Annotated in this window: 214 protein-coding genes, 3 tRNA genes and 1 pseudogene (1 of these 218 running past the window's edge); 115 read left to right on the forward strand and 103 right to left on the reverse strand. The window is 70.6% G+C overall.

Features of this window, described 5'->3' with window-relative positions; genetic code table 11:
• A protein-coding gene (locus ACWEN0_RS08725; protein WP_086670992.1) for a TetR/AcrR family transcriptional regulator crosses the window boundary here: on the forward strand, positions 1 to 493 show its 3' portion. It extends 164 nt beyond the left edge of the window; 493 of the gene's 657 nt are visible here — the last part of the coding sequence; the start codon falls outside the window, past its left edge; the stop codon is at positions 491 to 493.
• Here ACWEN0_RS08725 and ACWEN0_RS08730 read toward each other — a convergent pair.
• Positions 485 to 1,315, reverse strand: coding sequence for a MaoC family dehydratase (locus tag ACWEN0_RS08730; protein ID WP_451970482.1), 831 nt, complete (start codon positions 1,313 to 1,315; stop codon positions 485 to 487). The two genes, ACWEN0_RS08725 and ACWEN0_RS08730, sit on opposite strands and share 9 nt — an antisense overlap.
• A 1-nt stretch (position 1,316) precedes the next feature.
• On the reverse strand, positions 1,317 to 2,651 hold the full coding sequence (locus tag ACWEN0_RS08735; RefSeq protein ID WP_451970485.1) for a 3-oxoacyl-ACP reductase: 1,335 nt from the start codon (positions 2,649 to 2,651) through the stop codon (positions 1,317 to 1,319).
• A 92-nt stretch (positions 2,652 to 2,743) separates the two neighbouring features.
• Here ACWEN0_RS08735 and ACWEN0_RS08740 point away from each other — a divergent pair, with 92 nt between their 5' ends.
• Complete coding sequence (locus ACWEN0_RS08740; RefSeq protein WP_451970487.1) at positions 2,744 to 4,033, forward strand: acetyl-CoA C-acetyltransferase; 1,290 nt, start codon at positions 2,744 to 2,746, stop codon at positions 4,031 to 4,033.
• A gap of 43 nt (positions 4,034 to 4,076) precedes the next feature.
• Here the strand turns inward: ACWEN0_RS08740 and ACWEN0_RS08745 are convergent, their stop codons facing one another.
• Entirely contained in the window at positions 4,077 to 4,616 is a 540-nt protein-coding gene (locus tag ACWEN0_RS08745) for a DoxX family protein (RefSeq protein WP_451970490.1), read from the reverse strand.
• 175 nt (positions 4,617 to 4,791) lie between these two features.
• On the opposite strand from ACWEN0_RS08745, the gene ACWEN0_RS08750 reads away from it, so the two are divergent.
• Positions 4,792 to 5,523, forward strand: coding sequence for a MerR family transcriptional regulator (locus tag ACWEN0_RS08750; RefSeq protein WP_451970493.1), 732 nt, complete (start codon positions 4,792 to 4,794; stop codon positions 5,521 to 5,523).
• 59 nt (positions 5,524 to 5,582) lie between these two features.
• Here the strand turns inward: ACWEN0_RS08750 and ACWEN0_RS08755 are convergent, their stop codons facing one another.
• Positions 5,583 to 6,059, reverse strand: coding sequence for a hypothetical protein (locus tag ACWEN0_RS08755; RefSeq protein ID WP_451970496.1), 477 nt, complete (start codon positions 6,057 to 6,059; stop codon positions 5,583 to 5,585).
• A gap of 120 nt (positions 6,060 to 6,179) precedes the next feature.
• On the opposite strand from ACWEN0_RS08755, the gene ACWEN0_RS08760 reads away from it, so the two are divergent.
• The 3 genes from ACWEN0_RS08760 (at position 6,180) to ACWEN0_RS08770 (ending at position 8,917) form a co-directional block, all read left to right on the forward strand.
• Positions 6,180 to 7,370: an AAA family ATPase gene (locus ACWEN0_RS08760; RefSeq protein WP_451970499.1), complete on the forward strand. Its 1,191-nt coding sequence runs from the start codon at positions 6,180 to 6,182 to the stop codon at positions 7,368 to 7,370.
• 234 nt (positions 7,371 to 7,604) lie between these two features.
• Positions 7,605 to 7,754, forward strand: a complete 150-nt coding sequence (locus ACWEN0_RS08765) for a hypothetical protein (protein ID WP_451970502.1) — start codon at positions 7,605 to 7,607, stop codon at positions 7,752 to 7,754.
• A gap of 233 nt (positions 7,755 to 7,987) precedes the next feature.
• A complete protein-coding gene (locus ACWEN0_RS08770; RefSeq protein ID WP_451970505.1) occupies positions 7,988 to 8,917 on the forward strand; it encodes a bifunctional helix-turn-helix transcriptional regulator/GNAT family N-acetyltransferase in 930 nt (309 codons plus the stop codon).
• Here ACWEN0_RS08770 and ACWEN0_RS08775 read toward each other — a convergent pair.
• Positions 8,914 to 9,489, reverse strand: a complete 576-nt coding sequence (locus ACWEN0_RS08775) for a peroxidase-related enzyme (RefSeq protein ID WP_451970507.1) — start codon at positions 9,487 to 9,489, stop codon at positions 8,914 to 8,916. The two genes, ACWEN0_RS08770 and ACWEN0_RS08775, sit on opposite strands and share 4 nt — an antisense overlap.
• Before the next feature lie 32 nt (positions 9,490 to 9,521).
• Here ACWEN0_RS08775 and ACWEN0_RS08780 point away from each other — a divergent pair, with 32 nt between their 5' ends.
• The gene (locus ACWEN0_RS08780) at positions 9,522 to 10,124 is read left to right on the forward strand and encodes a hypothetical protein (protein WP_451971955.1); all 603 of its coding nucleotides are present in this window, start codon (positions 9,522 to 9,524) and stop codon (positions 10,122 to 10,124) included.
• Here the strand turns inward: ACWEN0_RS08780 and mctP are convergent.
• Together mctP and ACWEN0_RS08790 are read right to left on the reverse strand one after the other, a co-directional pair.
• Positions 10,121 to 11,776, reverse strand: coding sequence for a monocarboxylate uptake permease MctP (gene mctP, locus ACWEN0_RS08785; protein ID WP_451970509.1), 1,656 nt, complete (start codon positions 11,774 to 11,776; stop codon positions 10,121 to 10,123). The genes ACWEN0_RS08780 and mctP overlap by 4 nt on opposite strands.
• Positions 11,773 to 12,051 (reverse strand): DUF3311 domain-containing protein, encoded by a 279-nt coding sequence (locus ACWEN0_RS08790; RefSeq protein ID WP_451970512.1) that lies wholly within the window; start codon positions 12,049 to 12,051, stop codon positions 11,773 to 11,775. The genes mctP and ACWEN0_RS08790 overlap by 4 nt, the downstream gene beginning before the upstream one ends.
• A 189-nt stretch (positions 12,052 to 12,240) precedes the next feature.
• On the opposite strand from ACWEN0_RS08790, the gene ACWEN0_RS08795 reads away from it, so the two are divergent.
• From ACWEN0_RS08795 to ACWEN0_RS08805, 3 genes are all read left to right on the forward strand, one after another.
• Complete coding sequence (locus tag ACWEN0_RS08795) at positions 12,241 to 13,860, forward strand: alpha/beta hydrolase (RefSeq protein ID WP_451970515.1); 1,620 nt, start codon at positions 12,241 to 12,243, stop codon at positions 13,858 to 13,860.
• A gap of 112 nt (positions 13,861 to 13,972) precedes the next feature.
• Positions 13,973 to 14,245: a helix-turn-helix domain-containing protein gene (locus ACWEN0_RS08800; RefSeq protein WP_451970518.1), complete on the forward strand. Its 273-nt coding sequence runs from the start codon at positions 13,973 to 13,975 to the stop codon at positions 14,243 to 14,245.
• A 5-nt stretch (positions 14,246 to 14,250) separates the two neighbouring features.
• Complete coding sequence (locus tag ACWEN0_RS08805) at positions 14,251 to 15,078, forward strand: GNAT family N-acetyltransferase (RefSeq protein ID WP_451970521.1); 828 nt, start codon at positions 14,251 to 14,253, stop codon at positions 15,076 to 15,078.
• Here ACWEN0_RS08805 and ACWEN0_RS08810 read toward each other — a convergent pair.
• The 11 genes from ACWEN0_RS08810 to ACWEN0_RS08860 all read right to left on the reverse strand — a co-directional run bounded on the left by ACWEN0_RS08810 (position 15,075) and on the right by ACWEN0_RS08860 (position 26,964).
• Entirely contained in the window at positions 15,075 to 15,653 is a 579-nt protein-coding gene (locus ACWEN0_RS08810) for an EndoU domain-containing protein (protein ID WP_451970525.1), read from the reverse strand. The genes ACWEN0_RS08805 and ACWEN0_RS08810 overlap by 4 nt on opposite strands.
• A 30-nt stretch (positions 15,654 to 15,683) precedes the next feature.
• Entirely contained in the window at positions 15,684 to 16,964 is a 1,281-nt protein-coding gene (locus ACWEN0_RS08815; protein ID WP_451970528.1) for a hypothetical protein, read from the reverse strand.
• Positions 16,958 to 17,563: an ABC transporter ATP-binding protein gene (locus tag ACWEN0_RS08820; protein ID WP_451970531.1), complete on the reverse strand. Its 606-nt coding sequence runs from the start codon at positions 17,561 to 17,563 to the stop codon at positions 16,958 to 16,960. The genes ACWEN0_RS08815 and ACWEN0_RS08820 overlap by 7 nt, the downstream gene beginning before the upstream one ends.
• A complete protein-coding gene (locus ACWEN0_RS08825) occupies positions 17,560 to 18,441 on the reverse strand; it encodes an LLM class F420-dependent oxidoreductase (protein ID WP_451970533.1) in 882 nt (293 codons plus the stop codon). The genes ACWEN0_RS08820 and ACWEN0_RS08825 overlap by 4 nt, the downstream gene beginning before the upstream one ends.
• 13 nt (positions 18,442 to 18,454) lie before the next feature.
• Entirely contained in the window at positions 18,455 to 19,297 is an 843-nt protein-coding gene (locus ACWEN0_RS08830) for a TIGR03621 family F420-dependent LLM class oxidoreductase (protein WP_451970536.1), read from the reverse strand.
• A gap of 79 nt (positions 19,298 to 19,376) precedes the next feature.
• Entirely contained in the window at positions 19,377 to 21,197 is a 1,821-nt protein-coding gene (locus ACWEN0_RS08835) for a phosphoenolpyruvate carboxykinase (GTP) (RefSeq protein ID WP_451970539.1), read from the reverse strand.
• A 350-nt stretch (positions 21,198 to 21,547) separates the two neighbouring features.
• Entirely contained in the window at positions 21,548 to 22,255 is a 708-nt protein-coding gene (locus tag ACWEN0_RS08840) for a hypothetical protein (protein WP_451970542.1), read from the reverse strand.
• A 104-nt stretch (positions 22,256 to 22,359) separates the two neighbouring features.
• Positions 22,360 to 24,198, reverse strand: coding sequence for a dynamin family protein (locus ACWEN0_RS08845; protein WP_451970545.1), 1,839 nt, complete (start codon positions 24,196 to 24,198; stop codon positions 22,360 to 22,362).
• On the reverse strand, positions 24,195 to 24,674 hold the full coding sequence (locus ACWEN0_RS08850) for a nucleotide exchange factor GrpE (RefSeq protein WP_451970548.1): 480 nt from the start codon (positions 24,672 to 24,674) through the stop codon (positions 24,195 to 24,197). Before ACWEN0_RS08850 ends, ACWEN0_RS08845 begins: the two co-directional genes overlap by 4 nt.
• Positions 24,675 to 24,740: 66 nt before the next feature.
• Positions 24,741 to 25,388, reverse strand: a complete 648-nt coding sequence (locus tag ACWEN0_RS08855; RefSeq protein WP_451970550.1) for a hypothetical protein — start codon at positions 25,386 to 25,388, stop codon at positions 24,741 to 24,743.
• Between the two features lie 58 nt (positions 25,389 to 25,446).
• The gene (locus ACWEN0_RS08860) at positions 25,447 to 26,964 is read right to left on the reverse strand and encodes a dynamin family protein (RefSeq protein ID WP_451971958.1); all 1,518 of its coding nucleotides are present in this window, start codon (positions 26,962 to 26,964) and stop codon (positions 25,447 to 25,449) included.
• 191 nt (positions 26,965 to 27,155) lie between these two features.
• Between ACWEN0_RS08860 and ACWEN0_RS08865 the strand changes: the two genes are divergently transcribed.
• A complete protein-coding gene (locus ACWEN0_RS08865; RefSeq protein WP_451971961.1) occupies positions 27,156 to 28,322 on the forward strand; it encodes a sensor histidine kinase in 1,167 nt (388 codons plus the stop codon).
• The gene (locus ACWEN0_RS08870) at positions 28,319 to 28,975 is read left to right on the forward strand and encodes a response regulator (RefSeq protein ID WP_451970552.1); all 657 of its coding nucleotides are present in this window, start codon (positions 28,319 to 28,321) and stop codon (positions 28,973 to 28,975) included. Before ACWEN0_RS08865 ends, ACWEN0_RS08870 begins: the two co-directional genes overlap by 4 nt.
• On the opposite strand, the gene ACWEN0_RS08875 is transcribed toward ACWEN0_RS08870, so the two are convergent.
• A complete protein-coding gene (locus ACWEN0_RS08875) occupies positions 28,972 to 29,883 on the reverse strand; it encodes an SDR family NAD(P)-dependent oxidoreductase (protein WP_451970554.1) in 912 nt (303 codons plus the stop codon). The genes ACWEN0_RS08870 and ACWEN0_RS08875 overlap by 4 nt on opposite strands.
• Positions 29,880 to 30,467: a TetR/AcrR family transcriptional regulator gene (locus ACWEN0_RS08880; protein ID WP_451970557.1), complete on the reverse strand. Its 588-nt coding sequence runs from the start codon at positions 30,465 to 30,467 to the stop codon at positions 29,880 to 29,882. The genes ACWEN0_RS08875 and ACWEN0_RS08880 overlap by 4 nt, the downstream gene beginning before the upstream one ends.
• 197 nt (positions 30,468 to 30,664) lie before the next feature.
• On the opposite strand from ACWEN0_RS08880, the gene ACWEN0_RS08885 reads away from it, so the two are divergent.
• The 6 genes from ACWEN0_RS08885 to trmB all read left to right on the forward strand — a co-directional run bounded on the left by ACWEN0_RS08885 (position 30,665) and on the right by trmB (position 35,552).
• Positions 30,665 to 31,603 carry an ABC transporter ATP-binding protein gene (locus ACWEN0_RS08885; RefSeq protein ID WP_451970560.1) on the forward strand — a complete coding sequence of 313 codons (939 nt, stop codon included), beginning with the start codon at positions 30,665 to 30,667 and terminating at the stop codon, positions 31,601 to 31,603.
• 18 nt (positions 31,604 to 31,621) lie between these two features.
• The gene (locus tag ACWEN0_RS08890) at positions 31,622 to 32,371 is read left to right on the forward strand and encodes an ABC transporter permease (RefSeq protein WP_451970563.1); all 750 of its coding nucleotides are present in this window, start codon (positions 31,622 to 31,624) and stop codon (positions 32,369 to 32,371) included.
• 80 nt (positions 32,372 to 32,451) lie between these two features.
• The gene (locus tag ACWEN0_RS08895; protein WP_451970566.1) at positions 32,452 to 33,360 is read left to right on the forward strand and encodes an ATP-binding cassette domain-containing protein; all 909 of its coding nucleotides are present in this window, start codon (positions 32,452 to 32,454) and stop codon (positions 33,358 to 33,360) included.
• Between the two features lie 2 nt (positions 33,361 to 33,362).
• The gene (locus ACWEN0_RS08900; protein ID WP_451971964.1) at positions 33,363 to 34,118 is read left to right on the forward strand and encodes a hypothetical protein; all 756 of its coding nucleotides are present in this window, start codon (positions 33,363 to 33,365) and stop codon (positions 34,116 to 34,118) included.
• Between the two features lie 174 nt (positions 34,119 to 34,292).
• Positions 34,293 to 34,844 carry a hypothetical protein gene (locus ACWEN0_RS08905; protein ID WP_451971967.1) on the forward strand — a complete coding sequence of 184 codons (552 nt, stop codon included), beginning with the start codon at positions 34,293 to 34,295 and terminating at the stop codon, positions 34,842 to 34,844.
• Positions 34,845 to 34,853: 9 nt separating this feature from the next.
• Positions 34,854 to 35,552 (forward strand): tRNA (guanosine(46)-N7)-methyltransferase TrmB, encoded by a 699-nt coding sequence (gene trmB, locus ACWEN0_RS08910; RefSeq protein ID WP_451970569.1) that lies wholly within the window; start codon positions 34,854 to 34,856, stop codon positions 35,550 to 35,552.
• A 91-nt stretch (positions 35,553 to 35,643) separates the two neighbouring features.
• On the opposite strand, the gene ACWEN0_RS08915 is transcribed toward trmB, so the two are convergent.
• Together ACWEN0_RS08915 and ACWEN0_RS08920 are read right to left on the reverse strand one after the other, a co-directional pair.
• Positions 35,644 to 37,896, reverse strand: a complete 2,253-nt coding sequence (locus tag ACWEN0_RS08915; protein WP_451970572.1) for an FtsX-like permease family protein — start codon at positions 37,894 to 37,896, stop codon at positions 35,644 to 35,646.
• Complete coding sequence (locus ACWEN0_RS08920) at positions 37,893 to 38,594, reverse strand: ABC transporter ATP-binding protein (RefSeq protein ID WP_451970575.1); 702 nt, start codon at positions 38,592 to 38,594, stop codon at positions 37,893 to 37,895. The genes ACWEN0_RS08915 and ACWEN0_RS08920 overlap by 4 nt, the downstream gene beginning before the upstream one ends.
• A 173-nt stretch (positions 38,595 to 38,767) precedes the next feature.
• Between ACWEN0_RS08920 and ACWEN0_RS08925 the strand changes: the two genes are divergently transcribed.
• From ACWEN0_RS08925 to ACWEN0_RS08935, 3 genes are read left to right on the forward strand one after another with little or no spacing between them, the layout of a single operon-like run.
• Positions 38,768 to 40,552 (forward strand): sensor histidine kinase, encoded by a 1,785-nt coding sequence (locus tag ACWEN0_RS08925; RefSeq protein ID WP_451970578.1) that lies wholly within the window; start codon positions 38,768 to 38,770, stop codon positions 40,550 to 40,552.
• The gene (locus ACWEN0_RS08930) at positions 40,549 to 41,199 is read left to right on the forward strand and encodes a response regulator (RefSeq protein WP_451970581.1); all 651 of its coding nucleotides are present in this window, start codon (positions 40,549 to 40,551) and stop codon (positions 41,197 to 41,199) included. The genes ACWEN0_RS08925 and ACWEN0_RS08930 overlap by 4 nt, the downstream gene beginning before the upstream one ends.
• A 23-nt stretch (positions 41,200 to 41,222) precedes the next feature.
• Positions 41,223 to 42,527, forward strand: a complete 1,305-nt coding sequence (locus tag ACWEN0_RS08935; protein ID WP_451970584.1) for an amidohydrolase family protein — start codon at positions 41,223 to 41,225, stop codon at positions 42,525 to 42,527.
• Here the strand turns inward: ACWEN0_RS08935 and ACWEN0_RS08940 are convergent.
• From ACWEN0_RS08940 to ACWEN0_RS08960, 5 genes are all read right to left on the reverse strand, one after another.
• Positions 42,524 to 43,201 carry an SDR family oxidoreductase gene (locus ACWEN0_RS08940; protein ID WP_451970586.1) on the reverse strand — a complete coding sequence of 226 codons (678 nt, stop codon included), beginning with the start codon at positions 43,199 to 43,201 and terminating at the stop codon, positions 42,524 to 42,526. The two genes, ACWEN0_RS08935 and ACWEN0_RS08940, sit on opposite strands and share 4 nt — an antisense overlap.
• A 13-nt stretch (positions 43,202 to 43,214) precedes the next feature.
• A complete protein-coding gene (locus ACWEN0_RS08945) occupies positions 43,215 to 44,807 on the reverse strand; it encodes a DUF7850 domain-containing protein (protein WP_451970589.1) in 1,593 nt (530 codons plus the stop codon).
• A gap of 86 nt (positions 44,808 to 44,893) precedes the next feature.
• On the reverse strand, positions 44,894 to 46,939 hold the full coding sequence (locus tag ACWEN0_RS08950; RefSeq protein ID WP_451970592.1) for a PhoX family protein: 2,046 nt from the start codon (positions 46,937 to 46,939) through the stop codon (positions 44,894 to 44,896).
• 99 nt (positions 46,940 to 47,038) lie between these two features.
• Positions 47,039 to 48,256: an MFS transporter gene (locus ACWEN0_RS08955; protein WP_451970594.1), complete on the reverse strand. Its 1,218-nt coding sequence runs from the start codon at positions 48,254 to 48,256 to the stop codon at positions 47,039 to 47,041.
• Positions 48,246 to 48,704, reverse strand: a complete 459-nt coding sequence (locus ACWEN0_RS08960) for a MarR family winged helix-turn-helix transcriptional regulator (protein ID WP_451970596.1) — start codon at positions 48,702 to 48,704, stop codon at positions 48,246 to 48,248. Before ACWEN0_RS08960 ends, ACWEN0_RS08955 begins: the two co-directional genes overlap by 11 nt.
• 66 nt (positions 48,705 to 48,770) lie before the next feature.
• On the opposite strand from ACWEN0_RS08960, the gene ACWEN0_RS08965 reads away from it, so the two are divergent.
• Positions 48,771 to 49,409, forward strand: coding sequence for an HAD family hydrolase (locus ACWEN0_RS08965; protein WP_451970599.1), 639 nt, complete (start codon positions 48,771 to 48,773; stop codon positions 49,407 to 49,409).
• Here ACWEN0_RS08965 and ACWEN0_RS08970 read toward each other — a convergent pair.
• From ACWEN0_RS08970 to ACWEN0_RS08985, 4 genes are all read right to left on the reverse strand, one after another.
• Positions 49,402 to 50,100, reverse strand: a complete 699-nt coding sequence (locus ACWEN0_RS08970) for a hypothetical protein (RefSeq protein WP_451970601.1) — start codon at positions 50,098 to 50,100, stop codon at positions 49,402 to 49,404. The two genes, ACWEN0_RS08965 and ACWEN0_RS08970, sit on opposite strands and share 8 nt — an antisense overlap.
• Positions 50,097 to 50,627, reverse strand: coding sequence for an RNA polymerase sigma factor (locus ACWEN0_RS08975; RefSeq protein WP_451970604.1), 531 nt, complete (start codon positions 50,625 to 50,627; stop codon positions 50,097 to 50,099). The genes ACWEN0_RS08970 and ACWEN0_RS08975 overlap by 4 nt, the downstream gene beginning before the upstream one ends.
• A gap of 91 nt (positions 50,628 to 50,718) precedes the next feature.
• Positions 50,719 to 51,807: an inositol-3-phosphate synthase gene (locus tag ACWEN0_RS08980; RefSeq protein WP_451970606.1), complete on the reverse strand. Its 1,089-nt coding sequence runs from the start codon at positions 51,805 to 51,807 to the stop codon at positions 50,719 to 50,721.
• Positions 51,808 to 51,875: 68 nt separating this feature from the next.
• Positions 51,876 to 52,421, reverse strand: coding sequence for a PadR family transcriptional regulator (locus tag ACWEN0_RS08985; protein WP_451970608.1), 546 nt, complete (start codon positions 52,419 to 52,421; stop codon positions 51,876 to 51,878).
• Positions 52,422 to 52,667: 246 nt separating this feature from the next.
• Between ACWEN0_RS08985 and ACWEN0_RS08990 the strand changes: the two genes are divergently transcribed.
• From ACWEN0_RS08990 to ACWEN0_RS09000, 3 genes are all read left to right on the forward strand, one after another.
• Positions 52,668 to 53,066, forward strand: a complete 399-nt coding sequence (locus ACWEN0_RS08990) for a DUF5318 domain-containing protein (protein ID WP_451970611.1) — start codon at positions 52,668 to 52,670, stop codon at positions 53,064 to 53,066.
• Positions 53,067 to 53,379: 313 nt separating this feature from the next.
• On the forward strand, positions 53,380 to 55,860 hold the full coding sequence (locus ACWEN0_RS08995) for a transglycosylase domain-containing protein (RefSeq protein ID WP_451970613.1): 2,481 nt from the start codon (positions 53,380 to 53,382) through the stop codon (positions 55,858 to 55,860).
• A 154-nt stretch (positions 55,861 to 56,014) separates the two neighbouring features.
• A complete protein-coding gene (locus tag ACWEN0_RS09000) occupies positions 56,015 to 58,414 on the forward strand; it encodes a transglycosylase domain-containing protein (RefSeq protein ID WP_451970616.1) in 2,400 nt (799 codons plus the stop codon).
• A 103-nt stretch (positions 58,415 to 58,517) separates the two neighbouring features.
• Here ACWEN0_RS09000 and ACWEN0_RS09005 read toward each other — a convergent pair whose 3' ends face one another.
• Positions 58,518 to 59,561: a Gfo/Idh/MocA family oxidoreductase gene (locus ACWEN0_RS09005; RefSeq protein ID WP_451970618.1), complete on the reverse strand. Its 1,044-nt coding sequence runs from the start codon at positions 59,559 to 59,561 to the stop codon at positions 58,518 to 58,520.
• A gap of 55 nt (positions 59,562 to 59,616) precedes the next feature.
• On the opposite strand from ACWEN0_RS09005, the gene ACWEN0_RS09010 reads away from it, so the two are divergent.
• Together ACWEN0_RS09010 and ACWEN0_RS09015 are read left to right on the forward strand one after the other, a co-directional pair.
• Complete coding sequence (locus tag ACWEN0_RS09010; protein ID WP_451970621.1) at positions 59,617 to 60,675, forward strand: ROK family protein; 1,059 nt, start codon at positions 59,617 to 59,619, stop codon at positions 60,673 to 60,675.
• A gap of 49 nt (positions 60,676 to 60,724) precedes the next feature.
• Positions 60,725 to 62,275, forward strand: coding sequence for a glycosyltransferase family 87 protein (locus ACWEN0_RS09015; protein WP_451970624.1), 1,551 nt, complete (start codon positions 60,725 to 60,727; stop codon positions 62,273 to 62,275).
• On the opposite strand, the gene ACWEN0_RS09020 is transcribed toward ACWEN0_RS09015, so the two are convergent.
• Positions 62,272 to 63,045, reverse strand: coding sequence for a deoxyribonuclease IV (locus ACWEN0_RS09020; RefSeq protein WP_451970627.1), 774 nt, complete (start codon positions 63,043 to 63,045; stop codon positions 62,272 to 62,274). The genes ACWEN0_RS09015 and ACWEN0_RS09020 overlap by 4 nt on opposite strands.
• Before the next feature lie 127 nt (positions 63,046 to 63,172).
• Here ACWEN0_RS09020 and ACWEN0_RS09025 point away from each other — a divergent pair, with 127 nt between their 5' ends.
• From ACWEN0_RS09025 to dnaB, 12 genes are all read left to right on the forward strand, one after another.
• A complete protein-coding gene (locus ACWEN0_RS09025) occupies positions 63,173 to 63,964 on the forward strand; it encodes a hypothetical protein (RefSeq protein ID WP_451970630.1) in 792 nt (263 codons plus the stop codon).
• Positions 63,965 to 64,086: 122 nt separating this feature from the next.
• Positions 64,087 to 64,986: a hypothetical protein gene (locus ACWEN0_RS09030; protein WP_451970632.1), complete on the forward strand. Its 900-nt coding sequence runs from the start codon at positions 64,087 to 64,089 to the stop codon at positions 64,984 to 64,986.
• An 82-nt stretch (positions 64,987 to 65,068) separates the two neighbouring features.
• On the forward strand, positions 65,069 to 65,959 hold the full coding sequence (locus tag ACWEN0_RS09035) for a hypothetical protein (protein WP_451970635.1): 891 nt from the start codon (positions 65,069 to 65,071) through the stop codon (positions 65,957 to 65,959).
• Between the two features lie 102 nt (positions 65,960 to 66,061).
• Positions 66,062 to 66,385, forward strand: a complete 324-nt coding sequence (rpsF, locus tag ACWEN0_RS09040; protein WP_191313494.1) for a 30S ribosomal protein S6 — start codon at positions 66,062 to 66,064, stop codon at positions 66,383 to 66,385.
• 17 nt (positions 66,386 to 66,402) lie between these two features.
• Positions 66,403 to 66,912, forward strand: coding sequence for a single-stranded DNA-binding protein (locus ACWEN0_RS09045; protein ID WP_364448411.1), 510 nt, complete (start codon positions 66,403 to 66,405; stop codon positions 66,910 to 66,912).
• Positions 66,913 to 66,955: 43 nt separating this feature from the next.
• Positions 66,956 to 67,204, forward strand: coding sequence for a 30S ribosomal protein S18 (rpsR, locus tag ACWEN0_RS09050; protein ID WP_003098744.1), 249 nt, complete (start codon positions 66,956 to 66,958; stop codon positions 67,202 to 67,204).
• A 14-nt stretch (positions 67,205 to 67,218) separates the two neighbouring features.
• The gene (gene rplI / locus ACWEN0_RS09055; protein ID WP_451970638.1) at positions 67,219 to 67,677 is read left to right on the forward strand and encodes a 50S ribosomal protein L9; all 459 of its coding nucleotides are present in this window, start codon (positions 67,219 to 67,221) and stop codon (positions 67,675 to 67,677) included.
• A gap of 125 nt (positions 67,678 to 67,802) precedes the next feature.
• Positions 67,803 to 68,153, forward strand: coding sequence for a hypothetical protein (locus ACWEN0_RS09060; RefSeq protein WP_451970640.1), 351 nt, complete (start codon positions 67,803 to 67,805; stop codon positions 68,151 to 68,153).
• Positions 68,150 to 68,767, forward strand: a complete 618-nt coding sequence (locus ACWEN0_RS09065; protein WP_451970643.1) for a DUF3558 domain-containing protein — start codon at positions 68,150 to 68,152, stop codon at positions 68,765 to 68,767. Before ACWEN0_RS09060 ends, ACWEN0_RS09065 begins: the two co-directional genes overlap by 4 nt.
• Before the next feature lies 1 nt (position 68,768).
• Complete coding sequence (locus tag ACWEN0_RS09070; RefSeq protein WP_451970645.1) at positions 68,769 to 70,103, forward strand: hypothetical protein; 1,335 nt, start codon at positions 68,769 to 68,771, stop codon at positions 70,101 to 70,103.
• Positions 70,104 to 70,189: 86 nt separating this feature from the next.
• The gene (locus tag ACWEN0_RS09075; protein WP_451970648.1) at positions 70,190 to 70,981 is read left to right on the forward strand and encodes an ESX secretion-associated protein EspG; all 792 of its coding nucleotides are present in this window, start codon (positions 70,190 to 70,192) and stop codon (positions 70,979 to 70,981) included.
• A 504-nt stretch (positions 70,982 to 71,485) separates the two neighbouring features.
• The gene (dnaB, locus tag ACWEN0_RS09080; RefSeq protein WP_451971970.1) at positions 71,486 to 72,895 is read left to right on the forward strand and encodes a replicative DNA helicase; all 1,410 of its coding nucleotides are present in this window, start codon (positions 71,486 to 71,488) and stop codon (positions 72,893 to 72,895) included.
• On the opposite strand, the gene ACWEN0_RS09085 is transcribed toward dnaB, so the two are convergent.
• Positions 72,862 to 73,344 (reverse strand): MarR family winged helix-turn-helix transcriptional regulator, encoded by a 483-nt coding sequence (locus ACWEN0_RS09085; protein WP_451970651.1) that lies wholly within the window; start codon positions 73,342 to 73,344, stop codon positions 72,862 to 72,864. The genes dnaB and ACWEN0_RS09085 overlap by 34 nt on opposite strands.
• A 189-nt stretch (positions 73,345 to 73,533) precedes the next feature.
• Here ACWEN0_RS09085 and ACWEN0_RS09090 point away from each other — a divergent pair, with 189 nt between their 5' ends.
• Positions 73,534 to 74,298: a dioxygenase family protein gene (locus ACWEN0_RS09090; RefSeq protein WP_451970654.1), complete on the forward strand. Its 765-nt coding sequence runs from the start codon at positions 73,534 to 73,536 to the stop codon at positions 74,296 to 74,298.
• Between the two features lie 165 nt (positions 74,299 to 74,463).
• Here the strand turns inward: ACWEN0_RS09090 and ACWEN0_RS09095 are convergent, their stop codons facing one another.
• Entirely contained in the window at positions 74,464 to 77,682 is a 3,219-nt protein-coding gene (locus tag ACWEN0_RS09095; protein ID WP_451970657.1) for a PE-PGRS family protein, read from the reverse strand.
• 185 nt (positions 77,683 to 77,867) lie between these two features.
• Entirely contained in the window at positions 77,868 to 78,776 is a 909-nt protein-coding gene (locus ACWEN0_RS09100; protein ID WP_451970660.1) for a hypothetical protein, read from the reverse strand.
• A gap of 238 nt (positions 78,777 to 79,014) precedes the next feature.
• Here ACWEN0_RS09100 and ACWEN0_RS09105 point away from each other — a divergent pair, with 238 nt between their 5' ends.
• From ACWEN0_RS09105 to ACWEN0_RS09115, 3 genes are read left to right on the forward strand one after another with little or no spacing between them, the layout of a single operon-like run.
• Positions 79,015 to 80,214, forward strand: coding sequence for an AI-2E family transporter (locus ACWEN0_RS09105; protein WP_451970663.1), 1,200 nt, complete (start codon positions 79,015 to 79,017; stop codon positions 80,212 to 80,214).
• Entirely contained in the window at positions 80,211 to 81,347 is a 1,137-nt protein-coding gene (gene macS, locus ACWEN0_RS09110) for a MacS family sensor histidine kinase (protein WP_451970665.1), read from the forward strand. The genes ACWEN0_RS09105 and macS overlap by 4 nt, the downstream gene beginning before the upstream one ends.
• Positions 81,344 to 81,988, forward strand: coding sequence for a response regulator (locus ACWEN0_RS09115; RefSeq protein WP_451970667.1), 645 nt, complete (start codon positions 81,344 to 81,346; stop codon positions 81,986 to 81,988). The genes macS and ACWEN0_RS09115 overlap by 4 nt, the downstream gene beginning before the upstream one ends.
• A 1-nt stretch (position 81,989) precedes the next feature.
• Here ACWEN0_RS09115 and ACWEN0_RS09120 read toward each other — a convergent pair whose 3' ends face one another.
• Positions 81,990 to 83,033, reverse strand: a complete 1,044-nt coding sequence (locus ACWEN0_RS09120; protein ID WP_451970670.1) for a hypothetical protein — start codon at positions 83,031 to 83,033, stop codon at positions 81,990 to 81,992.
• Between the two features lie 84 nt (positions 83,034 to 83,117).
• Here ACWEN0_RS09120 and ACWEN0_RS09125 point away from each other — a divergent pair, with 84 nt between their 5' ends.
• Complete coding sequence (locus ACWEN0_RS09125) at positions 83,118 to 83,780, forward strand: DUF1707 SHOCT-like domain-containing protein (RefSeq protein ID WP_451970671.1); 663 nt, start codon at positions 83,118 to 83,120, stop codon at positions 83,778 to 83,780.
• Between the two features lie 76 nt (positions 83,781 to 83,856).
• On the opposite strand, the gene ACWEN0_RS09130 is transcribed toward ACWEN0_RS09125, so the two are convergent.
• The 4 genes from ACWEN0_RS09130 to ACWEN0_RS09145 form a co-directional block, all read right to left on the reverse strand.
• Complete coding sequence (locus ACWEN0_RS09130; protein WP_451970674.1) at positions 83,857 to 85,251, reverse strand: MFS transporter; 1,395 nt, start codon at positions 85,249 to 85,251, stop codon at positions 83,857 to 83,859.
• A 435-nt stretch (positions 85,252 to 85,686) separates the two neighbouring features.
• Entirely contained in the window at positions 85,687 to 87,318 is a 1,632-nt protein-coding gene (gene ptsP / locus ACWEN0_RS09135; protein ID WP_451970675.1) for a phosphoenolpyruvate--protein phosphotransferase, read from the reverse strand.
• Positions 87,308 to 88,048: a hypothetical protein gene (locus ACWEN0_RS09140; RefSeq protein ID WP_451970677.1), complete on the reverse strand. Its 741-nt coding sequence runs from the start codon at positions 88,046 to 88,048 to the stop codon at positions 87,308 to 87,310. The genes ptsP and ACWEN0_RS09140 overlap by 11 nt, the downstream gene beginning before the upstream one ends.
• A 28-nt stretch (positions 88,049 to 88,076) precedes the next feature.
• Positions 88,077 to 88,946, reverse strand: a complete 870-nt coding sequence (locus ACWEN0_RS09145; protein WP_451970680.1) for a ribokinase — start codon at positions 88,944 to 88,946, stop codon at positions 88,077 to 88,079.
• Positions 88,947 to 89,370: 424 nt separating this feature from the next.
• Here ACWEN0_RS09145 and ACWEN0_RS09150 point away from each other — a divergent pair, with 424 nt between their 5' ends.
• The 5 genes from ACWEN0_RS09150 (at position 89,371) to ACWEN0_RS09170 (ending at position 93,324) form a co-directional block, all read left to right on the forward strand.
• A complete protein-coding gene (locus tag ACWEN0_RS09150; protein ID WP_451970682.1) occupies positions 89,371 to 90,741 on the forward strand; it encodes a hypothetical protein in 1,371 nt (456 codons plus the stop codon).
• On the forward strand, positions 90,738 to 91,484 hold the full coding sequence (locus ACWEN0_RS09155) for an ESX secretion-associated protein EspG (protein ID WP_451970684.1): 747 nt from the start codon (positions 90,738 to 90,740) through the stop codon (positions 91,482 to 91,484). Before ACWEN0_RS09150 ends, ACWEN0_RS09155 begins: the two co-directional genes overlap by 4 nt.
• On the forward strand, positions 91,481 to 91,891 hold the full coding sequence (locus tag ACWEN0_RS09160; protein ID WP_451970687.1) for a hypothetical protein: 411 nt from the start codon (positions 91,481 to 91,483) through the stop codon (positions 91,889 to 91,891). Before ACWEN0_RS09155 ends, ACWEN0_RS09160 begins: the two co-directional genes overlap by 4 nt.
• A complete protein-coding gene (locus ACWEN0_RS09165; RefSeq protein WP_451970690.1) occupies positions 91,888 to 92,514 on the forward strand; it encodes a DUF3558 domain-containing protein in 627 nt (208 codons plus the stop codon). Before ACWEN0_RS09160 ends, ACWEN0_RS09165 begins: the two co-directional genes overlap by 4 nt.
• 72 nt (positions 92,515 to 92,586) lie before the next feature.
• Complete coding sequence (locus ACWEN0_RS09170) at positions 92,587 to 93,324, forward strand: TetR/AcrR family transcriptional regulator (RefSeq protein ID WP_451970693.1); 738 nt, start codon at positions 92,587 to 92,589, stop codon at positions 93,322 to 93,324.
• Here ACWEN0_RS09170 and ACWEN0_RS09175 read toward each other — a convergent pair.
• From ACWEN0_RS09175 to ACWEN0_RS09185, 3 genes are all read right to left on the reverse strand, one after another.
• On the reverse strand, positions 93,321 to 94,058 hold the full coding sequence (locus ACWEN0_RS09175) for an SDR family oxidoreductase (protein ID WP_451970696.1): 738 nt from the start codon (positions 94,056 to 94,058) through the stop codon (positions 93,321 to 93,323). The genes ACWEN0_RS09170 and ACWEN0_RS09175 overlap by 4 nt on opposite strands.
• Before the next feature lie 90 nt (positions 94,059 to 94,148).
• Positions 94,149 to 96,989 (reverse strand): leucine--tRNA ligase, encoded by a 2,841-nt coding sequence (gene leuS / locus ACWEN0_RS09180; protein ID WP_451970699.1) that lies wholly within the window; start codon positions 96,987 to 96,989, stop codon positions 94,149 to 94,151.
• Between the two features lie 154 nt (positions 96,990 to 97,143).
• Complete coding sequence (locus ACWEN0_RS09185; RefSeq protein ID WP_451970702.1) at positions 97,144 to 98,304, reverse strand: esterase-like activity of phytase family protein; 1,161 nt, start codon at positions 98,302 to 98,304, stop codon at positions 97,144 to 97,146.
• A 65-nt stretch (positions 98,305 to 98,369) separates the two neighbouring features.
• On the opposite strand from ACWEN0_RS09185, the gene ACWEN0_RS09190 reads away from it, so the two are divergent.
• Entirely contained in the window at positions 98,370 to 98,786 is a 417-nt protein-coding gene (locus ACWEN0_RS09190) for an SdpI family protein (RefSeq protein ID WP_451970704.1), read from the forward strand.
• On the opposite strand, the gene ACWEN0_RS09195 is transcribed toward ACWEN0_RS09190, so the two are convergent.
• The gene (locus tag ACWEN0_RS09195) at positions 98,783 to 99,364 is read right to left on the reverse strand and encodes a YqgE/AlgH family protein (protein ID WP_451970707.1); all 582 of its coding nucleotides are present in this window, start codon (positions 99,362 to 99,364) and stop codon (positions 98,783 to 98,785) included. The two genes, ACWEN0_RS09190 and ACWEN0_RS09195, sit on opposite strands and share 4 nt — an antisense overlap.
• 202 nt (positions 99,365 to 99,566) lie before the next feature.
• Here ACWEN0_RS09195 and ACWEN0_RS09200 point away from each other — a divergent pair, with 202 nt between their 5' ends.
• The 4 genes and pseudogenes from ACWEN0_RS09200 to ACWEN0_RS09215 form a co-directional block, all read left to right on the forward strand.
• Complete coding sequence (locus ACWEN0_RS09200; RefSeq protein WP_451970710.1) at positions 99,567 to 100,856, forward strand: MFS transporter; 1,290 nt, start codon at positions 99,567 to 99,569, stop codon at positions 100,854 to 100,856.
• 142 nt (positions 100,857 to 100,998) lie between these two features.
• Complete coding sequence (locus ACWEN0_RS09205) at positions 100,999 to 101,538, forward strand: YbaB/EbfC family nucleoid-associated protein (protein WP_451970713.1); 540 nt, start codon at positions 100,999 to 101,001, stop codon at positions 101,536 to 101,538.
• Entirely contained in the window at positions 101,538 to 101,861 is a 324-nt protein-coding gene (locus ACWEN0_RS09210) for a WXG100 family type VII secretion target (protein ID WP_451970716.1), read from the forward strand. Before ACWEN0_RS09205 ends, ACWEN0_RS09210 begins: the two co-directional genes overlap by 1 nt.
• 15 nt (positions 101,862 to 101,876) lie before the next feature.
• Positions 101,877 to 102,302, forward strand: a pseudogene (locus ACWEN0_RS09215) (WXG100 family type VII secretion target); the annotation flags it as partial.
• A 1,464-nt stretch (positions 102,303 to 103,766) separates the two neighbouring features.
• Here the strand turns inward: ACWEN0_RS09215 and ACWEN0_RS09220 are convergent.
• Positions 103,767 to 104,672 carry a hypothetical protein gene (locus ACWEN0_RS09220; RefSeq protein ID WP_451972031.1) on the reverse strand — a complete coding sequence of 302 codons (906 nt, stop codon included), beginning with the start codon at positions 104,670 to 104,672 and terminating at the stop codon, positions 103,767 to 103,769.
• Positions 104,673 to 105,188: 516 nt separating this feature from the next.
• On the opposite strand from ACWEN0_RS09220, the gene ACWEN0_RS09225 reads away from it, so the two are divergent.
• The 6 genes from ACWEN0_RS09225 to ACWEN0_RS09250 are packed head-to-tail and all read left to right on the forward strand — an operon-like array spanning position 105,189 to position 118,330.
• On the forward strand, positions 105,189 to 109,427 hold the full coding sequence (locus ACWEN0_RS09225; protein WP_451971973.1) for a toxin glutamine deamidase domain-containing protein: 4,239 nt from the start codon (positions 105,189 to 105,191) through the stop codon (positions 109,425 to 109,427).
• Complete coding sequence (locus ACWEN0_RS09230) at positions 109,428 to 109,862, forward strand: hypothetical protein (protein ID WP_451970719.1); 435 nt, start codon at positions 109,428 to 109,430, stop codon at positions 109,860 to 109,862. It abuts the gene before it with no gap.
• Positions 109,859 to 111,274, forward strand: a complete 1,416-nt coding sequence (locus ACWEN0_RS09235; RefSeq protein WP_451970722.1) for a TNT domain-containing protein — start codon at positions 109,859 to 109,861, stop codon at positions 111,272 to 111,274. The genes ACWEN0_RS09230 and ACWEN0_RS09235 overlap by 4 nt, the downstream gene beginning before the upstream one ends.
• Positions 111,275 to 113,518, forward strand: a complete 2,244-nt coding sequence (locus ACWEN0_RS09240) for an ADP-ribosylglycohydrolase family protein (protein WP_451970725.1) — start codon at positions 111,275 to 111,277, stop codon at positions 113,516 to 113,518.
• Between the two features lie 16 nt (positions 113,519 to 113,534).
• Positions 113,535 to 116,387, forward strand: a complete 2,853-nt coding sequence (locus ACWEN0_RS09245) for an ADP-ribosylglycohydrolase family protein (protein WP_451970727.1) — start codon at positions 113,535 to 113,537, stop codon at positions 116,385 to 116,387.
• 35 nt (positions 116,388 to 116,422) lie between these two features.
• Entirely contained in the window at positions 116,423 to 118,330 is a 1,908-nt protein-coding gene (locus tag ACWEN0_RS09250) for a TNT domain-containing protein (protein WP_451970730.1), read from the forward strand.
• On the opposite strand, the gene ACWEN0_RS09255 is transcribed toward ACWEN0_RS09250, so the two are convergent.
• The 3 genes from ACWEN0_RS09255 to ACWEN0_RS09265 form a co-directional block, all read right to left on the reverse strand.
• The gene (locus tag ACWEN0_RS09255; protein ID WP_451970733.1) at positions 118,317 to 118,649 is read right to left on the reverse strand and encodes a hypothetical protein; all 333 of its coding nucleotides are present in this window, start codon (positions 118,647 to 118,649) and stop codon (positions 118,317 to 118,319) included. The two genes, ACWEN0_RS09250 and ACWEN0_RS09255, sit on opposite strands and share 14 nt — an antisense overlap.
• Positions 118,650 to 119,167: 518 nt before the next feature.
• Complete coding sequence (locus ACWEN0_RS09260) at positions 119,168 to 120,496, reverse strand: sensor histidine kinase (protein ID WP_451970736.1); 1,329 nt, start codon at positions 120,494 to 120,496, stop codon at positions 119,168 to 119,170.
• A 102-nt stretch (positions 120,497 to 120,598) separates the two neighbouring features.
• Positions 120,599 to 122,041: a CCA tRNA nucleotidyltransferase gene (locus ACWEN0_RS09265; RefSeq protein WP_451970739.1), complete on the reverse strand. Its 1,443-nt coding sequence runs from the start codon at positions 122,039 to 122,041 to the stop codon at positions 120,599 to 120,601.
• A 101-nt stretch (positions 122,042 to 122,142) separates the two neighbouring features.
• On the opposite strand from ACWEN0_RS09265, the gene ACWEN0_RS09270 reads away from it, so the two are divergent.
• Both ACWEN0_RS09270 and ACWEN0_RS09275 read left to right on the forward strand, forming a co-directional pair.
• Positions 122,143 to 122,697: an NUDIX hydrolase gene (locus ACWEN0_RS09270; protein ID WP_451970742.1), complete on the forward strand. Its 555-nt coding sequence runs from the start codon at positions 122,143 to 122,145 to the stop codon at positions 122,695 to 122,697.
• Positions 122,694 to 124,850, forward strand: coding sequence for a DUF6049 family protein (locus tag ACWEN0_RS09275; protein ID WP_451970745.1), 2,157 nt, complete (start codon positions 122,694 to 122,696; stop codon positions 124,848 to 124,850). The genes ACWEN0_RS09270 and ACWEN0_RS09275 overlap by 4 nt, the downstream gene beginning before the upstream one ends.
• Positions 124,851 to 124,974: 124 nt before the next feature.
• Here the strand turns inward: ACWEN0_RS09275 and ACWEN0_RS09280 are convergent, their stop codons facing one another.
• On the reverse strand, positions 124,975 to 125,568 hold the full coding sequence (locus ACWEN0_RS09280; protein ID WP_451970748.1) for a hypothetical protein: 594 nt from the start codon (positions 125,566 to 125,568) through the stop codon (positions 124,975 to 124,977).
• A gap of 399 nt (positions 125,569 to 125,967) precedes the next feature.
• On the opposite strand from ACWEN0_RS09280, the gene murJ reads away from it, so the two are divergent.
• From murJ to ACWEN0_RS09315, 7 genes are all read left to right on the forward strand, one after another.
• On the forward strand, positions 125,968 to 127,836 hold the full coding sequence (gene murJ, locus ACWEN0_RS09285) for a murein biosynthesis integral membrane protein MurJ (protein ID WP_451971979.1): 1,869 nt from the start codon (positions 125,968 to 125,970) through the stop codon (positions 127,834 to 127,836).
• A gap of 82 nt (positions 127,837 to 127,918) precedes the next feature.
• Positions 127,919 to 129,511 (forward strand): protein kinase family protein, encoded by a 1,593-nt coding sequence (locus tag ACWEN0_RS09290; protein ID WP_451970751.1) that lies wholly within the window; start codon positions 127,919 to 127,921, stop codon positions 129,509 to 129,511.
• 31 nt (positions 129,512 to 129,542) lie between these two features.
• Positions 129,543 to 130,166, forward strand: coding sequence for an RNA polymerase sigma factor SigM (sigM, locus tag ACWEN0_RS09295; RefSeq protein WP_451970754.1), 624 nt, complete (start codon positions 129,543 to 129,545; stop codon positions 130,164 to 130,166).
• Positions 130,163 to 130,936: a hypothetical protein gene (locus tag ACWEN0_RS09300; RefSeq protein WP_451970758.1), complete on the forward strand. Its 774-nt coding sequence runs from the start codon at positions 130,163 to 130,165 to the stop codon at positions 130,934 to 130,936. The genes sigM and ACWEN0_RS09300 overlap by 4 nt, the downstream gene beginning before the upstream one ends.
• 138 nt (positions 130,937 to 131,074) lie before the next feature.
• Positions 131,075 to 132,067 (forward strand): thioredoxin-disulfide reductase, encoded by a 993-nt coding sequence (trxB, locus tag ACWEN0_RS09305; RefSeq protein WP_451970761.1) that lies wholly within the window; start codon positions 131,075 to 131,077, stop codon positions 132,065 to 132,067.
• Between the two features lie 36 nt (positions 132,068 to 132,103).
• Positions 132,104 to 132,427: a thioredoxin gene (gene trxA / locus ACWEN0_RS09310; protein WP_072475336.1), complete on the forward strand. Its 324-nt coding sequence runs from the start codon at positions 132,104 to 132,106 to the stop codon at positions 132,425 to 132,427.
• A 273-nt stretch (positions 132,428 to 132,700) separates the two neighbouring features.
• On the forward strand, positions 132,701 to 133,849 hold the full coding sequence (locus tag ACWEN0_RS09315; RefSeq protein WP_451970764.1) for an N-acetylmuramoyl-L-alanine amidase: 1,149 nt from the start codon (positions 132,701 to 132,703) through the stop codon (positions 133,847 to 133,849).
• A 199-nt stretch (positions 133,850 to 134,048) separates the two neighbouring features.
• Here the strand turns inward: ACWEN0_RS09315 and ACWEN0_RS09320 are convergent, their stop codons facing one another.
• Positions 134,049 to 134,693 (reverse strand): GNAT family N-acetyltransferase, encoded by a 645-nt coding sequence (locus tag ACWEN0_RS09320; protein WP_451970767.1) that lies wholly within the window; start codon positions 134,691 to 134,693, stop codon positions 134,049 to 134,051.
• A 212-nt stretch (positions 134,694 to 134,905) separates the two neighbouring features.
• Between ACWEN0_RS09320 and ACWEN0_RS09325 the strand changes: the two genes are divergently transcribed.
• The gene (locus ACWEN0_RS09325; RefSeq protein ID WP_451970770.1) at positions 134,906 to 136,225 is read left to right on the forward strand and encodes an aminotransferase-like domain-containing protein; all 1,320 of its coding nucleotides are present in this window, start codon (positions 134,906 to 134,908) and stop codon (positions 136,223 to 136,225) included.
• Between the two features lie 24 nt (positions 136,226 to 136,249).
• Positions 136,250 to 137,194, forward strand: a complete 945-nt coding sequence (locus ACWEN0_RS09330) for a D-alanine--D-alanine ligase family protein (protein WP_451970773.1) — start codon at positions 136,250 to 136,252, stop codon at positions 137,192 to 137,194.
• Positions 137,195 to 137,314: 120 nt separating this feature from the next.
• Here ACWEN0_RS09330 and ACWEN0_RS09335 read toward each other — a convergent pair whose 3' ends face one another.
• From ACWEN0_RS09335 to rpmH, 8 genes are all read right to left on the reverse strand, one after another.
• On the reverse strand, positions 137,315 to 138,325 hold the full coding sequence (locus ACWEN0_RS09335) for a ParB/RepB/Spo0J family partition protein (RefSeq protein ID WP_451970776.1): 1,011 nt from the start codon (positions 138,323 to 138,325) through the stop codon (positions 137,315 to 137,317).
• Positions 138,322 to 139,248, reverse strand: coding sequence for a ParA family protein (locus ACWEN0_RS09340; RefSeq protein WP_451970779.1), 927 nt, complete (start codon positions 139,246 to 139,248; stop codon positions 138,322 to 138,324). Before ACWEN0_RS09340 ends, ACWEN0_RS09335 begins: the two co-directional genes overlap by 4 nt.
• 77 nt (positions 139,249 to 139,325) lie before the next feature.
• Positions 139,326 to 140,009, reverse strand: coding sequence for a 16S rRNA (guanine(527)-N(7))-methyltransferase RsmG (gene rsmG, locus ACWEN0_RS09345; protein ID WP_451970781.1), 684 nt, complete (start codon positions 140,007 to 140,009; stop codon positions 139,326 to 139,328).
• A 518-nt stretch (positions 140,010 to 140,527) separates the two neighbouring features.
• Positions 140,528 to 141,097, reverse strand: a complete 570-nt coding sequence (locus ACWEN0_RS09350) for a Jag family protein (protein WP_451970784.1) — start codon at positions 141,095 to 141,097, stop codon at positions 140,528 to 140,530.
• Positions 141,098 to 141,127: 30 nt separating this feature from the next.
• Complete coding sequence (yidC, locus tag ACWEN0_RS09355) at positions 141,128 to 142,243, reverse strand: membrane protein insertase YidC (RefSeq protein WP_451970787.1); 1,116 nt, start codon at positions 142,241 to 142,243, stop codon at positions 141,128 to 141,130.
• Between the two features lie 5 nt (positions 142,244 to 142,248).
• A complete protein-coding gene (gene yidD, locus ACWEN0_RS09360; protein WP_451970789.1) occupies positions 142,249 to 142,575 on the reverse strand; it encodes a membrane protein insertion efficiency factor YidD in 327 nt (108 codons plus the stop codon).
• A gap of 5 nt (positions 142,576 to 142,580) precedes the next feature.
• Positions 142,581 to 143,015: a ribonuclease P protein component gene (gene rnpA, locus ACWEN0_RS09365; protein WP_451970791.1), complete on the reverse strand. Its 435-nt coding sequence runs from the start codon at positions 143,013 to 143,015 to the stop codon at positions 142,581 to 142,583.
• Between the two features lie 21 nt (positions 143,016 to 143,036).
• On the reverse strand, positions 143,037 to 143,180 hold the full coding sequence (gene rpmH, locus ACWEN0_RS09370; protein ID WP_003082934.1) for a 50S ribosomal protein L34: 144 nt from the start codon (positions 143,178 to 143,180) through the stop codon (positions 143,037 to 143,039).
• 575 nt (positions 143,181 to 143,755) lie between these two features.
• On the opposite strand from rpmH, the gene dnaA reads away from it, so the two are divergent.
• The 9 genes from dnaA (at position 143,756) to ACWEN0_RS09415 (ending at position 155,757) form a co-directional block, all read left to right on the forward strand.
• Positions 143,756 to 145,366, forward strand: coding sequence for a chromosomal replication initiator protein DnaA (gene dnaA / locus ACWEN0_RS09375; protein ID WP_451970794.1), 1,611 nt, complete (start codon positions 143,756 to 143,758; stop codon positions 145,364 to 145,366).
• An 801-nt stretch (positions 145,367 to 146,167) separates the two neighbouring features.
• The gene (dnaN, locus tag ACWEN0_RS09380) at positions 146,168 to 147,301 is read left to right on the forward strand and encodes a DNA polymerase III subunit beta (protein WP_451970796.1); all 1,134 of its coding nucleotides are present in this window, start codon (positions 146,168 to 146,170) and stop codon (positions 147,299 to 147,301) included.
• Between the two features lie 31 nt (positions 147,302 to 147,332).
• Complete coding sequence (gene gnd / locus ACWEN0_RS09385) at positions 147,333 to 148,223, forward strand: phosphogluconate dehydrogenase (NAD(+)-dependent, decarboxylating) (RefSeq protein ID WP_451970799.1); 891 nt, start codon at positions 147,333 to 147,335, stop codon at positions 148,221 to 148,223.
• A 10-nt stretch (positions 148,224 to 148,233) separates the two neighbouring features.
• Positions 148,234 to 149,388, forward strand: coding sequence for a DNA replication/repair protein RecF (recF, locus tag ACWEN0_RS09390; protein ID WP_451970802.1), 1,155 nt, complete (start codon positions 148,234 to 148,236; stop codon positions 149,386 to 149,388).
• Between the two features lie 130 nt (positions 149,389 to 149,518).
• Complete coding sequence (locus tag ACWEN0_RS09395) at positions 149,519 to 150,133, forward strand: DciA family protein (protein WP_451970805.1); 615 nt, start codon at positions 149,519 to 149,521, stop codon at positions 150,131 to 150,133.
• Between the two features lie 197 nt (positions 150,134 to 150,330).
• On the forward strand, positions 150,331 to 152,298 hold the full coding sequence (gene gyrB / locus ACWEN0_RS09400; RefSeq protein ID WP_451970807.1) for a DNA topoisomerase (ATP-hydrolyzing) subunit B: 1,968 nt from the start codon (positions 150,331 to 150,333) through the stop codon (positions 152,296 to 152,298).
• Positions 152,299 to 152,347: 49 nt separating this feature from the next.
• Complete coding sequence (gyrA, locus tag ACWEN0_RS09405; protein WP_451970808.1) at positions 152,348 to 154,897, forward strand: DNA gyrase subunit A; 2,550 nt, start codon at positions 152,348 to 152,350, stop codon at positions 154,895 to 154,897.
• Between the two features lie 47 nt (positions 154,898 to 154,944).
• Positions 154,945 to 155,634, forward strand: a complete 690-nt coding sequence (locus ACWEN0_RS09410) for a DUF3566 domain-containing protein (protein WP_451970810.1) — start codon at positions 154,945 to 154,947, stop codon at positions 155,632 to 155,634.
• 49 nt (positions 155,635 to 155,683) lie between these two features.
• A tRNA-Ile gene (locus tag ACWEN0_RS09415) sits at positions 155,684 to 155,757 on the forward strand.
• 442 nt (positions 155,758 to 156,199) lie between these two features.
• Here the strand turns inward: ACWEN0_RS09415 and ACWEN0_RS09420 are convergent.
• The 11 genes from ACWEN0_RS09420 to ACWEN0_RS09470 all read right to left on the reverse strand — a co-directional run bounded on the left by ACWEN0_RS09420 (position 156,200) and on the right by ACWEN0_RS09470 (position 167,519).
• Positions 156,200 to 159,187, reverse strand: coding sequence for an AfsR/SARP family transcriptional regulator (locus tag ACWEN0_RS09420; RefSeq protein WP_451970813.1), 2,988 nt, complete (start codon positions 159,185 to 159,187; stop codon positions 156,200 to 156,202).
• Positions 159,148 to 159,468 carry a helix-turn-helix domain-containing protein gene (locus tag ACWEN0_RS09425; RefSeq protein WP_451970816.1) on the reverse strand — a complete coding sequence of 107 codons (321 nt, stop codon included), beginning with the start codon at positions 159,466 to 159,468 and terminating at the stop codon, positions 159,148 to 159,150. The genes ACWEN0_RS09420 and ACWEN0_RS09425 overlap by 40 nt, the downstream gene beginning before the upstream one ends.
• Positions 159,452 to 159,733: a hypothetical protein gene (locus tag ACWEN0_RS09430; RefSeq protein WP_451972034.1), complete on the reverse strand. Its 282-nt coding sequence runs from the start codon at positions 159,731 to 159,733 to the stop codon at positions 159,452 to 159,454. Before ACWEN0_RS09430 ends, ACWEN0_RS09425 begins: the two co-directional genes overlap by 17 nt.
• Positions 159,734 to 160,334: 601 nt before the next feature.
• Positions 160,335 to 161,408, reverse strand: a complete 1,074-nt coding sequence (locus ACWEN0_RS09435; RefSeq protein ID WP_451970818.1) for a site-specific integrase — start codon at positions 161,406 to 161,408, stop codon at positions 160,335 to 160,337.
• Positions 161,409 to 161,469: 61 nt separating this feature from the next.
• The gene (locus ACWEN0_RS09440) at positions 161,470 to 161,700 is read right to left on the reverse strand and encodes a helix-turn-helix domain-containing protein (RefSeq protein WP_451970821.1); all 231 of its coding nucleotides are present in this window, start codon (positions 161,698 to 161,700) and stop codon (positions 161,470 to 161,472) included.
• Positions 161,697 to 163,253: a DUF3631 domain-containing protein gene (locus ACWEN0_RS09445; RefSeq protein WP_451970823.1), complete on the reverse strand. Its 1,557-nt coding sequence runs from the start codon at positions 163,251 to 163,253 to the stop codon at positions 161,697 to 161,699. The genes ACWEN0_RS09440 and ACWEN0_RS09445 overlap by 4 nt, the downstream gene beginning before the upstream one ends.
• Positions 163,253 to 163,783 carry a hypothetical protein gene (locus ACWEN0_RS09450; RefSeq protein ID WP_451970826.1) on the reverse strand — a complete coding sequence of 177 codons (531 nt, stop codon included), beginning with the start codon at positions 163,781 to 163,783 and terminating at the stop codon, positions 163,253 to 163,255. The genes ACWEN0_RS09445 and ACWEN0_RS09450 overlap by 1 nt, the downstream gene beginning before the upstream one ends.
• 27 nt (positions 163,784 to 163,810) lie before the next feature.
• Positions 163,811 to 164,095 (reverse strand): hypothetical protein, encoded by a 285-nt coding sequence (locus ACWEN0_RS09455; RefSeq protein ID WP_451970829.1) that lies wholly within the window; start codon positions 164,093 to 164,095, stop codon positions 163,811 to 163,813.
• A gap of 139 nt (positions 164,096 to 164,234) precedes the next feature.
• Positions 164,235 to 166,406: a cell division protein FtsK gene (locus ACWEN0_RS09460; protein ID WP_451970832.1), complete on the reverse strand. Its 2,172-nt coding sequence runs from the start codon at positions 166,404 to 166,406 to the stop codon at positions 164,235 to 164,237.
• Positions 166,406 to 167,194 (reverse strand): ABC transporter permease, encoded by a 789-nt coding sequence (locus ACWEN0_RS09465; protein WP_451970835.1) that lies wholly within the window; start codon positions 167,192 to 167,194, stop codon positions 166,406 to 166,408. The genes ACWEN0_RS09460 and ACWEN0_RS09465 overlap by 1 nt, the downstream gene beginning before the upstream one ends.
• 91 nt (positions 167,195 to 167,285) lie before the next feature.
• The gene (locus tag ACWEN0_RS09470; protein WP_451970837.1) at positions 167,286 to 167,519 is read right to left on the reverse strand and encodes a hypothetical protein; all 234 of its coding nucleotides are present in this window, start codon (positions 167,517 to 167,519) and stop codon (positions 167,286 to 167,288) included.
• Positions 167,520 to 167,662: 143 nt separating this feature from the next.
• Here ACWEN0_RS09470 and ACWEN0_RS09475 point away from each other — a divergent pair, with 143 nt between their 5' ends.
• Positions 167,663 to 168,016 (forward strand): GntR family transcriptional regulator, encoded by a 354-nt coding sequence (locus ACWEN0_RS09475; protein WP_451970840.1) that lies wholly within the window; start codon positions 167,663 to 167,665, stop codon positions 168,014 to 168,016.
• Here the strand turns inward: ACWEN0_RS09475 and ACWEN0_RS09480 are convergent.
• Positions 168,013 to 168,213 carry a hypothetical protein gene (locus tag ACWEN0_RS09480; RefSeq protein ID WP_451970843.1) on the reverse strand — a complete coding sequence of 67 codons (201 nt, stop codon included), beginning with the start codon at positions 168,211 to 168,213 and terminating at the stop codon, positions 168,013 to 168,015. The two genes, ACWEN0_RS09475 and ACWEN0_RS09480, sit on opposite strands and share 4 nt — an antisense overlap.
• 185 nt (positions 168,214 to 168,398) lie before the next feature.
• Between ACWEN0_RS09480 and ACWEN0_RS09485 the strand changes: the two genes are divergently transcribed.
• Positions 168,399 to 169,814, forward strand: coding sequence for a hypothetical protein (locus tag ACWEN0_RS09485; protein ID WP_451970845.1), 1,416 nt, complete (start codon positions 168,399 to 168,401; stop codon positions 169,812 to 169,814).
• On the opposite strand, the gene ACWEN0_RS09490 is transcribed toward ACWEN0_RS09485, so the two are convergent.
• The 4 genes from ACWEN0_RS09490 to ACWEN0_RS09505 all read right to left on the reverse strand — a co-directional run bounded on the left by ACWEN0_RS09490 (position 169,773) and on the right by ACWEN0_RS09505 (position 172,359).
• Positions 169,773 to 170,669 (reverse strand): phosphotransferase family protein, encoded by an 897-nt coding sequence (locus tag ACWEN0_RS09490; RefSeq protein ID WP_451970847.1) that lies wholly within the window; start codon positions 170,667 to 170,669, stop codon positions 169,773 to 169,775. The genes ACWEN0_RS09485 and ACWEN0_RS09490 overlap by 42 nt on opposite strands.
• 133 nt (positions 170,670 to 170,802) lie before the next feature.
• Positions 170,803 to 171,600, reverse strand: coding sequence for a Scr1 family TA system antitoxin-like transcriptional regulator (locus ACWEN0_RS09495; protein WP_451970849.1), 798 nt, complete (start codon positions 171,598 to 171,600; stop codon positions 170,803 to 170,805).
• A 3-nt stretch (positions 171,601 to 171,603) separates the two neighbouring features.
• Positions 171,604 to 171,864, reverse strand: coding sequence for a hypothetical protein (locus tag ACWEN0_RS09500; protein ID WP_451970851.1), 261 nt, complete (start codon positions 171,862 to 171,864; stop codon positions 171,604 to 171,606).
• Between the two features lie 282 nt (positions 171,865 to 172,146).
• Positions 172,147 to 172,359: a hypothetical protein gene (locus ACWEN0_RS09505; protein WP_451970854.1), complete on the reverse strand. Its 213-nt coding sequence runs from the start codon at positions 172,357 to 172,359 to the stop codon at positions 172,147 to 172,149.
• Positions 172,360 to 172,492: 133 nt separating this feature from the next.
• Here ACWEN0_RS09505 and ACWEN0_RS09510 point away from each other — a divergent pair, with 133 nt between their 5' ends.
• Positions 172,493 to 172,981 (forward strand): NUDIX domain-containing protein, encoded by a 489-nt coding sequence (locus tag ACWEN0_RS09510; protein WP_451970857.1) that lies wholly within the window; start codon positions 172,493 to 172,495, stop codon positions 172,979 to 172,981.
• A gap of 33 nt (positions 172,982 to 173,014) precedes the next feature.
• Entirely contained in the window at positions 173,015 to 174,229 is a 1,215-nt protein-coding gene (locus ACWEN0_RS09515) for a helix-turn-helix domain-containing protein (RefSeq protein ID WP_451970860.1), read from the forward strand.
• Between the two features lie 115 nt (positions 174,230 to 174,344).
• Here the strand turns inward: ACWEN0_RS09515 and ACWEN0_RS09520 are convergent, their stop codons facing one another.
• The gene (locus ACWEN0_RS09520; RefSeq protein WP_451970863.1) at positions 174,345 to 174,566 is read right to left on the reverse strand and encodes a DUF2188 domain-containing protein; all 222 of its coding nucleotides are present in this window, start codon (positions 174,564 to 174,566) and stop codon (positions 174,345 to 174,347) included.
• Positions 174,567 to 174,601: 35 nt separating this feature from the next.
• Positions 174,602 to 174,874 carry a DUF2188 domain-containing protein gene (locus ACWEN0_RS09525; protein ID WP_451970866.1) on the reverse strand — a complete coding sequence of 91 codons (273 nt, stop codon included), beginning with the start codon at positions 174,872 to 174,874 and terminating at the stop codon, positions 174,602 to 174,604.
• A 165-nt stretch (positions 174,875 to 175,039) separates the two neighbouring features.
• On the opposite strand from ACWEN0_RS09525, the gene ACWEN0_RS09530 reads away from it, so the two are divergent.
• Both ACWEN0_RS09530 and ACWEN0_RS09535 read left to right on the forward strand, forming a co-directional pair.
• Entirely contained in the window at positions 175,040 to 175,375 is a 336-nt protein-coding gene (locus ACWEN0_RS09530; protein WP_451970869.1) for a helix-turn-helix domain-containing protein, read from the forward strand.
• 83 nt (positions 175,376 to 175,458) lie between these two features.
• Positions 175,459 to 175,908 (forward strand): ImmA/IrrE family metallo-endopeptidase, encoded by a 450-nt coding sequence (locus ACWEN0_RS09535; RefSeq protein ID WP_451970872.1) that lies wholly within the window; start codon positions 175,459 to 175,461, stop codon positions 175,906 to 175,908.
• A gap of 260 nt (positions 175,909 to 176,168) precedes the next feature.
• Here the strand turns inward: ACWEN0_RS09535 and ACWEN0_RS09540 are convergent, their stop codons facing one another.
• The gene (locus tag ACWEN0_RS09540) at positions 176,169 to 177,467 is read right to left on the reverse strand and encodes a pentapeptide repeat-containing protein (protein ID WP_451970875.1); all 1,299 of its coding nucleotides are present in this window, start codon (positions 177,465 to 177,467) and stop codon (positions 176,169 to 176,171) included.
• Between the two features lie 569 nt (positions 177,468 to 178,036).
• On the opposite strand from ACWEN0_RS09540, the gene ACWEN0_RS09545 reads away from it, so the two are divergent.
• From ACWEN0_RS09545 to ACWEN0_RS09555, 3 genes are all read left to right on the forward strand, one after another.
• Entirely contained in the window at positions 178,037 to 178,216 is a 180-nt protein-coding gene (locus ACWEN0_RS09545; RefSeq protein ID WP_451970878.1) for a hypothetical protein, read from the forward strand.
• A gap of 336 nt (positions 178,217 to 178,552) precedes the next feature.
• Complete coding sequence (locus tag ACWEN0_RS09550; protein WP_086679331.1) at positions 178,553 to 178,720, forward strand: DLW-39 family protein; 168 nt, start codon at positions 178,553 to 178,555, stop codon at positions 178,718 to 178,720.
• A gap of 26 nt (positions 178,721 to 178,746) precedes the next feature.
• A tRNA-Ala gene (locus ACWEN0_RS09555) sits at positions 178,747 to 178,819 on the forward strand.
• 12 nt (positions 178,820 to 178,831) lie between these two features.
• Here the strand turns inward: ACWEN0_RS09555 and ACWEN0_RS09560 are convergent.
• The 3 genes from ACWEN0_RS09560 to ACWEN0_RS09570 form a co-directional block, all read right to left on the reverse strand.
• Positions 178,832 to 180,220, reverse strand: a complete 1,389-nt coding sequence (locus tag ACWEN0_RS09560; protein WP_451970881.1) for an alpha/beta fold hydrolase — start codon at positions 180,218 to 180,220, stop codon at positions 178,832 to 178,834.
• A gap of 93 nt (positions 180,221 to 180,313) precedes the next feature.
• Positions 180,314 to 180,952 (reverse strand): pyridoxine/pyridoxamine 5'-phosphate oxidase, encoded by a 639-nt coding sequence (locus tag ACWEN0_RS09565; RefSeq protein ID WP_451970884.1) that lies wholly within the window; start codon positions 180,950 to 180,952, stop codon positions 180,314 to 180,316.
• Between the two features lies 1 nt (position 180,953).
• Positions 180,954 to 181,634: a hypothetical protein gene (locus tag ACWEN0_RS09570; RefSeq protein WP_451970887.1), complete on the reverse strand. Its 681-nt coding sequence runs from the start codon at positions 181,632 to 181,634 to the stop codon at positions 180,954 to 180,956.
• Positions 181,635 to 181,739: 105 nt separating this feature from the next.
• Here ACWEN0_RS09570 and ACWEN0_RS09575 point away from each other — a divergent pair, with 105 nt between their 5' ends.
• Together ACWEN0_RS09575 and ACWEN0_RS09580 are read left to right on the forward strand one after the other, a co-directional pair.
• Positions 181,740 to 182,273, forward strand: a complete 534-nt coding sequence (locus tag ACWEN0_RS09575) for a DUF2020 domain-containing protein (protein ID WP_451970890.1) — start codon at positions 181,740 to 181,742, stop codon at positions 182,271 to 182,273.
• Between the two features lie 148 nt (positions 182,274 to 182,421).
• Positions 182,422 to 182,874 (forward strand): DUF6918 family protein, encoded by a 453-nt coding sequence (locus tag ACWEN0_RS09580; RefSeq protein ID WP_451970892.1) that lies wholly within the window; start codon positions 182,422 to 182,424, stop codon positions 182,872 to 182,874.
• Positions 182,875 to 182,937: 63 nt separating this feature from the next.
• On the opposite strand, the gene ACWEN0_RS09585 is transcribed toward ACWEN0_RS09580, so the two are convergent.
• On the reverse strand, positions 182,938 to 183,474 hold the full coding sequence (locus tag ACWEN0_RS09585) for a hypothetical protein (protein ID WP_451970895.1): 537 nt from the start codon (positions 183,472 to 183,474) through the stop codon (positions 182,938 to 182,940).
• An 89-nt stretch (positions 183,475 to 183,563) separates the two neighbouring features.
• Here ACWEN0_RS09585 and ACWEN0_RS09590 point away from each other — a divergent pair, with 89 nt between their 5' ends.
• Positions 183,564 to 184,082, forward strand: coding sequence for a peptidylprolyl isomerase (locus ACWEN0_RS09590; protein ID WP_451970897.1), 519 nt, complete (start codon positions 183,564 to 183,566; stop codon positions 184,080 to 184,082).
• 38 nt (positions 184,083 to 184,120) lie between these two features.
• Complete coding sequence (locus ACWEN0_RS09595; protein ID WP_451970900.1) at positions 184,121 to 185,077, forward strand: rhomboid family intramembrane serine protease; 957 nt, start codon at positions 184,121 to 184,123, stop codon at positions 185,075 to 185,077.
• On the opposite strand, the gene ACWEN0_RS09600 is transcribed toward ACWEN0_RS09595, so the two are convergent.
• Together ACWEN0_RS09600 and crgA are read right to left on the reverse strand one after the other, a co-directional pair.
• The gene (locus tag ACWEN0_RS09600) at positions 185,074 to 185,427 is read right to left on the reverse strand and encodes a PH domain-containing protein (RefSeq protein ID WP_451970903.1); all 354 of its coding nucleotides are present in this window, start codon (positions 185,425 to 185,427) and stop codon (positions 185,074 to 185,076) included. The genes ACWEN0_RS09595 and ACWEN0_RS09600 overlap by 4 nt on opposite strands.
• A 130-nt stretch (positions 185,428 to 185,557) precedes the next feature.
• A complete protein-coding gene (gene crgA / locus ACWEN0_RS09605; protein ID WP_257922762.1) occupies positions 185,558 to 185,824 on the reverse strand; it encodes a cell division protein CrgA in 267 nt (88 codons plus the stop codon).
• A gap of 242 nt (positions 185,825 to 186,066) precedes the next feature.
• Between crgA and ACWEN0_RS09610 the strand changes: the two genes are divergently transcribed.
• The gene (locus tag ACWEN0_RS09610) at positions 186,067 to 187,101 is read left to right on the forward strand and encodes a class E sortase (RefSeq protein WP_451970906.1); all 1,035 of its coding nucleotides are present in this window, start codon (positions 186,067 to 186,069) and stop codon (positions 187,099 to 187,101) included.
• Positions 187,101 to 187,256, forward strand: coding sequence for a hypothetical protein (locus tag ACWEN0_RS09615; protein WP_003079060.1), 156 nt, complete (start codon positions 187,101 to 187,103; stop codon positions 187,254 to 187,256). The genes ACWEN0_RS09610 and ACWEN0_RS09615 overlap by 1 nt, the downstream gene beginning before the upstream one ends.
• Positions 187,257 to 187,299: 43 nt before the next feature.
• Here the strand turns inward: ACWEN0_RS09615 and ACWEN0_RS09620 are convergent, their stop codons facing one another.
• The 3 genes from ACWEN0_RS09620 to ACWEN0_RS09630 form a co-directional block, all read right to left on the reverse strand.
• On the reverse strand, positions 187,300 to 187,692 hold the full coding sequence (locus tag ACWEN0_RS09620) for an SCO5389 family protein (protein ID WP_086856199.1): 393 nt from the start codon (positions 187,690 to 187,692) through the stop codon (positions 187,300 to 187,302).
• Positions 187,693 to 187,784: 92 nt separating this feature from the next.
• A complete protein-coding gene (locus tag ACWEN0_RS09625; RefSeq protein WP_451970909.1) occupies positions 187,785 to 188,519 on the reverse strand; it encodes an ABC transporter permease in 735 nt (244 codons plus the stop codon).
• Positions 188,516 to 189,229 carry an ABC transporter ATP-binding protein gene (locus ACWEN0_RS09630; RefSeq protein ID WP_451970912.1) on the reverse strand — a complete coding sequence of 238 codons (714 nt, stop codon included), beginning with the start codon at positions 189,227 to 189,229 and terminating at the stop codon, positions 188,516 to 188,518. The genes ACWEN0_RS09625 and ACWEN0_RS09630 overlap by 4 nt, the downstream gene beginning before the upstream one ends.
• A 167-nt stretch (positions 189,230 to 189,396) precedes the next feature.
• Here ACWEN0_RS09630 and ACWEN0_RS09635 point away from each other — a divergent pair, with 167 nt between their 5' ends.
• Together ACWEN0_RS09635 and ACWEN0_RS09640 are read left to right on the forward strand one after the other, a co-directional pair.
• Positions 189,397 to 191,217 carry a histidine kinase gene (locus ACWEN0_RS09635; RefSeq protein ID WP_451970914.1) on the forward strand — a complete coding sequence of 607 codons (1,821 nt, stop codon included), beginning with the start codon at positions 189,397 to 189,399 and terminating at the stop codon, positions 191,215 to 191,217.
• Positions 191,157 to 191,810, forward strand: a complete 654-nt coding sequence (locus ACWEN0_RS09640) for a response regulator (RefSeq protein ID WP_451970917.1) — start codon at positions 191,157 to 191,159, stop codon at positions 191,808 to 191,810. Before ACWEN0_RS09635 ends, ACWEN0_RS09640 begins: the two co-directional genes overlap by 61 nt.
• Here the strand turns inward: ACWEN0_RS09640 and ACWEN0_RS09645 are convergent.
• Positions 191,807 to 193,126, reverse strand: coding sequence for an FAD-dependent oxidoreductase (locus ACWEN0_RS09645; protein ID WP_451971982.1), 1,320 nt, complete (start codon positions 193,124 to 193,126; stop codon positions 191,807 to 191,809). The genes ACWEN0_RS09640 and ACWEN0_RS09645 overlap by 4 nt on opposite strands.
• A 112-nt stretch (positions 193,127 to 193,238) precedes the next feature.
• Here ACWEN0_RS09645 and ACWEN0_RS09650 point away from each other — a divergent pair, with 112 nt between their 5' ends.
• The 4 genes from ACWEN0_RS09650 to ACWEN0_RS09665 all read left to right on the forward strand — a co-directional run bounded on the left by ACWEN0_RS09650 (position 193,239) and on the right by ACWEN0_RS09665 (position 195,718).
• Entirely contained in the window at positions 193,239 to 193,883 is a 645-nt protein-coding gene (locus tag ACWEN0_RS09650; protein WP_451970919.1) for an aminodeoxychorismate/anthranilate synthase component II, read from the forward strand.
• Complete coding sequence (locus tag ACWEN0_RS09655) at positions 193,880 to 194,671, forward strand: ABC transporter ATP-binding protein (protein ID WP_451970922.1); 792 nt, start codon at positions 193,880 to 193,882, stop codon at positions 194,669 to 194,671. Before ACWEN0_RS09650 ends, ACWEN0_RS09655 begins: the two co-directional genes overlap by 4 nt.
• On the forward strand, positions 194,659 to 195,300 hold the full coding sequence (locus tag ACWEN0_RS09660) for a hypothetical protein (protein ID WP_451970925.1): 642 nt from the start codon (positions 194,659 to 194,661) through the stop codon (positions 195,298 to 195,300). Before ACWEN0_RS09655 ends, ACWEN0_RS09660 begins: the two co-directional genes overlap by 13 nt.
• A 100-nt stretch (positions 195,301 to 195,400) precedes the next feature.
• Positions 195,401 to 195,718: an effector-associated constant component EACC1 gene (locus ACWEN0_RS09665; protein WP_451970928.1), complete on the forward strand. Its 318-nt coding sequence runs from the start codon at positions 195,401 to 195,403 to the stop codon at positions 195,716 to 195,718.
• A gap of 54 nt (positions 195,719 to 195,772) precedes the next feature.
• Here the strand turns inward: ACWEN0_RS09665 and pknB are convergent, their stop codons facing one another.
• The 7 genes from pknB to ACWEN0_RS09700 all read right to left on the reverse strand — a co-directional run bounded on the left by pknB (position 195,773) and on the right by ACWEN0_RS09700 (position 205,204).
• Positions 195,773 to 197,740, reverse strand: coding sequence for a Stk1 family PASTA domain-containing Ser/Thr kinase (gene pknB / locus ACWEN0_RS09670; RefSeq protein ID WP_451970930.1), 1,968 nt, complete (start codon positions 197,738 to 197,740; stop codon positions 195,773 to 195,775).
• Complete coding sequence (locus ACWEN0_RS09675) at positions 197,737 to 199,047, reverse strand: serine/threonine-protein kinase (protein WP_451970933.1); 1,311 nt, start codon at positions 199,045 to 199,047, stop codon at positions 197,737 to 197,739. The genes pknB and ACWEN0_RS09675 overlap by 4 nt, the downstream gene beginning before the upstream one ends.
• Before the next feature lie 3 nt (positions 199,048 to 199,050).
• A complete protein-coding gene (locus ACWEN0_RS09680; RefSeq protein WP_451970936.1) occupies positions 199,051 to 200,520 on the reverse strand; it encodes a peptidoglycan D,D-transpeptidase FtsI family protein in 1,470 nt (489 codons plus the stop codon).
• On the reverse strand, positions 200,517 to 202,004 hold the full coding sequence (locus ACWEN0_RS09685) for an FtsW/RodA/SpoVE family cell cycle protein (RefSeq protein WP_451970939.1): 1,488 nt from the start codon (positions 202,002 to 202,004) through the stop codon (positions 200,517 to 200,519). The genes ACWEN0_RS09680 and ACWEN0_RS09685 overlap by 4 nt, the downstream gene beginning before the upstream one ends.
• Positions 202,004 to 203,401, reverse strand: coding sequence for a PP2C family protein-serine/threonine phosphatase (locus ACWEN0_RS09690; protein ID WP_451970941.1), 1,398 nt, complete (start codon positions 203,399 to 203,401; stop codon positions 202,004 to 202,006). Before ACWEN0_RS09690 ends, ACWEN0_RS09685 begins: the two co-directional genes overlap by 1 nt.
• Entirely contained in the window at positions 203,398 to 203,859 is a 462-nt protein-coding gene (locus ACWEN0_RS09695; protein WP_003079002.1) for an FHA domain-containing protein FhaB/FipA, read from the reverse strand. Before ACWEN0_RS09695 ends, ACWEN0_RS09690 begins: the two co-directional genes overlap by 4 nt.
• 100 nt (positions 203,860 to 203,959) lie before the next feature.
• Positions 203,960 to 205,204 (reverse strand): DUF3662 and FHA domain-containing protein, encoded by a 1,245-nt coding sequence (locus tag ACWEN0_RS09700; RefSeq protein ID WP_451970944.1) that lies wholly within the window; start codon positions 205,202 to 205,204, stop codon positions 203,960 to 203,962.
• A gap of 131 nt (positions 205,205 to 205,335) precedes the next feature.
• On the opposite strand from ACWEN0_RS09700, the gene ACWEN0_RS09705 reads away from it, so the two are divergent.
• Positions 205,336 to 205,418, forward strand: a tRNA-Leu gene (locus tag ACWEN0_RS09705).
• Positions 205,419 to 205,624: 206 nt separating this feature from the next.
• On the opposite strand, the gene ACWEN0_RS09710 is transcribed toward ACWEN0_RS09705, so the two are convergent.
• From ACWEN0_RS09710 to ACWEN0_RS09725, 4 genes are all read right to left on the reverse strand, one after another.
• Complete coding sequence (locus tag ACWEN0_RS09710; RefSeq protein ID WP_451970946.1) at positions 205,625 to 206,365, reverse strand: S1 family peptidase; 741 nt, start codon at positions 206,363 to 206,365, stop codon at positions 205,625 to 205,627.
• 115 nt (positions 206,366 to 206,480) lie between these two features.
• On the reverse strand, positions 206,481 to 207,233 hold the full coding sequence (locus ACWEN0_RS09715) for a S1 family peptidase (protein WP_451970948.1): 753 nt from the start codon (positions 207,231 to 207,233) through the stop codon (positions 206,481 to 206,483).
• An 89-nt stretch (positions 207,234 to 207,322) separates the two neighbouring features.
• The gene (locus ACWEN0_RS09720; protein ID WP_451970951.1) at positions 207,323 to 207,907 is read right to left on the reverse strand and encodes a trypsin-like serine protease; all 585 of its coding nucleotides are present in this window, start codon (positions 207,905 to 207,907) and stop codon (positions 207,323 to 207,325) included.
• 1 nt (position 207,908) lies between these two features.
• Positions 207,909 to 208,283 (reverse strand): FKBP-type peptidyl-prolyl cis-trans isomerase, encoded by a 375-nt coding sequence (locus ACWEN0_RS09725; RefSeq protein WP_451970954.1) that lies wholly within the window; start codon positions 208,281 to 208,283, stop codon positions 207,909 to 207,911.
• Positions 208,284 to 208,423: 140 nt separating this feature from the next.
• Between ACWEN0_RS09725 and ACWEN0_RS09730 the strand changes: the two genes are divergently transcribed.
• From ACWEN0_RS09730 to ACWEN0_RS09745, 4 genes are all read left to right on the forward strand, one after another.
• Entirely contained in the window at positions 208,424 to 211,642 is a 3,219-nt protein-coding gene (locus ACWEN0_RS09730; RefSeq protein ID WP_451970957.1) for a penicillin acylase family protein, read from the forward strand.
• Between the two features lie 70 nt (positions 211,643 to 211,712).
• On the forward strand, positions 211,713 to 212,753 hold the full coding sequence (locus ACWEN0_RS09735; RefSeq protein ID WP_451970960.1) for a trans-sulfuration enzyme family protein: 1,041 nt from the start codon (positions 211,713 to 211,715) through the stop codon (positions 212,751 to 212,753).
• Positions 212,754 to 212,814: 61 nt separating this feature from the next.
• Positions 212,815 to 213,561 carry a hypothetical protein gene (locus ACWEN0_RS09740; protein WP_451970963.1) on the forward strand — a complete coding sequence of 249 codons (747 nt, stop codon included), beginning with the start codon at positions 212,815 to 212,817 and terminating at the stop codon, positions 213,559 to 213,561.
• Positions 213,561 to 214,148, forward strand: a complete 588-nt coding sequence (locus ACWEN0_RS09745) for a class F sortase (protein WP_451970966.1) — start codon at positions 213,561 to 213,563, stop codon at positions 214,146 to 214,148. The genes ACWEN0_RS09740 and ACWEN0_RS09745 overlap by 1 nt, the downstream gene beginning before the upstream one ends.
• Here ACWEN0_RS09745 and ACWEN0_RS09750 read toward each other — a convergent pair.
• Together ACWEN0_RS09750 and ACWEN0_RS09755 are read right to left on the reverse strand one after the other, a co-directional pair.
• Positions 214,134 to 215,174, reverse strand: coding sequence for a patatin-like phospholipase family protein (locus ACWEN0_RS09750; RefSeq protein ID WP_451970969.1), 1,041 nt, complete (start codon positions 215,172 to 215,174; stop codon positions 214,134 to 214,136). The two genes, ACWEN0_RS09745 and ACWEN0_RS09750, sit on opposite strands and share 15 nt — an antisense overlap.
• A 10-nt stretch (positions 215,175 to 215,184) precedes the next feature.
• Positions 215,185 to 215,931 (reverse strand): FadR/GntR family transcriptional regulator, encoded by a 747-nt coding sequence (locus ACWEN0_RS09755; protein ID WP_451970972.1) that lies wholly within the window; start codon positions 215,929 to 215,931, stop codon positions 215,185 to 215,187.
• Between the two features lie 66 nt (positions 215,932 to 215,997).
• Between ACWEN0_RS09755 and ACWEN0_RS09760 the strand changes: the two genes are divergently transcribed.
• The 9 genes from ACWEN0_RS09760 (at position 215,998) to ACWEN0_RS09800 (ending at position 224,292) form a co-directional block, all read left to right on the forward strand.
• The gene (locus ACWEN0_RS09760) at positions 215,998 to 217,488 is read left to right on the forward strand and encodes an ABC transporter substrate-binding protein (RefSeq protein ID WP_451970975.1); all 1,491 of its coding nucleotides are present in this window, start codon (positions 215,998 to 216,000) and stop codon (positions 217,486 to 217,488) included.
• A complete protein-coding gene (locus ACWEN0_RS09765) occupies positions 217,485 to 218,429 on the forward strand; it encodes an ABC transporter permease (RefSeq protein WP_451970978.1) in 945 nt (314 codons plus the stop codon). The genes ACWEN0_RS09760 and ACWEN0_RS09765 overlap by 4 nt, the downstream gene beginning before the upstream one ends.
• A complete protein-coding gene (locus ACWEN0_RS09770; protein ID WP_451970981.1) occupies positions 218,429 to 219,235 on the forward strand; it encodes an ABC transporter permease in 807 nt (268 codons plus the stop codon). Before ACWEN0_RS09765 ends, ACWEN0_RS09770 begins: the two co-directional genes overlap by 1 nt.
• Entirely contained in the window at positions 219,232 to 219,963 is a 732-nt protein-coding gene (locus ACWEN0_RS09775) for an ABC transporter ATP-binding protein (protein ID WP_451970984.1), read from the forward strand. The genes ACWEN0_RS09770 and ACWEN0_RS09775 overlap by 4 nt, the downstream gene beginning before the upstream one ends.
• Entirely contained in the window at positions 219,960 to 220,730 is a 771-nt protein-coding gene (locus ACWEN0_RS09780; RefSeq protein ID WP_451970986.1) for an ABC transporter ATP-binding protein, read from the forward strand. The genes ACWEN0_RS09775 and ACWEN0_RS09780 overlap by 4 nt, the downstream gene beginning before the upstream one ends.
• 4 nt (positions 220,731 to 220,734) lie before the next feature.
• Positions 220,735 to 221,490 carry an SDR family NAD(P)-dependent oxidoreductase gene (locus ACWEN0_RS09785; protein ID WP_451970989.1) on the forward strand — a complete coding sequence of 252 codons (756 nt, stop codon included), beginning with the start codon at positions 220,735 to 220,737 and terminating at the stop codon, positions 221,488 to 221,490.
• 9 nt (positions 221,491 to 221,499) lie between these two features.
• A complete protein-coding gene (locus ACWEN0_RS09790) occupies positions 221,500 to 222,885 on the forward strand; it encodes an amidase (RefSeq protein ID WP_451970992.1) in 1,386 nt (461 codons plus the stop codon).
• Between the two features lie 62 nt (positions 222,886 to 222,947).
• Positions 222,948 to 223,463 carry an RNA polymerase sigma factor gene (locus ACWEN0_RS09795; protein WP_451970995.1) on the forward strand — a complete coding sequence of 172 codons (516 nt, stop codon included), beginning with the start codon at positions 222,948 to 222,950 and terminating at the stop codon, positions 223,461 to 223,463.
• Positions 223,456 to 224,292, forward strand: a complete 837-nt coding sequence (locus ACWEN0_RS09800; RefSeq protein WP_451970998.1) for a CU044_5270 family protein — start codon at positions 223,456 to 223,458, stop codon at positions 224,290 to 224,292. Before ACWEN0_RS09795 ends, ACWEN0_RS09800 begins: the two co-directional genes overlap by 8 nt.
• A gap of 15 nt (positions 224,293 to 224,307) precedes the next feature.
• Here the strand turns inward: ACWEN0_RS09800 and ACWEN0_RS09805 are convergent, their stop codons facing one another.
• Both ACWEN0_RS09805 and ACWEN0_RS09810 read right to left on the reverse strand, forming a co-directional pair.
• On the reverse strand, positions 224,308 to 225,165 hold the full coding sequence (locus ACWEN0_RS09805) for an HpcH/HpaI aldolase/citrate lyase family protein (RefSeq protein WP_451971001.1): 858 nt from the start codon (positions 225,163 to 225,165) through the stop codon (positions 224,308 to 224,310).
• Complete coding sequence (locus ACWEN0_RS09810) at positions 225,162 to 226,232, reverse strand: HpcH/HpaI aldolase/citrate lyase family protein (protein ID WP_451971004.1); 1,071 nt, start codon at positions 226,230 to 226,232, stop codon at positions 225,162 to 225,164. The genes ACWEN0_RS09805 and ACWEN0_RS09810 overlap by 4 nt, the downstream gene beginning before the upstream one ends.
• Positions 226,233 to 226,568 lie beyond the last annotated feature (336 nt).

Here is a 226,568-nt window from a genome sequence, read left to right on the forward strand (position 1 = left end):
GATCTACACCTACCTCGGCTCGAAGGAAGACCTCTTCGGCGCGTGCATCCGGCGCGAGGCGACGCGGCTGCTCGAGGCCATCCAGGCCGGCGTGCAGCCCGACCTGCCGCCGGACATGCAGCTCTGGCACGGCCTGCGGTCGTTCTACCGCTTCGTCGCGGAGTACCGGGAGTCGTGGACGGTGCTGCACCGCCAAGCGCTCACCGTCGGCGGGGCGTTCGCCGCGGAGATCACCGACATGCGGGCCCGCGCGATCCAGCTGGTCGCCGCGCTCGTCGTGTCCGCCGGCACCCGCAAGGGCGTCGGCGAGCAGGCCGAGTTCTCCGGCGAGGGCCTGTCCGCGGCCTTGGTCGGGGCGGCCGAGTCGCTGGCCGACTGGGCCCTCGACCACCCCGACATCTCCGACGGCGTGCTCGCCTCGTGGCTGATGAACCTCGTCTGGCTGGGCTTCAACGACCTCATCGAGGGCGAGGTCTGGAAGCCGTCAGAGTGAGCTGATCGTGCCCTCGAGGTGCGGCTTCGCCTTGCTCCACAGCTCGAACGCCCACCCCTCCGGGGTAGACCACGACGTGAAGCCCGCTTTCGCCGGGAGCAGCACCGGCTGCTTGAACTTGACGTCGATCGTGAACGCCGACGGCAGCCGGCCTTCGAACGCCGCCAGGGCGTGGGCCTTCGTCCACATGCCGTGGGCGATCGCGCGGGGGAAGCCGAACAGCTTGGCCGTCAGCGGGTGCAGGTGGATCGGGTTGCGGTCGCCCGAGACCTCCGCGTAGCGGCGGCCGATGTCGCCCGGGATGCGCCAGATCGCGTCCGGCGTCGGCGGGGCGAGCTGCTCACGGCGAGCGGAGGAGCCCGAAGAGCCGCGGCGCAGGTACGTGCTCACGTCGGCCCACACCAGGTCGTCCCCGGACCACGCTTCGCTGACGACGTCGAACTGACGGCCCTTCTCGTGCGCGCGCAGGTTCTCCGCGCGCACCCGCATCGTCAGCGGCTCGCCCAGGCGCAACGGCCGGTGCTGGGTGATCCGGTTCGCCACGTGCACCATGCCGAGCAGCGGGAACGGGAACGCCGGCTCAGTCATCAGCGCCATCTGCAGCGGGAACGCCAGCATGTGCGGGTACGTCGCCGGCAGCTCGTCGCTCAGCCGGAAGCCGCAGACCGTGTTGTACGCGGCCAGGTGCGCCGGGTCGACCACGACGCCCGTGCGGACCAGCTCCGTGTCCGGCAGCGAAGAGCCGGTTTTGCGCAGGCCGAGCAGCGCCTTCGGGTACAGCGTGGCCAGGCTCGGCGTGCTGTCGAGTTCGCGGATCACCACGTCACGCCCCCAGCAGGGCCTGGCCGCAGACGCGGACCACGTTCCCGTTCACCGCCGCGGACGCCGGGTTCGCGTACCAGGCGATCGTCTCGGCGACGTCGACCGGCAGGCCGCCCTGGCCGAGGCTCGACAGGCGCCGGCCGGCCTCGCGGATGAACAGCGGGACCGCCGCGGTCATCTTGGTCTCGATGAACCCGGGCGCGACGGCGTTGATCGTGCCGCCGTACGCCGCGAGCTGCGGCGCGCCGACGTTCACCATGCCGATGACGCCCGCCTTCGACGTCGCGTAGTTCGTCTGGCCGACGTTGCCGGCGATGCCCGCGATCGACGAGACGCCGATGATGCGGCTGTTCTCGTTCAGCACCTTGTCGGCGAGCAGCTTGTCGTTCACCGCGAGCTGCGACGCGAGGTTCACGGCGATCACCGAGTCCCACGCGCTCTCGCTCATGTTGCCCAGCGTCTTGTCGCGCGTGATACCCGCGTTGTGCACGACGATGTCGACGCCGCCGTGACGCTCCTTCAGGTACTCCGCGAGCTTCGCGGGCGCGCTCGGCGAAGTGATGTCGAGCTGCAGCGACGAGCCGCCGATCTTGTTCGCCACCTTGGACAGGTCGCCGCCCTGCGCCGGGATGTCGAGCGCGACGACGTGCGCACCGTCGCGGGCCAGCACCTCGGCGATCGCCGCGCCGATGCCGCGGGACGCGCCGGTGACCAGCGCGACCTTGCCGTCGAGGGGCTTCTCCCAGTTCGCGGGCGCGGAGGCCGTCTTGCCTTCGGCGCCGATCCGGATGACCTGCGCGTCGACGAAGGCGGACTTCGCCGAGAGCAGAAAGCGCACTGTCGACTCTGTCGCCTCTTCGGCGCCTTCGGCGACGTACACGAGCTGGGCGGTCGCGCCGCGCTTCAGCTCCTTCCCCACCGATCGGATGAACCCTTCGAGCGCGCGCTGGGCGATCCGCTCTCGGCCTTCGACCTGCTCCGGCGGCGTGCCCAGGACGACGACGCGACCGGACGGCCCGACGCTGCGGATCACCGGGTGGAAGAAGTCGTAGACCTCGCGCAGCCGCGAAGGGTCGGTGACGCCGGTGGCGTCGAACACGAGCGCCGCGTGCCTCTCGGCGGCCGCCGTGACGACCTCGATGCCCGCGTCGGCGAGCTGGTCGCGAAGGGTCTTCTCGAGGCGTCCACCAGGCGCGGCGCCGAGAAGTGCGGGACCCTCGAGGGCGGGTTGCCCGGGCTTGTAGCGGCGCAGCGTGGCGGGGTTGGGCAGGCCGAGCTTCGGCACCACGAACTTCCCCACCGGGGTTTTCGTGAACTGCTGGTACCTGTCAGCCATCGGTTGCCTCCCGTGCAGTCTGCGTCACGTCGCAGTCTAACCTACTCGCTAGTAGGTTACAGTGTGAGGGACACGACCAGAGAGGTGAAGTCATGCCACCGAAGAAGACGCCCGCCGTGCGCAAGGTCGCGATCATCGGGGGCAACCGGATCCCCTTCGCGCGGTCCAACGGCCCGTACGCGAAGGCGTCGAACCAGGACATGTTCACCGCCGCACTCGACGGCCTGGTCAGCCGTTTCTCGCTGCAGGGCGAGGTGATCGGCGAGGTCGCCGCCGGCGCCGTGCTCAAGCACTCGAAGGACTTCAACCTGGCCCGCGAGAGCGTGCTGGGCAGCAAGCTCTCGCCCGCGACGCCCGCGTCCGACGTCCAGATGGCGTGCGGCACCGGCCTGCAGGCGATCGTGAACGTCGCCAACAAGATCGCCCTCGGCCAGATCGACTCGGCCATCGCGGGCGGCGTCGACACCACGTCCGACGCGCCGCTGGCCGTCAACGAAGACCTGCGCCAGATCCTCATCCAGCTCAACGCCGCGAAGTCGCTCGGCGACCGGCTCAAGCTCGTCGCGAAGATCCGGCCGGGGCACATCGTCCCGGCGATCCCGCGCAACGAGGAGCCGCGCACCGGCCTCTCGATGGGCGAGCACGCGGCCCTGACCGCGAAGATCTGGGAGATCACGCGCGAGGCGCAGGACGAGCTCGCCGCGGCCAGCCACCAGCACCTCGCCGCCGCCTACGACCGCGGGTTCTTCGACGACCTCGTGACGCCGTTCCTCAAGCTCGCGCGCGACCAGAACCTGCGCGCCGACTCGACGGCCGAGAAGCTCGCCAAGCTCAAGCCCGCCTTCGGAGGCCCGGACGGCACGATGACGGCGGGCAACTCGACCCCGCTGACCGACGGCGCGTCGACGGTCCTGCTCGCCACCGACGAGTGGGCGAAGGCGCACAACCTGCCGGTGCAGGCGTACCTGACGTTCTCGCAGACCGCGGCCGTCGACTACGTCCACGGCGAAGAGGGCTTGCTGATGGCGCCCGCCTACGCCGTGCCGCGGATGCTCGCGCGCGCCGGGCTTTCGCTGCAGGACTTCGACTTCTACGAGATCCACGAGGCGTTCGCGTCGCAGGTGCTGGCCACGCTCAAGGCGTGGGAGGACCCGGCGTTCGCCAAGGAGAAGCTGGACCTGGACGAGCCGCTCGGCGCGATCGACCGGGCGAAGCTAAACGTGAACGGCTCGTCGCTGGCGGCCGGGCACCCGTTCGCCGCGACCGGCGGCCGGATCGTCGCGACGCTCGCGAAGCTGCTGCACGAGAAGGGGTCCGGCCGCGGCCTGATCTCGATCTGCGCGGCCGGCGGCCAGGGCGTCACCGCGATCCTGGAGAAGTAGCGCGCACGAAAAGGGCCGCCCCTCGCGAGGGGCGGCCCTTTTCCTAGCTGGGCAGCTTCTTCTGCGCCCGCTTCGCGAGCTTGTTCGCCCGCTTCTCGGCCTTGCGGCTCAGCTTTCCGGCGGCGATCCCGACGTCCTTCGCGGCGTGCTTCGCGCGCCAAGCCGCCGACGGCTTGCCGTGCGTGTCCGCGACCGCGAGCAGCAGGCCACCGGCCAGACCCACGTTCTTGAAGAACTGGATCTGGTGCTGCTGCCGCTCTTCCGGCTCCTTGATGGCCCAGAAGCTGTGCGCCGCCAGCGTCGTCGGCACCAGGCTGCCGAGCAGCAGCCCGGCCGCGAGCCGCGGCGCCTTGCCGGACGCGAGCGCGAGGCCGGCCCCGATCTTCACGGCGGCGTCGATGCGGACGAGCGTCACCGGGTCGCGGGGGACCTGCTGCGGGACGACGTCGCCGACCTTCTCGAACGCGCTGTTCAGGAAGGGCTCCGCGGCTTTCGCGTGCCCCTCGGCCTGCCTCAGCGCATTGATTCCGCCCGTCACGAAGATCGTGGCGAGCAGGGGACGTGCCACTCGACGGAGTATCACGGTCGTTGCCTTCCTCGTACGGGCCGCTGCCTGGTCGAACCTATCGCTTGGGTGCCCGCTCCGCCCGCACTCGAATCCTCGGCGTTTCTGCGTGAATATCGTATTTTCGCTAGAAAGCCGTAGAGAGTGTTAGCGGCTTGACCTTGACGTTGCGTCAACTTCTATCGTCGACGCCATGGAGTGGTCCATCCAGGACATCGCCCGCGCGGCGGGGACGACGAGCCGGACGCTGCGCCACTACGGCGCGGTCGGCCTGCTCGAACCCAGCCGCGTCGGCGGCAACGGCTACCGCTACTACGACGAGCAGGCGCTCGTCCGGCTGCAGCGGATCCTGTTGCTGCGCGAGCTCGGCCTCGGGCTTCCGGCGATCGCCGAGGTGCTCGACGGGCAACGCGACCGCGTCGCCGCGCTCGAAACCCACCTGGAGCTGCTCGAACAGGAGCAGCGGCGGATCGGGCGGCAGATCGACTCGGTCCGGACCACGCTGCGGAAGCTGAGAGGAGGTGAACGACTGATGGCAGAAGAAGTGTTCGACGGCTTCGACCACACGCAGTACGAGGCGGAGGTCACGCGCCGCTGGGGCGCCTCGGCGTACGCGTCGGGGGACCAGTGGTGGCGCTCGCTCTCGGCCGAGGAGAAGAAGGCGCACCAGCAGGAACAGCGGGACATCTGGGCCGCGTTCGGCGCGGTGCCCGCCGGATCGGCGCCGGGCTCCGACGAGGTCCAGGCGATCACGCGACGGCTGCACGCCTGGCTGCGGCCGGCGGTTTCGTCCGTGTCGGCGGGGTACTTCGCGGGTCTCGGGCAGTTGTACGTCGACGACCCGCGCTACGGGCTCGAGGGTGAGACGGCCGAGCTGGTCCGCGACGCGATGAAGATCTACGCGGAACGGAACCTCGGCGAGTGAACCGACGTCGTAGTCGGCGCTGGGGGTAGGGACGAGCAGGGCTGCAGACCTGTTCGTCTCTATGGACGCGCCGGTCGCAGCAGGGTGCGCCGGGTCGTGTCGAGGTGGCGGACGACCTCGTAGCGGTCGGCCTCGGGTGGTTCGCCCTCGAGCAGCGACCAGCCGCCTTCGTAGGTGACCAGGTACGAGCCGGCGTGGACGTCGGTCACCTCCGCCGTGAGGACCGCGCCGACCGGGTGCCGGGCCTTGCGTGCCCGCCACTCGTCTTCGGTCACGCCGTTGTCGAACGGGCCCGACCGCAGCCGCGGGTCGAGCGGCCAGAGGCGGATCTGCGCCGGACCGCGGGTGAGCACTTCGAACGTGCTCGTCGTGCCGGCCGCCGGCCACGCGGCGGCGTCCCGGGGCAGGCTCAGGACGTCGACGAAGCCTCGCGGCTCTCCGCCGAGGTCCACGAACAGCCCGATCGCGCCGGGGCGCGGGACCAGGCACACCGTGCCGGTCACCACCGAACCCACCTCGAACCGCCGCCCGTCCACCGCGCCACCTTGCCACGGCGCCCGTGATCGTTCGGCCAACCGGTCGAACCTCCGCGACACGCGCTAGCCGTCTATGGCGGAATATCGGGCTCGCGCTAGATACGTCGATAGCTTGGCAGAGTGGACCCCATCCGCAACCCCTTCGCGCCGGGCGCCGGGCAACGGCCGCCCGAGCTGGCTGGGCGCGAGCGCGAGCTCAAGGCCTTCGAGGTCGTGCTCGAGCGGGTCGCGCGGGGGAGACCCGAACGCAGTCTCGTCCTCACCGGGCTGCGCGGGGTCGGCAAGACCGTGCTGCTCGGGGAGCTGCGGGCGATGGCCGTCCGGCACAAGTGGGGGGCCGGCAAGATCGAGGCGCGGCCGGACGCCGAGCTGCGGCGGCCGCTGTCCGCCGCGCTGCACCGGGCCATCCGGGACCTGGCCGTGCGGCACCGGGCGCCCGACCGCGTCGAAGAGGTGCTCGGCGTGCTCAAGGCGTTCGCGTTGCGGGCCAACAAGGCCGACGCGAAGCTGCGCGACCGGTGGCAGCCGGGCATCGACGTGCCCGCCGCGCAGGGGCGCGCCGACTCCGGGGACATCGAAATCGACCTCGTCGAGCTGTTCACCGACGTCGCCGAGCTGGCCGCGGACGTCGGGACCGGCGTCGCGCTGCTCATCGACGAAATCCAGGACCTGCAGCCCGACGACGTCTCCGCGCTGTGCGCCGCCTGCCACGAGCTCTCGCAGTCCGGCGCGCCGCTCGTCGTCGTCGGCGCGGGGCTGCCGCACGTGCCCGCGGTGCTCTCGGCGTCCAAGTCCTACTCGGAGCGGCTCTTCCGGTACGCGCGGATCGACCGGCTCGACCGCGAGGACGCCGACTACGCCGTGATGGCGCCGATCGAACGCGAGGACGCCGGCATCGAGCCGGAAGCCCTCGACGCGCTCTTCGACGCGTCCGGCGGCTACCCGTACTTCATCCAGGCCTACGGCAAGGCGGCCTGGGACGCGGCGCCGTCCGACCCGATCACGGTCAAGGACGTCCAGGTGGCCGCGCCCGAAGCGGAGTCGGAGCTGGCGGTCGGGTTCTTCGGCTCGCGCTACGACCGCGCGACGCCGGCCGAGCGGGAGTACCTGCAGGCGATGGCCGAGCTGACCCAGGGGCGCGACGAGCCCGCCGGGACCGCCGACGTCGCGGTCTTCCTCGGGCGGAAGCCGTCTTCGCTGTCGCCCGCCCGCGACAGCCTGATGAAGAAGGGCCTCGTCTACTCCGCCGAGCGGGGCCAGATCGCCTTCACCGTGCCGCACTTCGGGCACTACCTGCTCGGCCGCGACTGACTCTCGGCGTCCCTACCCGAGTATCGGAAAATCGCTAGACGTTCCTAGAGACCCTTAGCCGGGTTGCTTCGTCGTGACCGCCGACACCATGATTCATCCGGTTGTATGCCTCTGTTTCCGATGATTCATCGGCTAGTGCTGCACATCACCGGACATTCGTTGGATTCCTTGTGAAAAAAAGCGCATACTTGAGGCACAAGCCACCGAGACCCTCCGAAGGGGATGCAGAAACCGATGAACAACATGGCCGCCAAGCTCCGTGCCCGTCGCGCCGAGGTTCGCACTCGCCGGGCGCTGAACCGGGCGATCGACACCGCCGCCACCGCGACGGTCCGTCAGGAACTCATCGCGATCGCGCAGGCTCGCACGAACTACATGCGCTGAGCCCGTCCTCAGCCCAGTGGCGGTCGCCCATTCGAGTGACCTACGCCACAAAGAGCTGAGGGTGTAACGCCACGCAAAGTGGCGTCGATACCCCCTACGACCCCGTGATGCTGGCGGACCCCCGACCTGGCAGCATCGCGGGGTTTCCCATGTCCGGACCCCGGTAATCGACTTGCCGGCGTGGCCGTCCGCAGTATTCTTTGACTTCGTCAACGAGTTTGTTGAGGTGGTCAATGAACGACGCTCAGCTGGCCGACCGGGTGGCCGCGGTCCGCGCCTTCAACCGGCTCTACACCGGGGTCATCGGCGTGCTCGACGAGGGCCCGGCGGACGCCGAGTACTCGCTGCCGGAAGCACGCGTGCTCTTCGAGCTGGCCCACCAGGACCCGCTGCCGGTCACCGACCTGCGCAAACGGCTCGACCTCGACGCCGGCTACGCCAGCAGGCTGCTCGGCCGCCTCGAAGCGCGCGGGCTGGTCGAGCGCGAACGGTCCGGCGAGGACGCCCGCCGCCAGCTCGTCCGCCCGACCGCGGCGGGCCGGGACGCGTTCGCCGTCCTGAACGCCCGGTCCACCGAGCAGATCGGCGGGCTGCTCCGCCGCTTCCCCGACGAAGACCAGCGGCGGCTGCTGACCGCCATGCGCACGATCGGCGACCTCGTCGGCGACGGCCGGCGCGACCCCGTACTCGTCCTCCGGCCGCCACGACCGGGCGACCTCGGATGGGTGGTCGAACGCCACGGCGCGCTCTACGGCCGCGAGTACGGCTTCGACGACCGGTTCGAGGGACTGGTCGCCCGGATCGTCGCGGACTTCGTCGAAACCCGCGCCGACCCGCGGCAGGCGTTCTGGATCGCCGAGCTCGACGGCGAGCGCGTCGGCAGCATCGCGTGCACCGGTGGGCCGGACGCGGACACCGCGAAGCTGCGGCTGCTGCTGCTCGAGCCGTCGGCCCGCGGGCACGGCGTGGGCAAGCGGCTGGTCACCGAGTGCGTCGAGTTCGCCAGGGCGCACGGCTACCGGGGGATGGAGCTATCGACGGTCTCGATCCTGACGGCCGCGCGCTCGATCTACCGCGCGGCCGGCTTCGAGCTCGTCGGCGAAGCGGACTTCGACACCTGGGGCCCGAAGCTGACCGACGAGACCTGGCGCCTGACCTTCTAGCGCGGTACGCGGCCGAGCAGGTAGAACTCCGGGTTCGGCCGCAGGGCCGTGAGGTGGGCGAGCCGGTTCGACATCGCGAACAACGCCGTGATCGCGCCGACGTCCCAGATCTCGTCGTCGGTGAGGCCGGCGTCCCGCGCCGCTTCGATGTCGGCGTCGCCGAACAACGCCGAGTCCTGGGCCAGGGCGAGCGCGAGGTCGACGATCGCGCGGCCGCGCTCGTCCAGCTCCACCTGCCACGGGTTGCTCGACACCCGGTCGGCCAGCTCGGGGTCCTTGGCGCGGATGCGCAGGATGGCGCCGTGCGCGACGACGCAGTAGGTGCAGTGGTTGGCCCCGGACGTCGCGACGACGACCAGTTCGCGCTCGGCCTTGCTCAGTCCGCCGGAGCGCTCCATGAGGGCGTCGTGGTAGTCGAGGAAGGCCCGCAATTCGGCCGGGCGGTGGCCGAGGGCGCGGAAGATGTTCGGCGTGAACCCGGACTTCTCCGCGATCACGCCGACCCGCTCGCGCAGGTCTTCGGGCAGGTCTTCGCGGTCCGTGACGGGGAACCGGCTCACCGAGTCGCTCATACCCCGCACGCTAGTCGTGGTTGGCTGTGCTCGTGACGGACTACGTCGACGGGTACTGCGAACGCGTCGGGCCCGGGCTCTGGGGTGAGCCGCTCAACAGTCTCAGCAACCTCGCCTTCCTCGTCGCCGCGCTGCTCGTCTGGCGGCTGGCCGCGGGGAACCGGACCGGGCGGCTGCTGGCCGTGCTGATCGGGCTGGTTTTCCTCGCCAGCACGGTCTTCCACCTGGTCGCGACGCGGTGGGCCGGGGCCGCGGATTCGGGGAGCATCCTCGTTTTCGTGCTGGTCTACGTCGTGGTGTTCGCGCGCGGGTACCTCGCCTGGCGATGGGCGTGGCTCGCCGCGCCCGCGTTCCTCGCGCTGACCGTCGTCACGGCCTTGCTGGGCGGCGGGCTCTACCTGTCCGCGTTGGTCGGGCTGTTCGCCATCGCCGCACTACTCGCCTTTTCGCGCGACGCCTATTGGACGCACTTCGCCGTCGCGGGCGCGATTTTCGCGCTCTCCCTGAGCCTGCGCACGCTCGACCGGGACGTGTGCGACTACGTCCCGGTCGGCACGCACTTCCTCTGGCACCTGCTCAACGGCGTGGTGCTCTACCTCGTCTCGCGGACGGTGCTGCTCCGAAACCGTCCTTAGTGGACACCGATGGGGCGCAAGTCCTTGTCGTGCTCGTCGGCCTGGTAGTCCTCGGGGTTCGTGTCGTCGGTGCCGTTGAACACCTTCAGCTGACGCGCGATGACCGTGAAGACCACCGCGACCACCAGGTTCGCGACCAGGGCCACGAAGCCCACGTAGATCTGGACCTGGGAGCCCGAGAACGGGTGCCAGCCGAAGATCGACATGTTGCCCAGCGCCAGCGCCGAACCGCCGAAGTGCTGCTTGCCGTTGGCCGGGTTGGGGATGCCGTACAGCATGATCAGGCCCCAGCCGATGCCGACGACCCAGCCCGCGATCAGGCCCCAGCGGTGGAACCAGCGCGTGTACAGCGCCAAAGCCACGGCCGGCAGCGTCTGCAGGATCAGCACGCCGCCGATGAGCTGGAGGTCGATCGAGAACTGCGGGTCGATCAGGATGATCACGGCCACCGCGCCCAGCTTCACGACCAGCGAAGCCAGCTTCGCCTGCTTCGCTTCTTCCTGCGGTGTCGCGTTCTTGCGGATGTACTCCTTGTAGATGTTGCGGGTCCACAGGTTGGCCGCGGCGATCGACATGATCGCGGCCGGCACCAGGGCGCCGATGCCGATCGCGGCGAACGCGATGCCGGCGAACCACGACGAGAACTGGTTGTCGAACAGCACCGGGACGATCGTGTTGCCGTCCGCCTTGCCGGTGGCCGCGTTCGTCAGCGGCTTGACGCCCGCCGTGATCGCGACGTACCCGAGCAGCGCCAGCAGGCCCAGCACCAGGGAGTACGCCGGCAGCGCGACCATGTTGCGCTTGATGACGTTGCGCCCGCGCGAGGCCAGCACGCTGGTCAGCGAGTGCGGGTAGAGGAACAGCGCGAGCGCCGAACCCAGCGCCAGCGTCGCGTACTGCAGCTGGTTGTTGGCCGTGAGCAGGATCGACCCGGCCGGCTTGCCGGTGGCCGGGCTCGGGGTGCCGAGCTTCTTCGCCGCCGTGTCGAAGATGTGCGACCAGCCGCCCAGCTTCGAGGGCAGGTAGATGATCGCCACGATGATGACGATGTAGATCAGGATGTCCTTGACGAACGCGATCAGCGCGGGCGCCCGCAGGCCGGACTGGTAGGTGTAGAACGCCAGGATCACGAACGCGACCAGCAGCGGCAGGTGCCCGACGATGCCCGAGCCGTTGATGCCCATCGTCCGCAGCACGGCCTCGAGGCCCACCAGCTGCAGCGCGATGTAGGGCATGGTCGCGACGATGCCGGTGATCGCGACGAGCAGCGCCAGCGTCGGCGAACCGAAGCGCCCGCGCACGAAGTCGGCCGGGGTGACGTAGCCGCGTGCGCGCGAGACCGACCACATCCGCAGCGCCGGGAGCAGCACGATCGGGTAGACGACGATCGTGTACGGCAGCGCGTACAGGCCGAGCGCGCCGGCGCTGAACACCAGCGCGGGCACCGCGACGAACGTGTAGGCGGTGTAGAGGTCGCCGCCGAGCAGGAACCACGTGATCCACGAGCCGAACCTGCGACCGCCGAGGCCCCACTCGTCCAGGTGGTCCAGCGTGCCCCCGGCCTTCCAGCGCGACGCCATGAAACCGAGCACCGTCACCAGCGCGAACAGCACGGTGAAGATGATCAGCTCGGGCCACTGCAGGTTGCTCATCGAGCGTCCCCCTCGTCCAGGTCGTCGACGCTCAGGTTGTCCGGGCCCTCAGCGGCGGGCTTGTCCCGCGTCATCAGGTACACGACCCAGGTGCTGAGCACCCCGACCGCGACCATCAGGAACTGGAACCAGTAGAAGAACGGCATCCCGAACAGCCGGGGACCGTCCATGTTGAACAGTGGCGTGACCAGGACCAGCAGCGGAACGATCAGGAGCAGGTGCCACGGGTTGAACCGCGACCCGCTCGCCTTCCCGTCGTGCTTCGCAGTCGACATCGGACCTCACCTAACACTCCCGTAACCGACCGCCTGACCTTAGAACCTGGGTGACAGGGAGTCACGTCTGTCCGGTATCGATTTGATCGCCACGGTCCGCGTTGCCGACCAACGTCGGTTGCCGTGCTCTGAGCGGCCCTATAGGAATAGCCCGACTCCACTGGCGAAAGACCCAAAAGGGGCAACCGAATGACACGACTCCGCTACGCGGTGGTGATCCCGGCGATCGCCGGCACCCTGCTGGCCGGGTTCACCCCCGCGTTCGCGGGCCAGGATTCAGCGGCCGGCAAGCAGCCGCTGAACTCCACGAACATCCCGGCCCAGTACGCGAACCAGAAGCTGGACTGGCACAAGTGCGCCGTCCCCTCCGAGCTGCCGACCGCCCCGCCCGCGGGTGCCGAGGACATGGAGTGCGCGACCTACAAGACGCCGCGCAACTGGTACCAGGCGAACGCGCAGATCGACCTGACCATCGCGGTCAGCCGGCTGAAGGCGACCAAGGACGCGACGGCCAGCGTCGTCACCAACCCGGGCGGCCCGGGGGCGCCCGGGCGCAACTTCCCGGCCCGCCTGCGCAACCAGCCGAAGCTGCGCGAGCACCAGGAGATCGTCGGGTTCGACCCGCGCGGCACCGGCAAGAGCACGAACATCACGTGCGGTGGCGCCATCGGCACCGGCTCGGACCTGGACCCGCGTGACCGCAGCAAGCAGAACCTGAACCTGATCCTCCAGGCGACGAAGTACGCGGCGCTGTCCTGCCAGCAGAAGTCCGGCGAGCTGGGCCCGCTGATCAACACCGACCAGACGGTCAAGGACATCGACCTGCTGCGCGTGCTGCTCGGCCGCGACAAGATCAACTGGGTCGGCTACTCGGCGGGCACCTGGATGGGCGCGCACTACGCGCAGGCCTACCCGACGCGCACCGGCCGGTTCGTGCTCGACTCCTCGACGGAGTTCACGACGACCTGGCAGAAGTCCTTCGACTGGCAGCCGCTCGGCTTCGAGCGCCGCTTCCGCCAGGACTTCCTCCCGTGGGTGGCGAAGTACGACAAGCTCTACCACTTCGGCACCACCGGCGAGGCGGCCCGCCAGACCTACGAGCAGGTCCGCTACGCCCTGACCCAGGGCGCGGTCACCCTGCCCGACGGCTCGAGCGTGTCGGCCAACGGCCTGGACTCCTTCATCGCGTCGCAGATCTACTCGAAGCGCGCCTTCCCGGGGCTGGCCGACTACCTGGTCAGCGTCCGCACCCTGACCCAGGGTGGCGCGTCGGCCCAGGCCAAGACGTCGGCCGCGCAGAAGGTCAAGGTCGCCGACAAGAGCACCGTGACGCCCGGCGCGCAGCCGCTGATGGTGCCGACCGACGGTGACTCCTACGACGCGTCGTTCTGGACCATCCCGTGCAACGAGGGTCCGTGGACCGGCTCGACCCAGAGCGCCATCAAGCAGTCGCAGAAGCTGATCGACCAGCAGCTGCCCCTGCTCGGCGCGGGCTGGTTCATCCAGCCGTGCCTGTTCTGGAAGAACACCCCGGCCCCGCTGCCCGTGCTGAACGGCAAGGGTGTCCCGCCGGTGCTGATCGTCGAGTCGGAGCACGACCCGGCGACGCCGATCGAGGGCGCGCGCCGCGCGCACAAGGCGTTCGACAACTCGCGGATGCTGACGATCACCGGCGAGGGTGACCACGGCATCTACGCGGGCGGCAACGCGGGTGTGGACAAGGTCGTGGAGGCCTACCTGGTCGACGGCGTCGTGCCGAACGACCAGAGCCTGCCCGGCATGCCACTGCCGGTGCCTCCGGGCGCCTGAGGGCACTAGATGTGGTGGGGCCCCGCCGAACTCCGGTTCGGCGGGGCCTTTTCCACACCTGTGCACAGAGTTGTCCACAGGCGGTGGACAACTCTGGTATTAGTATTGGCCCATGGTGCGGGTACCGCTGACGGACGAAGAGCGCGAACGGGGCGAACGCCTCGGCCAGGCGCTGCGGACGGCGCGCGCCGGCCGGAGCATGGTCGACGTCGCCGTCGAGGCCGGGATCTCGGTGGAGACGCTCCGGAAGATCGAGACCGGCCGCATCCCGACCCCGGCGTTCTTCACGGTCACGGCCATCGCGGACGCGGTGGGCCTGCCGCTCGACGAGCTGCGCGCGGCCGTCGCACCTGCTGCGTCACCACCGCTTTCCCAGGCGAGCTAGGTCTCTTGGACGCGCGCTGGCACCTCACCGAGGACATCGACGGCTTCCTCGCCCGGACTGGGGAGTTCCTGCGCTCCCGCCCCGCGCTGCACACTTCGCAGCTGACCCGGCTCGAGAAGCTGCGGACGCAGGAGGAGAAGGGCACCCTCTTCGGCCACCTTGAGCAGGAGGGTGAGGTCAGGGCCGTCTTCTACCGCCGCCCGTCGCAACGCCTGCTCCTCACCGCGGTCTCGCCCGAGCAGGCCGGTGCCCTGGCCTCGCAGCTGGCCGACCTCGGCGTTTCCCTGAGCGGCGTGACCGCCGAAGACGAGTCCGCGGCCGCGTTCGCCGAGGCGTGGCAACAGCGCAGCGCCGCGGTGCCGGTGGCCGGCGTGCGAGTCCGGCTCCACCGGCTCGGCTCGCTCACCCCGCCGGAGCCGGAACCCGAAGGCCACCCCCGGGAAGCGCCCGACCGGGCGGAGTTGATCCGCTGGTGCAGCGAGTTCGCCATCGCGGTCGGCCAGGCACCGCTCGCGGACGAACGCGCGTGGGCCGCCTCGAACTTCGCCGGCAAGCACTTCACGTTCTGGGACGCCGGAACGCCCGTCGCCATGGCGGGCTCGACCCCGATGCTGGCGGGCATGGTCCGGATCGATCCCGTCTACACCCCTGCCCGCTTCCGCGGACGTGGTTATGCGGGCGCCGTGACGGTCGCGGTGAGCCGGGCCGCGCTGGCCGCGGGCGCGACGGACGTGGTGCTCTACACCGACCCCGCCAACGTCACCAGCAACGCGCTGTACCGGCGCATCGGCTACCTCCCGATCGCCGGTTTCACCGGGTACGACTTCCGCTAGAGCCCGCGCAGCTGCCGCAGGATGTGGTCGCGGTCGTTGAGGAACGCGCAGCCCGCCACCGGCAGGTCGTAGCTGTTCAGCAGCTTCTCGAAGTCGGAGAGCTCGTCGGCCGAGAGCGCGAGGTCCACCTTCACCGCGTGCGCGGCCAGGACGTCGGCCAGCTCCTCCCACTCGCCCGACCACAGCAGCGTGCGGTAGTGCGTGTAGTCCTCCGGGGAGAGGCGGTCGCCGAGCATCGTCAGGACGTTGTCGGCGAAGAAGCTGATCCGGTTCTCCTTGAGGTCGGCGACCGTCGGGTTCGCCGGGTCGCGCGCCGCGTCGGGGTTGCGGATGACGCCCGGGCCCGCCACCGGGTACGCCGTGTGCACGTGGCCGTTGTCCTCGACAAGCACGATCAGGTGCACGTTGAACCGCTCGCCGGCGCACCGCCAGCGGCCGTTCAGCTGCTGCCGCCGCGCTTCGCTCGGGTCGTTGGCGACGTCCTTGACCACGGAGATGATGTGCTCGTCGGTCCAGCCGCGCGGGAACTCGCTGGTCGCCCTCCGCCCGACACCCGGTGCGTGTCCGCCGCCCACGGCTGCTCCCTTCGTCGTACCGAGCGTAGGTCAAACGGCGGCCGAGAGCACCACGATCCCGATGACCAAGAGGTCGAGACCCCGGAAGAGCTGCCGGGTGAGGTTGGCGGGCATCGGCCCGACCGGGGTGTCGACGAAGCCCGGGTTCGCGTAGTCGACGGCGGTGCGCGTGACCGTGCGCAGGATCGAAAGCACCGCGAGCGGCACGGCGAGCCAGGCGCCCGCGGTGAACGCCGTCCCGGCCGCCAGGGTGACGACGGCGAGCAGCGCCGCCCACGCGAGACCGGCCGCGGCGAGGACCACGCCGTGCGCCAGCACCAGTTCGCGGTTCGACGACCCCAGCCAGCGGCGACGGCCCGGGTTGCGCCACAGCTCGCCGAGCCCGGCGCCGTACGGCGTCAGCGCGACGTACCCGCCGAGGCCGGCCAGGACCGCGCCCGGCATCGTCGGCAACGCTATGTGCGCGACGACGACCGCGAAGGCGACCAACGCCGCCGCGCCCGCGTACCGCGAGCGGCCGAGCGTGCCCGCCCAGGCCAGCCGCAACGGTGCCGGGCGCGTCAGGGAAATCCGGCCGATCGGCGCGGACGGCGGCAGCAGCATCATCGGGTCGAGGAACGTGACGGCGACCGAGCGCAGCACCCGGCCGTCCCAGCCGGCGAGCAGCGCGGACCGGCCCGCGCGCGCCACCGGCTCACCGCCGAACGCCAGCGGCAGCGCCGCGACCAGCACCCCCGCCGCGACGCACTGCACGGTCAGCGGGCCGAGGCCGAACGCGGCGACCGCCAGCCCGAAGACCGCCAGCGCCAGCGGGCCGAGCGCGTCGAACCACAACGACGTCCGGCGCGCCGAGGTGAACGCGACCACGCCGGTCGCGACGACGACCGCGATGCCCGCCCGCCACAGGTCGAGCCCGGCCCCGCCGACGGCGAGCATCAGCGCGGCCAGGTAGCCGGTCACCGCCACGACGCCGGTCCAGGCGCCGAGCAGCCGCAGCGTGACGACGCGGCCGCGGTCGACCGGCGCGAAGTCGAGCCAGGTCAGCTCCGCCGGCTCGACCCAGGCGAACCCGCGGCGCAGCAGACCGCGCCAGGCCACCGCGCAGCAGAGCGTCAGCAGCCCGAGCACGGCCGGGAAGTCCACGACCGCCGAGCCGTAGACCGCCTTGCGCCAGGCGTCGACGTGGAAGAACGCGGTGAACAGGAACCCGAAACCGAACAGGAAGACGAACGTCGCGGTGTCGCCGCTGAAGATCCCGCCGAACCGCTTGCGGCCCGGGATCCGCATCCGGCGCGGCGCGAGCGTCACCACAGTTCGAGCACGCTGTCCGCCGCTTCGAGCAGCGGCGGGTGGTGCGTGGCCACCACGACCGCCGCGCCGGCCGCCGTCGACCGGGCGATCACCTCGACCAGCCAGTCCTTGCCCGCGACGTCGAGGGCGCGCTCCGGCTCGTCGAGCAGCAGCACGCGGTGCGGGCGCGCGGTGACGCCGAGCAGGAGCAGCCGGCGGCGCTGGCCCGCCGAGAAGTGCCCGGCCGTGACGCGCATGCGTTCGCCGAGGCCGGCGTCGCGCAGCAGCTCCTCGTGGTCGCCGAGGTCGGCGCCGAACGAGCCGGACAGCAGTTCCAGGTGCTGCAGCGGGGTCAGCTCGGCGAAGAAGTCGGAGTCGTCGAACAGCACGGACACCTTGCGGCGGAACTCGACGTCCCGCTCGTCCGGCACGTCGCCGTCCACGAGCACGCGGCCGTGCTGGGGCTTCTGCATGCCGTAGAAGCAGCGCATCAAAGTCGACTTGCCGACGCCGTTCGGCCCGACGATCGCGGCGCACTCGCCGGGGTCGACCGAGAAGTCCAGGTCGTCGAACAGCCACAGTTCGCCGGCCCGGACCCCGATGCCCCGCGCGTCGATCATCGGAGGTGCTCGAGGACCGGCGCGAACTCGTCGAGGAACATCTCGAGGATGGTGAAGTAGGTGAAGCCGAACCGCTCTTGGTGGCCGCGCAGCTGGTCCGCGATCTGCGCCGGTGTGCCGACGAGGGCGATCGGCAGCTCGCCGATCTGTTCGGGGCTCAGGCCGCCGCCTACGAGCTGCGAAAGCTCGGCCAAGCCGGCCGCGCGGTTGTTCGTGACCTTCACGAACTGGCAGAGCAGGTTGAACTCCACTTCGGACTCGCGCTCGCCGAGCTTCGCCCGGACGAACGCCACGCGCTCGTCGACGTCCTCGGGCGGGGCCGCGGCGATGGGCGCGCCGTCGGGGGTCTTCGCGGTGCCGGTGAAACCGATGATGTCGGCGTGCTCGACGGCCAGCCCCAGCACGCGGTCACCGCGCCCGCCGAGCAGCAGCGGCGGGCCTTCGGGGCGGACCGGCGCGGGCTTGTGCTCCGGGTCGGCGTAGAGGCGCTTCAGTTCGAGGATCGTCTTTTCGAGGTGGTCGACGCGCTCGCGGGCGGACGGGAACGGCATCCCGGCCGCCTCGAACTCCGCCTTGACGTACCCGGCGCCGAGCCCGAGCTCCAGGCGTCCGTCGGTGAACTGGTCCGTGCCCGTGACGTCGCGGGCCAGCAGCACGGGGTTGTAGAAGGGCGCGTTGAGCACGAAGGTGTTCAGCTTGACGCGCGAGGTGACTTCGCCCGCGAGCACCAGCGCGGGGAACGGCGTGGCCATGCCGAGGTGGTCGGCGACCGACAGCACGTCGTAGCCGAGGTCCTCGACCTTGCGGCACTTCTCCGCCCACGCGGCGCGGCTGTCCGGCACGACCATGTTGACGCCGAAGCGGAAATCCCCAGTCATACCGACAACATACTCAGCGGAGCTTTTCGATCACCGGCGCGAGCCTGGTCAGGTCCTCTTCGACCACGGTGAAGTAGCTGACCCCCAGGGTTTCCCGCGTGCGCAGCAGCTGCTCGGCCGCGGCTTCCGCCGAGCCGACGACGACGGTGGGCAGCTCGCCGAGCTCGTCGACGCCGAGGTGCGGGACCAGCCGGTGCGCGGCTTCGAGCGCCACGCGCCGGCCGTCGGTGATCCGGACGAAGTGGATCAGCAGGTTGAGCTCGGCGTCGCGCTCGCCGAGCGCTCGTTTCACGAAGCCGACGCGCTCGGCGATCGCGTCCGGGCCGGCCAGGGCCAGCCGGCCCTCGGCCGCGCCGGGCGCGGTGCCGGTGAACGCGATGGTGTCGGCGTGCTCGGCGGCGAAGGCCAGCATGCGGTCGCCGCGCCCGCCGAGCAGCAGCGGCGGCCGGGGCCGGCCTTCGTAGGCGCGCTCGATCTCGGTGACCGCGCGGACGAGCCGGTCGAACCGCTGCCCCGGCGTGCCCCACTCGATCCCGGCCGCCTCGAACTCCGCGCGGACGTACCCCGCGCCGATGCCGACCTCGATGCGGCCGCCCGTGAACTCGTCGAGCCCGGTGACGTCGCGGGCCAGCAGCACCGGGTTGTGGAAGCTCGCGTTGAGCACGTAGGTGTTCAGCCGGACCCGCTCGGTGGCCTCGGCGGCGAGCAGCAGGGCCGGCACCGGCGCGACCCGCCCGAGGTGGTCGACCACCCCGACGACGTCGTAGCCGAGGTCCTCGGCCTGCCGGCACTTGGCCACCCACTCGGCCCGGGAGCCGGGCACCACCAACGCCACGCCGAACCGGAACGGTCTCATGTCGCGAAGGTACCCCGGCAAGGGAGAAGGGGACGGCTCCCGGATGCGGCCGGGAGCCGTCCCCCTCTGCTCAGGGTGTTCAGCCGAGGCGCTGGGCCAGCGCGTCGAGCTCGTCACGCAGCGAGGTGGGGACCTCGCCGATCTTCTCGAACCACTCCTGGATCAGCGGCAGCTCCTCGCGCCACTCCTCCGGCTTGACGTCGAGGGCGGCCTGGATGTCCTCGATCGGCTCGGTGAGGCCCTCGGTGTCCATGTCCTCGGCGCGCGGCACGTAGCCGATCGGCGTCTCGACGGCGTTGCCGCGGCCCTCGACCCGCTCGATGACCCACTTGAGCACGCGCGAGTTCTCGCCGAAGCCCGGCCACAGGAACCGGCCGTCGTCGCCGCGGCGGAACCAGTTGACGTAGAAGATCTTCGGGAGCTTGTTCGCGTCGGCGTTCTTGCCCAGGTTCAGCCAGTGCTTGAAGTAGTCACCGGCGTGGTAGCCGAGGAACGGCAGCATCGCCATCGGGTCGCGGCGCACGTTGCCGACCGCGCCGGCCGCCGCCGCCGTGGTCTCCGACGACATGGTGGCGCCCATGAACACGCCGTGCTGCCAGTCGCGGGCCTCGTTCACCAGCGGCACCGTGGTCTTGCGGCGGCCGCCGAACAGGATCGCCGAGATCGGGACGCCCTTCGGGTCGTCCCACTCGTCGGCGAGGATCGGGCACTGCGACATCGGCGTGCAGTAGCGCGAGTTCGGGTGCGCGGCCTTCTCGCCCGACTCCGGCGTCCAGTCCTCGCCCTTCCACGACGTCGCGTGGGCGGGCTTGTTCTCCATGCCCTCCCACCAGATGTCGCCGTCGTCGGTCAGGGCGACGTTCGTGAAGACCGTGTTGCCCTTCTCGATCGTGCGCATGGCGTTCGGGTTGGTGTGCCAGTCGGTGCCCGGCGCGACGCCGAAGAAGCCGAACTCGGGGTTGACCGCGTACAGGCGGCCGTCCTCGCCGAAGCGCATCCACGCGATGTCGTCGCCGAGGGTCTCGGCGCGCCAGCCCGGGATGGTCGGCTGCAGCATCGCGAGGTTGGTCTTGCCGCAGGCGCTCGGGAACGCGGCCGCGACGTAGTGGACCTTGTCCTCGGGCGAGATCAGCTTGAGGATCAGCATGTGCTCGGCCAGCCAGCCCTCGTCGCGGGCCATCACCGAGGCGATGCGCAGCGAGTAGCACTTCTTGCCCAGCAAGGAGTTTCCGCCGTAACCCGAGCCGTAGCTCCAGATCGCGCGCTCCTCGGGGAAGTGCGAAATGTACTTCGTCGTGTTGCAGGGCCAGGAAACGTCCTTCTCGCCCGGTTCGAGCGGCGCGCCCACGGAGTGCAGCGCGGGCACGAATTCACGCTCGGTGCCGTCCGGCGCGACGAACTTGTCGAGCGCGGCCTGGCCGGCGCGGGTCATCACGCGCATCGACGCGACGACGTACGCGAAATCGGTGATTTCGATACCCAGCTTGGGGTTCTCGTCGCCGAGCGGGCCCATGCAGAACGGGATGACGTACATCGTGCGGCCACGCATCGAGCCCCGGTAGAGCTCGGTCATGGTGGCCTTCATCTCGGCCGGGTCCATCCAGTTGTTGGTCGGGCCGGCGTCCTCGGGACGCTCCGAACAGATGAAGGTGCGGTCCTCGACGCGGGCGACGTCGTTGGGGTCGGAAGTGGCCCAGAAGGAGTTGGGCTTGGACTTGAGCTGCACGAACGTCCCGGCCTCGACCAGTTCCTGGTTGATCCGGGCGGCCTCTTCGTCTGACCCGTCGACCCACACCACACGGTCCGGGGTGGTCAGCTCGGCGACCTCCCGGACGAAGGACAGCACGCCAGTGTGCGTCGTCGGCGCGGTGTCCAGTCCGGGGATGGCGACTGCGGTCATCTCTACTCCTGACTTCCGACGACAAAAGAGCCCACACCGGGAACGACGCTGTTCCGGCGCGGGCCTCATTGCCGACGACGAATGGCTTCGCACACCGGCTGGCGAACCGGTGTGCGTGTTTTGGGATTCCCCGAGAGTAGCCGCATGACCGGCAAGTAACCGAGAGCTGACGTGTAGGTTCTCTCACAAGAACGATAAGGGAATCGATTCAGACGTCACCGGATCGGTGTATTCGCTGAAAATCTTCCGGTGACCGCTGTCACGCCTGTGACCTGGTCGTTTTCATTTTCGACATGAAGAAAGCCCGGCTCTCGCGCACCGGGCTTTCAAACTGTGACCTGGGTTACGTTTCAGTTGGGCGAGATCCACTGCCCGGTGCCGGAATCGATGCGCGCGACGCCCTCGAGGGTCTGCGTGCCGGCCGCGCCCCACGCGGCGTCGTCGGCCGGGTCGCCGAGCTGCTGCTCGCCACCCGGGTCCACCAGTCCACTGGAGACCTCGGTCCACTGGCCGGGTCCGGTGTGCTCGAACGTGGTGGTCGTACCGTCCGATTCGGTCTGCACCGCGATGTCGGCCTCGCCGTCGCCGTCCTTGTCGGTGAAGGCGATGGTGCCGCCGCTCTTCGTCTCGACGATGGCGGTGTCGTTGTGGCCGTCGTGGTCGGTGTCGATCGTCGCGACGCCCGCGTCGACCTCGCCGTCGGGCATGTCCGCGTGGATGTGGCCGCCGGAGCTGTCGTCGTGGCCGGTGCCGGAGTCGTCGTGGCCGCCGCCCGAGGACTGGATCCACTCACCGCTGGCCTCGTCGTAGACGGCCTGCTCGACGACGTGCCCGCTCGAGTCCAGCACGGCGTACTGGTCGGCCTCGCCGTCGTGGTTCGTGTCGATGAAGGCCTGGGACGTGCCGTCGTCGTGCTCGACGATCGCGGTGTCGTTGACGCCGTCGTGGTTCAGGTCGTAGTTGACCTCGGCCTGGTACTCCTGACCGTCGACGTGGACGGTCATCGCGTCCGGGCTGGAGGCGTCGGTGTCGCTGCCGCCACTCTCGTCGACCCACATGGGACTTCCCCCTTTTGTACCGGGTAACGCCGTCTCTGACCTGCTGTCCGAGGGTATGACTCACCGTATGCCGGTTCGGTTCCGCTCCACAACCGGACGGGCGGTCAGGCCGTCTTGTCCCGCAGTGCCCGGATCCGCGTCAGGAAGGCTTCCGCCCGGTCACGGCCCTCGGAAACCTCTTTGAGCCGCTTCGAGGCGATCGCGATCTTCTTGGCGCGTTCCTGGGCACCCATCTTGATCGTCTTGTCGACTTCCTTCAGCTCGGCCTCGATCGCGTCGATGCGCCGGCCCAGCGCCTCGTCGAGCGCCATCGACAGCTGCTGCTCGGCTTCGATGAGCTGCTCGGCGACGAGCTGGTCGAGCGTCGCACGGGCGTCCGCGATGGCTTCGACCAGCCACTGCTTCATGTGCTGCTTGTCGGCCGCGTGCTTGCGCGTGCGGGCCATCCACCAGCCGGCGCCGAGGCCGATGATGATCGTCGCGGGCAGCACGACCGGGTTGAGGATCGCGACGCCGGCCAGCGGCAGCGCGGCGACCTTGCCGGCGCCGACGCCGCCCGAGATGCCCATGAAGACGAGCAGCTTGTCCTCGGCCGTCGGCGGCTTCTTGTCCGGCGGGCGCAGCACCACCGGCGGGCCGCCGGCCCGGGCGAACTGCGCGCGGATGACGTCCAGCTCTTCGGGCGAGAACAGCTCCGCCAGCGAGACGTTGGTGACCTGGTTGAGGCGTTGCGAGAGCAGCATCGAGATCCGCTGCGACGTCGTCTGCAACGCGATGTCGACCTGCTGGGGGAGCGCGGCCAGCTCGTCGCGCTTGGCTGCGTCGATCAGCTGGCGGAAGTGGGTCTGCGCGTCCCGCATCTGCCGCGCGCTCTCGTGCCCGACCTCGACGCGCGTGCGCTGCACCTCGCCGCGCAGCTTGAGCTGCCAGCCGCGGGTCGACGTCCGGCGCTCGGCCTGCAGCTGGTCACGGCGTTCACGCAGCTGCTCGGCCTCGGCCTCACCCGCGGACAACGCCCGGCTCTCGGCCTGCAGCTTCGCCCTGATTTCCCCCAGCGCGCTCGACAGCGCACGCAGGGTGTTCGCCTCGCCGAGCATCGCCGAACGGCCGACGAGCAGCTCCTGCAACGCCGTCTGCACCGCGGCGACGCCGGACTTCTCCCGCAGCATCGCCGCCATCTGCTCGTTGGGCGCCTTGGCCGCAGTCTCGAACAGCCGCGCCGACACCGGGTGGAAGACCGCGTCGGCGAAGCGGGGCGCGTGGTCGCGCAGCAGCTGCCGGTCGGCTTCCATCACCTCCCGCCAGCCGCGGAACATGTCGACCTTGGTCAGGGCGAACACCACGGTCTCGACGCGCTCGCCGACGTCGCGCAGGAACTGCAGCTCGGTCGAGGTGAACGGCGCCGAGGCGTCGACGACGAACAGCAGCGCGGTCGCGCCCGCGGCGGCTTCCTTGGCCAGCTCGCCGTGCAGCGAGTCGAGCCCGCCGACCCCCGGGGTGTCGACCAGGGAAAGCCGTTCGAGCAGCGGCACCGGCCCGGTGACTTCGACGTACCGCGGCGGGAGCTGGCCCGGCGGCAGCTCGTGCGCGGCGGACACCCAGTTGATCAGCTGGCCGAGGTCGATCGGCACCGGCGCGAGCTGGCCGGGGTAGCAGGCCTGCGCGCCCCACGCGCCGGCGTGGTCGAACACCAGGTAGGTCGCGGTGGCGACGTCGGCGTCCACCGGGGACAGTCCCGGCGCCGCGAGCAGGGCGTTGACCAGCGAGCTCTTGCCGCGGTTCGTCTCGCCGACGACCACGACCGACGGCTTCTTCGGCCGGGCCCTGCGGACCTCGTCGACCCACTTCGCGGCGTCCGGGTCGGCGTCCCGGACGACGGTCAGCAGCTGGTCTCGCGCCGTCTGGACCTGCGCGGGCAGGCTCGGCGCCGTCGGAGCGCTCACGAGCTCTTCTTCGCGTAGACGGTGACGACCGGGGCGCGCAGCAGGCGGTCGTGGTCGGCGAACCCGGTGACCTCGGTTTCGGCCACGATCCCGTCGAGCGCCGGGTCGTCGGTGGGGACGGCGCCGCCCGCCTCGTGGCGGGCCGGGTCGAACCGCTCGCCGTCGGGCCGCAGGGCCTGGACGCCGACCGCGGCGAGCCCTTCCTCCAGGCGCTCGACGACGCCGCCGCTGCGGGCGCGGTCCAGCGCGTACAAGCACATCTGGATCAGCGCCTGGCGGTCGGCCAGCGCACGATCCAGCTCCGACGTGGCTACCTGCTGCAGGGGGTGCACATCCGTGTCCGACGCGGGGGTTCCGGCTTCGGTTCCCTTTTCGGCGTCGGCCTCTTCGATGATCGCGGCGATGCTCACGGCCGCGATCTGGCCGGTCGGGGCGTCGTCGGGCTCGACCGATCCGTCCCTGCGAAACCACGCCATGCGCACCACCCCGTCCGGTTCCGCCAGATTCCACCAGTCTGGCCGGCCCGGCCGCCATCCGGGGGCTCAGACGAGCTGGTCGATCACCTCGCGGAGCACGGCTTCGAGGCCGGGGCCGTCCTCGGCCAGCCGGGACGAGACGAGCAGCTGGTCCTCGGCCGTGCGCAGCCAGATCGGCCCGGCGACGGAGATCTCGATGACGTTCAGGCGGAACGGGTACGCCCGCCGGCCCAGCCGCACCTCGGCCTCCCGGACGAGCTGGCCGAGCCGCTCGCCGGCCACGATCTGACGCCGGTAGAAGCCGGGCGCCCACGGCGTGCCGTTCGCCGGCTCGCCCGCGCCGCGCAGGGCGGGCCCGCGCGCGTTGGCGAAGTGGCGGGCCGCGGCCGGGCCGAAGAAGTCGACCGCCTGCCGCATCGCCGACCCCTGCGCGAGCGCGGGCCGGCCGAAGCGGGCGCGCGGGCTGCGGGGGTCCGGGTCTTCCCGGTTGCGGAGGAACGCGAGCAGGTCGACCCACCAGTCGGCCCACTGCGCCTGGACGGCCACGCGGTCGATCTCCGGCGGGACGTGCACCGGGACCTGCGGCTCCACCGGCGGCAGCACCTGTCCTTCGGAAACGGACAGGGCCAGGGCGTCACGGATGTACAGCGCGACGTCGATCTCGTTCTCGCTGCTCCAGCCCGCTCGCCAGGATGTCGTGTGTTCTAGGCGCACATTCCCACAGTACGCGGGAAACGGCCCCGACCAGGCAAAGTCGGCAAGCAGAAACAACTCAGGCTTCGCGAACCTGTTGCCAGATCAAGAAGTACGCGCGGTGCACGACGTGTGCGACGCGGCTCTGCGCCGGCGTCGCGCCGAAGGACGCGAAGGACCGCCACCAGCCCGCGCGTTCGAGCGCGTGCGCCGCCAGCTCCGGCCGGGCGGCGCCGGGCTTGCCGAGCTGGGCGCCGATGTCGGCGTTGCTGCCGACCCGCAGCACCTCCTCCGACAGGTCCTCCGGCATGTCGACCGCACCGGAGGCGACCAGGGTCAGTGCCTCGAGCAGCCGCAGCTGGTGGGCCTCGGGCTTGGCGAGCAGCACCTCGATGGCGTCGTGCACGCGCTGGCGTTCGGCCGGATCGCCCGAGGCGTGCGCGAGCGCGGTGACCGAGGCGAGCGCGGCCGCCGCCTTGATGCCGTCGGCGCGGGCGGCGAAGACGATCGACAGCCGCTGCCGCACCGCTTCCAGCCCGGACGCGTCGAGCAGCGAGCGCCGCAGGGCGCCCGCCGTGATCTCCGGTTCCTTGCGGATGGCCTCGACGGCGTGCGAGATGCCGAAGAGGTCCAGCTTCTCCAGCAGCCGCAGCCGGGTGCCCGCCGGGACGTCGCACTCCCAGCTGGTGAAGATGTCGGCCGACATCAGCATGGTCTGCAGGACGTCGTCGTCGAGCTCGGCGAGCTGCCGCAGCGCCTCGGCGTCGGCGGAGGTGAACCCGCCGGACTCGGCGGACTCGGCGATCAGCCCGATCACCGGCAGCACGTCGGCCACGCGCGGCTTCAGCGTGCTCGCCTGCTTCTCCGACAGGATCGTCGCGGCCTTCCAGACGTCTCCGCCGGAGCCGTCGACCGACTCGGGCGCGATCGTGTCGGCCTTGTTGAGCACGGCGATGGCGTTGACCGGGCCGGCCTCGCGGCTCGCGGTGGCCGCGGTGAACGCGGCGAGGGCCTGCTGGTCGTCGGCGCGCACGCCCTGCGTGACGACGTAGAGCACGGCTTCGGCACCGGCGACGGCGTTGCGCGAGGTGTCGTCGAGCTCGTCGGAGCCCTCTTCCTCTTCTTCGTCCTTGCGGTGCTTCGCGGCGCCCAGCAGCTGCTCGGTCCGCGACACCGAGGCGGCGTCGAGCGAACCCAGGCCGGGGGTGTCGATCACCGTCATGCCCTGCAGGACGGCGTTAGTCAGGTACGCCTCGATGTGCGACACCTTGTCGATGTCGACGCCCAGCTCGGCCGGGATCATGCCGTCGGAGGCGAAGGGCAGCACCTGCTTGCGGCCGTCGGTGAAGACGATCTCGACGCGGTCGACCGTGCCGTACTGGAAGCGGGTCACCAGCCGCGTGCACTCACCGATGTCGGTCGGCGCGACCCGGCGCCCGATCAGCGCGTTGACCAGCGTCGACTTGCCCGACTTGATCCGCCCGGCGACGGCCACCTGCAGCGGCGCGCCGAGCCGGCGCAGCACCTCCGCGAAGCCGGCCGCGGTGCGCGCGGAAACCTGCGACTGCAGGCGGTGACACAGGTTGGCCACCGACATCGACAGCGGACCCGCGAGCCGGCCCTGCTCCGGTGACGTCACGGCCCCCAGCCCTCCCCGGTCGAACGGACAACCCCGTGAATCGTGCCATGGTGCTCATCCCGAGGTCGCACCGAAGGTGCTACCGGCGACCGACGCGCGGTCCCGGGCCCGGGACCTAGTGTTGTCTGGTGCGACGGCTGAGCCTCTGGATGCGTGCCCACCCCATGGCGGGCGACACGGTGCTCGCTGTCCTGCTCGGGCTGATCGACATGCTGTTGTTCGTCGCCGACCAGTTCGCCGAGCTGCCCGAGCTGCCGCCCTGGTACGTCGCCGTGCCGATCAACATCGCGATGGTGGCGCCGCTGGTGTTCCGGCGGAAGTCGCCGCTGTGGTCGGCCTACGTCGTGCTCGTGGTCAGCATCGTGCACGCGACGCTGATGCTGGGCATCGGCAGCGCCGCCGGGCTCGCGATGAGCCTCTACTCGGTCGTGGTCTACGCCGGCCGCCGCCAGGGGCTCGTGTTCGTCGGCGCGGTCATCCTCTCGTCGGCCGTGCAGCTGGCGCTGGCCCCGCCGGACGACGAACTCGTCATCGCGATCGTGTTCCTCGCGTTCGGCATCGCGCTGTGCTGGACGCTCGGCGAGTTCGTCGGCGCCCGGCGCGCCTACGACGTGGAAGTGGAGGCCAGGTTGCACCTGCTCGAGACCGAACGGGACCAGGCCACCCGGATCGCGGTGGCCGAAGAGCGCGGGCGGATCGCGCGCGAACTGCACGACGTCGTCGCGCACGCGGTGAGCGTCATGGTGGTGCAGGCCGACGGCGCGTCCTACGCGATCGAGAGCAACCCCGAGCTCGCGCAGCGGGCCCTGCAAACGATTTCCGAGACCGGCCGCGGCGCGCTCGGCGAACTGCGGCGCCTGCTCGACGTGCTCCGCAGCGACGACGCCGACGGCGAGCCGCGCGTCCCGCAGCCGGACGCGCACGCGCTCGCCGAGCTGGCCGAGCGGATGCGCACCGCCGGCGTGCCGGTGGAGCTGGAGACCGACGACCTCGGCGACCTGCCCGCCGGCGTGTCGCTGGGGATCTACCGGATCGTCCAGGAGTCGCTGACCAACACGCTCAAGCACGCCGGGCGCGGCGCGACCGCGGCGGTGCGCGTGCACCGCACCGGCGACCTGGTGGAGGTGGTCGTGTCCGACGACGGCGCGGGCCGCGTCCCGCAGCTGGCCGGTGCCGCTCGGCGGCTGCCGGGCGGCAACGGCCTGATCGGCATGCGCGAACGCGCGCACGTGTACGGCGGGACGCTCGACGTGGGCCCCGCTCCGGGCGGTGGGTGGCAGGTCCGCGCGGAGCTGCCGGTTAGGTTGGACAAGTGATCCGTGTCGTGGTCGTCGACGACCAGGAACTGATGCGCGTCGGGTTCCGGATGGTGCTGGGCGCGCAGGCCGACATCGACGTCGTCGGCGAGGCGGGCGACGGCGCGCAGGCGATCGAGCTGGCTTCGCGGCTGCGGCCCGACGTCGTCCTGATGGACGTCCGGATGCCGGTGCTCGACGGGGTGGAGGCGACCAAGCGGATCGTCGCCGCCGGCACCGCGCGCGTGCTGGTGATGACGACGTTCGACCTCGACGAGTACGTCTACTCGGCACTGCAGGGCGGGGCCAGCGGGTTCCTGCTCAAGGACACCCAGCCCGACCACCTGGTGTCGGCGCTGCGGGCGGTCGCCTCGGGCGACGCGGTGGTCTCGCCGTCGGTGACCCGCCGGCTGCTCGACCGCTTCGTCGGCGCCGGCGGCGCACCGATGCGGGACACCGCGGAGCTCGACGTGCTCACCGACCGCGAGCGCGAGGTGCTCGTGCTGATCGCCAAGGGCCTGTCGAACCTGGAGATCGCCGAGACGTTGTTCCTCTCGGAAGCGACGGTGAAGACGCACGTCGGGCGGATCCTGGCGAAGCTGGACCTGCGGGACCGGGTGCAGGCCGTGGTGCTGGCCTACGAAACCGGCCTCGCCCGGCCCGGCCTCGCCTAGCGGAAGTCGTCCGGTGGGGTGGTCACCGGGTCCTTGCCCGCGTGGCGGACGTCGGTGAGCCAGCGGCCGAAGTCCGGGCGGTCGCCGTCGACGTCGGTGTAGCCGTACTCCTTCATCAGCGTCCAGGACGCCAGGGTTTGGCCCGCGAAGCGGGCGACGTCCGGGTCCTGCGCCAGGGCCGCGACACCGCGGGCCAGCAGGTACGGCGTCTCGGAGATCTTGAAGTCGACCGGGGCGAGCTTGCCGACCGCGTCGCGCCAGTTGTCCTCGGTGACCTCGAAGTGGTCGAGCATCGACTCCGAGCGCAGGAAGCCCGGCGTGACGGCCAGGCCGACGCAGTCGTTCTTCTTCAGCTCCACGCCCAGTGCCCGGCCGAGTGCGCGGATGCCGCACTTCGCCAGGTAGTAGGGGAGGCCGGCGCCGACGTAGTCGTCGTTGTCGCCGTCGGTCACCTCCAGCACGAGCCCGCGGCGCGCGACGACCAGCGGCAGCAGCTTGTGCAACGCGATGAGGTGGGTGTCGAGCGCGTTGTGCGTCAGGGTGAGCGCGTCCTCCAGGGGCGTCTCCCAGAACGGCGCGTCGAAGTGGAAGTACATGTCGCCGCCCCAGACGTCGTCGACCAGGATGTCGATTCCGTCCACTTCGGACTCGATGCGCGCCTTCAAAGCGTCCACATCGGACACCGAGGTGAAGTCGCAGCGGACGACCACCGCGCGCCCGCCGGCCGCCTCCACCAGCTCGCCCGTCTCTTCGATCGTTTCCGGGCGCTTCAGCGGTGACGCCGTTTCGCGCGTGGTGCGGCCGGTGACGTACACCGTCGCGCCCGCGCGGCCCAGCTCCACCGCGATCGCCCGGCCGCAGCCCCGGGTCGCCCCCGTGACCACGGCCACCTTGCCCTGCAAGCTCATGCGTCCTCCCGTCCCCGCCACGCGGAGAGCACCGCGTCGACGTCTTCCGCCAGCCGGTCGGCCAGCCGCCCGTGCGGCCGGATCGACCAGTCGATCGACACCCCGTTGATGACCCCGAGCACCGCCCGCGCGGCCCGCGGCGCGCTCGGCGCGTGCGGCAGCGCCGAAGCCGCCGCCCGCACCAGCCGTCGCAGCTCCGCTTCCACCGCCGTGAAGTGCTCGCCCAGCAGCGACCGCAGCACCGGGTCGCCGATGTCCACGCCGAGCTGGCCCAGGTGGTTCGCCGCTTCTTCGGCGTCCCCGAGCACCGCGTAGACCGCCACGGCCGCTTCGCGCAGGCCGTCGACCGGGTCGTCCACCCGCTCGGCGCACTCCCGCATCTGCTCGACCGCCCGCCGCGTGGCCCGCCGGCTCATCGCCTGCAGCAGGCCGCTCTTGGAGCCGAACCGCTGCGCCACCGTGCCGACCGAGACACCCGCCTCCGCGGCGACCTGCGCGAGCGTGAAACCGGGGCCGCAGCGGCCGATCACGGTCTCCGCCGCACCCAGCAGCCGCTCGTCGGTGATGCTCCTCGGCCGGGCCACGTCATTATTGAACCACAGTTCATTAATGACGGCGAATCAGGGTCGGCTCAGGGTCATCACGGATCGCGCCTCGGCCGAAAAGCCAGCAAGGTACTACTCAGGTAGGGGGAACGGTTCGGCCTCCAGGGTGACGCGCGAACCGGCCCCGACCCGCGACGATGAACGCGTCGTAAGCGAGGGGCGGAAGAGGAGCAGTCATGATCGAGGCAACCGGCCTCACCAAACGGTACGGAAAGACACTGGCGGTGAACAACCTGTCGTTCTCCGTGTCCGCGGGTCAGGTCACCGGCTTCCTCGGCCCGAACGGGGCGGGCAAGTCCACGACGATGCGCATGATCCTCGGCCTGGACACCCCGACGGGCGGTCAGGTCACCATCGGCGGCAAGAAGTACCACGACCTCAAGGAACCGCTGCGCACCGTCGGCGCGCTGCTCGACGCGAAGTGGGTGCACCCGAACCGCTCGGCGCGCGCCCACCTGCAGTGGATGGCGAAGTCCAACCGCATCCCGGCCGCCCGCGTCGAAGAGGTGCTCGAGACCGTCGGCCTGACCAGCGTCGCCGGCAAGCGCGCCGGCGGGTTCTCGCTCGGCATGTCGCAGCGGCTCGGCATCGCCGCGGCCCTGCTCGGCGACCCCGAGGTGCTCCTGTTCGACGAGCCGGTGAACGGCCTGGACCCCGAGGGCATCCTCTGGATCCGGAAGTTCATGCACCGGCTGGCCGACGAGGGCCGCACCGTGTTCGTGTCGAGCCACCTGCTGTCCGAGATGGCACTGACCGCGAGCAACCTCGTGGTGATCGGCCGCGGGCAGCTGATTTCGCAGTCCTCGACACAGGACTTCGTCGCCCGCGCGGCGGAGAACACGGTCAAGGTCCGCTCACCGCAGCTGCCCGAGCTGCGGGACGCCCTGCAGCGCGCGAGCGCCGGCGTCACCGGCGACGCGACCGCGCTCGTGGTGTCCGGGATGGACAGCGACAAGATCGGCGAAATCGCCGCCGCCAACCGCATCGTGCTGCACGAGCTGAGCCCGCAGACCGGCTCGCTCGAGCAGGCCTTCATGCAGATCACCGGCGACTCCGTCGAGTACCACACCGGGCTCGACGCCGAGGCGCAGCACGTGCTCGAGTCCGCCAAGTAACCGGGGAAACCAAAGACCATGAACCTGCTCGCGGTAGAACGCATCAAGCTGTTCTCCACCCGCTCGCCGTGGTGGTGCGCACTCATCACCCTGGCCCTGTCCGTCGGCTTCGCCGCCATCCTGGCGAGCGCGACCGAGGCGACCGACTCGCTGTCGGTCTCCGCCACCCAGTTCGGTGCCTCGCAGTTCGGCATCCCGGTCGTCATGGTGCTCGCCGCCCTCGCGGTGACCACCGAGTACCGCTTCAACACCATCCGCACGACCTTCCAGGCGGTGCCGCACCGCTCGCCGGCGCTGGTCGCCAAGGCCGTCGTCGTCGCCCTGCTGGCGCTGGTCCTCGGCGAGCTCGCCGCCTTCGGCGCGTGGGGCCTGGGCGTGCTCATGCGGCCGAACGACCACCTCGGCCTGCACACCACGCAGGAGTGGCTGAACGTCGCCGGCATCGGGCCGGTCTTCGCGATCAGCGCCGTGCTCGCGGTCGCGATCGGCGTCCTGGTCCGGCACAGCGCCGGGGCGATCGCCCTGCTGCTCATCTACTACTTGGCCGTGGAAGAGCTGGTGCAGCTGATCCCGAAGATCGGGCACCACATCCACGAGTGGCTGCCGTTCAACGTGGCCAACAAGTTCCTCCGCGGCTCGGAGGTGGTCAACGGCCCGGCGCCGTCGGACTCGCCGCTGAGCGCCGGCTGGGCGCTGGCGTACTTCGCCGGCATCGCCATCGTGTTCCTGCTCGTCGCGCTCGGGGTCGCGAAGAAGCGGGACGCCTGAGGGGATAAGGGGAAAAACGGGAATCCGGGTCGCACTGTCGGGGGGCGACCCGGATTCCCGTTTCTCGGTAGGCTTCCCGGGTGATCGAAGCGAACGCGCTGACCAAGCGGTACGGCGCCACCACCGCCGTCGACGAACTCACGTTCACCGCCCGGTCCGGGCGCGTCACCGGCTTCCTCGGCCCGAACGGCGCCGGGAAGTCCACGACCATGCGGCTGGTCCTCGGCCTCGACACGCCCGACGCGGGCACCGTGCTCGTCGACGGCGTCCCCTACCGGCGGCTGAAAGATCCACTCCGGACGGTCGGCGCGATGCTGGACGCCACCTGGCGCCACCCCGGCCGCAGCGGGCGCGACCACCTGCGCTGGCTGGCCGCGACCAACGGCATCCCGGACAAGCGCGTCGAAGAGGTCCTGACGCTCGTCGGGCTGTCGAGCGTCGCCAAGACGCGCGTCCTGCAGTACTCGCTCGGCATGCAGCAGCGGCTGGGGATCGCCGCCGCGATGCTCGGCGACCCGCGCGTGCTGCTGTTCGACGAGCCGGTGAACGGCCTCGACCCCGAGGGCATGGCCTGGATCCGGCAGCTGCTGCACGCGCTCGCCGCCGAGGGCCGGACCGTGTTCGTCTCCAGCCACCTGCTGCCCGAGATGGCGCAGACCGCGCAGGACCTGGTCGTGATCGGCCGGGGCCGGCTGATCTACCAGGGCACCATGGCCGACTTCGTGGCGCGCACGAGCGAGCACGGAGTGCGCGTGCGCACCCCGCACGCGGCCGAGCTGCGGGCCGCGCTGACCGGCCAGGCGCAGTTCACCGAGGCGGACGGCGCGTTCGTGGTGTCCGGAATGGACAGTGACCGGATCGGGCAGCTCGCCTTCGACGCCGGCGCGACCCTGCACGAGCTCAGCCCGATCACCGGCTCGCTCGAGCAGGCCTACCTCGACCTGACCCGCGAAGCCGTCGAATTCTCTGCCGTGGAGGCCACCCGATGACCATGACGGCGAACCTGCTGCGCGCCGAGCGCATCAAGCTGTTCAGCACCCGCGCGCCGTGGTGGTGCCTGGCGATCGCGGTCGTCGCACCGCTCGGCTTCACCGCGTTGTTCTTCGCGCTGGCCGGACCGGAGATCCCGCCGACGGTCGGCAACACCCAGATCGCGACCGGCAACGGCCGGACCGTGCTGCTCGTCCTCGCCGTGCTCGCGACCGCGTCGGAGTTCAACTGGGGCACGATGCGCCTGACGTTCCAGGCCGTGCCGAGCCGGGTGCCCGCGCTGCTGGCGAAGGCCGTGGTCGTCGCCGCGCTCGGCGCCGCGCTCGGGCTGGTCGTCGGCTTCGGCTCGTGGGGCCTGGCGGCGCTGGTGAAGCCGGACGCCGACCTCGCGCTGAACTCGGCCGCGGACTGGCGCTCGGTGCTCGGGCAGAGCCTGGTCTTCCTGCTCACCGGGGTCGTCGGGGTCGGCGTCGCGCTCCTGCTGCGCAGTGTCGCGTTCGCCCTGACGGTGGTGCTGGTGTGGACGCAGGTGCTCGAAGGCCTGGTGATCTTCATCCCGGGCGCCGGCAAGCACATCTACCAGTGGATGCCGTTCCACGCGGCCGACGAGTTCGTCGGCGCCGGCGGGTTCGCGGCGGGCCCGCTGCAGCTGCCGTCGGCGGCGCTCGGCCCGTGGGGCTACCTCGGCTACTTCGCCGCGATCAGCGTTGCCCTGTTCGTGGCCGGCGTGCTCGTCACGGCGCGGCGCGACGCCTGAGCGTAACGGCTCGCACGGAGCTCAAAAAATTCTTGTTAAGAAGAGATGAAATGGCTGTGGCTTCTCTCACAGGCACCGGACATACTGCTATGACCAGGCAATATTCGTAAGTGAGCACCGGAACCGTCTGCGCTCCACTGGAGGTGATCCTTGACGGTGAACACCGGGCAAGAATTGGGCGGCACCATTCCCCGCGCTCGCGTCGAAGACGACGCTCCCCGGCTCGAACCCATGCTGGACCTCGAATGGTCGCGGGCGATCGAGCTCCCGCAGGCCGCGCTGGAGGCGACGACGCCCGCGGAGCTTCGGCGCGCGTGGGTGCACCGCGCGCCCGAAGACAGCGTCCTGGCCCTGTTCCGCGCCTCGGCCGGGATGGCGGGGCCGATGCCGGCGCCGTGGTGGCTGCGGGCGGTCGCCGACGGCACCCTCGATTCCCGGGAACAGGGTTTCCGCGTCGAAGACCGCATCGCACAACTGCTCGGCCGGCGGCCGGGCTGGGAATTCGTGCCGTGGGCCGCGGACGGTGAATCCGGCTACTGGGAGTTCATGCCGTCCGAACGCGGGAAATCGGGCCACGCGATTCCCACGACCGTGATGAACACCGACCGGCACCCCGGCTGGATCGACGTCCTGCCCGCGCACAGCGGCCCGACGCCGGACCCGATCGCGATCGCCGGGCTGGCCGGCCTGCGGTCTCGTCTCGGGGAGCTCGAAGCGGTTCGTTAGCCTCGGTGGGTGGAGAACCAGGACCAACCCCGCCTGCGCAGCGTCGTCAGCTACGTGAAGCGCGGCGGCCGGATGACCGTCGGGCAGCAACGCGCGTGGGACGAGCTGTGGCCGAAACTCGGCCGCACGGTCGGTGAGCTGCCCGAAGGAACGCTGGACTTCACCGACTGGTTCGGCCGCGAGGCGCCGGTGATGCTGGAGATCGGCTCCGGCATGGGCGAGACGACGTCGCAGCTGGCCGCCGCGGCCCCGGAGCTGAACTACGTCGCCGCCGAGGTCTACGACCCCGGCCTCGGGCAGCTGATGCTGCGCGCCGAAAAACTCGGCGTCGAGAACCTGCGGCTGCTGCACGGCGACGCCGTCGTGCTGCTGACCGAGCACGTCGAGCCGGGCACGCTGCACGGCGTCCGGCTGTTCTTCCCGGACCCGTGGCCGAAGAAGAAGCACCACAAGCGGCGGATCGTGTCGCCGTCGTTCGCCGCGCTCGTGGCGTCGCGGCTCGCGCCGGGCGGCACCTTCCACATGGCGACCGACTGGGAGAACTACGCCGAGCAGATGATGGACGTCTGCTCCGCCGAACCCGCGCTGCGCAACCGCTACGACGGCTGGGCGCCGCGGCCGGAGTGGCGGCCGGTGACCAAGTTCGAGCAGCGCGCCGACGTCGAAGGCCGCGTCTCCCACGACCTCATCTTCGAAAAGCGGTCGTGAGTGGTCAGGGCGGTTGGAACCGTCCTGACCACTCACGACCTCCCTCTGTACCCCCGGTGCTCGCCCTCCCCCCGACAGGAGGGCGAACGTCCTATTCGTCGGCCAGCGGCTCCGCCTGGACCCGCTTGAGCGCGGGCGTGCAGACCGACGCGCCGAGCAGGGCCACCCCGACCCCGAGCACGACCGGCGCCAGGATCCACGGGCTGAGCACGATGCCCCGCTCGTCGACCATGCTGAACAACCCAACGCCGACCAGTACCCCGACGATTCCCGCGCCGATGGTGGCGACCAGCGCGGGCAGCGCGGCCTCCATCCGCAGCGCCCGCGACAGCACCCGCACCGGCGTGCCGGCCGCCATCAGCGCCCCGAACGTCCGGCGGCGGTCCATCACCGAGCCCGCGGTCGCGACCGCGGCGCTGCAGCCGGCCAGGACACCCGCCGCGACCAGCCCGATCACCGTGACGCGGCGCAGGTCGCCGAGCTCGGTCTGCTGGTTGAACAGGTACTGGTCCCGGCTGCCGATCTCCTCACCGGCGGCCGGGCCGGCCAGCGCCGTCCGGACGGTCTCGCGGTTCGCGTCGGTCGTCGGCGCGACCACGGTGACGTACTTCGGGGCGAAGCCGTCCGGCAACGCGGCCGGGTCGATGATCGACGTGGTGGTGAGATCCGGGTCGCTGGGCCGGACGGCCTCCGCCCTGGTCCCCGACCTGACCGGCGCGGCCTGCCCTTCCCAGGTGTCGGTGACCTTGAACTGCGCCAGGTCGAGCGCCGTTTCGCCGAACACGGCCGGACCGCCCGTGCAGTTCTCCGCGGTGAGGCCGAACCGGGTCAGCTGCACCGCGTCCGCACAGCTCATGACCAGTGCGCGGTGGCCATTGCGGTTGTTCCCCTCGCCCTGGACGAGATAGACCTCGCCGACCGCGACAGCCTTCTCGGACTGTCCGTACTTCCGCAGGGACGCGTTGGCCTGGTCGACGATCTTGCCGGCGTGCTGGTTGTCGGTGTCGACGTAGAGCGCCGAGTCGACGAAGGACCGCCCGCCGCCGGCCATCGACTCGAACGTCGGCAGCAGCGTCAGCGCCATCGACCCGGCGAACACCGCGAGCACGATCCCGGCCGAGGCGCGGTAGGCGCCCTTCGGGTCGTCACGCAGGCGGCGCCCGGCGAGCAGCCCGGACGGCCGCCTCCAGACCCGGACGAACGTGCCGCCCACCGCCGACGTCACCCACGGCCCGACGATCGCGGCCGAGCCGACCAGCAGGAACAGGCCCGCCATGACCATCGTGATGCCGCCGGAGTCCTTGGCCGTCGTCACCGCGACGAGGAAGAACAGCCCGGCCGCGGGCAGAGCCAGCAACCGCCACCAGCGCAACGGCTTCTTCGTGTGGCCGCCCGTCGCGAACAGCGGGTTCTTGAGCACGCGGCGCAGGCCGAGGACACCGGCCAGGACCACGAGCACCGGGATGGCCAGCGCGATGAACACCGTCAGGCCGATCGGCAGCGTGAAGTCGGACGCGAGCCAGGTGCCACCGGCCCAGGGCACGAACGACGCGAGGCCGTGCAGGGCCGGGCTGATCAGCAGGCCGAGCGCCGCGCCGAGACCCGCCGACAACGTCGTCTCGGCGGCCACCATGTTCGTGACCTGCCCCGGCGTCGCCCCGGCCAGCCGGAGCGCGGCCAGCCGCCGCTCGCGCCGGGCCGCGGTCAGCCGGGCCGAGGAGGCGACCAGCACCAGGCTCGGCACCAGCAGCACGATGATCCCGACCCAGGACAGCAGCATGAGCAGGCCGTCCGGGCTCGCCTTCCCGCTGGGGAAGCCCGCGATCGGGTCGGCGCGCACCGGCATCGCGTCCGGTGCGTGGCCGACGAGCGCGACGAGCTGCTCCGGGAAGCGGAGGCCGTCCTCCCCGAGCGCGCCGACGGGCTTGCCGAACCGGTCGCCGAGCTGGTCGGCCGGGTGGCCCTGCAGCAGCCGGCCGAGCGCCGGCGAAACGACGGTCTCCCCCGGCCCGGGCAGCTGCGGCACCCCCGCCGGCAGCTTGACCGACCCGGGGGTGGCGCCGCCGGTCAGCGCGACGTCGACCCGCATGATCTGCTTCCCGTCGAAGTAGTCCTTCGACGAGCTGTAGAGGATCTTGGCCGGGCCGGCCCCGGCGAGGGCGCTGTAGAAGTGCTCGCCCTGCCAGAGGGCGCGCTGCTCGCGGTTCTGCGTGGCGAACGGCAGCGTCGCCAGCAGCAGCACCAGCCCGGTCGCGACGGCCACCCCGACCGCGGTGAGGATCGCCGACGTCCGGGTCCGCCGGTCGACCCGCAGCACCCGCAGGGCGATCTGGAGGGAGTTCACGCCGCCAGCCTCGTCGCGATCAGGCCGTCGCGGATCGCGACGGTCTTCGGCATCGACTCGGCCAGCTCGCGGTCGTGCGTCACGACCAGCACCGCGGCGCCCGTCTCGTGGGCGGCGCCGAGCAGGGCGTCCATGGTCTCGCGGCCGGTGCGCGTGTCGAGCGCGCCGGTCGGCTCGTCGGCGAAGATCACCTTCGGCCGGTGGGTCAGGGCCCGCGCGATCGCGACGCGCTGGGCCTCGCCGCCGGACAGCTCGCCGGGACGGCGGCGTTCCTTGCCGGCCAGGCCGAGGCGCGAAAGCCACTGGCGGCCGGCCTCGACGGCTTCCTTGCGGCCGAGCCCGGCCAGCAGCGAGGGCAGCGCGACGTTCTCTTCCGCGGTCAGCTCGGCGACCAGCATCCCCGACTGGAAGACGAACCCGAACTCGGTGCGGCGCAGCTCGCTGCGCTTCTTCTCGCCGAGGTGGTCGATCCGCTGGCCGGACAGGAAGATCTGCCCGTCGTCGGCCCGGAGGATCCCGGCCAGGACGTGCAGCAGCGACGTCTTGCCCGAGCCGGACGGCCCGACGATGGCGACGGCGTCCCCCGGCTGGATGTCGATGTCGATGCCGGCCAGGGCGTACTGCGCGCCGTAGCGCTTCACGAGCCCACGGCCGGACAGCACCGGCCCATTCGTCCACTGTGGAGTGTTCGGGTCCACGAGGTTCTCCCTGTCGGTTCGGATCTTGATGCCGACGAGCTTCGCGGAGAGCCGGGGGTGTCCACTTCGGGCAGACGGCCAGTCACGCCCGGGGCGACATCGGCCGATCGGCCGAGGCAGCGCGGGCCACACGGCCAAGGTGCGAACCGGGCCGGATCCTCTAACGTCACGTTGTGACCGCCGCGCCCCCGCCGAAAACGCTCTACAGCCGCGCCGCCGCCCTGGTGCGGCGCATCGGCGTGCCCACGGCCGTCCTGCTCGCCGCCCTGCTCTTCGACGTCGCCTTCACGACCCAGGCCGCGCTCGACGACAACGGCCCGCGGTTCGTGGACTTCGGGCTGCTCCCGGGCATGCTCGCGATGGTGGCCTGCGCCGTGTGGGCGCAGAAGCGCGCCGCCGTCGCCGGCACGGTCGGCGCGGGCGTGCTGGTGTTCTCCACCCTCTTCATCCACGCGTTCCACATCCCGCCGTACTCCAGCGTGCTGCCGAAGGTGACCATCTCCGAGGTCGTCGCGGGCGTGCTGATGGTCTACTACGTGGCCCGCCGGGCCCGCGCGGGCGTGGCGTTCTGCGTGGTCAGCGTCCTGGTCGTCGGGGGACTGGTCGCGGTCTTCGGCCGGTACGCGAGCGTCCGCGAGATCGACGGCACCATCGGCACCCAGGCGCTGCTGGTCGGGGTCGTGCTGCTGGCCGGCGCGCTGACGCCGGCGATCGCGACCCGGGACCGGAGCCCGCGGTCGGACCCGAGCAAGCGGCGGCTGCGCAAGCTGAACGAGCTGGCCATGGGCCAGTGGGTGCTGATGGGCGTGCTCGCCGTCGGGCTGCTCATCGAGTTCGGCTACACCTACGACAGCGGCGCGCGCGGGTTCCCGGTGCTGTTCTGCTCGGTCCTCGCCGCCGTCGTCGCGGCGCTGTCGCCGCGCCGGCCCGCGGACGCGCTGCTCGGCCTCGCCGGTGTGCTGCTGCTGTCCGCGGTCATCACGCCGTTCCTGCACCTGCGCAGCGCTTACCCGATGCCGTCCGGGGTGCCGTTCGTGCAGGTCGCCGCCGGGATGGGCGCGGTGATCAACCTGACGAGGGCCCGCGGGCTGAGCGAGTCCTGGCCGCGGATCGGCGTGCTGTCGGCGGTCGTCGCGCTCGCGGCGATCGTCAACTCGCGGTACAACGGCCTGCAGACCGACCCCCGCGCCCTCGCCCCCTTGGCCTTCGGCGCGACGCTCCTGCTCGGCATCGCGATCGCCGTCGGCCTGATGCTGCGCTCGCGGGACTCCGAGCGCACCACGGTCGTCCAGTCGGCGGTGGCCGACGCGCAGACCGCCGAGCGGATGGCGCTGGCCCGCGAGCTGCACGACGTCGTCGCCCACCACGTGACCGGGATCGTCGTGCAGGCCCAGGCCGCGCGGATGATGGCCGAGCGGAAGCCGGAGGTCGCGGTCGAGGCGATGGCTCGGATCGAGAACGCCGGCGTCGAGGCGCTCGCGGCGATGCGGCGGCTGGTCCGCTCGATGCGCGGCGACGCGCCGGCCGGGTCGAGCGAGTTCAGCGAGCAGGCCACCACCGACCTCGGCGCGGACCTGCGGAAGCTCGTCGAAAGCGCCAACCACGGCGTGGCGACGTCGATGCACCTCGAGCTGCCGCCGGACCTGCCGCACGAGGTCGGCCGCTCGGCGCTGCGGCTGGTGCAGGAGTCGCTGACGAACGTCGGCAAGCACGCCGCCGACGCGACCCACGCGTTCGTCCTGGCCGAGGTCGACGGCGAAGAGCTCCACCTCCGGGTGACCGACGACGGCAGCGAGCCGACGCGGCGGCCGGCCGGCGGATCGGGCGGCTACGGTCTGATCGGCATGCGCGAACGCGTCGCGCTGCTCAAGGGACGGCTGTCGGCCGGGCGCGGCCCGGACGGCGGCTGGCGGGTCGAAGCGTGGCTGCCGCTGGCCGCCGGGGAAGGGGACGAGTGATCCGGGTACTGATCGCCGACGACCAGGAGATGGTGCGGATGGGCTTCCGCATGATCCTGGACGCGCAGGACGACATCGAGGTCGTCGCCGACGTCGCGGACGGCGTCTCGGCGGTCTCGAAGGCCCGCGAGCTGCGCCCGGACGTCTGCCTGCTCGACATCCGCATGCCGGGCCTCGACGGCCTCGAGGTCACCCGGCAGCTGGCCGGGCCGGACGTCGCCGACCCCCTGAAGGTGGTCGTGGTCACCACGTTCGACCTCGACGAGTACGTGCACACGGCGCTGCGCAACGGCGCGCACGGCTTCCTGCTGAAGGACGCGGGCCCGGCGCTGCTGATCGAAGCGGTCCGCGCGGCCGACCGCGGCGACGCGCTGGTGTCGCCGCAGATCACCATCCGGCTGCTCAAGCACTTCGACGGTGGCGCCACGCGGTCGCAGGCGGCACCGCCGTCGGAGCCGCTGACCGCCCGGGAGATGGACGTTGTCCAGGCGGCCGCGCGGGGTTTGACGAACACCGAGATCGGCGCGGAGCTGTTCCTCTCGCTGTCGACGGTGAAGACGCACCTGGCGTCCGTGCAGGGGAAGATCGGCGCGCGCAACCGCGTGGAGATCGCCGCGTGGGCGTGGCGGAGTGGAGTCGTCTCGTAATCGAGGGTGCGTAGTATCCAGAGATGCAACGCCGTTTCCACGCCCCTGTCGTTCTCCCGGCCGACCCGTCCTGTTCGCTCCTGCGTGACGCGGTCGTCGATGTCGACGCCGATGGGCGCATTTCCTTCTGCGGACCGGCGGCCACCGCCCCCGAGTCCGCCGCACCGGTCACCACCCTGACCGGCATCCTGCTCCCCGGCCTGGTCAACACGCACGCGCACAGCCCGATGACGCTGCTGCGCGGCATGGGCGGCGACCTGCCGCTGCTGCCCTGGCTCAACGAGATCATCTGGCCCGCCGAAGCGAAGCTGCGGCCCGAAGACGTCCGCACCGGCATGCTGCTGGGCTCGGTCGAGATGCTGCGCCACGGCGTCACGACCAGCGCCGAGATGTACTTCGAAGGCGAGCAGCTGGTCGACGCGGTGCTCACGACCGGCGGCCGCGTGCTGGTCGCGCCGCCGGTGATGGAGCTGCCCGGCCTGGACTGGCGGGCCCAGCTGGCCGCGATCGAGCGCTGGATCGACGCCGACGGCCTGCGCTTCGGCCCGGGCGACCGCATCGAGCTGGGCTACGGCCCGCACTCGGCGTACATGCTGTCCGAAGAGGCGCTGCGGGCGACGGCGGAGTCGGCCCGGTCGCGGGGCGCGCTGATCCAGATCCACGTCGCCGAGGCGGCCGCGGAAGACCTCGCCGTGCGCGAGGCGCACGGTTCGGTGCCCGCGTTGCTGAAGAAGCTCGGCATGCTGGACGGCCGGGTGCTGGCCGCGCACGCGATCCACCTGTCGGACGAGGACATCGCGCTGTTCGCGCAGCACGGCGTCGGCATGGCGCACTGCCCCGGCTCGAACGCGAAGCTGGCTTCGGGCATCGCGCGGATCAGGGACCTGCGCGCCGCCGGGGTCCACGTCGGCCTCGGCACCGACGGCCCGGCCTCCAACGACGACATCGACCTGTGGGAAGAGCTGCAGCTCACGGCGATGTTCGCGCGTCTGGCGACGGGCGACTCGACGGTCCTGACCGCGGCGGACGTCTTCCTGCTGGCGACCCGCGGCGGCGCGGCGGCACTGGGCCGCGACGACATCGGCGCGCTGGAGCCGGGCCGCTGGGCCGACCTGGTGCACGTCGACCTGGACGACCCGGCGTTCGCGTGCGGCATCGACGTCCCCGACGTCCAGCTGCTGTCGAACCTCGTCTGGGCGGCGGGCTCCCGGCGGGTCCGCGACGTGTGGGTCGCGGGCGAGCAGGTGGTCGCCGACGGCGAGTCGACGCAGGTCGACCGCGCGAAGGTCCAGGCCGGCGTGGCCGAGACCGCCGTGCGGCTGCGTTAGTTCGGCTTCAGGATCAGTTCGGTCAGGTGGGCGTCCGGGGTGGCTGACACCGCGGTCAGCACCGCGGTCGCCACCGAGTCCGCCCGCAGCAGGTGGGACGTGTCGTAGTCACGGCCTTCGCCCTTGAAGATCTCCTGCTGCATCTCGGTGTCCGTGCGGCCGGGGTAGACCGACGTCACGCGCAGGCCGGGCTCCTCCTCGCGCAGGGCGTCGGCGAAGGCGCGGACGGCGAACTTGCTCGCCGCGTAGGGGGACCAGCCCGGGCGGGCGGCGCGGCCGGCGCCGGAGTTGATCACGACGACGTGGCCGCGGGCGGTGCGCAGCGCGGGCAGCAGCAGCCGGGTCAGCTCGACCACGGCCAGGGTGTTGACCTCGAAGTTGTCGCGCCAGGCCTGGGCGGACGCGTCCTCGATGCGGCCCAGCTTCGCGACCCCGGCGGAGTGGACGAGGACGTCCAGGGACTCGATGCCCGCCGCGGCCTCGGCGAGCGACGCGGGGTCGGTCAGGTCGACGGGCCACACCTTTGCGCCCGGAAGCTCCTTCGCCACGGCGGCCAGGGCGTCCGCGTCCCGGCCGCCGAGGAGGAGGCGGTGCGTCGGGGCCAGCTGGTGCGCGACCGCCGCGCCGATGCCGCGGGAGGCGCCGGTCACGAGGGCGAGGGGAAGATCCGTCATGGGACCACCGTAACTACGCGAAGCCGACGTCCACAGTGCGGTCGTCGCGGTTGCCGGGGCCGAGCTGACGCGGGTCCGCACACCCGGTCGCCGGGTCCGCGTCCGAGTCCTTCGCGTCGTCCCCCGCGTCCTTGGTGGTCGGGTGCTTGCCATCGGCCGTGAAGCAGAGCCGGTAGCTGCCGTCTTCCAGGCCGGTGAAGGCGTAGGCGCCGTCCGGGCCGGTGACCACGCTCGTGCCGTTGTCCAGGGCCACCTTCACCCCGGCCAGGCCCGGCTCGCCCGGGTCCTGCAGGCCGTTGCCGTTCGTGTCCGACCAGGCGAAGTCGCCGATCCGGTTCGTCGGCGGGGCCAGGCCGAGGTCCACCGTGAAGTCCTCGCGGTTCGGCCCGCCCAGCGTGCGCGGGTCGGTGCAGCCGTCGGGGTCCGCGTCGGAGTCGCGGTCGTCGGCCGCCGCGTCCTTGCGGGTCACCGTGAAGTCCGCCGGGACCGCGAAACAGACCTGGTAGGTGCCGTCCTTCAGCTTCTCGAAGCCGTACTTCCCGCCGGCGTCCGTGGTCGCGGTGCCGACCGTGCCGCCCGCGCCGTCCTTCAGGGTCACCTTGACGCCGGCGACGCCGGGCTCGTCCGGGTCCTGGATGCCGTCGCGGTTGCGGTCGTTCCAGACGAAGTCGCCGAGCTTCGCGATCGCGGGCGGCGGCACGACGGTGATCGTCGCCGACGCCGTCTTGTCGCCCAGCGTGCCGCCCGGGTAGTGCACGCCGGTGACCTTCGCCGTGTTGACGTGCCCGGTGTCGGCGACCGTGAGGTTCGGGTGGTCGCAGGTCAGCTGCCTGTTCTCGCCCGCGGCCAGCGCGAACGGCTCGAACGACCCGCTGCACCACGGGTCCTGCACCGCGATCCCGGTGAGGTCCTGCGAACCCTCGTTCGTCACCGTGACGCGGTAGTGCGCGGTCTCGCCCGCCGTCACCGTCGCGAACGGGCCCCACGCGCCGGTCGCCGGGTTCTGCACTTCCTTCTTCACCGAGTACGCGGCCAGCTGGAGGCCGACGCAGTCCCAGCGCAGCCGCTCGGAGCTGGTCGTGGCGAAGAACTTCACGCTCGCGGCCTTCGCCGGAGCGGTCGCCGCCGGGAAGTCCTGCTTCGCCAGGTGCCCGTCACTCGCGTCGTGGTCGGCGACCAGCTTGGTCTCCTGCAGCTGGGCGCCGTTGACGTCGAAGAAGCGCAGGCCCGTCGCGGGTCCGGCGCCCGGCGCGTACGAGCCGGTCGACACGCTGAGCGTGTAGACGCCGCCGGGGACGAACTTCTCGGTCTGGGTGGCGGTGCTGGCCTTGCCGTCCGGCGTCTGGATCACCGCCGACCGCTGCCCGTCCACGGCGAACGCCTGCTCGGTCAGCAGCTTCGGCTGCTTGGCCGGGGGCGTGCCGGGCGGCACGGGCGCGGCCGGGGTGAAGACGTAGCCGTCCGGAGCGCCGTTGGCCGTCGTCTGCTCGACGCTCGGGTTGCCCGCGACGCCGCCGCACCCGGGCGCCGGGTCCGCGGTCGCCGTGGGGACCACGACCGCCGAAGCCGCCACCGCCAGTGCCATCGCGCGCGCCGAGAAGATCACCCACCGACTATGACGCGAGGCCAGGGCCCGCACCGGCCGAGAACCGTCCACTTAAGAGTGAACCTCGGCGGCGCGGACCCCGGACGTCAGCGTTCGCCGATGCGGCCGAAGGGGCCCTTCTTCCACACCGACACGATCGACGGCCGCGGCTGCGCACTACCGCCGTCGGGCCAGTGCGACGTCGGGTTCGCCGAGCTCGCCGCGTTCTCGCCCGGGTGCTGCACGGCGACGAGCACCAGGTTGTCCGTCACCACCGGGCCGCAGGTCTCGGCGCCGACCGGCACCGAAAGGAACTGCTTGACCTGACCGCGTTCCGGCCCGGTCACCGGCACCGAGAACAGGCCGTCGTTCGCGCCGAGCGCGTTGCCGTCGGTGGCGATCCAGAGGTTGCCGTGCCGGTCGAAGGCCACGTTGTCCGGGCAGGAGATCGGGCTGACCTTGGTCTTGTCGAAGCCGCCGAAGTAGGTGTCGGCCGCGGCCGGGTCGCCGCAGACGAGCAGCAGCCGCCAGGAGAACTTCGTCGACGCCGCGTCGCCGCGGTGCTCCTCCCACTCCAGGACGTGACCGTTCTTGTTGCCCACGCGCGGGTTCGGCTCGTCGACGCCGGCCTTGCCCGCCGCGCCGCGGTCGGTGTTGTTGGTCAGCGCCGCGTAGATCCGGCCGTTGACCGGGTTCGGCTCGATGTCCTCGGGCCGGTCCATCTTCGTGGCGGCGACCTTGTCCGCGGCCTGGCGCGTGAAGACGTACACCTCTTCGGCGGTGAATCCATCCACAAAGGACTTGGTGCCGCTCGCCAGCGGAATCCACTCGCCGGTGCCGTCGAACTCGTGGTCCGCGGGGAGCTTGCCGGTACCGTCGATCTCGGCCGCGGGGCTGTCGCCGGTGAAGCGGCCGACGTACAGCGTGCCTTCGTCGAGCAACGCGGAGTTGTGGCGACGCGCGTGGGCGCTGTTCCCGGGCTTGTACCTGTCCTTCGAGACGAACTTGTAGATGTACTCGAACCGGCTGTCGTCACCGGAGTAGACCGCGACCCGGCCGTCGGCGGTGATCTTGATGTTCGCGGCCTCGTGCTTGAACCGGCCGAGCGCGGTGTGCTTGACCGGCGTCGAGTCCGGGTCGTTCGGGTCGATCTCGACGACCCAGCCGAACCGGTTCGGCTCGTTCGGCTCCTGCGCGACGTCCCAGCGCTCGTCGAACCGCTCCCACTTGCGGGTGCTCGTACCGGTGCCGACCGTGTACCGCTTGAGCCGCGCCGCCACGACCGGGTCGGTGACCTTGTCGGCGTTCGCGAAGTACTGGTCGAAGTTCTCCTCGCCGGAGAGCACGGTGCCCCACGGGGTCACGCCGCCGGAGCAGTTGTTCTGGGTGCCGCGGACCCTGCGCCCGCTCGGGTCGGCCGACGTCTTCAGGAACTTCGAGCCGGCGGCCGGGCCGCGGACCTCGAAGACGGTGTCGAGCGTGATGCGGCGGCCGTACCGGCTCGGCACGACCTCGAGGCCGCCGCGGACCGGGTCGCGGCGGGTCAGCAGCACCGAGAGGCCGTGCGCCGCCCAGGCGATCTTCACCTGCTCCTCGGTCGGGTTCGCCGGGTCGTACTGGCCGGCCGGGAACATGTGGACCTCGGTCGTGTACTCGTGGTTGACCACGAGCAGGTTGGTCAGGCCGAGGGGATCCTGCGGGATCAGGCCGACGAAGTCGTTGTTGTAGCCGAACTGCTTCGCCTGCGCGGCCGCCGTCTGCCGGTCGAAGTCGAACTTCGGCGCGCCCGGGACGACCGCGTCGCCCCAGCGGACGACGACGCGCTGGGCATAGCCGCCGGGGATGCTGACCTGGTCGAGCTTGTTCGGCACGACCGGGTCGAAGTCGGTGCCCGGCACCGGCCGCGGCTTCCGGAGCGGCGCGGCCGCCGCCGTGCCCGAGAGTGCGGCGAACCCACCCGCGGCGGCGGCCATCACGGCACCGGCCTTGAAGACGCGGCGGCGCGAGAGGTCCTTGACGACGTCGCCGAAGTACTCGTTGGCGGACTCGTTCGCCTCGGGGTGGGCGCACGCGTTGCCGCAGCGGTACTCGCAGGTGACCGGGGACCGGCCGCCGGGGTGGGCGGGGAACAGCGGGAGCAGGCGGTCGAGCACAACGCCTCCATGGTGGGAGTTCGGGAACGAACCGAACCTAAGCTCCCAAAACCAGCCAATCCAGACATCCAGGTGAACGTCAGGTGTACTGGTTCGCCGTCAGAACTCCTCGCCGACGAGCACCGCTTCCTGCGGCACCGCGTGCGGGTCCGCCTTCTTCTCCCGCAGCGAAAGCAGGCCGCCGGCGATCACGCACAGCACGGCCGAGGCGACGAACGGCGCCTGCGGCGAGCCGAACCACTCGGCGACGTGCCCGACGAGCGTCGCGGCGACGGCACCCCCGAGCCAGCGGCAGAAGTTGTAGCCCGCGCTCGCGACGGGGCGCGGCGCGTCGCTGATCGACATCGCGGTGCCGGTGAACAGCGTGTTCAGCAGCCCCGAGACCAGGCCGGAGACGATGATCCCGGCGACCAGCACCGGCTTGCTCGGCACGGCCAGCACCAGCATCAGCACGGCGTACCCGAACACGGCGGCCGCGGCGGCGTGCCGCTCGCCGAGCTTGGCGGCCAGTCGCGGCGCCAAGGCGACCCCGGCGACGGCGACGCACAGGCCCCAGCCGCAGAAGATCAGCCCGACGGCGATGGCGTTCCAGCCCAGCACGAACGGCGACCAGGCCAGCACCGCGAAGAACGCGGCGGTGTACAGCGCCGACGCGACGGACGTGCGCAGCAGACCGGTGTGCTTCAGCGCGCGAAGCGGGTCGAGCAGCTTGATCGGCTCGCGCTTCTCGTGCTTGTCGCTCTTCAGGAAGACCGCGCACAGCACGAGCGCGCCCGCCATCAGGACGGCGGTGCCGAGGAACGGGCCGCGCCACGAGATGCTGCCGAGCAGCGCGCCCAGCAGCGGGCCGACCGACAGGCCGACACCCAGGGCGGCTTCGTAGAGCAGGATCGCGCCGCCCTGGCCGCCGGTCGCGGCGCCGACGATCACCGAAAGCGCCGTCGCAATGAAGAAGGCGTTGCCGAGACCCCAGACCGCGCGCAGCCCGACGAGCTGCTCGATCGAGCCGGCGGCCGCGCAGAGGGCGGTGGCCGCGACGATCAGCGTCAGCCCGACGAGCACGGTGCGTTTCGGGCCGAACCTGGCGCTCGCCGCCCCGGTGACCAGCATCGCGATGACCTGGACGCCGAGGTACGACGAGAAGAGCAAGGTGACCTGCGACGGCGTCGCGTCCAGGCCCTTGGCGATGGACAGCAGGATCGGGTCGACCAGGCCGATCCCCATGAAGGCGATGACCGCGGCGAACGCGGTGATCCACACCTGCTTGGGCTGGCCCTTGACGGCGTCCAGCAGGCTCGAGTGGTGCTCAGCGCTCATCGCTGATCAGTTCCTCCTTCTTGGTGTCAACGAGCAACTTGGCGAGAGCCGGAAGGGCGGCTTCGATCGCTGCGCGGTCGGCGTCGTCCATCGCGATCAGTCGCTCGCGGAGGAACTCCTCGCGGGCGGCGACCATCTCGGCGTAGAAGCGACGACCCTCGTCGGTGACGTCCACGAGCACCGCCCGCCGGTCGGCGGGGTCCGGCGCGCGGGTGGCGAGGCCGAGGCGTTCGAGCCGGCTGACGACGTCGGTCATCGACGGCAGCTTGACCCGTTCGAACTCGGCCAGGGCGCTCATCCGCCGCGGCCCGCCGTTGACCAGTTCGCTCAGCACCGAGCCCTGGGTCAGGGTCAGCGTCAGCTGCGGGGTCTGGCGGCGCACCTGGTGGTACAGCCTGAAGACCAGCGGCCGCAGCCGGTGGGCGAGGTCGGCGATCGGGGAAGTCACTTAGCCAGGCTAACAAAATTTAGTAAGGGTAGCTAAGTAATTCGGCTCACAGGTTACGCTCGGGAGATGGACGCGGTGATCTTCGACCTCGACGGCGTACTGGTGGACTCCGAGCGCATCTGGGACGAGGTGCGGCGCGCGGTGGTCGCCGAGCACGGCGGCACGTGGCGTCCGGAAGCGACGCGCGCCCAGCAGGGGATGAGCACCCCGGAATGGGCGCGGTACCTGGTGGAGGAGCTGGGCGCGCAGCTCACGCCACCCGAGATCGCGACGCTGGTGGTCAAGCGGATGGCGGCCCGGTACGCGCAGGAGCCCCCGCTGATCCCGGGCGCGGTGGAGGTCGTCCGGCAGGTGTCGGCACGCCGGCCGGTCGCGATCGCCAGCTCGTCCCCGGTGATCCTGATCAAGGGCTTCCTGGATGTGACGGGCCTGCCGGTGGGCGCGGCGGTGTCGTCCGAGCAGGTCGGAGCCGGGAAGCCGGCCCCGGACGTGTACCTGAAGGCGGCCGAGCTGCTGGGTGTCGCGCCGTCGGGCTGCGCGGCCGTGGAGGACACGACGAACGGGCTCCGGTCGGCTCTGGCGGCGGGGATGGCCGTGTATGCCGTGCCGAACCCGCACTTCCCGCCGGACCCGGAGGTGCTGGGGCAGGCCACAGCGGTGGTCGAGAAGATCACCGACCTGCCGGGGGCACTCGGGTTCAGCTGACCTCGTACCGCACCGGCGGCGAGCCGGGAGACACGTCGGCCACGAACACATCGTACGGATTCGCCGGCCTGCCGACCCACTTGCCCTGGCTCAGATCACCCTTCGCGTCGTAGAGCCGCAGGAGGTTCGACGTGGCGCCGACCAGGTAGACCGCTTTGCCCGGCGGCAGCGGCGCGGCGGCTTCGCCGACATACCCGGCCAGCACGACCTTCCCCTCCGCCGAGGCGAAGGGGACGCACTGCGGCGAAACGCCGTACTGCGAGCCGGCGCGGTCGAACGGCTGGTCCCGGGGGAACGCGGCCACGCAGAACAGCAGGCCGGACTCGCCTCGCCGGTGCGTCGTGAACGCCCAGGCCCGCCAGCGGTCGGTCTGCCCGGCGAACTCCGTGAGCGCCACCGGCGAGCTCATCCCGAGCAGCTCCGCCATCGGCACGTACACCGGCTTGGCGAGCGTCAGCGGCTCACCGGGGTTCGCCGGCGGGGCCGGGGCCCGGTTCACTTGCGTGGCCAGCAACACACTCGTCAGCACCACGAGGACCGCGGCCAGCGGCGCGATCCACACCGTCGCCCGCCGCCGGCGGGGACGGCGCTGCCTGCGCTGCTGCTCGGCCCAGGCCGCGTCCAGGTCGGGCGTGACCTCCCCGGCCTGCTCGCGCAGGGCGTCGGCCAGCTTGCGTTCGAGGTCGGTCATCGCTCACCTCCCGGCTCGTCCCCCAGGTGCTTGCGCAGGTTCTCCATCGCGTGGTGGGTGGTCGCCTTGACCGTGCCCGGCGAAATGCCGAGCGTCTCCGCGATGCCCGCCGTGCTCAGGTCCAGCCAGTAGCGAAGCACCAGAACTTCGCGTTGGCGACGGGACAACTTCCCCAGGACTCCGCGCAGCCGTTCGTGCTCCCAGTTGGCCACCGCTCTGACCTCGGCCGACAGCTCGTCCGGCGGCCGGTCCTGCGGTGTCCGGCGGACCACCCGCAGGTGCCTGGTCCGCGACCGCGACATGTTGACCACGGTCGTCCGGAGGTAGCCGGCGACCCGGGTGTGGTCGGTGAGCGAATCCCAGCGCTGGTGGAGCTTGACGAACGCCTCCTGCGCGACGTTCTCCGCGTCGTCCGCCCCGAGCAGGTGGGCCAGCCGCGTCATCTGGCCGAAGTGCTCCCTGAACAGGTCGTGGAAGGTCGGCGCACCCAGATCCCCCGGCGCGCTTTCGCCCACGCTCGCACTCACGCCCCGCCAACGCGCGCCCCGCCCCACCGGTTTAGTGGACCACGCGGAGAAGGCCGTCACCAGCGGTGACGGCCTTCTCCGGCGACAGGCCCTACCGCTCGACCTCGCCGCGGATGAACTTCTCGACGGCGTCGCGGGCGGTCGCGTCGTCGTACTGCTCCGGCGGCGACTTCATGAAGTAGGAGGACGCCGACAGGATCGGGCCGCCGATGCCGCGGTCCTTCGCGATCTTCGCCGCGCGCACCGCGTCGATGATGATGCCCGCCGAGTTCGGCGAGTCCCACACCTCGAGCTTGTACTCCAGGTTCAGCGGCACGTCACCGAACGCGCGGCCCTCGAGCCGGACGTAGGCCCACTTGCGGTCGTCGAGCCACTGCACGTAGTCCGACGGTCCGATGTGGACGTTGCCCTTGCCGAGCTCGCGGTCGACCTGCGACGTGACGGACTGGGTCTTCGAGATCTTCTTCGACTCGAGCCGCTCCAGCTCCTTCATGTTCAGGAAGTCCATGTTCCCGCCCACGTTGAGCTGCATCGTCCGGTCGAGCTGGACGCCGCGGTCCTCGAACAGCTTCGCCAGCACGCGGTGCGTGATGGTCGCGCCGACCTGGGACTTGATGTCGTCGCCGACGATCGGGACACCGGCGTCTTCGAACTTCTTCGCCCACTCCGGGTCGGAGGCGATGAACACCGGCAGCGCGTTGACGAACGCCACGCCGGCGTCGATCGCGCACTGGGCGTAGAACTTGTCGGCCTCTTCCGAGCCCACCGGCAGGTACGAGACCAGCACGTCGACCTCGGCCTCGCGCAGCGCCGCGACGATGTCGACCGGGGTCTCGTCGGACTCCTCGATCGTCTCGCGGTAGAAGCGGCCGAGCCCGTCGAAGGTGTGGCCGCGCTGGACGGTGACGCCGAGCGGCGGAACGTCGGCGATCTTGATGGTGTTGTTCTCGGAGGCGAAGATCGCCTCGGACAGGTCACGGCTGACCTTCTTGGCGTCCACGTCGAACGCGGCGACGAACTCGATGTCGCGGACGTGGTACCCGCCGAAGTCGACGTGCATCAGACCGGGGACGCGGGTGGCCGGGTCCGCGTCGCGGTAGTACTGGACACCCTGGACCAGCGACGCCGCGCAGTTGCCGACGCCCACGATGGCCACCCGTACGCGGCGGTTCTCGCCCATGGGGGTTTCTCCTTCAATCCGTCTGTTCAGTAGGTCTGGTGCCGCGACGCTGCGGCCCGGCCGCCGGCTCAGGTCTCGGGACCCTGCCGTTCGGCTTGTTCGTGCGCGATCAGCTCGTTGAGCCAGCGCACCTCCCGCTCGCTGGTCTCCAGCCCCAGCCGGTGCAGCTCGCGGGTGTAGCGATCGATCTTCTGCTCGGCCCTGGCCAGCGCCGCCCGCAAGCCCTCGCGGCGTTCCTCGACGCGACGGCGGCGACCCTCGAGGATCCGCATCCGCACGTCGGCCGGGGTCCGCGAGAAGAACGCCAGGTGGACGCCGAAACCCTCGTCGTCCCAGGTCTGCGGCCCGGCGTCGCCGAGCAGCTCGCCGAAGCGCTCCTTGCCCTCCGCGGTGAGCTTGTAGACCCGCCGTCCGCGGCGCGACCACGCGCGGTCGCCGTCCTCGTCCAGCTCTTCGACCAGGTACCCGGCCCGCAGCAGCCGCCGCAGGGTCGGGTACAGCGAGCCGTACGAGAACGTCCGGAACGTGCCGAGCGTCTCGTTCAGCCGCTTGCGCAGCACATACCCGTGCATGGGCGCTTCGTGCAGAAGACCGAGGATCGCGAACTCCAGCACACCGCACCCCCTTCCGGGAACAAACCGAGACGAACCGCGTTGCTCCGAACGATCGCCTCGATCCAACCTACTCAGCCACTATATCGCGCCGATACATCGAAGTGGTGAAGCCAACAGGTGCCGCCCACCCGGGGGTGGGCGAAATTCACCGGAGAGTTATCGAACGTCCGGCGTGTCCGCCCCGGTGGCAGCGGTGCCCGCGCTAGGGGGCGTGGACGACACAGGAAGAGCCCGTAGTCTGTCCTGGTGATTAATCAGCGGCAGGTCGTGGACTACGCGTTGCAGCGCCGTGCGCTGCTCGCCGAAGTCCGCTCCGGGCGCGTCGGCAGCTACGAAGCCTGCGACGCGAGCCCGTACCTGTTGCGGGCGGCGAAGTTCCACGGCCGGGCCGGTGACCGGCCCTGCCCGATCTGCCGCCAGGAACCGCTGACCCTGGTGTCCTGGGTCTACGGTGACGAACTCCAGCACGTCGCGGGCTCGGCGAGGTCCCCCGAAGAGCTGGCCAGGATGGCCGGCCTGTTCGCCGAGTTCACCGTGTACGACGTCGAAGTGTGCCGGGCGTGCCACTGGAACCACCTGGTGCGGTCATACGTCCTTGGCACAGGAGAGCCGGCCGACGGTCCGCGAAGGACCGCAGGCCGGTGAGCTGGATCACAACCGCTGGAGAGCACAGGCCGACGCCTCACCCGGTGCCGGTCTGGGAGGCCCATTCGTGAACGACGACCGCAACCGCTCCTGGCCCGGCCAGGAGCCAGATGCACCTCGCCGTGCCCAAGACCCCGGACCGGCATGGCCCGGCGAGGGTGCCCCTCGCCGTCCACAGCGCGGCACGCCACCCCAGGGCGTCCCCGCCGGCCGTGGCGGCGAGCCCGGCTGGCCGTCCGACGACGAGAGCGGCCCCCAGTGGCCCAGTGAAGAACCGCCTCGGCGACCGCAGCGACCCCGCCAGCAGCAGGGCATGCCGCCGCGCCGGGCCGTCCCGCCGCCCGGCGGCGGACGTCCCCAGCAGGGGCCGCCCGGCTCGCCGCCGCAGGGCTTCCGCCAGCCGGGGGCCGGCCGTCGCCCGGGCCCCCCGCCCGCCGAGCGCGAACCGGACCTCATCACCCACCACGCGCACAACGGCACCGACGACTTCGGCCGCGACCCGTACGACGACGGGTACGAAGACGCCCGGTTCAACGAGTTCGCCGACGATGTCGAGCCCCAGGACGAGCTCGACGAAAACGGCAAGAAGGTCCTCTCGCCGGCGCAGCGCAAGCGGCGCCGCTGGAAGATCATCCGGCGCGTGGCGTACGGCGTCGTCGGGCTGTTCTTCGTCGTCCCCGCGATCGCGTTCGTCATCACCTACTTCCTGGTCGACGTGCCGACGCCGGAGAGCATCAAGGCGCTGCAGAACCAGCCGATCACCTACTTCGACACCAGCGGCCAGATCATCGACCGGGAGCTGCCGCCCGGCGGCGACCGCCAGCTGCTCAAGCCGGGCGAAGTGCCCGACGTCGTCAAGCACGCCGTCTACTCGGCGGAGGACGCGACGTTCGAGACCAACTCGGGCTTCGACGTCACGGGCATCCTGCGCGCGGTCTGGAACCAGGTCACCGGCGGCCAGGGCGGTGGTTCGACCATCTCCCAGCAGTACATCAAGCAGGCGACGCAGAACGACGCCCCGACGCTGACCCGCAAGTGGACCGAGCTGGCCAAGTCGTTCAAGATGAACAACCAGATGTCCAAGGAAGAGATCATCACCTCCTACTTGAACATCGTCTACTTCGGCCGCGGCGCGAACGGCATCCAAGCGGCCGCCAAGGCGTACTTCAACAAGGACGCCAAGGACCTCAACGCTTCCGAGGCCTCTCTGCTGGCCGGCCTGATCCAGGGGCCGGGCCGTTCGGAAAACCAGGAGTACGCCCAGAAGCGGTGGACGTACGTGATGGACCAGATGGTGGCCAACAAGTGGCTGCGCCAGGACGAGCGCGCCACGGCCCAGTACCCGACGCCGATCCCGAAGAACTCCAACAAGGAGCAGGTTTCGGGCAAGCTGAGCTACCAGGTCCAGCAGCGGATCAAGGACGAACTCGCGGCGAAGGGCTACGACGAGAGCAAGCTCTTCTCCACGGGCGCCAAGATCTACACGACGATCGACCCGGCCGCGCAGGCGGCCGCGGACCAGGCCGTCTCGGAAGGCATGAAGGGCCAGACGGACGAGAACCTGCTCAGCGCCCTGGTCGCGGTGGATCCCAAGACGGGCGGGATCCTCGCCTACAACTACGGCCCGGAAATCGTGAAGGACAAGAACGGCAAGGACCAGATCGGCCAGGACCGGGCGAACCAGGCCCGCAACCCCGGTTCGTCCATGAAGCCGTTCGACCTCACCGGGTTCCTCAAGATGGGCGGCGGCCTCGGCGACGTCTTCGACGGCTCCAACAACCGCAAGTTCCCCGGCGTCGCCAAACCGATCCGGAACGCGGGCGAGGACGAAAGCTGCGGCAAGGACTGCACGGTCGCGCGCGCGATGGAGATTTCGGCGAACACCGTGTTCTACGACATGGTGCTGAACAAGGTGAAACCGTCGGGGGTCGTGGCGGCGGCCAAGGAGGCCGGCGTCCGGACGAGCGACAACGGCGGCAACGCGACGCTCTTCGCCGGTGACAACAACATCTCGCTCGGCGGTGGCCGGACGGCGGTGGCGCCGAGGGACATGGCGGCCGCGTACTCGTCGTTCGCCAGCGGCGGCGTCTACCACGAGCAGCACTTCGTCGCGAAGCTGACGAACGCCCAGGACGAGGTCGAGTTCGACGAGAACAACATCAAGACCAACCCGGCGTTCGACAACGACGCGGCCAAGAGCCAGCAGATCGCGGGCAACGTCACCGAGGCGCTGAAGCCGGTCATCTCGCACTCGAACCTGAAGTGCCCGGCCGGCCACGAATGCGCCGGCAAGACCGGTACGCAGCAGTACGCGCCCAAGGATTCCGACCCGCCGTCGTACGGCAACCTCAACGCGCAGACCTGGATGGTCGGCTACACCCCGTCGGTGTCGGCCGCGGTCTGGGTCGGCGGCGACGGCAACCTGCCGCTGCACGACGCGAAGAACAAGCCGATCTACGGTTCCACGATCGCCGGCCCGACGTGGGAGAACTTCCTGAGCCTCTACCTCAAGGGCAAACCGCCGGAGAAGTTCGACAAGGTCGCGCCGCTCGGCAAGGACGTCAACTCGGTGACCACCACGCCGTCGAAGCCGTCGGACACGCCGAGCACGACGACGACCCCGACCAGCCCGGAGTCGTCCGACAGCACCGAGCCGTCGAACACCACGACCGACACGCCGACGAAGACCCGGACCCGGCCCGGGCCGCCGATCACCTCGATCGAACCCGGCGGGTTCGGCAACAACGGCGGCGGTGGCGGAGTCGCCTCCCCACCGGGCTCCGGGCCCGGGTAGCCAGGTCCGCGCGAAGGGCCCCGCACGTGACGTGCGGGGCCCTTCGCCGTTCTCTGCCGGCGACGGCGCTCCGCGCGGAGGTGAACCACGGCGGGCGGCGGTACGTGTGCCTCCCGAGAGGACTGCGTCCGCAGCCCACCGTGGAGGACGGCCCGTGAACAACGACCGCACGTCGCCTGGCCGGCAGCCCGACCCACGTCGCCGCCGCGCGGCTCGCCGGGGCAGCGCGCCCCGCGCCGGGCTGCTCGGCGCCGAGCCGGAGCTGATCACCCACCACGCGCACAACGGGACCGAGCCGGACGACCCGCCGACGGTGCCGATCCTGCGGCCGCGTCCGGGGCAGCCGCCGCGCCGGCCCCGGCCGGCGACCGCGCAGGACCTGCGGAGGCGGCGCTGGCGACGGGTCCGGCGGATCGCGTACGTGGCCGCCGGGCTGTTCTTCCTCGTCCCCGCGGCCGCGTTCCTGATCACCTACTTCGCCGTCGACGTCCCCTCGCCGGAGACGGTCGCGCAGGCGCAGGGCCAGGCCGTCACGTACCTCTACAGCGACGGCACCGAGATGGGCAAGGACGTGCCCACGGGCGGCAACCGGCAGATCCTGGCGGCGAGCCAGATCCCGGACGTCGTCAAGAAGGCCGTGATCGCGACCGAAGACGCGTCGTTCGAGACGAACTCCGGTTTCGACGTCGGCGGCATCCTGCGCGCGGCCTACAACCAGGTCACCGGCGGGTCCGGCGGCGGGTCGACGATCTCCCAGCAGTACATCAAGAACGCGTCCGGCGACGACGACCCGACGCTGACGCGCAAGTGGGTCGAGCTCGCGAAGTCGTTCAAGATGAACCAGACCTACGAGAAGGCGGACATCATCACCGCCTACCTCAACATCATCTACTTCGGCCGCGGCGCCTACGGGATCCAGGCCGCCGCGCAGGCGTACTTCGGCAAGGACGTCGGCCAGCTCGGCTATTCGGAGTCCGCGTTGCTGGCCGGGCTGATCCAGCAGCCAGGCCGGTCGGAGAACACGGCCGTCGCCACGAGCCGGTGGACCACAGCGCTCGACCGGATGCTGAAGAACGGCTACCTGACGCCGGCCCAGCGCGCCGCCGCGAAGTTCCCGACGCCGATCCCGCTGCGGGAGAGCAAGCAGGCCGGGGCGCTGAACCCGTTCATCAAGAAGCAGGTCAAGGCCGAGCTGGCCGCGCAGGGCATCGACGAGAAGCAGTACTACTCCGGCGGGTTCCAGGTGTTCACCACCATCGACCCGCAGGCGCAGCAGTCCGCCGAGAAGGCCGTGTCCGAGGAGATGGCCGGGCAGACCGACAGCCGGATCCTCGACGCGCTGGTGGCGGTCGACCCGAAGACCGGCGGCGTACTCGCCTACTACGGCGGCGACGCGATCGTGAAGGGCCCGAACGGCGAGGACCTGGCCGGGCGCGACTGGGCCGACGAGGCGCACAACCCGGGTTCGTCGATGAAGCCGTTCGACCTGGCCGCGTTCCTCAAGCTCGGCCGAGGTCTCGACGCGCGGTTCGACGGCACCTCGCCGCGCACGTTCCCCGGCGTCGAGCTGCCGGTCCGCAACGCGGGCGACAGCAGCAGCTGCTCGCAGCAGTGCACGGTCGCCGAAGCCATGCAGCGGTCCACGAACACAGTGTTCTACGACATGGTGCTCAACGTGACGAAGCCGTCCGGCGTGGCGGAAGCGGCGCAGGAAGCGGGAATCCGGACCAAGGACAACGGCGGCCGCAGCGCGTTGTTCACCGGCGACAACAACATCTCGATCGGCGGTGGCGGCACCCAGGTGACGCCGGCGGACATGGCCTCGGCGTACGCGACGTTCGCGGCGAACGGCCGCCAGCGCGACCGGCACTTCGTGCAGAAGGTGACCAACGCGAACGGCGAAACCGCGTACCAGGCGAAGGACCAGTCGACCGACGCCTTCGCGGACAACGACCCGGGCAAGAGCGCGCAGATCGCCGGGAACGTCACCGCGGCCCTGGCCCCGGTGATCCAGTTCTCGCGGCTGAGCTGCCCGGCCGGCCACGAATGCGCCGGCAAGACCGGCACCCAGCAGCACACCCCGCAGAACGACGAACCCGCGTCGGCGGCGAACGCGAACTCGCAGACGTGGATGGTCGGCTACACGCCTTCGGTGTCGGCGGCGGTCTGGGTGGGCAGCGACGGTGACAAGGCATTGCGCGGCCCGGGCGGCGCGCCGCTGTTCGGCTCCACCCTGGCCGGGCCGATCTGGGACCGGTTCATGCAGCTCTACCTGTCGGGCAAGCCGGGCGAACGCTTCGACCGCGTGGCCGCGATCAGCTCACCCCAGGACCGGGTGCAGGTCGAGGTCCAGCAGCCGGAGGATCAGCAGCAGCCCGACCCGAGGGGTCCGGGCCGGGGCGACGACCGGCAGCAGCAGCTGGACCAGTTCCGGCAGTTCCAGCAGCGGCTGCAGGAGCTGCAGAACCGCCAGCGCAACCGGAACGGCAACGGCACAGGTAACCGCGGCGGCAACGACACCGGTCAGAGCGGAGTTCCGAACCCCGGCGGCTGATCCGGTCGGCCGAGCGTGGAAGAGGCCGTGACGTCGGCGCTGGGGGACACCGGCGTCACGGCCAGTCTGACGAGGATGCGGCGGGAGATCGAGGACGCCGTCCTCAGAGCTTGATCACGGCCCCTTCGACGCCGGACCGGTGCGCGGCCTCGATCACCCGCAGGGCCTCGACCGACGACTCGGGGTCGACCGGGAACTCGCCTTCGCCGCGCAGCGCGTCCCGCACCTGCGCGTAGAACAGCTCGTAGCGGCCGGTTTCGGTCGGGACCGTCTTGACGTCGTTGCCGACGCCGATCTTGCCCGCGTCCGCCGCCGGCTCCACGCCCCACGCGTCGTCGCCCGGGCGCATCCCGGTCTTGATCTGCGGTTCCTGCACGTCAAGGCCGTACTTGGTGAACGTCGCCTGGTCGCCGAGGACCCGGAACCGCGGGTTGAGCGTGCCCGCGAGGGCCGTCGCCCACAGGTGCGAACGGACGCCGTTGGCGTGCTTCAGCGCGACGAACACGTCGTCGTCGACCTGGACGCCGGCGCGGCGGCGGTCGACCTCGGCGTAGACCTGCGTGACCGGGCCGAACAGCTGCAGCGCCTGGTCGACGATGTGCGCGCCCAGGTCGTAGAGCAGGCCGCCGGCTTCGGCCGGGTCGCCGAACTCGCGCCAGTTCTCCTTCGGCTTCGGCACCCAGCGGTCGTAGCGGGATTCGAAGCGGAACACCTCACCGAGCTTCCCGGACTCCAGGACCTTCCGGACGGTGAGGAAGTCGGAGTCGAGCCGCCGGTTCTGGAAAACCGTCAGGCCGACGCCCGCCGCCTTCGCCGCAGCGACGATCTGCTCGGCCTCGAGCGCGGTCGGCGCGAACGGCTTGTCGACGACCACCGGCAGGCCGGCCTCGATCGCCCGCAGCGCGAGCGGCACGTGCGTGCGGTTGGGCGTGCTGACCACGACGAGGTCGAGGTCGGCCGCCCGCTCGAAGAAGGCGTCGGCGTCGGGCACGACCTCCGCGCCCGGGTGGTCGGCGCGGGCCTGGGCGGCGTTGCTCGACGTCGTGATCAGCGCCGGGGTGAGCCCGGGCGTCGCCGCCACCAGCGGGGCGTGGAAGACGCGCCCGCCGATGCCGTACCCGAGGATGCCCACGCGCAAGTCACTCATGCCCCCATTAAACAACACTGTTGCGTAATTGACCAGGCGTGGGAAGATCGGGTCCATGGCGGACACCGGGGTGAACCTGCGCAACGTGCGCGAACACAACCGCGCCCTGCTGCTCACGCACATCCTGCGCGCCGGCGGCCTCAGCCGCGTCGAGCTCGCCGAACGCACCGGGCTCACCCAGCAGGCCGTGTCCAAGATCGTGCCCGAACTCCTCGACGCCGGCCTGCTGGACGAGCAACGCCAGCCGTCGGCGGGGGTCGGGAAGCCCCGCACGCAGCTCACGATCCGGCCCGGCGCGAGGCACGCGCTCGGCGCGCGCCTCGACCGTGACGAGTACCGCGTGCTGCGCACCAACCTCATCGGCGAAGTCGAGGAGACCGCGGGCGGCCCGCTCCCGGTCGGCTTCACGCCCGAGCAGGCCGTCGAAGCGATCGGCGCCACCGCGCTGGAACTGGCGGACGGCTTCGACGTGCTCGGCCTCGGCCTCGGCTGCGTCGGCCCGCTGGACCACCTCGCCGGCCTGGTCCGCGACGCGACGAACATGCCGGGCTGGCACGAGGTCCCCCTGCGTGACCTGCTCGAGAAGCGCACCGGCCTGCCCGTGACGCTCGACAAGAACACCAACGCCGCCGCGTTCGCGCAGCTCTGGCCGCACGGCGAGCCGACGGCGACCGCGGTGGTGCTCGTCGGCACCGGGATCGGCGTCGGCCTGCTGATCGACGGCCGGCTGTACCGCGGTCCGCGGACCAACGCGGGTGAGTTCGGGCACACCACGATCGCCTACGACGGCCCCGTCTGCGCCTGCGGGCGGCGTGGCTGCGTCGAGATCATGGCCAAGCGCGCACCCGACACGCGGACCGCCGCGGGTTTCCTCGGGATCGGCCTCGCCGACCTCGTCCAGGTGCTCGACCTGGAGCGGATCGTGCTGGCCGGGCGGGCCGTGCGGGACGAACCGGGCGGCTACCGCGACGGCGTTTCGGAGCGCCTGGAAGAGCTGCTGCCGCTGCCGCACTGGCAGCGCATCGAGGTCGTCGAGGACTCCTTCGGCGAGGAGATCGTCACGCGCGGGGCCGCCGCGGAGGTCCTGGCCTCGTACTACGCGAATCCGGCATGATCACCGGCTTCACCGCCGCGCACCACGATCACCGCTAACATCCGCACTCGTGCCAGAGGAGACCACGCGCGAGCCGGACCCCGGCCCCGTGACGCTTACCCGGGCGGAACGGGTCGTCCCGAGCTGGAACGAGCCCCTCGCGGCGGCGGTCACCAGACCCATCGGCGGCCCGCTCGGCGAGCACGCGGCGGTCGGCAGGCACTGGTTCTGGTCGCCGCAGCGCGTCGGCCTGCTGCTGGCCACGCTCGCGCTGATGCTCTGCTGGTTCGGCAAGGGCTCCTGCATCCAGCAGTACCAGGACTCCAGCGGCGCCACCCAGCTCGACTGGCGGGCGGGCCGCCCGTTCGTCGCCATGTGCTACTCCGACATCGTGCCGCTCTACAGCTCCGAGCGGCTCGACCGGCCGGGCACCTTCCCGTACTACACGTCGTGGAAGGAGAGCTCGCAGACCGCGGAGAACGACACCCGGTACATGGAGTACCCCGTGTTCACCGGCCTGTTCCAGTGGGCGAACGCGAAGCTCGCGGCGGGCTGGGAGAACCTCGCCGAGGCGGGCTGGCTGCCCGGCGGGCTGCCGGTGGCCGTCTACTTCGACATCACCGCGTTCTTCCTGGCCCTGGCCTGGCTGGTCACCGTGTGGGCGACCGGCCGGACGGTGAAACGCCGGCCGTGGGACATGGTGCTGGTGGCGGTCTCGCCGCTGGTGCTCGTGCACGCGTTCACGAACTTCGACGCGATCGCGACCGCGTTCACCGCGACCGGCCTGCTCGCCTGGGCGCGCAAGAAACCGCTGCTCGCCGGGCTCCTGCTCGGCCTGGGCGCGACGGCCAAGCTGTACCCGCTGTTCCTGCTCGGCGTGCTGTTCGTGCTGTGCCTGCGCGCGGGGAAGCTGACGCCGTTCTGGAAGACCGCGGCCGCGGCGGTCGTGACGTGGCTGGCGGTCAACGCGCCGTTCATCCTCACCGCCACCCGCGGCTGGTGGGAGTTCTTCCGGATGAACACGCTGCGGCCGATGGACCCGGACTCGCTGTACAACGTGCTCTCGTACACGACCGGCTGGACCGGGTTCGACGGCGTGCTGCAGCAGAACCAGACGCCGACCTACCTGAACATCACCGTGGCCGTGCTGTTCCTCGCCTGCTGCGCGGGCATCGCCTACATCGCGCTCGCCGCGCCACGGCGGCCGCGCGTCGGGCAGCTCGCGTTCCTCGTCGTGGCCGCGTTCCTTCTGACCAACAAGGTGTGGAGCCCGCAGTACTCGCTGTGGCTGGTGCCGCTGGCCGTGCTGGCGATCCCGCGCTGGCGGCTGCTGCTCGGCTGGATGCTGATCGACGCCCTGGTCTGGGTGCCGCGGATGTTCTACTACCTCGGCGTCGACCACAAGGGCCTGCCCGAAGGCTGGTTCCTCGGCACGGTCGTGGTCCGCGACCTGGCCGTCGCCGCGCTGTGCATGCTGGTGGTGCGCGAGATCTACCGCCCGGGCACCGACCTCGTCCGGCTCGCCGGCGACGACGACCCGGCGGGCGGGTTCCTCGACGGCGCCCGGGACGTGATCGTCCCGAACGCCGTCCGCCACCGCCGGAAGGTCGCGACGGCCTAGTTCAGCTTCTCCCGCAGGTACGCGATGTCCGTGGCCTGGCCGTCGGGCGGCGTCTCGACGACGACCGGCGCGCCGGCGGCCCGGGCGACCTCGACGAGCACGTCCGGGTCGATGGTGCCTTCGCCCTCGACGACGTTCGCGTGCCGGTCGCGGGTCGAGCCGAACTCGTCACGGGAGTTGTTGAGGTGCACCAGGTCGATCCGGCCCGTGATGGCCCGGACCTGCTCGACGGCCGTCGAGAGGTCCCAGCCCGCGGCGAACGCGTGGCAGGTGTCCAGGCAGAACCCGGCGCCGAACTCGCCGACCTTGTCCCACAGCCGGGCGATCACCTCGAGGTCGCGGGTGATCGCGTTCTCGCCGCCCGCGGTGTTCTCGATCAGGATCGGGACCTTGAAGCCGCCCTTCTCCTGTTCGCGCTCGAAGAGCTTGCGCCAGTTGTCGAGGCCGGCCTCGACGTCGTCGTTGTCGCCGACGTGCCCGCCGTGCACGATCAGGCCCTTGGCGCCGACCGCCGCCGCGCCGTCCGCGTGCTGGGTGACGTTCTTACGGGATGGGATCCGGATCCGGTTGTTCAGCGAAGCCACGTTGATGAGGTAGGGAGAGTGGATGAACACCTCGACCGGGTCGGCCAAGATGGCTTCGCCGTGGGGGTGTGGCTTCGGGGCCTTCCAGCCCTGCGGGTCCGAAAGGAAGAACTGGACGACGTCGGCTTTGCGCGCGGCGACCGCGGTCAACGGGTCGTCGTCACGGACGTGGGCGCCAATCAGCATGCCGAGCACGCTACTCCGGGCCGCGCTCCGGGTTCTCTTTCCCCGTGCGGGGCCTGGTTGGTGACGCTCGTGGAGTACCGTGAGCGCGTTCCGTGATCCAGATTGGTCCGACTGCCGGAGGGCATCGATGGGGAAGCAGCTCGCACGGATCACCGCACTGGGGTTCACTTTCGCCGCTTCGGCCGCCTTGGCGCTGCCGGGCGTCGCGAGCGCCGACCCCAGCCCGACCCTCGGCGGCGACTGCTCCGCCACCCTGCAGAACGGCCAGGCGCGCGACGCGAAAACCGGGCTGCTCCTCGACGCCGGCGCCCCGCTCAACGCCCCGAACCGGCTGACCGTCGGGCTCGACTCGAGCGCGAAGAACACCAACGGCTCGGCGCCGCTGCTCACGCTCCCGGTGGGGGACACCGTGCGGGCGCTCGGCGTCGGCGAAGTGCCGGTGGTCGGCGACGCCGCGGCCAAGGCCGTCTGCCCGGCCGCCCAGGGCGTCGTGAACACGGTCGGCAACGTGACGCAGGGCGCGGCCGGCGAACTGCCCCCGCTGCCCCTCCCGCCGGGCCCGAACCCGCCCCAGCCGAACCCGCCGACGCCGCCGGCGCCCCCGGGCCAGAACCCGCCCGGTGACAGCACCGGCCCGGTAACCACCGGTCCCGGCGGCGCGGGCCTGCCGGGCGACGCGATCTCCGGCATCTTCACCAACGCCGCCCTGCTGCCGGCCAGCCTGGTCCAGGCGCCGGTGGTCGCACAGATCATCCCCGGCGAGCAGGTCCCGACGGTCGACGAGCAGAAGTCCGGCACGGCGGAGGCGCTCCCCGGCGTCACGCCGCCGGCGAAGCTCCCGATGCTGCTCGCGGTCCTGGCGCTGGCGATCGTCGCCGCGGCCCTCGTCCGGGCGTGGATCCGCCGCAAGCCGGCTTGATTTCACCGACGGTGACCCCCGCTTCCACTCGAATGCCGGACATTTCTGAACGGGCGGGCGTCACCGCGCTGCCTTAACGTCGTTGTCCTGGGGAGAGGCATCGAGACAAAGGGGCAGCGGGTATGCGGGATCGGACACGGAGGGCTACGGCGGTCGGTGCGACGGCGTTCGTCCTCGCCGGTTCGGCCGTGCTCGGCGCGCCCGGCACGGCCTCGGCCGGCGAGACCAAGACCGCCCCGTGCGGCGGCTCGGTGACCGCCGCGCCCGGCGACACGGTCCAGGGCACCACCCCGCTGCTCGGCATCCCGCTCAACCTCGGCGTCGTCACCCAGGCCACCACGGTGCTGACCGGGACGATCAACTCCGTGCTCGGCACGCTCTGCAAGGTCACCGTCACCGTGGTGAACACGGCCGTCTCGCCGGTCCCGGTGGTCGGCGCGCCCGCGGCGAGCGCGATCAACCAGGGCGTCCAGGGCCTGACCAGCGGCGCCCAGCAGGGCCTGAGCGCGGTGACCGGCGGCGGCAAGCAGCAGTCGCCCGGCCCGGGTGGCAACCCGCAGCAACCGCCGTCGCAGGGGACCGGTGGCTCGCCGCAGGGCGGCACCCCGCAGGGTGGCGGCGGCATCCCCGACTCCAACAGCCCGCTGCTGCCCGGCTTCTCGAACAGCAGCCCGGCGTTCGGCGGCTTCCCGTTCAGCATCGGCACGGGCTATTCGCCGATGCGCGACTACAGCGGCATCCCGTTCGCGACGGCCGGCCTGTTCACGCCGTCCCCGGCGATCCGCTACGGCAGCCAGATCCCGGGTTACGCCCCGCAGTACGGCCTCAACGGCCCCGACAGCACGGCGTCCGGCAACGCCGGAATCCAGACGGCCGGGCGCGCCGAGGCGCTACCTTCCGCATCCAACGGCATCACGGACGGGTCGAACCTGCCGCTGCTGATCGCGGTTCTGGCACTCTCCGGAGTCAGCGCGGGCCTCGTCCGCACCTGGGTGCTCCGCCGAATGGCCGCTGCGAATTGACCCGACTGCCGAGTATCTTTCACGTATCCCCGTCGTTCATCCTGGTGAACGGAACGACGCCCCGATAACCCCACGGAGGACTGTGCTCGTGCGGAAGCTCTTGACCGTTACCGCCCTGGCCGCCTTCGTCACCGGGAGCGCCTTCCTCTCCGCCGGCACCGCCTCCGCCGCGACGACGCTCGCGGGCACCTGCTCCGGCTCGGTGAACGGCAGCATGGGCGACACCGTCGCGGTCCAGGGCTCCTCGGTGAAGGAACTGGTCCGCACGGGCGCGCGGGACTACGTGAACAGCCACCTTTGGACCGCCCTGTCGGTGTGGCCGGACTCCCTCGCCGACACGATCGCGGGCAAGGGCGCGCTGGCCGTCGGCCAGGTGCCGAACTCGGCGGGCGGCACGATCGCCGGCTCGGCGATCGGCAGCACGGTCGCCACCGCGCTCAAGGGCGCGAACGGGCTCGGCTTGCTGGACAGCACCAAGACCGAGGTCCTCAACGCGATCTCGGCGAACGTCGCGAAGAGCTGCGGCCTGACCACGATCGCCACCAACTACGTCGCCCCCGGCCAGCAGGGCACCGGCAGCACCGGCGGCCAGCAGGGCGGCACGGGCACCGTCCCCGGCGGCAGCTCCGGCAACCTCGCCAACCTGAACCCCGGCACCGCCGGTGGCACGGGCGGCAGCGCGCCGATGCGCGACTACAGCGGCATCCCGACCGCGACCGCCGGCACGGCCGTCGCGCCGGGGGCCCGGTACCCCGCGAACGGCACGCTCCCCGGGGACGCCTCGGCGCCGCAGGCCGGGCCGGGCGACCAGGCCGGGCAGGGTGCCGACGTCCGGGATGCGGGCAACGCCCAGTCGCTCGCCTCGAACGGGGCGTCGAGCGATGTGCAGCTGCCGATGCTGCTCGCCGTGATCGTGCTCGCCGGCGTCACCGCGGGCCTCGTCCGCACCTGGGTCCTGCGCCGCGCGAGCTGACCCCGCCCGCGGGGCCCGCCGGTACCCCCAGGTAGCCTTACCTGGACAAACCCTCCTGCCACGGACAGTCCGTGGCCGCGAGCCCATAGGAGGTGAGTGGTTGTGTCACGCCATTACGAGGTAATGGTCATCCTGGACCCCACGCTCGACGAGCGCACGGTCGCCCCCACGCTGGACAACTTCCTCAACGTGATCCGCACTTCGGGCGGTTCCGTGGAGAAGGTCGACGTCTGGGGCCGCCGCCGCCTTTCGTACGAGATCAAGAAGCACGCCGAGGGCATCTACGCCCTGCTCGACCTGAACTCGTCTTCGGACGCGGTGAAGGAGCTGGACCGCCAGCTGTCGCTGCAGGAGACCGTGCTCCGCACCAAGGTCATGCGTCGCGAGGTCAAGCGCGCCGCGGCCAAGCCCGCCGCCAAGGCCTGAGCCCGAGGGGAACCCCGATGGCCGGAGACACCGTCATCACCGTGGTCGGCAACCTGACGTCCGACCCGGAGCTGCGCTTCACCCCGTCCGGTGCGGCGGTCGCGAACTTCACCGTCGCGTCCACCCCGCGCACCCTCGACCGGCAGTCCGGCGAGTGGAAGGACGGCGAGGCGCTGTTCCTGCGCTGCAACATCTGGCGGCAGGCGGCGGAGAACGTCGCCGAGTCCCTGACCCGCGGCGCCCGCGTCGTCGTGCAGGGCCGCTTGAAGCAGCGGTCGTTCGAGACGAAGGAAGGCGAGAAGCGCACCGTCGTCGAGCTCGAGGTTGACGAAATCGGGCCCTCGCTGCGCTATGCCACGGCCAAGGTCAACAAGGTCAGCCGCGGTGGCGGCGGCGGTGGTGACTTCGGCGGCGGCGGCGGTGGCGGCAACCGCGGTGGCGGCGGCGCACCGGCCGACGACCCGTGGGGCTCGGCCCCGCCGGCCGGCGGCGGTGGCGGCGGCTTCTCGGACGAGCCCCCGTTCTGATCTCGTACACATCCACAAAGATTTGAGTTACCAGGAGTAGACAGTGGCCAAGCCACCCATTCGGAAGCCCAAGAAGAAGGTCTGCGTGTTCTGCAAGGCCGAGAAGAAGGGCCGTCCGGAACTGATCGACTACAAGGACACCAACCTGCTGCGGAAGTACATCTCCGACCGCGGCAAGATCCGTGCCCGTCGCGTCACCGGCAACTGCAGCCAGCACCAGCGTGACATCGCCATCGCGGTCAAGAACTCCCGCGAGATGGCGCTGCTGCCCTACACCTCGACCGCGCGCTAAGGGAGGGCACTGACATGGCGAAGATCATCCTCACCACGGACGTGGCCAACCTGGGCGGCCCCGGCGACATCGTCGAGGTCAAGGACGGGTACGCGCGCAACTACCTGCTCCCGCGGGGCTACGCGATCGTGGCCTCCAAGGGCGCGGAGAAGAACGTCCGCACGATCCAGCGCGCGCAGGAGAGCCGTCGCATCCGCGACCTCGACCACGCCAAGGAGATCAAGGCGACGCTGGAGGGCCTCGGCGCCATCCAGCTGGCGGGCAAGGCGGCCGAGGGCTCGAAGAAGCTCTTCGGTTCGATCACCGCGGCCGAGATCGTCGACGCGATCAAGGCGGCCGGTGGCCCGCTGCTCGACAAGCGCGTGATCGAGCTGCGCGAGCACATCAAGACCGTCGGCAAGCACTCGGTCGGCGCCCGGCTGCACCCGGACGTCAAGGTCGACGTGCGGCTCGAGGTCAAGGCCGCGCAGTAAGGCAGTACGTCGTGAGAAAGCGGGCCGTCCTGGTGGACGGCCCGCTTTCACGCGTTCAGGGGAACCCCGGACACGACGGCGCCGTCGTAGGACAATGGAGCGGGACGCGAAGGGAGCGCACTCGGATGGGTAACGAGGTCAACATGTCCGCGCCGTCCGGCGGAGGGGGCTTCACGTTCGACGCCGACAAGATCGACGGCGTCATCAAGAAGTGGCAGGACCTGCAGACCGACCTGCAGAACGACGCCGCCGACGCCAACCTGATGGCCGACGTCAAGGCGCCCGGCAAGGAGTTCGCGAGCGGCGACTGGGAGAAGCTCGCCAACCCGTCCGGCAAGGCGTTCCTCGAGCAGAACAAGAAGATGCAGGACTACGTGAAGAACTACATCCAGGCGCTGCTCGACGCGAAGAAGAAGATCACCGCCGCGGACGCGGCCCACACCGGCGACATCTCGAAGGCGGGGCAGCAGCGGTGAACCGCCGTTTCGCCGCGCCCGCGCTGGTCTTCGCCGCGCTCGCCCTCGCCGGCTGCAGTTCCACCACCGGCGGCACCGCCAACCCGGCCGCGTCGAGCGCGCCGGACTCCGCGAGCAGCAGCAGCTCGGACGGTGGCGGCGCACCCAAGGTTTCGAGCCCGCTCGACCCGGCCAAGCTGAAGTCCGACCCGTGTTCGGTCCTCTCGTCCTCGCAGCGTTCGACGCTCGGCCTGGAGGACGGCACGCCGCGGTCCACGTCCGCGGGCACGTCCTGCGCGTGGATCTACACCGGTGACGAAACGCGCAGCAGCCGGATCGACATCGCGGCCGACCCGAACACCGACGGGCTCGCGGGCATCTACGACCTCTACGCCAAGGGCGGCAAGGACCAGTACGAGTACTGGGAACCGGCCGACGTCTCCGGCTACCCCGCCGTGTACGCCGCCACGAAGGACTTCCGCAGCCAGGGCCAGTGCAAGCTGCTGGTGGGCGTGACGGACACCCAGGCGGTGCAGGTCTTCACCCAGATCGGCAACGGTCCGGGGGCGACCGCGCCGTGCCCGTACGCGGAGAAGGCGGCCGAGGCGATGATCCAGACCTTGAAGGAGGGCTGAGATGCTGGAACTGGTGCTGCTCGGCGGGTTCGCCGCGTACAACATGGCGACCACGCACTCCGACGACCACAACTCGCAGCAGGGCGACCGCAAGATCGACTGCTACGACATCTGGGACAAGATCACCCACGGCCCCGGCACCGGCTCGATCCAAGACGGGCAGGCGGCGGCCAGCCGGCTGAAGGGCGCCTACGCGGACCGGCTCACCACGATCGACACCCTCGCCAAGGAGATGGACGCGGCCTGGACGGGCGGTGGCTCCGAAGCGGCGCAGAACGCGGGCGCGCACCCGCTGCGGGTGTGGATGGAGGACTCGGGCACCAAGCTGACCGACTCCGACAAGTACCTCGGCGAGCAGAACACCGCGTTCACCACGGTGCACGCGAAGGTCCAGGAGGTCCCGAAGGACCCGCCGAAGAACAACCTGCTCAACGCGATCACGCCGTGGACGACCGACACCGACCGGGCGATCCGCGACTACAACGCCAAGGGCCAGGCCAACGTCGACGCCTTCAACACCTACTTCAAGGCGAGCAACGACAACGGCCAGAACATGCCGACGTACTCCGCGCTCAAGGGGCAGCAGGAAAACGTCAGCGTCGACAACGGCAAGGACGGCAAGAAGAAGCCGGGCGACGGAAACGGCGGCGGTGGCGAGAACGGCGGCGGTCCCGGTGGCGGTCCCGGCGGTGTGAACATGCCGGGCCCGGGCGGCGTCCCGTCGTTCAACGGGCAGCCGCCGAACATCCCGGGCGGCGGCTTCGACCCGTCGAAGGTGCCCGGCGGCGGCACCTACACGCCCCCGAACTTCGATCCGTCGAAGGTCCCGAGCGGCAGCTACGACCCGTCGAAGCTACCGGGCGGCGGCAGCTACACCCCGCCGAACTTCGACGACGGCACCCACTCGTCGGGCTTCGCGCCGTCGAACGTCCCGAGCTTCGGCCCCGGGGGCACGCCGAACTTCTCCGGCGGGGGCGGCGGCTTCGGGCCGGGCGGTTCCGGCGGGGCCGGCGGGATCGGCGATCCGACGGCGGGCTTCGGCCCGGGCGGCGCGGGCTTCGGGCCCGGCGGCTCGACCGGCGCGGCCCTGCCGGGTGGCGCGGGTGCGGCCGGCGCGGGCCGGGGCGGCATGGGCGCCGGCGCGGCGGGCGCGGGCGGCGCGGCGGCCGGGCGCGCCGGCTCCACCGGGATGGGGGGCATGGGCGGCATGGGTCACGGCGCCAAGGGCCAGGGCGGCGGCGACGAAGAACGCACGTCGAAGTACCTGCTCGGCGACGACCCGAACGACATCTTCGGCACCGACGAGCTCACCGCGCCGCCGGTCATCGGCGAGTAACGCGCACCGGACAGCCGGGCGCGTGCCAAGATGGGCGCGCCCGGCCTTCGCGTTCACCGGGTTTCTGATTCCCAGGAGGAAGAGCGGTGCTGGACAGGCAGGTCTCGATCACGACCGGCACCCTGATCAACCTGATCCGGCGCCGCGGCGGAGAACCGCACACGGTGCTGTCCGAGACGCCGACCTGGTACAGCGAAGAGGCCCAGCGCGCCGAAGACGAGCGGGTCAACGCCGAGCTCGCCAAGGCCGGGCTGTTCGGCCCGCGCGGCATGCACCCCGGGTTCGTCGCGACGATCGAAGCGGTCGCGCGGCCGCAGCTGGAGTACTACGGCTGGATCGACGGCGGGTTCCAGGGCCGGCCGGTCAGCTACCGGCTGCTCGGCGGCAGCGCCGGTGGTGAGGCCTTCGTCCTGGCCAAGCACGAAGAGCTGGACGTCGTCGTGCTCGAGTCCACCCGCCCCGGCGAGCTGCTCGACGACTTCCTCGGCCAGATCCCGAAGCTGGCGCCCGGGCGCGGGACGCCGATCGCGGTGCCGAAGAGCCAGATCGAAGGGACGGCCCGCGGCGACGACGGCGCCGGGTACGCGGTGCTCCGCAACGACCGCCCGGCCGACGGCTCGCACGAGGTCGAAGAGCTCAAACGGATCCTCGCACTGCGCCGAATGGGGAGTGGCAGCCTCTACGTCGCGGCTCGCAGCCGCACGGGCGCCCGGCACCGGATCGAACGTCCGGTGAACTACATCGATACCTCGGAAGGCCGATGGCTGACGGAGGAGGTTCCGGGGCGTGGCGAGAGCCGGATCGCCTTCACCCCGGCCGACCAGCGCGTTCTCGCTGACCGGTTACGCAGCGCACAGGGCCGGCTCACCGCGGCCTGACCGGTCGGCCGTTCAGCCCACCGGGTTACGGCTCTACCGTCCGTAGTTTTCATCCACAAGCCGTGTGGGCGAATGGGCCCGGACTGGTCCACGACACGCCGAACAACGGACTTCGCGCGACACGCCGCACGAGTTTCAAGGAAGTTCTCCACACCTTGTTCACAGCCTCCGACCTGCGGATTCAGCGAAGCCGATCACGCTTGTCCCCAACTTGTCCACAGCTGTAACGGCACCTGTGACTGGTTACCCCCATTCATCCCCAGGTTGTCCACAGCTGGGTCCCCACCCGGAATTGCCTTCGGCCTTCCGGGGGATCTAGCGTGCCCGCTCGGGCCTGTACTCACGGTGGCGCTCCGCGTGTCTGCGACAGCCGGACGCCGTTGTCGCCGATCATCGGGGGAAGGGTCCGGAGACGGGTGGACGCGGATCGAGCCGCGTGCTTCGAGAGCGAAGATCCGGCATACTCGAACGGGTGTTCGACATGATGAGGAGGTGTCCGGGGCGGTGGCGCTGACCGACGATCGCAGTCCGATGTACGCGGAGTCCGACCCGGGTCCGAGCGACCCCGGTCCGGGCGGGGGCGGGTTCGACCGCCAGCCGCCGCAGGACATCGCGGCCGAGCAGTCCGTGCTCGGCGGCATGCTGCTGTCCAAGGACGCGGTCGCCGACGTCATCGAAGCCCTCGGCCCCGACGACTTCTACCGGCCCGCGCACCAGGCGATCTACGACTGCGTCCTGGACCTCTACGGCCGCGGCGAGCCGGCCGACCCGATCACGGTGTCGGCGGAGCTGGAGCGGCGCGGGGAGCTGGGCCGCGTCGGCGGCGCGCCCTACCTGCACACGCTGATCGCGACGGTGCCGACGGCGGCGAACGCGGGCTACTACGCGGAGATCGTCGCGGAGAAGGCGGTGCTGCGCCGGCTGGTCGAGGCGGGCACCCGGATCGTGCAGTACGGCTACGGCGCGGCCGCGGCCGACGGCGCGAACATCGACGAGGTGGTCGACCGCGCGCAGGCGGCGATCTACGACGTCACCGAGCGCCGGACCAGCGAGGACTACGTCGCGCTGGAAGAGCTGCTGCAGCCGACGATGGACGAGATCGACGCGATCGCGTCGCGCGGCGGCCAGTCCCAGGGCATCCCGACCGGCTTCACCGACTTCGACGAGCTGACCAACGGCCTGCACCCCGGCCAGATGATCATCGTCGCGGCCCGCCCCGGTGTCGGCAAGTCGACACTGGGCCTGGACTTCGCGCGCTCGGCGTCGATCCGGCACGGCATGACCAGCGTCATCTTCTCCCTGGAAATGAGCCGGACCGAGATCGTCATGCGCATGCTCTCGGCCGAGGCGAAGATCCGCCTCGCCGACATGCGCGGCGGCAAGATGTCCGACGACGACTGGACGCGCCTGGCCCGCCGGATGAGCGAGGTGTCCGAGGCGCCGCTGTTCGTCGACGACTCGCCGAACATGACGATGATGGAGATCCGGGCGAAGGCCCGGCGGCTGAAGCAGCGCAACGACCTCAAGCTCGTCGTCCTCGACTACCTCCAGCTGATGACGTCCGGCAAGCGCGTCGAGTCGCGGCAGCAGGAAGTCTCGGAGTTCTCGCGGCAGATGAAGCTGCTGGCGAAGGAGATCGAGGTCCCGGTGATCGCGATCAGCCAGCTGAACCGTGGTCCCGAGCAGCGGACGGACAAGCGCCCGATGCTGTCCGACCTGCGTGAGTCCGGCTCGCTGGAGCAGGACGCCGACCTCGTCATCCTGGTCAACCGCCCGGACGCCTGGGAGCGGGACGATCCGCGCGCGGGCGAGGCGGACCTGATCATCGCGAAGCACCGTGCCGGGCCGACGGCGACGATCACCGTCGCCCACCAGCTGCACTACAGCCGGTTCGTGGACCTCTCCCACGACTGACCCAAGGCGCTGTACCCGCGGACGAACGCCGTGAGGAGCCGGCCGAAGGTCTCGCGATCTTCGTCCGGCCAGTCCGCCATCACCTCCGCGAACACCGAGCGGCGGAAGGCGTGCAGGTCGTCGAGGTGCGCCTGGCCGGCCTCGGTCGTGACGAGCACCGCACGCCGTCCGTCGCGCTGGTCGGCTTCGCGGCGAAGCAACCCTTGCTCGACAGCGCGTGCCACCAGCCGGCTGGCGCGCGGCTGGTCGACGCCCATCGCCGCACTCAGGGCCGTCACAGTGCTGGGTTCGCCGCGTTCGGTGAGCTCTTCGACGACGTCGAGCAGCTCGTGCACCGGGTCGTGCGCGCCCTGGCCGCGGGCCTTGCCGATCTTGCTGAGCGCCCGCCGCTGCTGGCTGCGGCGGATGGCGATCATCGCGCGTTCGACGTCGGCCACCGCGTCCGTCATGGTTGCCCCACCTCCGAACTTCTCGAATCTTCCCTGGCACAGGCCCTCGACGCCGAGTCACTGCCCCGCCGGCACTGGCAGGTACTCAACACGATCGCCCGCGGCGCCCGCACGCCCCTCAGGGAATATCCCGGGGGACCACGGCGTCAGGTATCGTAGTAGTTGAACTTTCAATAACTGGAGCCGTCGATGACCCGCACCCCGGTCCTCTACCTCAGCCACGGAGCGCCGCCGCTCGCCGACGACGCCACCTGGACCCGCCAGCTCGCCGCCTGGTCGGCCGACCTGCCGAAACCCCGCGCGATCCTCGTCGTGTCGGCGCACTGGGAGGAGGCTCCGCTGACCATCGCGGCCACGACGACCGTGCCGCTGGTGTACGACTTCTGGGGCTTCCCCGAGCGCTACTACCAGGTGCGGTACGCGGCACCGGGCGCGCCGGAACTGGCGGAGAAGGTGCTGCTCCGCTCGACCGCGACGCCGGTGCACGACGCGCCAGAGCGCGGTCTCGACCACGGCGCCTACGTGCCGCTCGTCGAGATGTACCCGGACGCCGACATCCCGGTGCTGCAGGTCTCGATGCCGTCGCTCGACCCGCAGGAGCTGTTCGACCTCGGCCGCAAGCTCGCGCCGCTGCGCGACGAAGGCGTGCTGATCATCGGCAGCGGCTTCTTCACCCACAACCTGAGCGGCATGGCCCGCGTCACCGACGGGACGCCGCCCGCGTGGTCGGCCGAGTTCGACCACTGGGGTGACGAGGTGGTGCGCCACGGAGACGTCGACGCGCTGCTGGACTTCCAGCACAAGGCGCCCGCGGCGATGCTCGCGCACCCGCGGATCGAGCACTTCGCGCCGCTGTTCGTCTCCCTCGGCGCGAGCACCGAAGAGGGCTCCGGCCGCACGGTGATCGACGGGTTCTGGCACGGCCTGGCGAAGCGGTCCCTGCAGTTCTCCTGAAAAGCGAACGAGCCCCAAGAGCCGGGTTGCGGCTCTTGGGGCTCGTCCCTCTCCAGGGAAGGAGATCCGAGAACGCTCCGTGCGAGGAGTCCTCGCGGCGCGTGGAGCGTCGGTCAGGGTCAGGGGCCGGGCGGGCTCTGGCTGAACCCGCCCGGCGTCACCGAACTACTTGCGCTTGACCAGACCCAGCAGCTTCGCCAGGAAGCCGGTCGAGTCCAGGCCCGACATCGCCGGGACCTGCGCGGTCGGGGCGGCGCCGTCCAGCACCGGCAGCTTGGCGTGCACCGGCAGCGAGGCCGGGGCGGCCGGCAGCGCCGGGGTCGCCGGGAGGGCGACCGGCAGGGCCGGGGTGGCCGGCAGCGCCGGGGTCACCGGCAGCGCGACCGGCAGAGCCGGGACGCCACCCAGGGCCGGCAGCGCCGGCAGCGCGACGGGCAGGCCACCGGTCGGCAGGTCGGCACGCTCGGTGCCACCCAGCGCGGGGAGCGCCGGCACCTGCAGGGGCAGGCCGGCGGTCGGCAGGTCCGCCCGCTCGGTGTGCCCGGGCAGGGCACCGCCCAGCGCCGACAGCCCGGTCACCGCGGGCAGGGCCGCGGCGGAGGGCAGGGTCGGCTTCGGCAGCGCCGGGGCGCCCGGCAGGCCCGCCGGGGTCGGCAGGTGCGCCAGCTGGGACAGCCCGGCCAGCGGGTTGCCACCGCCCGGCAGGTCGGCACGCTCACCGAGCGGAGCCGCGGTCGGCAGCGCGGGCAGGCCCTGGGTGGGCAGCCCGGCGGTCGGCAGGCCGGAGGCGAGCCCGGTCAGCGAGGGCAGCTCGTCGGCCGCCATCTCCGAACCGTTCACCGGGAACGCGATGGCGTCGTCGGCCTGGTCGATGCTCGTCATGTCGGTCGCCTCGGCGGTGGCTTCCCCGAGCACGTTCAGCGGCACCCCGAAGATCTGCACCGGCAGCGCGAACGCGTGGTAGAAGTTGTAGCCCGACAGGCTGGACCCGTCACCGGCGGTGGTGGGCACCCCGCCGTTCTGCGTGGTCAGCGTGTTGTCGCCGACGGCGTGCGCGACGCCGCCCACGGTCACCGCGTCGCCGAACAGCTGCGCGACGGCCGTGGCCGGGATGTCGAGGATGTTGCCGGAGATGGCGCCCTCGACACCCGAGGTGGTGTCGTCGCCCGCGTTCTGCACGGACGTCGTGTTGATGCCGGTGCCGCTCGCGACACCCGCCGCGCTGACGGCGTCACCGAAGACCTGCGCCACCGGCAGCGCGTCGGCGCCGATGATGTTGCCGGCCACGCTGCCGCGGTCACCGTTGGTGGTGGCGTCGCCGCCCGCGTGCGACATCGTGTCGCTCGTGCCCAGGCCGTGGCCCAGGGCCGCACCCGCGACACCGTCGCTGAACAGCTGCGCGGCACCCGCGACCGGGGCCTTCACGATGTTGCCGGCGATGGCACCGTCGTGCCCGTCGGTGAGCGCGTTGCCGCCCGCCGAGGAGTCGGTGATGTTGTCGTTCTCACCGGTGCCGATGCCCGCGAGGGCGGCACCGCTGCCGGCGGCCAGCACCGGGAGCGAGACCGGGGCCTCGATGATGTTGCCGGCGCCGGCGCCCGCGGGGCCGTTCGCCTTGAGGTCGCCGCCCGCGTGGGACGTCGTGTCGGTCGAGCCCTTGCCGTGGCCCTGGCCGACGAACGCGCCGCCGATGTTGGCCACCTGCACCGGCAGCGAAGCCGGCACGGCGCCCAGGTTCGAGCTCAGGAAGCCGTTGTCGTCCTGGGTGTTGCCACCGCCGCCGCCGGAGACGACCTTGGTCTCGTCGGCCGAGCCGGAGCCCTGGCCGATGAACGAGCCGCCCACGCCGAAGACCTCGGCGGGCAGGCCGACCGGCACCTGGACGACGTTGCCCGAGCCGGACGAGTCGTTGCCCTGCGTGCCGTCGTACCCGCCGGCGGTGACCGTCTTGTCCTCGGTCGCCGTGCCGGCCGCGTTGCCGATGTGGCTGCCGCCGATGCCGAAGACCTCGGGCGCACCTGCGGTCGCGGTGTTGACGACGTTGCCGCCGATGACCGAGCCGTTGCCCTTGGTGTAGCTGCCGCTGCCGGCGTTGGCGTTGGTGGTGTTGTCGTGCGCCGCGATCGCCTGGCCGATGTAGGTGCCGCCGATGCCGAAGGCCTCGACCGGCAGCGCCACCGACGGGTTGATCACGTTGCCGCCCGCGGACGACTTGTCGCCCTCGGTCTTGACGAAGCCGCCCGAGTCGACAGTGCTGGAGGAGCTGCCGGGCTCGGGGGCGCCCGCCGTCGCGTTGCCGATCCAGGAACCGGCGACACCCGCGACGTTGGCGATCGGGGACAGCGCGGCGGAGCCCGCGTTCCCGCCGAGGAACGAGCCGTTGCCGCTCGTCTGCTCGTAGGTCGGGATGTTGTGGAGACCCTCGCGGGTGCCCCCGGCCGTGGCGTCGGCCGAGTTGGTGCACGAACCCGCGTGCGACAGCGAGCCCCAGACGGCGCCCGAGTTGCAGTTGAACTTCACCGGCAGGGCGATCGGCGCGCCGACCACGTTGCCCGAGCCGGCGCTGTCGTTGCCGGAGGTGAACAGCGAACCGCCGGAGGTCGCGACCGTGTCGGCGGAGTAGCCGTGGCTCTGACCGTTGCCGAGCAGGTACGAGGCGGCGTTGCCGGTCACCTGGACCGGGGTGGCGAACTGGCCCGCCACGATGTTGCCGGAGAGGGCCGAGCCGTCGCCGTCGGTGTCGACGTTCCCGGTCTCGGTGGTGCTCTGGCTGGCCGACCCGCCGGTCACCCGGCCGGTGCCGCCCGCGACGCCGCCGCCGTTGCCGGCGATCTGGACGGGGAGGGCCCAGTCGAGCGCGACCGCGTTGCCCGCGAGGCTGGAGCCGTCGCCGGTCGTCGCGATGTCCTGGTTGTGCTCCCAGGTCTGCTGGTGGTTGCCGCCCTGGACGTTCGCGTCGCCGAGCACACCGACCGCGTTGTCCACGATCTGGATCGGGACGACGACGTCGCCGGTGACCTTGTTGCCCTTGAGGTTGTTGTGGCTCGGCGTGAAGGCGCCCGCGCCGTCGGCCTTGGTGACACCGCCGAGGGTGCTCTGGCTGATCGGGCTCGCGTCGTCGAGCTGCTTCGCGGCTTCGTTCGCCGCGTTGGTGACCGGCTTGGTGCTCAGCTCCGTCTGCCCGGCGGGCAGGTCCAGCTGACCGAACGGGGTGCCGACCGCGTTGTTGGCTTCCTGGATGGGAGCCGTCACGTTCAGGTCGAGGGGGGAAGCCGGGGCGTCGGGGTTGACGTTCTCGTCGGCCGAGGCGATGCCGGTGCCCAGCATCAGCAACCCACCGGTGACAAGTGCGGTCTGGAGTCCGCGCTTTGCCCACGTCTGCATGGGGTTTTTCTCCTTTATTTCGGGTTCCCTTGCGGGTTCATGGCGGTGCGTCGAACGCACCGAGGGGGAAGGAACTTCTTGCGGGCGCGACAAAGCGCACCGCCGTGTCACGGGTGTCGAGCGGACGCGGAGGCCGTCAGATGCAGACGGACTTGGGCGCGTCAGCTACCCGTGAAGGGAGGTGTTCAGTCAGGAGTGACACCGGGCTGCTCGCCCGGGGTGCGCATCGCGGTGCGCAGGCCGGCGCGGCTCATGGCCGCGACGGCGGAGTCGACGGCTTCGGTCGTCCAGAACGGGACGCCGAAGTTGAGACCGTCGAGGTGACCACCGGGGGCAGTGCTGCCACCCGGGGCGGTGGGGACGGACGGTGCGGACGGAAGCTGCACCGGGGTCAACGGGGACGGCAGGTCACGGTGCCCGTCGCGGGACTGGCCCGCGGCACCCGTGCCGTCGTCGTGCTGGGAAGCCTTCGCCATCGCGAGCGCGGCGCGCACCGAGGCGGGGAGTTCGACGGTCTGGACCGCGACCGAGTCGGCCGTCTGGCCGACGCCGGTGGTCACCGGCTCCTGAGCGGCCGGGGCGATCCCCGGGAGCGGAACCAGGTTGCCGTCGCCCACCGGGCCGAGCAGCTGGAGCACGTCGTGCGCCGGCTCGGGCGTGAAGGTCTGCTCGAGGACCTGGCGGGTGTCCTGCGGCTTGCGGACGATGTGCTCGACCGCGCCGAGGGTGCGGTGCACCGGGCTCACGACCGCGTTTTCGGCCAGGTCCGAAACCGAGTCGCTGACGCGGTCCGAGACCTCGTGCCCGAGGACGCGGGCGCACGGCGCGCTCCACGTCGTGGCGTCCTGGTGGCAGCTCGTGTCGGCGACGTCGCCGGTCGCGTCCGAGGCACCCTGGTCGACGTCGCCGAGGCTGCCGGTCGCGGCAGCGGTGATCGGGGCGACGTCGACGGTGTCGGCGGAGGCGGTGGCACCGGAGACGAGCCAGGCGGCGGCGGTGCCGGCCACGGCCCCGCCGAGCACGAGCAGCGCACGCGACACGAGCCGGCCGGCGCGCTTGGCGCCCTGCCCCTCGTTCGTCGCGTCGTTCGCCACAGGTACGTCTCCTCGTGCTGGGGTTCGTGATCGACCGGCCACAAGCCGTTGCGGAAGCGACCTAACCAAACCCGCGGCGCGGCGCGCACCCTTGACACGGCTTGATGCCCCCATCGTGTGAAGAACACAGCGTGCAACCGCCTCTGACACCGGGTGATCGTTCCTGGCTGCCACGCGTGTCGGACCCGCCCTCGGAAAAGGGGCCGAATCGGACGGACTTGCCAGTACGGTGAGCGGGGTGAGCCACGCGCGACGCGAAGACCCGTTCCTGCCTGAACACGAGGACATCACCGGCTTGATCCCCCGGGGGCTGCGCATCAGCGCGGCGCTGGCGTGGCGGTTCATCGTCGTGATCGCCGCGCTGTACGCGATCGTCTGGGTGATCGGCTACCTGTCCGTCGTGGTCATCCCGCTGTCCATCGCCCTGCTGGTTTCGGCGCTGCTCGCGCCGGCGGTGCAGAAGCTGGTGGCGGTGAAGTTCCCGCGCGGCCTGGCGACGGCGATCGTGCTGATCGCCGGGCTGGCGGTGCTGGGCGGGCTGCTGACGTTCGTCATCACGCAGTTCTCCTCCGGGCTGCCGCAGCTGCAGCAGCAGGTGAACGCGAGCCTCGACCAGATCAAGAACTGGCTCCTCAACGGGCCGCCGCACCTGCGCCAGGAGCAGATCCAGGACTTCATCAACCAGGCGATCGGGTTCATCCAGAACAACCAGGCGTCGATCACCACGACCGCGCTGACCACGGCGAGCACGGTCGGCGAGATCCTCACCGGCTTCCTGCTGACGCTGTTCATCACGATCTTCTTCCTCAGCGGCGGCGACGGCATCTGGACGTTCCTGGTCCGCGCGGTGCCCGGCCGGGTCCGCAACCGCGTCGACGTCGCCGGGCGTCGCGGGTTCGCGTCGCTGGTCAGCTACGTGCGGGCGACCGCCGCGGTGGCCGTGGTCGACGCCGTCGGCATCGGCGTCGGGCTGTGGATCATGGGCGTGCCGCTGGTCATCCCCCTGGCCACGCTGGTGTTCATCGGCGCGTTCATCCCGATCATCGGCGCGGTGATCACCGGCGGTGTCGCGGTGCTGATCGCGCTGGTCACCAACGGGTTCATCGGCGCGGTGATCGTGCTGGCCATCGTGATCGGCGTGATGCAGCTGGAGAGCCACATCCTGCAGCCGCTGCTGCTGGGCCGCGCGGTGAAGCTGCACCCGCTCGCGGTGGTCCTGGCCATCACCGCCGGCCTGGTCGCGGGCGGGATCGCCGGCGCGCTGCTGGCCGTGCCGCTGCTGGCGGTGCTCAACGCCGGCGTCCGGTCGCTGCTGCACGAGACCGACCCTGACCCGAGCGAGGTCGACGTCCTCAAGGACCAGGCCGCCCAGCCGAACGACGCCGAGCCGGGCACCCCGAAGGCGGAGGTCCCCACCCGCGGCGAAGAAGAAGAATGACCGTCGCGCGGACGCCCGACCCGATCACGCCGATGTGGCGCGGGGTGCTCGCGTTCCGCGTGCTCACCTGGGGGTTCGCCTGCGGCACCGTGATCGTCCAGAGCGGGCACTACCACCGGGAGTGGCTCGCGTGGACGATCCTCGGCGTGATGGCCCTGTGGTCGGTCGTCAGCAGCTTCCTCTACCTGCGTGAGCGGACGCGGCCGCCGGCCCTGGTCGTCTTCGACCTCGTGTTCACCACCGCGCTGCTGCTGACCTCGCCCTGGGTGCTGAGCGACGAGCAGTTCGCGCTGAACGTCCCCCTCATCACCACGGTGTGGGCGGCCGTGCCGCCGGTCGCCGCCGGCGCGCGGTTCGGCGCGGGCGGCGGGGTGCTGGCCGGGCTGGTCGTCGGCGTGGCGACCGGGCTGGCGCGGGACAAGTTCGACCTCGACGTCGCCCGCGACGGCGTCCTGCTCGCCGCCGCCGGGCTGCTGGTCGGGATGGCCGCGACGATGGGCCGGCGGTCCGCGGCGCGGCTGGAGCAGGCGCTGCGGAAGGAAGCGGCGACAGCCGAGCGGGAACGGCTGGCCCGGTCGATCCACGACAGCGTGCTGCAGGTGCTGGCCCGGGTCCGCAAGCGCGGCAACGAGGTCGGCGGCGAGGCGGCCGAACTGGCGAAGCTGGCCGGCGAGCAGGAGATCGCCCTGCGGTCGCTGGTGACGACCGAGCCGCTGACGCCGAACGACCGCGGCACGAGGAGCCTGCGTGCCGCGTTGCAGCTGCTCGCGACGTCTTCGGTGCAGGTCTCGACGCCGGCGGACGATGTCGAGCTGCCCTCGCACGTCACCGAAGAACTGGTCGCCGTGACCCGCGAAGCGCTTTCGAACGTCGAAAAGCACGCGGGCCCCCAGGCCCAGGCCTGGGTGCTGCTGGAAGACCTCGGCCCCGAGGTCGTGGTGAGCATCCGCGACGACGGCCCGGGCATCCCCGACGGCGTCCTCGAGCGGGCGGCGGCGGAGGGGCACCTCGGCGTGGTGGAATCCATCCGGGGGAGGGTGCGCGACCTCGGCGGGAGCGCGACCCTCGACACCGGGCCCGGCCGGGGCACGGAGTGGGAGGTCAGGGTGCCGAGCACCGGGGGTGCGAAATGATTTCCGTGATGGTCGTCGACGACCACCCGATCTGGCGCGACGGCGTGGCCCGCGACCTGACCGAAAACGGGTTCGACGTCCGCGCGACCGCGGCGGACGCCGCCGCGGCCGTGCGGATCGCTCGCACCGTCCAGCCGGACGTCGTGCTGATGGACCTGAACCTGGGCAGCACCTCGGGGGTGGACGCGACCCGCGAGATCACCTCGGCGCTGCCGGCGACGAAGGTGCTGGTGCTGTCCGCGAGCGGTGAGCACAAGGACGTCCTGGAGGCGGTGAAGGCCGGCGCGTCCGGCTACCTGGTCAAGTCGGCGTCCGCGGCCGAGCTGGTGGACGCCGTGCACCGGACCGCGGCCGGCGACCCGGTGTTCACCGCGGGCCTGGCCGGGCTGGTGCTCGGGGAGTACCGGCGGATGGCCGACGCACCGGCGGAGGGGGCCGAGCCGCCGCGGCTGACCGAGCGCGAGACCGACGTCCTGCGCCTGGTCGCGAAGGGGCTGACCGCACGGCAGATCGCCGAGCGGCTCGTGCTCTCGCACCGCACGGTGGAGAACCACGTGCAGTCGACGCTGCGGAAGCTGCAGCTGCACAACCGCGTCGAGCTGGCCCGCTACGCGATCGAGCACGGCCTCGACGAGGAGTGAGTCAGGGCAGCACCGCGATCCCCGACCACTCGCTCGCCGGGAGTGCGGCCCTGCCCATCCGCCAGGCGGGTTCGCCCGGGTGCCAGGCGGCGAGGACGCCGTCGGCGAGCACCAGGTCGCCCGCGCCGGTCCAGTCCAGCCCGCCGCCGCGCTTGAGGTGTTCGGTGACGAAGGGCATCGCCGCCGCGTGCTCCCAGGCCGGCCCGTCCGGGTGGAGCAGCCAGAGGTCGTGGGTCTGCGTGCTCGTGCCGCGGTAGGCGGGGTTGGCGAAGTCGGCGGCCCACACGGCGCCGTCACGCGAGGGCACGACGGTGGGCGTGCTCCCGACCGCCGGCCGGCTGAGCTGCTTGCGGCCGGTGGTCCGCAGGTCGACGAGGGTGAGGTCGATCAGGCCGTCGAGCAGCATCCAGTCCCCGGCGACGCCGAGGATGCGCGGGGCCTGCTGGACCGTGCGGCCGGTCTCCGGATCGATCAGCGCGTCCGTCGACTCGGCGACCCCGGAGTCGATGGTGATCAGCAGGCCGTGCCGGGTCCCGGCGCGCACCAGCGTGCGGCAGCTGGCGGACTGGCCGTGGCCGAGCTCGCCGCCGTCGAGGGAGACGTGCTGCAGCCGGCACGCGTCCGGCGCGTCCTGCCGGATGACCCACACCCCCGTGCCCTCGGCGTCCGGCGCGACCGACCACGCGCGGCCCAGCGAACGCGGCGGCGTCGCCGGGCCCGTGTAGGCGAAGACGTCCAGGGGCCGGGTGTCCTTGGGGTCGCGCGGCGCGGCGGTGAAGACCGCGGACGCACCGACCCGGACGACGCTGAGCCCGACGTCGCCACTCGGGTACCCCGGCGGGGTGGCCGCCGGCCCGCGGTCGGCGTCGAAGAGGGTCGGCCCGGTGGTGGGGATCAGCGCGGTGACGCCGATACCACCGGTCGCGGGGACGCCGACGAGTCCGTTCGGCAGGGTCGGCACGGCGGTCGGCGGCGCGGTGCGGCTCGGGGCGGGCGGCGGCGGGGTGGCTTCGCCGGTGCACCCGGACAGCAGAACCAGCACCACGCAGGCGGCGGCGCCGCGGAATACGGGTCCGTTCAGGGTTTTCCCCCGATCTCCCTGGTGAAATCCGGTTCTACCATCGGGGACATGGGTGAGGAAGAGACCACGGCGGCGGAACCGGTGACCGAAACCAAGCCGTTGAGCGAGCGCGATCTTCGGGTGTCCGACGACGAGCGCGAGCACGTCGTCGGGGTGCTGCAGAAGGCCATCGGCCGCGGCATGATCGACCTCGACGAGTTCACCGAGCGCACCGACCGCGCGCTGGCGTCGCGGACCCGCGGCGAGCTGAACGCCGTGCTGGCCGACCTCGCCGGGCTCTACCACCCGGCGGCCGCGATGGCCGCGGCGCCGTCGTACGCGCCTCCGGCCGGCTACGGCGGCTACTCGCCGGGGCGGCGCTTCGAGCTCAACGCCAAGTACTCGTCGCTGGTCCGCAGCGGGCCGTGGGTGGTGCCGCCCGAGATGGTCGTGCGGAACAAGTACGGCTCGACGAAGCTCGACTTCACCGAGGCCCAGGTGCAGTCGCCGGTGGTGCACATCGAGCTCGACGCCAAGTGGGGGTCGGTCGAGGTCATCATCCCGGAGCACGCGGCGGTCGACGTCAACTCGATCACCGACGTCAAGTTCGGCTCGCTGGAGGACAAGACGCGCAGCAACGGCCACGCGGGCAACCCGCGGTTCGTGCTGACGGGGCGCGTCCACGGCGGTTCGCTGGTCATCCGCCACCCGCGGCGCGGGTTGTTCGGCTAGCCGGGGCCCCTCTGCCCCCGGCGTCAAGAAGGCCTCCCCACCCTGGCATCGGGTGGGGAGGCCTTCGCTCGTGCCGTCAGGCGACCGTCGGCCGCAGGTTCCGGGCGACGAACCAGACGAGCGCGGCGAACGCGACAGCGGCGAGCCCGGCGACGACGTGCAGCCCGTCGGCGAACCCGTGCGCGCGGACGACGGCGTTGCCCAGCGTCCCGACGGTCGCGAGGCCGAGCGCGTAGCCGAACTCGTTGACGGTCTGGGCCAGCGAAGCGGCGGCGCCGGCCTTGCGCTGCGGAACCGAGCCGACGACGAGGTCGGTGCCCAGCGCGACCATCGGGCCGACGCCCAGCGACGTCACGGCGAACCCGAGCGCGGGCCACGCCGGCCCGCCGGCGGGGTCGACGAGCGCGAGGATCGCCATCCCGGCCGCGGCGAGCGCGACCCCGCCGGCGATCAGGGCACTCGGCTTCACCCGGCGGGCGACGGCGGGCGCGGCGAGGAAGCTGACGGTCGAGGTGGCCATCCCGGGCAGCAGCCCGAGCGCGGCGCCGACCGGCGAGAGGTGCTGCGCGATCTGGAAGAACTGCGCGACGAACAGCATCGTGGTGCCGCCGAGCATGCTGAACAGCAGCATCCCGCCGAGCGTCGTCCGGAAGGCCTTCGAGGCGAACAGGCTGAAGTCGACCAGCGGCTCGTCGAGCGTCCGCTGCCGCTTGACGAAGACGTACCCGACGGCGAGGCCGCCGGCCAGGGCGACGACCGGGGCCGGGTGGACACCGTCACGAGCGAGTTCCTTCACGCCGTAGACGGCGGGCAGGATCGCGGCGAGCGACAGGCCGACACTGGGCAGGTCGAGGCGGCCGGCTTCGGCGTCGCGGTACTCGGGAAGCAGCTTCGGGCCGATGACGAGGAGAAGGACCATCGCGGGCACGCCGAGCAGGAAGACCGAGCCCCACCAGAAGTGCTCGAGCAGGAAGCCGCCGACCATCGGCCCGATGATGGCGCCGACGGTGAAGCAGCCGGCCCAGATCCCGATGGCCTGCGCGCGCTGCTGCGGGTTCTTGAACAGCGTGCCGATGAGCGAAAGCGTGGAGGGAGCGAGCGTCGCCCCGGCGATCCCGAGCACGGCCCGCGCGGCGATGAGCATGCCGGCACTGGTGGAGAAGGCGGCCCCCACGGAGGCGACCCCGAAGGCCGCGGCCCCGATGAGCAGCAGCTTCCGCCGCCCGATCCGGTCGCCGAGGGTCCCCATGGTGACCATGAACCCGGCGACCATGAAGCCGTAGGTGTCCATGATCCAGAGCTGTTCGGTGCCATCGGCGTGCAGGCTCGCGGCGAGCCTCGGCAGCGCCAGGACGAGGACGAAGACGTCGAGCGAGACGAGCAGGGTGGGCAGGGCCAGCACGGCCAGTCCGACCCACTCCCGACGCCCGGCCCGCACCTCGGTGCCCGGAGCTTCGGCGGTGATGGTCATGGCTGCTTCCTCTCGACTCGGTGTCCCGGACCTTCACCACCACGTCGAGCGGCCCCGGCCGGGATCGACAACCGGGCCGGAACTTTTTTCGCGGAACGCCGCGGAGGCCGCCCCGGCGTCGAGGCGGCCTCCACGGCATCGCGGGCGGTTGTCCACACCCCTCGTCGATTGGGGACAACTCCGCGCATTCAGGTTCGCACAGATCAGCACTGTCGGTGACGACCGATAGACTGAAAGTGGGGGGCGCCCCTGCGGGCGGCTGTTCGCGCTTGGGTCGGCCGGGGCTGTGGGCGGTCGGGTCAGGAGCGCGACAGGCTGGTTCCCGGCGGCCGCGGGTCAGCCGTTCCCTTGGCAACCACTCCAGCCGAACGGCCCGGGCGCGTCGGCCGCTGCCCGCAACGGCCGCGACCCACCCGGGCCGCGGCCGGTCCGGTGTCAGGGGCGAGCCGCCGCGCGGGCGGCCGCCGGGCCCGACGTCGCCAACGCCGCTTCCGCCAGTGCCTCGCACTCCGCGAGCGTCGTGGTCGCCAGGCTCGCGCCCACCGTGCGGATCGCCGGGGCGTTCATCGACAGGCTCGTCAGGCCCAGGCCCGCCAGCACCAGCGCCAGCCGCGGGTCCGCAGCCGCTTCGCCGCAGACGCCCGCCGGCTTGCCCGTGGCCTTGGCCGCGTCGCCGATCAGCTTCAGCAGGCGCAGCAGGCCCGGCTGCCACGGGTCGTTGAGCTTCGCCACCGCGCCCAGCTGGCGGTCGGCCGCGAACGTGTACTGCGCCAGGTCGTTCGTGCCGACCGAGACGAAGTCGACGACCTCGAGGATCTCGCGGGCGCTCAGCGCCGCCGCGGGGATCTCGACCATCACGCCCGCCCGGGCGATGCCCGCCGCGCGGACGCGGTCGGCGAACCAGGCCGCTTCCTCGACCGTCGCGACCATCGGGGCCATCACCGAGACCTCGGCGCCGGAGTCTTCCGCCGCGCCGGCGATGGCTTCCAGCTGGCGGTCCAGCACCTCGGGCCGGTCGAACGCCACGCGCAGGCCGCGGACGCCCAGCGCCGGGTTCGGCTCGGCCTCCGGGGAGAGGAAGGCCAGCGGTTTGTCGGCCCCCGCGTCCAGGGTCCGGACGATCACCGGCTTGCCGCGGAACGGCGAAAGCACCGCCGTGTACGCCGCGCGCTGCTCGGCCACCGACGGCTCGTCCGCGGCGTCGAGGTAGCAGAACTCGGTGCGGAACAGCCCGACGCCCTCGGCGCCCGCGTCCGCCGCGGCCTGCGCGTCGGCCGGGGAGCCGACGTTGCCGTAGACCTTGACGCGGTGGCCGTCGGACGTCGCGCCCGTGCCGTTCCAGTCGGCCAGCTTGGCGACCGTCGCCGCGACGACCGGTGCCGACGGGTCCGCGACCTCGACCGTGCCGGCGTCGCCGTCGACCGCAAGCGCTTGCGCGTCCAAGGCCAGCAGGCCGCGCACGGCTACGACGGCCGGGATGCCGAGGGCCCGCGCCAGGATCGCGGTGTGGCTCGTCGGGCCGCCTTCTTCGGTGACCAGCGCGAGCACCTTCGCCGGATCGAGGCCGGCCGTGTCGGCCGGGGCGAGGTCGCGCGCGACCAGCACGCTCGGCGACGCCAGCTCGGGCACCCCCGGCGGCGCGATGCCGAGCAGCTCGGCGATCAGGCGGTCGCGCACGTCGCGGACGTCCTGGACGCGCTCCGCCATGTACCCGCCCGCGGCGGCCAGCGCTTCGGCGAAGCCTTCGGCGGACTGGTAGACGGCCCGCGCGGCGGGCAGCCCCTGGGTCTGGACCAGCTGCTGCGCCTGCGAGGCCAGCGCCGGGTCGGCGGCCATCGCGGCCGTCGTGATGAGGATCGTGGCCGCTTCGCCGGTCGCGGTCTCGGCCTGCTTTTCCAGCCGGGCGGCGACGGCTTCGGCGGCGGGGGCGATCCGTGCGGCTTCGGCGGCGGGATCGGCCGGGGCCGGGGTGGCGGCGGGCTCGCCCAGCGGCTCCGCGACGCGGACGACGGGACCACTCGCGCGGCCGGGGCTGACGGCGACCCCGGACAGGGACTCAGACGACATGGTCTAGACCATATCTCAGATACGTCTGGATATCTCGTGGTGGCGGGCACAAGCCTCGCCGACGAACCTGTTCGAGCACCGGACCGACCTCCTCGTGCCACCAGGCTTCGGCCAGTTCGCCGCGGCTGCGCACCGGCCGTCCGGCCAGCATACGGCGGAAACCCCAGGCCTCGGCCGAATCGGCGAGCCGGAACCAGTCGGCCGGGTCGTCGAGCCACAGCCCGAGGCGGACGTCATCGGGCAACGGGACGCGCTCGAGGAACATCCGCTCGGCCGTCTTCGACGGCAGGTCCGCGAGCGTCAGACAGCGCAACGCGCAGGCGACCGTGCTGATCCAGCGCACCCGCGCGCGGATGGTCCGGGCGCCGCGGGCGCGGGCGATGGCGACGCGGTGGTGACCGTCGTCGACGAAGTACATGTCGGACAGGCGGACGAGCCGCACCGGCGGGAGGTCCGCCGACGTCTCCGTCAGGCGCTCCCAGCGCTCCTTCAACGCCCGGTTGCGCGGCCGGAACTCCCGGTCGAAGTCCCCGGCGCGGGCGACCGTGCCGACGATGCCCTCCAGCGGGACGTCCGCGATCCCTTCGTCGACCTCGGTCTGCTTGCCCAGCGCCTTCAGGGTTTCGCCGAGCGGCATGATCGCCAGGCGGTCGGGCCGGCGCGCTTCCGCGATCTCCTTCAACTGTGCGACGTAGCCGCGCCACCAGGCCGAACCGAACGAATCGCCCATGTGCTGGGCAACACGGGCCGGCGGAGGATCATTCCGCCAGGTCGGCGGCGGTCGGGTAGGACGGCTGCGCGCCGGGCCGCGTCACGCTGAAGGCGGCGACGCGCACCGCGTGCTTCGCGGCCGAGACGAGATCGGCGCCGTCGGCGAGCGACGCGGCGAGCGCGCCCGCGAAGGCGTCCCCGGCGCCGGTGGTGTCGACGGCCTCGACCTTCGGCGACGTCACCTCGGTGGCCCCGCCGGCTTCGACGACGACCGCGCCCGCCGCGCCGAGCGTGACGACGGCGGCTCGAGGCCCGAGATCCAGGAGCTTCCGGAAGTCCGCGCCGGGCCCGGTCAGCCAGGCGGCTTCGTGCTCGTTGACCAGCAGGACGTCGAGCTTGGCCAGCGTTTCCGGCGCGAGCTTCGCCGCGGGCGAGAGGTTCAGCAGCACCTTGACGCCCTTTTCGGCGGCCCGCGCGACGGCGTGCTCGACGGTCGGCAACGGAATTTCCAGCGAGGCGACCATGATCTCCACCCCGTCGAAGACGGCGTCGACGTCGCCGGGCACCAGGCTCGAGTTGGCGCCGGGGGAGACCAGGATGGAGTTCTCGCCGTCCGGGGTCACGGTGATGTAGGCGATGCCGGTCGGCCGCTCGCTGGTCCGCACCAATCCGGTGTCGACGCCCGCGGCGCGCAGGGAGTCGAGCAGCAGCCGGCCGTACGGGTCGTCGCCCACCGCGCCGAGGAGCGCGACGTCCGCCCCGAGCCGCCCCGCCGCGACCGCCGTGTTGGCGCCCTTTCCACCCGGCGAAAGCACGGTGTCGCCGCCCAGCACCGTCTCGCCGCCCGCCGGCCGCCGGTCCACCGCGACGACCAGGTCGGCATTGGCGGATCCCACAACGAGTACGTCGGAGTTCATCCCCGAACTGTGCCACGAAAGCCGCCACGACAGCCGTCCGACCAGGTCGGGAAGGGCGCCCGGGAAGAAAGTGAAGGTTTTTGTAACTTATCCGGCGTTGAGTGCGACAATCATGCGAGCAGCGGATTCCCGTCACTCGATCGGGGGATGCCTGTCCCCCGGCCGTCACTTCGCGGACCGGTCCCGCTCTCCAGGTGCGTCATCACGCGAGACGTGGTGGCGTTGCCCGAACCGGCGCGAGCCGGCAGGGCATCGGGTCGCCGGCGCCGATCACGTAGCCCCCCGAGTGATCGGCGTCGGCGGCGCCCAGTCCCCGGCGCCCGCGGTTCTCGTCGGCATGATCGATTCGCCCCACCGGCCGTAACCACTGCGCTATCGTGCGTAGCGCAGGAGGGGAGATCGAACGCGAGGGGAGCGCAGTTCGGTGGGGTTGTTCGGCGACATGCTCGACGCCGCGAGGCACGTCGGGTCGGAAATCGCGCACGCCGTCGAGTCCGGGGGCGAAGGGCTCGGCAAAGTCTTGAACGGCGCGGGCATCGGCCTGCTCGCGGGCGGTCCGCTCGGCGCGGTCGCGGGGGCGTACATCGGGTCGCAGACCGGCACGGGTGCGAACGACCCGCGGGCCGCCGGGTTGTCGCCGGGCCAGCTGGTGCAGGCCGTGCTGCGGGGGCCGGGCACCGAGTCGCTGCAGAAGGTGCACCAGGCGGGTGTCGACCAGTCGTCGTACCAGCGCCGGCTCGAACAGGGCACCCGCGAACTGACGTCCGGCCTCGAATCCGCGTGGACCGGCGGCGCCTCGGACGCGGCTCGCCGGCGCCTCCAGCCGCTGACCGCGTCGGCGACCTCGGCGTCGACGACGCTGGACCGCAACTCGACGCTGTCCCAGGCTCAGATCGACCAGTTCCACCAGATGAAGAACTCGCTGCACCCGGACGTCACGGACCAGCCGCCGACGCGCAGCGCCTGGGACGTCGCGACGCCGTGGGACACCGACACCGAAGACAAGATCAACCAGTACAACCAGAAGGCCGCCGAGAACGTCGAGCGGTACAACGCGTACTCGCAGCAGTCCAGCTCGAACACCGCGAGCCGGACGATCGACTACGGCCAGCTCGGCGCGTACGACGGCGGCGAATTCAAGGTGGCGGACCCGAAGCAGCCGGTCGAGCCGCCCAGGAAGCGGTCACGCTCGGAGGTCGGCGGGGACGACCGGCGGATCGGCGCGCAGGTGCAGCCACCGCCGGCGGTCCAGCCACCGCCGGGCCAGGTGACGCCGGGCCAGGTGACGCCGGGCCAGGTGACGCCGCCGACCGGGGTGGACGACAGCGTCCGGGCGCAGGGGTACGTCCCGCCGTCGACGCAGTACCCGCCGGGCTACCAGCCGCCGGGAACGAGCGGTGGGTTCGGACCGGGTTCCGGGCCGGGCGGCGGGTCCGGGTTCGGCCCTGGCGGCTTCGGTGGCGGTTTCGGCCCCGGGGGCTTCGGTCCTGGTGGCGGCCTCGGGCCGGGCTCGGGAGCGTCGTCCGGCGTGGGCGGCGGCTCCCCGGGCGCCCGCGGTGCCGGCGCGTCGACCGGAGCCGGCGCACTCGGCGAAAGCCGTCCCGGCGGAATGCGCACCGGCGGCGCGGCGGGCAAGCCCGGCTCGTCCGGGATGGGCGGCATGGGCCACGGCGCCAAGGGCGGCAAATCCGAAGACGAAGAGCACCAGCGCGCGTCGTACCTGGTGGAAGCCGACCCGGAGAGCATCTTCGGCGGATCGGACGAACGGACCGTGCCCCCGGTGATCGGGCTGTGATCTTCCTGCCGAAGACCGCCCTGCTCACGGCGTGGGAGTGGGAGCGGCACGGCCCGCCGCCGGCGGTCCTCGGGGCGGACAACCACTGGCTCGGCGACGAAACCCGCAAGCGGCTCGACGAGAAGGTGCTCGACGTCCTCACGTCGTTGCGGCTCGCCGCGGGCGGCACGCTGACGCGCGAGTTCCGCGACATGCTGCGCGTCCTGGCGAAGGGAACCCACCAGTTCACGGCCTGGCTGGGCGACATCGAAGCGGACGAAACGGGCACAGTCCTGGTCTCGGCGGCCGGCCCGGACGTGCTCCGCCTGATCCGCAAGGACGACACGATCCGGATCGACGTGGCGGAGCCGTCCCGGCTGGCGCAGTCACTGGTCGACGTGCTGCCCCCGGTCCCGCCGGCCCGGATCTCGGCGACGTCGATCCCGGAGTCCCGGTTCTCCGGCCGCGCGGCGGAGGAGTCGTACGACCTCGAAGACCCGACGACGGACCACGGCACCGACCCCCTGACCTGGGCACGCCGGCTGATGTCGGCCCGCCGGACGGGGCTGCACCAGTGCTACGCGGTCAACCGCGGATCGCGCAGCGCACCGATCACGGCGGTGGACATCGCGGGAACCGGGCGAGTGCTGACGTACGTGCGTCCGGGACGGGAGCCGGCGGTGACTTTTCAGCCGGGGACCCGGGGTGCGCTGACCGATGTCCTGTACGCGACGCTGAACGGGTTGGGGGGAGGAACGCGATGACGAATCCGGGAAACGCGATCTTCAGCGGGGTCGGGTTCTGGGCGACCGATCTGGTGAGCGGAGCTTCGCGGCCTGCCGGTGGTCAGGGGTTCGCGATGAGCTCGGACGAGATGCGGGCAATGCTCAAGAAGGCCGAGGACCAACTCAACACGATCAGCGAGCAGATCCGTGAAGCGGACATCCTGAGCCGGGCGAATCCGCCGGCGGAGGAACCGGTCAGCCAGGCCGCCGTGAACGGCCCGAACGGCGTCAATGAGACCGGGCGCTATTACCAGGGCCATCTGCGATACCAACTCGACTACTACACGGAGCTGACCCAAAGGATGAGGCAAGCCCTCGGAATCACGGAAGCAGCGGACCAGCAGGCCGCGGATTCGACGAAGACGATCAAGGGGTCCCTCGAATGATCCACCGGATTCCAGCCGCCATCGCCGCCGCGATTGTCGGAACGACGTTGCTGGCGTCGTGCACGGGGGAACGCCAGACGCCCGGGACGGCCACGCCAGCTCCGTCGAGCAGCGCGGAGTCGAGCAACACGGAACTCCCGAACAGCGGGGCGCCGAAGGTGGACAACCCATTGCCCGCGAAGGTTCTGGATGGCAGTCCCTGTGACTCGGCGCTGACCGATGCGCAATTGGCGGGATATCTCGGGCAGCCTGGCGCCGCCAAGTCCAAGGACTCGGAACTCGGGCCGATGTGTGACTGGGCCAGTACCTCCGGGAGTGGGGCCGGAATCCTGGTCGCCTACGAGACGAAGACCGGGCAGGGGCTCAGCCTCACCTACAGGGTCGAGAAGCCGAAAGCCGGCCGCTGGGTCGACGATCTCGAGCCCGTGCAGGGGTATCCGGCCGTCGGTTATGTCGATGTGGGTGCCAGTGGCCGGCGCAGCTGTGTGATCGTCGTCGGCGTGTCGGATGAGCTGGCTTATTCGATCTCCTTGGTCCTGGGCAGCGACTCGGGCAAGGACGCCTGCCAGCTCGGGCGCGGGGTCGCCGACACTGTCATGAGCAACGTCAAGGCGCGGGCCTGAGCTGCACCTTTTCGTTACGGCGGAGATCGCGTTAATGCAAGACTTGTCGTAGTAAGCACCTAGACTGTTCGGATGAGCCACCCCACGCGGAGGGGTCGCGCGCGTGCGGCTACCGAACAGGACATCCGGCGGACCGCCCGGAAGCTGCTCGTCGAGCAGGGGCCCGAGGCGGTCACGCTGCGTGCCATCGCGCGGGAGCTCGGGATCACCGCGCCCGCGCTCTACCGGTACTACGAGTCGCGTGACGACCTGGTCGAGAACCTGCGGCTGGACGTCTGTGCCGACCTGGCCGACGAGCTCGCCGAGGACATCGCCGAGCTGCCGGACGACGGGATGCTGCAGCTGTTCGCGATCTGCAAGGGCTTCCGGCGGTGGGCGCTCACCCACACGAAGGAATTCACGCTCGTGTTCGCGTCGCCGACCGGGGGTGTCGGGTCGGCGGCCGGGAGTGCGCTGAGCCGGGTCGACGAGCCGTTCGGGCGGATCTTCCTCGCCGCCGCCGGGCGGGTGCTCGCGCGGACCGACATCGTGCTGCCCTCGGCCAGCGGGGTGCCCGATGAGCTGCGGGACGACCTCCGGACGTTCCAGGAATCGCTGGTCAACGTGCTCGTCGAGTCCGACACCGAGGTGCCGGTGGAGAAGATCGACCTCGGCGTGACGTACCTGATGATCCAGTTCTGGGCCCGGCTCTACGGGCACGTCACGCTCGAGGTCTTCGGCAACTACCCGATCCCCATGTCCAAACCGGACGTCCTGTTCGAGGCGATGCTCATCGACCTCGCCCGGGAGATCGGGCTCTACTCCGGCTAGGCCGCGTGGCCGCCGTCCACCGACAGCACCGCCGCCGTCACGTACTCGGCGCCCGGTGACGCCAGGTACGCGACCGCCGCCGCCACCTCGGACGGCGCCCCGTAGCGGTCGAACGCCGTGAGAGCGCGCTGGTCCGCCGCGTACGGGCCGTCCGCCGGGTTCATGTCCGTGTCCGTCGGGCCCGGGTGGACCAGGTTGACCGTGATGCCGCGCGGGCCCAGTTCCCTGGCCAGCGCCTTGGTCAGGCCGACCATCGCCGCCTTGCTCGTCGCGTACAGCGCCATGCCCGGGCCCGGGACCCGGTCCGTGACGCAGCTGCCGATCGTGATCACGCGGCCGCCGTCCGACAGGACCCCGGCCGCCGCCTGGGTCGTCGCGAAGACGCCGCGGACGTTCACCGCCAGCACGCGGTCGACGTCTTCCAGCGCCGTCTCGGCGAACGCGCCGACGAAGCCGACGCCCGCGTTGTTGACCAGCACGTCGAGCCGGCCGAACTCCGCCACCGTCGCCGTGACCGCCGCCGAAACCGCGGCGGCGTCGGCCGAGTCCGCCGGGACGGCCAGCGCGCGACGGCCGAGGTTCTTGATCTGCTCGACCACCTCGGCCGCCCGCGCGCCGTTGTGCACGTACGTCAGCGCGACGTCCGCGCCGTCCTCGGCGAGCCGCAGTGCCGTGGCCGCGCCGATGCCGCGGCTGCCGCCCGTCACCAGCGCCACCTTGCCGTCGAGGGTCATCCCCGGTTCTCCTTCGCTCGAACGGTTTTCCTTGACCGTTCAATCAAATCGGGAACCCCGGAGAAGCACCGGCGGCTTTCGGACTCGGCGCTACAGGACGATGTTGACCAGCCGTCCCGGCACCACGATCACCTTGCGCGGCCCGCCTTCGCCGACCATCGCCGCGACCTTCTCGTCCGCCAGCGCCGCCGCCTGGACCTCGTCCTGCGACGCCGAAGCCGGCACCGTGACCCGGGACCGGACCTTGCCGTTGACCTGGATCGGGTACTCGACCGAGTCCTCCACCAGGTACTTCTCGTCCACCACCGGGAACGGGCCCTGCACCAGCGAATCCGCGTGGCCCAGCCGGTGCCACAGCTCCTCCGCCAGGTGCGGGGCCAGCGGCGCCAGCATCAGCACCAGCGGCTCGGCCAGCTCACGCGGCGTCGACGCGGCCGCGCCGTACACCTTGGTGACGTGGTTGTTCAGCTCGATCAGCTTCGCGCCGGCCGTGTTGAACCGCATCTCCGCGTAGTCCTCGCGGACGCCCGCGATGGTCCGGTGCAGAACCTTGCGGTCCGCCTCCGAAGCGTCCTCAGTGGACACTCGCAGCTCGCCCGTCGCCTCGTCGACGACCAGGCGCCACAGCCGCTGCAGGAACCGGTGCGCGCCCACGACGTCCTTGGTCGCCCACGGGCGCGACATGGCCAGCGGGCCCATCGCCATCTCGTAGAACCGGAACGTGTCGGCGCCGTAGTTCTCGGCCATCTCGTCCGGCGTGACGACGTTCTTCAGGCTCTTGCCCATCTTGCCGTACTCCTGGGCGACTTCCTCGCCGTTGTAGAAGTACTTGCCGTCGCGCTCTTCCACCTGCTCGGCCGGGACGTAGACGCCGCGCGAGTCCGTGTACGCGTACGCCTCGATGTAGCCCTGGTTGAACAGCCGCCGGTACGGCTCCTTGGACGTCACGTGCCCCAGGTCGAACAGCACCTTGTGCCAGAACCGCGAGTACAGCAGGTGCAGCACCGCGTGCTCGACGCCGCCGACGTACAGGTCGACACCGCCGGTGTCGTCCGCGCCGTACTCGCCGGGCCGCGGGCCCATCCAGTACGCCTCGTTTTCGGGCGCGCAGAACGTCTCGGCGTTCGTCGGGTCCAGGTAGCGCAGCTGGTACCAGCACGAACCCGCCCAGTTCGGCATCGTGTTTATGTCGCGGCGGTACTTCTTGACGCCGTCGCCCAGGTCCAGCTCGACCTCGACCCAGTCGGTCGCGCGCGCCAGCGGGGACGACGGCATCGAGTCGCGGTCCTCCGGGTCGAACGTCACCGGCGAGTAGTCGGCGACCTCGGGCAGCTCGATCGGCAGCATCGACTCGGGAACGGCGTGGACTTCACCGGCCTCGTCGTAGACCACCGGGAACGGCTCGCCCCAGTAGCGCTGGCGCGAGAACAGCCAGTCGCGCAGCTTGTACTGCACCGTGCCGACGCCGGTGCCGTCTTCGGCCAGCTTCTCGATGATCGTCTTCTTGGCCTCGGCGACGTCCATGCCGTCCAGGAAGCCGGAGTTGATCGCCGGGCCGTCGCCCGTGTACGCCTTGCCGTCGAAGCCTTCCGACGGCTGCACGGTCCGGATGATGTCCAGCCCGAACTTCTCGGCGAACTCCCAGTCGCGCACGTCCTGGCCGGGGACGGCCATGATCGCGCCGGTGCCGTAGCCCATCAGGACGTAGTCGGCGACGAAGATCGGGATCTGCTTGCCGTTGACCGGGTTCGTCGCGTACGCGCCGGTGAAGACGCCGGTCTTCTCCTTGTTCTCCTGCCGGTCCAGCTCGGACTTGCGCGACGCCGCGACGCGGTACTCCTTGATGGCCTCGGCGGGCGTCGCCGCGCCACCGGTCCAGCGGGGGTCGACGTCGGCGGGCCACTCGGCCGCGGTCAGCTTGTCGACCAGCGGGTGCTCCGGCGCCAGCACCATGTAGGTGGCGCCGAACAGGGTGTCCGGCCTGGTCGTGAAGACCTCGATCGCGTCTTCGCCGGCCTTGAACGTGACTCGCGCGCCGTGCGAGCGGCCGATCCAGTTCCGCTGCATGGACTTGACCTTCTCCGGCCAGTCCAGCAGGTCCAGGTCGTCGACCAGGCGGTCGGCGTACGCGGTGATCCGCATCATCCACTGCCGCAGGTTGCGGCGGAAGACGGGGAAGTTGCCGCGCTCGCTGCGGCCGTCGGCGGTGACCTCTTCGTTCGACAGCACCGTGCCCAGGCCCGGGCACCAGTTGACCGGCGCTTCGGAGATGTACACCAGCCGGTGGTCGTCGATGATCTTCTTCCGCTCGGACGCGCTCAGCGACGCCCAGTCACGGCCGTCCGGCGTCGGGCGCGAGCCGTCGGCGAACGCGGCCTCCAGCTCGGCGATCGGGCGCGCCTTGCCCGCCTCGGTGTCGTACCAGGAGTTGAAGATCTGCAGGAAGATCCACTGCGTCCAGCGGTAGTACTCGGGGTCGATCGTGGAGATGCGCCGGCGTTCGTCGTGGCCCAGGCCCAGGCGCCGGATCTGGCGCAGGTAGGTCCGGATGTTCTCCTCGGTCGTCTTGCGCGGGTGCTGCCCGGTCTGGACCGCGTACTGCTCGGCCGGCAGGCCGAACGCGTCGAAGCCCATCGTGTGCAGCACGTTGCGCCCGATCATCCGGTGGTACCGGGCGAAGACGTCGGTGCTGATGAAGCCCAGCGGGTGCCCGACGTGCAGGCCGGAGCCCGACGGGTACGGGAACATGTCCTGGACGAACAGCTTGTCGCTGGGCACCGGCTGCCCCTCGACGGCGAGCGGCCCGACGGGGTTCGGCGCGTGGAAGGTCCCCTGGTCGGCCCAGTGGTCCTGCCAGCGCTGCTCGATCTGACCCGCCAGCGCGGCCGTGTAGCGGTGCGCCGGGACGTCGGTCCCTGTCGCCTCAGTCATGACGTCTTCCTTCGTCGCGAGCTACTCCAGAAACAACTCGACCCCTCAGCCACCAGGGCATGAGGGGTCGCCGCGCCGGCCGGGCCGGACCCGGTCAGCGCGGCAGGCTAAGGAGCAGCCGAGCCGTGTTCATACGTTCATCGTAACTTGCTGGTCAAAGCCGTTCCGAGGGGACCGCCACTGCGGCGAACTGCGTGACCTGCGTGGCCGAGAAGTTGTTGTCGCTGACGATGATCAAGCTGCGCTCGCCGCCCGGCAGCTTCGGGCCCCAGGTCATCCCCTCCAGGTTGTCCACAGTGGACAGCCCGAGGTCGGCGGCGTCGAAGAGCAGGCGCTTCTTCACCGGCTTCACGTTCTTGGCGCCGGCCAGGGACTTCACGTTCAGGACGTTCGTGGCGCCCTTCGTGTCGATCTCGTAGACGCGGACCTTGTTGCCGACGCCGGTCACGAACGAGCGCTCCATCATCAGGAACTTCGTCGGGTCGGCCTGGTCGACGGCCAGCATCGACGAGACGCCGGTGGTCGCGAACGCGCCGGCGGGCACCGGTGACGCGAAAATCGGCTCCTGCGGGTACGCGTACTGCGCCAGGACCGGGCCGAACCGCGACTGCAGTGTGATCCGCGAGACGCCGCCGGTCGTGCGGGTCGACTCCGGGCCGTCCTGCAGCAGCGGGCCCTCGACCTCGCTGGCCAGCAGCGAGCCGTAGCCGGTGAAGGTGATGCCCTCGAGCACGAGGTTCTGCCGCGGCCCGGCCGTCGGCGTCATCTTCTCGTTCGCGGGGATCGGCAGGTCGCGGACGTATTTCCCGTCGCGGCGCGCCTCCCGGATCGACGGGTCGATCAACGTCGTGGCGGTGCGCTCGCCCTCCTGCGACCAGTAGTAGTCGCCGGTCCACGGGTCGACCCGCAGCTCTTCGGGGTCGATCGTCTGCTCGTTCTGCGGCTTCGCGGGGTCGTTCTGCGTGAGCGGCGGGTACGGCGTGCCGTCCGGGCGCAGCAGCGGCTTCGTGCCCGTGAACGTGACCGGGCCGACGCCCTTCGCGGACACCGGGAAGGTCGCGGTGTAGAAGCGGGCGGGGTTGATGGCCGACCGGTCGTCGCAGATCAGCGCGTAGCCGCCGGTCCGCGGGTCGTAGTCGATGCTGGACAGACCGCCGACGACCGTGCCCTGGAAGAGCAGGGAGTTCGGGACGATCTGCTCGCCGAGCAACCGGACGGGCCGCTGGTGACTCTCGGTGGCGTTCGCCGGGGTCGCGGCGAGAATTCCCCCGATCAGACCAAGGGCCAGCACAGTGGGAAGTACGCGTGGTGACATGGCCTGTAGCACAGTCGGTCAGGGTATCCGGCAGGTTGCCGGGACGTCACGCTTATCCTTGGTCCGTGTTCGCTATCGCGCTGGTTCCGGTCGTGCTGGGTCTGCTCGTCGGCTTTGGTGGGTTCCTCGGGTTCCGCGAGCGCTTGACGCGCGAGGGCGGCACCGGGGTGCGCACGCAGGCGGCGTTGCGCAGCGAAGAGGCGTTCAAGCTGGCCAACCGCGTCGCGGCCCTGCCGACCATGGCCGGGGGCGCGATCTCCGTGCTCGCCGGGCTGGCCGGGCTGGCCATGCCGACGACCGGGGGCCTGATCGCCGCCGCGTTCGCGGGCGTGCTCGCGATGCTCGTGCTGGTCATGGGCGGGGGCGTGCTCGGCAACCGGGCCGCGCTGACCGTGCCCGCGCCGGCCGCGGCGCCCGCCGGGTGCAGCGGGTGCGCGTGCGGTGCCGGCGGCTGCGGCGTCTTCCAGAAGGAAGAGGCCTAGTTCCGCTGCAGGTCGCCCGGGTGGGTGGCCAGCAGCGCCAGCGGGATGCCCTGGCGGCGCAGCACCTGGCTCCACAGGTCGCCCTTCGGCGAGGCCAGGATGTCGCTCGGCAGCGCGGGCACGATGACCCAGTCGTCCCGCTCGATCTCGCCCGCCAGCTGCCCCGAGTCCCAGCCCGCGTAGCCGGCGAAGACGCGCACGCCGCGGACCTTCGGCACGAGGACCTCGGGATCGGTGTCCAGGTCGACCAGCGCGACGGGCCCGCGGACGGCGATCACGCCCGGCACGCTCGCCGCCGTCTCGCCGGTGCGCAGCGCGGCCAGGCACAGCGCGGTCTTCTTCTCGACCGGCCCGCCCACGAACACCGACTGCGGCTCGGCGACGTGCCCGCCCCAGTTCGGCAGCACGTCGTGCACGGCGACCTCGCTCGGCCGGTTCAGGACCACGCCGAGCGTGCCCTCGCCGCGGTGGTCGATGACGAACACCACGGTCCGCCGGAAGTTGGGGTCGACCATCGTGGGGGCGGCGACCAGGAGCGTTCCCGGTTCAACCTCGGCGTCCGCTGGCACGCGACCCATGATCCCACTCCCGACCCGGCGAATTACTTCGGCTCGGGAACAATCGCCCCACCCGCCTCGTTTGAAACACTGGTCGGCGCACTCCGTGTCCCCCGGGCTCACTGAAGAACCGCCTTTGTGGAATACCGTCCGGCTGGAGCCACACTGCGCATAGCCGCCGAGAGGCGACCTTAGTGCGCCGGCCACCCATTACTCTGTCTTCGTGACGATCAGCGCCGGTGTGGCGACGCGAAAAGGCCCCCGGGAGCTGCTCAAGGACCCGGACTTCCGACGTCTGCTCTTCACCCGCTTCGCCGCCAGCTGGGGTGACGGCGTCTTCCGCGCCGGACTCGCCGGTGCCGTGCTGTTCAACCCCGAGCGCGCCGCCGACCCGCTGGCCATCGCCGGCGGGTTCGCCGCGCTCCTGCTGCCGTACTCGGTCGTCGGCCCGTTCGCCGGTGCCCTGCTCGACCGCTGGGACCGGCGGAAAGTCCTCATCTTCGCGAACCTCCTGCGCGGCCTGGCGATCGTCCTGGCGTCCGCCGCCGTCGGGCTCGGGTTCGGCGGGCTCGGCCTGTTTTCGCTGGCCCTGGCGGCGGAAGGCATCTCCCGCTTCATCGGCTCCGGGCTTTCGGCGTCCCTGCCGCACGTCGTGCGCGCGGAAAGCGTGGTGACGGCGAACGCGTTCGCCACGACGCTCGGCTCGGTGGTCGCCGTGATCGGCGGCGGCTGCGCGATCGGCCTGCGCGCGCTCTTCGGCAGCAACGATCTCGGCTCGGCCGAGACCACGGCGTTCGCGGTGCTCGGCACGCTCGTCTCGGCGTTCATCGCCCGCGGCTTCGCGCGGGGAGTGCTCGGGCCGACGGTGGTCGACGAGCCGCCGAACCCCGTGCTGGCCGTCGCGCGAGGGCTGGCTGACGGCGCGAAGCACGCGTGGCGCGCGCCGAGCGTCACGGCCGGGTTCCTCGCGCTGTTCGCGCACCGGGCGTCCTTCGCGGTGTCGCTGCTGGTCACCGTGCTGCTGATGCGGAACTACTTCACCGACCACGGCATCTTCCGCGCCGGGCTGCCCGGGCTCGGCCAGATGGCGGCGCTCGCCGGGGCCGGCCTGCTGCTGGCCGGGCTGCTGACCGCCCGGCTGATCCGGAAGTTCGGCCGGCTGCGCGCGGTCCTCGGGTCGCTGCTGCTCGCGGCGATCGCGCAGGCCGCGCTGGGCCTGCCGATGGTGCTGCCGCTGGCGCTGGTCGCGTCGTTCGTCATCACCGGCGCCGGCCAGGTGCTCAAGCTCTGCGTCGACTCGTCGATCCAGCTCGACGTCGCCGACGAAGCCCGCGGCCGGGTCTTCGCGCTGTACGACACGCTCTTCAACATCACGCAGGTCGCGGCGGTCTCGCTGGGTGCGCTGGTCGTGCCGGACGACGGCCGCGCGCCGGGCCTGCTGATCGCGGCGACCGTCTGCTACCTGGTCGGCGGCGCCGGGTACGTCCTGGCGCGGCGCCGCACGACTCGTTGAACGAAAACCACGAACTGGTCACGGGCGCTGCTCCATTGGCATTAGGGTGACGGCAAGTCATTAGTAGGTTCGAGGGACACCGGGGGCACCTGTGACCACCGCGGGCGACGACCGTGCACGGCTCGAAGCACGCAATGCCGCGATGAAGGACCAGATGGACACCCTTCTGGAGAACTTCGAGCGGCAGACCGCCCAGCTGCGTGACGCCCAGGCCGCGGCCGCCGAAACCACGGCTCAGGTCCAGTCCCCCGACGGGCTGGTCCGCGCCACCATCGACGCCGGCGGCACCCTCGCGAAGCTCGAGTTCGCGCCGAACGCGTTCGAGCGCACGACGCCCGCGCAGCTCGCGAACACCGTCCAGACGCTGGTGCGTCAGGGATCGCTGCAGGTCAAGCAGAAGATCGCGGACCTGATGGCGCCGATCACCGAAGGCCTGCCCGACCTCGCGGACCTCGTCGAGGGCGCGCCGTCGCTGGCCGGGCTGGTGCCGCAGATCCCGGAGTTCGCCGAGGAAGAAGAGCCGGCGCCGCGGCCCCCGTCCTTCGAAGAAGGCGGCCCGATCCTGCGCAACGAGGCCGTCCCGCCGCCGATGCCCGCACCCAAGCCGGCGCCGAAGCGCGTCCGCCCGCCGCGTGACGAGGACGAAGAGCCCCCGTCGTCCTGGATGACGAGGGGCGACTGATGCCCGGAGGGGGCTCGGGCTTCACCGCGGAACCCGACGCGGTCCTGCGCGCGTCGAACGGCCTGACCACGGCGGCGGACGGGCTGGAGAGCGCGCTGAAGACGTTGCAGGGCGCCCTCGACGCGCAGGGCGCGTGCTGGGGTGACGACGACTCCGGCAAGGAGTTCGCCAAGGACTACGTGCCCGGCTCGCAGGGCGCCGTCGAAGGCTTCACCAACCTCGTGCAGGGGTTGCGGGGTATGCAGCAGAACGTCGCCCAGTCGATGAAGGCGCTGTCGGGCGCCGACCAGGACGTGAGCTCGCAGCTCGGCAAGGGGCAGTGACCCGTGGGTATGGAGATGCCCGACGCGGTCAAGTGGCTGCTGCCGATCGTCGTCGGGGAAAGCTGGCCGGAAGGCGACGAGACCAAGCTGCGCTTGTTGAGGGACGCCTGGCACACGGCGTCTTCGGCGATCGCCCCGGCGTCCGAGGCGGGTAACCAGGCGGCGTCCGGCATCCGCGACAACTGGACCGGCGACGGCGCGGACGCGTTCGTCGAGCAGTGGAAGAAGTTCGTCGACGGCGACGAGGCGTACTTCAAGCAGCTGGCCGACGCGACGAAGGCACTCGGGGATTCGTGCGACCAGACGGCATTGGACGTCGAGTACACGAAGTACATGATCATCATCTCGCTGATCGTGCTGGCGGCCCAGATCGCGGCGATGATCGCCGCGGCAGCGGTGACGTTCGGCGGCTCGACGGCAGGCATCGCCCCCGCCCAGGTCGCGACGCGCATGACCGTGCAGATGCTGTTCCGGCAGCTGCTCGAGAAGCTCGCGCAGCAGGGGTTCAAGCAGGTCGCGAAGGAGCTGCTGGAGAAGCTGCTCAAGCAGGGCCTCAAGAAGATCGGCATGGAGGTCCTCAAGAACGAGGCCATCAACCTGGGGATGGACGCCGGAATCCAGGGCCTCCAGATGGCCAAGGGCGATCGCCAGAGCTGGGACTGGTCGAAGACGTCGGACGCGGCGGTTTCGGGCGCGGTCGGCGGGGTCGTCGGTGCGGCTTCGGGATCGATCGGCCGGGGTGCGACGGAGGGGCTTTCGCATTCGGCCGGTGGTCAGGTCGCGGACGCGGCACTCCGGGCCGGGGCTCGCGGGGCTGTGGAGGGGGTCGCTCAGACCGTCGGGCAGGCGGCTGTCACCGGGGATTTGGGGTCTTTGACGCCGGAGCAGCTGCTGACGGGGGCGTCTAGCGGGGCTGTTGGTGGGGCTGTCGGGGGCGCCAAGGAGCAGATGCACTCGATTCACGAGGCGAACATTCCTCGGGAGCCTGGCGGGGCTGGGGGTTCGGGGGAGGCTCGCGGTGGGGAGGCGGGCTCGTCGTCGGAGCCTGAGACTTCGTCGGAGCCGCGCTCGTCGTCGGAGCCTGAGTCTTCGTCGGAGCCGCGCTCGTCGTCGGAGCCCGAGTCCTCGCCGGAGCCACGCTCGGCGTCAGAGCCCGAATCCTCGCCGGAGCCACGCTCGGCGTCAGAGCCCGAATCCTCGCCGGAGCCGCGCTCGGCGTCAGAGCCCGAGTCCTCGCCGGAGCCTCAGTCGCGAAGTGAGCCCGAGTCGCGGGCTGAGCCGGAGTCGCGCGGTGAGGAGCCCCAGCGGCATGAGTCGTCGTCCCAGTCAGCTCCGGACATTGGGTCGGATCAGGGCCCGGAACGTCAGCCCGTCGAGCCTCGGCAAGCCGCGGAGGCGTCGGACGCCCCACGGCCGAGTTCCGACCACGTCCAGCAGGCCGAAAGCCCGGCGGCGCCCCACCAGCCCGAGGTCAGAGCCGCGGCCGACAACCCGGCCCCCCAGCAACAGGCCGAGCCGAGGACTGCGGACAGCCAGGCACCTCAGCAGCAGTCCCAGGCCCCGGCACCGAGCCAACCGGCAGCACCGTCGATGGGCGGCGGCGCGCCTGCCTCGGGAGGCGGACTGCCAAGCTCATCGGGCGGGCCAGCAGCGTCGAGCGGAAACGGCTTGCCGAGTTCTTCGGGCGCACCGTCGCACAACTCGCCGAGCGGCTCGTCAAGCGGCGGCTACGGCATGGCCCCACCAGGATTCGGCCAGGAACCAGGACGCCTGACGGGCGGCCGCCCCCAGGACAACGTCGGAGCGGCGGGCTTCACTGGCGGCACGAACCAGCCCCTCGCGGCCGACGCGGGTGCGGCACCGTTCCAAGGCGGCCAGCCCACGCCCCCACCAGCCGGCGGATTCTCACCCCCAGCAGCCGGAATGCCGAACGGCGGCGGCCCGGCCCCGCGAGCGGGCGGCCCGTCGCCCCAGCAGCCAACGCCTCCCCGCGGCGGCCAGCCACCGCAGGACCCGCGTCGGATGCCGCTGAGCGGGCGGCCGCCCCAGGGTGGGCAGCCGCCACAGCACCGTGGTTACCCGCATCAGGGTGGGCAGCGCGGTCAGGCAGCTGGGCAACCACCACACGGTCAGCCGCCGCAGGGCGGTTTGCCTGCGCATGGCGGGCAGCCGCTGCACGGTGGCCCTTCGTCGCGCAGCGAGGCTGCGCCCGGTGGTTACCCACAGCAGCCACCTCATGCCGGACAACCGCATGGCCAAGGGCAGCAGCCGTGGGGTGGCCAGCCGCAGGGCGGGCCAATGCCGCACGGCGGGCAACCGCAGGGCGGGCCAATGCCACACGGCGGGCAACCACACGGCGGGCCAGCGCCACACAGCGGCCAACCGCAGGGCGGCCAGCCGCAGCAGGGCGGGCAGCCGCAGGGCGGACATCTGCAGCAGGGTGGGCAGATCCTGCAGGGCGGGCAGATCCCGCAGGGCGGGCAGCACCCGCAAGGCGGGCAGCCGCCGCTGGGTGGCTATCCCCAGCACGGTGGGCAGCCGCCGCACGGCGGTCAGCCTCAGGTGGGTGGGCACATCCCGCATGAGGGACAGCGACCGCCGGGAAGTCAGCCTCTGCCGGGTGGGCAGCCGCCGCAAGGCGGGCAGGTCCCGCAGAGTGGGCCGCACCAGCAGGGCGGTCAGCACCCCCAAGGTGGGCAGCCGCCGCAAGGCGTGCAGCACCCGCAAAGTGGGCAGCACCAGCAGGGCGGTCAGCACCCGCAAGGTGGGCAGCACCCGCAAAGTGGGCAGCACCCGCAAAGTGGGCAACACCCGCAAAGTGGGCAACACCCGCAAAGTGGGCAACACCCGCAAAGTGGGCCTCATCCGCACGGGGGACAGGCTCCGCAGGGTGGGTTGCATCCGCAGGATCCTCGGTGGGTGCCGCCGCAGCGTCCGGCTGGTGGGCCGGGGCAGGCGCCGATGTCCGGGGGGCAGCGGCCGGCGAGTTATCCGAGTCAGCCGCGTGGACCTCAGGGGCCTGGTGGGCGGCCGCCGATGCCTCCGCCGCCTGGGCGTCCGCCGATGCCGCCGCATGATCCGCGGCTGGGGTCGCCGCAGGTTCCGCCGCCGCGGTTTGGGCCGCCGCAGGAACATCTGCCTCGGGGTCCGCAGAATCCCTTCGACCAGCCGCGGCCGGGCGAGCACGCGCCGGCGCAGCGGCGACCCGGTGAAGAGCCCGGCGCGCCCGAACGGGCGACGACCGCCGGTGAGCGGACGCGCGAAGAGGTTCCTGCGGACCAGCAGGGTGCGGCCGCGCCTGGGCGGGAAGTGCCTTCGGGTGAGCAGGTGCACGGGAGCGAGCGCCCGGCCGAGGAAGCGCCTGTACGGGAGCGGCCTGCCGCGCAGGAGCCGCCGGCGGATCGACCTGCTGAGCAGCACGCGCCTGCCGAACATGCCCCGGCGGAGCACCAGGCCGAGCTGGCAAGGCAGCCCGCCGAGCAGGCGCCAGGTCACGAGCGCCAGGCCGAGCAGACGCCGGATCATGACCAGCACGCCGAGCACCCGGAAGAGCAGGCGCCGGACCACGAGCACCAAGGCGAGCACCACGAGGAGTACGGGCAGGCCGACGTCGGGCCTGATGAGCCCTACCTCACCGATCCTCGGTTCCACACTGAGGACCCCGCTGGGGTTCGGCGGGTCGAGGACACCTTCATGGACTCCGGGCGCCAGAGTCCGGAGTCCGGTGAGTGGCGCCACGAGCAGGTTCGCCGGGAGGCTCTCGCCAAACGGGACGAGTTCCACCCCGGCATGTCCGATGACGGCGCCTTCGCCGTTCACGCCTACACCCGGTACGAGATGGTCGGGCCGCTCAACCGCGCTCTTCGGCTCGGGGGGCCTGAACTCCTTGATCTCGCGCCGCAGGCCGGGGCGCTCGTCTCCGGGCTGAACGAGCTGCCGCCGCACGTCGGGACCGTCTCCCGGCGGGTCGACTTCCAGGGGGATCCTGCGCGCCTTCAGGCCTTCCTCGCCAGGTTCGAGCCGGGCACGCACGTCACCGAGCCGTCCTTCCTCAGCTCTTCGAAGGTCGACGCCGAGCATCCGCGGAGCAACTTCCCCGGCGAAGTCGAGATGCGGATCCAATCCCAGACCGGCCGGGACGTCGAGTCCATGGCGAGCATCGGGAACGAGCGCGAGGTCCTCTTCAAGGCCGGGTCGCAGTTCGAGATCACCGGGGTCGAGAAGGGACCTGGACACCCCGAGCACCCGAACCACAAGCGGGGCGAGCCGCAATGGATCCTGCACGCCGAGGAAGTTGTGGCCGGGGATCCGCGGCACCTCGGGGACGCCGATGCGCGGCACGCGATCGACGAGCGCCGGGCTCAGGAGCGGGCCGACGAGGATCGGTTCCAGCGTGAGGCCGATGCCGAGCTCGAGCAGTTCTACGCCGAACACCCCGAGCTCAAACCCAAGAACGACCTCTTCAAGCTGCTCGGCGGGGACGAGGACGCGCCGCCACCGCCCGAGCGGCGGGCGCCGGCGACTCGTGCGCCCGAGGGTGGCTGGGCGCAGCTCGCCGAGCCGTTGACGCCGGGTGGGACGCCCGTGCTGCACGCCGGGTCCGTCGAGACGCCGCAGCAGCACGCCCGCCTGGTCCGCGACGCCGTTCCCGAGCTCGGCGCCGTCAACACCCGCAACCACTACGGCCCCGGCGAGCACGGCTTCCGGACCAACGCCGCCGAGGCGATGACCGCCTTCGACCGGCGGATGAACGGTGAGGACGTCGTCGCCGGGCCTGCTCGGGGCGAGAGTCTCAAGGGACCGTGGACCAGCCGGGGGAGCTTCGACGACGTCGCGCGCGACCTCGGGGAACGTCCCGTCGGCTCGCGGGCCGCCGTTGCCTTCGAGCACGCCGGGGGCGAGTCGCTCGTCGCCGTCGTGCACACCGAGCACGGGGTGTTGTTCGCCGATCCCGTCACCGGGCGGCTCGCCGAGCTGCCGCACGACGCCACCGGGATCCGCGAGCTGCCGCTCGGCCACCACGAGCCGCCGGCGATCGCCGATCGGCTCAACCCCGCGCCCGAACGGCTGCCGCACGACGAGGGTTACCTCTTCGACGACGGCCACCGCGGGACGCCGGCCGACCACGAGAGCATCCGCCGCGCGGTCGGCGACGAGCGCATCTACCAGGACATCCACGACCGCGCGCTCGCCCGCCGCGACGCCGCCGGCCTGCCTCTGACCGACGAAGCCGCCGTCGCGGTGCACGGCTACACGCGCGGCGAGTACGCCTACGACGTCAACGAGGCCCTGCGCCGCGGCCCCGGGCACCCCGGCTTCGACCTCGCGCAGGCGAACGCCCGCGCCATCACCGACGGCCTCAACCAGGTCCCGCGCACGTCCGGCGAGTCCGTCCGGGCGTTCGACGTCGGCGGTGACCCGCGGCTGGCCGAGCTCGTCTCCGGGCCCTACAACCCGGGTGACGTGGTCGTCGAGCCGTCCTTCTCGAGCGCGTCCATCAAGGCCGACGAGTTCTCGACCAGCAAGTTCGGCGACGACGTCGAGCTGCACGTCCGTTCGGACAACCTCCGCGACATCTCGAAGCTCGCCGAGAACCCGTCCGAGCGCGAATCGCTGTCGCCGCCCGGGACGCAGCTCCTGGTGCACGAGCGACGTCTCGAGATCACGCCCGAGGGCCGCCGGAAGTGGGTCATCGAGGCCGAGGAGATCGGTCCTGGCCACCCGCGTCACCTCGACCCCGAGGCCGCGCGGCAGAAGATGGCCGAACGGCGCGCCGAGAACGACCACAACGCGGCCGAGTTCGAACGGCGCCGGCAGGCCTCCCTGATGGAACGCCTCGGCGGCTTCGGCGAGCCGGAGCACGTGGCACCGCCACCCGAGCACCCGGCGGTCCACGACGTCGCCGACGGTCCGGCCGAGCCCCTGCCCGTCCCCGAGCCGGGGCCGGACTACTCACGGCTGGCGCGGTCGACGAACCCGCCGTCCGAACCGGCCATCCACGCCGACGGGACGACGCCGAGCGAGCGCGCGGCCTACGTCCAGGACCGCCACCCGCACCTGCGCGAGGTCAACCCGGGTTTCCACCAGCCGGGCGCCCTCGAAAACGGGTACATGTCCAACTGCACCCGCGCGCCCGAGGCGTACATGGACCGCCTTCGCGGCGGCGACATGACGGCCGAGCCCGTCCTCTTCCACGAGATGGGCACGCGCGGCACGCTCGAGCACCTCGAGGGCCGGTTCGGCGAGACGTTCTCCGAGCGCGGCAGCTACGACGACGTCATCCGCGAGATGCGGGACCGGCCGCTGGACCACCACGCCGTGGTCGCGGTGAAGTACGAAGGCCCGAACGGCGTCGAGTACGGGCACGTCGCGATGGTCGTGCACACCCGCGACGGCGTCGCGTTCATCGACCCGCAGTCCGGCGACCTCATGCACCTGCCGCAGCCGCCGAAGGGCATCAAGCTGATGCACGTCGGCACGCCGGACGAGGTCCACGTCCCGGCCGGGCACGCCGAGACGACGGAACACGGCGGGTACGGCAGCGCCCCGCAGTCGCGGCTCGACGAGCTCCTCGCCGAGCCGCGCGTCGCCGAAGCCCTCGACGGCGCCACGAAGGACTTCGTCGTCAAGGACCACGAGGGGAACTCGCAGAACCTCGGGCCGATCGGCGAGTTCGTCCGGACGCGCTTGGCGGAGCACCTGGAGTTCGTCGACCTGCTCCGCGACCCGGCCAACGAGTTCCTGACGCGCTCGCTGCTGCGCAAGCCGGAGACGATGGCCAACCTGCTGCTGCACGACGAGGCCCTCCCGATCCTCGCCGACGCCGTGCACGAGGTGCACCACCCGGACCCGGACGCCGCCCCGGTGGGCCCGGACGCCGAGCCGACGCCGCTCACGCCCGAGCAGGCGGAGACGTCGAGCGAGGTGGTCGACCAGGCCGAGGGACACCCCCAGCAGCATCGGCAGCAGGCGCCGTTCGACCTGGGCAAGCTCGGGGACGAGACGTACACGCGGGAGTACCTCGCCGAGCGCTACGAGGAAGCCGCTCGGGTCGACCGCAAGCTGAAGGAGATCCTGCCGCCGCTGGCGGAGGAGACCGGCGGCCACGCCGGGTTCCGGCCCGGGCCGAAGTCCGAGGGCCGGGCGATGGACAAGATCAACACCAACTACGACGGCGACGCGTCGAGGCTGGTCGACCTCGCGGGCGCGATGATCCAGTTCGAACGGGTGCAGGACGCCTACGCCGCCTTGGCGCGGATCGCGAACCACCCCGGCCTGGAGATCGTCGACTTCGACGACCGGTTCGCGCACCCCGCGCCGGCGGGCTACCGCGACCTGCAGATGAGCGTGCGCATCGACGGGCACGTCGCCGAACTGCGCCTGCACCTGAAGGCGCTGGACGACGTCTCGGCGTACGAACATTCGCTGTACGAGGTGCGGCGCGACCTCAAGGCGCTCCGGAAGGCCGAAGACCGGCCGTACACCGCGGAGGAACAGGCCCTGATCGACGGGCTGATCAAGCGCGAACGAGAGCTGTTCTGGGACGCGCTGCAGGGGAGTCTCTAGATGGTCCAGACGCCGTCCTACTTCGAGTACTTCAACCACGCGTTCGTGGTCGACAGCACGCCCGACGGCGGGCTCACCGGCCGGATCCTCAACTGGCGGACCGGCCGGTTCGACGAAGACAACGAACACGTCACGGACGTGCTGTTCGACCACGGCCCGGACATCCGGAGCCTCGACCGCGAGCGGTTCGTGCGCCGGACCGAGGAGGAGCGCAAGAACTACCTCCGCGGCGACGGGCCGATCTTCGCGCTCTACCGGACGATCGACGCGATCTGGGCCGCCGCGGCCGAGGAGAACCGCAAGATCACCAAGGAGGAGCGCGCGCTGATCGACTCGCTGTACCGGCGTACGTTCAAGATGTGGGAGGACGAGTTCGCCCGCCGCGACGCCGGTGAGCCGCCGACCTTCGGCTATTCCTCGACGTTGGCGCGATGATTCACGTGGAACAACGACTTTCGCCCGAAGAGCAGCGCACCGTGCTGGTGCAGCTGGGGAAGCTCGTCCGCGAGCACCGGGCCGACGCCGCCGGGCCCGCGGCCGTCGACTTCCGGCAGGTGGGCACGCACACCGAGATCGAGGGCCACAACGCGACGACGACGGCCGACATCGCGGACCTGTTCGCCGAGCTGCGCACGGGGATGTACGCCGAGGAGCGCGGCACCTGGCTGCAGGCGCGGTTCACGCTCGCCCCGGACGGCTCCTTCGACTTCGACTTCGCGCTCGACGACGATCCGGTGTGGACGGCGGCGCCACCGTCGGCCGCCTACCCGGACGAGCTGGCCGCGTTCCCGCGCGCCGACGAGCACATCCCCGACTGGTGGCGGCTACGCGCCCAGCTGCCGCTCGGCGTGGTCTTCCGGCACGCCGAGCCCGGCGGTCCGGACGTCGAGCGGCCGCCGCTGACCGACACCGAAGCGCCGCTCGTGCTGCAGTACCTCGAGCGCGAAGCCGTCGTCCACGAAGAAGACGACGAGCGCTTCCACACCGACGGCACCTGGATCTGGTCTTCGTCGGTGGCCGACCTGCTGGCCGAAAAGGGCGTCCCGCCGGAGCCGGACCTCGTCGCGCACATCCGCCGCAACCACTTCCAGCCGCCGTACGTCGAGCCGCTGGTGCGGCGGACCGCCGAAGCGGACCTGCTGGGCAAGCCGCGGCCGAAGCCGGGCCGCTCCGACGTGAAGAAGACCGGCGGTGACCTCGTCGCCGAGCTGGAGACCACGCCGGACCCGGAGCTCGGCGACGAGGAACTGCTGATCGTCCTGGTCCAGCGGCTCGGCGAGCACGGCGTCTGGCCGGAGGCGTACCGCGTCGGCGAGCGGGCCGACGGCACCTGGTGCCTCAACTTCACCGCCGAGGGCTGGGAGGTCGCCGCGTACGCCGGCGGGGAACCTCGCGAACCGAAGTACTTCGACCGGCTCGAAGACGCCGCCCAGCAGCTCCTCGGGGCGCTGCTGCTGCACCCCGCCCGGATGACCGCCGGGCACGAAACCCCGCTCGAGACCGCCCGTGAGCTCGACGACTGGCCGGTGCACCCGGCCGCGGGTGAGCCTCCCCTCACCCTGCTCCGCAACAAGCGCATCACCCGGCTCGTGGCGGGTACGGTCGTCCTGCGCTTCGGCGAGGAACCCGGCAACCTCGTCCACCACGGGGAGGTACGGTTCGCCACGACGTCGCTGCCGCTGGAACGCGAGCGGGAACGGCGGAGCTACCGGCTGAGACGCCCGCTGCACGTGATCACCGGCATCACGGTTCCGTGGGCGAACCTGCCGGGTGGCGCGGTGGCCTTCGTGCTGCCGAAGACGATCGCCGAGCACGAGTCCGACGGAAGCCTGGAGAGGATCGAGTAGGTGGAAGCGGCGGAAGCGATTGCCAAGGTCGGCCAGTGGCTGCGCGCGGTGCACGGTCCGGACGTCTCCGGTCCCGCCGGGCTCCGGGTGGACACCGAGAAGGTGCTGCGCATCCCCGAGGGCTGGTCGGTGCCCTACAACACCATCGCGTTCCTCGACGAGGGCCGGCCGGAGAAGGAGATCTTCCCGCCGCCGTCGGTCGTCGTCCGCGAACCGGACGGCGAGCTGCGGCAGGCGCACCCGCACCCCGGCGGGCTGTCGGTGCCGGTGGCGTTCCCCGGCCAGGAGAACTGGCGCGAGGTCGTCGACCCCGAGTACGTGAAGGCCGGGCTCGGTGAGCTGGGCGTGCCGCTGCAGGCCGTCGCGGGCTGGGTGAAGGTCGACGCCGAGGGCAACCAGACCGGCGAAGAGCGCGAGAACCCCGAGTACAAGGCCGGGCCGATCCGCCGCGGCTACCCGAAGCCGGAAAACACCGTCGAGACGCTGCTGTCGTTCGCCAGCGTCGGCTGGCTGACCCGCGAACTGCTGCTCATCGGCCTGATCCGGTGCGAGGTCTTCGTCCCCCTCGACCTGGAGACCGGCAAGACCGACCGGTTCTACTTCGCCGAGGAGCGCAACGAGCTCAAGGTGTTCAGCTCGACGCGGCACCTGCCCTCGCGCGAGCACGGCTGGTGGAAGGTCGACGTCGCCACGCTCGCCGAGTTCGAGCACCCGCCGAACCTGGTGATCAACGGCGGCCCGACGACGATCGAGGACGTCTCCAGCGGCGAGCTCGCCGAGATCGTCCAGCGCTTCCCTCGCCACGAGCCGCGGATCGACGTGCACGGCCGCTGCCCCGAGGCCGAGGAGGACCTGATCCGGGTCGCCGCGGACACGGCGGCGCGGATGGGCCTGCCGGATCCGGTCAAGCCGCCGCTCGCCGCCGCCGAGAAGGCCCGGCGGCGCGGCTTCGAGCTGACCGCCGAAGAGTGCGCGAAGACCGTGCTCGGCGAGTCGTGGCTGAAGCGCCTGAAGATGCCGGAGCCGCCGCGCAGCAAGCCCAACGACCTGCGCGCGAACGGCCTGGCCCCGACCTACGACAACGCCGGGCGCGCGGTGCCGAGACTCGACACCTTCGGCAAGTACTTCGAGCGGGACCTCGACGGCTTCCGCTACGGCTGGCAGCGCGTCACGGGCGCGTACGTCGGCTTCGCGCTCGGCGAGGCCCTCGGCGCGGCCGTCGACAAGATGCCGTTGCACGACATCCACGCGAAGTTCGGCATCGAAGGCGTCACCGACCTGATCCAGGCGTTCGACCAGCCGGGCCGGATCGGCTCGCTGACGCAGCGGCTGCTGTTCTACACCGAGGCCGTGATCCGCAGCCCGCACCGCGAGCAGCCCGAGTCCCGCGAGGCCGAGCAGCTCTTCCCCAGCGTCGTCCGCGGGGCACTGCAGCGCTGGCTGCGGACGCAGGGCGCGCCGATGGAGAGCGCGGACGGCTGGCTCGTGCAGGTCGCGGACCTGCACGCCCGCCGCGACGCCGACGACGCCGAGCTCAACGCCTACCACCAGCTCGCCACCGAGACCGGGGGCGCGCCGCCGATGACCGGCCCGGCCGCGCTGATCCCGGCGCTGCCCGCCGCGCTGACCATGGCCGGCCCCGGCAGCGGCTTCAGCGGCGGCGCCCGCCAGGCCGTGCGCGACCTCGCCGGCGTCACGCACCCGACCGAGCCCGACCTCTCCGCCGCGACCTACCTGACCTGGCTGTTCGAGCACGCGCTGACCAAGGAGGCGTTCAGCTTCCCGATCTGGAACCTCAGCCGCGAGGTGCTCAACCCGGACAACCAGTACCAGCAGGGTCCGGAGTGGACGGCGATCAAGGACATGGTCGCCGAGTCCGTGCCGTTCTTCGGCGAGCACGGGCTGCCCGACCTGCGGATGCCCGAGCTGATCGGGGACGGCCAGTCGACGCTCTCGGTCCTCGGACGCGCCTTCGCCGCGTTGTCGGGCTTCGAGAACTACCCGGAACAGGCGCTGCTTCGGGCCATCAACCACTCCGGCCGCAGCGCGCTCACCGGCGCGATCGCCGGTGCCCTGCTCGGCGCGCGCACGGGGATCCCCGGGCTGCCGCAGAAGTGGGTCGACCAGCTGGAGCTGCGTTACGTGGTGGAGAACGTCGCCTCGGACGCCTACTGGCACTTCGACCGGCACTCCGCGCTGAGCGCGCTCGGCGACCAGTGGATCGAGCGGTACCCGCGGCATTAGCCCGAGGATGGGGAGCATGACAGAAAGCGACGAGGGCTTCGTCGAATGGCGGCCCGACGTCGACCCGGAGTTCGACGAGAAGGCGGGCCGCGACCTCGGCATCCCGGTTCGCGCCATCCGCGGCTGGACGCAGTACACGCTGTTCGGCGAGCCGACGGGTCCGCACCGCGGCAACGAGCAGTACACGCCCGGCCCGGTGTGGCGCGGCTTCCCGGTGCCCACGACCGACGCCGAAAAGCTGCTGGGTTACCTGGGCGCGAACTGGATCAGCCGGGCCGAGTTCGTCCGGGCCCTGCTGGACACCGAGGTGCTGGTCCCGACGCCGGACGGCGAGCCGCTGGTGCGCCCGGTGCCCGGCACGAACGGCCACGAGGTGATCGCCTACAGCTCGTCGGCGAAGGTGCCCGGGCGCTACCCGCACCGGTGGCGGGTCGCGGTTCGCGAACTGCTGGCGGACCGGCCCTCGACCGGGCTGACCCTCGACCCCGGCACCGGACTGGCCCGCAGCCTCACGGCGGCCGAGCTGGCCGGCGTCGAGCCCGGTGAGCCGCGCGCCAAGGTGGACCACCCCGCGCCCGAAGCCGGGCCGGAGGTCGCCGAGGCGCTGCCGGCGCTGGTCGCGGAGTTCGGCGTCGAACCGCCGGACCTGCTCGAACGGCACCTCCGGTACGCGGTCAACCACGCCCGCGACTACCACTTCGAGCTGTCGCCCGAGGACTGCCTCCGGTACCTGCGCGGGTTCGCCTGGCAGTACCGCAACGGTGTCCGCCGCCGGGCCGGCCAGGACCCGGAATGGCCTGCCGACCTGGCCGCGAACGGTCTCGTCGCGCACGTCGGCGAGGACGCGCGGCCACGGCCGGTGCCGTGGACGTTCGGCAAGTTCTCCGCCTTCGGCACGCCTGCCGGGCGCTTCGCGTGGCACCGGATCGTCGGCGCGTACGTCGGCTTCGCCATCGGTGACGCGCTCGGCGGCGGCGCCGACCCGGCGGGCCCGCTGCCGATGGGCGGCCTGACGCGGCACCTGCTCTTCCACACCGACGCCGTGCTGCGCGGCCTGCCGCCGGTGCCGTCCGGCGAGGTGCCCGCCACCCTGCCCGAGCCGGACCCGGTCGGCTGGCTGGCCGTCGCGACCCGGCACGCGGGTCCCGCGCCCGCCGAGTTCTCCGCGTTGCTGGCCACGGCCTTGGCCGCGACGCCGGCCGGAGCGGTCGCCCTGGCGGACGTCGACGGCGAGCAGTACGCGAAGGACGTCGCCCGCGAGCTGACCGGCAGCGCGGCCGGCGCGGAGGTCACCGAGGGCGTCGAGCTGCTGATCGCGCTCTTCCAGGCCCTGCTCACGCGCGACGCGTTCGCGCTGCCCGTCCACCTGCGGCTGCAGGAGATCGGCGGCGACCTGGCGGAGTCGACGCTGGCGCTGCGCGAGGACCGCGACGCCGACGACGTGACGCAGCTGGAGAGCATCGGCGACGGCCGGAGCGTGCGGTCGGTGCTCGGCCGCGCGCTGTTCGCCGCGGCCAAGCGCGGCTACGACCCGGAAGCGGCGATCAGGCTCGCCGCACGGTCCGGCCCGGTCGCGGGCGCGCTCGCCGGGGCCCTCGTCGGTGCCCGGGCCGGCGTGCCCGGCCTGCCGTCGGCCGCGCGGCTGGCCGACCTCGGTCTGCTCGACGACGTCGGCAGCGACGTCTTCTGGTACTTCAACCGCAACGGCCTCCAGACGGAGACCGCGGAGCACGCGCGCTGGGAGCGCCGGTACCCGAGCGGCCGGTTCACCCCGGCGCCGGCGGGACCGGGCCTGCGTTCGCGGCTGCGGGGCAGCCTGCTGGCCGGGGCGATCGGCGACGCGCTGGGCGCGAAGACGGAGTTCGACTCCATCGACCGGATCCGCGAGATCGCCGGGCCGGCCGGGATCACCGACTTCATCCCCGCGTACGGCGGCATCGGCCGGATCACCGACGACACGCAGATGACGCTCTTCACGCTCGAAGCGCTGATCAGGGCGCACGCCCAACGGCGGCGGACGGGCGCCGCGGACGTCGTGCACTCACTGCAGATGGCCTACCAGCGCTGGCTGCACACGCAGGGCGTCGCGTGGGACCGGGCGCGCGGGCCGCAGTCGACGGTCGAGGCGCCGGACGGCTGGCTGATCACCCACCAGGACCTGTTCAGCCGGCGCGCGCCGGGCCTGACCTGCTTTGGCGAGCTCGAGGCGTACGGCCGCGCGGGTGTCCGGGGCAGCATCGAACGGCCGGTGAACAACTCGAAGGGCTGCGGCGGCGTGATGCGCGCGGCGCCGGTCGCGCTGTGGTCGGACGACCTCGCCGAGGTGTTCCGGCTCGGTGCCGAGAGCGCGGCGCTGACCCACGGTCACCCGAGCGGGTATTTGTCGTCGGGCTGCTTCGCGGTGCTCGTCCACGGGCTGCTGCACGGCAAGCCGCTGCTCGACGCCCTCGCGGCGGCACGCGACGAGCTCGTGAAGCACCCGGGGCACGAGGAGCAGAGCGCGGCGCTCGACGCGGCCCTGGCGCTGGCGGAACAAGGACCGCCGACGCCGGAGAAGCTCGAAACGCTCGGGCAGGGCAACGTCGGCGAGACCGCGCTGTCGATGTCCGTGTACGTCGCGCTGACCACCACGGACGCCGACTCGGCGTTGCTCGCGGCGGTCAACCACAGCGGGGACAGCGACTCGACCGGCTCGGTCTGCGGCAACCTCGTCGGCGCGATGTACGGCGAAGAAGCCCTGCGGAAGAGCTGGCTGGAGCAGCTGGAGCTCCGCGACGTCATCGTCGGCCTGGCGGACGACGCGATCGCCGAGTTCGGCCCGGATGCGCCGGGCGACGACCGGTGGTTCGCTCGGTACCCGGTCGACTAAGTTTTCTGGGGTCACTGGGGACGGGGAGGACGAACGTGCGTTACCGGGTTGAGGTGGCCGACCGCCCGGACGGCCTGTACGCGACGTGGGGCGAGGGGACGTTCCGCGCGCAACGGTCGACCACGGACGGCACCGTGCTGCTGTCGGTACTGCCGGAGGAAGAGCCGCCGGAAGGCTTCGACAAGGAGCACGACGGCCGGCCGGCGAAGGTCGTGCCGGCGAGCGAAGTGCCGTCGACGTTCACGCTGCGCACCTTCTGCGAGTTCGACGACGAGGTCTTCGAGGTCGCGCCGGGCGACCGGCCGGAGCTGACCCTGCGCTGGGTCCGCGACGACGCCGCCCGCGCGGCGCAGCTGGGCCTGACCGACTTCTCGGTCACGGTGCCCGCCAAGCAGGTCACCGCGCTGTGGCAGGCGCGGCAGGACTTCACCGAGACGCCGGAGGCGCGGCCGCAGCCGGGCGCCGGCGACCAGAACGCGCTGCTGCGCGCCATCGGCCGGACGCTGCTGCACACGGTGCCCGGCGGCTGGGTCCGCGTCGGCGCGCAGTTCCGGCAGGTCGGGGACTACTCCGAGATCGAGGTCCGCGCGGTCGGCGACGAAGACGGCCCGGTGTCGGTCTCGCTGCCCGCGGTGCCGCGGCTCGGCGGGCTCTTCGCGCGGCTGCGCGCGGCGATGTTCCAGGCCGAAGCCGGCACCTGGTTCCAGGGCACGTTCACGCTCGACTCGGCGTCGCAGTTCGACTTCGACTTCGACGCCGACCGCGAGCCGGACTGGCGGGTGCCGCCCAACGACGGCGGCCGCCCGTCGACCGCGGCCTACGAGCTGGAGCTGGCGACCTACCCGCGAGCGCCGAAGCACCTGCCGGCGTGGCTCACCGCCAAGGCCGGGCAGCCGCTCGACACGGTGTTCCGGCACGCGCGGCCCGCCGACTCGCACGCCGAGGGCGAGCGCCCGGTCGTCAACCGGCCGCCGGTGCCGCCGGACCAGGTCCGCGGGGTGCTCGACTACCTGTTCCGCTCGCCGGTCGCGGCGCACCGGCCCGCACCGCTGCCGGACATCTTCGGCGCGCCGGGCGCGAAGCCGGACGTGCCGAACGCGTTCCACACCGACGGCACCTGGATCTGGCCCGCCGCCGTGCCGCACTACCTGCGCAAGTACGGCGTGCCGCCGGAGCCGGAGCTGGTCGAGCACATCCGCGCCGCCGGGTTCCGGCCGCCGTTCGTCGGGGAGCTCGTCCGCGCGACGGCGGAAGCGGAGGTCCTCGGCCAGCCGCGGCCGCCGCAGACGAGCGCCGACCTGCCGGACGAGCGCACGCTGACCCGCGTCGCCCGCGGCGAGCAGGTGCGAACCCTGCGGGGCGCGGAGTCCCTGGAGCTGCTGCAGCAGCGGCTCAACGAGCACGGTGTCCCGGCCGCGGCCTACAAGATCGGCGCCGGTGAGGTGCCCGCCGAGGGCGTCTGGACGCTGCGCCGCGCGGAGAACGGCTGGGAGGTCTCGCGGCCCCCGGTCGACGAGCCGGTGGCGTTCGGCTCGCTCGGCGACGCCGCCCGCTACCTCCTCGGCGTGCTGCTGATGCTGCCGCCACGGCCGGCCGAAGAGTCCGACCAGCCCACCGACTGGCCGATCCTGCCGATGCGCGGCGAACCGCCGTTGAACTTCTACCGCGGCAAGCGGCTGATCGTGCTCACGCCGGGCACGACGGTCGTGCGGTTCGGCAACGAGACCGGCAACCTGGTGCACGCCGAAGGCGCGCGGTTCATCGACACGTCGCTGGCGTTCGACCGCGAACGCGAGAAGCGGCTCTACCGCATCCAGCGCTCGGTACGGGTGCTGACCGGAGTGACGGCGCCGTGGCAGGCGATGCCGGGCGGCGCGGTGGCGTACCTGCTGCCGCGGCCGATCGCCCAGCACGTCGAGGCGGGCTCGCTCAGCAGGCTGTGACCAGGACGGCGGGCGCCCACCAGTAGTCGGCGAGCGGTTCGACGCCGACCTCGGTGAAGCCCGCCGTCTTCAGCTGCTCGGCCCAGGCCTCGGCCGGCTGTTCCCAGTTCGTCCGCTCCTCGCCGGAGACGATCCCGAGCAGCACCGGCAGCAGGAAACCCTGCGCGACCAGGGACGCGTCGGCGCCGTACTCGGCGACGCCCCGCTCGTAGCGCGCGACGAGCGAGCGCAGGTGCTCCGGCGAGCCTTCGGTGAACTCGGGGACGTCGAACTCGGCGAGCACCAGCGTCCCGGTGCGCGGCTGGAGGGCACGCAGCACCTCGGCGCGCTGCTCCGGCTCGATCGACTGCAGTGCGAACGTCGACTGCGTGAAGTCCCAGCCGAGGTCGTCGCGGGCGAGGAACTCCTGCGCGGTCGCCAGCAGCCGGCCGACGGCACGCGCTCGCGGACGCCGTCGAGCAGCGCGGCCGACGGCTCGACCAGGTCGATCCGGTTGGGCGTGTGGGCGGCCTGCGCGAGCGCGGGCACCACGGCCAGGCCGTCACCGCAGCCCAGGTCGAGCAGCGATTCCGGCTCGACGGCGTCGTAGCGCGCGGCCAGCTCTTCGCTCAGCCGGCGGTAGAGCTCGACGTTGCCGCCGCCGCGGATGAACGCCGTGAACGCCTCCGGCTGGTCGTACACGGGTCCCGAACGGTCCCCGGCCAGGTGGATCCGCAGCTCCCCGGCGAGCGGCGAGCCGGACCGGCGGGCGAGTTCGGCGGCCTGGTCGCGGTCACCGGAGCGGTAGGCGGCGAGGGCGTCGGCGAGCAGCTCGATCGAGGTCATGATCCGGGGATATCAGAAGGGCACCCACAACGTCACCCGCGTGCCGCCCCCGGCGAGTCCCGACTCGACCCGCGACGTCCCGCCGACCTCCGCCAGCCGCGCGGTGATCGACTCGCTGATGCCGAAGCCCGCCGGGTGGTCGGCCGCGCTGAAGCCGCTGCCGTGGTCGCGGGTGATGACGGCGATCCCGCCGTCGCGCTCCTCGACCCGCACGACCACGCGGTCGGTGCCGGAGTGCTTCATCGTGTTCCGCAGCGCCTCGCGCACCGCGTCGCGGATGGCGATCTGGCGGACCTCGGACAGCGTGTCGTCGTCCAGTTCGGCCACCACGAGCTGGGCGCGCAGGCCGTCGCGCGCCATCTCGGCGGCGAGCGCGGCGAGCTTTTCGCCCAGCGGCCGGGCGCCGTCCTCGGCCCGCTCGGACGCCGCCGACTCGATCGTGTGCCGGATCTCCATCGCCTGCGCCCGCGCCAGCCGCTGGATCTCGACGAGCCGTTCTTCGGCGTTCGACGTGCCGGACAACGCCATCGCCTCGAGCGTCTGCAGCACGGTGTCGTGCAGCATGCGGTGCTGCTGGGCACGCTCGGCGAGCCGGCCGTTGCGGGTGCCGTAGGCCAGGGCCAGCCGCGTGCCGAGCCCGGTCAGCACCAGCGCGGCCGTGGCCAGGAACAGCTCGGCCAGCAGCGCCGAGTACGTCGAGAAGGCGGCGCCGACGTGGAACTGGCCGGTGTTGACCCAGTTCGCCAGCATCCGCAGCGGGAAGCTGAGCAGGCCGAACACCAGCCCGCTCGGGACGCCGAGGGCGAGCGTCAGCAGCCCCGCCTCGCCGAAGAGGTGGACGCTGCTGACCGCCAGCGCGTCGAAGTACGCGCCGGACGGCACGGTCAGCGCGAGGGCCAGCGGCGAAAGCACGGTGAAGACGAGGTCGGCGGCCAGCAGCTTCCCGGCGTCCCGCCCGCGGAACGGCGCCGAGCGGAACATCCAGCGGAAGCCGATCACGTTCACCGCGACCGAGAGCAGAGTGAACAGCCCGACCGGCAGCAGCCCGGTCGTGCCGTGCTGGAAGACGTAGACGCCGAACTGGCCGGGCACCGCGAGCAGCCGGTAGGCCAGCGGGATGAGCACGACATAACGGGTGGCGCGCAGCAGCAGGCCGTCCCGCCGGGCCGGGTCGATCGGCCCGGCGATCTTCGAGATCCGCTTCAGCGCGTGGATCGGGGTCGGGTCGCCGATCTCGTCCGAAAGCTCGCTGGTCGCCGTCGCGATCGCGGGCGCGCCCTGCCGGAGCAGCGCCACGAAGAAGCTGCCCGGTTTGGGCGGCCCGGGCGCTTCCGTGGACATCGGACGGACAACCCCCTGGTCACGTCGGTGAACCGAGGTTAGGGAGTATCACCGATCCGCGACGGCCAGGTCCAGCGATCCACGGAATTCGGCGTGAATCGGTCAGGATTTCCCGATTCCCTGCTCAGCGGCCCACTTCTTCAGCTCCGCGACGGCGTCGTCGTGCTCCAGCGGCCCGCGGTCCAGGCGCAGCTCCTTGAGGAACTTCCACGCCTTGCCGACGTCCGGCCCCGGTTTGATGCCCAGCAGCTCCATGATCTGCTCGCCGTTGAGGTCCGGCCGCACGCGGTCGAGGTCCTCCTTGGCCTTGAGCGCGGTGATGCGGGCCTCGAGGTCGTCGTACGTCGCCTGCAGCGCCGCGGCCTTCCGGCGGTTGCGGGTGGTGCAGTCGGCGCGGACGAGCTTGTGCAGCCGGGTCAGCAGGGGCCCGGCGTCGGTGACGTACCGGCGGACCGCCGAGTCCGTCCACTCGCCCTTGCCGTAGCCGTGGAACCGCAGGTGGAGGAACACGAGCTGGGAGACGTCGTCGACGATCTCCTTCGAGTACTTCAGGGCCCGCAAACGTTTGCGGGCCATCCGCGCCCCGACGACCTCGTGGTGGTGGAAGCTCACCCCGCCGCCCGGCTGGAACTCCCGCGTCGCCGGCTTGCCGACGTCGTGCAGCAGCGCCGCCAGCCGCAGGATCAGGTCCGGCTCCGACGTCGGCTCGTGCGTCTTCTCCAGGTCGATCGCCTGGGCCAGCACGGTCAGCGAGTGCTGGTAGACGTCCTTGTGCTGGTGGTGCTCGTCGATCGCCAGCCGCATCCCGGTGACCTCGGGCAGCACCCGGTCGGCCAGCCCGGTGTCGGCCAGCAGCTCCAGGCCCGGCCGCGGGTCGTCGGCCAGCAGCAGCTTCGACAGCTCGGCCTGCACGCGCTCGGCGGTGATCCGGTCGATCTCGCCCGCCATCGCGGTCATCGCGTCGACCACCCGCGGCGCCGCCGTGAAGCCCAGCTGCGCGGCGAACCGGGCGGCCCGCAGCATCCGCAGCGGGTCGTCGGCGAACGACTCCTGCGGCGTCGCCGGTGTGTCGAGCACCTTCTCCCGCAGCGCGCTCAGCCCGTCGTGCGGGTCGATGAACGTCTTGGTCGCCAGCTCGACGGCCATCGCGTTGACCGTGAAGTCGCGGCGCAGCAGGTCACCCTCGATGCTGTCGCCGAAGGTGACCTCGGGGTTGCGGCCCACGCGGTCGTAGCTGTCGGCCCGGAACGTCGTGATCTCGAGCTGCATGCCCTTCTTCGTGACGCCGACCGTGCCGAACGCGATGCCGACGTCCCAGACCGCGTCGCCCCACTCGCTGACGATCTTCAGCACCCGGTCGGGCCGCGCGTCCGTGGTGAAGTCGAGGTCGCCGGAGCGCCGGCCGAGCAGCGCGTCGCGCACGCTGCCGCCGACGAGGTACAGGCGGTGTCCCGCCCTGGCGAACCTCTCGGCCAGTTCGTCCGCCAGGGGGGAGAGCCGCATCAGCTCGACCACCGCGTTCTCCTTGGCGACCACGTCGTTCACGAAAATCCCACTACGTTCCAGGTGCGATTTACTACAGGCACCACCGGACAGGACACGGAGAGCCAGCCTACCGGGGCAACCGTTTGCTCTAGCATCGCAGCATGTCTGGATCAGCCGGCCGCCCCGGCGCCTCGAAGCCGCGCAGGCGGCGCAGGCGTCAGCGCGGCAGGCGTCTGACCACGGTCGACGAGACGTCGGCCGGTGGCCTCGTGGTGGACGCCGAGCGCGAACAGGCGGTGCTGATCGGCCGGCTGGACCGGCACGGCAGACTGCTCTGGTCGCTGCCCAAGGGCCACATCGAGGACGGTGAGACAGTGGAGCAGACCGCCGTGCGCGAGGTGCGGGAGGAAACCGGCATCGACGCGCGGGTGCTGCGCCCGCTGGGGACCATCGACTACTGGTTCGTGGCGGAGCGGCGGCGCATCCACAAGACCGTGCACCACTTCCTGCTCGAAGCGCTCGGCGGCGAGCTGTCCGACGAAGACGTCGAGGTCACCGAGGTGGCCTGGGTCCCGCTGGCCGAGCTGGAGACCAAGCTGGCCTACTCCGACGAGCGGAAGCTCGTCCGGAAGGCCGGCCCACTGATCGAGGAACTTTTCGCGCGCCCGGACGTCCACGGACGAGACGAGCACGCCCCTGAGGGAGCCCCCGAGTGAAGCGGTTCGCCGCAGCCTTCCTTTCCGTCCTCTTCCTGGCCGTCCCCGCCCTCGCCGGGGCCACCGTGGCCCAGGCGGAGGAAGGCGCCCGCCTTCGCGTCGACCTGACGCAGCTCAACCCGCGCGTCATCACGAGCTCGACGACGACGTTGACCGTCGCCGGCAAGGTGACCAACACCGGCGACCGGAAGGTCACGCGCCCGCAGGTCCGCCTGCAGGTCGGCGACCGGCAGACGACGTCCCGCGGGATCGGCGACGTGCTCTCCGGCGCCGTCATCAAGGACTCCCCGCTGACCGAGTTCACCTCGCTCGCGGACGTGCTGGAGCCGGGACAGAGCGCGCCCCTGGCCATCACCGTGAACCTGACCGGCGCGAAGGCGGCGCAGCTCAGCCGCCCCGGCGTCTACCCGCTGCTGGTGAACGTGAACGGGACGCCCGAGTTCGGCGGGCCGGCGCGGCTGGCCGCGGTCAGCATGCTGATGCCCGTGCTGTCCGGGGCGGGCAAAACGGCCGGGCATTCGTCGGCGGGCGCGCCGAGCATGACCCTGCTCTGGCCGCTGACCAGCAGCGTCCCGCAGGTCTACGCGGCGCCGTTCGGCCAGCCGCTGGTGCTGCGCGACGACCGGCTGGCCGACGAGATCGGCCCCGACGGCCGGCTGAACGCGCTGGTCACGTCCGCGTCGACGGCCGTGCAGAGCGACCCGAACCTCGCCCGGTCCATGTGCTTCGCGCTCGACCCGGACCTGCTGGCCACGGTCGAGGCGATGAGCGGCGGCTACCAGGTCCACACGGACGCCGGGAACGTCGCCGGCAAGGGCGCCGAGACCGCGAAGACGTGGCTCGCGTCACTCCGGGCGCTGCTCGTCGGCCGCTGCGCGGTGGCGATGCCGTTCGCCGACGCCGACCTGAACACCGTCTCGCAGATCCGTCCCGGCGACACCTCGCTGGTGACCCGCGCGGCCGCGGGCGCGGCGACGATCCAGCAGCTGGCCGGCGTCACGCCGCAGACCGGGGTGCTCTGGCCGGACGGCACGCTCAACGAAGCGGTGCTCACCGCGCTGACCCAGGCCGGCGTCCGCACGGTGCTCACGGACGCGGGGAGGCTCGCGCCCGCCGCGGCCGGCGGCGGGGTCACCGTGCAGGGCAGTACCGTGCGGGCCCAGCCGACCGACTCGCTGATCTCCTCGGCCATGACGGGCGTGCCGAGCGTGCCCGACTCAGTCACCGTCGCGGCCAGCACCGAGCGGGCCATCTCGAGCCAGAACGGGCTCGGCGCCCTCGCCTTCCGCGCCGGCCTCGGCCAGCCCGCCGGGCAGGAGCGCCCCGACCACCTGCTCGTCGCGCCGCCCCGGCGGTGGGACGCCCCGGCCGCCGAGCTCACGGCGTACCTGCAGCAGGTCGGCAACTACCTCAACGCCGGGCTGGTCACGGCGACCTCGCTCCCGACGCTGCTGGCCGCCGACCCGGGCGGCTCCAGCGCGGTCGGCGACGGCGGGGAGAACCCGGACGCGAGCACCGACCCGTCGGTCGTCTCGACCCTCGCGGACATCGACGGCAAGGCCGCCGGGATGGCCTCCTCGATGCAGCTCGACCCCACCAAACGGGTGAAACCGGACGACGTCGTCGCCCCGGTCCGGCTGGCCGAGTTGCGCGGCGCGTCGGCCGGCTGGCGGGGCCTGCCCGCCGACGCGGCCACCGCGAACGCGACCGCCGAGATCACGGCGATCAGCTCACGGGTGACCGTCTCCCAGCCGCAGCAGACGATCGCGCTGGCGTCGGGCAACTCGCCACTGCCGGTGTACGTGGTCAACGACCTCCCGGTCGGGATCACGGCCCGGTTCACCCTGGACAACAACACCGGCCTGCGTGCGGACGACACGAGCGTCCGCTCGTTCCCGGCGGGCGGCGGCCGGAACTACTTCCTCCCGGTCGAGGCGCTGCGGGCCGGCCGGTTCAGCGTCGATGTGTCGTTGAGCACGCCCACCGGTACCCCGCTCGGGTCACCCGCGCGGTTCGAACTGACGTCCACCGAGTACGGCGCGATCACCATCATCGCGACCGTTGCCGCAGGTGTGGCGCTGCTCCTGCTCGCCTCGCGCCGGATCTACCGGCGGGTGAAGGACGCCCGCGCGGGTCGCGACATAGTGGACTGATCGGTCGGGGTTCGCGTGTTCCGGGCGGTTCCCGATTACCCTTGGTCCGCACGTGCGCGGCACCGGGCCGCGGCACCGGAGACGAGCACCGAGGATTGGGCACGCGTTGGAGAGAGAGCCGGGCTTACCACCCGAGCGTGCGAGTCGTCCTCGGCGCGAAGGCGCTCCGCCCCCGCAACGGACCGACGGGCCGCCTCGAGCGGCCCAGCCGGCCCGCCGCCAGCAGCCGCCTCCGCCACCGGAGCGCGGCCGCCGCCAGGCGCCCCGCAACGGACGCCCGCGCCAGCTCCCACCCGAAGACGCCACGGTCCGCGACCAACGCCCGATCCGCGAGGACGGCCCACCCCCGCGCGACCGCCGCCGCCGCGACGACCGGCCCCGCGAAGACCGGCCCCCGGAAGACCGCGCACCGCGCGAAGCCCGCCCGCGCCGCGAGGACCGGCCCGCCGACGACCGCCCCCACCGGGACGAACGACCTCGCGAGGACCGGCAGCGTCGCGAAGAGTGGCCCGCCGAAGATCGCCCGCGCCGTGACGAGCGGCCTCGTGACGACCGGTCGCTGGAGGACCGGCCGCGCCGCGACGAGCGCCCCCGTGAGGACTGGCCCGCCGAAGATCGGCCGCGCCGGGACGACTGGCCGCCGGAAGACCGGCTGCCGCGTGAGGACCGGCCGCCGCGCCGCGTCCCGCCACCGGGCCCGCCCCCGCGCGGCGGGCAACCGCCCCGCAACGCCGGCGGCCCGGCGCCCACCCGCATCCAGCCGGTGCCGCCGCCGCAGAACCCGGTAGGCCCGGCACCGCAGGGCCAGCCAGGCCCGCCACCGCAGAACCCGCCGGGCTCGCCGACCCAGTCGGTCCAGCCGGGCTCGCCCGGTCAGCCAGGCTCGCCGGTCCAGCAGGGCCCGCCGATCCAGCCGGGCTCACCGGTCCAGGCGGGTCTGGCAGTCCAGCCAGGCCCACCAGTCCAACCAGGCTCACCGGGCTCACCGGTGCAGCAGGGCCAGCCGGGCTCCCCGCTCCAGCCGGGCTCGCCGGGCACGCCGGTCCAGCCTGGTCCGCCGGTCCAGCAGGGCCCGCCTTCGCAGCAGGGGCGGCTCCCGCAGCCGTCCCAGCCGATGGTGCCGCCCGGGACTCCGCCGCCGGGCACGCCCGTGCCCCCGCGCGGCCGCGCGCCCCGGCGTCCGGCGCCGGTGCGGCCGTGGCAGGAGGAGGCCCAGCGCCCGCCCGACCCGGAGGCCACGCGGTTCATCCCGCGCACCGCCGGCGTCCCGATGAACTCGCGCTGGCCGGTCGCCGACCCGGACGTCATGCGCCCCTACGACGCGCTGGCCACCCAGGTCATGCCGGCCCTCAAGGGGCCGCTGGTCAAGCCGAGGCCGGACGAAGAGGCGCCGGCCAAGGCGCCGTCGCTGGCGAAGGCGTCCGGCCGGATGGCGATCGCGTCGCTGATCAGCCGGATCACCGGCTTCCTGTGGAAGCTGCTGCTGGTCGGCGCGATCGGCCAGGGCATCGCGAACGACTCGTTCAACGTCGCCAACACGATGCCGAACATCATCTTCGAGCTGCTGATGGGTGGCGTGCTCGCGAGCGTGGTGGTGCCGCTGCTCGTCCGCTCGCAGGACGAGCCCGACGGCGGCGCGGCCTACACGCAGCGCCTGATCACCGTGGCGTTCACGCTGCTGCTGGTCGGCACGCTGGTGGCGGTGGTCGCGGCGCCGGCGTTCACCAGCCTGTACGTCGACGGCTCCGGCAAGGCCAGCCCGTCGTTGACCACGGCGTTCGCCTACCTGCTGCTGCCCGAGATCTTCTTCTACGGCGTGTTCGCGCTGCTCTCGGCGGTGCTGAACGCCAAGCAGATCTTCGGCCCGACCGCGTGGGCACCGGTGATCAACAACCTGGTGGTCATCTTCACGATCCTGGTCGTCTGGGTCATGCCCGGCGACATCGACACCGCGCACCCGTCGATCACCGACCCGAAGGTGCTGACGCTCGGCATCGGCGTCACCGGCGGCATCGTCGCCCAGGCCATCCTGCTGGTCCCGCCGCTGCTGCGGTCCGGCTTCCGGTTCAAGTGGCGCTGGGGCATCGACAAGCAGATGAAGGAGTTCGGCGGCCTCGCGCTCTGGATCCTCGGGTACGTCGCGGTCAGCCAGATCGGCTACACGATCAACACGCGCGTCCTGACCAGCGGTTCACCCGGTGGTGTGACGGCCTACAGCAACGCCTGGCTGCTCTTCCAGCTGCCGTACGGCGTCATCGGCGTCTCGCTGCTGACGGCGATCATGCCGCGGATGAGCCGCGCGGCCGCCGACGGCGACCACAAGAAGCTGATCGGCGACCTGTCCTACGCGTCGCGGATCTCGACGGTGATGCTCGTCCCGATCTCCGCGGTGATGACCGTGGTCGGCGGCTCGATCGGCATCGCGCTGTTCACGTTCGGCAAGGGCACGGTCGACACGGCCGAGCGGCTCGGCGACGCCCTGGCCATCTCGGCGTTCGCACTGCTGCCGTACGCGCTGGTGATGCTCCAGATGCGCGTCTTCTACGCGATGAAGGACGCGCGGACGCCGACGCTGATCATGATCGTGATGACGCTGGTCAAGGTGCCGCTGCTGTACCTGTGCCCGGTGCTGCTGTCGCCGGACAACGTCGTGCTCGGCGTCATGATGGTCAACGCGCTGACGTTCGTCGTCGGCGCGATCCTGGGCCAGGTGTGGCTCTGGGTGACGCTGGGTAACCTGCGGAGCAAGCGGGTGATCGGCGTGATCCTCTTCACGGTCGTGGCGAGCGGGCTCGGCGTCGGCGCGGCCTGGGTGGCCGGCCAGGTCGTGCCGGACTCGTTCGGGCCGACGCTGCAGGCGTGGGTCAAGCTCTTCCTGCAGGGCATCGTCGGCATCGTCGTCTCGTTCGGCGTGCTGATGGCGCTCAAGGTGGAGGAGCTGAAACCGGCGACTTCGAGGTTCACCCGGTTGATCAAGCGGGGGTAACGATTCCGGTACGGATGGCGACGACTCCCGCGTCGTATTCTGGGTACCCTCGAAAACGGGGATCGAGCGGGAGCGAGTGAGGGTGGACACGAGGCGGAGCGAACAGGCGGGGGGTGCGAACCACGTGGGCAAGGCCCAGGTCGGATCGCTGGCCCCCGGGCGTGTGGTCGGCGACGGCCGCTACCGCCTCCTCGCGCAGTTCGGCGTGGACGAGCGGGGTGACGCCCACCTTTGGCGCGCCCGGGACGGGCAGCTGAAGCGGGACGTCGCGCTGACCCTGCTGGTCGGCGACCCGGCCGACCCCGAAGCGGCCCGCCAGGCCCGGCGCACCCTCGAACGCGCCACGCACGCGTCCAAGTTCGGCCACGGCGGTGTCGCCCGCGTGCTCGACGTCCTCGCGCTCGGCAGTGGCATCACCTCCAGCGAAGGCCTGCTCGGCGTGGTGGTCGCCGAGTGGACCAAGGGCAGCGACCTGGTCGACCTCGTCGCGCAGCGCCCGGTGGCCCCCGGCGCGGCCGCGCGGATGGTCCAGGCGCTGGCCGAAGCCGTCGAACAGGCCCACCAGAACGGGCTCGTCCTCGGGCTCGACCACCCGCAGCGGCTGCGGCTGACGCCGAACGGCGCGCTGAAGCTCGCGTTCCCCGGCCCGCTGCCGGAGGCGACGCTGCGCGACGACGTCAAGGCGCTCGGCGCGGTCCTCTACCTGCTGCTGACCGGCCGCTGGGCGCTGCCCGGCGGCCCGCCCGCGATCCCGCCGGCCCCGATGTCGCCGCAGGGCCGGATCGTCCCGCCGCGCCAGCTGGTGCCGACGGTCCCGGCGGACCTGTCGTCGCTGGCCGTGCGCACGATCGAGGACGGCGGCAACGGCGGCATCCGCACCAGCGCGGCCATCCTGCGCGTCCTCGACCAGGTGGCCGAGGAGGAAGAGCGCACCCAGCTGATCAAGGCCGTCGGCGGCGACCCGGCCGAGCCCGAGGGCACGGTCTGGACCACGAAGAAGCCGGTCAAGGACGTCGCGCGGCGGCGCAAGCTCGCCCTCGGCGTCACCGTGCTGGTGGTCGCGACCGTCGTCATCCTCGCCTGGGGCGGGCTGATGCTGATCAACGTCTTCCAGGGCGATTCGAAGGCGAGCGGGCCGACGATCAACGTCGCGGCGCCACCGGCGTCGAGCCAGTCCGCCGCCCCGCCGCCCGCGTCGTCGTCGCAGGCGCCGCCGCCGTCGTCGGCCGCGCTGGGCGCCCCGGTGGACCCGAAGGCCGTGGCGGTCTACAACCCCGAGGGCAAGGGCGACAACCCCGGCCGGGCGAAGAACGCGATCGACGGCGACCCCGGCACGGTGTGGAAGACCGAGCAGTACAAGCAGCAGTTCCCGACCATCAAGCCCGGGGTCGGGCTCGTCGTCACGTTCCAGGACCCGATCAACCTGAGCCAGGTCAAGGTCAGCGGCGGCACCGCGGGCACGAAGGTCGAGATCCGCTCGGCGACCGAGAAGAACCCCGACTTGGCGGACACGAAGGTGGTCGGCAACGGCGACCTCCAGGACGGCGACACGACGATCCCGCTCGCCCAGCCGACGCAGGGCCAGTTCTTCATCATCTGGATCACCCAGCTCGGCGGCAGCGACGGCGAGTACCTCACCCAGATCGGTGACCTGACCTTCCTGCCTGCGGGGTGACGCACCCGACAGGGTCAGTAGGCTCTGCCGGGTGACAGCTGCAGCTCCCACGGATGCGGATCTGATAGCGGCTCACGCCGCGGGGGACCCTCATGCGTTCAGCGAACTCGTCCAGCGACATCGCGACCGCATGTGGGCTGTCGCCCTGCGCACGGTCCGGGACCCGGAGGAGGCCGCGGACGCGTTGCAGGACGCGTTCATCTCTGCTTTCCGGGCCGCGGACAAGTTCCGCGCGGAGTCGCAGGTCACCACGTGGCTGCACCGGATCGTGGTGAACGCCTGCCTCGACCGGATCCGCCGCCGCCAGGCCCGGCCGACCGTGCCGCTGCCGGAGACCGGCTTCAACGAGCCGGCCACCCCGCGCGACTCGATGGCCGAACGGGAAACCAGCCTGCTGGTGCGGCAGGCGCTGGACCAGCTGCCCGAGGACCAGCGGGCCCCGATCCTGCTCGTCGACGTCGAGGGGTACTCGGTCGCCGAGACCGCGAAGATGCTCGGCATCGCCGAAGGCACCGTGAAGAGCCGGTGTGCCCGGGGCCGCGGAAAACTCGCGAAGGTTCTCGGACACCTGCGGAACCCCGATGCGATTGCGAACGTCCCAACTCACGAAAGCAAACGGGCCGGGCGTCAGCCGGGTAGCGGGGAGGGACGATGACGGACGAAAGCCGGGGGATCGGGGGGACCGTCGGTCCGCCCTGGTCTGTCGACGTGCTCGCCGATCTCCACGCCGGTGTCCTGGACGAGACGCGGGCGGCGGAGCTGTGGCCCCTGGTCAACGCCGATCCCGAAGCCCGCGCGATCCTCGACGCCCTCGACTCGACGCAGTCCGACCTCGCCTCGCTCGCCGACGCGCCCGCCCCGCCGATGCCCGCGGAGTTCGCCGCCCGGCTGGACGCGGCGCTGGCCGCCGAAGCAGCGGCCAGGTTTCCGCGCCAGGCAGGTCCGGCACCGCAGGACGCCCAGGTGGTGGACCTCGCGGCGGCCCGGCGGCGCCGGAACAAGCGGCTCGGCTGGGCCGCCGGCGTCCTGACCGCGGCCGCGGCGGCGATCGTCGCCGTGACGGTCGCGATCCCGTCGACGTCGCAGCAGAGCGGCACGCCGAACGTGGCCGCCCCGGCACCCACGGGCCCGTCGGTCGGCAGCGACGGCAGCGGCGCACAGGCCCTGATCGGCAAGGCGGTCGGCGTCCGCGACTTCGGCCCCCTGCAGAACGAGGACCGGCTGGACGCGTGCATCGCGGCCGCCGGGCTCGACCCGAAGGTGCGGCCCGAGGGCATCCGCCCGGTCAACGTCGGCGGCAAGGCCGGCGTCATGATCATCCTGACCACCGGAAAGCTCGCCCAGTTCCGGCTCGTGGCCTTCGGCGCGGACTGCGGACCCGGCAACCCGGCTGTGCTGTTCGACAAGGTCGTCGGGGAGAAGTAGCGGCTGTGACATCCGGGGCTTCGCCCCGGTCCCGGGGCTCCGCCACCCGGAACCCCCATGAGCGCTGTCACGGCTGGGAACATGGCCACCTACGATCGTGTTGAGCCTGGTACAGGTCACTACGAGCGGAGGTCACGGGTGGCTGCCGAAGAAATCAGGAACCTGATCGTCGTCGGGTCGGGTCCTGCCGGATACACCGCTGCCGTTTACGCGGCACGAGCCCAGCTGGAACCGCTGGTGTTCGAGGGCACGCAGTTCGGCGGCGCGCTGATGACGACGACCGAGGTCGAGAACTTCCCCGGGTTCCGCGACGGCATCATGGGTCCGGACCTGATGGAGGAGATGCGCAAGCAGGCCGAGCGCTTCGGCGCCGAGCTGCGCGCGGAGGACGTCGAGTCGCTCGAGCTGACCGGGGACGTCAAGTACGTCGTCGCGAACGGCAAGCGCTACGCCGCCCGCGCGGTCATCCTCGCCATGGGTGCCGCGGCGCGGTACCTGAACGTGCCGGGCGAGCAGGAGCTGCTCGGCCGCGGCGTCTCGGCCTGTGCGACCTGTGACGGCTTCTTCTTCCGCGACCACGACATCGTGGTCGCCGGCGGTGGCGACTCGGCGATGGAGGAGGCGACCTTCCTGACGAAGTTCGCGAAGTCCGTCACGATCGTCCACCGGCGCGACGAGTTCCGCGCGTCCAAGATCATGCTCGAGCGCGCCCGCGCGAACGAGAAGATCAAGTGGCAGCTGAACTCGCAGATCACCGGGGTGCTCGGCGACGGCAAGGTCGAGGGCCTGCAGCTCAAGGACACCAAGGACGGCTCCGAGTCGACGCTCGACGTGTCGGGCTTCTTCGTCGCCATCGGTCACGACCCCCGCAGCCAGCTGGTCAAGGGGCAGGTCGACCTGGACGAGGACGGCTACGTCATCACCAAGGGGCGCAGCTCCTACACGAACCTCGACGGCGTCTTCGCGGCCGGCGACCTGGTCGACCGCACCTACCGCCAGGCGATCACCGCGTCCGGCTCGGGGTGCAGCGCCGCGATCGACGCGGAACGATGGCTCGCGGAGCACGGCGAGTCGGCGGCGCACGAGGCGGCCGAGCTCGTCGGCGGCGGCTACGGCGCGGGCACCAACTGACTTTCCGGCGTTCAACCACCCCTTGGAGGAGAAACCATGGCCAACACCGTCAAGGTGACCGACGCGACGTTCGTCGACGAGGTCCTGACCAGCGAGAAGCCCGTCCTGGTCGACTTCTGGGCCACCTGGTGCGGCCCGTGCAAGATGGTCGCCCCGGTGCTCGAGGAGATCGCGGCCGAGAAGGGTGACAAGCTCACCATCGCCAAGATCGACATCGACGAGAACCCGAACACGCCGCGTGACTACCAGGTGATGTCGATCCCGACGCTGATCCTGTTCCAGGGCGGCAAGCCGGTGAAGCAGATCGTGGGCGCGAAGCCGAAGGCCGCGCTGCTCTCGGATCTCGCCGACGTCCTCTGACGCGGACCACACCCGGCGGACCCGGGGCCTGCGGGAACCCTCCCGCGGACCCCGGGTTCCGTACGTTCGGGGGTAATGCGCCCGGTGTGGGTGAATCGAGCGTGACGAGGACCACCGGGAGTGCTCCACTATCGGGCTCTTGACGCACCTACCGGGCCTGCGCTGTCACCGAGAGTTGGCAAGGCACAATAGAGGACCTGGGCCCGTCCCAGCGAAGGTTTTCTTGCCACGCACCGAGCCCCCGGTCGGTGCCCTAGGAAGAGCGAGGAGTGCATGCGGGTACTCCGCCGCGGTGACGCCGGTCCGGACGTCGCCGAGATCAGGTCCATCCTGGCCGGGATGGACCTGCTCCCGCCGGTCACCGGTACCGACGGCTACGACACGTTCGACGTCGCCGTGGAGCACGCCGTCCGTGCCTTCCAGCAGCGCCGTGGGCTGATGACCGACGGCCTCGTGGGTCCGGCGACCTTCCAGGCGCTCAAGGGCGCCAGCTACCACCTGGGCAGCCGGCTGCTGTCCTACTCGATCGCCGCGCCGGTGCACGGCGACGACGTCTTCACGCTGCAGGAGCGCCTGACCGAGCTCGGCTTCGACGCCGGCCGCCCCGACGGCTACTTCGGCCCGGCGACCGAGCGCGCGCTCAAGACGTTCCAGCGCGACATGCGGCTCTCGCCGGATGGCATGTGCGGCCCGGCGACCATCCGCGAGCTGCACCGCCTGTCCTCGCCGCGGGCCCGGGGCGGCCGCCCCGTGTTCCTGCGCGAGCAGGAGCAGGTGCGCCAGGCCGGTCCGCGCCTGCGCGGCAAGCGCATCGTGATCGACCCCGGCCACGGCGGCGACGACCTCGGCGTGGTCGCGAACGGCCTGCGTGAGGCCGACATCTCCTGGGACCTCGCCCGGCGCCTGGAAGGCCGGATGAAGGCCACGGGCATGGAGGCGCTGATCTCCCGCGGCCCCAACCACAGCCCGACGGAGCTGGAGCGCGCCCGCTTCGCGAACGACGCGGGTGCGGATCTGTTCCTCTCCCTGCACAGCGACGGCAACCGCTCGCCGCGGGCCCAGGGCATCGCGAGCTTCCACTTCGGCACCGGCAACGGCACCACGTCCACCGTCGGTGAGCTGCTGGCCGGCTTCATCCAGCGCGAGGTCGCGGCCCGCACCGGCATGCTGGACAACCGCACGCACTACAAGACGTGGGAGATCTTCACCCGCACCCGCTGCCCGGCCGTCCGGGTCGAGATCGGCTACCTGACGAACCCGGACGACGCCCGCAAGCTCGGCGACCCGGCGTTCCGCGACATCGTCGCCGAGGGCATCCTGATCGCCGTCAAGCGGCTGTACCTGCTCGGCGAAGGCGACCAGCCGACGGGAACGTTCACGTTCGCCGACGTCCTGGCGCACGAGCTCGCGAAGGCCGAATAGGGCCGACCACAACCCCTAGCGGCTCACCTTCACCTGTCCCACCACACCTGGGGACGCGCGCGTGCCGTCCCCAGGTTCGAGGGCAGTTCTCCACAGCTTGTCCACCGCGTCTATCAGCGCTCTGTGGATAACTCGGCACTTCTTCCACAGTCGTGCGCACACGACGGAATCCGTCGGCGCAAACGTTTGCGGGCAGGTGCTACGCGCGGCCGAGGCTGGGCTCGGCGGTGGTGATCGTCACCTGGCCGAGCAGCCGTTCGAGGGCCGCCTCGACGTCTTCCTTCCAGGTGATCGCCGAGCGCAGTTCGAGGCGCAGGCGCGGCCACTTCTGGTGCGGGCGGACGGTCTTGAAGCCGACGCTCTGCAGGAACGCGGCCGGCAGCACGCAGCTGTGCCCGCCGTCCGGGTCCAGCTCTTCGGGGCGCGCGTCGCCGAACGCCTCGATCGCGCGCACGCCGCGCTTGGTGAGGTCCTTGGCGACCGCCTGGACCAGCATCCGGCCGAGCCCGCCACCGCGGAACTCCGGCAGCACCTGGAACGCGGTCAGCAGGACGGCGTCCGCGCTCGGCGGCGACGTCGGGAAGGCCAGCGCACGCGGGACGGCGTTCGGCGGGGCGTACAGCACGAACCCGACCGGCAGCGTGTCGCTGTAGACGATGCGGCCGCAGGAGCCCCACTCGAGCAGCACGCTCGAGACCCAGGCTTCCTTCTCGACCTCGGTGGCGCCGAACTCCTCGGCCTGGTTCTTCAGGTGCGGGGCCAGTTCCCAGTAGACGCACCTGCGGCAGCTCTTCGGCAGGTGCTCCAGGTTGTCCAGTGTGACGCCCACGACGCGACGCGACACCCGCGACCTCCCTGACCTGCGCTCCCGACCGGCTGCCCGGTCGTCAAGCCGCGCTTGACCACGGCACGAACACGGGAGCCATGGTCGAGGATAGGCCGATGTGACAAGCGCCGAAAGGCCAGGGGGTCCTGTTGGTGCCCGGTTACACTCGATGGGATCCGCCGTGCTCCTCAGGAGCAGCCCCTGTACACCGAGCCCCGGGTGAATCGTCGATGACCGAGAACCGCCCCAGCAAGCCGCAGAGCGGCCGCCAGAACCTCGACCCGCACCTCGAGCGGTACGCCGCGCGCACCGCCGGGATGACCGCCTCGGAGATCCGGGCGCTGTTCGCGGTGGCCAGCCGGCCCGAGGTCGTCTCGCTCGCCGGCGGCATGCCGAACCTGGCCGCGCTCCCGCTCGACACGCTGTCCGCGCAGGTGGCGGAGATCATCGCCGACGAGGGTCTCGTCGCGCTGCAGTACGGCTCCGCCCACGGCGTCCCGGTGCTGCGCGAGCAGATCTGCGAAATCATGGCCCTGGAAGGCATCAAGGCGCACCCGGACGACGTCGTGGTGACCGTCGGCTCCCAGATGGGCCTGGACATGGTCACGCGGCTGTTCTGCGACCCGGGCGACGTCGTGATCGCCGAAGGCCCGTCGTACGTCGGCGCGCTGGGCTCGTTCGCCGCGTACCAGGCGCAGGTCGTGCACGTCGAGATGGACGACCAGGGCCTGGTGCCCTCGCTGCTGCGCGAGGCGCTCGACCGGACGGAGAAGGCCGGCCGCCGGGTCAAGTTCCTCTACACGATCCCGAACTTCCACAACCCCGCCGGCGTGACGCTGGCCGTCGAGCGCCGCGCGGAGATCCTCGAGATCTGCCGCGAACACGGCGTCCTGGTCGTCGAAGACAACCCGTACGGGTTGCTCGGCTTCGACGGCCAGACGTACCCGGCGCTGCGCTCGACCGACCCCGACAACGTCGTGTACCTCGGCTCGTTCTCCAAGACGTTCGCCTCCGGCCTGCGCGTCGGCTGGGTGCTCGCGCCGCACGCCGTGCGCGAGAAGCTCGTGCTGGCGGCGGAGTCGGCGACGCTGTGCCCGCCGACGCTCAACCAGATGATCGTGTCGCGCTACCTGGCCACCCACGACTGGAAGGGCCAGATCAAGAAGTTCCGCGAGAACTACCGCGAGCGGCGGGACGCGATCCTCTCCGCGCTCGACCAGTACCTGCCCCCGGGCTGCTCGTGGACCAAGCCGGACGGCGGATTCTACGTCTGGGTGACGGTGCCGGAGGGCGTCGACACGAAGGCGATGCTGCCGCGTGCGGTGACCGCGCGGGTGGCGTACGCGTCCGGCACCGGCTTCTACGCCGACGGCTTCGGCAGCCGCCAGATGCGCCTGTCGTACTGCTACCCGACGCCGGAGCGGATCCGCGAGGGCGTGCGGCGGCTGGCCGCGGTGCTCGAGTCCGAAATGGACCTCGCGCGCACCTTCGGTAACGTGAGCGCGCGCCAGATCCAGGGACCGCAGAACCCGTCCCCGGACACGGTCTAAATCTTCGTATAAGGAGTTTCCACGGTGGTCGACCGTACCGTTGCCGTGCTCGCCGGCGGGCTTTCGCACGAGCGCGACGTCTCGCTGAGGTCCGGGCGGCGGCTGTCCGCGGCGCTCAAGTCCGAGGGCCTCGGCATCGAGGAGTGGGACACCGACGCCGGGCTGCTGGAGCGCCTGCGCACGCAACGGCCGGACGCGGTGGTCGTCGCACTGCACGGCGGCGAGGGCGAGAACGGCTCGGTGCAGACGGTCCTGGAGATGCTGGACGTGCCGTTCGTCGGCACCGGCTCGCAGGGCTGCCGCCGCGCGTGGGACAAGCCGACGGCGAAGGCGCTGCTGCAGAAGGCCGGTTTCGTGACGCCGGGCTGGGTCGTGCTGCCGCACAGCACGTTCCGCGAGCTGGGTGCCCAGGCGGTGCTCGACGCGATGGTGGAGCGCCTCGGCCTGCCGCTGATCCTCAAGCCCGACCAGGGTGGCTCGGCGCTCGGCACCCAGGTGGTCCGCGAGGCCGCGGAGCTCCCGGCGGCGATGGTCGGTTGCTTCGCATACGGCGACACGGTGCTCGCCGAGCGGTTCGTGGACGGCGTCGAGGTGGCCGTGACGGTCATCGAGGGCGAGGACGGCCCCGAGGCCCTGCCCGCGGTCGAGATCGTCCCCGAGAGCGGCGTGTACGACTACACGGCCCGCTACACGGCCGGCCTGACGGACTTCTTCACCCCGGCCCGTCTCGACGACGCCGGCGCCAAGGCGGTGGCCGAGCTGGCCGTCGCCGTGCACCGCGTGCTCGGGCTGCGCGACATCTCCCGCACCGACGCGGTCGTCGCGGCGGACGGCACGGTGTACTTCCTCGAAGTGAACCCGTCGCCGGGCCTGACCGAGACGTCGACGGTCCCGATGGCGATCGAGGCCGCGGGCAAGTCGCTCGGCACGGTGTTCGCCGAACTGATCGGACGCGCGATCTCTCGCTGACCCGTCACGCACGAAGGCCGCCTCGGAACTTCCGTGGCGGCCTTTCGTGTGATCACCAGTTGTGGTCACCGCGACTGCGTCGAGCAATCATCACCGTGACGAAACACCCCGGGGTGATCCCTAATCGGTTTTCGGTGTCTGATTCGTCTCGTTTTCGTCGATCATCGCGACGATCCGCTCGAGGTCGTCCACCGAGCCGAACTCGAACACGATCCGGCCCTTGCGGCGGCCGAGGTCGACCTTCACCCGGGTGTCGAACCGGTCCGAAAGCCGGTTCGCGAGGTCCTGCAACCCCGGCGCCTGGATCGGCTTGCGCGGCGCGGGCTTCGGCTTGGCCGGCTTCTCGCTCTTCTTGAGCGTGACGGCTTCCTCGGTCGCCCGGACCGACATGCCTTCCGCGATGATGCGGGCGGCGAGCTCTTCCTGGCTGTCGGCGTCCTCCAGCGAGAGCAGCGCGCGGGCGTGGCCGGCGGACAGGACGCCCGCGGCCACCCGGCGCTGCACCGGCAGGGGGAGCTTGAGGAGCCGGATCGTGTTGGTGATGACCGGGCGGCTGCGGCCGATCCGGCTCGCCAGCTCCTCGTGCGTGACCGCGAATTCGTCGAGCAGCTGCTGGTACGCCGCCGCCTCTTCGAGCGGGTTCAGCTGGACGCGGTGGATGTTCTCCAGGAGCGCGTCGCGCAGCATCGACTCGTCGGCGGTCTGCCGGACGATCGCCGGGATCGCCTCGAGCTCCGCCTGCTGCGACGCCCGCAGGCGGCGCTCGCCCATGACGAGCTCGTACTCGTCGTTCCCGAGCTCGCGAACCACGATGGGCTGCATGAGCCCGAACTCGCGGATCGAGTGCTCGAGTTCGGCGAGCGCGTCCTCGTCGAAAACCTGCCGCGGCTGCTTCGGGTTGGGCTTGATGGAGCTGACCGGGATCTCGCGGTAGACCGCGCCGGCGACCTCGCCGCTGACCTCGGGACGCTGGCCGGCCGCGCCGTTCGCCGCGAACCAGCCCTTCTCTTCGGCCGCCTTCTTCTCCGCCGCCGAGGCGTCACCGGGCGCGGGCAGGGGACCGCCGGTCGCCGGCCCGGTCGGGATCAGGGCGGCGAGGCCGCGCCCCAGTCCTCCTCTGCGCTCGGTCATGTCGAACTGCCCCTCTCCATCTGTGCGCCGCGCTCGGCGATCTCCTTGGCCGCGTCCACGTAGCTCATCGCGCCGCGCGAGCCGGGGTCGTAGGCGAGCACGGTCTGGCCGTACCCGGGTGCCTCGGACACCTTCACACTGCGCGGGATGACGGTCTTCAGGACGGTGTCGCCGAAGTGGTTCCGGACCTCGTTCGTCACCTGGTCCGCCAGCTTGGTCCGGCCGTCGTACATGGTGAGGAGGATCGTCGAAACGCGGAGCTCGCGGTTGAGGTGCTGCTGCACGAGCTCGATGTTGCTCAGCAGCTGCCCGAGTCCCTCGAGCGCGTAGTACTCGCACTGGATCGGGATGAGCACCTCCTGCGCGGCGACCATCGCGTTGACGGTGAGGAGGCCGAGCGACGGCGGGCAGTCGATGAAGACGTAGTCGACGCCGATCTCGTTGAGGATCTCCGAGGAGATGGCCTCCTTGAGCCGTGACTCGCGGGACGCCATCGAGACGAGCTCGATCTCGGCACCGGCGAGGTCGATCGTCGCGGGCACGCAGAAGAGGTTCGGGGACTGCTCGGTCGGCTGCGCCGCGTCCGCGAGCGTCACCTCGCCGATGAGCACCTCGTAGATCGAGGGGGTCCCGGATCGGTGGTCGACGTCGAGCGCGGTGCTCGCGTTGCCCTGTGGGTCGAGGTCGACGACGAGCGTCTTGAGCCCGTGGACGGCGAGCGCGGCGGCGAGGTTGACCGTGCTGGTGGTCTTGCCGACGCCGCCCTTCTGGTTGGCGACGGTCAGCACGCGGCGACGGCCGGGGCGGGGGAGTTCCCCCTCCTTCGGGTGCAGCAGGCGAGCGGCGCGGGCGGCTTCTTCGGCGATCGGGGTCCAGCCCACGTCGGGGGTGGTCTCCGTGGAGTCGGACGGCGGGGGATTCACCGGTCTCGACACCTCCTCCATGTAGACGTCTGGTCAGTGGTCGAGTCGCGTCGTTTCACGTGGAACATCGCGGCCCGTTAACGCTTCCTGCTCCGCGCCTTCGGCTTGGCTGCCGTCGGCAGGCGACGGATCTTCACGACCGTGCTGGGGACCTCTAGTACGGCGGCACCGCATTCGACGATCAGAGGAGCGGCCCCGCCGGCCTTCCGGATGGCGGCACCGTCCCGCTCGATCTCGTCCGCCGCGCTGGCGCCCTTCAGAGCGACCAGGAAACCATCGGGACGAACGAGCGGCAGGCACCAGTCCGCGAGCCGGGCGAGCGGGGCGACCGCGCGAGCGGTGACGATGTCCGCGCCACCGAGCTGCTCACGCACAGGCCGCTCCTCCGCGCGTCCACGGACGATGGTGATGGGGAGTTCCAGCTTCTCGGCCACCTCGGCCAGCCAGTCCACCCGGCGAGCCATCGGTTCAAGCAAGACGATACTGAGGTCCGGTCGCGCGATCGCGAGCGGTACTCCCGGAAGCCCCGCGCCCGACCCGACGTCGACGACTTTCGCGCCTTCGGGCATCTGCTCGCCGATGACGGCCGAGTTGAGTACGTGCCGCTCCCACAGCCGCTCGACCTCCCGCGGCCCGATCAGCCCACGCTCGACCCCGTGACGCTCGAGGAGTTCGACATACCCGGCGGCTTGGTCCACGCGCTCACCGAACACCCGCCCCGCCGCGGCCCGCACCGACTCCGCGGCTCGCTCCAAGCTCACTCCGTCTACTCCTCATCCGCGCGTTTCACGTGAAACGGCGCTCGCTCGATTGTCCCTGAAGTCGAGACGAAAACGAGCCGACAGACCGCAGATGTGGACAACTCCACTCACCCGGCGGCGGTTCCACGTGAAACACGGCTCGTCGCGCGGCGTCGGGTGGCTCAGTTCCACGTGAAACATCACGCCTGTAATTCGTCCGAGTGCGGCGCCCCGCTACCCATTCGCAGACCGGGAGCGGAGCCGTCGGCTCGGTCGCCACCATCGCGCGCGCGTCCCGAACAGACGCGTCCAAGCGTCAGGCGCGCGTGGAGGGGCCGTCCCCTGTGATCGGAGAACATCACGCGTGATTGGGCGGGCATCGCCCGTCCACGGAAGGCACGGGCGTACAACCGCACGCACCCGATGGCGCCGAGGCACGACCGGCGCACGATCGCCGAGCTCGGCTCGGGGGATCGCCTGCACACAAGAAAGCGGCCCCACCTGACCGAGTCAAGTGGGGCCGCTCGCCGAACCGGGGTTCAGGACTCCGGGAAGATGACCACGCGGCGCTTCGGGTCCTCGCCCTCGCTCTCGCTCGTGACGCCGGCGACCGTCGCCACCGCGTCGTGGACCACCTTGCGCTCGAACGGGCTCATCGGCTGCAGGCGGACGCGCTCGCCGCTCTGCAGGACCGACTCCGCCGTCGAGCGGCCGAGCTCGCGCAGCTCCTCGCGGCGGTCCGCGCGCCAGCCCGCGATGTCCAGCATCAGGCGGCTCCGCGAACCCGTCTCCTGCTGGACCGCCAGGCGGGTCAGCTCCTGCAGCGCCTCGAGCACCGTGCCGCGGGGGCCGACGAGCTTCTCGAGGTCTTCGCCGCCGTCGATGCTCACGATCGCGCGGCCGGCTTCGACGTCCAGGTCGATGTCACCGTCGTAGTCGAGCAGGTCCAGCAGGCGCTCGAGGTAGTCGCCCGCGATGTCACCCTCCTGCACGAGGATGTCGTCGCCACCTCCGGCCTTCTGCTCACCGGCCTCGCCCGCCTCGTCGGCGGCCGGCTCCGGGGTCACGTCGTCCTTATCGGCGTCGATCGTGTCGATCGTCTCCGACATCATTCGTCTCCTCTCCGAACCGGTCGCGCCTCAGCGGCGCTTCCGGCCCGACTTCCTGGTCGAGTCTTTGAGAAGGCCCGGCACGCCCGTGCCGTTGTCCTTCGAGCCGTTCTGGCCGTTCGTGTCGGCCGGCGTCGTGTCCGCCTTCGGGGAATCGCTCGCAGAAGCCGTCTGGGCGAAGCCGTGGGCCGAGCCCGCCTTGGTGACCTTCTTCTGCGCGCCGCTCTGCGCGGGCTGGTTCTTCTTCTGCTGGACCGGCTTCTGGCCGACCTTCGGCGCGGTCGGCTTCTGCCCCGGCTTCGGGCCGAGCGACGCGCGCTTCTCCGCGGCCTCCGCCTTGCGGGCCGCCTCTTCCTTGTCGATCTTCGTGTAGACGAGGCGCTGCTGCATCAGGGTCCAGCCGTTGTTCGCCAGCCAGTAGAAGAGGAGGCCGAGCGGGAACAGGGCACCGAAGACGAGCACACCGAGCGGGAAGACGTACATCGTCAGCTTGTTCATGATCGCGGTCTGCGGGGTGGCCGACGCCGCGTTCTGCCGGGCCACCGAGTGCCGCGCGGTGAGGTGCGTGGCGATCGACGCGACGATCATGAGGGGCAGCGCGACCGGGAGGACGCTCCAGTGGAAGCCGACGTTGGTCGCGCCGCCGCTGACCACGCCGACGCCGTTGTAGACGGCCTCACCGAGGTTGACGCCGAAGAGCTTCGCGCTGACGTACGAGTGGACGTCGTGCTGGTTGAAGAAGTAGTTCTCGGTCTTCGGCCCGCCGCCGGGCGGCGGCATGGTGAACGCGCGGAGGACGTGGTTCAGGCCGATGAACACCGGGATCTGAAGCAGCATCGGAAGGCAGCTGCCGAGCGGGTTCACGCCGTGTTCGCGCTGGAGCTTCTGCATCTCCTGCGCCTGGCGCTGCCGGTCGTTCGCGTACTTCTTCTGGAGCTTCTTCATCTCCGGCGCGAAGTCCTGCATCTTCTTCATCGACCGGACCTGGTTCACGAACGGCTTGAACATGATGCCGCGGACGGTGAACGTCAGGAAGATGATGCCGAGGATCCAGGAGACGGCCGTGGCCTCGCCGAAGACGAACCCGAAGACCTTGTGCCAACACCAGAGGATGAAGGACACGGGGTAGTAGATGAAATCGAGCACTGCTGCTACTCCTCGATCGGTGTTTCAGGTCGTCGGTGGCGCCACGAGAACTCCTCGGGCACGGGGTCACGGCCGGGCGGTGTCCACGGGCCGCAGCGCAACAGCCGGCGCAGCGCGAGGTAGGAGCCGCGGCCGGCACCGTGCCGGGTGAGGGCTTCGACTGCGTACGCGCTGCAGCTCGGGTAGAACCGGCAAGCCGGCGGGAGGAAGGGCGAGATCGCCTTGCGGTAGAGCTTGATGGGGAGCAGCAGGACCCAGGCGACGGGGCCCGGCCGCGGGGGCGCGGGCTCGACGTCGTGTTCGGAGTGGTCGTGCTCGGGGGTGGCTCGCATGCCGGTCACACCGCTGATCCGTGGTCGGGGGCCGCGTCGGCGGGACGCGCCGGGCGGGGGGCATCCCCGGCCGGACGGCGCGACGGTGAAAGACCCAGCCGACGCAGCGAGGCGTCGAGATCGGCTCCGAGCTCGGCGCTGGACGCGGTCGCGGACGGCGGCAATGCCCTCACTACCAACGCACTGCCCGGCGGCAGGGTTCCGAGCCGGGCCGAAACGAGGTGACGCAGCCGGCGGGTGACGCGGTGGCGGACCACCGAGTTGCCGACGGCCTTGCTCACCACAAAACCCGCCCTGGCCGCCGATGGTGGATCGGCGGCCCCGGACGGGTCCGTGGTCAGCGCGTGGACGACGAGGTGGCGCCTGCCTGCCCTGGACCCGCGACGGAGAACCACGCGGAAATCCTCACTCCGCCGCAGACGTGCGGCAGCCGGCAGCACGGCGCGCCCCGACGTGCCGGATCAGGCGGACAGCGCGGCGCGGCCCTTGCGACGGCGGCCCGCCAGGATGGCCCGGCCGGCACGCGTCCGCATGCGCAGGCGGAAACCGTGCGTCTTCGCGCGGCGGCGGTTGTTCGGCTGGAAGGTGCGCTTACCCTTGCTCACTGCTTCTCCTGTGTCTCGCGTCGGGCGGTGGAATCTCTTCCCCCGCCTGGCGTGTCGTGCGGGCGCACGGCAGTCTCTGGTGTCTCCTACCAACGTGTGGCCTCGTCACGACGAGCGACGACAACGTGGGCACGCGAATAGCACCCGTCGCATACGGGAGACCTTACGAGGGTACGCACCCCCGTCCGGCGCCCGGTAAGCACCCCCTCGGCCACGGTCCGCGACCGGCCGCCGGGGCCGAGATCATCGACGCCGGGGCACCGAATGGCAACACGCCGTACACCGTGAAATGCTTGCGACCCAGGATGCCTTGTGGCAGCGGGCGGGGCTTGTTAGCGTGCCTCTCTCGGGTCACCGGTCGAGGTGCACGAGTATCCGGGTGGTGGAGTGCCCACCGGCGTACGACGAGCCCGCAGGTGGCGTCGCCGCGGGTCGCCGTACATTAGTGCACAGCTGTGGACAACTATGTGGATATTCGCTGTGCCGGTGCGCACGCGGGTCCGCGGATCGGCGCCGGACCGTGTGACCAGGGGCGTTCGGCCGTCCACGCCGACGAGGGGAGGGGAGCCAGACAGGTGTCGGAGCACCAGCACAATCTGGGTGTCATCTGGGAACAGGTGGTACGCGAACTGTCCGACGGGACCCTGTCCCCCCAGCAGCGCGCCTGGATGCGCGTGACCCGCCCGATCGGCCTGCTCGACGGCACCGCCCTCCTGGCGGCCCCCAGTGACTTCGCGAAGGAAGCGATCGAACGCGGCCTGCGGGGCGCGATCACCGACGCGCTTTCCCGGCGGCTCGGCCGCGCCATCTCGCTCGCGGTGAAGGTCGACAGCGCCGAGGCCGTCGCGCCGGCGCCCGCCGCGCGCTACGTCCCGTCACCCGGCCGGGTGGAAAACGGCGCGGGCCCCGAGCCCGCTCCGCCGCTGCCCGGCAACGGCGCGCCGATGATGCCGCCCCCGCGTCCCGAGCCCGCGCCGCCGATGCCGCCGCACCCCTCCGTCGCGGCGAAGGCGGACGACGGCGACGACACCGACGAAGAAGTGGACGAAGAAGGCGAGGCGCTCGCCGCCGTCCACGAGATCTGGCCGACGTTCTCGGGGCAGCCGATCGCCGGGCAGCCCTACACCGCGCCGGCGCAGCCGCAGACGTCGAAGACGAAGCTGAACGAGAAGTACACCTTCGACACCTTCGTCATCGGCGCGTCCAACCGCTTCGCGCACGCGGCCGCGGTCGCCGTCGCCGAAGCGCCGGCCCGCGCGTACAACCCCCTCTTCATCTGGGGCGAGTCCGGGCTCGGCAAGACGCACCTGCTGCACGCGGTCGGCCACTACGCGCAGCGGCTCTTCCCCGGCATGCGCGTCCGGTACGTCTCGACCGAAGAGTTCACGAACGACTTCATCAACTCGCTGCGCGACGACCGCAAGGTCGCGTTCCAGCGGCGCTACCGCGACATCGACATCCTGCTCGTCGACGACATCCAGTTCCTGGAAGGCAAAGAAGGTACGCAGGAAGAGTTCTTCCACACCTTCAACACCCTCCACAACGCGAACAAGCAGATCGTCGTCAGCTCCGACCGCCCGCCGAAGCGCCTCGAGACGCTGGAAGACCGGCTGCGGACGCGGTTCGAGTGGGGCCTCATCACCGACATCCAGCCGCCCGAACTGGAGACGCGCATCGCGATCCTCCGGAAGAAGGCCGCGCAGGACCGGCTCGCGGTGCCCGGTGAGGTCCTGGAGTTCATCGCTTCGCGCGTCGAGGCGAACATCCGGGAGCTCGAAGGCGCGCTCATCCGCGTCACGGCGTTCGCGTCGCTGAACCAGCAGCCGGTCGACGTCGGGCTCGCGGAGATCGTCCTGCGGGACCTGATCCCGGACTCGCACGCGCCGGAGATCACCGCGCCGACCATCATGGGCGTCACGGCCGAGTTCTTCGACGTGACGCTCGACGACCTGTGCGGCCCCGGCAAGACGAAGGCGCTCGCCACGGCCCGCCAGATCGCGATGTACCTCTGCCGCGAGCTGACCGACATGTCGCTGCCGAAGATCGGGCAGACGTTCGGCGGCCGCGACCACACGACGGTCATGCACGCGGACAAGAAGATCCGCAAGGAGATGGCCGAGCGTCGGCGCATCTACGACCAGGTGCAGGAGCTGACGTCGCGCATCAAGCAGCGCGCCCGCCAATAGCACATCCCTTACCTCCCAACGACTTCGGGGCGTCCACACACAGTGGACGCCCCGAAGTCGTTTTTGGAGTGTCCGGCACGCGGAACACCAAAACCATTGATACACAAGCAAGTTTCCCCATGGTGTGGGCGGATTGCCCACAGTGCCAACGGATCTCCCATCAGGCACGACGCCGGATCCGTCCACATATCGCCCACAGGGATTCCACAGGCCATCCACACCCTTGTCCACGCGGCTTCCACAGGTTGCCCACATTGTGTGCACAGCGGGTGCCGGTCACTCGGAAGGGCGATTCGGACCGCTCCGCGCACCCCCAGAGCCTGGGTACAGATCGCCCCACACCTGGGGACAACCGTGGGGACAACCGGCCCCGGCTGTGGACGAATCCGGGGATGGCCGAAACCATCCACGGACGGCCCGGTTTGCCCACAGGTCCGCCACCACGGTTCTCCACACGCCCGCGAGCACGCCGACCTGCGGGAACGAGCTCGATCCACACAATCCACAACGCTTACTACTGCTACTGCCTTTAGATCTCTTCTAAGAGAGAACAAAACAAAAACAGGCGATGGACGAAGTTGGGGATGGCCGCGAGAACGTGTCGGCATGTCGACAAACCGAAGGGGAGGCCGAGGTGACGGCGGGGCCCGCGACGGCCTAACGTGGACGCCTGCACCTGGTCCGCGCTCCGGCCGCTCAAGGCGGAGGGCGGACCGGCCGGAGGGGGCAGCCGGTCACTGTCCCGCGAGAACGAGGCCTGGCCCGAGCCGACAGCGGTTCGGTCGTCGAAAGGATGCGCGCATGAAGATCCGCGTCGAGCGTGACGGGCTCGCCGACGCCGTCGCGTGGGTGGCCAGAAGCCTCCCCTCCCGGCCTCCGGTGCCGGTTCTGGGCGGTGTCCTCCTCGACGCCGGTTCCGACGGCGAAACCGACGCGCTGACCGTCTCGGGCTTCGACTACGAAGTCTCCGCCACGGTCGGCGTCCCGGCGACGATCGCCGACGGCGGCCGCCTCCTGGTGTCCGGGCGCCTGCTCGCCGACATCACCAAGGCGCTGCCCGCGCAGCCGGTCGAGATCTCGGTCGACGGCGCGCGCGCCACCATCACGTGCGGCAGCGCGCGGTTCTCCCTGCCGACCATGCCGGTCGAGGACTACCCGCAGCTGCCGTCCCAGCCCGCCTTCGCGGGCGAGCTCGCCGGCGACGCGTTCGGCCAGGCCGTCACCCAGGTCGTCGTCGCCGCGGGCAAGGACGACACGCTCCCGATGCTCACCGGCATGCGGCTGGAGATCTCCGGCAGCTCGCTGACCCTCGTCGCGACCGACCGGTTCCGGCTCGCCATGCGCGAGTTCACCTGGCAGCCGGCCGAGGGCCTGGCCGACGCCGCGGTGCTCGTCCCGGCGCGCACCCTCGCCGAAGCGGCCAAGACGCTCGGCGCGAGCGGCGCCACGATCCGGCTCGCGCTCGCCAGCGGCGAGGGCCTGCTCGGCCTGTCCGGGTCCGGCCGCTACACGACGACCCGCCTGCTCGACGCGGAGTTCCCGCCGTACCGCCAGTTGCTGCCCGCGTCGCACACCTCACGCGCGGTCATCGACGTGTCCGCTCTCACCGAGAGCATCAAGCGCGTTTCGCTGGTGGCGGAGCGGGGGACTCAGGTACGACTGGAGTTCGGGGACAACACGCTGCGGTTGTCCGCGGGCGGCGACGACGAGGGAAGCGCCGAAGAAGAGCTCCAGGTCGAGTACGAAGGTGAGCCGGTGACCATCGCGTTCAACCCGGGTTACCTCGTCGACGGTCTCGGCGCGCTCCACAGCGACCGGGCGGAGCTGACCTTCACCACGCCGAACCGGCCCGCGCTGATCAAGCCCGCCGACCCCGAGGGCAACGTCGTCCCCGGCTACCTCTACCTCCTGATGCCGGTCCGCCTGCCGGGCTGACCCGCTTTCCGTTAGTACGTAAGGGGATCTCATGGTTCAGCTCGGTCTCATCGGCCTGGGCAAGATGGGCTTCAACATGCGTGAGCGGCTGCGCGCGGCCGGTCACGAGGTGGTCGGCTACGACCGCAACCCGGACGTCACCGACACGACGTCGCTCGAAGACCTGGTGTCCAAACTGGACGGCCCGCGGATCGTCTGGATCATGGTCCCGGCCGGCGAGCCGACCCGGCAGACCGTCACCGAGCTCGGGAACCTGCTTTCCGACGGCGACATGGTGATCGACGGCGGCAACTCGAAGTACACCGACGACAAGCTGAACGCCGACCTGCTCGCCGCGAAGAACATCGGGTACGTCGACTGCGGCGTGTCCGGTGGCGTGTGGGGCAAGGACAATGGCTACGGCCTGATGGTCGGCGGCGCGGCCGCCGACGTCGAGCGGGCGATGCCGATCTTCGACGCCCTGCGCCCGGAAGGCCCGCGTGAGGAAGGCTTCTCGCACGCGGGCGACGTCGGCGCGGGCCACTACGCGAAGATGATCCACAACGGCATCGAGTACGGCATGATGCAGGCGTTCGCGGAGGGCTTCGAACTCCTCGAGGCCGCGAAGGTCGTCAAGGACGTGCCCGCGGTGATCAAGGGCTGGCAGCGCGGCACGGTCGTCCGGTCGTGGCTGCTGGACCTGCTCGTGCGCGCGCTCGACGAGGACCCGGAGCTGGACGACCTCGAGGGCTACGTCGAGGACTCGGGCGAAGGCCGGTGGACGCTCGAAGAGGCGATCAACAACGCGGTGCCGGCGCCGGTCATCTCGGCCGCGCTGTTCGCGCGGTTCGCCTCGCGGCAGGAGCACTCGTCCGCGATGCGCGCGGTCGCGGCGCTGCGCAACCAGTTCGGCGGGCACGCCGTGAAGAAGGTCGGCGGGTAAGGAGCAGCTGGTGTATCTGCGTCACCTGCAGGTCACCGACTTCCGCTCCTGGCCGCAGGCCGATCTCGCGCTGGAACCGGGGCCGACCGTGCTGGTCGGCCAGAACGGTCGCGGCAAGACCAACCTGCTGGAGGCGATCGGGTACGTCGCGACGCTGGGCTCGCACCGCGTCGCGACGGACGCGCCGCTGATCCGGCACGGCTGCGAGCGCGCGCTGGTGCGGGTCGCGGTGGTCAACGACGACCGCGAACTGACGGTCGAGCTCGAGATCACCAACGGCCGCGCGAACCGCGCCCGCGTCAACCGCGGCGCGGTCGGGCGGCCGCGCGACGTGCTCGGGATCCTGCGCACGGTGCTGTTCTCGCCGGAGGACCTGGCGCTCGTGCGAGGTGACCCGGGCGAGCGACGCCGGTTCCTCGACGAGCTGCTGGTGCTGCGCGCGCCGCGGTACGCGGGGGTCCGGGCCGACTACGAGAAGGTGCTGAAGCAGCGAAACGCGCTGCTCAAGACGGCCGGGAAGCGGCGTACCGGGCGTGAAGACCCGTACGCGCTCTCGACGCTCGAAGTCTGGGACGACCACCTCGCGGTGGCGGGTGCGGAGCTGCTGGCCGCGCGCCTGAACCTCGTCGCCGACCTCGGGCCGTACGCCGCTTCGGCGTACATGGGGGTCGCGCCGGACTCACGTCCGGCGAAGATCTCCTACCGGTCTTCGCTGGGTGCGGCGCTGCCGGAGACGTACGGCGTACCGGACGGCGAGCGGGCGCAACCCGACGTTCTCAAGGACGTCCTACTGAAGGCGCTCGGCGAGGCCAGGAAGGCGGAGCTGGAGCGCGGGATCAGCCTGGTCGGCCCGCACCGGGACGAGCTGGAGCTGATCCTGGGCCAGGCGCCGGCCAAGGGGTACGCGAGTCACGGCGAGTCGTGGTCGTTCGCGCTCGCACTCCGGCTCGGCAGCTACGAGCTGCTGCGCGCGGAGGCGGGTGAGCCGGTGCTGCTGCTCGACGACGTGTTCGCCGAGCTGGACCGCAAGCGCCGGGCCCGGCTGGCCGAGGTGGCCGCGAGCGCCGAACAGGTGCTGGTGACCGCCGCGGTCGACGAAGACGTGCCCGAAGAGCTGGCCGGGTGCCGGTTCGTGGTGGCGGATGGTGAGATTTCGCGTGGCTGAACAGCGCAAACCGGGCTCGGCAAGATCGACTCCTGCACCCGGTGTGACCGCTGACACAGGAGTTGCCCACCGATCTGGGGACAAACCTGTGGACAGTGTGGATAAACCCGTGCCCGCGTTATCGCCCGGCGTGACCAAAACCCCGGAACAGCGGCTTGACGCCCCCCACGCGAGGGTTAACCCACCCGAGAACGGCACTTCGAGTACGCAGAGTGAGAACGGCGCTGCTCCGAACGGGCCCACGACGGGCCGGGACCTCGCCCACGCCGCGCTCGAAGCCGCGAAAGCCAAGGCGAAGGAACGCGGCACGTCGCCCGGCCGGCGCCGTCCCGCGACCGGCGGCGGGCAGAACCCCCGGCGTCGGCGCTGGTCGGGACCGGGCGCGGACCCGCGCGACCCGCAGCCGCTCGGCCGGCTCGTCTCCCGGCTGGTCAGCGACCGCGGCTGGAACGAGAGCGTCACGAGCGCCCGCGTCTTCGCCCAGTGGGCGCGGCTGGTCGGCGAAGACGTCGCCGAACACGCCCAGCCGGTCGCCCTCAAGGACGGCGAGCTGACCGTCCGCGCCAGCTCCACGGCGTGGGCCACCCAGCTGCGGCTGCTGCAGGGGAAGCTGCTGCACAAGATCGCCGCGGGCGTCGGGAACGGCGTCGTCAAGCGGATGCGGATCCAGGGGCCGACCGCCCCGAGCTGGCGGAAAGGGCCCCGCCACGTGCCGGGTCGCGGCCCGCGTGACACGTACGGCTGAACCGGGTTGCGCGATGCTCGGTTGAATGCCCCGAGAACGCATTCAGACGTCCCGGGTTACGTCAAGACTCGGCTCGGACCGATTTCGTCCGTCTGTGACGCGTTCAGGGGTGTCCTTGCCGCATGTCAGCGGACGTGGCCAAGTACACTGGAGAGGAGCGAGTGTCCGCTCGGGCGAGACGAGGAGAAACAACACCTGTGACCGAGAACAAGAGCGAGTACAACGCGGCTTCGATCACGGTGCTCGAAGGCCTCGAAGCGGTCCGCAAGCGCCCCGGCATGTACATCGGTTCCACCGGAGAGCGCGGCCTGCACCACCTCGTCCAGGAGGTCGTCGACAACTCCGTCGACGAGGCGATGGCCGGGTACGCCACCAAGGTCGAGGTTACCCTCCTCGCCGACGGCGGGGTGCGCGTCGTCGACGACGGCCGCGGCATCCCGGTCGACATGCACCCCAAGGAGCAGAAGCCGACCCTCGAGGTCGTGCTCACCGTGCTCCACGCGGGCGGCAAGTTCGACAGCGACTCCTACGCGGTGTCCGGCGGCCTGCACGGCGTCGGCGTCTCCGTGGTGAACGCGCTGTCGAAGAAGCTGCTCGCCGAGGTCAAGTACGGCGGCCGCAGCTGGCGGCAGGAGTACACCGACCAGGTGCCGGGCCCGCTCGAGGACCTCGGCCCCGCCGACTCGACCGGCACCACGATCACGTTCTGGGCCGACGGCGACATCTTCGAGACCACGACGTACAACTTCGAGACCATCTCGCGCCGGCTGCAGGAGATGGCGTTCCTCAACAAGGGGCTGACGCTGTCCCTGCGTGACGAGCGCGTCGCCGACGAGGAGACCGAAGAGGACGCCGAGGGCAAGGTCGCGCGGGTCAAGGAGAAGACCTACTGCTACCCGGGCGGGCTCGAGGACTTCGTCAAGCACATCAACGGCAGCAAGGAGCCGATCCACCCCAGCGTGATCTCCTTCGACGCCAAGGGCACCGGCCTCGAGGTCGAGGTCGCGATGCAGTGGAACACCGGGTTCACGCCGTCGGTGTACACGTTCGCCAACACGATCAACACCCACGAAGGCGGCACCCACGAAGAGGGCTTCCGCGCCGCGCTGACCCGCGTCGTCAACGCGTACGCGCGCGACAAGAAGCTGCTCAAGGAGAAGGACGCCAACCTGACCGGTGACGACGTGCGCGAGGGACTCGCGGCGATCGTCTCGATCAAGCTGGCCGAGCCGCAGTTCGAGGGCCAGACCAAGACCAAGCTGGGCAACAGCGAGGCCAAGACGTTCGTGCAGCAGACGTCGAACGAGTGGCTGGGCGACTGGTTCGAGCGCAACCCCACCGAGGCGAAGACGATCATCAACAAGTCGATCTCCTCGGCGCAGGCCCGGATGGCCGCCCGCAAGGCGCGCGACCTGGTCCGCCGCAAGGGCGCGCTGGAGATCGGCGGCCTGCCCGGCAAGCTCAAGGACTGCCGCTCGACCAACCCGGCGGAGTGCGAGCTCTACATCGTGGAGGGCGACTCGGCCGGCGGTTCGGCCAAGGAAGGCCGCGACTCGATGTACCAGGCGATCCTGCCGATCCGCGGCAAGATCATCAACGTCGAGAAGGCCCGCATCGACCGCGTCCTCAAGAACACCGAGGTCCAGTCGCTGATCACCGCGCTCGGCACCGGCATCCACGACGAGTTCGACCTCGCGAAGCTGCGCTACCACAAGATCGTGCTGATGGCCGACGCCGACGTCGACGGCCAGCACATCACGACGCTGCTGCTCACGCTGCTGTTCCGGTTCATGACCCCGCTGATCGAGCACGGCCACGTCTTCCTGTCGCGGCCGCCGCTGTACAAGATCAAGTGGCCGCGGATGGAGCCGGAGTACGCCTACTCCGACCGCGAACGCGACGCCGTCATCCAGGCGGGCGTGGAGGCCGGCAAGAAGCTGCCGAAGGACGACGCGATCCAGCGCTACAAGGGTCTCGGCGAGATGAACGCCGAAGAGCTGTGGGAGACCACGATGGACCCGGCGAACCGGCTGCTCGGCCGGGTCACGATGGACGACGCCGCCCAGGCCGACGAGCTGTTCTCGGTCCTGATGGGCGAGGACGTCGAGGCGCGCCGCTCGTTCATCACGCGCAACGCGAAGGACGTGCGCTTCCTGGACGTGTGAGCGTCCCCGCCCCTTGTCCCGCTAGGACTCCGCACTCGAGAAGGACTTCATGACGGAAACCCTGCCGCCGGCTCCGGAGAACGACCGGATCGAACCGGTCGACATCCAGCAGGAGATGCAGCGCTCCTACATCGACTACGCGATGAGCGTGATCGTGTCGCGGGCGCTGCCGGACGTGCGTGACGGCCTCAAGCCGGTCGCGCGCCGGATCCTGTACTCGATGTTCGACTCCGGCTTCCGGCCGGACCGCGGGTACAACAAGTGCTCGCGCGTCGTCGGCGACGTCATGGGCAACTACCACCCGCACGGCGACTCGGCGATCTACGACGCGCTGGTCCGGCTCGCCCAGCCGTGGTCGCTGCGGTACCCGCTGATCGACGGGCAGGGCAACTTCGGCTCGTCGGGCAACGACCCCGCGGCCGCCATGCGGTACACGGAGTCCCGGCTCGCGCCGCTGGCCATGCAGATGCTGGCCGACATCGAAGAAGACACCGTCGACTTCTCCGACAACTACGACGGCCGCACCCAGGAGCCCGACGTCCTGCCGTCGCGGTTCCCGAACCTGCTGGTCAACGGCGGGTCCGGGATCGCGGTCGGGATGGCGACCAACATCCCGCCGCACAACCTGCGCGAGGTGTCCGAGGGCGTCGTCTGGGCGCTGGAGAACCCCGAGGCGACCGACGACGAGCTGCTGGCCGCGCTGCTGGTCCGGATCAAGGGCCCGGACTTCCCGACGAAGGCGATGATCCTCGGCACGTCCGGTATCGAGGACGCCTACCGCACCGGCCGCGGCTCGATCCGGATGCGCGCGGTCGTCGAGGTCGAAGAGGACGCGAAGGGCCGCACGATCCTGGTCGTGTCGGAGCTCCCGTACCAGGTCAACCCGGACAACCTGGTCGAGAACATCGCGAACCTGGTCCGCGACGGCAAGCTCACCGGCATCGCCGACATCGCCGACGAGTCCAACAGCCGCTCCGGCATGCGGATCGTCGTCACGATCAAGCGGGACGCCGTCGCGAAGGTCGTGCTGAACAACCTGTTCAAGCACACCCAGCTGCAGCAGAACTTCGGCGTCAACATGCTGGCCCTGGTCGACGGCGTGCCGCGCACGCTGCGGCTCGACCAGATCATCCGGCACTACGTGAAGCACCAGGTCGAGGTCATCGTCCGGCGGACCAAGTTCCGCCTGAAGAAGGCCGAAGAACGGGCCCACATCCTGCGTGGGTACGTCAAGGCGCTGGACATGCTCGACGAGGTCATCGCCCTCATCCGGCGGTCGCCGTCCGCGGACGAGGCCCGGCCGGCCCTGATGGAGCTGCTGGACGTCGACGAGATCCAGGCCACCGCGATCCTCGACATGCAGCTGCGCCGCCTGGCCGCCCTGGAGCGCCAGCGGATCATCGACCAGCTGGCCGAGATCGAGCTCGAGATCGCCGACCTCAAGGACATCCTCGACAAGCCGGAGCGGCAGCGCGCGCTGATCCGCGACGAGCTGATGGCGATCGTCGACAAGTACGGCGACGACCGGCGCACGCAGATCGTCGGCTTCGGCGGCGACGTCACCGACGAGGAACTCATCGCGGTCGAGGACGTCGTCGTCACCATCACCCGCACGGGGTACGCCAAGCGAACGAAAACCGATCTGTACCGCTCGCAGAAGCGCGGCGGCAAGGGCGTGCAGGGCGCGACGCTGAAGCAGGACGACATCGTCCAGCACTTCTTCGTCTGCTCGACGCACGACTGGATCCTGTTCTTCACGAACAAGGGCCGCGTCTACCGGACCAAGGCGTACGAGCTGCCCGAGGCCAACCGCAACGCGCGCGGCCAGCACGTGGCGAACCTCATGGCGTTCCAGCCGGACGAGCAGATCGCCCAGGTCATCCAGATCAAGAACTACGAGGTGGCGCCGTACCTGGTGCTCGCCACCAAGCGCGGCCTGGTCAAGAAGACCAAGCTGACCGACTTCGACTCGAACCGCTCCGGCGGCCTGATCGCGATCAACCTGCGCGAGGGCGACGAGCTGGTCGGCGCGGTGCTGGCCGGCGCCGAGGACGACCTGCTGCTCGTGTCGGCCGAGGGCCAGTCGATCCGCTTCCACGCGACCGACGAGGCCCTGCGCCCGATGGGCCGCCCGACGTCCGGCGTGATGGGCATGCGCTTCAACGACGGCGACGAGCTGCTCGGCATCAGCGTGGTCAAGGAGGGCAAGTTCCTGCTGGTCGCGACCGACGGCGGGTACTCCAAGCGCACGCCGATCGAGGACTACCCGGTCCAGGGCCGCGGCGGCAAGGGCGTGCTCACCATCCAGCACGACCGGAAACGTGGCAGGCTGGTGGGTGCGCTCATCGTCGACGCCGAGGACGAGCTGTACGCGATCACCTCGAGCGGCGGCGTGATCCGCACGCCGGCGGGCGACGTCCGCAAGGCAGGACGGCAGACGAAGGGGGTCCGGCTGATGAATCTCGGCGAGGGCACCACTCTTCTCGCCGTCGCACGCAACGCGGACGAGCCCTCGGACGTCGCCAATGGTGACGCCGAAGGCGACGCCGCGGAAGCACCCGCCACGGGTGACGAAACGACGGCGCCGCCGGAGCAGTAAGTTTGGTACGGACGGCCCACCACGGCACGGGTAAGGACTGACTCTTCGTGACACCATCCGAGAATCCCGAGGCAGCGGGTTCGAACGGGACTCCGGCGAGCCCGCCCTGGCAGCGGGTCGGCAAGGACGGCGACTCCGAAGCGACGGTCGGCATCGCCACGGAAGAAGCGCTCTACAAGGGCGAGGCGCCGGCCGGGGAGACGCAGCCCGTCTCCCCGGAGCAGCGCCCGGTGGTCACGGGCAGCGCGGCCAACCGCATCTTCGGCGGCGGAAGCGACACGCCCCCCTCGGGCGAGCCGACCGCGGCGGCCGTCCCGTCGGCGAGCGCCCAGCGCGCCCGCCCGAGCGCCCCGCGCCGCCCAGGCCGCGGCCCGCGCCGCGCATCGCTGCAGGTGAAGCGGTTCGACCCGTGGTCGGTGCTCAAGCTGTCCCTGGTCCTGGGCGTCGCGATGTTCTTCGTCTGGCTGGTCGCGGTGGGCGTCCTGTACACGGTCCTCGACGGCATGGGCGTCTGGGACAAGCTGAACGGCACGTACTCGTCCCTGGTCGGCGGCGAAGGCGCCAACGCGTCCTCGGAACCCCTGATCAGCGCGGGTCGCGTCTTCGGCATCGCGGCCATCCTCGGCGCGATCAACATCGTCCTGGTGTCGGCCCTCGCCACGGTCAGCGCGTTCATCTACAACGTGTCGGCAGACCTCGCGGGCGGCCTGGAAGTCACGCTGTCGGAGCGGGAGTAACCCGGTTGCAGGGCCCCCTCAGGGGTCCTGTAAAGTTCTCCTCGTTCAAGGGCCTATAGCTCAGGCGGTTAGAGCGCTTCGCTGATAACGAAGAGGTCCCAGGTTCAAGTCCTGGTAGGCCCACGCAGGTCAAAGCCCGGTTCACCGACTACGTGAACCGGGCTTTTTGCTGCCTGCCTGACTAGCTGCCTGACTACGGGGTTGACTGGGCTGGATCTGGGTTTCGCCTCAAGGCCATGGCCCAACCCCCCGCCATGGGGCCGAGTAAGTGCCGACTACTGCCGTAGTCCATGAGCCTGATGGCGGTATCGGTGGCAGGCAGGGATTGGCCAGGCTGAACAGGCGCCGGACCTCTGGAAACGAGCTCGTACCCGTCCGTACCGCATGCACAAACTGTGCATGGTCTATCAACGCCGATGTGTCACACTGCCTGAGCTGCCCAGGCGAGCTGTGATCGCGGTGAGCATGGGAAGAGGTACGGCATCGCTTGGACCCGGTGTCTACCCAACCTGTCACGTTGCCCCAAGAGTTTGGAACTCTTGGGGCAACGGGGCTATTTGGACGCTCAATGCGGCGCCTTACGCGACACATCCTGTCGACATGCGCAGGGCAACTCCGAGCGCTCCGTCCGTACCTGATCAGCCGCCGGAACGCCGAGTTTGGCGAATCCCTCCTCGGCCGAAGCCCAGTGGGCGGCGGCGTTGTCATGTTCTTCCATCGCGTGAAGTGTCCGCGCCACTCCGAGATGTGCGTAGGCCTGGGAGATACGGTTCCCATCGCCTTCAGCGAGGTCCAGCGCCGCCCTTCCGGCGCTTAGAGCATCTCGGTACGCGCCTCGGGCGAGCGCCGTCGCACCGCGGTCGAGGTATAGCTGTGTGCGTAGGTCGGCGTCCGGCACGTTCGCCGCCACATCGCGCGCCTTATCGTGATAGCGCACAGCTTCGGTGAAGCGGCCACGCTGGCGGTGCACGTTGCCTATGTTGTTTAGCGCGTAGGCCTCGACGCAGTGATCGCCGACTTCGGCGGCGTGCGCGTGCGCTTCGGTGTAACTTGCCAGCGCCTCGGCAAGCAGACCGAGCTTCTCCTGCACTGACCCGAGGTTGTTCAAAGCGTGCGCCACACCTTGCACGTGTCCGATCTCACGCAGTGTCGTGGCAGCCGCTGAGAACTGGCTCAGTGCGAGGTCGAGGTTGCCGTGCAACTCGTTGAGGTAGCCCAGCATGCTCAGCGTGTGAGCTTCGCCCCGACGGTCTTCGGTCTGTTCGTACTTCGACCGCGCAGCCTCAAGGTGCACCATCGCTTGGTCGAGCTGGCCCAACTCCATGGTGGGTACCGCAAGCGCACACAGCGTTGCCGCTTCACCCCGCGGGTCGCCGAGGCGGCGCCACTTGGGGAGCGCCTGGCCAGCCAGGTCAAGTGCCTCGGTCAGTTTTCCTAGCCGGTCGTATGCGGTTGACAACCGGTGCAGTACGTGGGCTTGGCCGTAGTCGTTGCCGGCGTCGGCCGAGACGGTTTCCCAAGCCAGCTCGAGGGTGCCGATCCAGTCCTCGAACTGGTTGGTCGTGTTGAAGTAGCGCCACAGCAGCACCGCAAGCTGCCAGGTGTGCTCCGGCAGGTCGTGGCGGGCGGCGTACCGGATCGCGGCCACGAGGTTGTCACGCTCGGCGACGATCCACCGCAGCCCGGCGCCGGCGTCAGCGAAGGCTGGTGTCACCGGGCACACGCGGCGAATCGCGGGAAGTTGTGGCTTGTCGAACGGGTACGCCGCCCCGACCGCGGTCGCGAGCGTCACCAGGTAGTAGTCGAGCAGCCGGACCAGTGCGCGCGGCGGCGCCGAATCGACGGCGGCGAACTCCTTGAGCGGGTCCAGCATCTGGTACCGCTCGGGCGCGGACTCCTCCAGCAAACTGACCTCGTGCAGGTCGTCGAGCAGCACACGTGCCTCGGCGACGTCGCAACCGGCGAGCGCCGCGCCACCGGCGACGTCGACGTCCGGCCCGGGCAGGCTCCCCAGGAGCCGGAACATGGCGCGCTGCGGTTCGCCCAGCTGCTGGTAGGAAGCGCGAACCGCGGCGATGCCGACGCCGTCGGCTTCGCCCCAAGGCCCGCTCTCTTCAAGTAGGCGGAGGAGGTGCTCCAACGGCCACCGGTCGTGCCGCCGGAACAGCGCGGCCGCCACTCGGATCGGCATCGGCAGGTAGCCACAGCGCTGGACGACCGCGGCCACCTCGACCGCCCGCCCGCGCACTCGCGGCGGGTCAGTCAGCGCGTGGAACAGCTCGGCGGCGTCCGGCGGCGCCAACGGCGAAAGCCGGATGTTCTCGCCGGTGTCCGCGTCGCCCATCCGCCGGCTGGTGACGATGGCCAGGCAGCCCTCCGCCTCGGGCAGCAGCGGCTGGATCTGCTCAGGTGACGCGGCGTTGTCCAGCACGATGAGCGTGCGGGTGCCCCAGAGCGTCGACTGGTAGAGCGTGACCTTGCGGCCCACGGTGGCCGGGATCTGCTCGGCCGGCACGCCGAGCTCGATCAGCAGCTCGGTGAGGGCGTCGCCGACGCTGGTCGGCGGCACGCCGGGGGTGAACCCGTTCAGCCGGGCCAGAAGCTGCCCGTCCGGGTACCGGTCACGCAGCCGGTGCGCCGCTTCGACGGCCAGGCCGGTCTTGCCAACGCCGGGTGCGCCGCTCACCCAGACCGCGGGCCGGCCGGACGCGGCGGCCGTCTCGATCGCGGCGAGCTCGGCGGCGCGGCCGGTGAACCCGCCGGGCCGCGACGGCAGCGAGCTCGGCGGTTCGCCGTGTTCGGCGCGTGCGGCGAGGTTGCGCAGCACCGGGCCCGGCTCCATGCGCAGCTGGACGAGGGCGTCGCGGGTGCTGTGGAAGACGCGCAGCGCCCCGACCCTGTCGCCGCCGGCGAGCAGGGCGCGTATCAGCAGCTCGGCGTGCTTTTGGCTCGCCGGGTCCGCCTGCAGGATTGGCCTCAGGCGTTGGCGCGCCGAGCGGTGGTCACCGATTTCTAGTTCCAACTCGGCTAAATCGCCGACGGCCTCGGCGTAGGTTTCTTCCGGAACGATCACCTCCGTGCCGCCGACACGGTCGATGTCGATGTCTTCGAGAAACTTCCCTCGCCACAACTTGACAGCTGCGCGCAGGAGAGCGACTGCTTGGTGCGGGTCTGTGTTCCGGACGTCCGCTGCTTCTGCACAGAGTCGGTAGAAACGAAGTGTGTCCAGTTGGTCGTCGCCGATCCGCAGCATGTAACCGGTCGGCGTCGTCTCAATAATTACGTCGCGGGCATCCTGTACGACGTCGCGCAGCCGCTTAATGTAGCCTCGCACGAGGGTTGGCTTAACTTCGCGACCAGCCCAGACTATTTCGATGAGCCGAGCGGGTGTCACTGGCCTGTTAGCGTTCAGGAGCAGCACCGCGAGGACGTGGCGTTGATTTTGGTCACCTAGTGGTACTGGCGCACCGTCGTGCCACGCTTCCAAGGGACCTAGTAGGCGGAATTCCACGGTTATCGCCGATTTGAATCGCGTTTGCGCAGACGATCCCACGAGACCAGGATGTGTTCCGCTTCTTCGACTGGAAGCCCGCATGCGCTAATCAAGGCCTCCACCTGGGTGCGAAGGCGAGGTAGTCGTGAACGTCCCTCCCTTGTTAGCCCGTGAATCTGACTCCGCCGTATTCCGGTCTTGATTGCAGCCTGTCCTAGCGTGAGACCTGAATTTTTCCAAACTGCTCGTAGAAGCGCGCAAAACTCTCGTTCCGTGTAAACTTCGAGAGTGAAACTGGTCAGGCGCGCCGGCTGCCCACTCTGGTTAGTCATGAAAATCATCCAAGTTGGACGATTGTGTGATATCACGAATGATGCGAAGGCGCACGATATCCATGACTCGATGGGGGGCGGTAATGGCCAATGTGAAGAAAGTTGCCGCCGATCCACTTTTTACTATTGCCAGGTCGACGTCGAATCCTTTGAGCCATAAGACGTTAACCGATAGGAGGGTGGCAATAATAATAAGGGCTTCAACTGGGGTTACGCGGGCACTTGCCCACGGTTTATTGTTGCGCGCTAGGGGGCGCTTCGCCGGGTTAGACACGAGTACCTTCCCTGCCCTTCGGGTCGGAGGTACCCGTAGGGGCTAGTTGATCGCGGTGAGCTGGCAGTGCGTCCACGTCAGACGGCCTGGGCCTGGAGTTCGCAGGTGGGCCTCAGTTGGACCCCGTCTTGACGCTTGCCGCCCAGGATGCCTGACCACGACAACTTTCGGAAGCCGATGGTGCACGTCGGGCTGAAGAAACTGTCCACGTAGACGGACCGCGATAAGACACGCTGCTCACAAGTGGTGACTGAGTGTAATAACGATCTTCGTTGGCCGAACCTTGGCAGCATTTGCGGCGCCTCGCACCAAGTGCGCCAGTCATTGCCCACATGTGACAACACCCCGGGGGTCTTCGACCTCCGGGGTGTCGCAACCTCTGGGCGAGCATCGGGTCCAATCGATGCTCGCGCCATGCCCACGCTCACCGCGATCTTCAGCTAGCCCGGGCGGATGCCCGAGTGTGCCAAAAGGTCGTTGATAGATCGTGTACAAACTGTGAACCTGTCATCGGTTGGTCCCGCCTGCATGGTTCGCTTCCGGTGGCCGGTAACGACGCCAGGCCCGACTCGCCGCCGGCAAGCGAGCAGTCGTCCATCTACTAAAGACCGAAGATGATGTCCATCGCTTCCGCGCCGTGCTGGATGACCGGCCGAAGTTGGTGCCGGTAGACCTTCTCCGTCACGGTCGTGCCGTTGTGGCCGACCAGTCGCGAGATCTTTTCGATCTCCATCCCGGTGTCGGAGAGTAGCGACACGAAGCTGTGTCGTAACTCACGGGGCGTCCACTCTTGCGGGTCTAGGCTGACCTTCCTGAGCACGCGCCTGAACGCCCGGCGAACGTTGGCCGCGTCCAACTCGCGGCCAACGGCCGACGCGAACACCAAGCCGTTCTCCTCCCATTTGTCGCCAGCCAGCTTGCGCAAGAAAGCCTGCTTCTGTTGGTGAGCGCGCAGGGCGTCCACGCACCGCCGTGGAAGCGCTAGCGAGCGACGCGACTTCGCTGTCTTCGTGTCGCCTCCCGCCCGTACCGAGCGCCACACCATGACGTGCGGAGGAACCGGAGGGGTCAAATCCGGCCTGCCCTCCAAATCAGTGTGCGACCAGGTAAGAGCCCGCATCTCCTCGGTCCGGGCGCCAGTCAGCAGCGACACTACGATGTAAGCGCGCATCGAGGTGAACTCAGCGGCGGCAAGAACGGCCTCGGCCTGCTCGAATGTCAGCGACTTCGACGGTCGGCCAGCTCGCCCGTCGGGAACCTCGCACAGAAGCGCGACGTTCCGCTTGATCTTCTCCCGCTTCTGTGCCCTGGCCAGGGACCGCCGGAGCAGCGACAGCAGCTCTTGGAGGGTCCGCGTCGACACGACCTTCGCCCGGCCAGCGAGCCACGTGTCGACCTCGTCTGCGGTCAGCTCCCGCGCGTTACGGCGCCCGAGAAGCGGGACAATGTGCTTGTCGGCGAGGATCGTCAGCTTCTCGACAGTCGAGGCCGATCGCCGGGGCAGGCCGTGCGCGAGGAAGTCTCGCACGGCCTGAGCCACCGTGAACGACCGATCTTCCGGCGGAAGCCCGTCGTCTAGCTCGCGGAGCATCTCCTTGAGCTTGTCCTTCGCCTCGGTCTTCGTCTTGCCGTAGGCGGAGCGAACCTTCCGCTTTCCGGCCGGTGTGTAGCCCACCGTGACCTCCGCGATCCAGCGCTGACGGCTCTCCGACCAGCGGAGGCCACCATCTCCGCGGCTACGCCGTTTCGTCATAGCTGACCTCCGCTTCCTTCATCAGCAACTCGACGTACTGCTGGATGGCGACGGCCGGTACGAGCCGGGCGCGGCCCTGCTTGACCGATCGCAGGCGCCCCGATCGGAGCTGTTCGTAGATGACCGAGCGGCTCATCGAGAGCAGGCGCATGGCTTCGGTGATCCGGTAGAGGTGCCGTTCGGGCACGGCGACCGGCATGGGCATGGCGTTCATCGATCCCCCTCGGTGTCGAGGTCTGGCTTGGCGGGCGCGACGTCCGCGACCTCCGCGACCGGGCTGGTCAACACGGGTGCGAGCAGCTCTTGGGTGCCGCGACCGTCCGCGACCCCGGTTGCGGAGGTCGCGGCCGAGCCCTGCGTCGCCGCGCTGCCGGATGTGTCGTTGACCTGCGGAGTCGCGGTGGTCGCGGAGGTCGCCCCCGTTGCGAGCGGCGGGAGGTAGCGGCTCCAGGCGTCGGCGAGCCCGCCGTCGCCGTCAATGCGGTAGCCCTTGAGTGTCTTGCCGCTGATTTTGAGGTCCTTCGGCCGGACCAGGTATCGGTCGAGTTCCTTCGCCAGGCGGCGGCTGTCGAGCGGCTTGCCCTGGACGTCGGTCCACGGCCCGTCTTCGATGGCGTGCAGTTCGCGGATCAGCTCGGCGGTGACCATGCGGTCGGTGTTGTCGGCCGCGAAGATCTGCCGGACGTCGGCCAGCAGCCGCACGCCAATCGACGCCGGTTGCGCGGTCGCTTCGAGCACGAAGTGCCGGCACGCCGTGCGCGCGGTCTCCGGCCAGTGCCCGCCGGCCGCGTCGGCGATCGCCAGCAGTGGTCGCCAGATCTCCGAGGCACGGTCCCGCACGCCGTCCGGCCGCTGAGGTCGAGCGCGGCTTACCTCGTCGCCGACCCGACCGACCCACTCCGCCAGCTCGGCGCGCACCGGCGCCGCCTCCCGCTCGACGTCCTCTTCGATGAACTCCTCGACCACTTCGTCGAACCGGCGCTTGCGCATGTGCACGGTGATCGCCCGGGTCGTGATCGTGTCCGGCATCCCGCCGGCGATCCCGGCCAGCGCGACCGGCGCGTACACCGGGAACCGCGTCACGTTCATGCTCTTGGCGTCGCCAACGCACCGCGTCACCGTCGCCGAGCGCTTGTAGCCCGCATTAAGCAGCGCCCGGAGGTCCTCGTTGTTTCCGCCCGTCTTCGGGTTGAAGACTGCGTCGATCTCGTCGAACAGCAGCGTCATCGGTCCGTCGGCGAGCATGCGGAAGATGGCGGCCGGGGTGATGCTGATCGTCATCTCGGGCTTGGCTACGAGGTACTGCGCGACCTCCAGTACGCGCGTCTTGCCGCTCCCCGGTTCCGCCGAGTCGAGGATCAGCCTCGGCGTGACGTAGAGCCGTTCGGCGACGTGGGTGTGGGCGTACCAGAGGGCGAGCGTCGGCGCCGCGTGCTCGTTGGCGAAGGCGGAGAACCGCGACACGAACGTCACGACCGCGTCGAGGACCTCGTGCCCCGGCTTCGCGAAGGCCCCGGCCGGGGCCGGCCCGAGCCACGTGAGCGGCGTGACCGGCTCGGCCTCCGGCAGCTCGCTCGGGTGGGTGCCGCCGTCCTCGGCCGGCATGGCCGCGATGTGGCGGCCGCGCCACACGCGCTGGCAGTTCTCCGAGCAGAAGTCGCCGGACGGCGAGTCTCCGCGCGGCCGGCCGCACTGTTGGCAGTTCGGCGCAGGCTGGCCGGAGATCACGAAGTCGATCACGGACAAGGTGTCGTCGAATCCGGACATCAGGCAGCCACCTCCAGGCACGCGGTCGGTTCGTCGTCGCCTCCGGCCTCGCGATAGCGCCGCCACAGCTCGTCAAGGCGCTCGGTGTCGTCGAGTTGGCTGCGGAGGACGTCCGTGGGCGAGTCGTCTTCGACGGCCTGCACCAGGCGGGCCGCGTGCTCCCGGACGGCGCGGCGGTAGGCGTTCTTCAGCACGACGGTCTTGAGCCAGGCGCCGTAGTACGGCGGCGGCAGGATCGGGCCGTCGGTGTAGGTCTCGACGATCCAGAGGCCGAGGCTGTGCAGGCGGTGCGCTCCGCCGGACCGCGGTTCGGTCGCCGTCCGCTCCCGTGCGTGGTCCAGCACGGCCATCGGGGTCGGTGCGTGCCCTGCGCCGGTCAGCTCGATGACCAACTGGAGAACGCGGGCGGAGATTGGCGACCCGAAGTCGTCGGCGCGCATGCCAGCGAGCAGTCGACGGGCCCCGGTCAGCCGGATCTGCATCACGCAGCCCAGGAACTGACGCTCGGGGTCGAGCAGTGTGGTTTTCATGGGGTGGCCTTTCGATTGGGCTGCGCGTCAGCGGCTGTTGTCGCGGCGGTCGCGGTCGCGGAGATCGCGGTACGACCGGCGGGCGCGGAGGCAGGAGTTGTAGGCGCGGCGGCCGGCGCGGAGCGTGCGGCCGGTGCCGCCGCACCGGCGGCAGAGCCGGATCGCGCGGAGCAGCGGCGAGCGGAAATTGCCGAAGCCCCGGCAGGAGCGGCACGGCTTGTACGGGTAGACCGCGCACGACCAGGAGTAGCCGAGAGTGACGATCGCGAGAATGAGCAGGAGCAGGACGGTCGGGTTGCTGAGGGGGTTCAACGGAGCCCTCCGGGGCTGTTTTTGGCCGCATTCGACCCGCGCCTCTAGGTGCTAGGGCGCTGATCAGCGGTGTTGTGGTGGTCTAGGGAGGGCTCTAGGTCTAGAGGGACGAGGCTCTAGACCTAGAGCCCTGCGGGAGCTATCCGCTCTTGCGGTTCCGATTACGCTCGGTCAGCGCGTCGGCGATCCATTCGCGCTTGACGCCCATCCGGTTGGCGCCCTTGCCGGTGTCGGCGTCGTTGCCCCACACCTGCTTGGTGGTGATCCCGAGCGGCTTCAGCGCGGTGGAGAGCTGGGTTGCCTTCGCCGCGCCGGTCGGTAGCTCGGCCCACGGGCCGTAGACCGCCGGCCGCAGCTCGGCGAGCCGGTCGACGATGCGTTCCGACCATGCCTTCTCGGCGTCGCCGATCGCGGTCAGCACGTCGGCGAGCAGGGTGCTCGTGTCCTCGTCCTCTTCGGGTGTGAGGTCGAGGCCAGCGGCGTAGCCAGTCAGCCGTCCGGCCGCCAGTCGCGCTGTTCGTGCGCGGGCCGCGAGATTCTCCGCGTCCGGGCCGTCGATGTACACGCCGCGGGTGATGCGTGGCTCGTCGCCTTCGCCGGCCAGGTACCCGATGCCCTTGTCCCGAAAGGAAAACGTCGTGGCCCGGATGCCGTTGCGGTACGACGAGGTGCCGAGCACCATGTCGTTGGCCTGCTGGCCGGTGACCTTGAGGCAGAACCGCATCACCGCGTTGTCGCTGATCGCCGTCGGGATGCTCTTCGCGTCCGGCCGCTGCGTCGCCAGGATGATCACGATCCCCAGTGCCGGGCCGCGCTTCACGAGGTCGGTGCAGACCTCCTCGATCTCCGCGCCGTACTCCGGGTGCTCGAACCACTTCTGACACTCGTCGACACCGATCACGATCGGGTGCAGGCCGAGCGACTTCTTGCCGGCCAGTTCCGGCGTGACCTTGTTCTCCGGGCACAGGTCCTTCGGCAGTTCCCGGATCACCTTCGCGCGCCGCCGCAGCTCGTCGGCGAGCGCCCGCAAGTCGGCGACGGCGTACGCGACGTCCTCCGGCTCGTCGCCGGCGCGGTACCGGTGCGACACCGGCGCCAGCGGCGAGAGGTCGCCGGTTCCCTTGAGGTCGAACGAGTGCAGCTCGGCCCGCGGGTCCAGCGCGGCGATCAGCAGCAGCTCTCGCAGCGTGAACGTCTTGCCCATCCGCGGGATCGCGCCGATGACCATCGAGATGAACATCAGGGTGACGTCCACCCACCGGCCGCGCTGGTCGGTACCGAACGGCTGCGGCTTGAACAGGTCGACGGTGCCGGGCTTCCGCAGCGGCCAGGCGGCCTGTCGCGCCTTGGACAGATCCTGGTCACCGACCCACAGGACCATCCGCCCGGGGTGAACCTCGGCGTTGCCCTCCGGCCAGACGCAACCGAGGGGACGACCGAGGCCGGACGCGAGCTTCGCGCGCCGCTCGACCACTTCGGACACCGTGACGCCCGGCGGAAGGTCCACGTCGGCGCGCCAGCCGGGGCCGTCGCGGGTGATCGGCGCCGTGAACCCGATTGCGTTCGGGTTCTTGGTGAGGGCCTGGTTGATGCCCGCGATGCCGAGCACCGACAGCGCCTGAACGACGTTGTCACTCGTGAGCTTCTGCACCTGCGTGGACAGGACGGCGCGAGACGACACCACCGGGTTGTCCCGGGTGGACCCGAGCTTTCCGAGCAGTCCTACCGCGATGGCGCCGCAGGCCCAGATCACCCACTCCGGCAGGACGTTGGGCAGCGTGAACACCAGGACCAGGCCGACCGTCGACACGAGACCGAGCTGGATTAGGCGGAGGACGACTCGCCGGTCTCGCTGCTGCGACAGCTTCAGGTAGAGGTCGGCCTTGTCGGCCGTGGCCGTCTCCGAGCGGGCCGGACGCCCCTCGGCGTCGGTCACGTATCGGCCGGTTGCCGCCAGCAGGAGGAGAAGGCCACGAGGGGAGCGCACCGCGAGCCGAAGCGCGTAGAGCGGTGACCGGGCCGCGTGGTAGCCGGCCTTGTGCGCGTAGTGCTTCCCCACCCACTTCGCGGCGTCCTTCGCGTCGGCCGTCGACTTGAGGTAGCCGGGGATGATCGCCTGGCGGTTCTGCGAGCGGAGGCGATCCAGCCAGGACGAACCGTCCGTGACCGGGCGATCCACCGGGACGGCCGGCGACTGCTCCGTGGCCTCCTCGCCGAGCTCGGCGTCGATGACGAACGGGTCGGCCTCCCCAGAAGCCGTGCCGGGGAACGCGATCACGCGGCCGCCGTCCGGTTCGTTGGTGGTGCTCATCAGTCGTTCACCTCCTGGTCGGTGGTGTCGCGTACGAGGTGTGCGAGGGCCGCGCCGCAGCCGAGGACGACCACCGGCAGGCAGGAGACGAGCGTGGTCACCGGCCAGGGAGCGCGTTCGACGTCCGCGGCGGACATCAGGTGGTAGGCGACCTGACCGACCATCCCGAGGACGAGCGAGCCCAGGGCCGACCACTTCGCGAAGCTGCGAACCCGGTGGGTCCGGGTCGCCGGGGACAGCCAGACCCGCAGGGCGAACGCCGCGTAGGTCTCGACCCCGATGGGGAGCGTGATCGCTGAGTTGATCGTCAGGTGGTCCCAGATTCCCGGCAGGAGCTGGATCGGGCCGAACCCGGTCAGCCTGCCGAGACCGACCCAGCCGCTCCAGACGGCGACGAACGCCGGCAGGGCCAGGAGGAGCACCGGCCAGAGCTTGATCCGCCGCATCTTCTCCGGCGTCACGCCCGGGTCTGCGGTGACGGTGAACTGCGGCTCTGGGTCATCCGAGGCCGGTTCTGCCGGAATCTCGGACTCCTGATCCGAGCCCTCGACCTCGGCGGGTTCCGTAACCGCGTGCAACTTCCGCACGGGCTTGGTGTCGGCCTCCTCGTTCAGCGCGGCGAGGATGGCGCGGGCTTTCGGCGCACCCACCTTGAACTCGGTCATGATCCGGTTCCGGGAGGGGCACTCGCCCAGGTCCGCGGCGAACTCACGGACGCGGGGCAGCAGGTCGGTGACCGAAGGCGGGTACGCGCTTCGGGTGTTCGTGGGCGTGTCGAGCCCTACCATGGGTGTTCTCCTGACTGGCTTGGAAGTGGTTGGGAGAAGCCCGGTCCGGCGGGTGGTTCTTGGCGGTTCCGTGCGCCGGGCCGGGGCGGCTTCAAGCGGCCGCGCCGGGGCTGTCCGACCGGCCCCGGAGGGCCGAGCTGACGTTCTGGCGGCTGATGCGCCGGACGTGTCGATGCGTCGCGGCCCGGTCCGTGCTCGGCGCCGGGCTGGTGCTCGCCGCTTCCTGGTCGTGAGCAGTCAGAAAGAACTCGGCGATCATCGCGTCGATGTCCGGCTCGGTCAGTCCGTCCGGCGCGTAGCTGGGCAAAGGAACGAGGTCATCCATTGGTGTGAACTCCAACGACTTGTAGGTCTCCCGCTCGGGAGCGGCCGGTGTCGGCCGGAACTCAACGTAAGTCCTGTCTATTAACTCTGTCAACTGACATGGGAGAACTGACTTAGCCAACTGACTTGGCCTACGCTGGTGGTATGGCATCCCTGAACCCGGACGACCCGCGTGCGCCGTTCTTGCAAGTAGCCGGTGGTCTCCGGGCCGCGATCCTGTCGGGGGAGTACGCCCCCGGGGCGCAGCTGCCGACCTACCAGGAACTGGCCGATTCCTGGGGGGTGGCGGTGAACACGGCCAAGAGCGCCGTTGCCCACCTCAGGGAAGAGGGCCTGGTGGTGATCCGGCACGGCAAGGGCTCGTTCGTCCGTACCCAGCCGGTCGAAGGTGACTCCGTGACTCGTCCTGAGGCCTCAGGGGACGAGCGGGTCTGGCAGGCCATTGCCGAGATCAGGAAGCGTCTCGGCGAGATCGAGCGGAAGCTGGGAGAGAACTAGCCGAACAGGGCGCGGAGGAACGTCACGACACCGTCGATCACGGCACCGATGCCGTGCGCGGCTCCGCTGGCCCAGCTCGCCGAGTCGGCCGGGTACTTGACGATCAGCACGATGATCGCGAGTCCGACGATCAGGCCGATCGCCTTGCCGACCAGGCCGCCCCCGCTCTTCATAACCGGGAAGTTGTTCTTCGCCATCGCGGTCCCCTTTCGTTCTGCGACGGGCCTGGAGGCCGGTCCGGATCGGGGTTTTCGATCCGGCGTTGTCGCTGATGAACTCAGGAAACCGCGCAGGGGTGGGGGTGCAGCAGTGTGCACGCGGGGGTGCATTTCTGCACGTGGGGGGTGCACGGGGGGTGCTTTAATGACCTTCGGAGGTACCGGTGGTCGACAAGGGGAAGCAGCCGAACGCACTTCTAGCTGCGGTTATGCGACAGGCGGGGGCGACTAATAAGGGCTTCGCTCGCCGTGTGCGCGAGCGCAGCCTGAGAGACGGCGGCGAGCTTGTCAGTGCGGACCACGTGTCGGTCAAGCGCTGGCTCGACGGCACGAAGCCGCACCCGCGCACCTGCCAGCTGATCGCCGGCGTTCTCGGCGAGCTGCTCGGCCGTCCAGTCGGCCTGGATGAGATCGGCTTCGCCGCCGCTGCCGAGACCACATCGGATGACGTCGGCCTGGAGTACCCGGAGGAGATCGCACACAGCCTGGTCGCGCTAGGCGCGATCACCGAACTCGAGCTGCGGACGCCGAAGCGGGTCGGCCCGCTGGCCGTCGTACCGGAGGCATGGAGCGGCCTGCTGGTCCGGTGGCTGACCGACTCCGACGACGAAGGATCGCGGCCGCCATCCGAGCCGCGCTCGATCACCCTTGTGGACGTCGAGGCGGTTCGCGAGGCAACCGCGATGTTCAGCAGCTTCGACTACAAGTACGGCGGGGGCCGGCCGAAGTCGCTCGTCGCCTCGTTCCTCGACCAGGAGATCTTGCCGAACATCAAGCACGTGTCCCCGCAAGACCCAGTCGGTCGGGAGTACTTCCGGGAGGTCGCTGCCCTGACGCGGCTCGCCGGCTGGACGGCCTACGACACGGGTGCACACGGACTCGCGCAGCGGTACCTCACGCAGGCGTTCCGCTTGGCGAAGGCGGCCGGCGACAAAGCGCTGTGCGGCCGAATCCTCGCGGGCATGTCGCACCAGGCGAACTTCCTCGGGCACTTCCAGCGAGCGGTCGACCTGGCACGAGCGGCGTACAAGGGCGCGAACGGCTACGCCACTCCGACCACGATGGCACTGTTCCACGCGATGGAAGCGAGGGCGCTGGCGTCGCTCGGCAGGGCAGAGGACGTCACGGCCGCGCTGCTCACGGCTGAACGGTGGCACTGCCAGGGCATCCGGGAGAACGACCCCGAGTGGATCCACTACTTCGACGAAGCCGAGCTACACGCCGAGTTCGCGCACTGCTTCCGCGACATCGGGAACGCCGACCTGGCGAACCACCACGCGGCCGCGTCGATCGCTGCCTCGGAGTCGACCTACGTCCGTAGCCTCTCGTTCTGCCGGACCGTGCTGGCCACGTCCCACCTGCAAGGCGGGAACCTCGAAGAGGCGTTGGACGTGGCTAGGTCGGTCGTCGAGACCGCGGCGAAGCTGAAGTCGTTCCGGGTGATCTCGTACCTCGACGACTTCCGCGGACGGCTGGGCGGGCATGCCGGCGACCCGTTGGTGAAGGAATTCCTCGACTTTGCCAACCTCCACCTACCGTCAGAAAACCTTCCAGTGTCGGGGCGCCTGGTCGTCGCGTAGGTCGCTGATCCGCTTCTCGACCTCGGCTTTGACCTCGGCGGACTCGTCGACGGTCTGCGAAAGCCACATGGTCATGTTCAGCTCGCGGGTAGCCCTGACCACGGGGAACCCGTCCCAGCTGATCGGATCGAACCCGTACGCCTCGGTGTACGAGTCGTACTCGGCCTCGGATGCCCAGCCGAACGCCTGGTGTCGGACCGAAAGCACGGCCGCGTCCCACTCGCGTGGCCCAAAGGCGAAGTCCTCGAAGTCGATCAGGTTCAGCGTCCCGTCCGGGGCGCGCATGACGTTCCCAGGGTGCGCGTCGCCGTGCACGGGGCCAGCGGGAAGCGGGAACTCAAGGGCTTGGAACTTCTCGGAGAGTTCCTCGTACCGCTCGCGTAGGAAGTCGAGGTCAGCCTCGGGGAGCTTGCCCTTCAGGGCTTGCAGCCGCGGTTCAACCTTCGGCATCGGGGAGAACGCCGGCAGGCGGAAGTCCTTCGGATGGGGGAGAGCGTGGAGGTCGTGAAGCAGCTTCCCGAACTCCGCCGGCGTGATCGGGGTGTCGTCCTCTTCGAGGCAGTTCCAGAAGGTGACGGGTAACCCGTCCTCGATAAACGGCTGTTCGGCCCCGAGTAGCGACGTGGCAGCGGGGAAGGCGTTCTCTGCGAGCCAGCCGGCGACGAGCACTTCTTTCGTCGCCGCGGGTATCGAGCGTCCGACGCGGACGACGGCCGAGCTGTCGGCCAGGCGAAAGATGGCATTCTCCCCGAACCGGACCCGCTTCGCGCCGGCCGCGTCGAGCCCGGCGAAGGCACACGCCGCCTCGAAGACGGCTTGTGTCCGCTCTGACGTGAAGGCCTTCGTCGTGGTCATCAGACTCCTCTATCGGGGTGCCTCAGCCAGGCTAGAGCTTCGGCGGGAACGTGTGCGCGGCGAATGACGCGTGGGTGGAACCCGGCCAGCGCGCCGCCCGGAGGGAGGTCAGGACGCGCCGGCCGGGAGCTGGTTAAAGCCATCCGGTGTCGGTGGCGTGGCGCTGTAGCGCCTTAGCGGTCTTCCTGTAGGCCGTCACGGTGTCTTCGTGCGTGATGAAGACGGCTCCGCGGTGGTGCGGCACGGCGACCGTGAAGGCACCAGCACGGTTCTCGTACAGGGTGAATCGCTCGACCAGGCCGGGCGGGCACTCGACTGCTGGAACGAGACGGACGGACATACGCGGATGGCGTGTCAGAGCGATCACCGCGTCGAGCTGGGCGCGGAACTCGTCCGCCGAGCCGAAATCGGAACGAGTAGCGGCCTCGCCGATCAGGTAGGTGCGTCGCGGCTCCCTGCCCGTCGGCGAAGTGAGTTCCTGGACCGTCTGGGCGAGCGATCGGCGGCCGGCGTGAGAGCTGGGCTCGACCAGGCCCGTGGCCCGCAGCGTGCGGGCGTACTCGATGGTCTGCAAGGCCTCCGGAATCAGGGTCGGTGACCACTCGAAGACGTGCGTTGACCGCTGCTCATACGTCGTCCGCAGGAGGTCTTCAGCGCGCCCGGCGTGGTCGATTAAGTCTCGTTCGTGGGCGCGGCGGGCGAGGTCGACGAGCTGATCGCACACGGCAGTCGGCGAGCGTAGGACGCCGAGGATGTGCGCCACGGTCGTGTCCGGCGGTATGCGTTTGCCAAGTTCGTAACTCGACAGCACTCCCGGGTGAAGGTTGATCATGTCGGCGAGCCGGCGGAGGCCGACGCCACGGCGGGTACGGGCATCGCGGAGGCCGTCTGCGAGCGCGATGAGGGCAGGTCGGGGTGCAGCGTCGGTCACGGTTCAACCCGCTCCGTTCAGTCGTTGAGTGTCTTCGCTCGGTACGTCCAGCAGACTCACCAGATCGGCGTCGACGCCGTCCAACTCGCCGGCGCGCCGGGCCAGTGCGGCGCCGACCTGCGCCAGCTGACGGGCGAGTGTGCGCAACGCCGCCGCATAGCGCGCGTCGTTGGGCTGGAGGGTCAGCAGCTCGACCGTCACGCTCCCGATGCTGGAGTTCATCTTCGAGAGGCCGGCCAGCAGTTCGCGATCACGCGCGTGCACGCGGCACCTCGATTCGCCGGTGCTCGTTCTGGCTCGCGCAGACAGGGCAGACCCGGCCAGGTTTCGGGATCACCCGACCGCGGCTAACGCTCGGGCGGTCGTGCTCCAGCGGAAACGGATCGTTGATCAAGCACCAGGGCAGCAGCAGGACAAGGCGCGGGTTCGCCATCTCCGAGTGCAGGTACAGGTGAGCCCAGCCGTCGCCGTCGGTGAACTCGTGCCACTCCCAGAAGTCACGCCGAGGGCTGGGCGGACGCCGGACAGGGCGGTCATCCAACGCGGTCACCGAAGCCCTCGCTCGATCTCGAACGCCCGAAGCGCGGTGGCGGCCTGCTCCCAGTCGGCATCGGTCATGTCCGCGTGCGTCTTCGGGTGATGCGCCGTACTCCAGTCGATCTCGTTGAGCCGCTGGCCGCTGGTGTTGAACAGCGAGGCGCCGCACCAGAACGTCGGCCGGTCCTTGCGCCCGGTCGAGCCCCCGTCTTGTGCCGTCACCTGATCAACTGTCGTCGAATCCGGACACTTAAAACACAGCTGGTAACCATGATTTCGGCAGTTCAACGCCTATGAACTAGGCGTGAAAGGCATAGATCAGCGGGACGACGCTCGCCGCCGGTAGCCTCGCCTCGTGGACTTGCTCCCCTTCGACGAGTACGTGCGCTCGCTCAACCGCAAGCGCATGTCCGCCGGCGTCCTCTTTCGCGACGAGGCCGACCGTGTGTTGTTCGTCGAGCCGTCGTACAAGCCGCACTGGGACATCCCGGGCGGTGCGTGCGAGGAGGGCGAGCCGCCCTGGCGCACGGCGGCCCGGGAGGTCGCGGAAGAGGTCGGCATCGATCGGCCGCTCGGCAACCTGCTGGTGATCGACTACATCCCGGACGACTTGCGCATGCCAGAGGGGATGGCGTACGTCTTCGACGGCGGGCTGGTCGCCGAGGCCGAGATCAAGGCCTTGAAGATCACGGACCCCGAGATCCTGTCGGTGGAGCTGCTGCCGCTCGACACTGCGGCATCGCGCCTGAAGCCGATCCTCGCGCGCCGGATTGCGGTTGCCCTCGACGCTGCGCGCGCCGGTGAGCTGCTGATATGTGAGGACGGCAGGCGCATAGCGCAGTAGTCTGGTTACTGCGTGCACACAGCCGGAGGACGGATGACCGCTCACAACCCGCTCGCCGAGAACCTGACGCGCATCCGCAAAGCCCGCGACTTCTCGCAAGAGGGCCTGGCCGAGGCTGCCTCGGTCGGTGTCGACACAGTGGCGCGCATCGAGCAGGGCACTCGAACGACCAGCCGCCCGGCCACACTCCGCAAGCTCGCGGCCGCGCTCGGCGTCCCCGTCGATGCGCTGCTCGGCACACTGCCGGCCCCGCACTCCCGCGATGTCGATGTGGCTCCGCTCCGCCGGGCGATCACCGCGGATGCCTCCATTCCCGGTCTTGACGACCTGGCCGACACCCGCGAGCTGCTGCCGTTACCAGAACTCACAGCCAGCGCGCACGCCGCCTGGCGGGCGTATGTCGACGGGCGTCACGCCGAGCTGCTGCACGCGCTGCCGGTCGTCCTGGCCGACGCCCGCCGAGGCGTCCGCGACACCCGCGACGAGAAGCGCGCCGGCGCGCACCGCGTCCTGTCGACCGCGTACCGGCTCGGCGCCGGCATCGCGGGTCGACTCGGCTTCGACGACTTGGCGTACACCTCCGCTGCTCGGGCGATAGAGGCCGCGGCCGAGTCGGACGCTCCCGAGGTCGAGGCCGCAATTTCACTGCGCTACTTGGCGTGGACGCTGGTCCGCCAGGGGCGTGCCGAGGACGCTGAGCGCGTCGCTACCCAGGCCGCGGCCGCGATCGAACCGCGCATGCTGGACCGCGACCCGGTCCGCGCCGGCGTGTTCGGCAACCTGCTGTTCAACGCCGCAACCGCGGCACTCCGTACTGGGAGCGCTGGCCGCGCCGAGGACCTCCTTGCCGCGGCTCACGCTGCTGCGATCCGGTCACGCGGCGACACAGCTTCGGAGGCTGCGATCTTCGGGCCGCGCGTGGCCGCTCTGCAGAACGTCGAGCTTGCCGCGCGGGCGGGCGACCCCGAACAGGCGCTCCGCCTGGCGGCCGCCGTGCCGGACACGACAGGAGACGTCCCGGCGTTCTGGGAGGCCGGCCACCGGTTGCTGCTCGCTGCGGCGGCGGCCGACCTCCGCCACGATCGGGATGCGCTGGCTTGGCTCGCCGAGGCACGCGACCTTGCGCCCGACTGGGTCCGCTACCAGCCGCTCGGTAAGACCACGATGCGTCGTCTTGTCGATCGAGCTACTCGACGCCAAGGTTCGGAGTTCGCCGCGCTCGCGAGTCACTACGGCGTGGTTGAGTAGACAACCGCTTAGGACCATACGATCGGTCGTATCGACACTCCTCGGTGCCCGCTAACCTCGAACGAACAAGCACCGCGCCGGTACCCACGGCGCGGTGCTTGTTTCGTGCTGACTGTTAGCCGACCGGCGGATACGGGTCGTTACCGTACGTGTACTCCTTTTCGATAGTCCCGTCCGCACGCTTGATGATTAGCTGGCTGGGCTCGTTGGCCTTAGCCACCTTCGTGCCAGCCTTAACAGCAGCTTCCTTCAGGTAGTGACTCGACAGCACGTTGCCCTCGTGCTTGACGTCCCAGTTCCCGCTGTTGGGAACAACCCAGTACTTCTTACGGCTCATGACTCTCTCCTCCCAGGCGTCCCGTCCGAGGACGCCTACTTCCGATCCCGGGGCGGGTTCGGGTCGTTGCCGGGCGCGATCGTGTCCGAATCGCGAATCTGTCCCCTCACGTTGTGGATGCGAAGCTCGCCACCACCTGCGTTGTGGACGATCTGCCGGCCGCGGTCGATCGCCTCCGCCTGCGTGTCGTGGTGACTACTCGCTCGCGACGCGCCCGGAGCTGTCACGTCCCAGCCGCCACGGTCCTTGTTCGGGACCACATCCCGGTTGTTCTTTCCAGTCAAGATCGACTCCTTGTGCAGGTCCAAGCCACCAGTGTTGACTTACACAAACTCTCCGAGCGGTTGCTCGTTAGCGAAACAACGTACCTGCTCGGCCGAGGCCGCGCAAGCAGTGAGGGCGCACACTCGGCCACGTCTGGCGTTTGTTTGGCAAACGTGCAAGTATGTGCTATAGGAGAAAGGAGGCAAGGCATGAAGTGGTCAGAAGAAGAGATCAATGACTTCTACTCTGTCGTGGGCAACAAAATCAAAGAAGCGCGCATTCGTCAGAAGATCACGCAGACTGATCTAGCTATAGCGCTCGGACTTACTAGATCGTCGATCGCTAATATTGAAGCTGGCCGACAGCGGGTTCAACTGCATGGGCTCGTTCAAATGGCGATTGTCTTGAACCTTCATGTGGGTGACCTCATTCATACTCCTGAGTATGGTCGGAATAATCTTGTGGAAATTCATGGTATCGATGAACAACCTGCGACTACAGTAGACTTTCTAAGTGCGGTTGCTCGACGTGCCGGAAGTGCTTAGCGGCCATGTATAAACGCCCACGTGCAGTCGTAGAAGCCGAGCGGTTTCTCGTGCAACAAGGGATTACGTCGCCTCCTGTTCCGGTGGAGGAGATTGCTTCTCGGGCCGGCATTCAAGTGGTGCGGGCGCCCTCTAATGGTTCTGAGTCTGCCTTCCTCGTGAGGGATGGCAGAAGGATTATTATCGGGGTAAATAGTCGCCAGTCGCGTCGACGGCAGCGGTTCTCGATCGCGCATGAGTTGGGACACTGGCAGATGCACGAAGGCCGCCCGCTGATTGTTGATCATACGATCAGGATTAATAAGCGAGACGAAGTGTCAAGTGCGGCTACAGATACCGAAGAGATCGAAGCTAACTCGTTCGCAGCCGCCCTGCTGATGCCTCGAACCTGGATGCAGGCCGCGGTGGATCGTGAACTTCAGCTTGGGGTCAACGATCGTGACGCCTTGACTCTGAGTCTCGCGAAGGAATTTGATGTCAGCACCGAGGCGATGCGCTTCAGACTGATGAACCTGGGGATTTTTAGCGGCTAGCGCTCCGCGAGTCCCCAGCGTCGCTCGCTTGGTTGAGCGCCTGGCTGACGTTCGGCGACCTGACGATTTGACCGACAACCACCTCGCATCGTCCGGTACTTAGACGGACGTGCGCGGACGTTGATCATGAGGTCACGCGCCTCTGGGTTGATTAGGAAGGCTCTACTTTTGGCCATCAGCAGGTCGTCTTGTCGGGCGATGGCGCCGAGTTGCGGTTCACTAGCCGTGGGGTGTTGGCCAAGGCTGACAGCCTACGAGCGTCACTTAGGTGCAGCGTCTGGGGAGGCCTGCTGACGCACCAGTTCGTCCGCGTCCAGCGCGAAGAACTCTGGCGGAAGGTTGATCCGCGTATCTTTGTCGATAAGCACAGCGGTGAGGTTAGTGCCTTCCAGTTTTGCAAGCTCGACGTTTGCGCCTCTGAGGTCGGCCCGAGTGAGATCCGCACCGGTGAGGTCTGCGCCTTGGAGATTCGCCCGGCTGAGGTTCGCGCGGGTGAGGTCAGTCTCACAAAGCGATGCTCCAGTCAGTTCTGCATCGCTGAGGTCTGCATGTGTGAGGTTCGCCCCATCGAGTACCACGTAACGCAACTTCGCATCGCGGAGATCTGCATGCACGAAAGTTGAGTAGGAGAGGTTCGACTTCAGGAAGTTCGCGTCTGCAAGCCTCGCATGCGTGAAGTCCGTAGCTACGAGCCTCGAGAGGGTGAGGTCCGCGCCGGCCATGTTCGCGTGAGTGAGGTCGATGATGATGGCGACGTCATCCCAGAAGATTGGGCTCGTTGAGGGTAGCTCGCGATGCCGATGAAGGATGCGCTGGGCGGTAATGCGTACTTGAGCTTCTTGGGCTCGGTCTTCGTAGCGGTCAAGTTGGTCAGGACTCGCGTCTTCAGGCGGCTCCGCCGGAACCGTATAGCGCATCCGCAGGTATGCACAGATGACGTTGACGATGGTGGCGCGCTGATCCGGGTGATTCTGACCGAGGCGTTCGAGTGCGTAAAGACCTCCGAGTCGAACGGGGGCTTTGGGGGAGCCGAGTTGCTCGACGGCCTTGGTGTAAAGCTCTGTGACGCGACGTTCGGTAGCGTCCAGGGTGGTGTCGGCCGTGGCGTTTTCCTGATGAATCTGGCGTCGGACAGCGAGCAGCAAAGCGAAGATGCCAGTAGTACCGGCGCCGATGCCGAGACCAGTCTTAATGGCATCAACACGTGCCGAGCCGCGGTCTTTGGCGGAGTCAGCCTCTGCGAGTAGCCAGCTCGTCGCGCCCCAAGCGACCATCCCAACCACCACCCCCGCAGTGATCACCAACCACCAGCTCAGACCTGGCGGCCGTGAGCGTGACGGACGCTCCGGTCTCCGCCAGTGCCAGCCGCCGATGATTGCAAAGACTGCGGCTGCTGCGAACGTCGCTAACCATGGTGCTCTCGGCAAGCTCCATCGCCCGATGCTCGACCAGTCGATCAAGTCCAACAGCACCACAACACCAAGCAAGAGGAGCGCCAAAGCCGCTACAAATGCGCCGCTCGCTCGCCGTCGACCCATGACGTGCGCGTCGTTCTCCATAGAGAGACAGTCGTCGCAGGTTGACTCACTGCTACATCTCAACTGCAGACGACGAGCAAGCCCCGCTGAAGATCGGTTCTCCGTAGGCGGACGAGGAGAGGGAGATTCGCGATTCGGTCTCCCGCTTACGTGCCGGCGAAGATGCTGTCCATCGCCTCGGCGCCGCGTTGAATCACTCTGCGAGCAGTGACGTGAGTCACCGCTCGCAAGGCACCGAGTCGGTCGCTGTGAGGTACGAGAATGCACGCAAGCGAGGTAGTTACGCCTAGTCAGAGTGGTAGGTGCAGCCTGACGAGCCGCCTGACAATCAGGCTGCATCACCAAGTACCTCTCAGGACGTCTGCGGACGTTCGAGCCCCAGGTCAACGGCATGCGCCTTGATCGCGAACGGGTGGTCTTGGCCTGATAACGAAGAGGTCCCAGGTTCAAGTCCTGGTAGGCCCACCCCGAACAGATCCCCGGTTCCCTCGAACCGGGGATTTTGTCGTTCCCGGCCTTAAGTCTTGATCAAGGGCCGGTTCGGTTCGCGGCCCGCTGGGTTACGTTCCGAAGAGGCGAAGGGGGCCGACATGGGTTGGATCATCGTAGGGGTCGTGATCGTGGTGCTGCTGACCGTCGCGGTGGTGGTGGACTCGAAGGACCGCAGCCGGGGCGGGAAGCGGATCGCCGGCGGGCTGCGCCAATCGCGGCAGGACGACGACGTGCGCGATCCTCAGGTGGGGGACCAAGGGAACTACCTCGGCCTCTGAGCCCGCCCGGATACAGGTCAGCCCTGCCGGGAAGAGAAGGAACCGGCAGGGCTGAGCGGTCACGGTCGATGCGCGCCACGGTCGCCTCTCGGCGAGTGGCTCATCGCGGCTCCAGCCGAACGGAACTCCGCGAAGGCAGTGGTTGAGGCCCGGGGGACACGGTGGGCGCACCGACCAGTGAGTACAACGGGAGACCCCCTCCCCGTATTTCCCAGCGCGTGTGACGTGCGTTACCTGCGCAATCTTGGTTCCACGTGGAACCACCGCCCCGACGGTGGCCGACGCCGGTGCAGTAACATCGCGGGGTAAGGGAAGCAAGCTGAGAAGGGGGCTTCGGTGAAGAAGCTGCTGGCACTCGCGGTCATCGCGGGCGGCGTCCTGTTCGTCGTCAAGCGCAACAAGGCGGCCAAGGCGGAAGCCGACCTCTGGCGCGAGGCGACCGCGCCGGTCCCCTCGAACAACGGCACGACCCCGGCCAAGCCGGCGGGCGCGTCCCACAACTGAGTTTCCGCGGGCGCGAGCCCGCACTCGGGGCTGTAGCTCAATTGGTAGAGCACCGCCTTTGCAAGGCGGGGGTCAGGGGTTCGATTCCCCTCAGCTCCACTTCTTCTTGCCTCACTTCAGGAAGCTGATCACGGCGTCGCGGCCGGCGTGGCCGCGTTCGCGGTTCTGGATCGAGTGGGACTCGCCCGGCACGATCACCAGCTTGCCCTGCGGCGCCCGCGCTGCCTCCTCGCGAGCCCACTCCAGCGGCGTCGACAAGTCGCGGTCGCCGTTCAGCAGCAGGATCGGGACGTTCGGCAGCCGGCCCGACGGGTTCGACCCCGCGCGCTCCGCCGGCCAGGGCAGGCAGCTCTGGATGAAGCCCTGCCGTGTCGCGACGTCCGTTGTGTACGGCCAGGTTGCCGACGCCGGGAGGGTTCGCGCGGCCAAGGACAGCAACGGCTGCCGCACTGCCGCCGGCGTGGCCGATGAGCCCCACGGGAAGCGCTGGTCCGCGCACAACGTCGCCGCGTGCAGGCCCGCGCTGAAGTCCTTCGGGGCCACGTCCTCGGTCGTGTAGCCCGCCACCAGTTGGTCGAGCTGGTCGGGCGCACCCCCGCGGGCCGCGTGCAGGGCGCCGATGAGGTCGCCCGCTGCCGGGGCACGGTAGGTGGGGTCCGAGAACTCGTACGCGACGATCGCGTCGAAGACCTTGACGCCGTCCGCCGGGCTGCGGTGGCGGACCACCCACGCCAGGTCGTCCGCCGGGTCGAAGCCGCACGCCGGCGCCACCGCGCACGCCGCGCGCAGCACGCGGGCTTCGGCCGTCAGGCCCGTCAGGTACAGCGAAGCCGACGCGGAAGCCTCGTGCGGCAGCACCGAATCCAGGATGACCTTGCTGACGTTGCCCGGGTGCGCGATCGCGTACCGCGCGGCCGTGAACGAGCCGTACGAAACGCCGTCGACCACCATCTTCGGCACGCCCAGCGCCTGCCGGAGCTGGTCGAAGTCCGCGACACTCTGGTCGGTCGAGTACAGCGGCGCCGTCCGGCCGAGGATGCGCGCACACTCGGTGACCGCGTCGGGCGTCGGCGTCGCGATGTCCGAGCTGCCCATCTGCGCCTGCAGGCCCGGGCAGTTCAGCGCGCCCGCGCCGGTGCCGCGCTGGTCGAGCATGACGAACCGGTAGTCCTTCGCGACCTCCGGCAGCCGCAGGTTCGCGATCCGCGGGATGGTGCCGACGCCGCCCTGGCCGGGGCCGCCGGTCAGGAACAGCAGCACGCCCTTGGGGGCGGCCACGTTGTCGGAGGTCGCGATCGGCAGGTCGATCGTGCCGGGCACGCGGCCGGTGTGGTCGAGTGGCACGGTCAACGTCGAGCACGTGAAGCCCGGCTGGCCCGGGCACGGGTGCGAGTCCGTCAGCTCCGGTCGTCCCCCAGGACGCGCGTCGGCCGAGGCCACACCCCCGAGGGCGGCGGTCAACGCCAGGACCAGCCCGGCGGTCAGCAGTTTCGAGCGCATGATCCATCATGGCCACACCGGCTCGGGTGCGGGATACCCCCGAACGGCCATACTTGCTTCAGCCTCGACTCGCCGAAATCCCGCGCTGCGGGCCTAAGGCCAGAGGCGCTCGCGGACCCAGCCGCCGTCGGTCTTGCGGTACCGCAGCCGGACGTGGCGACGGTCGTGGCCGGCCTGCCAGAACTCGGCTTCGTCCGGGTCCACGAGGTACCGCGTCCAGGTTTCCGGGGCCACGCCGGGGTTTTCGGCGACCCAGCGTTCGGCTTCCGCGGCCGCCGCGTCGAGGTCCGCCGGGTCGTGCAGCACCTGCGACTGGTGCCCGATGAACGCTTCGACGCGCGATGCCGGCGGCCGGGCCAGGAAGTCCTCGGCGGACACCTCGGGTGCGGCGGGGGAGACCGGCCCGCGCAGCCGGACCTGACGGCCGCGGCCGGGCCAGAAGAACGTCAGCGCCGCGCGCGGATCCTTGCGCAGCTGCAGTCCCTTCGGGCTTTCCGAGCTGGTCGCGATCGCCCAGCCGGCCGGCCCGACGTCCTTGAGGATCACCACGCGTGCGTCCGGCGCGCCATCGGCGTCCACTGTGGACAGCGTGACGGCGTGCGGGGCCAGGACGTGCTCGCCGGCCTCGTTGAGCCATTCGACGAACAGGTCCCGCGGTTCCGCCGGTGCCGTTTCCGGTGTGAACACGGGAAGTTCTTCGGGGAACGAGGGCCATCCGCGCAACGCGACCATGTCAGTAACCGTACGGCCCCTGCTGCGGCGGATACCCCGGCGGTGGGTAGACCGGCGGCTGTGGGCCGGCCGGGCCGGCGTAGGGCGGGGGCGGTACCGGCGGCGCGGCCATCGGCGGTTGCTGTTGCCAGCCGGGCGGCGGCTGCTGCGCGGGCTGCTGTTGTTGCTGCGCCTGCTGCCACTGCACCTGCTGGTACACCTCGGCGGGCTGCGGGAAGCAGAACGTCAGCTTGGCGTTGACCGAGCCCTGCACCGCGGCGCCCCAGAACTTGCCGCCGACGAACGCGTACATCTGCCCGGCCGAGAGGTCGACCGCGACCATCCGCGTCTCGCCACCGAACTGGTTGCCCGACTTCGCCGACGCGGCCTGCGCGGCGTCCGGGTACACGCGCCGGCCGACGAGCCCGGCGATGACGACCGACGCCGCCGTCCAGCCCGCGGTGCCGATCATGTTCGCGCGGGCGTGCTGCGTGGCGCGGCCGGTGAAGTCGTACAACGCGGCGGCGCTGACCTCGGGCACGGCCGCGGCGACGACGCAGTAGTTCATCGTCGACATCATCACGGACTCGGTGAACAGCCCGACGACGGCCGTCGCGGGCCCGATCTGCACGGAGTTCAGCCGGCCGCCGGAGCGCTGGATGCGCTCGGCCACCGCGCCGAGGTACTGCTCGGGGGTGAGCACGCCGGGACCTCCCTCACTGAGACGACGCCATCGTCGCACGCTCGCCCGTCACGGCGAGCTCAGCCAGCGGGTTTCACACACGCTTCATGGTTGACTGTGCGCGCTATGCGACGACTCGTACTTCTCGCGCCCGCCGTGGTCCTGCTGGCCGGCTGCAGCTCCACGACCGTGTCCGGTACCGCGACCCCCAGCCCGCCGTCCGCGTCCGCCGGGGCGAACGCGGGCGGGGACCTGCCGCCGGATCCCCAGCCGGCGGCGACCGGTGACTGCCCGTATCTGGACGGCGAGTTCGTGGCCGACTCGAACGGGCAGCACGTCTCGAAGGTCCGGATCTCGGCGGACCGGCCCCACCCGGCGTGCTTCTTCTACCGCCCGGACGGGAAGGTCCAGCTCACCGTCCGGGTGTACGTCGGGGACGCGAAGACGGCGACGGCGCTGGTCAACAAGGCGGCGCCGGTCGACACGTCGAACCCCGCCAGCGACCCTTCGGGCTGGAAGGGCGGTTACCAGTCGACCGACGACGGGGCCGTCTACGCGGTCGCGAAAGGGGCTTCGGCCGTCATCGCGACCACCAACCAGAAGCAAAGCGTGAAGGCACGCACAGTGGTCAAAAAGGCTATCGCCGCCCTGAAGCTCTAGGTAGTGGGCTCCACACGGGTGAGTGAAGTTGATCTTGTATTACCCTGTGCGTCACGCGCAGGCTTCGTGGACTCGCGCACCGCAGCCATCGGGGGATCCCCACCCCGGGGCAGGGCACAAAATCTGCAACGACAAAAGGACAAGATTCGTGGCTGACACCCTCAAGGAAATCCTGCTCGACTCCAGCCGTCGCCCGGCCGTCGTGACCGACTTCGAGGGCCTCGTGGACGCCGAGGTCTCCGACAAGGGCGGCGTTTCCGGTGCCGTCGTGAAGACCGGCTTCGCCGCGGTCAAGAAGATCAAGCCGGGCATCATCCCCTCGGCCGTCGACACGCTGCTCCCCGACTTCGTCGTCGCGCTCGAGCCGTTCTACGGCGACTACAAGGCCAAGGGCGGCAACGACTTCGGTGCCTACCTGGCCGGCCGCTCGGACGAGGCGTCCGACGCGCTGCTGAGCGTCACCGACTCGCGCGCGGAGAAGAGCAGCCGCGACAGCATCAAGAAGGTCTACTCGAAGCTGCGCCCGAACGGCAAGAAGAACGTCGAAGAGGCGCTGCCCCGCCTCGGCCAGCTGGTCGACAAGCACGCCGCCAACGCGTGAGCTGATCCCCAGGCACGACTGAAGAAGCCCCCGGTGCACGCCGGGGGCTTCTTCGCGTCGCGATCAGTTCTTCTTCTCGGCGGGCGCCGGGGACGGCGCCTTGCCGTTCGCCTGCGGGCTCGGCTTCGCCGCTTCGGCGGGCTTCGGCGCAGGCGGGGTGGCCTTCGGCGGCGCGGGCGCGACCGGCGGCTCCTGCTTCGAACGGAGCACGTAGGCGGCACCGGCGCCGACCACGACCAGGCCGAGCAGCCACGGCCACTTGCGACGGCTGCGGGTGCCCTTCGCCGCGGCCTTGGCCTCGACGACAGCGGCGTAGAAGTCCTTCTTCGCCGCCTTGAAGTCCTTCTTGCCGCGGCGCTTCGACTCGCCGGCCGCCTTCGCGGCCTTGATGGCGGCCTTCTTCGCCTTGCGGCCCGGCTTGCGCAGCTCGGAGAGCCGGGCGAGGGCCTCCTGGCGGGCGGCCTTCGAGCTCTTCTTGAGCTCCTTACGGGTCAGCTCGGTCTTCTTCGCGAGCTGCTTCTGCGCGCGCCGGCCCTGCTTGACACCCTCGGTGACGAGTTTGTCGGCGGTCTCGGCGGCCTGGGCTGTCGCCCGGGACATGGGCTTCACCTCATCAATCGTTTTGACACTGCTCTGTTACCCGTAACCTATCGTGCCCCTTTTCTCCGCCGCCCGCTGCTGATGGCACGATGAGGCTCGTGAAAGCTACGCTGCACACCAACCAGGGTGACATCCACCTGAACCTGTTCCCCGACCACGCGCCGAAGACGGTCGCGAACTTCGTCGGGCTGGCGGAGGGCACCAAGGAGTACACCCAGCCGAACGCGGCGGGCACGAACTCCGGCCCCTTCTACGACGGCTCGATCTTCCACCGCGTCATCGACGGCTTCATGCTGCAGGGCGGCGACCCGACCGGCACCGGCCGCGGTGGCCCCGGCTACAAGTTCGGCGACGAGTTCCACCCGGAGCTGCAGTTCAGCAAGCCGTACCTGCTGGCCATGGCGAACGCCGGGCCGGGCACGAACGGCTCGCAGTTCTTCATCACCGTCGCGCCGACCACCCACCTGAACTTCCGGCACACGATCTTCGGTGAGGTGGCCGACCAGGAGTCGCGCGCCGTCGTCGACGCGATCGCGCGCACCGCGACCGGCCCGGCGGACCGTCCGCTGACCGACGTCGTGATCGAGAAGGTCTCCATCGAGCACTGACGGCTCGTCCGGACGGGTTTCGGTAGGTTGGTGTCATCGTGAACCAACCGCCGAACCCCACCGCCGAACCGCAAGCCGCGCTCCCCGGGTGCTGGTGGCACCCGAACCGCCCGACCGGGCTGAGCTGTTCCCGGTGCGGGCGTCCGGCGTGCCCGGACTGCCTCCGCGAGGCCCCCGTCGGCTTCCAGTGCACCGACTGCGTGCACACCGGCACCCAGCAGCAGCGCCGGCAGCACCGCGGCTACCAGGAAGCGGGCCTCGGCCAGCGCACGATCACCGGTGCGCGGCTGTCGGGCTCCTTCCTCGTCACGCAGGTCATCCTCGCCGTCAACGTCCTGGTCTTCCTCGTCACCGCGCTGCAGGCCCGGAGCCTGTACGACAACCAGGTGTCGGGCGTCTTCCAGGTCGGCGTCCTGTGGGGCCAGGCGACGCTCGGCGCCGGCGAGTGGTGGCGGCTGTTCACCTCGGGCTTCCTGCACTACGGGCCCATCCACATCGCGGTCAACATGTTCTCGCTGTGGATGATGGGCCGCGCCCTCGAGCCGGTCTTCGGCAAGGTCCGCTACCTCGCGCTCTACTTCGTCTCGATGCTCGGCGCGTCCACGGCCGTGCTGCTGTTCGACAACCTCGACGGCGGCACCGCCGGCGCGTCCGGCGCGCTGTTCGGCCTGATGGGCGCCTACGCGGTCATCGTCCTCAAGCTGCGGCTCAACCCGACCGGGCTGATCATCACGCTCGCGCTGAACGCGTTCATCACCTTCGGCGTCGCGAACATCTCGATCTTCGGCCACGTCGGCGGCCTGGTCACCGGCGCGCTGGTCACCGTGGCGATGCTCTACGCGCCGCAGGCACGGCAGGCGACCTACCAGGCGGCCGGGGTCGCCATCCTCGTCGTCGCGATGATCGGGCTCCTGGTCTACAAGGACACCGAGGTCGCGGCGCAGACGTGCCACTTCGTCCAGTACCGGGGCCAGCAGCTCTACAGCTGCGGCTAGCTGCGAAGCGTGCTGAGGACGTCCAGGACGTCCCGCGGGTCTTCGCCGAGGTCGAGCCAGCCGAAGACGTACAGCTTGTCCTCGTGCTCGACCTCGAGCGTGACGCCGTCGCGGCCCAGCCGCCGGGTGGTCCGCAGCCTGGTGCGGGTCTGTGCCCACGGGAGGCGGTGCGTGCCGCTCAGCGTCCGGGCGACGAGGCCCTCGGTGTCGGCGGCCAGCCGCGGCCGGACGAGCGTCGCGTGGGCGGCGAACGCGCCCACGGCCAGCGTCGCCAGTGCGAACAGCACCAGGCCGCCGTGGTCGCCGGTCACCGCGTCGGCCACGACGCCGGCCAGCAGCAAGGCCGTCACCACCCAGGCCGATACCACAAGGGCCGGCCGCGGCGCCCAGGAGGTGGGGTAGTTATCCACAGGGGTTATCCACACTGGGGATGAGTCACACCGGTGTAATTCGGCGTCAAGCCGCCATTCGGAGTAATAATCAACGCCAGCGCATAGTCATGAGCAACCCGGCGATCATCAGCGCGAACCCGCCGGCGAAGTTCCAGTTGCCCAGGTCGGCCATCCAGGAGATCTTGTCCCCGGCGATGTAGTTCACCAGCAGCCAGACCAGGCCCAGGAGCATCAACCCGAACATGGGGATCTTCCAGGCGAGGCCGGAGGGGCCGGCCGCCCGCACCTTCACCGGCGTGCGCCGGTCGGCAGGCGGGGTGTACGCCGTCTTCTTGCGGACCTTGGACTTGGGCATCGTCAGTTCCTCGCGGTGCTCTTCGGGCTGGTCGGTGGCGATGACCCGCTCGGGGTGCGCAACCAGCGCCACGTGCACACGTTAACGTAAACGACCGCAGGAAAGCAGCGGCCGGGAGTGGTCGGATTTCCCGTACCGTGACGTCGGGGTCACCAAGTGTCGGACGCGGCTTGAGAGGAGCTTGCGTGGCTACGCGCGAAGGACCGGATGACGACCGGCGCAGAACCCCCGGACAGCGGCCCATGCCCCCGCGCCGCCCCGACACGCCCCCGCGCGGCCAGGTGCCGCCCCGCCCGGCCCCGCGCGGCCAGCAGCCGCGCGATCCGCAGGGCCCGCCGCCGCGCCGTCCGCAGGGGCCGCCGCGGCGCTACACCAGCCCCGCGCCCCCGCCCGGCTCGGCCGAGGAGACGGTCGTGTTCGCCCCGGTCGGCAAGGGGGGCACCGCGACCGCGGAGAAGAAGGCCCCGCCGCCGCTGGGCAAGGGCGGTGTCGCGATCCGGACGGCCGGCGAAATCCTCATCACGCTGGGCCTGGTCGTGCTGCTGTTCATGGTCTACGAGCTGTACGTGACCGACCTGTTCTCGGCGGGCAAGCAGTCCGAGGCCAGCGACCAGCTCGACGGCGAGTGGGCGCACGACCGCACGCTGCACCCCGAGCTCATCGACGGCAAGGCGTTCGCCCGCATCCACATCCCGACGTTCGGCGTCGACTACAACTTCACGATCCAGGAGGGCACCGACGAGGCCGCCCTCGAAGTCGGCCCCGGCCACTACAAGGGCACGGCGCTGCCCGGCGAGCCCGGCAACTTCGCCGTCGCCGGCCACCGCGTCGGCAAGGGCGCCCCGTTCAACGACCTGGACAACCTCTCATCTTGTGACCAGATCGTGATCGAGACCTCGACCGACTTCTACATCTACAAGGTCCTGCCCTACGACGACGAGATGGAAAACTGGGCCGGCGGCAAGGGCGCCGACCCGAAGTGCAAGGGCGTCTCGACCCTGCGCGACCCGAACGCCGAGGGCGGCGGCGCGTACAGCGAGACGTTCGGCCGCAAGGTCGTGCTGCCCAGCCAGGGCACCGCGGTCAACCCGGTCCCGTACAAGGACGCCGAGACGCTGCCGAAGGCCCAGCAGGCCGCGCTGCTCACGCTCACCACGTGCCACCCGCAGTTCTCCGCCCGCGAGCGGCTCATCATCACGTCGGTGCTCACCCAGCAGGTGCCGAAGAACCAGGTCAAGGACTACGGCGACCTGCTCTCGAAGATCGGGGAGGCCTGATGTACGCCTGGATCTGGCGGAAGCTGCCGGGCCCGTTCGCGGCGAAGCTGACGATCGCCGTGGTGCTCGCCCTCGGCGTCGTGGCGCTCCTGATGTTCGTGGTGTTCCCGTGGCTCGAGCCGCGCCTGTGGTTCAACGAGGTCGCGGTCAACTGAGCGGTCGCCGCCCCGCCGGGTGCGCCGGCGGGGCGGCCGCGGGCTAGCAGTCGCGCAGTTCCGGGCTCTGGTTGAGCAGCTGGCCGCGCGGCGAGACGAACGCGCGGTAGCGGTCACCGTCCACTTCGGACGTCTTGAACACCGCGACCCGGTGGCAGTTCTGGAAGGCCAGCTTGACGCCGAAGTGGCGCTCGAGGCCGCCGCGGATCGCGTCCGAGGCGAGTGCTCGCAACAGCTGACCGCGGGCGGCTTCGCTCGGCGGCGGCGTCTCGTTGTCGGCGAACCCGTCCGCCGCCCCCTCGGCGTCGGCGATGACGCCGGTGATGACCTCCCAGGCGTACGGCAGGGACTCCTTGACGCAGGTGACGAACTCGGCGTCGGTGACCTCCCCGCGCTCGGCCTTCTCCAGCAGCGCGGGTGACACGTCCAGGGACATCGAACCTCCAGTTTGAGCAGGGCCACCTTCTTGGCTACCGCCCGGGTGGTCCGGCCACAAGAGAAAACGATGATCATCACCACTATGGCGGATCACTCCCAGCGGAAGAGCTTCGCCGCGGACGCCGTGCCGATCACCGCGAAGCCGGCGAGGACGACCAGCTGCAGCGGCTGCACCCCCGAGCCGACCCAGGTGTCCTGCAGCGGCTGCGTGCCCGGCGGGAGGTAGTCGCCGATCCGGCGGACGACCTCGGGCAGCAGCGGCCGCGGCAGGTACACGCCGCCGAAGAACATCGTCGGGACGAACGCGACGAGGGCGAACCCGCCCGCGGCCTTGGCCGTGCGGGCGACCGCGGCCGCGAGCAGGCCGAACGAGAACATCGAGACCGTGCCGAGCACCAGGGTCAGGAGGAACGGCAGCGGGTGCTTCGGCATCGGCACGTCGTACGCCGCGTGGGCGGCGCCCAGCGTCACGCCGATGCCGGCCAGCGCGACGACGACGTGGATCAGCAGCTGCGCGCCCAGCAGGTTCGCCGGGTGCACCGGCGTCGTGGCCAGCCGGCGCAGCACGCCCTGTTCGCGGTAGGTGGCGACGGCGGCCGGGATCGACTGCAGCGCCAGCATCGCGAGGCTGATGACGATCACCGACGGCACCCAGGCGTCGATGAACCGGGCGCCGCCGGCCTTGGCGCTGGGCTCCGTCATGCCGGGGATGGCCCCGACCACGAGCAGCACCGCGGCCGGCAGCAGGACACCCGCGATCGCCATGAACGGCGTGCGGAGGAAGAGTTTCGCTTCGGTGGCGGTGAGCTTGGCGAAGGTGTTCACAACGTGCTCCTCGTGAGCGTGACGAAGGCGTCGTCCAAAGTGGCGGCGTTGACGGACTGCCGGAGTTCGGCGGGGGTGCCGGTGGCGATCACACGCCCGGCGTCGAAGAGCGCGACGCGGTCGCAGAGCCGCTCGGCCTCGTCCATGAAGTGGGTGACCAGCAGGACCGTGACACCGGTGGCGCGCACGCCTTCGACCAGCCGCCACGTCTCGCGGCGGGCGTGCGGGTCGAGCCCGGTGGTCAGCTCGTCGAGGATGGCCAGCTCGGGGTTGCCCACCAGGGCGAGCGCGATCGACACGCGCTGCTTCTGACCGCCGGACAGCTTCCCGAAGTACCTGCGGGAGTGGTCGCGGAGGTCGAGCCGGTCGAGCAGGACGTCGACGTCGGCGGGGTCCGGGTAGAACGACGCGAACAGCTCCAGCGCCTCGCGCACCCGCAGCTTCGCGGGCAACTGGCTTTCCTGCAACTGGACGCCGACGCGGCGGGTCAACGCGGCGCGGTCGGTCGCAGGGTCGAGGCCGAGCACGGAGATCACGCCGCCGTCGGCCCGGCGGAGGCCCTGCAGGCATTCGACGGTGGTGGTCTTCCCGGCGCCGTTCGTGCCGAGGATGCCGAAGACTTCGCCGCGCTCGACGGTGAACGAAACGCCGTCGACCGCGACCCGGGAGCCGTAGCGCTTGCGGAGGTCGGTGACTTCGATGAGGGGCATGGCTATGAAGCTACGAAGCCGCGGCCGTGCGCATAATGACGCTGAAACCCCAGCTCAAGTAGGGTTTTGCTGACGCGGGGGTGGTGCTGGGCCCACCCCGTCCGGGGAGCTTCGGCCCGTGCGCCGGTGCGGCCCGGCCGGGGAAGATCCGGGGGAGGAGGTGCCGGATGACGTACCTGCGTGCGCTCGGGCGGGCCGGCGTGCTGGCCGCTCACTCGTTGCTCAGCTGGGTCGACGTGCTGGTCGAGCTGGTCGCGTTCGCGCTGCTGTGCGTCGGCCTGGTCTTCTTCCTCGGCCCCGCGGTCGAAGGGGCCCGGCACCGTTCGACGACGGCCCGTGCGCTCGCCGCGCGCTGGTGCGGCGTCGAGGTCGAAGCACCGTACCGGCCCGAGCCACCGGAACCCCAGCGCGAGCGCGACGGCTGGTACCGCGACGGCAACACGCTCTACAAGCACGCGTACTGGATCCGCTGGAACCGCCGGTTCACCTGGGCCATGGAGGATCCAGCGTCCGGTCGCGAGTTCACGTGGCAGCTGCTCAACCCGCTGGTGACCGTGCTGCTTCCGGTCGCGGTGCTGCTCGGCGGGCCGGGGGTGCTGCGCGGCTACGGCCATTGGACGCGCTGGTGGCTCGGCCCGCGTCCGCCGGTCGGGTCCCGGAAGCGGTGGCTGCACCGGCGGCTCGAATCGCTGGGCCACCAGATGGGGATCCTCGCGCTGGGCGTGGTGATGTTCGTCTTCTCCTTGTGGCAGCTGGTCGTCATCGCCGGCGCATTGCCGGTCGCCGCACCGGTGATCCTGTGGAGCCGCACGATCACGGACACCCTGCGCCGTGAAGCCGGCAACTGGACCGGCGTGCGGATCGCGCGGCCGTACCTGCCGCCGCCGGGGCTGCCGGTGCCGCGGCCCGACGGCCTGTTCCAGGTCGGCAAGCAGCTGTACGAAGAGCCGTTCTGGCCGGTCCAATACGCGCGCAGGCGGTGGGTCCTGCGCGATCGGGCCACGTGGCGGGACCTCGCCGGTGGCGTGGTGATCCCGCTCGTTTCGCTGGCGCTCGTGGTGCCGACGGTCGTGCTGATCGGCCGGGGTCTCGCCGGGCTCGTGACGCTCTGGGTGTGGCGGCCGTTCGTGTCGTCGCCGGTGACGTGGTGGCCGTTCCCCGAGGTCTCGACCCCCCTCGGCGCCCTCGCGCAGACGCCGGTGGCGCTCGCCCTGGTCGTCGCCGGGGTCGCCCCGGCGACGTGGCTCGCGCGGCAGCAGGCCCGGTTCGCGCGGGCGTGGCTGGGCCCGACGGAGGCGACCCGGCTCGCCACGCGCGTCGAACGGCTCAAGCAGACCCGCGCCGACGTCACCGTGACCCAGGCGGCGGAGCTGCGGCGGATCGAACGCGACCTGCACGACGGGATCCAGTCGCGGCTGGTCGCGATGGGGATGAAGCTCGGCGCGGTCGAAGCGCTCGTGGACACCGACCCGGCGGCGGCGAAACGGCTCGCGGCCGAGCTGCGCGCGTCGTCGTCGGAGGCGCTCACCGAGCTGCGGGTGCTGATCCGCGGCATCCACCCGCCGGTGCTGTCCGAGCGCGGGCTGGTCGACGCCGTGCGCGCGTTGGCGCTCGACAGCCCGCTGAAGGCGCAGGTCACGGGCTCGCTGCCGGGGCGCGTCGAGGACGCCGTCGAGGCGTGCACGTACTTCGCGGTGTCCGAGCTGCTGGGCAACGCGGCGAAGCACGGCGCGGGCCGCGCGTCGATCGAGCTGGATTTCTCGGACGACCTGCTGACCGTGGTCGTAACGGACGACGGCCCGGGCGGCGCGGTCCCGGCCCTCGGTTCGGGACTGCGCGGAATCGAACGCCGGCTGGGCGGCTTCGACGGTAGGTTGACCCTGACCAGCCCGATCGGCGGGCCGACCAGGGCGTCCGTGGAGATCCCGTGCCAGCTCGACCCCGAACCGTCATCGCGGAGGACCAGTACCTCCTCCGAGACGGCCTGACGCACCTGCTGGCAGCGCACGGCTTCGACGTCGTCGCGGCGGTCGGCAGCGGGCCGGAGCTGGCGGCGGCGTTGCGCGCCGAGAAACCCGATGTGTCCATTGTGGACGTCCGGATGCCGCCGACGAACACGGACGAAGGCCTGCAGGTCGCCCTGGCCGCGCGCCGCGAGGTCCCGGGCCTGCCGATCTTGGTGCTGTCCCAGCACGTCGAGCAGCTCTACGCGCGCGAACTGCTGGCCGACGGCACCGGCGCGATCGGCTACCTGCTGAAGGACCGGGTGTTCAACGCCGACCAGTTCGTCGACGCGGTCCGCCGGGTCGCCGCGGGCGGCACGGTGATGGACCCCGAGGTGATCGCGAAGCTGGTGGCGGGCAACGCCTCCGACCCGCTTTCGGCGTTGACGCCCCGCGAGCGCGAAGTGCTCGGCCTGATGGCGGAGGGCTGTTCGAACGCGGCGATCGCGGCCCGCCTGCACTTCAGCGAAGGCGCGGTCGGCAAGCACACGGCGAACATCTTCCAGAAGCTCGGCATCGCGGCTTCGGACGATACGAACCGCCGTGTGCTGGCCGTCCTCGCGTACCTGGGGTCTTAGCCGCGCGAGACGCGCGTCATCTCGTCGCGCTCCACGACCTTGATCCGCTCGCGGCCCGCCGCGAGCCCGAGCGCCTTCTCGTGCGCGTCGAGCTTGCCCCAGCCTTCCCAGGTGGTGAACGGGATCCCGCGAGCCGCCAGGAAGTCGAGGATCGCGTCCGGGGAGTCGTACTTCGGTGCGCTGAGCGTTTCCGCGTCCGCCAGCAGGCTCGCGATCGTCTCCGCCGCGTCGCCCTTCGTGTGGCCGATCAGGCCGATCGGGCCGCGCTTGATCCAGCCCGTCACGTACACGCCGGGGAGCTGGTTCTCGTCCAGGTCCAGCACCCGGCCGGCTTCGTTGGGGACGACGCCGTTGACGTGGTCGAACGGGATCTCGGCCAGGTGCGACGAGAGGTAGCCGACCGCGCGGTAGACCGCCTGGACGTCCCAGTCGTGGAATTCGCCGGTGCCGCGGACGTTCCCGTCGCCGGTCAGCTCGGTGCGCTCGGTCCGCAGGCCCGTCACGCGGCCGTCTTCGCCGAGGACTTCGGCGGGCGAGTGGAAGAAGTGCAGGTGCAGCCGCTTCTGCCGGTCACCCGGCTCGCGGATCGCCCACTCCTGAAGCGTCTTCACGACCATGTCGATCTGCTTCGACGCCCGCAGCGCGGCGATGCTGCCGTCGTCGAACTCGATGTCCTCCGGCGACACGATGACCTCGACGTTCGGCGAGTGGTCCAGCTCGCGCAGCTCCAGCGGCGTGAACTTCGCCTGCGCCGGGCCGCGGCGGCCGAACACGTGCACGTCGGTGATCGGGCTCGTGCGAAGGCCCTGGTAGACGTTGTCGGGGATGTCGGTGGCCAGCAGCTCGTCGGCCGTCTTCGCGAGGATGCGCGCGACGTCCAGGGCCACGTTCCCGACGCCGAGCACCGCGACCGAAGTGGCGTTCAGCGGCCAGGTGCGCGGCACGTCCGGGTGGCCGTCGTACCAGGAGACGAAGTCCGCGGCGCCGTAGCTGCCGTCGAGGTCGATGCCCGGGATGTCGAGGGCGCGGTCGGCGGACGCGCCGGTCGAGAAGATCACCGCGTCGTAGAACTCGCGCAGCTCGTCGAGCTTGATGTCGGTGCCGTAGTCGATGTTGCCCAGCAGGCGGATGTTCGGCTTGTCGAGCACCTTGTGGAGCGCGGTCACGATGCCCTTGATGCGCGGGTGGTCGGGCGCGACGCCGTAGCGGATCAACCCGAAGGGCGCAGGCATGCGCTCGAAGAGGTCGATCGTCACGTCGGCGTCGGACTTGTCCAGGATGTCGGCGGCGTAGATTCCGGCGGGACCAGCGCCCACGACGGCTACGCGAAGAGATCGGCTCACACCCTCCACGGTAAGTTAGGGTCACCTAACTCGAAATGTGATTTACCGTACGGTCCACCAGTTGAGAGCCGGTAAGCTCGGTGCCATGCGCGTTCTGGTCGTCGACAACTACGACAGCTTCGTCTACAACCTGGTCCAGTACCTGGCCCAGCTCGGCGCCGACTGCACGGTCTGGCGCAACGACGTCGTGGACCTCGACCGCGTGCCGGAGTTCGACGCCGTGCTCGTCTCGCCCGGCCCCGGGACTCCCGAACGCGCTGGTCAGAGCATGGACGTCATCCGCAAGTGCGCCGAGACGTCGACCCCGATGCTCGGCGTCTGCCTCGGCCACCAGGCCCTCGGCGTCGTCTACGGTGCGACCGTCGACCGCGCGCCCGAGCTCCTGCACGGCAAGACGAGCCAGGTCCACCACACCGGCGCCGGCGTCCTCAAGGACCTGCCGGAGGAGTTCACCGCCACCCGGTACCACTCCTTGACCGTGGTGCCCGACACCATTCCGGACGACGTCTTCGAGGTCACCGGCCGCACCGGGACCGGCATCGTGATGGGCATGCGCCACCGCGAGCTGCCGCTCGAAGGCGTCCAGTTCCACCCCGAGTCCGTGCTCACCGAGGGCGGGCACCGGATGCTCGCGAACTGGCTGGCTTCCGCGGGGCACCCGGTCGACCCGGCCCGCGTCGACGAACTCGAGAAGGCGACGAAGGCGCTGCAGAAGGCCGCTGTTGCGTGATCCGGCTGGCGGGGGTCGGCAAGCGGTACGGACGCGGTGACTTCGTCCTCCGCGACGTCGACCTGAGCGTCGAGCCCGGGCACGTCGTCGGCGTCCTCGGCAGCAACGGCTCCGGCAAGTCGACGCTGCTGCGGATCATGGCCGGCGTCTCGCACGCCACCACCGGCACCGTGACCGGGAGCCCGCGGATCGGCTACCTGCCGGACCGCTTCCCGGCCGGCCAGCGCATGGGCGCGCGGGCGTACCTGCGGCACATGGCCCGCATCCGCGGCCTCGCCGACCTCTCGGCGATCGACCCGCTGCTCGAGCGGCTCGCGCTCGTCGGCGGCCCGGCGGCGCCGCTGCGGACGCTGTCGAAGGGCAACGCGCAGAAGGTCGGGCTCGCCCAGGCCGTGCTGGTGCGCCCGGACCTCCTGGTCCTCGACGAGCCGTGGTCCGGCCTCGACGTCGGGACGCACGCGATCCTCGGCGAGCTCGTCGCCGAGACGAGGGCGCGCGGCGCGAGCGTCGTGTTCACCGACCACCGGCCGCAGGTGGTGCACGACCACGCCGACGTCGTCCACCTCATGACCGACGGCCGGCTCACGGCGGAGAGCGCCGAGCCGACGACGCGGATCGTGCTGTGCGGGCACGGCACCGACTGGGCGGACGAGCCGGGCGTGCGGCACGCGGTCGTCGAAGGCGCCCAGCTCGTGCTCACGGTCGAAGTCGCTTCGGTGGACGCGGTGCTGCTGCGGGCGTTGAAGGACGGCTGGTCGGTGCGTGAGGTGGCGCCGTGCTCGCCCTGACGCGGTACTACCTGGCGCTGCTCGGCCATTCCCAGCGGTACCTGCCGGCCCTGCTGGCCTACCTCGCGCTGTGCGTGATCCTCTACGCCGACCCGCATTCGCCGCCGTTGCCGCTGTTCGGCGTCAGCGCCGGCGGGCTGTTGGTCGTGTCGTGCTGGCTGACGATCGCGCTGCTCGACATCGAGGACCCGGTGCAGCGCCTGGTCACCCTGAGCCACGCGCGGCAGTGGCGCCGGATGATCACCGGCGCGATCTTCACGGTGCTGGCCTGCTCCCTGGTCCTCACGGTGATCACCGAGGCGTGGTCGGCCCTCAAGTCGTTCAAGGTCCAGCCGTCGGCGCTGGGCATCGGCCTGCTCGCCCACCTCGCGTGCACGCTGCTGGGCATCGCGATCGCCCTGCCGTGCTCGCGGCTGCTGGTCCAGCGGATCGGCTGGACGGTGCTCGCCGCCGTGGTCACCCTGACCGTCGTCCTGCTGGCGAAGATCCCGCTGGTCCACCCCCTGCTGCACGCCCTGACCGACGACGAACCCCTCGGCGGCCCGCTGGCTCTCGCGCTGGTGACGTCCGTGGTGGTGCTGGCCGCGAGCTACTTCGCCGTCTCGAAGCTCGTGCAACGCCGGTCCTGAATGCATTTTGCAATCTTCAATTTCCGCGCCGGGGTTCCGGCGGTCGCTCGGGGCCGACTAAGGTTCGGGGCCTCTCCGGTTCTGGGCGAAGGGAGCAGGGGTGACGGCTGGGATCGTCGCGATCACCGGGCCAGACTCCGACGGTGAGCTCCGGGAGCTCGCCGCCTGGTTGCGGGACGAGGATGAGCTTCGCGGCCGCGTCCAGTTGTTCGACGCCGTCGTCGTCGGGGTCACCAGCAAGTCCGCCGCCGTTTTCTGCCGGTCGCTGATCGCGTGGCTGCGGCGCTGCCGGGAGGGCCGGGTCTCCCTGAAGGTCAAGCGCTCGGGGGCGGCCGAGGAGCTGGAGCTCGACTGCGGTCCCGCCAGTGACGCCGAGCAGGTGCTCGGTGCCGTCCGTGGATTTCTCGACAAAGCCTGAAAACGAAAGAGGGCCCGCACGGCGAACCGTGCGGGCCCTCTTCGTCGTCACCGCTTACTGACCACCGGGGCCGTTCGACGTCGTCGGGAACAACCCGTCCGAGACCGCCACGTTGATGGTCTGGTTCTTGTCGATCTGCGTGCCCGCTCGCGGGCTCTGGTTGGTGATGGTGCCTTGCGGCTCCCGGCTGAGCTTGTCGGACTGCTGGTTCAGCGTGCCGCTCCAGCCCATGCTCGCCAGCTTCGACTGCGCCTCGTCGACCGTCATGCCGACCAGCTTCGGCATCTCGATCTGCGTCTGGGTCTGGTCCGGCCCCGTCGACACGGTCAGCGTGATCGTCGAGCCCACCGCGACCGAACCGCCGTTCGGGTTCTGGGTGATGACGGAGTCCTTCGGCACCGTGTCCGAGGACTGGTCTACTCGCTTCGTCTTGAAGCCCTGGCCTTCCAACGAAGCCTTCGCCTGCGAGTACGGCTTGTTCGTGAAGTCCTGGACCTGCTTCAGCTCCTTGGACTTCGCGATCACGATCTTCACGCTCGTGCCCTCGTCGACCTGTGACGACGCGGTCGGCGTCTGCGACTGCACCAGGCCGGCCTGGTTCGGGTCGTCGACCTCGGTCTCCTGGACGTTCGGGTCGAGGGTCAGCTTGGCGTCCGTGAGGGCCTTCTGGGCCGCGTCACGCGTCTGGCCCTTGAGGTCCGGCACGGTGGTCTTGCCCGGCGCGACGCCGACGTACAGCGCGATCTTCGTGCTGGTCGCCACCTGGGTGCCGACCGCCGGGTCGATCTTGATGACCTTGTTGATGTCGTCCTGGGAGCACTGGGGGCTGCCGTCGGTCGGCTGCACCCCGCAGACGACGCTCTTCTGGTCGAAGTTGTTGAACCCCTTGCTGGTCAACGTCTCCCGGGCCTGCGGCACCGTCTGGTGCAGCACGTCCGGGATCGCGACGGTCGCCGTGTCACTGTTGCTCTTGAACGAGCCCGAAAGCCACATGATCAGCAGCACGGCGCCCAACACGAACAACGCCGCCAGTGCGGCCAGCAAGGTCCGGCGGCGGCGCTTGGCCCGCGGGTCCTCGTCGTCCGGGGTGTCGTACTCCTCGTAGCGCTGCGGCTGGCGCCGGTCGGCGTTCATGACCTGCGTGCGCTCGTCTTCGGACATCACCATCGGCGCGGCCGGACGCTGGCCCGAAAGCGTGCGGACCAGGTCCGAGCGCATCTCCGCCGCCGACTGGTAGCGGTTGGCCGGGCCCTTCGCCAGCGCCTTCAGCACGACCGCGTCCAGCTCCGGGGCCACCGCCGGGTTCACCGACGACGGCGGGTTCGGGTCTTCCCGGACGTGCTGGTACGCCACCGCGACCGGGGAGTCGCCGGTGAACGGCGGCTCGCCCGTGATCAGCTCGTAGAGCACGCAGCCGGCGGCGTAGACGTCCGAACGGGCGTCGACCGACTCGCCGCGGGCCTGCTCCGGCGACAGGTACTGTGCCGTGCCGATCACCGCGGCCGTCTGGGTCATCGCCGACTGGCCGTCGTGCATCGCGCGCGCGATGCCGAAGTCCATCACCTTGACGGCGCCGTTCTTCGTGATCATCACGTTGGCCGGCTTGACGTCGCGGTGCACGATGCCGTGGCGGTGGGAGAAGTCGAGGGCCGCGCAGACGTCGGCCATGACCTCCATGGCCCGCTTCTGCGACATCGGGCCTTCGGTCTTGACGATGTCGCGGAGCGTCCGGCCTTCGACGTACTCCATGACGATGTAGGGCAGCGGGCCGAACTCGGTGTTGGCCTCACCCGTGTCGTAGACCGCGACGATCGCCGGGTGGTTCAAGGCGGCGGCGTTCTGCGCTTCGCGGCGGAAACGCTCCTGGAACTGCGGGTCCCTGGCGAGGTCGGCACGGAGGATCTTGATCGCGACTTCCCGGCCGAGGCGCACGTCGTGGCCGTGATGGACCTCGGACATGCCTCCGTAGCCGAGCGTCTCGCCCAGCTCGTACCGGTTGGAGAGCAGTCTGGGTGTGCTCATCTCTGGGTGCCGTTCCATTCCGTCCAAGGTGCGGTCATGATGCCTTGCTGGCCATCGTCGGTCGTTGCGGGAGTGTCCGCCGGATAGGCGCTCGAGGCGGGCGGCTCCTCGGTGGGCGGCTGTCTGCCCGGGACCACCTGGGTCGTCGTCTGGCTCGAGTGCGGTGGCGAGCCCGAGCTGCCGATCATCTTGGCCACCAGGACGATGCCCGCCACCAGGACAACGAGCAGGATGGCGGCGAGCAGCGCCCACCAGCCCCACTGCGACTTCTTCCGCGGTGCCTGCGCCGCGACCGGACGCAGCACGGGCCGGGACGGCGGGCCGATGGCGACCATCGGGTTCACCGCCGGCGACTGCGGGCCGACCGGGATGTGCTGCTGCTGCGGCGGGACCGGCTGCTGCACCGGCTGGTGCTGCACCACCGGCTGCTGACCGGTGAACGCCGCGTTGACCAGGCCGGACGGCGTCGGCAGCGGCATGCCCGCGCGGACCGCGGCGACGGCGGCCGCGAACTCGCCGCCGCTGTTGTAGCGCTGCCGCGGGTCCTTCACCAGCGTCGCCTCGATCACCGCGCGCGCGGCGGGCGGGACGTCCGGCGGCAGCGGCGGCGCGATGTCGCGGATGTGCATCATCGCGACCGTCACGGCGTTCTCGGACAGGAACGGCCGGTGCCCGGCGAGGCACTCGTAACCGCACACGGCCAGCGAGTAGACGTCGGACGCCGGCTCGGCCGGGTGCCCGAGCGCCTGCTCCGGCGCGATGTAGTGCGCCGTGCCCATGACCATGCCGGACCGGGTGACCGGGGCCGCGTCGGCCGCCTTCGCGACGCCGAAGTCGGTGATCTTCACCTGGCCGGCGGACGTCACGAGGATGTTGCCCGGCTTGACGTCGCGGTGCACCAGGCCCTGCTCGTGCGCGGCCTGCAGCGCGTTGCCCGCCTGCTCGAGCATGTCGAGCGTGAACTCCGCCGACAGCCGCCCGTGCTTGGCCAGCAGGCCCGCCAGCGGGTCGCCGTCGACGAGCTCCATCACCAGGTACGCGATCGACAGGTCACCGTCGAAGACGGTCTCGCCGTAGTCGTGCACCGCGGCGATGCCGGGGTGGTTGAGGGAGGCCGTCATCCGCGCTTCGGTGCGGAAGCGGTGCAGGAATTCGGCGTCGCCGGAGAGCTCGGCCTTGAGGATCTTGACGGCCACGGTCCGGTCCAGCCGGGTGTCGCTGGCCTGCCAGACCTCGCCCATCCCGCCGACGGCGATCCGGTTCGTCAGCTTGTACCGCTCGGCCAGCAGCTGACCCGAGGACAGCATCCGCTATCCACCCCCGAGCTTGGCGTTGATCGCCGCGCGGCCGATCTCCGCCGCGACCGTGCCGCCGGTGGCGGCCAGCCCGCGGTTGCCGCCGTCCTCGACGATCACCGCGACCGCGATCTTCGGGTCGTTCGCCGGGGCGAAAGCGGTGTACCAGGCGTGCGGTGCGGTGTTCTTGGAGTCCGTGCCGTGCTCGGCGGTGCCGGTCTTCGACGCGATCTGGATGTCCGGGCGCTTGCCGCCGCCCTTGGTGAAGCCTTCGGAAGCGATCATCATGTCCTTGAGGATCGCGGCGTTCGACGACGACAGCGCCGGGGTGCCGGTGAGCTCGGTGGGACTGTAGTCCTCGATGGTGGAGAGGTCCGGCGCCAGCACCGACTGCACCAGCTGGGGCTTCATCGCCATCCCGCCGTTGGCCACGGTGGCCGCCAGCAGGCAGTCCTGCAGCGGGGTCAGCCGGACGTCGCGCTGGCCGATGCCGCTCTGGTAGAGCGCGCCCTGCGAGTCCAGCGGCCCGACGGTCGAGGGCGCGACCTTCATCGGCACGGCCAGGTCGGTCTGCCCGATGCCGTAGTTCGCGGCCGTCTTCTTCATCTTGTCCGCGCCGAGCTGGCCGGCGAACTCCGCGAACGGCACGTTGCAGGAGTGCGCGAGCGCGTCCTTGAAGGTGGTGCCGGGGCAGGCCTCGCCCGCGTAGTTCTCCAACGTGACGTTGGTGTTCGGCAGCTTCGTGTTCGGCGCCGAGTTGATCGGGGTGTCCGGGCCCTTGCCGTCCTCGAGCGCGGCCGCGGCGGTGACCAGCTTGAACGTCGACCCCGGTGGGTAGGTCTCCGAGATCGCCCGGTTCAGCATCGGGTTCTTCGGGTCCTTGACGTAGGAGTTCCAGGCGTCCGTCTGCGCCTTCGACGTGTGCGAGGCCAGCTTGTTCGGGTCGTACGACGGCGTCGAGACCATCGCCAGGATCCGGCCGGTGCTCGGCTCCATCGCGACGACGGCGCCCGTGTAGCCCCGCTGCGTCATCAGGTCGTACGCGGCCTTCTGCACGGCCGGGTCGATGGTCAGCCGGACGTTGCCGCCACTGGGGTCGCGGCCGGTGACCATGTCCGACAGCCGCCGCACGAACAGCCGCGGGTCGGAGCCGTTCAGCACGTCGTCCTCGGCGCGCTCGAGACCGCCCGATCCGTAGTTGATCGAGTAGTAGCCGGTGACCGGCGCGTACATCGGGCCGTCGACGTAGGACCGGGTGTACTTGTACTTGTCGTTCGACGGGTCGACCTTCGCCAGCACCTCGCCGTTGGCCTGCGACACGATCTGGCCGCGACGGCGGGCGAACTCGTCGTAGAGCACGCGCGCGTTGCGCGAGTCGGTGCGGTAGTCGTCGGCCTTCACCACCTGGATGTAGGTGGTGTTCGCCAGCAGCAGGACGACCATCACGAGCATCGCCATGCCGACCTTGCGGAGCGGGGTGTTCATGCCTGGGCACCCCCGTCCGCCGGCGGGCGCTGGACGAGCACGGTGTGCGCTTCGGCGATCGGCGCCTGCTGCTGGGGCTGCGGCTTCGGCCGGGCTGCGGGCCTGCGGGCCGCGTCGGAGATCCGGAGCAGCAGCGCGACCAGGATGTAGTTCGCCAGCAGCGACGAACCACCCTTGGACAGGAACGGGGCGGTGATACCGGTCTCCGGGATGAGTTTCGTGACCCCGCCGACGACGACGAAGATCTGCATGACCATGGTGAAGGCCAGCCCGCCGCCGAGCAGCTTGCCGAACGTGTCCCGCACGGCGAGCGCGCTCCGCATGCCGCGCATGGCGACCAGCAGGTACAGCATCAGGACGGCGGCCAGGCCGATGAAGCCGAGCTCTTCGCCGATCGCCGCGGTGATGAAGTCCGTGTTGGCTTCCGGGACCATGTCCGGGCGCCCGGCGCCGAGGCCGGTGCCGCCGATGCCGCCGGTGCCGAGGCCGAACAGGCCCTGCGCGATCTGGTAGCCGCCGCCGGGGTCGTCGTAGGTGGCCAGCGGGTCCAGCCAGTTGGCGACGCGCTGCTGGACGTGCGTGAAGAGGTTGTAGGCGAGCAGGCAGCCGCCGACGAAGAAGCTGAGGCCGAGGACGACCCAGATGATCCGCTCGGTCGCCACGTACAGCATCATCAGGATGACGCTGAAGAACAGCAGCGACGTGCCGAGGTCCTTCTCGAACACCAGGATGCCGATGCACGCGACCGCGGCGATGAGGATCGGGCCCAGGTCACGCGCCCGGGGCAGCTCGACGCCGAGGAACTTCTTGCCCGCCACCATGAACAGGTCGCGCTTCGACACCAGGAACGAAGCGAAGAAGATCATCAGCAGGATCTTCGCGAACTCGCCCGGCTGGATCGAGAAGAACGGCAGCTTCAGCCACACCTTGGCGCCGTTGACCTCGGACAGGCTCGACGGCAGCATCGCCGGCAGCGCCAGCGCGACGATCCCGACCAGGCCCGCGGTGTAGCCGTAGCGGGTCAGCGTGCGGTGGTCGTTCACGAACACCAGCACGGCGACGAAGAACGCCAGCGAGATGACCGTGAAGAGGACCTGCGCGGTGACGGCCGGCGTGTAGTCCTTTCCGCTCTGCGCGGCGCGTTCGGCCAGGGCCAGGTCGATCCGGTGGATCATCACCAGCCCGATGCCGTTCAGCAGCGCGACGCAGGGGAGCAGCACGGGATCCGCGTAGGGCGCCCACTTGCGCACGGCCAGGTGCGCCGCGGCGAAGATCGCGAGGTAGGCGAGGCCGAGCCAGATGATCGACCAGGTGAGCTCCTGCTCCTGGTTCGCCTCGACCAGCACCAGGGCGACGGTGACGATGAACGCCGCGAACCCCAGCAGCACCAGTTCGGTGTTGCGGCGGGTCGGGACCTCGCGCGGCGGGTTCGTCTGGAACTGCGCGGCGATCGAGTCGGCGGTGCGCGCGACGGGCTGGCCCATCAGTTACCGCCTCCTGTCGTCGGTGCCGTCGAACTCGGCGTCGAGCAGTCCCTCCCCGCTGGCTGGTTCGCCGACGACGGAGCTGTGGAACCGGCCGGAGCCGACGACGTGGGCGTCGGACTGACCGTGGGGGTCGGCGTCGGGGACGGCTGGCCACCCGCCGGCGCGCAGTTGTTCAGGCGCTTGTGCAGCTGCAGGAAGTCGTCGATGTACTTCCGGGCGTCGTCGAGGCTGTCCTTCTTGACGCCGTTCTGCACCGCGAGCCGCGCGTCTTCCTGGAGCTGGTCGACGCGCAGCTTGTCCGTGCACACCTGGTTGGGCGGGCACGAGCCCTGCTCGTAGGTGTGCAGGTCGATGCCGAGGATGCTGCCGGGGACGCCGCGGTAGATCACGACCTCCTGGTCCGCACCTTCGCCGACATAGTACTGACTCAGGACGAAGTACCGGGTGGCGATGGCGGCCGCGGCGAGCACCACGAGCACGACCAGCGCGCCCGCCAGCCAGCGGAACCGCTTCCGGCGCTTGGCCTTGGGATCGACGGACGGCTGCGGCAGCTCCGGGCGCGGCTGCGGCGGGGGCTGGGTCAGCGCCCGGGCCCGGGCCGCGGGCGAGTCGCCCTGGTGCCGCTCGTCGCTGCCGTCGCCGGCGGCGCCGCCCACGATGGGCGCGTCCTCGCCGAAGTCGACGTCGACCACGTCGGCGATGATCACCGTGACGTTGTCCGTGCCGCCGCCCTTGAGCGCCAGCTCGATCATCCGGTCCGCGCACTGCTGCGGGTCCGGGATCTGCACGGCCTCGGCCAGCGTCTCGTCGCTGACCATGCCGGACAGGCCGTCCGAGCAGATCAGGTACCGGTCGCCGGAGCGGGCTTCGCGCACGGTCAGGCTCGGCTCGACCTCGTGGCCGGTCAGCGCCTTCAGCAGCAGCGACCGCTGCGGGTGCACCGCCGCCTCTTCGGGCGTGATGCGGCCCTGCTCGAGCAGTTCGTTGACGAAGCTGTCGTCGCGCGTGATCTGCGCGAACTGGCCGCCGCGCAGCAGGTACGCGCGCGAGTCGCCGACGTGCACCAGCCCGAGCCGGTTGCCCGCGAACAGGACGGCGGTGAGCGTGGTGCCCATCCCGTCCAGGTCGGGGTCCTGCGAGACGAGCTCGGCGATCGCGGCGTTGCCGTTCGCCACCGCCTCCCGCAGCTGGGCGAGCAAGTCGTCGCCGGGCTCGTCGTCGTCGAGCGGGGCGAGCGAGGCGATGACGACCTTGCTGGCCACCTCACCCGCCGCGTGGCCACCCATACCGTCGGCGAGCGCGAGCAGGCGAGGGCCGGCGTACACGGAGTCCTGGTTGCTCGAACGCACCAGGCCCCGGTCGCTGCGGGCTGCGTAGCGGAGGACGAGAGTCATGGGCGAAGCTCGATCACCGTCTTGCCGATCCGGATGGGGACTCCGAGCGGGACCCGGAGGGGTGCAGTGACCTTAGCCCGGTCGAGGTAGGTCCCGTTCGTCGAGCCCAGATCTTCCACGTACCAGTCCTCACCGCGCTGGGCGATCCGTGCGTGCCGCGTCGACGCGTAGTCGTCGTCGAGCACCAGCGTGGAGTCGTCGGCCCGGCCGATCAGGATCGGCCGGCCGTCCAGCGCGATGCGCGTCCCGGCGAGCGCCCCGTGGGTCACCAGCAGCTGCTGCGGCGACTTGCTGTTGCGGGGCTTCTTCTCCTTCTTCCGACCGAAGGTCGGCACCTGGACGCGCATACCCGACGCCGCGTAGAGGTCCGAGCGGACGACTCTGAGCGCGGCGAACACGAAGAGCCAGAGCAGCACGAGGAAGCCCACCCTGGTGAGTTGTACGACCAGCTCTGGCACTTGGTGTGTCCGCTCCCGACTCGTCCGTGCAGCCGCGACGCGGGTACGCCGCGGTCCCCCCGCACGTCAATTCTGCGGGAACAGTATTCCGTGCCCCCAGTCAGCCCTGTGTACGGAACACGAGGGAGGAATGCCCCACCCGGATGACGTCGCCGTCCGCGAGCTGCCAGGTCTGCACCGGGGTGCCGTTCACGGTCGTGCCGTTGGTCGACCCGATGTCGGCGAGCGTCGCGCTCTGGCCGTCCCAGGTGATCTCCAGGTGCCGGCGCGAGACGCCGGTGTCCGGGAGGCGGAAGTCGGCGTCCTGGCCGCGGCCCACGACGTTCCCGCCCTGCTTCAGCGAGTACGTCCGGTTCGATCCGTCGTCCAGCTGCAGGCTCGCCGCGAGCTGACGGCCCGGCGCGGGCTGGCCGTAGCCACCACCCTGCTGGCCGTACGGGTCGCCGGCCGGCTGGCCGTACGCGCCCTGCTGGCCGTACTGGTCGTAGCCGCCCTGCTGCTGGCCGCCGTACTGGTCGTAGCCGCCGCCCTGGGGCTGGGCGTAGCCGCCCTGGTCGTAACCACCCTGCTGGTAGCCGCCCTGGTCGTAGCCGCCACCTTGGGGCTGGGCGTAGCCGCCCTGGTCGTAACCGCCGCCCTGCGGCTGGCCGTAACCCTGGTCGTAGCCGCCGCCCTGAGGCTGCTGCGCGTACCCACCCTGGTCGTAACCACCCTGCTGGTAGCCGCCCTGGTCGTAGCCGCCGCCCTGGGGCTGCTGCGCGTACCCACCCTGGTCGTAGCCACCCTGCTGCTGGCCGTAACCCTGGTCGTACCCGGGCTGCTGGCCACCCTGCTGTCCGTAGCCGTACTGGCCCTGCTGGCCGTACGGGTCACCCTGGTCGTATTGGCCGTAGCCGGGGGGCTGGCTCATTGCTGGGTCTCCTGCGTTGCTGGGTCGTGCCGACCGTGGTGTGCCGGCGCCTGAGGGGCGGGCGTCGGGATCGACGGACGAACGGGTCTTGAACTGTCCAGTATGCAGCGCCTCGTTGCGCTCGAGTGATACGACGACGTCACCATAGGTGTCCAGGCCCTCCGCGGCGAGGTGTTCTGCCACCGCCTTGGCCAGGACCTGGGTGACGCGTTGCTCGTCACCGGCCATGCGCTCGTGGTCAGCCGTCCCCAAGGACACGATGTAGTGATTCGGGGCGAGCTGCCGACCGCCTGCCAGCTCACGAACGTTCTCCTCACTCTCCCGCTCGAGCGCGATCGCCACTTCCTGCGTGACGACGTTGCCACCGAACATGCGCGCGAAAGTGTTCCCCACCAGGTTCTCGAGTCGCCTGTCGAATCTCTCGGCGCGGCCCACCGGGGAAAACCTCCTTGCACGTGTGCTTCCGCACCCGATCCTATCCGGGTGAGCGAGCCTCTACACGGCCCCCGGTGAAACCCGTTCAAACCACCTGCTAGTCTTCTCCTCGCTGTCAGAGAGAAGCACTCGGGCGAGTGGCGGAATGGCAGACGCGCACGGTTCAGGTCCGTGTGTCCGAAAGGACGTGAGGGTTCAACTCCCTCCTCGCCCACGCTGTTCAGAGGCCCGGTCGCCAGCGCGACCGGGCCTCTTCTCGTTTTCCTTGTTTCTCCCGGGGGCCGAGCCCCCGGACCCCCCACGGTGCCTCGTCTCACCTTCCAGCGTGGCTGGGCTGGGGGTCTGGCGGTTCTGGATTGGTGGGGAATATCACCCGTTTGGCTCTGCGTGGTGTTCGCTGACGGCGGACTTCCGGGTGTATCAAGCCGTCGTTCCGGTGATCCAGTCCGCCAGCACGTCCGCGCGGCTGGTCGTCTCGATGCCCGCGTGGGGGCAGCCCGGGCCCGTCGCCTCCACCGCCACCAGTTCGGTTCCCGTGAAGTACGGCGCTCCCGAGTCGTACGTGCACGCGCTCGTCGTGATCTCCGGGGCCGCGCCGCGGACGCCCAGGGTCGTCGGGTCCACCTTGGCCACCGCGACCGTGCCCTGCTGCATGCGCGTGGCCGGCTTCGGGTCCGTGCCCGTCAGGCTGCCCCAGCCCGCCATGGTCAGCTGCGTGCCCACCTTGGGGGTCGTGCGGTTCACCTTGAGCGGCGTCACCGTGGTCACCGGGGTGTCCAGCTTGGCCAGGGCGACGTCGCTCCCTTTGGCCTGGACCACTTCGGTGATCTTGCGGGCCACCCCCGACTCGGTGGCCTCGTCCACCAGGCCGAGGGTCGCCGTCGTCGGGTAGGGCGTCTTGCCGGAGACGCGGGTGCGGTTCGCGTCGTGGAAGCAGTGCCCTGTGGTCAGGAGCCAGCCCGGCGCGATCAGGGCGCCCGTGCAGTAGCTGCTGTACGTCGAACCGTCCGGGCGCGGGATCTTCGTCATCGACAGTTTTGCGACGAAACCGAACTGGCCGGGTGGTACGTCCGTGCCGTGGGCGATCCCCGGCGCGGCCGCGGCGCCGGGGGCGGTGGTGATGGTCAGGACAGCAGCGGCGAGCAGAGCGCGCAGGCGCATTCTTCCCCTTCGTCGAACCGGTGATCGACGTTCGAGGCTATTGCCGCCGCCGCACGCGGGGAATTCCCTGGCCGGGCGTCACCCGGTGGGCCACCGGGTGACGCCCGGAAGGAGGTCAGCCGGTGTGCGAAGCGATCCAGTCCGCGACGACGTCCACGCGCGAAGTCGTCTCGAGCTGGTTGTGGGGGCAGTCCGGGCCGGACGACTCGACCGAGACGAGCTGGCCCCCGGAGCCGCCGACGACGAAGTAGGGCGCGCCCGAGTCGTACACGCACGCGCTCGTCGTCGACGTCGGGGCGACGCCTTGGACGCCGAGCGTCGCGGCGGCGACCTGGCCCACCTTGACCGTGCCCTGCTGCAGCTTCGTCGACGGCGCCGGGTTGGTCGCCGTCAGGCTGCCCCAGCCGGCGAGCGTCAGCTGCTGCCCGACCGACGGCGTGACCCGGTTGACAGTCAGCGGCGTGATGCCGGGGACGTCGGAGTCGAGGGTCGCGATCGCGATGTCGTTGGCGGCGGCCTGGTACACGGTGACGACGTTGCGCGTCACCCCCGGCGTGCTCTGGTTGACGGTGCCGAGCAGCACCGAAGTCGGGTACGGGACCGGCCCGGAGACGCGGTTGCGGTTGGCGTCGTGGAAGCAGTGGCCCGCGGTGATGATCCACTTCGCGGCGATCAGGGCACCGGAGCAGGCGCTGTTGTAGTGGGTGCCGTCCGGCTTCGGGATGTTCGTCATGGTCAGCTTCGCGGCGAACTGGAACTGGCCCGCCGGGACGTCGGAACCGTTGGCCACGGCCGAAGCCGGCCCCGCCGTGGCGAGGCCGGCGGCCAGCGTCAAAAGGGCAGCAGAGAACACAGCGCGAGCGCGCATCGGTGGATCCCCCTTGTCACGCACCGGCGGTCGAAGGCCGGTGATCACCTTCGAGGGTAGTGACGCCGGGGCGCGGGAAAATACGCCGTTCAGCCCAAGTGTGCAGCGATCCAGTCCGCGACGACGTCCACCCGCGCGGTGGTTTCGGCCTGGTCGTGGGGGCAGTCCGGGCCGTCGCTCTCGACCGAGACGATGCGGCCGCCCTTGCCCGACGGGACGAAGTACGGCGCGCCCGAGTCGTAGGTGCACGCGCTCGTCGTCGACGTCGGGGCGAAGCCCTTCACGCCCACGTACTGCGGGTCGACCGTCGCGACCGTCATCCGGCCCTGCTGCAGCTTCGTGCCCGGTGTCGGGTCGACGGACGTGAGGCTGCCCCAGCCGGCGAGCGTGACCTTCTGGCCGACCACGGGCGCCTTCCGGCTGAGCGACAGCGGCTCGATGCCGTGGACCGGCTTGTCGAGCTCCGCGATCGTGATGTCGTTGGTGGGCGACTGGTACACCGTCACGACGTTGCGGGTGACGCCCGGCCGGTCCACGGTCGTGGTGCCCAGCAGCACGGACGTCGCGTACGGCACCGGGCCGGACACCGGGTTGCGGGCCGCGTCGTGGAAGCAGTGGCCGGCGGTGATGATCCACGGGTCGGCGGTGGCGGACTGCCCGCCACCGCCGGACAACCTAGTTCACACCGACCAGGTCGACGACGAAGATCAGGGTTTCGCCGGGCTTGATGACGCCGCCCGCGCCGCGCTCGCCGTACGCGAGGTGCGGCGGGATGACGAGCTTGCGGCGGCCGCCGATCTTCATGCCCTCGACGCCCTGGTCCCAGCCGGAGATGACCTGGCCGGCGCCGAGGCCGAAGCGCAGCGGCTCGCCGCGGTTCCACGACGCGTCGAACTCTTCGCCGGTCGAGTGCGAGACGCCGACGTAGTGGACGGTGACGGCCTTGCCGGCGGTGGCCTCCGCGCCGTCACCGACGGTGATGTCGGTGATCTCGAGGTCGGCCGGCGGCGGTCCGTCCGGGCGGTCGATCTGGGGCTTTTCCAAGGTCATGGCGCTCACCGTACCCACGCGCGCGAGGCTGCGCCGATCGGACTACGTCCAAGGGCTGAAAAACGCGAAAAGTCTTCACACTTGTCTTACTGGTGGGTAGCGTGCGCTTCGTCACTCTTCTGGACTGAGGGGAGCCCGGCATGCGACGTGGCATCCGCGCCCTGACCTTGACGGCGGTGGGGGCCCTCGTGGCCGGCCTCACCCAGGTCGCCGTCACCGCTCCGGCCGCGCAGGCGGCCGCGTCACCCGACGACTACTGCGGCGGGCAGTGCAACGACATCCTGCCGCCCGGCGAACAGGGCAGTGCCACCCTCGCCGAGATCCTGGCGCACAAGGTGCTCGGCACCCGGCCCGACCACGCGGCCGACCAGATCGGCAAGTACGCGTCGCTGGCCGGCGGCTACCAGTCGCTCACCACGAGCACGATCAGCCAGTACTTCAACGACTCCTCGTTCGGCGTCGCGGCCGACCAGGTCGCGAGCACGACGAAGCCGCGTTCGGACGTGACGATCGTGCGGGACAAGGCGCTCGGCGTCCCGCACATCACCGGCACCACCCGGTCCGGCACCGAGTTCGGCGCCGGGTACGCCGCGGCGCAGGACCGGCTGTGGCTGATGGACGTGCTGCGCCACGCCGCCCGCGGCCAGGTCACCCCGTTCGCCGGCGGTGCCGAAGCCAACCGCGAGCTGGAGCAGCAGTTCTTCTCGAACGCGCCGTACACCGAGGCCGAGCTGCAGCAGCAGATCGACCGCGTCGCGAACAGCGGCCCGCGCGGCGCGCAGGGGCTCGCCGACGCGCAGGCCTACGTCGACGGCATCAACAAGTACATCAACGACTCGCACAGCGGCCGCTACTTCCCGGGCGAGTACGTCCTCACCGGGCACGTCGACGCGATCACCAACGCCGGCACGATCGACCCGTTCAAGCTGACCGACCTCGTCGCGCTCGCCTCGCTGGTCGGCGCCGAGTTCGGCGCGGGCGGCGGTGGCGAGGTGCAGAACGCCATCGCGAAGCTCGCCATGCAGGAGAAGTACGGCGTCGTGCAGGGCGAGAAGGTGTGGCAGAGCCTGCGTTCGGAGGACGACCCCGAAGCCGTCAAGACGCTGCACGACGGCCAGACCTTCCCGTACGGCAAGACGCCGGCCAACGCGGTCGGCCAGGCGATGCCGGACAAGGGCTCGGTGACCGGCCAGCAGCTCGTGTTCGACCAGACCGGCTCGGCGGCCACCGCGACGCCGTCCACTGTGGACGTTCCGGCGCCGAAGGACCAGGAGCCCGCCCGCGGGATGTTCGACAACGGCGTGCTGCCGGGCAACATGCTGAGCGAGAAGCACGGCATGTCGAACGCGCTGCTCGTGTCCGGCGCGAAGACCGCCAGCGGCCACCCGGTCGCCGTGTTCGGCCCGCAGACCGGCTACTTCGCCCCGCAGCTGCTGCTGTTGCAGGAGCTGCAGGGGCCGGGCATCAGCTCGCGCGGCGCGGCCTTCGCCGGCCTGAGCATGTACACGCTGCTGGGCCGCGGCCAGGACTACTCGTGGAGCGCGACGACGTCGGCGCAGGACATCATCGACACCTACGCGCTGCAGCTGTGCGACCCGAGCGGCAAGGCGCCGACGAAGGACTCCAACTACTACACCTGGCAAGGCCAGTGCATCCCGATGGACACCGTCGAGGTCAAGAACGCCTGGAAGCCGACGGTGGCCGACGGGACCGCGGCGGGCTCGTACACCCTGCGCAGCTACCGGACGAAGTACGGGCCGGTGCAGAGCCGGGCGACCGTAGGCGGCAAGCCGGTCGCGTACGCGGCGCTGCGCTCGTCCTACTTCCACGAGGTCGACTCGCTGATCGGCTTCCAGGAGCTGAACGACCCGGGCTTCGTCAAGTCCGCGGCGGACTTCCAGAAGGCCGCGGCCGACATCAACTACACGTTCAACTGGTTCTACGCCGACTCGAAGGACATCGCGTACTTCAACTCCGGCAGCAACCCGTCTCGTCAGTCCGATGTGGACCCGAACATGCCGGTGTGGGGCGACCAGGGGCACGACTGGATCGGCTGGAACCCGGTGGGCAACGTCGCGACCTACACGCCGGCGTCGCAGCACCCGCAGTCGATCAACCAGGACTACTACGTCAGCTGGAACAACGCGCAGGCCAACGGCTACGCGGCCGCCGGTGCCGACAAGTCGGCCGTGCACCGCGTCGACCTGCTCGACTCGCGCGTCAAGCAGCTGATCTCCAGCGGTACCAAGGTCACCCGGGTCAACCTGACCCAGGCCATGGAGTCGGCCGCGCTCGCCGACCTGCGCGCCGAGCGCGTCCTGCCGCTGCTGCTTCAGGTGCTCGACAAGACGCCGACCACCGGCGCCGCCGCCGACGCCGAGGCGAAGCTCAAGACGTGGCTCGCGAACGGCCAGCAGCGCAAGGAGACGTCACCGGGCAGCAAGGCGTACGCCGACGCCGACGCGATCCGCATCTTCGACGCCTGGTGGCCGCTGCTCGTCCAGGCCGAGTTCAAGCCGGGCATGGGCGACGACGCCTACAACGCGATGACCGGCGTGCTGGGCATCAACGAAAGCCCGTCCGGCTTCCAGAACGGCAACGGCCAGCACACCGGCCAGCCCCACAAGGGTTCGTCGTTCCAGTTCGGCTGGTGGGGCTACGTCAGCAAGGACATCCGGCAGGTGCTCGGCCAGCCGGTCGCGGGCCCGCTCGGCCAGACGTTCTGCGGTGGCGGCAACGTCACGACGTGCCGCCAGGCGCTCGTCGACTCGCTGACCACGGCCGCCGGCCAGGCCGCGAACACCGTGTACCCCGGTGACGCGTCCTGCTCGGCCGGGGACCAGTGGTGCGCCGACACGATCGTGCACACCGCCCTCGGCGGCATCACGCAGGACAAGATCAGCTGGCAGAACCGCCCGACGTTCCAGCAGGTCGTCGAGTACACCGCGCACCGCGGCGACAACATCGCCAACCTCGCGCCGGGGAAGACGGTCAGCGCCACGAGCGCCGAGACCGGCTTCTACAACTCCCCGGCGTCGAACGCGATCGACGGCAACGCCTCGACCCGCTGGGCCAGCGACTGGAGCGACGACCAGGCGATCACCGTCGACCTCGGTTCGGTGCAGCAGGTTTCGCGGGTGCTGCTCAGCTGGGAAGCCGCGTACGGCAAGAGCTACAAGATCCAGACCTCGCCCGACGCGGTGCACTGGACGGACGCGGCCGTGGTCACCGACGGCGACGGCGGGCAGGACAACCTCTCGTTCGCCCCGACACCGGCCAGGTTAGTGAAGATGCAAGGCGTGCAGCGCGGCACGAAGTACGGCTACTCGCTGTACGAGTTCGAGGTGTACGCCCACTGAGCAGGCCGGGCAGCCCGTGGACGCGCGGGCGGCCCGGCCACCCCACCGGGGCGCCATTACCGTGAGGCGCATGGACGACTGGACGCCCCGCACCAAGGCCATCGCCGCCGGCCGGCCGCACGGACCCGGCGAGCCGCTGAACACCCCGCTCGTCGCCACCAGCACGTACCGGGCCGGCGGCGACTCCGTGTACGCGCGGGGCGACGGGACGCCGACCTGGCACGCGCTGGAGGAGGCCGTCGGCGCGCTGGAAGGCGGGCACGCGACGGCGTTCGCGTCCGGCGTCGCGACCCTGTCTGCGGTGCTGGACCTGCTGCCGGTCGGGTCGCGGGTCGTGGTGCCGGCGTTCAGCTACGCCGTGACGCGCGGGGTGCTGGCCCACGCGCAGAAGCTCGGCAAGCTCGCCGTCACCGAGCTCGAACCGACCGACACCGACGCCTGGGTCGCCGAAGCCGCGACGTCCGACCTGGTCTGGCTCGAGTCGCCGACCAACCCGACCCTCGACGTCATGGAGATCGCGACGATCGCCAGCGCCGCGCGCGGCCGGGTGGTCGTCGACAACACGTTCGCGACGCCCTTGCTGCAGCGGCCCCTGGAGCTGGGCGCCGACGTCGTCGTGCACAGCGCGACCAAGCTGATCGGCGGGCACAGCGACCTGCTGCTCGGCATCACGGTCGCCAAGGACCCGGCCGTCGCGGAGGAGCTGAAGGGCGCGCGGACCCGCGTCGGGTCGACGCCCGGCGCGCTCGAGGCGTGGCTCGCCCTGCGCGGGCTGCGGACGATGCCGGTCCGGCTGGCCGAGCAGGAACGCACCGCCGCGCTGCTGGCTTCGCGGCTCGGTGATCACCCCGCCGTGACGCGCGTGCGCTACCCGGGCTTCGGGATGATGGTCTCCTTCGAGCTGGCCGACGCGGCGGCGGCCGACCGGTTCTGCGCGTCGACGAGGCTGATCGTCTCGGCGACGAGCCTCGGCGGCGTCGAAAGCCTGGTCGAACGGCGGGCGTGGCTGCCCGGCGAAGAGCGCGTCCCACCGGGACTGGTCCGGTTCAGCGTGGGCCTCGAAGACCCCGACGATCTGTGGCGGGATCTCGACACCGCGTTATCCGCGTAACGCGGACGGGTGAATCCTCGATAGTCGCGGCATCGCAGGTCAACCGCCATTAGGAGTCGTCGTGGGTAGATCGCTGGGCCGTGTCGCCGGAGTTGTCGTCGCGGGTGCGCTCGCCACTTTGTTCGCGGCCCCGGCCGCACTGGCGCAGACCGACACGACCACGGCACCGTCGACGACCGAGACCAGCACGTCCGAGACCACCACGACGACGGCTCCGTCCACTTCGGAGACCACGGCTCCGTCCACTCCGGTCACGAGCAGCAGCTCTTCTCAGGCCCCCGGCGGCGAGGTCAAGACCACGGACAAGCCCCAGGCGAAGGTGCAGCCGGAGATCAAGGGCGACACCCAGGAGCCGCCGAAGGACGACGACGGTTACCAGGACGCCGTCGGCCACGGTTACATCGGCCTCAGCGGTGAGGGTGTCCTGGTCGTCGCCTGCGCGTCCGGCAAGGTCGGGGGCATCCTCAGCCAGAACCTCAGCGTCACCGCGGGACCGGACCAGGACGAGGCCGACGGCCGGTACTGGAACTACGCCGTGACCGTCGTGACGCCGCCGTCCGGCGCGACCGCCCGCTTCGCCTTCACCTGCGACGGCGTCGAGGGCATCGGCATCGTCGACTTCGAGCAGGAGCAGCCGCCGGCGACCTCGACGAGCAGCGAGCCGACCACCAGCAGCTCCGTACCGTCGAGCAGCAGCGCGCCGGTCACCACCGCGACCAGCTCCGCTCCCGGCAACGCCGCGCCGAAGGCCCAGGTCAAGGTCGCGCCCAAGGGCGGCGTCGAGACCGGCTTCGGCGGTACCGCCTGATGCGCGCCAGGGCGGGCGCGGTCGTCGCCGCGCTCGCCGTCGTGCTGGCCGGGTGCGGCACCGCGGCCGAGCCGCCGGCGGCCGCGCCCAAGGCGCCCGTGCCGTCTTCGGTCCCGGTGTCCGTGCCGTTCAAGGGACTCCGGCCGACGTCGGTGAAGATCCCCAAGATCGGCGCGGAGTCCAGCCTCCTCGCGGTGGCGGTCAAGCCGGACGGCTCGATCTCGGTGCCGTCGGTGCACCAGCCGATGCAGGCGGCCTGGTACAAGCTTTCGCCGGTGCCCGGTGACGTCGGCCCGGCGATCGTGCTCGGGCACGTCGACGGCGACAAGAAGCCCGGCATCTTCTACAAGCTCAAGGACCTCGCGCCCGGTGACGAGGTGGACATCGACCGCAGCGACGGCAAGAAGCTGAAGTTCGTCGTGGACGGCGTCACGCAGGTCCCGAAGGACACGTTCCCGCGCGACGCCGTCTACGGCAACAGCGACAAGCCGGAACTGCGGCTGATCACCTGCGGGGGCGCGTTCGACCACGCCGAGCACAGCTACAAGGACAACATCGTCGTCTACGCGAACCTAGCCAACGCCTGAGGCGGGGTACGGGAACGCGGGTTTCGAAGACGTGTCCGGGCAGACCCAGCGGCGCATCCCGGCGTCGCACACCGCGTACCCCCAGTTGATCAGCCGTTCCTGCAGCGGTTCGCCGAAGCGGGTCAGCCGGGTCGCGGTCTTGGCGAGCTCGGCGGTGCGGGCGGCCGGCGCCTCGAGGGCGTCGGTCAGCTCGAAGTTCGTGATGTCGCTGCGGGTCGCCCAGTACGTGCCGGCGAAGACCTTGTCCTGGTAGGACTTCAGCAGCGTGCCGGTGCGCAGTTCGCGCACCTGGTTGTCGGTCACGGACATCACCCGGACCAGCTGCCGCAGCCAGTCGCGCTTCGGCTTCTTGACCGGTCGCATGCGCTTTCCCGCGTCACTGACCAGGACCGTCGCGCACTGGTTCTCGATCGGGTCGAGGCCGAGGTTGTCGTACACGCCGGCGTCGCTGAGCACGATCCGGCGGTCGGGCCGGTGCGGGTCCGGGATCACGACCGGCGAGAGCATCGGCGGGAAGGCCGACGACGCGGCCACCGCGGTGGCGAGCGGGATCCGCCCGTGCGGGCCCTGCTGGCGGAAGAACCACCAGAGCTGGCCGTCCTGCAGGTTGGTGGCGGTGAACACGAACTGCGGCCCGGCCGGGTCGAGGTCCGCGAGGCAGCAGTCGCCGAAGAGGTGTTCGGCGTACCGGCGCGCCAGCTCCTCGCCGGCGCTGCGCCACGGCATCAGCAGGGCCTTGAGCGTCACGGGCACGTCGAGATTGGTGCTCGCCAGTTTGCGCAGGGGCCGCACGACTTTCTCGTCGAGGTTCCGCGCGACACCGTCCTCGCCGAACTCCAGCCCGTGCCACGCGTGCGCGAGCACGCCCGCGGCGATCGAACCACCGGAGACGCTGGAGACGGTGGTCAGCTTCGGCAGCCAGCCGAGCTCGTTGAGCCGCCAGAGCGCGCCGGCGTGGAAGAGCATCGCGCGGTAGCCGCCGCCGGACAGCGCCAGCCCGGCACCTGCTCGTTTCGTCGCCGCCACCCTGCCGAGTCTAGGTCCGCAGCAGCGGCGTGAGCAGCGGCCGTTGCCCGGGTGGAACGTATTCGGAGTAGTTGTCGTACAACGCCTGTTTGGCGAGGTGCGACGCGCCGGCACCGTCGGCCGAGCGGATCGCGTCGAGCACTTCGGCGTGGTGGGCGAGCCAGCTGCGCATCAGCGACGCCCGGTTGCTCGCGTGCTCCAGCTTGTCCTCGATCAGCTCCAGCACGACCCCGCGCACGACTTCTTCGCTGACCACCAGCAGGGGGTTGCGCGAGATGCGCGCGATGACTTCGTGGAAGGCGACATCGGCGCGGCTGAACTCGGCGTAACCGTGCGAGACGCCTTCGCGCATCGCGTCCAGTGCCGTGTCGAGGCCGGTCAGGTCGTCGTCCGTGCGCAGCTCGGCGGCGAGCAGGTGCGCGGAGCCGTCGAGGATCATCCGGAACTGCAGGAGCTCGGCGAGCCCGACGTGGTCCGCCCGCGCGAGCCGGTGCATCGAGCGGTGCAACGCCGCCGGCGACGCGGCCAGCACTTCGGGCCCGCGGGGGTCGCCGGGCCGCGAGCGGATCAGTTCGGCGGCCTGCAGGACGCGCAGGGCTTCCCGGATCGTCGAGCGGCCGACGCCGAACTGCGTCATGAGTTCTCGTTCGCCGGGCAGGCGTTCGCCCGGTTTGAGGTCGCCGCTGATCACGGCCTGCTCGATCTGCTCGACGACCCGCTCGTACGCGCGGACCGGAGCCACCGGTTCGAACCGCATGCCTTGACCTCGTCGTCCGCTCAGTGCAGGCTACTGGTCAGACCAGTGTACTGACTGGGAGGTCGAATGAAAGCCCGGATCACCGCGACGGCAGCGGCTCTGCTGCTCGTGGTCACGGGATGTTCGGCCGGTTCGTCCGCAAGTGTCTCCGCCGGCCCGGACACGCTTTCGGTCGGCTTCACGGCGGAGCCGGCCAACTTCGACTTCACCCGCACGGACGGCGCCGCGATCCCGCAGGCGCTGCTCTACAACGTCTACGAAGGCCTGGTGAAGCTCGACTCGCAGGGCAAGGTCGTACCGCTGCTCGCGAAGTCGTGGACGATCAGCCCGGACCGGAAGACCTACGACTTCCAGCTGCAGCAAGGCGTCAAGTTCAGCAACGGCGCGCCGTTCACGGCCGAGGACGTCAAGTTCTCGCTGCTGCGGGTGAAAACCGACTGGACGATCTCCATCAAGTCCACGATGGACGTCGTCGACCACGTGGACGTCGTGGCGCCGGACCACGCGCGGGTCGTGCTGGCGAAGCCGTCGAACGGCTGGCTGTTCAGCCTCACCAGCCGGCTCGGCGCGATGTTCAGCCCGACCGGCGTCGCCGACCTGGCGAACAAGCCGGTCGGCACCGGGCCGTACGTCGTGGCGGCGCGCAAGCGCGGTGACTCCGTGGTGCTGAAGGCGAATCCCGCCTACTGGGGCCGCGAGCCGGCGTACAAGACAGTGGTCCTCAAGTACATCAAGGACCCGACGGCGTTGAACAACGCGTTGTCCAGCAACGGCATCGACGTCATCTCGGCGATCACCGCGCCGGACTCGATCCCGCAGTTCCAGGCGGACGACCGGTTCCAGGTCGTCCAGGGCACGACGAACTCCGAGGTCACGCTCGCGATGAACAACCGGCGCGCGCCGCTGAACGACGTCCGGGTGCGCCAGGCGCTGACGTACGCCATCGACCGGAAGGCGTTGCTGGACACGGCGTGGGCGGGCCGCGGCACGCTGATCGGCAGCATGGTCCCGCCGACCGACCCCTGGTACGAGGACCTGTCGAAGGTCTACCCGTTCGATCCGGCGCGGGCGAAGGCGTTGCTGACCGAGGCCGGCGCGACGAACCTGAACCTGCGGCTGCGGATCCCGAACCTGCCGTACGCGGTGTCGGCGGCGCAGGTCGTGCAGTCGCAGCTCGCCGACGTCGGCGTCCGCACCACGATCGAGCCCCTGGACTTCCCGGCGGTCTGGCTGAAGCAGGTGTTCACCGACCACGACTACGACCTGTCGATCATCCAGCACGTCGAGGCGCGCGACATCACGACGTTCGGGAAGCCGAAGTACTACTGGGGTTACGACAGCAAGCGCGTCCAGCAGTTGCTGGCCGAGGCCGACAGCGGGACGCCGGAGCAGCAGGTCGCGGACATGAAGCAGGTGGCCCGGCAGCTGAACACGGACGCCGCCGCGGACTGGTTGTTCCTCTTCCCGAACGTCATCGTCGCGAAGGCCAAGGTCGGTGGGTTCGTGCAGAACCAGGTCAGCGAGTCGTTCGACCTCACCGGGCTGGCGCCGCGATGACGGCCAAGGTGCTGCGCCGGGTGGCGATCTTCGTGGTCAGTGTGCTGGTCGCGTCGATCGTGGTGTTCCTGTTCATGGCCGTGCTGCCGGGCGATCCCGCGCAGGTCGCGCTCGGCGTCAACGCGACGCCCGAGCTGCTCGCCAAGACGCGCGCGGAGTTCGGCATCGACCGGCCGCTCGTCACGCAGTACTTCGACTGGATCGGCGGCGTGCTGCGCGGCGACTTCGGCCGCTCGTACGTCACGCGCGACGCGATCGGCCCGCAGCTGCTCGACCGCCTCGGCGTCACGCTCTGGCTGGTCGGCGCGGGAATGCTGGTGGCGCTCGTGATCGCGGTCCCCGCGGGCACGTTCGCCGCGGTGAAGCACCGGAAGGCGTCGGGTGCGAGCGTTTCCGGGCTGTCGCAGATCGGCGTCGCGATCCCCGCGTTCCTCGCCGGGATCATCCTCGTGCAGATCTTCGCCGTGCAGCTGCGCTGGCTGCCCTCGGGCGGCTGGACGCCGCCGGACCAGAACCCGGGGGAGTTCGTCCGCGGCCTGATCCTGCCCGCCCTTTCGCTGGGGTTGGTGCAGGGCGCGGTGCTGACGCGCTACGTGCGTTCGGCGGTCCTGGACACGCTCGGCCAGGACTACCTGCGCACGGCGCGGTCCAAGGGCCTGCGTCCCGGGCAGGCGCTGGTGCGCCACGGCCTGCGCAACGCGTCGGTCCCCGTGGTGACGGTCCTCGGCCTGCAGCTGGCGACGCTGCTGATCGGCGCGGTCGTCGTCGAGCGCGTGTTCGTGCTGCCCGGGCTGGGCTCGATGCTGCTCGACGCGGTGTCGTCGCGTGACCTGCTGACCGTGCAGGGGATCGTGCTCGTGCTGGTCGTCGGCGTGCTGCTGGTCAACTTCGTCGTCGACGTCCTCTACACCGTGCTCGACCCGCGATTGCGAGGTTCGTGATGCGCAATCTCGTGCTGGGCGGGGTGCTCGTCGGCCTGGTCGTGCTGGCCGCGCTGCTGTCGTTCGTGTGGACGCCGTTCGACCCGGTCAAGGTCGACGCGGCGCACCGGCTCCTCGACGCCGGAGCGACGCACTGGTTCGGCACCGACAAGTTCGGCCGGGACCTGCTGAGCCAGCTCATGGTCGGCGCGCGCACGACCTTGTACGTCGGCGTGGTCGCGGTCGGCATCGCCGCGGTCATCGGCACGCCGCTCGGCATCCTCACCGGGATGTCGCCGCGGTGGCTCGGCGAGTTCGTCATGCGGGTCAACGACCTCGTGCTCGCGTTCCCCGCGCTGCTGCTGGCGATCATGTTCGGCGCGGTGTTCGGGGCGGACACGCTGACCGCGATGGTCGCGATCGGCATCGCGACGATCCCGTCGTTCGCGCGGATCGCCCGGTCCGGGACGCTGCAGGTGATGAGCACCGAGTTCGTCCTCGCCGCCCGCGCCGGCGGCCGGTCGAGGCTGACCATCGCCGTGCGGCACGTGCTGCCGAACATCTCCGGCCTGCTGATCGTGCAGGCGTCGGTGTCGTTCGCGATCGCCGTGCTGGCCGAGGCGGCGTTGTCGTTCCTGGGGTTCGGCACGCGGCCGCCGACGCCGTCGTGGGGACGGATGCTGCAGGAGTCGCAGGAACTGCTCACCGTGCACCCGCGGCTCGCGCTGGTGCCGGGCATCGCGATCGCCGTCGCCGTGCTGGGCTTCAACCTCCTCGGCGACGGCCTGCGCGACCGCCTCGACCCCCGGTTGGCGGCGAAGGTATGACGCTCTCGGTTTCGGGTCTCACGGTTTCTTCGCTCGTTCGCGGCGTTTCGTTCGAGATCGGCGCGGGGGAGCGCGTCGGCCTGATCGGCGAGTCCGGGTCCGGGAAGTCGTTGACGGCGCTGTCGATCATGGGCCTGCTGCCCGAGGAACTGCGGGCTTCCGGCTCGGTCCGTCTCGGCGGTCGCGAGCTGCTGGGAATGTCCGAAAAGGACCTGTCCCGGCTGCGGGGCAACGACCTCGCGATGGTGTTCCAGGAGCCGATGACGGCGTTGAACCCGGCCATGCGCGTCGGCCGTCAGGTCACCGAGCCCGGCCGGATCCACGGCCGTCGCCGGTCTGCTGAAGAGCTACTCGACGCGGTGGGCTTGCCGGGTACGGCCCGCGCGTACCCGCACCAGCTCTCCGGTGGCCAGCGCCAGCGGGTGGTGCTCGCGATGGCGCTGGCCAACGAACCGTCGCTGCTGATCTGCGACGAGCCGACGACCGCCCTGGACGTCACCGTCCAAGCCCAGATCCTCGCGCTGATCAAAACGTCGCTTTCCCGGGAAAGTGCCCTTCTCTTCATCACCCACGACCTCGCGGTGGTCGCTTCGGTGTGCGAGCGCGTGCTGGTCATGCTGGACGGCGAGATCGTCGAAGCGGGCTCGACGCGCGAAGTGCTGACGTCGCCGAAGCACGAGTACACGCGGAAGCTCCTCGACGCCTCGGACCTGGAGGCCCGCCGATGATCCTCGAAGTCCGCGACCTCGAACGCCGTTACGCCCGCCGGGACGTGCACGCGCTGCGCGGCGTCAGCTTCGACGTCGAGGCGGGGCAGCGGTTCGGCATCGTCGGCGAGTCCGGCTCCGGCAAGTCCACGCTGGTCCGGCTGCTCGCCGCGCTCGACAAGCCGACCGCCGGCACGGTGTCGTTCCAAGGCCGGCGCATCGACAACCTGCCCGAGCGCCGTCTCGGGTTCCTGCGCTCGGAGCTGCAGATCGTCTTCCAGGACCCGATGGGCTCACTCGACCCGCGGATGCGCGTGCGGGACATCGTTTCCGAGCCGCTGGGGCACCGGGAGCCCGACCGCGTCGCCGAGCTGCTCGCCGCCGTCGGCCTGCCCGTCGACGCCGCCCAGCGCTACCCGCACCAGTTCTCCGGCGGTCAGCGGCAGCGCATCTCGATCGCCCGCGCGCTCGCGCCGAACCCGAGCGTGCTGATCGCCGACGAGCCGGTCAGCGCGCTCGACGTCTCCGTGCGCGGCCAGATCCTCGACCTCCTGGCGTCGCTGGTCGAGCAGTTCGCGTTGACGCTGGTCTTCGTGTCGCACGACCTGGGCGTCGTCCGGCACGTCTGCGACCGCGTCGCGGTGATGCGCCGCGGCGAGATCGTCGAACTCGGCGACGTCGCCCAGGTTTACGACGCACCGCGGCACGAGTACACCCGGGAGCTCCTGGCAGCCGCCCCGAACTTGCGCGCGGAGCTGGCCCGGTTGAGCGGAGGTGAAGGTGGCTGAGGCCGTGAGCTACGAAAACCTGTTCCGCCTGGACGGACGGCGGGCCGTGGTGCTCGGCGCGGGCGGCATCGGCCGCGAAGCCGCGCGGGCCCTGGCCGCCCACGGTGCCGAGGTCGTCTGCGCCGACCAGGACGTCGACGCAGCGCGCGAAACCGGCGTCGGCGAGGTGTACGAGATCGACCTCCTGCAGCCGGGCGCCGTCGACCGGGCGGCGACGGACCTGGGCCCGCAGGACATCGTCGTGCTCACGGCCGCGATGAACGTCCGCAAACGTTTGCTCGACTACACGCGGGAGGAGTTCGACCGCGTCATCGCGCTGAACCTCGGCGTGACGTTCGAGGTCGTCCGGGTGTTCGGCGCCGGCATGGTCGCGCGCGGCCGCGGCAGCATCATCGGCTTCTCGTCGATCCGCGGCACGACCGTCGAGCCGGGCCAGGGCCCGTACGCGGCCACGAAAGCCGGTCTGGTCCAGCTGTTCCGGACGGCCGCGGCGGAGTTCGGCCCGGCCGGCGTCCGCGTCAACGCGATCGCGCCCGGCGTCGTCGAGACCCCGCTGACCGCGCAGATCAAAGCGAATCCCGCGTGGTACGACGCGTACGCGACGAAGGGCGCGTTGGGCCGCTGGGCGCGTCCGGAGGAGATCGCCGGCGCGGTCGTGTACCTCGCTTCGGACGCTTCGTCGTTCGTGACCGGCTCAGTGCTCGCGGTGGACGGCGGCTGGACCGCCGTCGACGGCCGCTTCGAACCGCCCGCCTCGTAAGGAGCGCTCATGACCGAGTTGCCGGACCTGACCGCTGTCGAGCTCGTCGCGCAGTACCGCGCGAAGACGCTTTCGCCGGTCGAAGTGACCGAAGCCGTCCTCGCCCGCATCGAGGCGCGAGAACCGGAGTTGCACGCGTTGTACGCGTACGACGCTTCGGGCGCGCGAGAGGACGCGAAGGCCGCTGAAGCGCGTTGGCACGCAGGTGAACCGCTGGGCCCGATCGACGGCGTCCCGCTGACGCTCAAGGAGAACATCGCCACGCGCGGCACCCCGGTCCCGCTGGGCACGGCGGCGACCGCGCTGGTCCCGGCCGCCGAGGACGCGCCGGCGGCCGCGCGGGTCCGCGAGTCCGGTGGCGTGCTGCTGGCCAAGACGACCATGCCGGACTACGGGATGCTGACGTCCGGGCTGTCGAGCTTCCACGAAACCGCCAGGAATCCGTGGCTGACGTCGGCGTCGCCGGGCGGGTCGAGCGCGGGTGCGGGTGCCGCGGCCGCCGCGGGGTACGGACCGCTGCACGTCGGCACCGACATCGGGGGCTCGATCCGGCTGCCCGCGGGCTGGTGCGGCCTGGCCGGGTTGAAGCCGAGCTTCGGCCGCGTGCCGGTCGACCCGCCGTTCCTCGGCCGCGTCGCCGGCCCGATGACCCGCACGGTCGCCGACACGGCGTTGCTGATGAGCGTGCTCTCCGCGCCGGACGAACGCGACCACCTGAGCCTGCCCCCGGCCGACCTGGACTGGGCTTCGCTCGACGGTTCCCTGAAGGGCCTGCGCGTCGGCCTGCACCTCGACTCCGGCCCCGGCCTCCCGGTGGATCCGGCGACGCTCGACGCGGTCACGGCGGCCGCCCGGGCCTTCGAGGCCGCGGGCGCGATCGTCGAGCCGGTCGGACCGTTCCTCACCCGCGAAATGCTCGGTGGCCTGGACGTCTTCTGGCGCACCCGCGCCTGGTCGGACATGACGGCGTTGCCCGCGGACCGGCGCGTGAAGGTCCTGCCGTACATCGCGGAGTGGGCCACGGGTGGCGCGGACGTGTCCGGAGTGGACGTCTACCGCGGCTTCGCCCAGATCGACGCGATCAGCGTCGCGACCCTGCGCGCGACCTCGGCGTTCGACGTCGTGCTGTCGCCGACATGCCCGGTCGCGGCGCCGCCCGCGGAGTGGGCGTCCCCGACGAACGACCCGGCCCGCCCGTTCGAGCACATCGCGTTCACGGTGCCGTACAACATGTCCGGCCAGCCGGCGGTCTCGGTGAACTGCGGCTACACCGACGACGGCCGCCCGATCGGCCTCCAGCTCAGCGGCCGCCGCTTCGACGACGTGGGCGTCCTGCGCGCCGCCGCGGCTTACGAAGGCCTCCGCCCGCCCCAGCGGCCTTGGCCGATCGGATAGGGAAGAAATCCGGGTCCCGCGGCGAAGTGGTGGTGAAGCTGTCGCCGACGGGAAGGGATCCCATGACAGAGGCAGCCCCGGTGACCGGCACCGACCAGTTCACCGAGGTGCACGACCGTCACTTCGCCGAGGTCTACCGCTACATCGCCGGCCGGCTCGGCGCGCAGGCCGCGGAGGACGTCGCCGCCGAGACGTTCCTGGTGGCGTTCGACCGGCGCGGGACGTTCGACCCCGCCCGGGGCGAGCTGCGCGCCTGGCTGTTCGGCATCGCGACGAACCTGGTGTCGAGACACCGGCGCAAGGAAGCCCGCCACTACCGGGCTCTTTCGCGGCTCGAAACGCCGCGTCCCGACGAAGGCCACGAAACCCGCGTCGTCGTGGCCGGGCAGCTGGGCAGGGCGCTCGCCCGGCTCACCTCGGGCGAGCGGGACGTCCTGTTGCTCGTCGCCCTGGCCGACCTCGGCTACGCGGAAGTCGCCGAGGCCCTCGGCATCTCCCCGGGCACGGTCGGCTCCCGGCTGACACGCGCCCGCAAGAAGCTCGCTCCCGTTCTCGCCCCGGAGGCCACCGATGAATGACCTCGAAACCCTGCGCACGGCACTCCTGCCCGACGAGCCGGCCCAGGACGTCGTCGACCGCAGCCGGCACCGGCTGCAGAACCACGTGCTGCACGGGCGCCGCAAGCGCGTCGGCCGCCTGGTGCTCGGCGCCGGGCTCACCGCGGCCGCGGCGGCGGTCGCCGTGGTGGTGGCGACGCTGCCCGCACCACCGGCACCGCTGCCGTCGGTGGCGAGTCCGGCCGACGCCCGCCCGGCCGTCCTGCTGGCCGCCGCCACCGTCGCCGAGCACGCCCAGGTCGGCACGGGCAAGTACTGGCACTCGACGACGAAGGTCGGCGAGCAGACCTGGGAGTACTGGACCACCACGGACGGGCAGGAGTGGTACCGCGACGAGCGCACCCACGGCAAGGCCGAGCTCATGCCCCGCCCGCGGCCCATCCGGCTCAACGGCGACGACGACGTCACCCTCAGCCGGATCCTGACTCTTCCCGCCGACCCGGCGGCCCTGCGGGCCTGGCTCGCGGACGGGCTGACGCGCCATCACCTGCCGGCGGACCAGCTGGAAACGGCCGTGCTCCAGTCCCTGATCGGCCTGGTGTCGACCGTGCCGTCGCCCCCGGCGGTGCGGGCGGCGGCGTTCCGCGCGATCGCCGCCGAACCGGGCGTGCGCGAGCTGGACGACCGAAGCGTGCGGCTGCCCGGCGGCGGCCGGCTGGTCGTCGACCCGGCGACCGGCCGGGTGGACGGCTCGTCGGCGTTCCTGGACGAGAACGGCAAGCCGGCGCACACCGCGGCCGGGGACCAGTACGACGTCCGTGGCGAATGGACGGACGACCTGCCGGAGTGAGCGTGGCGGAGGCCGTCAGCCCTGGACGGCCTCCGCCAGCGCGAGCACGCGCCGCGCGTTGTCGACGTGGAGGTTTTCGATCATCCGACCGTCCACAGTGACCACGCCACGGCCTGCCTTCGACGCTTCCTCGAAGGCCTCGATGATCCGCCGCGACCGGTCGATCTCCTCGTCCGAGGGCGCGAAGAGCCGATTGCACGGCTCGACCTGCGCCGGGTGGATGAGCGTCTTGCCGTCGAAGCCGTACTGGCGGCCCTGCCGGCACTCCGCCTCGAACCCTTCGAGGTCCTTCACGTCGTTGTAGACGCCGTCGAGGATGACCTTGCCCGTCGCGCGCGCGGCCAGCAGGCACAGGGAAAGCCCGCCCAGCAGCGGCCCGCGGCCCGGGACGAACTCCGCGTGCAGCTCCTTGGCCAGGTCGTTCGTGCCCATCACCAGCACGGTCAGCCGCTCGGACGCCGCCGCGATCTCCTCGGCGTGCAGCATCGCGACCGGCGTCTCGACCATCGCCCAGATCTTCGTGTGGCCGGGCGCGCCGCCCAGCTCCAGCGCACGCTCGATGTTGTGCACTTCGGCCGCCGAGTTCACCTTCGGCACGACCACCGCGGCCGGGCCCGCCGAAGCGGCCGCGCGCAGGTCGGCGTCGTGCCATTCGGTGTCCAGGCCGTTGACCCGGATCGTCACCTCGCGCTTGCCGTAGTCGCCGGAAGACGCGGCCGCGCACACCCGCTCGCGCGCGGCTTCCTTGGCGTCCGGCGCGACGGCGTCCTCGAGGTCGAGGATCAGCGCGTCGGCGGGGATCGTCTTGGCCTTCTCCAGCGCTCTTTCGTTCGCACCGGGCATGTAGAGGACGGAACGTCGGGGCGTCGTCATCCGAGGATCTCCTTGGTGGCCGCGTCGTAGGCCGCGGCGAGTTCGGGGTCGTCCGCCGCGAGGGCGTCGGCCAGTTCGGCGACCACGCGGCACTGCTTCACCGACGCGTCGTCCTGCATCTTCCCGTCGATCATCACGGCGCCGGTGCCGTCGCCCATTTCCGCGATGACGCGACGCGCCCAGGCCACGTCGGACGGCGAAGGCGAGAACACCTTCTTCGCGATGTCGATCTGCACCGGGTGCAGGCTCCACGCGCCGACGCACCCGAGGAGGAACGCGTTGCGGAACTGGTCTTCGCACGCGACGACGTCGCGGATGTCCCCGAAGGGCCCGTAGTACGGCAGGATCCCGTGCATCGCGCAGGCGTCCACCATCCGCGCGACCGTGTAGTGCCACAGGTCCTGCTGGTACGTCGTGCGGCCTTCGGTGAGGTCGTCGCCGACGGGATCGGTGCGCACCAGGTAGCCGGGGTGCCCGCCGCCGACGCGGGTCGTCTTCATCCGGCGGCTCGCCGCCAGGTCGGCCGGGCCGAGCGAGATGCCCTGCATGCGCGGGCTCGCGCCGGCGATCTCCTCGACGTTGGCCACTCCGCTGGCCGTCTCGAGGATCGCGTGCACCAGCAACGGCTTCGTCAGGCCGGCGCGGGCTTCGAGCTGCGCCAGCAGGCGGTCGACGTAGTGGATGTCCTGCGCGCCTTCGACCTTCGGCACCATGATCACGTCGAGCTTGTCGCCGATCTCGGTGACCAGCGTGACGAGGTCGTCGAGCACCCACGGCGAATCGAGGCTGTTGACGCGCGTCCACAGCTGCGTCTTGCCGAAGTCGGTGGCCTTGGCGATGGAGACGAGCCCGGCGCGCGCGGCTTCCTTGCGGTCGGCGCGCACGGCGTCTTCGAGGTTTCCGAGGAGGACGTCGACCTTCTTCGCGATGTCCGGCACCTTCGCGGCCATCTTTTCGTTGCCGGGGTCGAAGAAGTGGATCATCCGGGACGGGGTCACCGGGATCTCCCGCACGGGGGCCGGCGCGCCCAGGGCGAGCGGGGCGAAGAAGTCCTTCGGGGAGCGCATCGGTCCTCCACGGCGACGACTAAGTGACTGATCGGTAACTTTAGTCGCGGGCGCGCGTGGACGCTGCGGTGTAAGTCACCGCCATGTGGGTGACACTGGACAACCGCAGCTCAGCGGCCTGCGTCCACTGTGGATTTTCCCCGCATTGCGCCGAATGGGCTAGTGGGACCGCGCTGGCCGGTTCCTCCGTTCGGTAGTCGATCGCGGGCGGACCGTAATGCCACTCACCTGACTCTCACTCGGTTGGCCGCACCGTTCGACCGAAGTCGGATGACCGCCTACCGACCGGTCATCGACCGCTGGGCGCCGCCGATCGCAGCCACTCGCACTACCCGG

The sequence above is a fragment of the Amycolatopsis sp. NPDC004378 genome (genome assembly GCF_053602455.1).

Bases quoted from the DNA above. Each gene is read 5' to 3' on its own strand.
- ACWEN0_RS09160 (WP_451970687.1), top strand. From the start codon at position 91,481: ATGACGAATCCGGGAAACGCGATCTTCAGCGGGGTCGGGTTCTGGGCG.
- ACWEN0_RS08835 (WP_451970539.1), bottom strand. From the start codon at position 21,197: ATGACCGCAGTCGCCATCCCCGGACTGGACACCGCGCCGACGACGCAC.
- ACWEN0_RS08830 (WP_451970536.1), bottom strand. From the start codon at position 19,297: ATGAGACCGTTCCGGTTCGGCGTGGCGTTGGTGGTGCCCGGCTCCCGG.
- ACWEN0_RS09760 (WP_451970975.1), top strand. From the start codon at position 215,998: ATGAAAGCCCGGATCACCGCGACGGCAGCGGCTCTGCTGCTCGTGGTC.
- ACWEN0_RS09025 (WP_451970630.1), top strand. From the start codon at position 63,173: ATGGGGAAGCAGCTCGCACGGATCACCGCACTGGGGTTCACTTTCGCC.
- macS (WP_451970665.1), top strand. From the start codon at position 80,211: ATGACCGTCGCGCGGACGCCCGACCCGATCACGCCGATGTGGCGCGGG.
- ACWEN0_RS08965 (WP_451970599.1), top strand. From the start codon at position 48,771: ATGGACGCGGTGATCTTCGACCTCGACGGCGTACTGGTGGACTCCGAG.
- ACWEN0_RS09730 (WP_451970957.1), top strand. From the start codon at position 208,424: ATGCGACGTGGCATCCGCGCCCTGACCTTGACGGCGGTGGGGGCCCTC.
- ACWEN0_RS09805 (WP_451971001.1), bottom strand. From the start codon at position 225,165: ATGACGACGCCCCGACGTTCCGTCCTCTACATGCCCGGTGCGAACGAA.
- ACWEN0_RS08740 (WP_451970487.1), top strand. From the start codon at position 2,744: ATGCCACCGAAGAAGACGCCCGCCGTGCGCAAGGTCGCGATCATCGGG.
- ACWEN0_RS09440 (WP_451970821.1), bottom strand. From the start codon at position 161,700: ATGAACGCCATGCCCATGCCGGTCGCCGTGCCCGAACGGCACCTCTAC.
- ACWEN0_RS09235 (WP_451970722.1), top strand. From the start codon at position 109,859: ATGATTCACGTGGAACAACGACTTTCGCCCGAAGAGCAGCGCACCGTG.
- ACWEN0_RS09725 (WP_451970954.1), bottom strand. From the start codon at position 208,283: ATGACCTTGGAAAAGCCCCAGATCGACCGCCCGGACGGACCGCCGCCG.
- ACWEN0_RS09560 (WP_451970881.1), bottom strand. From the start codon at position 180,220: ATGCGCTCGAAACTGCTGACCGCCGGGCTGGTCCTGGCGTTGACCGCC.
- ACWEN0_RS09490 (WP_451970847.1), bottom strand. From the start codon at position 170,669: ATGACCACGACGAAGGCCTTCACGTCAGAGCGGACACAAGCCGTCTTC.
- ACWEN0_RS09615 (WP_003079060.1), top strand. From the start codon at position 187,101: ATGTACGCCTGGATCTGGCGGAAGCTGCCGGGCCCGTTCGCGGCGAAG.
- ACWEN0_RS08970 (WP_451970601.1), bottom strand. From the start codon at position 50,100: ATGACCGACCTCGAACGCAAGCTGGCCGACGCCCTGCGCGAGCAGGCC.
- ACWEN0_RS09650 (WP_451970919.1), top strand. From the start codon at position 193,239: ATGCGCGTTCTGGTCGTCGACAACTACGACAGCTTCGTCTACAACCTG.
- ACWEN0_RS09515 (WP_451970860.1), top strand. From the start codon at position 173,015: ATGACCGCTCACAACCCGCTCGCCGAGAACCTGACGCGCATCCGCAAA.
- ACWEN0_RS08900 (WP_451971964.1), top strand. From the start codon at position 33,363: ATGACGGCGAACCTGCTGCGCGCCGAGCGCATCAAGCTGTTCAGCACC.
- ACWEN0_RS09630 (WP_451970912.1), bottom strand. From the start codon at position 189,229: ATGCCCCTCATCGAAGTCACCGACCTCCGCAAGCGCTACGGCTCCCGG.
- ACWEN0_RS09260 (WP_451970736.1), bottom strand. From the start codon at position 120,496: ATGTCCACGGAAGCGCCCGGGCCGCCCAAACCGGGCAGCTTCTTCGTG.
- ACWEN0_RS09710 (WP_451970946.1), bottom strand. From the start codon at position 206,365: ATGCGCCTGCGCGCTCTGCTCGCCGCTGCTGTCCTGACCATCACCACC.
- ACWEN0_RS08940 (WP_451970586.1), bottom strand. From the start codon at position 43,201: ATGACGGATCTTCCCCTCGCCCTCGTGACCGGCGCCTCCCGCGGCATC.
- ACWEN0_RS08735 (WP_451970485.1), bottom strand. From the start codon at position 2,651: ATGGCTGACAGGTACCAGCAGTTCACGAAAACCCCGGTGGGGAAGTTC.
- ACWEN0_RS09170 (WP_451970693.1), top strand. From the start codon at position 92,587: ATGAGCCACCCCACGCGGAGGGGTCGCGCGCGTGCGGCTACCGAACAG.
- ACWEN0_RS09735 (WP_451970960.1), top strand. From the start codon at position 211,713: ATGGACGACTGGACGCCCCGCACCAAGGCCATCGCCGCCGGCCGGCCG.
- ACWEN0_RS09005 (WP_451970618.1), bottom strand. From the start codon at position 59,561: ATGAGTGACTTGCGCGTGGGCATCCTCGGGTACGGCATCGGCGGGCGC.
- ACWEN0_RS09475 (WP_451970840.1), top strand. From the start codon at position 167,663: ATGGCATCCCTGAACCCGGACGACCCGCGTGCGCCGTTCTTGCAAGTA.
- ACWEN0_RS09565 (WP_451970884.1), bottom strand. From the start codon at position 180,952: ATGGTCGCGTTGCGCGGATGGCCCTCGTTCCCCGAAGAACTTCCCGTG.
- ACWEN0_RS08790 (WP_451970512.1), bottom strand. From the start codon at position 12,051: ATGTCGACTGCGAAGCACGACGGGAAGGCGAGCGGGTCGCGGTTCAAC.
- ACWEN0_RS09210 (WP_451970716.1), top strand. From the start codon at position 101,538: ATGCCCGGAGGGGGCTCGGGCTTCACCGCGGAACCCGACGCGGTCCTG.
- ACWEN0_RS09335 (WP_451970776.1), bottom strand. From the start codon at position 138,325: ATGACCGAGCGCAGAGGAGGACTGGGGCGCGGCCTCGCCGCCCTGATC.
- ACWEN0_RS09465 (WP_451970835.1), bottom strand. From the start codon at position 167,194: ATGGTAGGGCTCGACACGCCCACGAACACCCGAAGCGCGTACCCGCCT.
- ACWEN0_RS09780 (WP_451970986.1), top strand. From the start codon at position 219,960: ATGATCCTCGAAGTCCGCGACCTCGAACGCCGTTACGCCCGCCGGGAC.
- ACWEN0_RS09620 (WP_086856199.1), bottom strand. From the start codon at position 187,692: ATGTCCCTGGACGTGTCACCCGCGCTGCTGGAGAAGGCCGAGCGCGGG.
- ACWEN0_RS09115 (WP_451970667.1), top strand. From the start codon at position 81,344: ATGATTTCCGTGATGGTCGTCGACGACCACCCGATCTGGCGCGACGGC.
- ACWEN0_RS09315 (WP_451970764.1), top strand. From the start codon at position 132,701: ATGCGGGTACTCCGCCGCGGTGACGCCGGTCCGGACGTCGCCGAGATC.
- ACWEN0_RS08995 (WP_451970613.1), top strand. From the start codon at position 53,380: ATGCCGCCGCGCCGGGCCGTCCCGCCGCCCGGCGGCGGACGTCCCCAG.
- gyrA (WP_451970808.1), top strand. From the start codon at position 152,348: ATGACGGAAACCCTGCCGCCGGCTCCGGAGAACGACCGGATCGAACCG.
- ACWEN0_RS09230 (WP_451970719.1), top strand. From the start codon at position 109,428: ATGGTCCAGACGCCGTCCTACTTCGAGTACTTCAACCACGCGTTCGTG.
- ACWEN0_RS09520 (WP_451970863.1), bottom strand. From the start codon at position 174,566: ATGAGCCGTAAGAAGTACTGGGTTGTTCCCAACAGCGGGAACTGGGAC.
- ACWEN0_RS08890 (WP_451970563.1), top strand. From the start codon at position 31,622: ATGAACCTGCTCGCGGTAGAACGCATCAAGCTGTTCTCCACCCGCTCG.
- ACWEN0_RS09130 (WP_451970674.1), bottom strand. From the start codon at position 85,251: ATGACCATCACCGCCGAAGCTCCGGGCACCGAGGTGCGGGCCGGGCGT.
- ACWEN0_RS08935 (WP_451970584.1), top strand. From the start codon at position 41,223: ATGCAACGCCGTTTCCACGCCCCTGTCGTTCTCCCGGCCGACCCGTCC.
- ACWEN0_RS09690 (WP_451970941.1), bottom strand. From the start codon at position 203,401: ATGACTCTCGTCCTCCGCTACGCAGCCCGCAGCGACCGGGGCCTGGTG.
- ACWEN0_RS09745 (WP_451970966.1), top strand. From the start codon at position 213,561: ATGCGCGCCAGGGCGGGCGCGGTCGTCGCCGCGCTCGCCGTCGTGCTG.
- ACWEN0_RS09145 (WP_451970680.1), bottom strand. From the start codon at position 88,946: ATGAACTCCGACGTACTCGTTGTGGGATCCGCCAATGCCGACCTGGTC.
- ACWEN0_RS08955 (WP_451970594.1), bottom strand. From the start codon at position 48,256: ATGAGCGCTGAGCACCACTCGAGCCTGCTGGACGCCGTCAAGGGCCAG.
- ACWEN0_RS09140 (WP_451970677.1), bottom strand. From the start codon at position 88,048: ATGGGCGATTCGTTCGGTTCGGCCTGGTGGCGCGGCTACGTCGCACAG.
- ACWEN0_RS09810 (WP_451971004.1), bottom strand. From the start codon at position 226,232: ATGCGCTCCCCGAAGGACTTCTTCGCCCCGCTCGCCCTGGGCGCGCCG.
- ACWEN0_RS09470 (WP_451970837.1), bottom strand. From the start codon at position 167,519: ATGGATGACCTCGTTCCTTTGCCCAGCTACGCGCCGGACGGACTGACC.
- ACWEN0_RS09070 (WP_451970645.1), top strand. From the start codon at position 68,769: ATGCTGGAACTGGTGCTGCTCGGCGGGTTCGCCGCGTACAACATGGCG.
- ACWEN0_RS08800 (WP_451970518.1), top strand. From the start codon at position 13,973: ATGGTGCGGGTACCGCTGACGGACGAAGAGCGCGAACGGGGCGAACGC.
- crgA (WP_257922762.1), bottom strand. From the start codon at position 185,824: ATGCCCAAGTCCAAGGTCCGCAAGAAGACGGCGTACACCCCGCCTGCC.
- ACWEN0_RS09800 (WP_451970998.1), top strand. From the start codon at position 223,456: ATGAATGACCTCGAAACCCTGCGCACGGCACTCCTGCCCGACGAGCCG.
- ACWEN0_RS09090 (WP_451970654.1), top strand. From the start codon at position 73,534: ATGACCCGCACCCCGGTCCTCTACCTCAGCCACGGAGCGCCGCCGCTC.
- ACWEN0_RS08885 (WP_451970560.1), top strand. From the start codon at position 30,665: ATGATCGAGGCAACCGGCCTCACCAAACGGTACGGAAAGACACTGGCG.
- ACWEN0_RS09185 (WP_451970702.1), bottom strand. From the start codon at position 98,304: ATGTCACCACGCGTACTTCCCACTGTGCTGGCCCTTGGTCTGATCGGG.
- ACWEN0_RS09350 (WP_451970784.1), bottom strand. From the start codon at position 141,097: ATGTCGGAGACGATCGACACGATCGACGCCGATAAGGACGACGTGACC.
- ACWEN0_RS09010 (WP_451970621.1), top strand. From the start codon at position 59,617: ATGGCGGACACCGGGGTGAACCTGCGCAACGTGCGCGAACACAACCGC.
- rplI (WP_451970638.1), top strand. From the start codon at position 67,219: ATGGCGAAGATCATCCTCACCACGGACGTGGCCAACCTGGGCGGCCCC.
- ACWEN0_RS09450 (WP_451970826.1), bottom strand. From the start codon at position 163,783: ATGAAAACCACACTGCTCGACCCCGAGCGTCAGTTCCTGGGCTGCGTG.
- ACWEN0_RS08875 (WP_451970554.1), bottom strand. From the start codon at position 29,883: ATGAGCTTGCAGGGCAAGGTGGCCGTGGTCACGGGGGCGACCCGGGGC.
- ACWEN0_RS09460 (WP_451970832.1), bottom strand. From the start codon at position 166,406: ATGAGCACCACCAACGAACCGGACGGCGGCCGCGTGATCGCGTTCCCC.
- ACWEN0_RS09775 (WP_451970984.1), top strand. From the start codon at position 219,232: ATGACGCTCTCGGTTTCGGGTCTCACGGTTTCTTCGCTCGTTCGCGGC.
- ACWEN0_RS09480 (WP_451970843.1), bottom strand. From the start codon at position 168,213: ATGGCGAAGAACAACTTCCCGGTTATGAAGAGCGGGGGCGGCCTGGTC.
- ACWEN0_RS08765 (WP_451970502.1), top strand. From the start codon at position 7,605: ATGAACAACATGGCCGCCAAGCTCCGTGCCCGTCGCGCCGAGGTTCGC.
- ACWEN0_RS09195 (WP_451970707.1), bottom strand. From the start codon at position 99,364: ATGGGTCGCGTGCCAGCGGACGCCGAGGTTGAACCGGGAACGCTCCTG.
- ACWEN0_RS09540 (WP_451970875.1), bottom strand. From the start codon at position 177,467: ATGGAGAACGACGCGCACGTCATGGGTCGACGGCGAGCGAGCGGCGCA.
- ACWEN0_RS08840 (WP_451970542.1), bottom strand. From the start codon at position 22,255: ATGTGGGTCGACGAGAGTGGCGGCAGCGACACCGACGCCTCCAGCCCG.
- ACWEN0_RS08850 (WP_451970548.1), bottom strand. From the start codon at position 24,674: ATGGCGTGGTTTCGCAGGGACGGATCGGTCGAGCCCGACGACGCCCCG.
- ACWEN0_RS08775 (WP_451970507.1), bottom strand. From the start codon at position 9,489: ATGAGCGACTCGGTGAGCCGGTTCCCCGTCACGGACCGCGAAGACCTG.
- ACWEN0_RS09175 (WP_451970696.1), bottom strand. From the start codon at position 94,058: ATGACCCTCGACGGCAAGGTGGCGCTGGTGACGGGCGGCAGCCGCGGC.
- ACWEN0_RS08860 (WP_451971958.1), bottom strand. From the start codon at position 26,964: ATGTCGGTGGCCAACCTGTGTCACCGCCTGCAGTCGCAGGTTTCCGCG.
- ACWEN0_RS09020 (WP_451970627.1), bottom strand. From the start codon at position 63,045: ATGCTGATTGGCGCCCACGTCCGTGACGACGACCCGTTGACCGCGGTC.
- ACWEN0_RS09585 (WP_451970895.1), bottom strand. From the start codon at position 183,474: ATGTCCCGGGCGACAGCCCAGGCCGCCGAGACCGCCGACAAACTCGTC.
- ACWEN0_RS09770 (WP_451970981.1), top strand. From the start codon at position 218,429: ATGCGCAATCTCGTGCTGGGCGGGGTGCTCGTCGGCCTGGTCGTGCTG.
- dnaN (WP_451970796.1), top strand. From the start codon at position 146,168: ATGAAGATCCGCGTCGAGCGTGACGGGCTCGCCGACGCCGTCGCGTGG.
- ACWEN0_RS08795 (WP_451970515.1), top strand. From the start codon at position 12,241: ATGACACGACTCCGCTACGCGGTGGTGATCCCGGCGATCGCCGGCACC.
- ACWEN0_RS09575 (WP_451970890.1), top strand. From the start codon at position 181,740: ATGCGACGACTCGTACTTCTCGCGCCCGCCGTGGTCCTGCTGGCCGGC.
- ACWEN0_RS09060 (WP_451970640.1), top strand. From the start codon at position 67,803: ATGGGTAACGAGGTCAACATGTCCGCGCCGTCCGGCGGAGGGGGCTTC.
- ACWEN0_RS09045 (WP_364448411.1), top strand. From the start codon at position 66,403: ATGGCCGGAGACACCGTCATCACCGTGGTCGGCAACCTGACGTCCGAC.
- ACWEN0_RS09675 (WP_451970933.1), bottom strand. From the start codon at position 199,047: ATGCTGTCCTCGGGTCAGCTGCTGGCCGAGCGGTACAAGCTGACGAAC.
- pknB (WP_451970930.1), bottom strand. From the start codon at position 197,740: ATGAGCACACCCAGACTGCTCTCCAACCGGTACGAGCTGGGCGAGACG.
- ACWEN0_RS08750 (WP_451970493.1), top strand. From the start codon at position 4,792: ATGGAGTGGTCCATCCAGGACATCGCCCGCGCGGCGGGGACGACGAGC.
- ACWEN0_RS09095 (WP_451970657.1), bottom strand. From the start codon at position 77,682: ATGCAGACGTGGGCAAAGCGCGGACTCCAGACCGCACTTGTCACCGGT.
- ACWEN0_RS09795 (WP_451970995.1), top strand. From the start codon at position 222,948: ATGACAGAGGCAGCCCCGGTGACCGGCACCGACCAGTTCACCGAGGTG.
- ACWEN0_RS08770 (WP_451970505.1), top strand. From the start codon at position 7,988: ATGAACGACGCTCAGCTGGCCGACCGGGTGGCCGCGGTCCGCGCCTTC.
- ACWEN0_RS09085 (WP_451970651.1), bottom strand. From the start codon at position 73,344: ATGACGGACGCGGTGGCCGACGTCGAACGCGCGATGATCGCCATCCGC.
- mctP (WP_451970509.1), bottom strand. From the start codon at position 11,776: ATGAGCAACCTGCAGTGGCCCGAGCTGATCATCTTCACCGTGCTGTTC.
- ACWEN0_RS09765 (WP_451970978.1), top strand. From the start codon at position 217,485: ATGACGGCCAAGGTGCTGCGCCGGGTGGCGATCTTCGTGGTCAGTGTG.
- leuS (WP_451970699.1), bottom strand. From the start codon at position 96,989: ATGACTGAGGCGACAGGGACCGACGTCCCGGCGCACCGCTACACGGCC.
- ACWEN0_RS09445 (WP_451970823.1), bottom strand. From the start codon at position 163,253: ATGTCCGGATTCGACGACACCTTGTCCGTGATCGACTTCGTGATCTCC.
- ACWEN0_RS09245 (WP_451970727.1), top strand. From the start codon at position 113,535: ATGACAGAAAGCGACGAGGGCTTCGTCGAATGGCGGCCCGACGTCGAC.
- ACWEN0_RS09205 (WP_451970713.1), top strand. From the start codon at position 100,999: ATGAAGGACCAGATGGACACCCTTCTGGAGAACTTCGAGCGGCAGACC.
- trxA (WP_072475336.1), top strand. From the start codon at position 132,104: ATGGCCAACACCGTCAAGGTGACCGACGCGACGTTCGTCGACGAGGTC.
- ACWEN0_RS09300 (WP_451970758.1), top strand. From the start codon at position 130,163: ATGACGGACGAAAGCCGGGGGATCGGGGGGACCGTCGGTCCGCCCTGG.
- gnd (WP_451970799.1), top strand. From the start codon at position 147,333: ATGGTTCAGCTCGGTCTCATCGGCCTGGGCAAGATGGGCTTCAACATG.
- ACWEN0_RS09755 (WP_451970972.1), bottom strand. From the start codon at position 215,931: ATGCGGTTCGAACCGGTGGCTCCGGTCCGCGCGTACGAGCGGGTCGTC.
- ptsP (WP_451970675.1), bottom strand. From the start codon at position 87,318: ATGTCGTCTGAGTCCCTGTCCGGGGTCGCCGTCAGCCCCGGCCGCGCG.
- ACWEN0_RS09685 (WP_451970939.1), bottom strand. From the start codon at position 202,004: ATGGGCCAGCCCGTCGCGCGCACCGCCGACTCGATCGCCGCGCAGTTC.
- ACWEN0_RS09425 (WP_451970816.1), bottom strand. From the start codon at position 159,468: ATGATTTTCATGACTAACCAGAGTGGGCAGCCGGCGCGCCTGACCAGT.
- ACWEN0_RS09125 (WP_451970671.1), top strand. From the start codon at position 83,118: ATGGGTGAGGAAGAGACCACGGCGGCGGAACCGGTGACCGAAACCAAG.
- yidD (WP_451970789.1), bottom strand. From the start codon at position 142,575: ATGCGAGCCACCCCCGAGCACGACCACTCCGAACACGACGTCGAGCCC.
- ACWEN0_RS08865 (WP_451971961.1), top strand. From the start codon at position 27,156: ATGCGTGCCCACCCCATGGCGGGCGACACGGTGCTCGCTGTCCTGCTC.
- ACWEN0_RS08820 (WP_451970531.1), bottom strand. From the start codon at position 17,563: ATGATCGACGCGCGGGGCATCGGGGTCCGGGCCGGCGAACTGTGGCTG.
- ACWEN0_RS09590 (WP_451970897.1), top strand. From the start codon at position 183,564: ATGAGGCTCGTGAAAGCTACGCTGCACACCAACCAGGGTGACATCCAC.
- ACWEN0_RS09030 (WP_451970632.1), top strand. From the start codon at position 64,087: ATGCGGGATCGGACACGGAGGGCTACGGCGGTCGGTGCGACGGCGTTC.
- ACWEN0_RS09610 (WP_451970906.1), top strand. From the start codon at position 186,067: ATGCCCCCGCGCCGCCCCGACACGCCCCCGCGCGGCCAGGTGCCGCCC.
- ACWEN0_RS09680 (WP_451970936.1), bottom strand. From the start codon at position 200,520: ATGAACACCCCGCTCCGCAAGGTCGGCATGGCGATGCTCGTGATGGTC.
- ACWEN0_RS09790 (WP_451970992.1), top strand. From the start codon at position 221,500: ATGACCGAGTTGCCGGACCTGACCGCTGTCGAGCTCGTCGCGCAGTAC.
- ACWEN0_RS09715 (WP_451970948.1), bottom strand. From the start codon at position 207,233: ATGCGCGCTCGCGCTGTGTTCTCTGCTGCCCTTTTGACGCTGGCCGCC.
- ACWEN0_RS08980 (WP_451970606.1), bottom strand. From the start codon at position 51,807: ATGGGCGAGAACCGCCGCGTACGGGTGGCCATCGTGGGCGTCGGCAAC.
- ACWEN0_RS08825 (WP_451970533.1), bottom strand. From the start codon at position 18,441: ATGACTGGGGATTTCCGCTTCGGCGTCAACATGGTCGTGCCGGACAGC.
- ACWEN0_RS09635 (WP_451970914.1), top strand. From the start codon at position 189,397: ATGACGTACCTGCGTGCGCTCGGGCGGGCCGGCGTGCTGGCCGCTCAC.
- ACWEN0_RS09545 (WP_451970878.1), top strand. From the start codon at position 178,037: ATGGGTTGGATCATCGTAGGGGTCGTGATCGTGGTGCTGCTGACCGTC.
- ACWEN0_RS09530 (WP_451970869.1), top strand. From the start codon at position 175,040: ATGAAGTGGTCAGAAGAAGAGATCAATGACTTCTACTCTGTCGTGGGC.
- ACWEN0_RS09325 (WP_451970770.1), top strand. From the start codon at position 134,906: ATGACCGAGAACCGCCCCAGCAAGCCGCAGAGCGGCCGCCAGAACCTC.
- ACWEN0_RS09270 (WP_451970742.1), top strand. From the start codon at position 122,143: ATGTCTGGATCAGCCGGCCGCCCCGGCGCCTCGAAGCCGCGCAGGCGG.
- ACWEN0_RS09165 (WP_451970690.1), top strand. From the start codon at position 91,888: ATGATCCACCGGATTCCAGCCGCCATCGCCGCCGCGATTGTCGGAACG.